The 206,557-nt window shown below is 57.2% G+C and carries 172 protein-coding genes, 1 tRNA gene and 1 pseudogene; 83 read left to right on the forward strand and 91 right to left on the reverse strand.

The window, feature by feature from the left end; translation table 11 throughout:
- Positions 1-276 precede the first annotated feature (276 nt).
- From ACR0J2_RS19240 to ACR0J2_RS19250, 3 genes are all read right to left on the reverse strand, one after another.
- Positions 277-681, reverse strand: a complete 405-nt coding sequence (locus ACR0J2_RS19240) for a lipocalin-like domain-containing protein (protein WP_480813501.1) — start codon at positions 679-681, stop codon at positions 277-279.
- A 165-nt stretch (positions 682-846) separates the two neighbouring features.
- A complete protein-coding gene (locus ACR0J2_RS19245; RefSeq protein ID WP_480813502.1) occupies positions 847-1,632 on the reverse strand; it encodes a DEAD/DEAH box helicase family protein in 786 nt (261 codons plus the stop codon).
- A 191-nt stretch (positions 1,633-1,823) separates the two neighbouring features.
- Complete coding sequence (locus tag ACR0J2_RS19250; RefSeq protein WP_480813503.1) at positions 1,824-3,665, reverse strand: adenylate/guanylate cyclase domain-containing protein; 1,842 nt, start codon at positions 3,663-3,665, stop codon at positions 1,824-1,826.
- A 211-nt stretch (positions 3,666-3,876) separates the two neighbouring features.
- Between ACR0J2_RS19250 and ACR0J2_RS19255 the strand changes: the two genes are divergently transcribed.
- Together ACR0J2_RS19255 and ACR0J2_RS19260 are read left to right on the forward strand one after the other, a co-directional pair.
- Positions 3,877-4,731: a CE1 family esterase gene (locus ACR0J2_RS19255; RefSeq protein ID WP_480813504.1), complete on the forward strand. Its 855-nt coding sequence runs from the start codon at positions 3,877-3,879 to the stop codon at positions 4,729-4,731.
- Between the two features lie 86 nt (positions 4,732-4,817).
- The gene (locus ACR0J2_RS19260) at positions 4,818-5,639 is read left to right on the forward strand and encodes a class I SAM-dependent methyltransferase (RefSeq protein ID WP_480813505.1); all 822 of its coding nucleotides are present in this window, start codon (positions 4,818-4,820) and stop codon (positions 5,637-5,639) included.
- A 210-nt stretch (positions 5,640-5,849) separates the two neighbouring features.
- Here the strand turns inward: ACR0J2_RS19260 and ACR0J2_RS19265 are convergent, their stop codons facing one another.
- From ACR0J2_RS19265 to ACR0J2_RS19280, 4 genes are all read right to left on the reverse strand, one after another.
- A complete protein-coding gene (locus ACR0J2_RS19265; protein WP_480813506.1) occupies positions 5,850-6,770 on the reverse strand; it encodes a hypothetical protein in 921 nt (306 codons plus the stop codon).
- A gap of 102 nt (positions 6,771-6,872) precedes the next feature.
- Complete coding sequence (locus ACR0J2_RS19270; RefSeq protein WP_170381941.1) at positions 6,873-7,853, reverse strand: CobW family GTP-binding protein; 981 nt, start codon at positions 7,851-7,853, stop codon at positions 6,873-6,875.
- Between the two features lie 4 nt (positions 7,854-7,857).
- On the reverse strand, positions 7,858-9,330 hold the full coding sequence (gene gntH, locus ACR0J2_RS19275; protein ID WP_480813507.1) for a guanitoxin biosynthesis MBL fold metallo-hydrolase GntH: 1,473 nt from the start codon (positions 9,328-9,330) through the stop codon (positions 7,858-7,860).
- A 10-nt stretch (positions 9,331-9,340) separates the two neighbouring features.
- Positions 9,341-9,574: a hypothetical protein gene (locus ACR0J2_RS19280; RefSeq protein ID WP_170613865.1), complete on the reverse strand. Its 234-nt coding sequence runs from the start codon at positions 9,572-9,574 to the stop codon at positions 9,341-9,343.
- 99 nt (positions 9,575-9,673) lie between these two features.
- Here ACR0J2_RS19280 and ACR0J2_RS19285 point away from each other — a divergent pair, with 99 nt between their 5' ends.
- Positions 9,674-11,008 carry a tetratricopeptide repeat protein gene (locus ACR0J2_RS19285; protein WP_480813508.1) on the forward strand — a complete coding sequence of 445 codons (1,335 nt, stop codon included), beginning with the start codon at positions 9,674-9,676 and terminating at the stop codon, positions 11,006-11,008.
- 446 nt (positions 11,009-11,454) lie between these two features.
- Here the strand turns inward: ACR0J2_RS19285 and ACR0J2_RS19290 are convergent, their stop codons facing one another.
- The 4 genes from ACR0J2_RS19290 to ACR0J2_RS19305 form a co-directional block, all read right to left on the reverse strand.
- Positions 11,455-12,243, reverse strand: coding sequence for a DUF3299 domain-containing protein (locus ACR0J2_RS19290; RefSeq protein WP_480813509.1), 789 nt, complete (start codon positions 12,241-12,243; stop codon positions 11,455-11,457).
- Between the two features lie 144 nt (positions 12,244-12,387).
- Complete coding sequence (locus tag ACR0J2_RS19295) at positions 12,388-13,215, reverse strand: hypothetical protein (protein WP_480714445.1); 828 nt, start codon at positions 13,213-13,215, stop codon at positions 12,388-12,390.
- A 68-nt stretch (positions 13,216-13,283) separates the two neighbouring features.
- A complete protein-coding gene (locus ACR0J2_RS19300; RefSeq protein WP_480813510.1) occupies positions 13,284-13,709 on the reverse strand; it encodes a putative quinol monooxygenase in 426 nt (141 codons plus the stop codon).
- Between the two features lie 64 nt (positions 13,710-13,773).
- On the reverse strand, positions 13,774-15,516 hold the full coding sequence (locus tag ACR0J2_RS19305; protein ID WP_480813511.1) for an amidohydrolase: 1,743 nt from the start codon (positions 15,514-15,516) through the stop codon (positions 13,774-13,776).
- 158 nt (positions 15,517-15,674) lie between these two features.
- Here ACR0J2_RS19305 and ACR0J2_RS19310 point away from each other — a divergent pair, with 158 nt between their 5' ends.
- The 4 genes from ACR0J2_RS19310 to ACR0J2_RS19325 all read left to right on the forward strand — a co-directional run bounded on the left by ACR0J2_RS19310 (position 15,675) and on the right by ACR0J2_RS19325 (position 19,882).
- The gene (locus ACR0J2_RS19310; RefSeq protein ID WP_480813512.1) at positions 15,675-16,673 is read left to right on the forward strand and encodes a helix-turn-helix domain-containing protein; all 999 of its coding nucleotides are present in this window, start codon (positions 15,675-15,677) and stop codon (positions 16,671-16,673) included.
- 110 nt (positions 16,674-16,783) lie between these two features.
- Positions 16,784-18,436, forward strand: a complete 1,653-nt coding sequence (locus tag ACR0J2_RS19315) for an adenylate/guanylate cyclase domain-containing protein (protein ID WP_480813513.1) — start codon at positions 16,784-16,786, stop codon at positions 18,434-18,436.
- Positions 18,437-19,104: 668 nt separating this feature from the next.
- Complete coding sequence (locus tag ACR0J2_RS19320; protein WP_480813514.1) at positions 19,105-19,488, forward strand: hypothetical protein; 384 nt, start codon at positions 19,105-19,107, stop codon at positions 19,486-19,488.
- 163 nt (positions 19,489-19,651) lie between these two features.
- Positions 19,652-19,882: a hypothetical protein gene (locus ACR0J2_RS19325; protein ID WP_170807620.1), complete on the forward strand. Its 231-nt coding sequence runs from the start codon at positions 19,652-19,654 to the stop codon at positions 19,880-19,882.
- 54 nt (positions 19,883-19,936) lie between these two features.
- Here ACR0J2_RS19325 and ACR0J2_RS19330 read toward each other — a convergent pair whose 3' ends face one another.
- Positions 19,937-20,140: a hypothetical protein gene (locus ACR0J2_RS19330; protein ID WP_480813515.1), complete on the reverse strand. Its 204-nt coding sequence runs from the start codon at positions 20,138-20,140 to the stop codon at positions 19,937-19,939.
- Between the two features lie 305 nt (positions 20,141-20,445).
- Here ACR0J2_RS19330 and ACR0J2_RS19335 point away from each other — a divergent pair.
- Positions 20,446-21,203, forward strand: a pseudogene (locus ACR0J2_RS19335) (IS5 family transposase).
- A gap of 399 nt (positions 21,204-21,602) precedes the next feature.
- On the opposite strand, the gene ACR0J2_RS19340 reads toward ACR0J2_RS19335, so the two are convergent.
- Positions 21,603-21,687 (reverse strand) — tRNA-Leu (locus ACR0J2_RS19340).
- A gap of 422 nt (positions 21,688-22,109) precedes the next feature.
- Positions 22,110-23,606 (reverse strand): trimethylamine methyltransferase family protein, encoded by a 1,497-nt coding sequence (locus ACR0J2_RS19345; protein WP_480813516.1) that lies wholly within the window; start codon positions 23,604-23,606, stop codon positions 22,110-22,112.
- A 303-nt stretch (positions 23,607-23,909) separates the two neighbouring features.
- Here ACR0J2_RS19345 and ACR0J2_RS19350 point away from each other — a divergent pair, with 303 nt between their 5' ends.
- From ACR0J2_RS19350 to ACR0J2_RS19405, 12 genes are all read left to right on the forward strand, one after another.
- Positions 23,910-24,401 (forward strand): hypothetical protein, encoded by a 492-nt coding sequence (locus tag ACR0J2_RS19350; protein ID WP_480441549.1) that lies wholly within the window; start codon positions 23,910-23,912, stop codon positions 24,399-24,401.
- A gap of 3 nt (positions 24,402-24,404) precedes the next feature.
- Complete coding sequence (locus ACR0J2_RS19355; RefSeq protein ID WP_170681390.1) at positions 24,405-26,417, forward strand: dynamin family protein; 2,013 nt, start codon at positions 24,405-24,407, stop codon at positions 26,415-26,417.
- 8 nt (positions 26,418-26,425) lie between these two features.
- Positions 26,426-28,153, forward strand: a complete 1,728-nt coding sequence (locus tag ACR0J2_RS19360; protein WP_480813517.1) for a dynamin family protein — start codon at positions 26,426-26,428, stop codon at positions 28,151-28,153.
- A 52-nt stretch (positions 28,154-28,205) separates the two neighbouring features.
- A complete protein-coding gene (locus ACR0J2_RS19365) occupies positions 28,206-28,607 on the forward strand; it encodes a hypothetical protein (protein WP_480813518.1) in 402 nt (133 codons plus the stop codon).
- 22 nt (positions 28,608-28,629) lie between these two features.
- Positions 28,630-29,484 carry a hypothetical protein gene (locus ACR0J2_RS19370; protein WP_480813519.1) on the forward strand — a complete coding sequence of 285 codons (855 nt, stop codon included), beginning with the start codon at positions 28,630-28,632 and terminating at the stop codon, positions 29,482-29,484.
- A gap of 67 nt (positions 29,485-29,551) precedes the next feature.
- Positions 29,552-31,594 (forward strand): dynamin family protein, encoded by a 2,043-nt coding sequence (locus tag ACR0J2_RS19375; RefSeq protein WP_480813520.1) that lies wholly within the window; start codon positions 29,552-29,554, stop codon positions 31,592-31,594.
- A complete protein-coding gene (locus ACR0J2_RS19380) occupies positions 31,591-32,883 on the forward strand; it encodes a dynamin family protein (RefSeq protein WP_480813521.1) in 1,293 nt (430 codons plus the stop codon). The genes ACR0J2_RS19375 and ACR0J2_RS19380 overlap by 4 nt, the downstream gene beginning before the upstream one ends.
- Positions 32,884-33,221: 338 nt before the next feature.
- The gene (locus ACR0J2_RS19385) at positions 33,222-35,441 is read left to right on the forward strand and encodes a protein kinase domain-containing protein (protein WP_480813522.1); all 2,220 of its coding nucleotides are present in this window, start codon (positions 33,222-33,224) and stop codon (positions 35,439-35,441) included.
- Positions 35,442-35,650: 209 nt separating this feature from the next.
- A complete protein-coding gene (locus tag ACR0J2_RS19390) occupies positions 35,651-36,700 on the forward strand; it encodes an FHA domain-containing protein (RefSeq protein ID WP_480813523.1) in 1,050 nt (349 codons plus the stop codon).
- A 3-nt stretch (positions 36,701-36,703) separates the two neighbouring features.
- Positions 36,704-37,489, forward strand: coding sequence for a PP2C family protein-serine/threonine phosphatase (locus ACR0J2_RS19395; protein WP_480813524.1), 786 nt, complete (start codon positions 36,704-36,706; stop codon positions 37,487-37,489).
- A 22-nt stretch (positions 37,490-37,511) separates the two neighbouring features.
- On the forward strand, positions 37,512-38,774 hold the full coding sequence (locus tag ACR0J2_RS19400; RefSeq protein ID WP_480813525.1) for a type 2 periplasmic-binding domain-containing protein: 1,263 nt from the start codon (positions 37,512-37,514) through the stop codon (positions 38,772-38,774).
- 45 nt (positions 38,775-38,819) lie between these two features.
- Positions 38,820-39,929 (forward strand): transporter substrate-binding domain-containing protein, encoded by a 1,110-nt coding sequence (locus ACR0J2_RS19405; protein WP_170611179.1) that lies wholly within the window; start codon positions 38,820-38,822, stop codon positions 39,927-39,929.
- Between the two features lie 470 nt (positions 39,930-40,399).
- On the opposite strand, the gene ACR0J2_RS19410 is transcribed toward ACR0J2_RS19405, so the two are convergent.
- From ACR0J2_RS19410 to ACR0J2_RS19440, 7 genes are all read right to left on the reverse strand, one after another.
- The gene (locus ACR0J2_RS19410; RefSeq protein ID WP_480813526.1) at positions 40,400-42,613 is read right to left on the reverse strand and encodes an NADP-dependent isocitrate dehydrogenase; all 2,214 of its coding nucleotides are present in this window, start codon (positions 42,611-42,613) and stop codon (positions 40,400-40,402) included.
- A gap of 231 nt (positions 42,614-42,844) precedes the next feature.
- The gene (locus tag ACR0J2_RS19415; protein WP_480813527.1) at positions 42,845-43,870 is read right to left on the reverse strand and encodes a trans-3-hydroxy-L-proline dehydratase; all 1,026 of its coding nucleotides are present in this window, start codon (positions 43,868-43,870) and stop codon (positions 42,845-42,847) included.
- Between the two features lie 9 nt (positions 43,871-43,879).
- Positions 43,880-45,121 carry an NAD(P)/FAD-dependent oxidoreductase gene (locus tag ACR0J2_RS19420; RefSeq protein ID WP_480813528.1) on the reverse strand — a complete coding sequence of 414 codons (1,242 nt, stop codon included), beginning with the start codon at positions 45,119-45,121 and terminating at the stop codon, positions 43,880-43,882.
- Positions 45,118-46,050 carry a 4-hydroxyproline epimerase gene (locus ACR0J2_RS19425; protein WP_170807606.1) on the reverse strand — a complete coding sequence of 311 codons (933 nt, stop codon included), beginning with the start codon at positions 46,048-46,050 and terminating at the stop codon, positions 45,118-45,120. The genes ACR0J2_RS19420 and ACR0J2_RS19425 overlap by 4 nt, the downstream gene beginning before the upstream one ends.
- Positions 46,041-47,000, reverse strand: a complete 960-nt coding sequence (locus ACR0J2_RS19430) for a dihydrodipicolinate synthase family protein (protein WP_170807605.1) — start codon at positions 46,998-47,000, stop codon at positions 46,041-46,043. Before ACR0J2_RS19430 ends, ACR0J2_RS19425 begins: the two co-directional genes overlap by 10 nt.
- A gap of 173 nt (positions 47,001-47,173) precedes the next feature.
- Positions 47,174-48,232 carry an ABC transporter ATP-binding protein gene (locus ACR0J2_RS19435; RefSeq protein ID WP_480813529.1) on the reverse strand — a complete coding sequence of 353 codons (1,059 nt, stop codon included), beginning with the start codon at positions 48,230-48,232 and terminating at the stop codon, positions 47,174-47,176.
- The gene (locus tag ACR0J2_RS19440) at positions 48,229-49,035 is read right to left on the reverse strand and encodes an IclR family transcriptional regulator (protein ID WP_170611200.1); all 807 of its coding nucleotides are present in this window, start codon (positions 49,033-49,035) and stop codon (positions 48,229-48,231) included. Before ACR0J2_RS19440 ends, ACR0J2_RS19435 begins: the two co-directional genes overlap by 4 nt.
- A 140-nt stretch (positions 49,036-49,175) precedes the next feature.
- On the opposite strand from ACR0J2_RS19440, the gene ACR0J2_RS19445 reads away from it, so the two are divergent.
- The 10 genes from ACR0J2_RS19445 to ACR0J2_RS19490 all read left to right on the forward strand — a co-directional run bounded on the left by ACR0J2_RS19445 (position 49,176) and on the right by ACR0J2_RS19490 (position 60,448).
- The gene (locus tag ACR0J2_RS19445) at positions 49,176-50,435 is read left to right on the forward strand and encodes an ABC transporter substrate-binding protein (RefSeq protein ID WP_170611203.1); all 1,260 of its coding nucleotides are present in this window, start codon (positions 49,176-49,178) and stop codon (positions 50,433-50,435) included.
- Between the two features lie 85 nt (positions 50,436-50,520).
- Positions 50,521-51,456 (forward strand): carbohydrate ABC transporter permease, encoded by a 936-nt coding sequence (locus tag ACR0J2_RS19450; protein ID WP_480813530.1) that lies wholly within the window; start codon positions 50,521-50,523, stop codon positions 51,454-51,456.
- Between the two features lies 1 nt (position 51,457).
- Positions 51,458-52,306 (forward strand): carbohydrate ABC transporter permease, encoded by an 849-nt coding sequence (locus tag ACR0J2_RS19455; protein WP_170619379.1) that lies wholly within the window; start codon positions 51,458-51,460, stop codon positions 52,304-52,306.
- A complete protein-coding gene (gene melA / locus ACR0J2_RS19460) occupies positions 52,303-53,643 on the forward strand; it encodes an alpha-galactosidase (protein WP_480813531.1) in 1,341 nt (446 codons plus the stop codon). Before ACR0J2_RS19455 ends, melA begins: the two co-directional genes overlap by 4 nt.
- Positions 53,597-55,408 (forward strand): IlvD/Edd family dehydratase, encoded by a 1,812-nt coding sequence (locus ACR0J2_RS19465; protein ID WP_480813622.1) that lies wholly within the window; start codon positions 53,597-53,599, stop codon positions 55,406-55,408. Before melA ends, ACR0J2_RS19465 begins: the two co-directional genes overlap by 47 nt.
- Positions 55,408-56,175 (forward strand): SDR family NAD(P)-dependent oxidoreductase, encoded by a 768-nt coding sequence (locus ACR0J2_RS19470; RefSeq protein ID WP_480813532.1) that lies wholly within the window; start codon positions 55,408-55,410, stop codon positions 56,173-56,175. The genes ACR0J2_RS19465 and ACR0J2_RS19470 overlap by 1 nt, the downstream gene beginning before the upstream one ends.
- A gap of 4 nt (positions 56,176-56,179) precedes the next feature.
- Entirely contained in the window at positions 56,180-57,073 is an 894-nt protein-coding gene (locus ACR0J2_RS19475) for a 2-dehydro-3-deoxygalactonokinase (RefSeq protein ID WP_480813533.1), read from the forward strand.
- A complete protein-coding gene (locus ACR0J2_RS19480) occupies positions 57,070-57,675 on the forward strand; it encodes a 2-dehydro-3-deoxy-6-phosphogalactonate aldolase (RefSeq protein WP_170807600.1) in 606 nt (201 codons plus the stop codon). Before ACR0J2_RS19475 ends, ACR0J2_RS19480 begins: the two co-directional genes overlap by 4 nt.
- Positions 57,672-58,532, forward strand: coding sequence for an SMP-30/gluconolactonase/LRE family protein (locus tag ACR0J2_RS19485; protein ID WP_480813534.1), 861 nt, complete (start codon positions 57,672-57,674; stop codon positions 58,530-58,532). The genes ACR0J2_RS19480 and ACR0J2_RS19485 overlap by 4 nt, the downstream gene beginning before the upstream one ends.
- The gene (locus ACR0J2_RS19490) at positions 58,529-60,448 is read left to right on the forward strand and encodes a beta-galactosidase (protein ID WP_480813535.1); all 1,920 of its coding nucleotides are present in this window, start codon (positions 58,529-58,531) and stop codon (positions 60,446-60,448) included. The genes ACR0J2_RS19485 and ACR0J2_RS19490 overlap by 4 nt, the downstream gene beginning before the upstream one ends.
- Before the next feature lie 38 nt (positions 60,449-60,486).
- Here ACR0J2_RS19490 and ACR0J2_RS19495 read toward each other — a convergent pair whose 3' ends face one another.
- From ACR0J2_RS19495 to ACR0J2_RS19535, 9 genes are all read right to left on the reverse strand, one after another.
- Positions 60,487-61,764 carry an ABC transporter permease subunit gene (locus ACR0J2_RS19495; RefSeq protein ID WP_170611232.1) on the reverse strand — a complete coding sequence of 426 codons (1,278 nt, stop codon included), beginning with the start codon at positions 61,762-61,764 and terminating at the stop codon, positions 60,487-60,489.
- Positions 61,761-62,681 carry an ABC transporter permease gene (locus ACR0J2_RS19500; RefSeq protein WP_170611235.1) on the reverse strand — a complete coding sequence of 307 codons (921 nt, stop codon included), beginning with the start codon at positions 62,679-62,681 and terminating at the stop codon, positions 61,761-61,763. Before ACR0J2_RS19500 ends, ACR0J2_RS19495 begins: the two co-directional genes overlap by 4 nt.
- A gap of 12 nt (positions 62,682-62,693) precedes the next feature.
- Positions 62,694-63,806 (reverse strand): ABC transporter ATP-binding protein, encoded by a 1,113-nt coding sequence (locus ACR0J2_RS19505; protein WP_170807596.1) that lies wholly within the window; start codon positions 63,804-63,806, stop codon positions 62,694-62,696.
- A 116-nt stretch (positions 63,807-63,922) separates the two neighbouring features.
- Entirely contained in the window at positions 63,923-65,047 is a 1,125-nt protein-coding gene (locus tag ACR0J2_RS19510; protein ID WP_170611241.1) for an extracellular solute-binding protein, read from the reverse strand.
- A gap of 142 nt (positions 65,048-65,189) precedes the next feature.
- Complete coding sequence (locus ACR0J2_RS19515; protein ID WP_480813536.1) at positions 65,190-67,163, reverse strand: beta-galactosidase; 1,974 nt, start codon at positions 67,161-67,163, stop codon at positions 65,190-65,192.
- Entirely contained in the window at positions 67,160-68,806 is a 1,647-nt protein-coding gene (locus tag ACR0J2_RS19520) for an amino acid ABC transporter permease (RefSeq protein ID WP_480813537.1), read from the reverse strand. The genes ACR0J2_RS19515 and ACR0J2_RS19520 overlap by 4 nt, the downstream gene beginning before the upstream one ends.
- Positions 68,807-68,880: 74 nt before the next feature.
- Entirely contained in the window at positions 68,881-69,630 is a 750-nt protein-coding gene (locus ACR0J2_RS19525) for a basic amino acid ABC transporter substrate-binding protein (RefSeq protein ID WP_170611251.1), read from the reverse strand.
- Between the two features lie 22 nt (positions 69,631-69,652).
- A complete protein-coding gene (locus tag ACR0J2_RS19530) occupies positions 69,653-70,699 on the reverse strand; it encodes a LacI family DNA-binding transcriptional regulator (protein WP_480813538.1) in 1,047 nt (348 codons plus the stop codon).
- Positions 70,699-71,451, reverse strand: coding sequence for a sugar phosphate isomerase/epimerase family protein (locus ACR0J2_RS19535; RefSeq protein WP_480813539.1), 753 nt, complete (start codon positions 71,449-71,451; stop codon positions 70,699-70,701). The genes ACR0J2_RS19530 and ACR0J2_RS19535 overlap by 1 nt, the downstream gene beginning before the upstream one ends.
- Positions 71,452-71,664: 213 nt before the next feature.
- On the opposite strand from ACR0J2_RS19535, the gene ACR0J2_RS19540 reads away from it, so the two are divergent.
- The 3 genes from ACR0J2_RS19540 to ACR0J2_RS19550 are packed head-to-tail and all read left to right on the forward strand — an operon-like array spanning position 71,665 to position 75,498.
- A complete protein-coding gene (locus ACR0J2_RS19540; protein WP_480813540.1) occupies positions 71,665-73,863 on the forward strand; it encodes a family 1 glycosylhydrolase in 2,199 nt (732 codons plus the stop codon).
- A 25-nt stretch (positions 73,864-73,888) separates the two neighbouring features.
- Entirely contained in the window at positions 73,889-74,815 is a 927-nt protein-coding gene (locus tag ACR0J2_RS19545) for a carbohydrate kinase family protein (protein WP_480813541.1), read from the forward strand.
- A gap of 17 nt (positions 74,816-74,832) precedes the next feature.
- Complete coding sequence (locus ACR0J2_RS19550) at positions 74,833-75,498, forward strand: D-lyxose/D-mannose family sugar isomerase (RefSeq protein WP_480813542.1); 666 nt, start codon at positions 74,833-74,835, stop codon at positions 75,496-75,498.
- Between the two features lies 1 nt (position 75,499).
- On the opposite strand, the gene ACR0J2_RS19555 is transcribed toward ACR0J2_RS19550, so the two are convergent.
- Complete coding sequence (locus tag ACR0J2_RS19555; protein WP_480813543.1) at positions 75,500-77,209, reverse strand: tetratricopeptide repeat protein; 1,710 nt, start codon at positions 77,207-77,209, stop codon at positions 75,500-75,502.
- A gap of 252 nt (positions 77,210-77,461) precedes the next feature.
- Between ACR0J2_RS19555 and ACR0J2_RS19560 the strand changes: the two genes are divergently transcribed.
- Positions 77,462-79,516 carry an alkyl/aryl-sulfatase gene (locus ACR0J2_RS19560; RefSeq protein WP_480813544.1) on the forward strand — a complete coding sequence of 685 codons (2,055 nt, stop codon included), beginning with the start codon at positions 77,462-77,464 and terminating at the stop codon, positions 79,514-79,516.
- Positions 79,517-79,772: 256 nt separating this feature from the next.
- Here ACR0J2_RS19560 and ACR0J2_RS19565 read toward each other — a convergent pair whose 3' ends face one another.
- Positions 79,773-80,825: a Hint domain-containing protein gene (locus ACR0J2_RS19565; protein ID WP_480813545.1), complete on the reverse strand. Its 1,053-nt coding sequence runs from the start codon at positions 80,823-80,825 to the stop codon at positions 79,773-79,775.
- A gap of 216 nt (positions 80,826-81,041) precedes the next feature.
- Between ACR0J2_RS19565 and ACR0J2_RS19570 the strand changes: the two genes are divergently transcribed.
- Positions 81,042-81,320 (forward strand): hypothetical protein, encoded by a 279-nt coding sequence (locus tag ACR0J2_RS19570; protein ID WP_480813546.1) that lies wholly within the window; start codon positions 81,042-81,044, stop codon positions 81,318-81,320.
- 9 nt (positions 81,321-81,329) lie between these two features.
- Positions 81,330-81,806, forward strand: a complete 477-nt coding sequence (locus tag ACR0J2_RS19575; protein ID WP_170611275.1) for a phage holin family protein — start codon at positions 81,330-81,332, stop codon at positions 81,804-81,806.
- 160 nt (positions 81,807-81,966) lie between these two features.
- Here the strand turns inward: ACR0J2_RS19575 and ACR0J2_RS19580 are convergent, their stop codons facing one another.
- From ACR0J2_RS19580 to ACR0J2_RS19620, 9 genes are all read right to left on the reverse strand, one after another.
- Complete coding sequence (locus ACR0J2_RS19580; protein ID WP_480813547.1) at positions 81,967-83,214, reverse strand: Tm-1-like ATP-binding domain-containing protein; 1,248 nt, start codon at positions 83,212-83,214, stop codon at positions 81,967-81,969.
- Positions 83,215-83,292: 78 nt separating this feature from the next.
- Positions 83,293-85,755, reverse strand: a complete 2,463-nt coding sequence (locus ACR0J2_RS19585) for an FAD-dependent oxidoreductase (protein ID WP_480813548.1) — start codon at positions 85,753-85,755, stop codon at positions 83,293-83,295.
- A 172-nt stretch (positions 85,756-85,927) separates the two neighbouring features.
- Entirely contained in the window at positions 85,928-86,680 is a 753-nt protein-coding gene (locus tag ACR0J2_RS19590; RefSeq protein ID WP_480813549.1) for an IclR family transcriptional regulator, read from the reverse strand.
- Between the two features lie 81 nt (positions 86,681-86,761).
- Positions 86,762-87,817, reverse strand: a complete 1,056-nt coding sequence (locus ACR0J2_RS19595; RefSeq protein ID WP_480813550.1) for an aldolase/citrate lyase family protein — start codon at positions 87,815-87,817, stop codon at positions 86,762-86,764.
- A gap of 12 nt (positions 87,818-87,829) precedes the next feature.
- The gene (gene hpaH / locus ACR0J2_RS19600; RefSeq protein WP_480813551.1) at positions 87,830-88,630 is read right to left on the reverse strand and encodes a 2-oxo-hept-4-ene-1,7-dioate hydratase; all 801 of its coding nucleotides are present in this window, start codon (positions 88,628-88,630) and stop codon (positions 87,830-87,832) included.
- Positions 88,627-89,481 carry a fumarylacetoacetate hydrolase family protein gene (locus ACR0J2_RS19605; RefSeq protein ID WP_480813552.1) on the reverse strand — a complete coding sequence of 285 codons (855 nt, stop codon included), beginning with the start codon at positions 89,479-89,481 and terminating at the stop codon, positions 88,627-88,629. The genes hpaH and ACR0J2_RS19605 overlap by 4 nt, the downstream gene beginning before the upstream one ends.
- Positions 89,482-89,550: 69 nt before the next feature.
- On the reverse strand, positions 89,551-90,393 hold the full coding sequence (gene hpaD, locus ACR0J2_RS19610; RefSeq protein ID WP_480813553.1) for a 3,4-dihydroxyphenylacetate 2,3-dioxygenase: 843 nt from the start codon (positions 90,391-90,393) through the stop codon (positions 89,551-89,553).
- 141 nt (positions 90,394-90,534) lie between these two features.
- Positions 90,535-92,043 carry a 5-carboxymethyl-2-hydroxymuconate semialdehyde dehydrogenase gene (gene hpaE / locus ACR0J2_RS19615; protein WP_480813554.1) on the reverse strand — a complete coding sequence of 503 codons (1,509 nt, stop codon included), beginning with the start codon at positions 92,041-92,043 and terminating at the stop codon, positions 90,535-90,537.
- Positions 92,044-92,046: 3 nt separating this feature from the next.
- Entirely contained in the window at positions 92,047-92,460 is a 414-nt protein-coding gene (locus tag ACR0J2_RS19620) for a 5-carboxymethyl-2-hydroxymuconate Delta-isomerase (RefSeq protein ID WP_170619387.1), read from the reverse strand.
- 109 nt (positions 92,461-92,569) lie between these two features.
- On the opposite strand from ACR0J2_RS19620, the gene hpaR reads away from it, so the two are divergent.
- The gene (gene hpaR / locus ACR0J2_RS19625) at positions 92,570-93,010 is read left to right on the forward strand and encodes a homoprotocatechuate degradation operon regulator HpaR (protein WP_170611294.1); all 441 of its coding nucleotides are present in this window, start codon (positions 92,570-92,572) and stop codon (positions 93,008-93,010) included.
- A 33-nt stretch (positions 93,011-93,043) separates the two neighbouring features.
- On the opposite strand, the gene ACR0J2_RS19630 is transcribed toward hpaR, so the two are convergent.
- Entirely contained in the window at positions 93,044-94,396 is a 1,353-nt protein-coding gene (locus ACR0J2_RS19630; RefSeq protein ID WP_170807575.1) for an aminotransferase class III-fold pyridoxal phosphate-dependent enzyme, read from the reverse strand.
- 35 nt (positions 94,397-94,431) lie between these two features.
- Positions 94,432-95,211, reverse strand: a complete 780-nt coding sequence (locus tag ACR0J2_RS19635; protein ID WP_170807574.1) for an IclR family transcriptional regulator — start codon at positions 95,209-95,211, stop codon at positions 94,432-94,434.
- 106 nt (positions 95,212-95,317) lie between these two features.
- Here ACR0J2_RS19635 and ACR0J2_RS19640 point away from each other — a divergent pair, with 106 nt between their 5' ends.
- The 8 genes from ACR0J2_RS19640 (at position 95,318) to ACR0J2_RS19675 (ending at position 104,091) form a co-directional block, all read left to right on the forward strand.
- The gene (locus ACR0J2_RS19640) at positions 95,318-96,247 is read left to right on the forward strand and encodes a tripartite tricarboxylate transporter substrate binding protein (RefSeq protein WP_480813555.1); all 930 of its coding nucleotides are present in this window, start codon (positions 95,318-95,320) and stop codon (positions 96,245-96,247) included.
- A gap of 56 nt (positions 96,248-96,303) precedes the next feature.
- Entirely contained in the window at positions 96,304-96,843 is a 540-nt protein-coding gene (locus ACR0J2_RS19645; protein ID WP_480813556.1) for a tripartite tricarboxylate transporter TctB family protein, read from the forward strand.
- A 7-nt stretch (positions 96,844-96,850) separates the two neighbouring features.
- Positions 96,851-98,371 carry a tripartite tricarboxylate transporter permease gene (locus tag ACR0J2_RS19650; protein ID WP_480813557.1) on the forward strand — a complete coding sequence of 507 codons (1,521 nt, stop codon included), beginning with the start codon at positions 96,851-96,853 and terminating at the stop codon, positions 98,369-98,371.
- A gap of 5 nt (positions 98,372-98,376) precedes the next feature.
- Positions 98,377-99,861, forward strand: a complete 1,485-nt coding sequence (locus ACR0J2_RS19655) for an aldehyde dehydrogenase (protein WP_480813558.1) — start codon at positions 98,377-98,379, stop codon at positions 99,859-99,861.
- Between the two features lies 1 nt (position 99,862).
- Positions 99,863-101,155, forward strand: a complete 1,293-nt coding sequence (locus ACR0J2_RS19660) for an aspartate aminotransferase family protein (protein WP_480813559.1) — start codon at positions 99,863-99,865, stop codon at positions 101,153-101,155.
- Positions 101,152-102,093 (forward strand): phosphotransferase enzyme family protein, encoded by a 942-nt coding sequence (locus ACR0J2_RS19665; RefSeq protein ID WP_480813560.1) that lies wholly within the window; start codon positions 101,152-101,154, stop codon positions 102,091-102,093. Before ACR0J2_RS19660 ends, ACR0J2_RS19665 begins: the two co-directional genes overlap by 4 nt.
- A 271-nt stretch (positions 102,094-102,364) precedes the next feature.
- Entirely contained in the window at positions 102,365-103,258 is an 894-nt protein-coding gene (locus ACR0J2_RS19670; RefSeq protein ID WP_480813561.1) for a tryptophan 2,3-dioxygenase, read from the forward strand.
- Complete coding sequence (locus ACR0J2_RS19675; protein WP_480813562.1) at positions 103,255-104,091, forward strand: alpha/beta hydrolase; 837 nt, start codon at positions 103,255-103,257, stop codon at positions 104,089-104,091. The genes ACR0J2_RS19670 and ACR0J2_RS19675 overlap by 4 nt, the downstream gene beginning before the upstream one ends.
- On the opposite strand, the gene ACR0J2_RS19680 is transcribed toward ACR0J2_RS19675, so the two are convergent.
- From ACR0J2_RS19680 to ACR0J2_RS19695, 4 genes are all read right to left on the reverse strand, one after another.
- The gene (locus ACR0J2_RS19680) at positions 104,005-104,376 is read right to left on the reverse strand and encodes a hypothetical protein (RefSeq protein ID WP_480813563.1); all 372 of its coding nucleotides are present in this window, start codon (positions 104,374-104,376) and stop codon (positions 104,005-104,007) included. The two genes, ACR0J2_RS19675 and ACR0J2_RS19680, sit on opposite strands and share 87 nt — an antisense overlap.
- Positions 104,377-104,879: 503 nt before the next feature.
- Positions 104,880-106,562: a D-lactate dehydrogenase gene (dld, locus tag ACR0J2_RS19685; RefSeq protein WP_480813564.1), complete on the reverse strand. Its 1,683-nt coding sequence runs from the start codon at positions 106,560-106,562 to the stop codon at positions 104,880-104,882.
- Positions 106,563-106,572: 10 nt separating this feature from the next.
- Complete coding sequence (locus ACR0J2_RS19690; protein WP_480813565.1) at positions 106,573-108,639, reverse strand: TRAP transporter large permease subunit; 2,067 nt, start codon at positions 108,637-108,639, stop codon at positions 106,573-106,575.
- A gap of 124 nt (positions 108,640-108,763) precedes the next feature.
- Positions 108,764-109,816: a TRAP transporter substrate-binding protein gene (locus tag ACR0J2_RS19695; RefSeq protein ID WP_170611325.1), complete on the reverse strand. Its 1,053-nt coding sequence runs from the start codon at positions 109,814-109,816 to the stop codon at positions 108,764-108,766.
- A 328-nt stretch (positions 109,817-110,144) separates the two neighbouring features.
- Between ACR0J2_RS19695 and ACR0J2_RS19700 the strand changes: the two genes are divergently transcribed.
- The 4 genes from ACR0J2_RS19700 (at position 110,145) to ACR0J2_RS19715 (ending at position 113,071) form a co-directional block, all read left to right on the forward strand.
- Positions 110,145-110,918 (forward strand): FadR/GntR family transcriptional regulator, encoded by a 774-nt coding sequence (locus ACR0J2_RS19700; RefSeq protein ID WP_480492070.1) that lies wholly within the window; start codon positions 110,145-110,147, stop codon positions 110,916-110,918.
- A gap of 21 nt (positions 110,919-110,939) precedes the next feature.
- Positions 110,940-111,599 carry a class II aldolase/adducin family protein gene (locus tag ACR0J2_RS19705; RefSeq protein WP_480813566.1) on the forward strand — a complete coding sequence of 220 codons (660 nt, stop codon included), beginning with the start codon at positions 110,940-110,942 and terminating at the stop codon, positions 111,597-111,599.
- Complete coding sequence (locus ACR0J2_RS19710; protein ID WP_480813567.1) at positions 111,596-112,222, forward strand: class II aldolase/adducin family protein; 627 nt, start codon at positions 111,596-111,598, stop codon at positions 112,220-112,222. Before ACR0J2_RS19705 ends, ACR0J2_RS19710 begins: the two co-directional genes overlap by 4 nt.
- A gap of 168 nt (positions 112,223-112,390) precedes the next feature.
- Positions 112,391-113,071 (forward strand): GntR family transcriptional regulator, encoded by a 681-nt coding sequence (locus tag ACR0J2_RS19715; protein ID WP_480813568.1) that lies wholly within the window; start codon positions 112,391-112,393, stop codon positions 113,069-113,071.
- A 4-nt stretch (positions 113,072-113,075) separates the two neighbouring features.
- Here ACR0J2_RS19715 and ACR0J2_RS19720 read toward each other — a convergent pair whose 3' ends face one another.
- From ACR0J2_RS19720 to ACR0J2_RS19750, 7 genes are all read right to left on the reverse strand, one after another.
- Positions 113,076-114,032, reverse strand: coding sequence for a dipeptide ABC transporter ATP-binding protein (locus tag ACR0J2_RS19720; protein ID WP_480813569.1), 957 nt, complete (start codon positions 114,030-114,032; stop codon positions 113,076-113,078).
- Positions 114,029-115,006 carry an ABC transporter ATP-binding protein gene (locus tag ACR0J2_RS19725; RefSeq protein ID WP_480813570.1) on the reverse strand — a complete coding sequence of 326 codons (978 nt, stop codon included), beginning with the start codon at positions 115,004-115,006 and terminating at the stop codon, positions 114,029-114,031. Before ACR0J2_RS19725 ends, ACR0J2_RS19720 begins: the two co-directional genes overlap by 4 nt.
- Positions 115,007-115,010: 4 nt before the next feature.
- Positions 115,011-115,913, reverse strand: coding sequence for an ABC transporter permease subunit (locus ACR0J2_RS19730; protein ID WP_170807558.1), 903 nt, complete (start codon positions 115,911-115,913; stop codon positions 115,011-115,013).
- Positions 115,913-116,920, reverse strand: coding sequence for an ABC transporter permease subunit (locus ACR0J2_RS19735; protein ID WP_480813571.1), 1,008 nt, complete (start codon positions 116,918-116,920; stop codon positions 115,913-115,915). Before ACR0J2_RS19735 ends, ACR0J2_RS19730 begins: the two co-directional genes overlap by 1 nt.
- Positions 116,920-118,014 (reverse strand): M24 family metallopeptidase, encoded by a 1,095-nt coding sequence (locus ACR0J2_RS19740; protein WP_480813572.1) that lies wholly within the window; start codon positions 118,012-118,014, stop codon positions 116,920-116,922. Before ACR0J2_RS19740 ends, ACR0J2_RS19735 begins: the two co-directional genes overlap by 1 nt.
- Before the next feature lie 70 nt (positions 118,015-118,084).
- Positions 118,085-119,668 carry an ABC transporter substrate-binding protein gene (locus tag ACR0J2_RS19745; protein WP_480813573.1) on the reverse strand — a complete coding sequence of 528 codons (1,584 nt, stop codon included), beginning with the start codon at positions 119,666-119,668 and terminating at the stop codon, positions 118,085-118,087.
- Between the two features lie 287 nt (positions 119,669-119,955).
- Positions 119,956-120,573 (reverse strand): TetR/AcrR family transcriptional regulator, encoded by a 618-nt coding sequence (locus ACR0J2_RS19750; RefSeq protein WP_170611340.1) that lies wholly within the window; start codon positions 120,571-120,573, stop codon positions 119,956-119,958.
- A 206-nt stretch (positions 120,574-120,779) separates the two neighbouring features.
- On the opposite strand from ACR0J2_RS19750, the gene ACR0J2_RS19755 reads away from it, so the two are divergent.
- From ACR0J2_RS19755 to ACR0J2_RS19790, 8 genes are all read left to right on the forward strand, one after another.
- Positions 120,780-121,709 (forward strand): AEC family transporter, encoded by a 930-nt coding sequence (locus ACR0J2_RS19755; protein ID WP_480813574.1) that lies wholly within the window; start codon positions 120,780-120,782, stop codon positions 121,707-121,709.
- A gap of 103 nt (positions 121,710-121,812) precedes the next feature.
- Positions 121,813-122,646 carry an S-formylglutathione hydrolase gene (gene fghA, locus ACR0J2_RS19760; RefSeq protein WP_480813575.1) on the forward strand — a complete coding sequence of 278 codons (834 nt, stop codon included), beginning with the start codon at positions 121,813-121,815 and terminating at the stop codon, positions 122,644-122,646.
- Positions 122,647-122,649: 3 nt separating this feature from the next.
- Positions 122,650-124,107 (forward strand): Si-specific NAD(P)(+) transhydrogenase, encoded by a 1,458-nt coding sequence (gene sthA / locus ACR0J2_RS19765; protein WP_170681244.1) that lies wholly within the window; start codon positions 122,650-122,652, stop codon positions 124,105-124,107.
- Entirely contained in the window at positions 124,104-124,559 is a 456-nt protein-coding gene (locus tag ACR0J2_RS19770; protein WP_480523353.1) for a YaiI/YqxD family protein, read from the forward strand. The genes sthA and ACR0J2_RS19770 overlap by 4 nt, the downstream gene beginning before the upstream one ends.
- 204 nt (positions 124,560-124,763) lie before the next feature.
- Complete coding sequence (locus ACR0J2_RS19775; RefSeq protein ID WP_480813576.1) at positions 124,764-125,888, forward strand: ABC transporter permease; 1,125 nt, start codon at positions 124,764-124,766, stop codon at positions 125,886-125,888.
- 1 nt (position 125,889) lies between these two features.
- A complete protein-coding gene (locus tag ACR0J2_RS19780) occupies positions 125,890-126,705 on the forward strand; it encodes an ATP-binding cassette domain-containing protein (protein WP_170611352.1) in 816 nt (271 codons plus the stop codon).
- Between the two features lie 5 nt (positions 126,706-126,710).
- Positions 126,711-128,027, forward strand: a complete 1,317-nt coding sequence (locus ACR0J2_RS19785; protein WP_480813577.1) for an MlaD family protein — start codon at positions 126,711-126,713, stop codon at positions 128,025-128,027.
- Complete coding sequence (locus tag ACR0J2_RS19790) at positions 128,024-128,674, forward strand: ABC-type transport auxiliary lipoprotein family protein (protein ID WP_170611356.1); 651 nt, start codon at positions 128,024-128,026, stop codon at positions 128,672-128,674. The genes ACR0J2_RS19785 and ACR0J2_RS19790 overlap by 4 nt, the downstream gene beginning before the upstream one ends.
- 14 nt (positions 128,675-128,688) lie before the next feature.
- On the opposite strand, the gene ACR0J2_RS19795 is transcribed toward ACR0J2_RS19790, so the two are convergent.
- The 3 genes from ACR0J2_RS19795 to ACR0J2_RS19805 are packed head-to-tail and all read right to left on the reverse strand — an operon-like array spanning position 128,689 to position 132,812.
- Positions 128,689-130,635 (reverse strand): vWA domain-containing protein, encoded by a 1,947-nt coding sequence (locus tag ACR0J2_RS19795; protein ID WP_480813578.1) that lies wholly within the window; start codon positions 130,633-130,635, stop codon positions 128,689-128,691.
- Entirely contained in the window at positions 130,632-131,171 is a 540-nt protein-coding gene (locus ACR0J2_RS19800) for an RNA polymerase sigma factor (RefSeq protein ID WP_170611360.1), read from the reverse strand. The genes ACR0J2_RS19795 and ACR0J2_RS19800 overlap by 4 nt, the downstream gene beginning before the upstream one ends.
- A gap of 60 nt (positions 131,172-131,231) precedes the next feature.
- Positions 131,232-132,812 (reverse strand): FMN-binding glutamate synthase family protein, encoded by a 1,581-nt coding sequence (locus ACR0J2_RS19805; protein ID WP_480813579.1) that lies wholly within the window; start codon positions 132,810-132,812, stop codon positions 131,232-131,234.
- Positions 132,813-133,008: 196 nt separating this feature from the next.
- Here ACR0J2_RS19805 and ACR0J2_RS19810 point away from each other — a divergent pair, with 196 nt between their 5' ends.
- Positions 133,009-133,422: a fluoride efflux transporter FluC gene (locus ACR0J2_RS19810; protein ID WP_480813580.1), complete on the forward strand. Its 414-nt coding sequence runs from the start codon at positions 133,009-133,011 to the stop codon at positions 133,420-133,422.
- Positions 133,419-133,781, forward strand: a complete 363-nt coding sequence (locus ACR0J2_RS19815) for a fluoride efflux transporter FluC (RefSeq protein WP_480813581.1) — start codon at positions 133,419-133,421, stop codon at positions 133,779-133,781. The genes ACR0J2_RS19810 and ACR0J2_RS19815 overlap by 4 nt, the downstream gene beginning before the upstream one ends.
- Here ACR0J2_RS19815 and ACR0J2_RS19820 read toward each other — a convergent pair.
- From ACR0J2_RS19820 to ACR0J2_RS19845, 6 genes are read right to left on the reverse strand one after another with little or no spacing between them, the layout of a single operon-like run.
- Positions 133,778-135,301, reverse strand: coding sequence for a DHA2 family efflux MFS transporter permease subunit (locus ACR0J2_RS19820; RefSeq protein WP_480813582.1), 1,524 nt, complete (start codon positions 135,299-135,301; stop codon positions 133,778-133,780). The genes ACR0J2_RS19815 and ACR0J2_RS19820 overlap by 4 nt on opposite strands.
- Positions 135,298-136,281, reverse strand: a complete 984-nt coding sequence (locus ACR0J2_RS19825) for an HlyD family secretion protein (protein ID WP_480813583.1) — start codon at positions 136,279-136,281, stop codon at positions 135,298-135,300. Before ACR0J2_RS19825 ends, ACR0J2_RS19820 begins: the two co-directional genes overlap by 4 nt.
- Before the next feature lie 38 nt (positions 136,282-136,319).
- Positions 136,320-136,646, reverse strand: a complete 327-nt coding sequence (locus ACR0J2_RS19830) for a cytochrome o ubiquinol oxidase subunit IV (protein ID WP_480813584.1) — start codon at positions 136,644-136,646, stop codon at positions 136,320-136,322.
- Positions 136,639-137,271, reverse strand: coding sequence for a cytochrome c oxidase subunit 3 (locus ACR0J2_RS19835; protein ID WP_480813585.1), 633 nt, complete (start codon positions 137,269-137,271; stop codon positions 136,639-136,641). Before ACR0J2_RS19835 ends, ACR0J2_RS19830 begins: the two co-directional genes overlap by 8 nt.
- Positions 137,268-139,358 (reverse strand): cbb3-type cytochrome c oxidase subunit I, encoded by a 2,091-nt coding sequence (locus ACR0J2_RS19840; RefSeq protein WP_480813586.1) that lies wholly within the window; start codon positions 139,356-139,358, stop codon positions 137,268-137,270. Before ACR0J2_RS19840 ends, ACR0J2_RS19835 begins: the two co-directional genes overlap by 4 nt.
- Positions 139,355-140,317, reverse strand: a complete 963-nt coding sequence (locus tag ACR0J2_RS19845) for a cytochrome ubiquinol oxidase subunit II (RefSeq protein ID WP_480813587.1) — start codon at positions 140,315-140,317, stop codon at positions 139,355-139,357. Before ACR0J2_RS19845 ends, ACR0J2_RS19840 begins: the two co-directional genes overlap by 4 nt.
- Before the next feature lie 177 nt (positions 140,318-140,494).
- Between ACR0J2_RS19845 and ACR0J2_RS19850 the strand changes: the two genes are divergently transcribed.
- From ACR0J2_RS19850 to ACR0J2_RS19885, 8 genes are all read left to right on the forward strand, one after another.
- Complete coding sequence (locus ACR0J2_RS19850; protein ID WP_480813588.1) at positions 140,495-141,730, forward strand: lytic murein transglycosylase; 1,236 nt, start codon at positions 140,495-140,497, stop codon at positions 141,728-141,730.
- 429 nt (positions 141,731-142,159) lie between these two features.
- A complete protein-coding gene (locus tag ACR0J2_RS19855) occupies positions 142,160-143,788 on the forward strand; it encodes a peptide ABC transporter substrate-binding protein (RefSeq protein WP_480813589.1) in 1,629 nt (542 codons plus the stop codon).
- Between the two features lie 66 nt (positions 143,789-143,854).
- Positions 143,855-144,778 carry an oligopeptide ABC transporter permease OppB gene (gene oppB / locus ACR0J2_RS19860; protein WP_039543927.1) on the forward strand — a complete coding sequence of 308 codons (924 nt, stop codon included), beginning with the start codon at positions 143,855-143,857 and terminating at the stop codon, positions 144,776-144,778.
- 10 nt (positions 144,779-144,788) lie between these two features.
- The gene (locus ACR0J2_RS19865) at positions 144,789-145,718 is read left to right on the forward strand and encodes an ABC transporter permease subunit (RefSeq protein WP_170611380.1); all 930 of its coding nucleotides are present in this window, start codon (positions 144,789-144,791) and stop codon (positions 145,716-145,718) included.
- Position 145,719: 1 nt separating this feature from the next.
- Positions 145,720-147,525, forward strand: a complete 1,806-nt coding sequence (locus tag ACR0J2_RS19870; RefSeq protein WP_170807537.1) for an ABC transporter ATP-binding protein — start codon at positions 145,720-145,722, stop codon at positions 147,523-147,525.
- 215 nt (positions 147,526-147,740) lie between these two features.
- Positions 147,741-148,634, forward strand: coding sequence for a UTP--glucose-1-phosphate uridylyltransferase GalU (gene galU, locus ACR0J2_RS19875; protein ID WP_170681231.1), 894 nt, complete (start codon positions 147,741-147,743; stop codon positions 148,632-148,634).
- Between the two features lie 57 nt (positions 148,635-148,691).
- Positions 148,692-150,125 carry a mannose-1-phosphate guanylyltransferase/mannose-6-phosphate isomerase gene (locus tag ACR0J2_RS19880; protein WP_480813590.1) on the forward strand — a complete coding sequence of 478 codons (1,434 nt, stop codon included), beginning with the start codon at positions 148,692-148,694 and terminating at the stop codon, positions 150,123-150,125.
- A gap of 163 nt (positions 150,126-150,288) precedes the next feature.
- Positions 150,289-151,365 carry a DUF2793 domain-containing protein gene (locus tag ACR0J2_RS19885; protein WP_480813591.1) on the forward strand — a complete coding sequence of 359 codons (1,077 nt, stop codon included), beginning with the start codon at positions 150,289-150,291 and terminating at the stop codon, positions 151,363-151,365.
- 32 nt (positions 151,366-151,397) lie between these two features.
- Here the strand turns inward: ACR0J2_RS19885 and fcl are convergent, their stop codons facing one another.
- Positions 151,398-152,375 (reverse strand): GDP-L-fucose synthase, encoded by a 978-nt coding sequence (gene fcl / locus ACR0J2_RS19890; RefSeq protein WP_480813592.1) that lies wholly within the window; start codon positions 152,373-152,375, stop codon positions 151,398-151,400.
- 10 nt (positions 152,376-152,385) lie between these two features.
- Positions 152,386-153,510: a GDP-mannose 4,6-dehydratase gene (gmd, locus tag ACR0J2_RS19895; RefSeq protein WP_480813593.1), complete on the reverse strand. Its 1,125-nt coding sequence runs from the start codon at positions 153,508-153,510 to the stop codon at positions 152,386-152,388.
- 160 nt (positions 153,511-153,670) lie between these two features.
- On the opposite strand from gmd, the gene ACR0J2_RS19900 reads away from it, so the two are divergent.
- Positions 153,671-154,975: a UDP-glucose dehydrogenase family protein gene (locus tag ACR0J2_RS19900; protein WP_170619394.1), complete on the forward strand. Its 1,305-nt coding sequence runs from the start codon at positions 153,671-153,673 to the stop codon at positions 154,973-154,975.
- Positions 154,976-154,993: 18 nt separating this feature from the next.
- Here the strand turns inward: ACR0J2_RS19900 and ACR0J2_RS19905 are convergent, their stop codons facing one another.
- On the reverse strand, positions 154,994-155,818 hold the full coding sequence (locus ACR0J2_RS19905) for a 3-methyl-2-oxobutanoate hydroxymethyltransferase (protein ID WP_480813594.1): 825 nt from the start codon (positions 155,816-155,818) through the stop codon (positions 154,994-154,996).
- A gap of 69 nt (positions 155,819-155,887) precedes the next feature.
- Positions 155,888-156,889 (reverse strand): sterol desaturase family protein, encoded by a 1,002-nt coding sequence (locus ACR0J2_RS19910; protein ID WP_480813595.1) that lies wholly within the window; start codon positions 156,887-156,889, stop codon positions 155,888-155,890.
- Positions 156,890-156,997: 108 nt separating this feature from the next.
- Between ACR0J2_RS19910 and ACR0J2_RS19915 the strand changes: the two genes are divergently transcribed.
- Positions 156,998-157,888 (forward strand): LysR family transcriptional regulator, encoded by an 891-nt coding sequence (locus tag ACR0J2_RS19915; RefSeq protein WP_170807531.1) that lies wholly within the window; start codon positions 156,998-157,000, stop codon positions 157,886-157,888.
- Here ACR0J2_RS19915 and ACR0J2_RS19920 read toward each other — a convergent pair.
- From ACR0J2_RS19920 to ACR0J2_RS19930, 3 genes are read right to left on the reverse strand one after another with little or no spacing between them, the layout of a single operon-like run.
- On the reverse strand, positions 157,861-158,940 hold the full coding sequence (locus ACR0J2_RS19920) for a helix-turn-helix domain-containing protein (protein ID WP_480813596.1): 1,080 nt from the start codon (positions 158,938-158,940) through the stop codon (positions 157,861-157,863). The genes ACR0J2_RS19915 and ACR0J2_RS19920 overlap by 28 nt on opposite strands.
- 50 nt (positions 158,941-158,990) lie before the next feature.
- Positions 158,991-159,737, reverse strand: coding sequence for a hypothetical protein (locus ACR0J2_RS19925; protein ID WP_480813597.1), 747 nt, complete (start codon positions 159,735-159,737; stop codon positions 158,991-158,993).
- Positions 159,734-160,270, reverse strand: coding sequence for an RNA polymerase sigma factor (locus ACR0J2_RS19930; RefSeq protein WP_480813598.1), 537 nt, complete (start codon positions 160,268-160,270; stop codon positions 159,734-159,736). Before ACR0J2_RS19930 ends, ACR0J2_RS19925 begins: the two co-directional genes overlap by 4 nt.
- A gap of 84 nt (positions 160,271-160,354) precedes the next feature.
- Between ACR0J2_RS19930 and ACR0J2_RS19935 the strand changes: the two genes are divergently transcribed.
- The 3 genes from ACR0J2_RS19935 to ACR0J2_RS19945 all read left to right on the forward strand — a co-directional run bounded on the left by ACR0J2_RS19935 (position 160,355) and on the right by ACR0J2_RS19945 (position 164,773).
- Positions 160,355-161,293 (forward strand): c-type cytochrome, encoded by a 939-nt coding sequence (locus tag ACR0J2_RS19935; RefSeq protein WP_480813599.1) that lies wholly within the window; start codon positions 160,355-160,357, stop codon positions 161,291-161,293.
- A 74-nt stretch (positions 161,294-161,367) separates the two neighbouring features.
- Positions 161,368-162,381, forward strand: coding sequence for an Ldh family oxidoreductase (locus ACR0J2_RS19940; protein WP_480813600.1), 1,014 nt, complete (start codon positions 161,368-161,370; stop codon positions 162,379-162,381).
- Positions 162,382-162,466: 85 nt separating this feature from the next.
- Positions 162,467-164,773: a Tex family protein gene (locus ACR0J2_RS19945; RefSeq protein WP_480813601.1), complete on the forward strand. Its 2,307-nt coding sequence runs from the start codon at positions 162,467-162,469 to the stop codon at positions 164,771-164,773.
- Positions 164,774-165,151: 378 nt separating this feature from the next.
- On the opposite strand, the gene ACR0J2_RS19950 is transcribed toward ACR0J2_RS19945, so the two are convergent.
- The 10 genes from ACR0J2_RS19950 to ACR0J2_RS19995 all read right to left on the reverse strand — a co-directional run bounded on the left by ACR0J2_RS19950 (position 165,152) and on the right by ACR0J2_RS19995 (position 178,102).
- Positions 165,152-166,078, reverse strand: coding sequence for a 3-hydroxyacyl-CoA dehydrogenase NAD-binding domain-containing protein (locus tag ACR0J2_RS19950; protein ID WP_170611410.1), 927 nt, complete (start codon positions 166,076-166,078; stop codon positions 165,152-165,154).
- Complete coding sequence (locus ACR0J2_RS19955) at positions 166,078-166,851, reverse strand: SDR family NAD(P)-dependent oxidoreductase (protein WP_480813602.1); 774 nt, start codon at positions 166,849-166,851, stop codon at positions 166,078-166,080. Before ACR0J2_RS19955 ends, ACR0J2_RS19950 begins: the two co-directional genes overlap by 1 nt.
- Positions 166,852-167,005: 154 nt before the next feature.
- Entirely contained in the window at positions 167,006-167,800 is a 795-nt protein-coding gene (locus ACR0J2_RS19960; protein ID WP_480813603.1) for an SDR family NAD(P)-dependent oxidoreductase, read from the reverse strand.
- On the reverse strand, positions 167,797-169,332 hold the full coding sequence (gene betC / locus ACR0J2_RS19965) for a choline-sulfatase (protein WP_480813604.1): 1,536 nt from the start codon (positions 169,330-169,332) through the stop codon (positions 167,797-167,799). The genes ACR0J2_RS19960 and betC overlap by 4 nt, the downstream gene beginning before the upstream one ends.
- Complete coding sequence (locus tag ACR0J2_RS19970) at positions 169,329-170,468, reverse strand: aromatic ring-hydroxylating oxygenase subunit alpha (RefSeq protein WP_480813605.1); 1,140 nt, start codon at positions 170,466-170,468, stop codon at positions 169,329-169,331. Before ACR0J2_RS19970 ends, betC begins: the two co-directional genes overlap by 4 nt.
- A 135-nt stretch (positions 170,469-170,603) precedes the next feature.
- The gene (locus tag ACR0J2_RS19975; RefSeq protein WP_480813623.1) at positions 170,604-171,611 is read right to left on the reverse strand and encodes a GlxA family transcriptional regulator; all 1,008 of its coding nucleotides are present in this window, start codon (positions 171,609-171,611) and stop codon (positions 170,604-170,606) included.
- A gap of 164 nt (positions 171,612-171,775) precedes the next feature.
- Entirely contained in the window at positions 171,776-174,823 is a 3,048-nt protein-coding gene (locus tag ACR0J2_RS19980; protein WP_480813606.1) for an efflux RND transporter permease subunit, read from the reverse strand.
- Positions 174,824-174,834: 11 nt separating this feature from the next.
- A complete protein-coding gene (locus tag ACR0J2_RS19985; protein ID WP_480813607.1) occupies positions 174,835-175,872 on the reverse strand; it encodes an efflux RND transporter periplasmic adaptor subunit in 1,038 nt (345 codons plus the stop codon).
- On the reverse strand, positions 175,869-176,336 hold the full coding sequence (locus tag ACR0J2_RS19990) for a MarR family winged helix-turn-helix transcriptional regulator (protein WP_480813608.1): 468 nt from the start codon (positions 176,334-176,336) through the stop codon (positions 175,869-175,871). Before ACR0J2_RS19990 ends, ACR0J2_RS19985 begins: the two co-directional genes overlap by 4 nt.
- A gap of 170 nt (positions 176,337-176,506) precedes the next feature.
- On the reverse strand, positions 176,507-178,102 hold the full coding sequence (locus ACR0J2_RS19995; protein WP_480813609.1) for a GMC family oxidoreductase: 1,596 nt from the start codon (positions 178,100-178,102) through the stop codon (positions 176,507-176,509).
- Between the two features lie 108 nt (positions 178,103-178,210).
- Here ACR0J2_RS19995 and ACR0J2_RS20000 point away from each other — a divergent pair, with 108 nt between their 5' ends.
- The 6 genes from ACR0J2_RS20000 (at position 178,211) to ACR0J2_RS20025 (ending at position 185,704) form a co-directional block, all read left to right on the forward strand.
- Entirely contained in the window at positions 178,211-179,449 is a 1,239-nt protein-coding gene (locus tag ACR0J2_RS20000) for a TRAP transporter substrate-binding protein (protein WP_170611426.1), read from the forward strand.
- A 65-nt stretch (positions 179,450-179,514) separates the two neighbouring features.
- Complete coding sequence (locus tag ACR0J2_RS20005; RefSeq protein ID WP_170681178.1) at positions 179,515-180,180, forward strand: TRAP transporter small permease subunit; 666 nt, start codon at positions 179,515-179,517, stop codon at positions 180,178-180,180.
- The gene (locus ACR0J2_RS20010) at positions 180,180-181,538 is read left to right on the forward strand and encodes a TRAP transporter large permease (protein WP_170611430.1); all 1,359 of its coding nucleotides are present in this window, start codon (positions 180,180-180,182) and stop codon (positions 181,536-181,538) included. Before ACR0J2_RS20005 ends, ACR0J2_RS20010 begins: the two co-directional genes overlap by 1 nt.
- Positions 181,539-181,549: 11 nt before the next feature.
- Complete coding sequence (locus tag ACR0J2_RS20015; protein ID WP_170807516.1) at positions 181,550-182,329, forward strand: IclR family transcriptional regulator; 780 nt, start codon at positions 181,550-181,552, stop codon at positions 182,327-182,329.
- A gap of 55 nt (positions 182,330-182,384) precedes the next feature.
- Positions 182,385-185,357 carry a CHAT domain-containing protein gene (locus ACR0J2_RS20020; protein ID WP_480813610.1) on the forward strand — a complete coding sequence of 991 codons (2,973 nt, stop codon included), beginning with the start codon at positions 182,385-182,387 and terminating at the stop codon, positions 185,355-185,357.
- Positions 185,303-185,704, forward strand: coding sequence for a CHAT domain-containing protein (locus tag ACR0J2_RS20025; protein ID WP_480813624.1), 402 nt, complete (start codon positions 185,303-185,305; stop codon positions 185,702-185,704). Before ACR0J2_RS20020 ends, ACR0J2_RS20025 begins: the two co-directional genes overlap by 55 nt.
- Positions 185,705-186,272: 568 nt before the next feature.
- Here the strand turns inward: ACR0J2_RS20025 and ACR0J2_RS20030 are convergent.
- The 7 genes from ACR0J2_RS20030 to ACR0J2_RS20060 all read right to left on the reverse strand — a co-directional run bounded on the left by ACR0J2_RS20030 (position 186,273) and on the right by ACR0J2_RS20060 (position 192,944).
- Positions 186,273-187,565 carry a TRAP transporter large permease gene (locus tag ACR0J2_RS20030; RefSeq protein ID WP_170681171.1) on the reverse strand — a complete coding sequence of 431 codons (1,293 nt, stop codon included), beginning with the start codon at positions 187,563-187,565 and terminating at the stop codon, positions 186,273-186,275.
- On the reverse strand, positions 187,562-188,176 hold the full coding sequence (locus ACR0J2_RS20035; protein WP_170611438.1) for a TRAP transporter small permease subunit: 615 nt from the start codon (positions 188,174-188,176) through the stop codon (positions 187,562-187,564). Before ACR0J2_RS20035 ends, ACR0J2_RS20030 begins: the two co-directional genes overlap by 4 nt.
- A gap of 81 nt (positions 188,177-188,257) precedes the next feature.
- On the reverse strand, positions 188,258-189,262 hold the full coding sequence (dctP, locus tag ACR0J2_RS20040; RefSeq protein WP_170611440.1) for a TRAP transporter substrate-binding protein DctP: 1,005 nt from the start codon (positions 189,260-189,262) through the stop codon (positions 188,258-188,260).
- A complete protein-coding gene (locus ACR0J2_RS20045) occupies positions 189,259-189,561 on the reverse strand; it encodes a hypothetical protein (RefSeq protein ID WP_480813611.1) in 303 nt (100 codons plus the stop codon). The genes dctP and ACR0J2_RS20045 overlap by 4 nt, the downstream gene beginning before the upstream one ends.
- A gap of 78 nt (positions 189,562-189,639) precedes the next feature.
- Entirely contained in the window at positions 189,640-190,662 is a 1,023-nt protein-coding gene (locus ACR0J2_RS20050) for a histone deacetylase family protein (RefSeq protein ID WP_480813612.1), read from the reverse strand.
- 9 nt (positions 190,663-190,671) lie between these two features.
- On the reverse strand, positions 190,672-191,601 hold the full coding sequence (kce, locus tag ACR0J2_RS20055) for a 3,5-dioxohexanoate:acetyl-CoA acetone transferase (protein WP_480813613.1): 930 nt from the start codon (positions 191,599-191,601) through the stop codon (positions 190,672-190,674).
- A gap of 2 nt (positions 191,602-191,603) precedes the next feature.
- Positions 191,604-192,944 carry an aminotransferase family protein gene (locus ACR0J2_RS20060; RefSeq protein WP_480813625.1) on the reverse strand — a complete coding sequence of 447 codons (1,341 nt, stop codon included), beginning with the start codon at positions 192,942-192,944 and terminating at the stop codon, positions 191,604-191,606.
- Positions 192,945-193,052: 108 nt separating this feature from the next.
- Here ACR0J2_RS20060 and ACR0J2_RS20065 point away from each other — a divergent pair, with 108 nt between their 5' ends.
- The 5 genes from ACR0J2_RS20065 to ACR0J2_RS20085 all read left to right on the forward strand — a co-directional run bounded on the left by ACR0J2_RS20065 (position 193,053) and on the right by ACR0J2_RS20085 (position 200,587).
- The gene (locus ACR0J2_RS20065; RefSeq protein WP_480813614.1) at positions 193,053-194,012 is read left to right on the forward strand and encodes a LysR family transcriptional regulator; all 960 of its coding nucleotides are present in this window, start codon (positions 193,053-193,055) and stop codon (positions 194,010-194,012) included.
- A gap of 184 nt (positions 194,013-194,196) precedes the next feature.
- Positions 194,197-195,081 (forward strand): MurR/RpiR family transcriptional regulator, encoded by an 885-nt coding sequence (locus ACR0J2_RS20070; protein ID WP_170611449.1) that lies wholly within the window; start codon positions 194,197-194,199, stop codon positions 195,079-195,081.
- A gap of 2 nt (positions 195,082-195,083) precedes the next feature.
- Complete coding sequence (locus tag ACR0J2_RS20075; RefSeq protein ID WP_480813615.1) at positions 195,084-195,926, forward strand: carbon-nitrogen hydrolase family protein; 843 nt, start codon at positions 195,084-195,086, stop codon at positions 195,924-195,926.
- Between the two features lie 175 nt (positions 195,927-196,101).
- On the forward strand, positions 196,102-198,486 hold the full coding sequence (locus ACR0J2_RS20080; RefSeq protein WP_480813616.1) for a GcvT family protein: 2,385 nt from the start codon (positions 196,102-196,104) through the stop codon (positions 198,484-198,486).
- 124 nt (positions 198,487-198,610) lie between these two features.
- Entirely contained in the window at positions 198,611-200,587 is a 1,977-nt protein-coding gene (locus tag ACR0J2_RS20085; protein ID WP_480813617.1) for a CocE/NonD family hydrolase, read from the forward strand.
- Between the two features lie 164 nt (positions 200,588-200,751).
- Here ACR0J2_RS20085 and ACR0J2_RS20090 read toward each other — a convergent pair whose 3' ends face one another.
- From ACR0J2_RS20090 to ACR0J2_RS20105, 4 genes are all read right to left on the reverse strand, one after another.
- A complete protein-coding gene (locus tag ACR0J2_RS20090; RefSeq protein ID WP_480813618.1) occupies positions 200,752-201,861 on the reverse strand; it encodes a TylF/MycF/NovP-related O-methyltransferase in 1,110 nt (369 codons plus the stop codon).
- A gap of 238 nt (positions 201,862-202,099) precedes the next feature.
- Positions 202,100-203,203 (reverse strand): alginate O-acetyltransferase AlgX-related protein, encoded by a 1,104-nt coding sequence (locus tag ACR0J2_RS20095; RefSeq protein ID WP_480813619.1) that lies wholly within the window; start codon positions 203,201-203,203, stop codon positions 202,100-202,102.
- Position 203,204: 1 nt separating this feature from the next.
- On the reverse strand, positions 203,205-204,596 hold the full coding sequence (locus ACR0J2_RS20100; protein ID WP_480813620.1) for an MBOAT family O-acyltransferase: 1,392 nt from the start codon (positions 204,594-204,596) through the stop codon (positions 203,205-203,207).
- Positions 204,597-204,608: 12 nt separating this feature from the next.
- Complete coding sequence (locus ACR0J2_RS20105) at positions 204,609-206,468, reverse strand: rhamnan synthesis F family protein (protein ID WP_480813621.1); 1,860 nt, start codon at positions 206,466-206,468, stop codon at positions 204,609-204,611.
- Positions 206,469-206,557 lie beyond the last annotated feature (89 nt).

Consider the following 206,557-nt stretch of genomic DNA (forward strand, 5'->3'; position numbering starts at 1 on the left):
GGTTGAGGATGATACGTTAGATAGCCTTGCTCGCGGGTTTCGGTCTATGTGGCGGCGACCGGATGATTTTAAACTTCTCACCAATGGGCTAAGGGCGGCAGGTATGACCGGCTGACGCCGACCTTTACTCTTTTGTCCAACCGCCGCGGCCTCAATTACGCGTTTCTCTGCGCCCTGTTTTTTCGGCCGATGGCAGCCCAAAGCCGACACTCGAAACTAGACTTTTCAACTCCCTAGTTGCGAACGAAGTGATCGTTGGCCGATTGCCGCTGTCGGCTAATTCTTAAGGCGTTCCCAAACCAAAATACCCCTTCCTTCCTTTCCCCCGAAGACGACCTCTTCCGCCGTCAATTCCGAGAGCTCGCCAATTGACGCCATGGTTCGCAATTTGTCCTGCCCAGCCCAAGATGCTTCGGTCGAAGCATGAACTCGGTACCGAACGACTTCGCCTTCAATTGACCAATCACCGCAGTACGAGAAGTAACTGGGGTAGTCACGTGAGTTGGTTCCCTCAACATGGGTGTCGGGGTTCCATAAGTGAGCCGACATGAACCCATCGCCCGCGTAGACGATGCGGCCTTGCGGGTTGTCGCCATAGGGTTGGAGAGTGGAGCCGTCGTCAAACTCCTCGACGAAACTCTTCAATACCCATGTCCCGATGATCGAAACGTTCGCGCTCATACTGACAAGGCTAACCCAGCAAATGGCTGCCCGGCAACGGCTGGTTGAACTTAGAACTGCCGCTACCTGCGGTCAGCATCATTGGCCGCTCGCAGCCCAATTTGGACCTTCGCAACCAACCTTAGCGGTTTCGGGTATACCAATGGAGCTGACTTTTGCCCGGGACTACACCTGATACCAGTTTTCGACGTCTCGGACGACTTCCTGGACTGTGAAAGCAGCCTCTACCTCTGCGACAGCACGTTGCACTTCGTTTGGGCTTGCACTGAGTTCCAAGATGTTCGCATTCAGGTCATGGGCTGACCCGGCATCTGGATAAATCGTATCGACCGCAATTCTGACGGCGTTTCGGTGTTGCAGCAGGTGCTCAAAAAATCGGACATAGATCGCCTCCTCATACGGAGAATGGGTGTCAACCTCAGAGACTAAGCCCAATTCAACAGCCTTGGCGCATGCTAGGCGCCAGGCCAGTTCCATTGTCGGTGGAGGCGCATCTCTGGCCTCATCAGGATGTTTTGGGTTCGCAAACGTAGACCTTCGGATGGCTTCGAGATCGGCACGCAAGCTTTTTGTGGGAACAGGATAGATGAATGTGGTTTCCTCGGATGCTAAGGTTGGTTCAACCTGATCCGGCTGCACCAGGATGAACTCGGAAAACCTGTTTCCGATGATAGGGGCTTCACCGACAATCATGCCTGTGGGGTCGGTATTCTCCGCCAGCCACCGCGCCAGTGCTCTCCGCCCCCACAGCCCGGCTGCCTTTCGGATCAACGGATGAGTTCCATCCGAAACATCCGGATACCTCGCGAGTATATCTTCGGTTTGAAACGCCGCGAGCCCCGTATCCCAACGCATGATATGCACACGACGTCCCAAGGAGATCGCAATGGATATCTGCTGACGCAACAGGAATGACTTTCCAGATGCCGGTAATCCAGTGAAGAAAACCATGCGGCAACGACGTGCAGCGTCCGCCAAGTGTCTTCCAATCTCTGTGTCCGCAAAACTGTCCTTAGAAATAACGAATCTCCTAATTCGGTGTCGGCAACAGCGTTAGGCAGCAAGCGCAACTTGGTTCCAAAACCGCTACAAACATTCTATGCCCGTCATTCTGAAGGCGATGTTTGCAAGCAATCTCGGCGTTAGTTCTCTGAAACTTCAATACCGGCAATGCGAAGCCCATCCATTATCTTTTCGATCAGCTCCGTTGGCATTCCACGTGCTCGATACGGTGCGCGTGGATCGTCAAGAAACTCCGGGTGTTCGTTTTGCAAGCGTCGCGCCATCTCTTGCGCCTTTTGTTGCTCGCCGTCCAAAGCATAGCTTGCAGTCAGGCTTGCCATCGACATGGTGGATTTCGGCGTACCCCAGCTCAAGATGACTTTTTGTGCTTCATCATAATTGCCTTGCAAGATCGCGTGCAGCACCCAAGCGTTGTTGTAGCCAGGATGAAGTTTGGGGTTGAGGTCTTTTGCGCGGGAAATCCACTCTTTACCTTTTTCAAACTCGCCGGAGTAAGCAAGAAAGATACCCAGATCCGCGAGGATCCAGGAATCATTGGGACTAAGCTCCGTGGCGTTCTTTGCGTGTTCAAAGAAGACCGCCTTGTCTTCTCCCGTCATTCTGCTGAGGATTGCCAGGGCGTAGTGCGCATCCGCATTGTCCGGGTCTTCCTCAAGTGCACGTGTGGCGGCGTCTCGGGCCTTATTTGCCCAATCCGGATCGGTGTCGAATGATCGTTTCTTAGACTCGAGATAGTTAAAGGCCAACCGCGACCAAGCAAGAGAGTAACCAGGTTCTTCCTTCACGGTTCGCAGTAGACAGTCCCGAGCCTTGCGATGCGCTTCAATGCTGAAACTTTGATAAAACCAGAATCCCAACAGATAGCATTCATAGGCTTCCAGGTTTTCCGGTGCCTTGTCGCGGATAGCCTGCTGTACAGAAGCGTTGAACAACGGGGCATCGCTTGAGCCGATTTGCGAGGCGACCTTTCTTGCAATCTCAACCTGGATATCCAGGACATTTGCGATGCTTAGGTCCATATCAAAGGGGCCAGGCGGCGTGAGTTGCCGGCAAGTCCTTGCATTGATGAACGTAGTTGTCACCCGCAGTTTCGAGTCAGACCGTTGGGCCGTGCCGCCAAGTATATAATCGGCCCCTAACGCATCCCTGATCGCTTCGCAATCTTTCTGACTGCTGAAGTCGGCGCCAGCTTCGGGAGCTATAACAAACAGGTTTGAGAACTTCGCCAACAAGGCGTTAAGATCACGCGTCAAACCTTCAGCGAAATACTCGTCTTCCTTGTTTTCCCCGATTGTTTCAAAAGGTGTAATGACAATCCGCGCACCTGACGGAAGGTCGCGCGGATCATCTCTTCCAAAGACAAAAAAAGCTGAAATCGCGGTAACTGTGGCGACAACAGCCGTCGCGGCAGTCCATCGGATCGCTGCGCTGCGCTTGGGTTTGACCGCAAGTTCCGGAGGCCAGGTCCAAACCTCGACCTTATTGGCGATATTCTTCAATTCATGGGCGCCAGCATGCGCAAATTCCGCGTCCACCTTTCCCGAAAGTTGATCGGCAACTGCTTTGGAAACACAGATGCCTCCGGGCGGTGCGATTGCTTCCAACCGAGAGGCAATGTTGACGCCGTCTCCCAGCAGATTATCGCCATCTGCCACGACGTCACCGAGATGTATTCCGATACGAAGGTTCATGCGCCCTTTTTCCGGCAGATCGAGGTTGCGATCTTTCAGTTCTCTTTGAATTTCCAATGCACAGCGGGACGCGTCCGTTGCACTTGTGAATTCAGCGATGACGCTGTCACCCGCGCTGCCGAACACGCGACCACCATAGTTTGAGATGAGGTCATCAATGAGTTTTCGGTAGCTCTTTAGGGTGGTAATCGTGCCCTCTTCATCACGCCCGATCAGGCGTGAGAATCCCACAAAATCCGCAGCCAGAATGGCGGTTAGACGGCGTTCCATAAGTCCCCCCGTACCACTTTAATGAAAGTTACCAGGGTTCTCGAACAAATTCTAAGTTCTTTCCCAAGCTCATAACCACTCATTTGAATAGAGATAGACCGGCCAACTTTGCCTAAACTTCATATGGTTCACAAACGCTTGGCCGCTACCTTCGGAGATGCGTAACGCTGTGCTATGATTTCTGTGATCTAGCGACAGAGGTACACTTTTGATGCGACCCGAAACGCGCAATCGCATTTTGACGCTCGGTATTGCCATTGCTGTTATTGCTGCAAGTCCGAAAGAGGCCTTTGCCTCGGACGGAGAGTGTGGCGCTCCAGATGCACCTTGCACACTGGAAGGCGGGGAGTACTACGCGGCCTTGCCAGAGGTTCCGGATGAACCGCCTGCCGTCATTTGGTTGCACGGTTATGGACGGTCTGGGAAAGGGATGATCCAGAACTCCGCCTATGTCGATCCTTTCATCCGGCGCGGCTACGCGGTGATTATGCCGAGCGGGCAGCCCAGTATTAATAGCAAAGACCTCGATTGGGGTGTGGCTGACGGGTATGATCTGGCGCGCGATGATGTCGCCTTTGTCGGCGCAGTTCGCGCCGACGCGGTGGAGCGCTTCGGTATAGACCCGTCGAGAATACTGATCGCAGGTTTCTCCCGCGGCGGTTCGATGGTCTGGGACATTGCGTGCCAAGCGCCAGAGATGGCAAGAGGCTTTGCCGCTGCGGCCGGGGCGTTTTGGGAGCCCATGACCACTGAGTGCGATGCGCCAGTTCACCTATTTCACGTACATGGCTTCAAAGACCGAATGGTGCCGTTCGAAGGCCGACAGCTGACATGGGAGGGTGTTGATTTTCACCAGGGTAACGTCATGAAGGGCTTGGATGTCTGGTGCCGCGAGAACGCCTGCTTGGGTAGCGCGGAAAACAGCTTTGGCGATGACGACTCGATGCAGAAGGATTGGATGGATTGTGAGGCAGGCTCGATCCGGCTGAAAGTCACCAAAGGTGGACACGGCGTGCCAGAGGGCTGGCGGGATGCGGTGCTCGATTGGTTCGAAGCTCTACCTTGAACACTTGAGTGCCCTTATACCCTTCGGTTGCTTTGGTCGTAGATGAATTCAGTAGCACCCAACTTGTTTGATGAAAGGGTGGGAAAATGAAAGAACAGGTTTCCGATCACTATGGTCGCAGCCGCAGACTGATCGACCAAATAGCTGATCGCCTGAAGGCCGCGGGCGTTGACCCGAAGAAACTGTGCGCCGCTGATTTTGAGCCTATCGATGAGTTCCATTTTCGAGGCAGACAAGCGACTTTGCAGTTGCTGGAAAAACTTAAGCTGACACCAGGCGCCGATGTGCTTGATATTGGTAGTGGCCTGGGTGGGGTCAGTAGAACAATTGCCGAAGAAGCAAGCGCTAAGGTTACCGGCATCGATCTGACGCAAGAGTTTTGCGACGCAGCTAAAACCATTTCAGATTGGGTCGCTCTCAATGAACAAACCACGTTTACTCAGGGAGATGCCACAAAGCTCCCATTTTCGGACAGCAGTTTTGACGGCGCGGTAACGGTTCATGTCGCGATGAACATCCCGGACAAACTCTCGGTGTACAAAGAGGCGCATCGTGTTCTGAAGCCGGGAGCACGATTTGGAGTTTACGACATACTACAGGGTGAAGGTGGTGACGTCGTTTATCCGATGCCGTGGGCTATGGACGCCTCGATCAGTTATCTCGCAACCCCGAAAGAAATGGTCGGCTTTCTGCAAGATGCGGGTTTTAAGGTATTGGATGAAGAAGACTCGACGACTGAAAGTTTTGAATGGCTTAAGGCGAGAATTTCGAAGCCCAAGTCTAAGAGCACCATGCCTGTTACGACACAGATTCTATTTGGGGACATCGCCAGCGATATGGTTCAGAACCAACTTCTTGCTCTGGATGAACGTCGGTTATTGACATACCGCTTCATTTGCATGGCCTGATGCGATTGTTGCATCGACGCTCGAAATAGTCATTCTCTGCGGTGTGCGGATTGGCTGATGTCAGCCCGAAGCAGACCTTCAAAACCGAACTTTCCAATGCCAACTGAGCGAACAAATCCATTCATTCGCAGTCACCACTGGAATGCCCGCAACCGGCCCGGCCAAGCATTTTCGGCTAAGAGTCCAATCAAACAAACTTAAAGCAGTTTCTTAATTGGGTTTTGAGACAAATACGCTGGTTTCTGGGTTTAGATCATCATTCGGATCCGTCAAAATGCCAGGTGGAAAGGAAACCGAGATAGGTTGATCCTTTGTATCAAGGCAGAGCATGTGGTTATTGTCTCCGTCACCCAGATCGGCAAGCGCCGCGGGTGTTACTATGCGTTGAGATCCATCCTCGGCCACTACAGTAATCCTGTACAGATCACGTTCCACATCGCCAGGCTCCTTGCCGTTGGCCAGCGTTACGCCACCCGCCCAGGTTACCCGAATGGCCTGTACGATGTTGTCACTTGGACAAAGGCTTCCTCTGGTTCGACGTGGCCCCAAATTTCCGACCAAAGTCCAATCCTCGACAACCTCGGCAAAGATCATTGAGGGTCCGTCTTCCAGCGGAATCACGGCTACCGTGGCACCGCGAAAATCAAGTGTTCCATCGATGGAATGAAGGTGTCCAATAACCTCGACTGCAACCGGTGGATCCACGGAAACGTTCCCAAAATCCCCGATCAGAAGCACAGTGCGCAATTCACCGGGATCGGTAGCAGGCAACACTGACGCGCAGTGCATTGTTCCGATCTGGCCTGATTTTGTTACGACTCTGAAGTCACCTGCCTGCAAAGTTTCCAGATCTACCTCGGTTGAAAAAATAACAGGCATCCCGTCTTTGCCCCTGGAACCTCTGCAAATGAGATTTGCTACGCGGGGCAACGCCTCGAGCCCGTGGAAAGCGGAAAGCAACTCGGCATCTTGTCCTTCAGCTGAACTCGGCAATCCGAGGTTTGGGGTTGTATCTTCAAGTTCTCGACTTGAAACGTCCTGCGCGCACAAAGCCGTCCCCGACAAGGCAAACGCAGTGGCAGGTGCGAGCAATCTGATCGCTTGGCTCCATTTCCTAAGCTGCTTCAGCAATTAGGTTTTTCTCCATATTTTGTCCGCGGTGCTGCGGGCTTTCGAGCTTTTACGTGCTGGAACTTAAGAAAAACAGGCAAGCAAGTTTTGTCTAACTTGCCGCTATGCGGTCGCCAACAACGCATCGGAAAGCTCGTATTCCGAAAGTGCCCCAGGTGCACCTATTGCAACAAGCCTTGTTTCAGGTTTTCGGTGGCCCCATGCGCCATCCCTTGCGATGTCCATGCGCTTTCCGACTACCTGTACAAGAATGCGATGATCCGGATCCTCTTCACTGAATACAAAGCCCTTAAGGCGATAAACATCACCCGGAAGCTTTCGAATTGCACTCCGAAGAGAAGATAAGCTTATCGGGCGTTCAGCTTTCATCATCGTTGTTGAGAAGCTGTCCGAGTGATCAGAGTGGTGGCAACCACAATCGGGCCCATGTTCATGATGATCGGGTATTTCTGTTTCGAGCTGTTCGGCGGCAAAGCGGCCAACAGAAAGAAGTATATCCAGTGGGACATCTGCGTTGACGGCTTCGACCAGACGATATCGACGGAAGCGAGACCCGAGCCAATCGTGCACCCTTTGAACAGCCGCTCTGTCGACGAGGTCGACCTTGTTCAAAATAACCATGTCCGAGAACGCGATTTGACGGAGCTTCAATTCCATTTGTTCCGGCGCAGAAAAAAGCTGTTCCGCATCGACCAGGCACATGAGGCTGTCCAAGCGGATCATGTCCCGAAACTTTTGATCGGTGAATGTCATTGCAATTGATGACGGGTCCGACACTCCGCTCGCTTCAAGGACGATGTATTCCGGTTTCTCAGGCCGGGCGAGAACGGCTTCTACCGTTTCGATCAGGTCATCGCGGATCGAGCAGCAAACGCAGCCATTTGCCAGGCTCATCACATCATCTTCGAGACCGACGACCAAGTCAGCGTCAACGTTTATTGATCCAAAGTCATTCACCAGAACCGCAACCCGCAACCCGTGATTGCCGGTCAGGATGCGGTTCAAAAGTGTTGTCTTACCGGCTCCGAGAAAGCCGGTAAGGATCGTTACGGGGATTGCGGAAGTCGAACCGAATTCGATCATGTCGTTACTCTGCCTTCTTCTTGCGGTTCGGGATGACGTCATCGACCTTGATTACGAAATCGCTGGGCCACTCGGGATCGGGAGCACGGAATACGTCAGCTGGATAGTATTCTTTCGGATCGATCTCCATATCGCGGTATTTCTGGTCCTGCTGTTCGGCACGTGATGACCGCGGTGCTGGCGGCTTGATTTCATCCGGCAATGTGATCTTGCCTTCTGCTTCCATCTTGCCCAATTCGCGGAATGGCGCGACTGAACCAGATTTTCCTGGAAGTGTCGCCTTGCGATACCAGATTGCATCTTTGGTGACGTTGACGACGGCTACATCCAAACCCCAAGCGAACAGCCCATCATAGTGGGCACGGATTCCCGCCAGCATTTCGGCATCGATGTCCTCGTCTTGCGTATAGTGGGTTACCATCGCAAGCCGGGGGCGCGCCTCAGCCATCATCTTACCGACCGCATAGTGCGATGTATGATGCGTATCGATTGTGTAGTTGAACAGTTCTTGCGGCAGACCGTATTTGTAGGTCATCAACTGACCGATATCCTGTCCGGACATTTCGGTCACAAACACATCGACGCCTTTTCCGTATTCAAGACTCAGTTCATCAGGGCGGCCATCGCCGGTCCAGACAAAGCTCAGTCCGTTCCAATCCAGCCGATATCCGACTGCGCCGTCCTTGGCATGACTGCGCGGCCACGAGCGCACCGTGACACCGTCCTCGTCATAAACGATTCCACCTTCCTGACGAAAATCGAATTCGTTAACTTCGATCTCGTACCCGTCCCCAATTGGGAACACGTCGAAAGCTTCGAGATGCCACTTGAGCATCTGCTGCATGCCTTTGACCATTCCGGCTGTGCCAAGCTCGGGTGTCCGACCAGATGGGCCGTGAATGCGCAGCGGTGTGTACCCTCCAGACCAAGCCCGGAACGGGTAGATATAAGGGATGTCGGCATAGTGATCGACATGAAGGTGCGTGATGAAGATGTCGTTGATCAACTGACCCGGAACCTGCATCCCGATAATGTTGCGGACGCAGCCCGAGCCGAAGTCGAAGAAGAACCTCTTTCCATTACCCAGCTCGACCATGATGCACGTTCCAGCCTGATCTTCGCGGGGCGGAAATGGCGTCGAACCACAGAACGATATCCGCATTTCGTCAGGCCCGAGATCCTCGGACAACGGGAAATAATTCGCGTTCGAGCCTGTCATGTACTTCGTAGGACGGAAGTACTCCGGCAAAGTGATGCCGCCGGCAGGTCTGCCGCCGTATGGGTTCTTTAGGCTTTCGCCTAGTGGTCCATCACCGGGGTGCGCATGTGCGGTTCCTGTACCGTAGCTAACGGCACCTGTTGCGACCGCACCTGCCGCCAGTCCCTGCATAACGTGTCGCCGGGAAGGGTTTTCGATATCGTCAGACTTCTGGATCTGTTCGTTCTCAAGTTCTTTGCCGTTGTCTTCTTTTGTCATGGCTATGCCCTTAGTTGGAAATGCTGCGAGGATTGCGCTTCACCATCCGGCGAAGCTCGTTCACGAGTTCAGATCTGATGTGGGCCCATTCCGCGCGCTCTGAGGCTGTGATCGATGTGTCATCCAACAGCGCCGTAACTTTCTTTAGGTCTTCGATTACCTCGCTGAGTAACGCGTCAGTTTCGATACGCCCGGAAAGCGCACCGGAAAGCTCTGCAAGCTCATCACTCAGTTCCCAAGTCACTGGATAATTCCCGGTTCCCACTATCTATTCTGACATCAAGATGAGTGCGGTTGACGACATGCGCCAAGTGAGTCACCGTGAGTTGGGGGTGAGTTTGCTTTGAACCAAGCTAATGAATTGCCGATAGATCAAGATGTTGCACCGCCATCGCCGGAGCATGTTCGACGGGCACTTCAGAGCGTTGTTTCCAGCGTCGCATTCCAGGCTTCGCCTCGACTCCAGCAATTTCTTACTTACGTGGTCGAAGAAACTCTCGCGGGTCGCGGCGCCCAGATTCGTGGCAAAGCAATCGCGGTCGAAGTCTACGGTCGGAGCATTGATGGTACTGGTGGTCGGAATCTTGTCCGCGTCGAAGCCAGACGGCTGCGTCGACTGCTACATGAGTTTTACGAAGATCAATGGGACGGTGAGGGAGTTCGAATTTTTGTTGATTCCGGCGGATACAAGCCACGGTTTTCGCAAGGAAGGACGACAGGGGACGACAACTCAAGGGTTCACGACAGCGATGTGCTTGGGGGGCATCGGCGTCTACGGCAAGTGCTGCCAATGGGGCTGGGTTGCCTGGTGTTGATTGCGGTGATTGGCTTTTGGTTCACTCGGGATAACAAGGTGGTTTTGCCGACAGCTCAATCCATCGAACAGGCTGAGCGAACTGCTCTTGGTGAGCAATCTTTGACACGGCTTCAGGCGGCTAACCTTGCGGATCAAGCCCGAGGGATGTTTTTTCCTGTTTTTGATATCAAGCGCCAGCAAATAGCACTGGGAATGTTTCAGCATGCCGCGGAGCTCGACCCCGCACTCTCTGATGGTTATGCCGGATCGGCACAGGTCCTGGCGACTTTGGCCATGCTGTCCCCTGACAAGGCACAAAGAGATGAACTTTTTAACCAAGCTTCCGAGATGTCGGGAAGAGCGCTTGATCTATCTCCCACCGATGCATGGGCAAACGGTGCAAATGGTTGGGTATTGGCCACCCAAAATAAACCAGTCGAGGCTATGAAATACGCAAGAATGTCCGTCGAGCTTGCACCGCAGGATGGTCATATTCTGGATCTTGTCGGCATCACCGCCATCATGGCCAACGCCCCGGATCTTGCGGCTGAAGTTAGCGATCCAGAAAGGCTCAGGTCAGGATCGGGCCGCTTTGGCGCACGAAATATTTGGGGCGTGTCGCAACTTATGCTGGGGAACTACGAAAATGTAGTTGAAGCCTTCCAGGGCGCACCCGCCGCGGGTGCACCTGTCAGTGCTCCTTCGCTCTTATTCCAAGCCGTAGCGCGCGATCATTTGGGGCATTCGGAAGAAGCAAAAAGACTAGTTATGGAAATGCGGAAGACGTGGCCGGAGTTTCCATCTGAGTTTCTTGCCGGCAGGATTTTCCACAATGATGACGCAACACGGCAAGCGATACTGGATACTCTGAGTAGATACTGATGAAACACGTCGCATAGCTGCCGATGTAAAGTTTTCTAGTTCCTGTCGTTGATGTCAAATTCAAAATGACAATGCTTCGTTGAACTCGAACTATTGGTTTTGGTCGCTACGCTTTCCAGCTTTGGAAGCCATCGCGGAATGCAAGAAGTGGCGGATCCAGGCGACTTTGCAAAGCCTGCTTTCTGCGCACAGCTGTCATTGGGGTATCGCGCAGCATCGGTCAAAGTGGACTCCGAAGCAGACAGTCGCCGCACTCGGTGAGAGCGACTGCTATGCGGACAAAGCCGCCGTTCTTAACTCTGAACACATTGGCTGCACTCTGCGCTGATGTGAGCCTTTGTTACGCCGTCTAGCGCGTCCTGAGTGTATTGCCATCCAAATAGGCGAAACGAATGAAGCGCGACATTAACTCTCGGCTTTTTGGCGGATGAGCTTTTTCGAAATCACTAGGTGAATGCTTCAACAATATGCGCGTTGAGTTCATAAATGGATTCCACGTTTGTAGCGCCGTCGTAGAATGTAACGTCGCTGACTCGGCGTTCAGCTAGCAGTTCGCCTTCGATCCAATATGCATCGAAAATCGATTTGAACTCGATGCCCTTAGGGTAAACTACATGAATGATCTGGTTCGGTGGCGGCGAAGGTGTATGAACGCAAGAACCTGCAACCGGAACAAACAGGAATTCGGTTACAACTGCCCCATCGATTGTCAGTGGCACTATGTACCCCGGCAGCCTGATTGTGGTCCCCAGAATTTCTAAATTTGGGCTGCGCCCGATTGAGTTGTTTTGCGCAATGATTTTTCGGCGCTCTTGCATGAGCCTTTCTACGTCGACATCATGGGCGGACAGAACACCATTGGCCGCCTTGTATTCTTTAATTAGATCAGGATTAGAGCGCTCGCTGGTACTGGATGTTCGCCAACGAACTTGCGTTCGCATAGCGTTCAACAACGGATATGGCAGCTTTTCAAATGGGGTTTCCAGAGACTTTAGGGCCGGCTTCAAATCGCGCCAGCTAATTGCAACATGTTCCTGAATAGACTCGTCTAGCGATGAGGAGCGTGAGGCAATGGCCAAATCAAGTAAGCGCTCAGACATGTCAAAACGCTTTGCCCCTGAAGGAGAAGATTGGGCAGCAGGTTTTTGTGGGCTTTGGGCAATCTCCGCCTGAGCAGCTTGAATGTGTGCGAACGCAAGAACTAAAATTACTAGAGCGATCAGGTTGGTTGTCATTTCAGTGGTCCACTTGTTCCTCATAGTTGCGACGGATTCCAGTTTTCGGCCGGGGTCCAATATGCAAAGGATCGTTCTCTCTCGTGTTTTTGTTGTCCCCATTCGCTGAAAGCAGTCTCCTGGATCATGCTTCTAAACCGCCAATCAAAAAAAGAACGACAAACCCAGTTTTAGTTGTCTGTCCGGTCCGCCGTCAGGTCTGCGCTCTAAAGTGTAATATCCGACACTGACATCCATAGCGGTGCCCTTAGTCTCATTGATGATCGACGTCTTACCGGCGGTCAAACCCAGTGGAATTGCCCAAGCTTCATCATTGCCAGCGGCATTCCAGTTGTACGAAAGGACGTTGTTGTACCCGATGTACCAGCCCTCTCCCAAACCGTAGTTCAGAATGGGTTGCAGGATGGTTACGTTGAAATCGTTCTCACCCCACATATGAGCGATGACGCCACCCCATGACAGATCACCGGTTTGCCCAAACATGACAAAGGCAGGGCCAGCGCCCCAACCGGCACCTTGCAAGGCGTCATTCGTGTGCGTTGGCAGAGAAACTTGCAGGCCATAGCCAAGCGCGATTCCGCTTTCTCCCGGCGTAGGTGAATAAAATGCCTGTACAGTTGAATCACCGATGCCCCAGGTCAGATCATTTTCTGTCGATGGATCGACAATTCCAGGTGGCAATACGGCTCCGGGCTGGACACCTTGGATCGGCACAATGCCCCGAAGCACCAATGTGGCGTCTGTCAGTGGAACTGAATATACGGGCTGTAGCTGAAAGTTGTAGCTTTCGTCATCGTTCGTCCCGGTCCTGAAGGCGATTGTATTGTCCGTGATTAGTGCTTTTGTGTCCGCAAGCGGGTTCGCAGCCTTCCGCGCTGCCTGACAAGCCGCGTCACAAGCATGGGCTTCATTGGCTTGAACACCGATCAGCCCGGCGAAGAGCACTGCACAAGTATAAAGAGGGTTCTTCATATTTTGCTATCGTACCCCGTTTTGATTTGTCGTTAGGCTGTCCTTATACATTCGTCGCAATCGCGGAATTATTCGGATATCCCTCGCGCTGCCGCTGCAATTGGTTGGCCAATCTCTGCCCCAATGCCTCGGAACAGTTCCTGATGGTCATCCGTAATCCGCGATAGAGTGACGATCTTCTCGAACTGCGCCAACTCAACCAACTGCGGAATGAAGGGCTCGATCAACGCTTCGTGACGGGCGTGGGCAGCCGCATCCACGTAACGTTCATAGCCATAAACCGTTTCGCCAACTCGGGCGAATTCGTAAACTAAAAGCCCGTCATCGGAGGCAGATGCCTCAACCATGTCTCTGGCCAATGCATCAAAAGCCTGTGCGTTTTCAGCCGGAACGCTTAGTATGGCGATAAATGCGACTTCTTCAGCGTGAGCATGAGCAACCATTGAAAGGTTTGCGGCCAGTAAGGCTGCTGTGGATCGGGCAAGTCGTCTCATTTCCGGCTTCCTCTCTAAAATGGCGAGGGGCATTGTTCGCCCCCAGCCTCAACTGCCTTGACAGTTAAATGCCGTCACGATGCGTGAACCGCCCATCCATAAGCGTGCCTAACACCTTGATGTTTGAAATATCACGCGGTTCGACTGCAGTTATGTCCTGATCAAGAACAACAAGGTCGGCATATTTTCCCACTTCGATGGAGCCTATTTTGTCCTCCATCGCTTGCTGCGCGGCAGGATAGATCGTGACTGCTTTCAAAGACTCTTCCAATGAGGCCGGTTTGCGGGACAACGGGAACGGCTTGCTGTCCGGATTCAGTGGGTCCTGCAATGTCATCGCAATCTCAACATTTAGCAGTGGACCGATCAGATCAATCGGCGAAGATGGTACGTCCGAAGAGATCGATACGTTGTGCCCAAGGGCCATCAGCGAGGAATAGCGGGCAAAAATCGCTTCGACCTTTGCGCGCCCCAACAGGTCCAAAGCGTTAACATCCTGGTTTTCCCAATCAACGTGGAAAATAGGCGTCGTATTTACCATGATTCCATTCTTAATGACTGTTTCATGGTCCTGATCGGACACCCAGAAATAATGGTGTAGCAGGTTGTTGGGAACGTCATAACCAGCGCCGCGCGCGGTCATGATCGCGTCCACCGTGTTGCGTACTGTTTGTGATCCATCGACGTGAGTGCCCACCGGAAGCCCGTTCTGATTGGCATGCAGATAGACCGAAGTTATCATTGGGCCTTCAATGGCAGCCGCACCGCGCGTCGCAGACCCGTCCGCGTAGTCGTCCAGCATCCAGGCGGTTTTTGAACTCCAGTTCCCTTCCGGATGGATCTTTATGCCCCAGATGCGCAGCATGTCGCTGTCGTACTGCTCGCGTAATTCGAGTGTGTGTTCCACGATTTCGTCAGCAGTGGCGGTCGGGTCCTTGAACCCCGTCGCAACAAAAGTGCGGATCGTCAACTCACCGTTCTTTTCTAGTTCGTGCAGATGGGCCAGTGCGAGTTTCTCATCATCTTTCACAAGCGACAGATCGGTAACTGTCGGCATAGCCATCAAAGGCACGTGCACTGCTGTGATTCCGGTTTTGACCGCCTGATCGTAGAGGTTTTTCTGGATATCAGGAATTTCACCTGCCGGGTCCCAAGCGCCTGCATTTCGAAATGCCGCAGCCCACTGGAACTCAATTCCGATTCCGGTCTGGTTGCCTTCCGCGTCACGCTGCCAGAACATAACGCCCGGCACCTGATCCTCTTCATCAGGGCTGACTTGACCCGCTTCAAACGCTTTGGAGTTCATCCAAACGTCATGAATTGTGAAGTCGAGGATAAAGGCCGGACGGTCAGAAACCACCGAATCCAGATCTTCTTTTGTGGGCCACCCGCCATAGGCGACCTGATTGAACCCATAACCAAGGATCAACTCCTCGTCAGGGTTTGCATCGGCATATTCCTTGACTGCGGCCAATGCCTCCTCAAGTGTTTCAATACCAAACAGACTGACACCGCGCGACGTCCAGCCCGAGGCAACGATGTGATCGTGGCCTGACACAAAGCCCGGCAGCAGGGTATCCCCGCCCAAGTCTAGAACTTCGGTGTTGTCACCGATCAGCGCCTCTGCCCCCGCGACATCGCCAACATAGGTTATCTGGTTACCCATGACTGCAACGGCCTGCGCGGTCGGCGCATCGTCATTCATGGTAAGGACGGAAGCGTTGGTAAAGACCAGATCGGCGGCCTGCGCGTACAGAGCAGTTGACGATACCAACAGCGCAGCAATTGAAAATGTTAGCTTCTTCATGAGGCACTCCGAGGACGTTAACAGGTTTTCTGTGTTCGAGATCGATAGTGTAACCTGAGTTTGTGACTGGCTATCCGAATCGTGCAAACTATTATGAATAATTGAGTTTCATTATGGTGCGGTTACAGCCGGACGCGAATTAAGTTGACTGAGGCGCAATGTTCTTTTCCAAAAAAATACGTTCAGTGGATCACCTGCCTGATTACACTGGCGTCCAACTCGAAGCGCTCGCTCTCTCTCCACAGGGTCCGAAGCTGAATTGGCGCGTGGCCCAACACAATGGTTTTAGCCTTTTTTGCGAGGAATATTTTTCGCGTATTCGTTTCCAAGAAGTTCAACACGGCGACACATTCTTCCTCGGTTTAGTCTTGCCCAACGGCGAACCGGTTCGATTTCAGGGAACTCTATATGAGGATCCGTTTCTTGTGTTCTGGCAAGGGCAAAAGCCAACAGAGTATGACTACGTGGCCGAAGCTGGCACTCAGATATACCTGCTGGAAGTTCCGTGGCTACAGGTCGAGAAGCGTGGATGGGCAACATTTGAAACACCCATCCGCATTACTAGATCTGGCCGTCTGAATGCTTTTGTTCAGCGCATTGAAATGTGTCTTTGCCACAAACAAACTACCGTGGATGCGGAAGATGCTTGGATGTTGAATGACGTTCTCGAGAACCTCGAAAACTTGGCAGGTGAATTTCTTTACTGTGCCGAACCACAAATGCCCGCAGAAAAAGCGAGCCATAGTCAGTGGAAGATCGTTTTGGCGGCAGAAGAGTTTTTTTCAGAAAACCCGGCTGGCACAAAACTAACGGTTCAAGAACTGTGTCGCGAACTCGGGGTATCCAGGCGTTCACTCTTTCTGGCCTTTGAAAAACAGCTTGGTGTTGGCCCAAGCAAGTTCCAATCGATCGTCCAACTGCATCGACTAAGGTCGCTTCTGCAGGAAAGCACCTATGAGAAAGGTGTCGTTTCGAAGCTCATCGGCGAGGCAGGTTTTAGTCACCTAGGCCGGACATCAGTTGCCTACCACCAATTCTTCGGTGAGACCCCGATTGAAACCGCGTCCCGACCAAAAAATGGTTCATGTGCAGGAGCTTCTTTAGACGAAAGTCCACTTTGGGCTCGAAGCGGATGTTCGATCAAATCCGTTCAATGACTACTGCACGGACGAAGCCGCCATTCGTTGCATTGCTTTGATGGTGCCCAGAGGCCGCTTCGCCCGCTTCAAAAGATGACAATACCTGAGCGTTGTCTTAACCTTGCTTTATGAAAGCTCGCCTGGCCGTAATCTTGATGGCTGACCTGGTCGGCTATACGTCCGCAATGGAGGCGGATCAGTCGCTCGCAATCGGGCTGGTCCACGAACTTCGGGATAAACTACTGGAACCAGAGGCTGTACAAAGAGGCGGCGAAATACTGAAGCGTATGGGCGATGGATGGATTATTGCCTTTACTTCAGTATCAGCGGCAATCGAAACCGCTCAAATTGTGCAATTGGCACTGGTCGACCATAAGAAAATCAGGCTGAGGATGGCAGCGCATCTCGGTGAGATCGTTCAAGACGAGGCCGACATTTATGGCGCCGGTATAAACATCACCGCCCGCCTGCAAACCGAAGCGCCACCCGGTGGTGTGATGATCTCCGAAGACCTTAAGCGGCAGTTGGACGAAAAGTTCTCGGCGGGTTTCAGCGATGCGGGTACGTTCGATTTGAAGAATCTTGCTAATCCGGTGAATGGGTTTCAATGGCGGCCCGCCACGCAGCGTGAAATTGTACTAACCGAATTGCCTTCCATTGCGGTCGAGCCTGTCACAAGTGCTCCCGAAACTAGAGAGACTCTTGAGGTTTGTGCTGACTTGCAGGAGCAGTTGGTTCACAGTCTGTCGCGCCGCACAGGTGTGCGTGTAATTGCAACAGATTCAACATCCGAGACCAAAGCAACTTACAGCCTGAGGTGCAGGTTGCGCTGCCGGGAGACTGAAGCAAGGATATCGTCCAGCCTTACCCGGTTGGGAGATGGACAGGTAACCTGGTCGCGCTTCCTAAACGGAGATTCAAACGATTTGTTTGAACTAAGCGACCGGGCTGCAGAACAGCTGTCAAACGATTTACGTCTGCAGATCAATGCGTTTGACGGTGACCGTCTTAATGAAATTCCAGACGATCAATTGAGCCCAAGTGAGTTGAGATCCCGAGCGGCAATGCTGTTTTACCGTGCCACCGTCGAGGAATATAGGCATGCGGGTAAATTGCTGGAGCGAGCGCTCCGACTTGATCCCGAGAACGGGTCCGGGCTTGCAATGTGGTGTGAAGCCAAATTGTACCCCTTAGAAGCATGCTATCGCGAGGCTGATCCTGATTTGCGAATGCGGATCATAGAGTCATCGAACAAGGCCGTTCAGGCTGCGCCTCGCTCTGACTACTGCTGGTATACGCGGGCGCAGGTGCGCGCGCGCCTCGCGGGTGATTTGCATGGCGCCCGGAAGGACATTGATAGGATTTTCCGACTGAATCCCAGCTACGTTTTGGGTATGGAGGCGAGCGGTTACACCGAAGTTATTGCCGGCAACTGGGAAGCTGCTCGCAAAAGTTTAGCGAAGGCCGTGAGTCGTTCCACCGAGGATCCGTTTCTTCCGTACCGGCTTTATCCCCTTTCGATTGCCCACATGATGGCAGGTGATAAGCAACTCGCGATCGAAGCAATTTCAGACGCTACTGAAATGCGCCCCTACTGCAGACACTTTTGGTTAGTGAAGGCGTGGATACTCAGGAAGTCGGGAATGCATCCCCAAGCAGAAACTGCTGCAGAACGTGCGGAAGCGCTGTCAGAAAAAGCGGATATCCTCGCACAAAATCTTCATCTGCCTGACCCCATCAGAGAGGCTATAGGGTTGCCAGGTGAACCGATCCAAGCATAGAGGCTTAGATGGGTTACTAGAGCGTAGGCTAATAATCGAATGGCAGATATGTAAGACGTTCTCGCCTTTCGATATTCTACCACGACCCAACCTAAAGCTCGCTATCTACATTCGCCGCGGGCGACGAGTTGCGTCATTTTTCAGGGTCGCTTTGGGCTCTCCTGGAACCTTCGCCGCTCAAAGCACGAACGCCCGTTGCCGGAGATCGGGGCCATTCGCTTTACACTCGGCGAACTGGAAACGAGCGCAACGAAGCTGCCATTCGCAGTACAGCGGGACGTTCGGTCCGGGTGAACGTCTGCAAAGCGGACGTTTTGTTGCACAAACCAGCCCCGGTGGAAGGGAGAGTGTCGGAGGAAGGGTGATCGTCAAAACAAAGATTGTCGGGAATTTTGCAATGAAATCAATGCGTGTTTTCTACGAACGTGGTGCAAACGTACTACCATCAAGACATAGACAAAGAATAAGAAAAAGAAATTGATGAAGAGCGCTCCCTCCGCTTGTTGTATGCCAATCGCGGCTGCCATTTTAGCTGGTCAACGCCGAGAAACGAAGGTCTTGGGTTTCCGGCACGGGTGGGTCAGGGTAATCCGCCTTACGGAAGAGCAGGAATTTGTTGAATTGGCAAACGGGCTTGAAAATTTGCCCCCCCGAAGCCTGACGGTTTATTGGCAACCATACCGTTGGGCCCTAAAGACGGCAGACTGGCCGTTTTTTACGATCCCGAAGGAAAGCCATACCACCCGGACACGAAACAGCCCCCAGAGTACATGCCGGAAAACGAGTTTCAAAAATGGACCCTGAGATTCGACTGCGCCGAACTGCCCATTGATACGTCACCCAAGGGGCTGGACGTGGTCCGCTCCGTCTGGGTGAGCGAATGGGTTGCTCAAAAAGGCTTTGCCATCAATGGTGCCCGCTTCACGGGGCCGTGTGACTATATGATCCCGACGGAACAACCCCAAGCCGGTCTCTTTGCGGCTGATAGCGATGGAAAGTACAAATCTATGAAAATTTGCTTCCGATTGGTCTACAGCCTGAAGTCGCACTGACGGCCAGATCGACGCCAACATCGCTCCCCTTTGCATCGAGGGGAGCGCCTTCCTTTTCTGGGCCGTCACGAGCACGCGTATTGTCTTGGGTGCAAACCAGTTTTGTTGAGTTATCTGCTTAGAACAGTACGGTGGGTTTCAGACCACAAAAGGACCTGAGCAGATGACACTGGGCGAGATAGAGGCAACCGTGTTGGATCACTGGCTCCGCTATCACCGGTCAACGGTGAGCAAGTGGTCAGCAGGCGATCTGGAGCGGCAGGCTGCAGCGGTGGCGCAATTGGCGGACGCCGAGCTGCAGGCATTGGAACGGATCGGCGTGGACCGTCTGATCGCGTGGCCGGATGTGCGAAACCAGATGGTTCTCAAAGCCCCACCCGAGATTTCGACCTAGAACCTCTGCTCCAATGGCGCAATTGTTCCGCACGCGCTGGCCCACAAAGGCCGCTTAATCGGAAAGCGGCAACCAGATCGTCTTGTCGGTTTTCTTGTCCCTTCCAACCTCCTTTTCTGACCGGCCATCCTCGCGGATGCGTGTGCGGGGGTTATCAATCGGATCCAGGTTCTGCAGATAAGGAGTCAGGCAAGTGAAACCATTCGGCCATTCCGCCGTAGGTTGTCCGGTGATCTTTGCCCATATCCGTTTCAGCATTTAAACACCTGATATGTTAATATTAGCCGGGTTTATACCTGTACAGAATTGCATAGATTGAGTCGTTTCTCCCAGCACTTTCCTTGAGATATGGGTGTTCGCTGAAGAACCTTATCTCCTTGTGTTGACCATTGGCTGTAAGATGCCGACAAACCACTTCTTTTCCTGCCGCTAACGCGCCTTTGACCACAACAGGGCCTTTTTGTTGCGCTACTAGGTAACCAGAACGATATAAGTGACTAGGGTCAGGACCCATTGATTTCATCGGTTCAGCGTGATTCACCGTCTGAAAACAGAGCGGTGACATGTCTGACCTTTTCTGGTTGAGCGACGCGCAGATGGCGCGACTTTAGCCCTATTTCCCGAAGTCCCACGGCAAGCCTCGCGTCGATGATCGGCGTGTCCTGAGCGGGATTATCTTCATCAACCGCAATGGCTTACGCTGGCAGGATGCCGCTGGGGAATACGGCCCACACAAGACACTGTACAACCGCTGGAAGCGTTGGAGCATTAGGGGTGTCTTTGCCCAGATCATGGCGGGGCTGGCTGCCGAACACAGCGAAGAGAAAACTGTGATGATCGACGCAACCTATCTGAAGGCACATCGCACGGTGTCCAGCCTGGGCGTGAAAAAGGGGGGCGTGGCCGCCTGATTGGCCGGACCAAGGGCGGCATAAATACCAAGCTGCACGCCATATGTGACAGCCTGGGACGCCCGCTCAACCTGTTCGTGACCGCCGGGCAGGTCAGCGACTATATCAGAGCGCGGGCTCCGCTGGGCAGCTCGCCAAAAGCGGAATGGCTCCTCGGGGATCGCGGCTATGACGCCGATTGATTCCGGGAAGCATTGAAAGACAAAGGGATACGTGCCTGCATCCCCGGTCGCAAGCAACGCAAGACCGCCGTGCGCTACGACAAACGGCGATACAAGCGTCGCAATCGGATCGAGATCATGTTCGGCAGGCTCAAGGACTGGCGCCGTATCGCGACCCGATATGATCGTTGCCCAAAGGTCTTCCTCTCAGCCATCGCATTGGCCGCAACCGTTATGTTCTGGCTTTAAATCAATAACGACTCCTAAACCTAGCCAGTGTTGGAGAAAATACTGCAGTTTAAATTAAGCCCTGATTTTGGATGCTCACCGAAGCGCCACCTATGTTTATCTCGGAATGCTTAGATTTCGGACGAACTTGAAAACTAAAGGTTCTTCCATTGGCTTTAGGTGCAGAGTTTCAAGATTCAGATTGTTTTTCGACAGTTAAGAGCCGTCAGTTCACTGGTGGAAGTGTCACAAGACTTCGAGAAAAGCAAATTCGTAAGCCTCAGTCGGCACTCGCGCTGATTTTTTGAACAGCACACGACTTAGGCGAAGAAGTTATTCTCAGAAGGTGGGCTAAAAGGTGGTCTGACAGTAGATTGCAAAACTTAAATTACTGATAATTATGTAAATTTTTAAGTAATATGGTGCGGGTGGAGGGACTTGAACCCCCACGCCTTGCGGCGCCAGAACCTAAATCTGGTGCGTCTACCAATTTCGCCACACCCGCATTCCGGCATTTGCGCGCCGGATTGACGCGGTCAATATCAAAGCTTGAAACCAAGTGCGAGAGGGAATTGCAGGCGCCGCCAAAGTTTATTCCCGTTCGCAATATTACGCCTGATCAAGGTACTGATCCAAATTCTTTCATGGCAACCGTCAGTTGAACGAACTCCTGTTCAATGCCGTGTAGAAACAAGGACATGGCGATGCAATTGAACATGCCCTGCTGAGTTTGTTCGCCTCGACTGAGATGATCGGCACTATAGGTGCGCAATCGGATGAGGCGTTCATGAAGTCATCTGCGCGAGCATTTCTGCTTCGCAAAGTCCGCTGTGTCCAATCAATCAGAGCTCTGCGCACCAAAGCAGAAAAACCAATGCAAGTCCGCCCACTACCGGCAATCCCGATTTCCGCTGACGCGTGGGGTGCTCAAACCTTCAGGCGAACTGGCAGCCGCGCAAGCAAAGCCTCCTCGGCCTTGGCGGGCAGATGGTTGGGCGCGGGCTGTGCCTCGATCTGGGCAACGCGGGCGATCGCGCGGTCCCATACTGTCTGCGCACCGCTTTCCAGCCAGTCATTGACGCTTTGGCGGTCGCCCAGAGAGGGGTAGACATATTCGCGGGTCATCAGGTTCAGTGTTTGAGCGGTGCCAAGATAGTGCCCGTCGCCAGTGACGACCTCTTCAATCAGGTCAAGATCAATCGAGTTGTCACACATCTCGACCCCGCGAACCGACCGCAGGATCGCACCGCACATGTCGTTGTCGATCACCAGCGCCTCTTTGCTGGCGGCCATGATCGAACCCAGCATGCCGACCGAAAGGTTGATCATGTCCGCCCCGGACTGCGCGGCCAGGGCGATGGTATAGCCCTTCTCGTATCCTGACTGCGCGTCAGCCGTCTTGGCGTCAGTCATCCCCGCGGAAACAGTCGATGGCAACCCGAGGTTCAGCAACAGCTGCGCGGCGGCGGCATTGGCGATTGCGGCTTCACCCGATCCGCCGGTCATGGCCCCGGTGCGCAAATCCGAGATGAATGGCAGAAAGGCAAGGATGCAGGGAAAGCCGGACCTCATCATGTTGACTAGCACCAGACCCGCCATCGATTCTGCCAGACCTTGCGCCAGCGCTCCGGCAAGAGAGGCCGGGCTGGTTGCCCCCGCCTGAGCCGCCGAACAGATCTGGAGCGGCATCCCAAGACGCACACATTCTCGCATGACACCACATGCTTCTTCGGCCAGCGTCAACGGCGGCACCACATGACAAACCGAGGCAAAGCAAAACGGTTGCCTCCTGAAACTCCCTTCGGCCCCCAACGCTTGATCAAACATCTCGATCACTGGGGCGACGTGCGCCGGCTCGAAAAAGCTGGTGCCGATGGGCTTTGACGTCGCCTTCATTGCCGCAAAGGCGGTGTTGATATCCAACGTCAACGGGTCTTCCAGATCCCGCGCGACCACCGGGCGCAAAGAATAGTGAATCGCATCGCAGGAATCGACGATCCGCATCAGGCCATAAAGGTCCTTCAGCGTGCTGTCGCGATATGTATTGGTTTCGGAATCAAGGATGTGTACGGCCGCGCCGCCGGTACCTATATGAACCTTTCCACCGCCTATCTCGATCCCGCGATCCTTGATGAACCCGGGCAGTTCGACCCGCTTGCAGGCCTTAGAAATCACCTCTTCGACCAAAGCGCGGGGAAAGGTGATACGCCCGTCCGCCCGCTGCAACGCACCGCTGTCAAGTGCAAGTTCACGAATATCACGGGACGCACCCGACACTCCAGTCCGTTCCAGAATATCAAACGCGGCGTTGGTAATTTGGGCAAGCTTGCCCTCGTCCAGTGGTCTGAACCGCCCACCGAAAGGTGGCGGCGTCATTTGGTGCGCAGAGAGTGCCAAGCCCCGACCGGATCGTGATCGCCGCATGTCTACATCCTATGTGGATCCCAGTGCGGAGGCATCTTAGGAAGCGCCACTTTCAAGCTCAATTCTATTAGTTGCATAATTTCGTGAAATTATTTCGCTCAAGGCAGGCCGGGCCCACCACCCGCCCTGAACGACGGGACGACCTTTTTCTTGTTGCCGGGAAGGAAATCAAGCGAACTCTCCCATGGGTTGAGGCATTCTTATGCGCGCCTCACCACATTCGCGCCACAATTCAAACGTTAAAATATCTTATTCGCGTCAAAATAACACCGCCTTGAGGGTTCTTCTTGGGCACAGGAGTTAATGAGTCTTTTTGCGCATCTGCTGCGCTGTACCAGTGTTTCACTCAACTCCAGCACAAGGGTCTTTACCGTGACCGACATGATGAACTCCGCCGCTGCCGAGCAAGACGCTGTCGTTTTTGCACGTCAAAGTTTTCTTGGTGAACTCAAAACACTGAACCGCGATTACCCTGACACGGGATTTGGCATTGCGTTGCGAACCCATTCCGGCGACCACTATCTGCTTGCCAATGCACGGATGCCTTTGCCTTCCGTCAAATCCGAAGGGTTTCCCACTGGACGCCAGGTTGCACGCCTGGAAAATGGTGATCATTTCAGTTTGATCGAAGTTCTGGCCGATGCCGGAGCATATGAAAACATTTCTCCGCGCGCCGAAGCCGAAATTCTGGGCAACGCTCTGGATTTGATTGCCCGGATCGACACCCTGACCCGCGCGCCTTCTGGCCGTATGCCGGAAACTCTGCAAATCGCCGCAACTGGAACCGGAGGCTGATCCATGGCGCGCAACGAACATCTTCTGTCCGTAGGTAATGAGGCCCTGTCACCTATGACGTCGGCCATGACGTCCCTGACGGCTCAGATCGACCAATTGACGGAAGTGGCCGATGCGCGCTCTTCGGCGCGGCTGGCGACACTCAAGACGCGGATGGAGAACTTTACCGCGTCCGTGACGCTGGTCGGGCAGGTGAAGGCCGGTAAATCCTCGATCGTGAACATCCTTGCGGGCCGTCCAGCCCTGCTGCCGTCGGATGTGAACCCATGGACCTCGGTTGTCACCACCCTGAACATAAACACCCGTACGCAGGGCGGCACCAAGTCCAGGTTTACCTTCTTCGAGCAGGAGGAGTGGGACAATCTGATGGTTGGCGGCGGCCGGCTAGGCGAACTGGCCAACCGGGCTGGTGCGGACGACGAAATGGACGATATCCGGCGTCAGATCAATGAGATGAAGTCCAAGTCCGAAGCGCGGTTGGGAAAGCACTTCGACCTGATTCTCGGCCAGAGCCACCAGTACGACTATTTCGATGAGGAATTGATCCAGCGCTATGTGTGTCTGGGGGACGAAGACGACCCGGATATTAACCCAAAAACGGGGCGGTTCGCCGATGTCACCAAATCAGCGGAACTGTTCATGGATATTCCCCAATACCCGATCTCGCTGAAGCTCTGCGACACGCCCGGTGTGAACGATACTTTCATGGTGCGCGAACAGATCACCTTGCGCAGCTTGCGCGGATCCGAGGTCTGTATTGTGGTTCTCGCGGCCAGTCAGGCGCTGACCACCATGGATATGGCGCTGATGCGGATCATCGCCCAGTTCGAACACCGTCAGATCATCCTGTTCGTGAACCGGATCGACGAGCTGGCCGATCCCGTCAATCAGGTTCCGGAAATCCGCGACCGGATTCAAGACACGCTGAAACAGAACAACATCGACACAAACACCAGCGTTGTATTTGGAAGCGCTTTGTGGGCCGAGGCCGCACTGACTGGCAACCCCGACATCCTGACAGAAGAATCTCGACAGGCGCTGAACACGTTCTACCTGGCGGCCGGATTTGGCGATCAGGCACCTTCGCTTGACAAAATCTGGGCGTTGTCCGGTCTGCCTGACCTTCTGCTGGCCATGAATGAACGCATTGCCGAAGGAGCGGGCACCCGTCTGCTGGATCGTGTGCGCCACCGGGCCCGAAACATTGCCAGCCAGATTCGGGCCACGGCCGTCGCCAAGACACTGTCTGGTGGCGAAGGAGTGGTTCGGGATCTGGACGGAGTATCGCCAGAAGACGCCATTTCCACCGTAGCCGCCGAATACGAAAAGAAGGTCGCTGACCTGACCACGTCGCTGCGCGACAAGGTGCTCGAACGGTTGGCATCGGCCGAGGCGAACTTTGTCAAACGGGCGACGGATTCACTGATTTCCCATCTGGAACAGAACGGAGAACAAGGCACCTGGCAGTATGATCCGGCCGGGCTGCGCACCCTGCAGAAGGCCGCCTATTTCAGCTTCGCCCGATCCATGCGCAAGGAAGCCGGAGCGCTTTATGCAACCGCCGCAACGGACGTGGAGGCGCTGTATCACAGGTTGCTGGGCAACCATTTGGGTGAATTCAAGATCGAAGCCCCGATTGTACCGCGCGTCCCGCCGCCATTGGGCATCGGGCGAACCATTGCGCTTGATTTGCAAAGCACCTGGTGGCGCCGCTGGTGGAAACGCCGCAAGGGATTCGAGGCTTATGCGGCGGATTACACCCGCCTGATCGCCTCCGAAGCGAACTCGATCACCAAGGATATCGAAGAAAACCAGATCGCAGCCGTTCTGGAAAACGTCAGGGCCACTCTGTCCGATTTCATGCGTGAACAGAAAGAGACCCTGCTGAACATCTCGGCTACGGCGGAGCAGGATCCCGGACGCAACACCGCATTGATGGCAGGTATCCAACTGCAGAAATCGCGGGACGAAATCCTGGGTAGCATCCTTAAAGATCTAAGTAACGAGGCAGCATAAGTAGAGATATGACAAAAGACTCACAAAACCGCTTCGTGTCACCAAAGGCCTGGGAACGCATCGAGCAGTGGTCCCGCCGCAAGCCGGTCTTTGCGCTAATGGGGGAATTCAGCGCCGGGAAATCGACGCTGATGAATTTTCTCCTGCGCACGCAGGCACTGCCGACACAGGTCACGGCGACGCAATTGCCGCCCATCTGGTTCAGTTGGGGCAACAAACCTGCCTTCGTAAAACGGCATGATGGCAGCACGGAAAGTATCACGCTGGATCAGCTTGAAAGTGTTGGCGTGAATGATGCGCAGTTCATTCGCATCTATCTCGAGGCCGACATTCTGGAAGCTGTCGACCTGATCGATACCCCGGGCATTTCGGATCCCAAGATTTCGACCGATGTGTGGCGGCGCGCGATCGGTCAGGCCAATGGCGTTCTGTGGTGTACCCATGCAACGCAGGCCTGGCGCGAGACTGAACGCGCAACCTGGGTATCCCTGCCCGAGCGTTTGCAGAACAACTCCCTGTTGCTGGTCACCCGCGTCGATGCACTTGATGTCAAAGACCGCCAGAAAGTGCTGCGACGGGTCAATCGGGAAGCCGGACATCTGTTCAACAGGTCGATCCTGTTTTCTGCGCGCGATGCCATTACGGCACGGGACAAAACCGGTGATGCCGAGCTTTGGTCGCGCAGTGGTGGCGGCAAGATGGTAGACAGCTTTCTGGAGATCACCGAGCACATCATGGACAACCGGGCCGAACAGCTGTCCCGTTATCAGATCGACAAGACGCTGTCCAACGAACCCAGGGTTCAGCCGCTGCGTCCGTCACGTAAGGCTGATGGCGAGGGGGACAAACGGCCCGAAAGTGAAGCGGCGCCCCTCCAGCTGGTAAACCCCCTTGCCGACGAATGCGACGAACCCAAGGTCGTCACCAGCTTTCCAGTGCGTCCTGCACGTGTGGAGCGGCAAGGCGAGGATTCGGATCGACCGCGAATTGACGCGGCTGAGGCCGATCGACTGCGGGCTGAGATGGTGCCCGATACCGTAGACTCGAGCAAAGACGGCGAAGACGACGACGATCTGCGGACCTTTTTCCGCAAAACGTCGGAGGGCCCGCTGGACCTGACGGCGCTGGCCAGATCCACTTCGGATGAAGACGAGTTCGATCTGCTTGACGAAGACGAACTGGATGAAGAGGCCCGCGACCCGGCGATTGCAACCAGTAAACCCGAAGATTGGGAAGAGTCTGAAAACCTGATCGCGACGGCTGAAGACAATCAAGCGGATGCGCCTGAAGACTCGGTCGAGGAGGAAGCTGAAAAAGAAGAGGGAATTGAGGTATCGGTCTCGTCGATCACCGCTTTGCTGGCCCAGCAATCGGACAAGTCAGACCAGGAATACGAACCCGAGCCGGAAGACCTCAGCCCGGCCGAAGCCGAGATTCTGTCCATGCCGGGCGGAAATACCGAAGCGCCAAGCCGCGAATCTGAGAACATCGATGCGATAGCTGGCCAGATGTCGGCGCCTAAGGAAAGCTCGCTCAGCGCATCCGCCATGTGGCGCGAGATTGCGAAGGACGAAGACCTGCCGGAAGATGCCGAAGGCTTAAAGAACGTATTCACGGCGTTTCTGGCTGAGTTTGACAAGATCGCCGTTGAGCACAACGAGCAGCAGACCAAAGAGGCGTTGCGCCCAATGGCAAAAACCAGTGAAAACAGCAGGGCGGAATGGCATGTGCTTTAGTCCCGGAAACATTGTCCTGACGGACAGTTTCGACAGAATTGCCAGGTGTTAGATGTCGATCGAAGCTGCGTTGACCACTGCAATGGAATCAATACCCGACTGCATCGCAGCCGGGTATATCGATATGGAAACCGGGATGTTGCTCGGGACAAAAGTCGCTGACCCGGAAGGTGGCGACTCATTGGACACACTTGCAGTTGCTGTCGCCAACCTGTTTCAGGGCCGGGGAGTACGGGCCTTTGAGCAGCTTCTGCGGCAGGCAGAACCAGAAAGCCCAGACGGTTCCGGCTTTGGCGAGATTGCAGTGTTTTCCAATGATCGGCTCAATATTTTTCTGCGGACCCGGGAATATCCCGATCATGTTGTCTGCTACGTCTGTCACAACAGCGCGAATGTCGGGTTGGCGCTGGCGAAATCACATCTGAGTCTGGGGTCGGTGGCGGCTGCAGTCTAGTTGGACCTGAGGGGGTCAAGACATGATGGATACTGACATACTTGACATGCTCGAAGACATCGGGCGGTCATCTGTTGCCCGGCTTTCTCCGGCTGTGACGCTGGCGGGCGACACGCCCGTAACACGTCGCGCTGAAGTATTGCGCGCCATTCGCCGGACCGTATTGCCGCGCCGCCTGGAATTTACGGCCGCCAATGGGGATTGCCTTGCAATTGAGGTCAACAGTTCAAGGGTCACGGATGTCTTTCGCGTCCGGTCCGGTTTGGTGCCGGATTTTGAAACCGAAGCCCGGGACGTGTTGACCGACAGGCTGGCCCATCTGGTGTCGGACATTGCCGCTGCCCCTGCCCCGCTGGTACTGACGTCATTACAACCGGATACTGCGCTGGAAGCAGATGATGTTGGGATAACCCTCAGCGAAATTCAGGTTGCCTGCCAGAGTATTGAGTTTCCCACCGAACCAATTGTTTCGATTGTGCCTGATGTCCAACCGGACCCGCAACCGCCTGCACCTCAACCGGATACACTGGCGGCAAGGTTCTTTGACGCGGCCGACAAATTTGCGCTGGGACGCATTCTGGCGGAAAGCTCAGATGGGCGCGAATTGCAATCCGATGGTATTTGCGCACCCGGCCAAAGCGCTGGGCCAGATCAGGAACTTCTTGCACAATTTGCGAAGGATTTGAGCGGTTGGAACGCCGATCTGGCTATCGATCCCGAAAAGCCGCAACTGATTGTCATGCGTCCATCCGGCGGTAAAGGAGCCAGTCTGGCGGTACTGCAGCATGGTGATCAATTCGCGGTCGCCTTGCATGAGGCGCGCAAGCTGGGTTCAGCGGTCAATCTGTGGACCTCTCTGAAGGGATCAGAGGAATGACCGCGCCCAAAACAATCAATTTTTCGAATAATTCAATCCGTGAGTACGAGTAAACAGGTATAACGTTATGAGTGAAAATAATCGTCGCGAGTTAATTCGCATCGCAGAAGACATGAATGAAGTGAGCAATGACGAGACCCGTCAGTTCATTTCGCGTATTGTCAGAGACCTTACAAATCTGAGGCCCTCCATCGCTTTTGTCGGTCAGATCAAGGCCGGTAAGTCTCGTCTGATCAATGGCTTCACCGGGCAGGCCGAGTTCCTTCCGTCGGATGTAAACCCCTGGACCACCGTAATCACCGATATGCATTTCGGGCATCCTTCGGGCCGGACGGACGGGGCCGAGTTTCATTTCTTCGACAATCGCCAATGGCAGGCGCTGATCGCCGAAGGTGAAGAACTGCGCAACATGTTCCCCGATGACGAGGACAGCTATAAGCGCGAGATGATCGAGGAACAGGTCGAGGCGATGAAAACCCGCGCCCGGCTGCGTCTGGGCGAAAGCTATGAACAACTGCTGGGTCAGCACCACGATCTGGAACATCTCAATACGGACGATCTGGCGCGCTATGTCTGCGCCGGGGATGATCCAACCGATAATGAAACGCACGACCCCGGTTCTGACCGGGGCCTCTACAGTGACATTACCCGCAAGGCCGAAGTCTATTTTGACATCGGCCACTTTCCGTTCCCGCTGACCGTCACGGACACACCCGGTGTCAACGACCCGCTGCTGATCCGCGAGGAAATCTCGCGCCAGTATCTGAAGGAATCCGACTTTTTTGTTGTGGTTCTGTCGGCGCATCAGGCCCTGTCCCGGGCTGACCTGAAACTCTTCCGTTTGATGCAGGCGTTGGAGTTGGGCCAGATCGTCGTGTTCATCAACCGCGTGGACGAACTGGGCGGTGGTGCCGAAGATGCCACGAAAGTGCGTGCGGATGTTCGCGACGGACTTGAGAAAGCCCTTGGAAACTCGGATATCGACGTTTTGATGGGCAGTGCTCAATGGGCACATTATGCCCTCACCGGAGATGACACCGGGATCAATCACGATCACGTTCTTGCCTGGTTGCGAGCCCATCCCGAACAGATGAAGCAATATCTGAAAGGTGTTGAGGAGATCAAACAGGGGCCCGGTCCCATCAGTCGCGAAGGTGTCCTGCGCTTTGCGGCCATGATCGCCTCGGGTCTTCCGGATCTGCGCCGACATGTGACCCGCGCCCTCACCGAGGGTCCCCGGAATGAACAGATGCGCATGGCGTGGCAGCACCTGAACAGTTTCGCCAAGGGCGAAGTTGAACGCTCTGGCGCGCATCTTCGCGCTTTGGAAGTCGATTCCGGCAAAGACACTTCAAGTGCGGATGAAAACGACAAGACGCTGGGCGATCTTCGCGCCTTGGTGGTCGAAAAAACCAGCGAAATCACAAATGATATGGACGACGTTCTGGCCAATCTGCGAGGTGTCATGGATGACACGGTGGCTGAATCCGTATCGGGCGTGGTGCGCGGACCGAACGGGCAATCGCCGCTGCTGATCAGGGGCGGCGATACCGAATTGAACTTTACCCCGCTGCGCGACCGGATGCGGGAACTGGTTCAGGGGGCGACGCAGGTCGTCCGTCAACGGATGCTGAGCGAACTTTACGCCATCGACATGCAATGCAACGCGGCACTGCGGACACTGGCAGGCTGGCATGATCCGGCTGACAACCGCATGAACACCAGTGCCGTGCGGTGGTACCGGCCGGACACAACCGCCCTGACACGCGGAATCACGGTAGAGTTGCGTGTGAACTGGCTCTCTCGCCTGATATCGCGTAATAGTGTGGTATCCAGGGCCGAACGAATGATCGTTCAGGAATTCGAGATGATCGGAGATGATCTGGTCGACACCGCGCGCGGGGATTTACTGGAACGCCTGAATACTGTTCTGGATCACTACATGGCTCTGTTGGCCGGACATCTTGAACATCGCGCCGGTAGCGGTGAGGCAAATGCGAGAACACAGGCGCAGACCGCATATGATCGCGCCCGGCGGATTGCCGATGAACTGGGTTCCGTTTTCGGACCGAATTTGGCGGAAAACACACAAGCAGAGGCTGCTGAATGATTGAATTTCCCGGAACCGAAAAGGAAGTGCGCCAGCTTGAGCGCTTTCTGATCGCGACGGAGGCATTGCCTTCCGATACGGCGCTGGACAAAATGCGCGAGCGTGCGCTGGCCCACGCCGAACGGTTGTCCAATGCTGTCAATATCGGTTTCGCGGGCGAGTTCGGGGCTGGCAAATCCAGTCTGGCCAACATGCTGGCCGGGGCCGACATACTGCCGACCGGGCCGCAACATCTGAAACTGCCTTTGGTGATTGTTGCCTATGCCGATACACCGGAAACCACCGTCGGATGGTGGGATAAAGAGCCAAGGGTGTACTCTGGCATAGCGCTTGAGAAGGCGGCTGCGGACAATCCCGATTTCATCTCAGTCGGGCTGAATACACCTGCACTCAAGGAAATCTCGCTGTTCGATCTGCCGGGGTCAGGTGCGCTTGACGATACGTACAAGCAAACGCTGGACCTTCTGAAGTTTGTCGACTGCGCGATCTGGTGCACAAACGGAACCAATGCTTGGCGCGAAACCGAACGCCATCTGTGGGCCCGGGTTCCGGAAGAACTGCGGGCAAACAGCCTGCTGGCCGTTACTCATACCGATCTGCCGCCGGTCCGCGATGCGCTGGATCGTGTTCTGGCTCGGTTGAACAAGGAAAAGGGCAACCTGTTCCGTGCGGTTGTCCCAATCGGCACACCGATAGCGGTCAAGGCAATGGCGCAAGAGCCCGAGCCCGATTTCGACCTATGGGAAACATGCGGCGGGCAAAATTTGGCGGAACAGGTATTGCAGGTCGCATCCGACCGACGCCTGAAGGATCTGGAGGCCGCTCGCACCGACCTGCGGCAACAATTTCTGCCCTATCTGGAAAGCCTGCCCGGTGAGGAACCGGCGCCGGAGTCAGAAAGCGCCGATGCGTCGGCCATGCACACGGCGCTCGGGACTGCACTGCCCCCATTGGACAACCCGATCCTGGAAGACTGGCTGGCCGCAATCACCAGCATCTACGAGGACCTGCGGGAATCGTCCAGTATCGAACCCGCAGCCTTCCTTCAAAGCTGTCAGGATATTGTCGAAGACTTCGCCGAACGTCTGGAACAGGGGGATGAAATCGACCCCGAGGCAGACTGGATACCGGGTGAGTTCGAAAAGGCCACCGACCTGCTGCTGTTGCTTCAGTTCGAAAGTGGCGATGCGCCGCTCAAGGACGCGATCAGCATCTTGGCGCAGCTGGGCGACAACCTGGCCTGGGCCGGAAGCAAGGTTTCCTCACCACAACCGAAAACCGGCACCTGACAATTTTCTCTTTAAAATTGATCTTGGATATCGCGAATCGAGCTCGGCAGAATCGGGCTTTTATTGTTTCTAATTCGTGGACCAAGAGCGTTTAGCGGACGATCAGTTCACACGCTTGACGAGCTGGAACACAACATATAGCTACAACACCCGCCTCTGCTACTGTATGTAGTTTTTGATCAAAAACGATCCTTAGTGAAGCCATCAGGTGGCCCCAATAAAGTCAAATTTGAAACGTCTAACCGTTCTCAAGTGTTCTGCGGTTGTTTCTGGTTGTGAGTTCGAGGGCCATTTGCCCGGTTGTCATTACGCCGCAAAGTTTAGAACGGGTGGAAAGAATGAGCCGCAACCAGGCAGTCGGTGCATCGCACGACGAACCGAAAATTGAAGGATTGGAACCGGGCGCAAAGCTGTTGCGCGGTCAGTATGAAATCCTTCGCTATCTCAGCAACGGCGGATTTGGGATCACCTATCTGGCGCGCGACAGCCTGGAGCGCGATGTGGTGATCAAGGAATGCTATCCCGGTGCCCTTTGCCGCCGGAATGGCGATCTGGTGGAACCCAACGACCCTTCATATCAGGAAGATCTGCGCGCGATCATCGACCTGTTCATTCAGGAAGCCCGCAACCACGCGCGGCTTGTCCACCCCAATATCGTCGATGTGCATCAGGTGTTCGAAGACAATGACACCGCGTATATCGCCATGGACCTGATCCGGGGTTGCGACCTGCTGGACTACGTCGAGAACCCGGAAAACGATGGCGGGCCCGACTTTATCGTTCAGGTCACCGAAAAAATGCTGTCGGCCGTGTCCTTCATTCACCAAAGCGGCATGTTGCACCGTGACATCTCGCCCGACAACATTCTGATCGACGAAAATGGCGATCCGGTTCTGATCGATTTTGGTGCAGCCCGGGAACAGGCAGCACATCAGAGCGCGGCTCTTCTGACGCTTCGGGTGATCAAGGACGGCTATTCCCCCCACGAATTCTATGTGCGCGGGGCCGAGCAAGGCCCAAGCAGCGACCTGTATGTTCTTGCGGCGACCCTGTACCACGCGATCAGTGGCGAACGCCCCATAGATGGCCAGACCCGCCTGAACGCCTTCAACAGCAGCCAGGATGACCCTTACACTCCGTTGTCAGGGCAATTTGAAGGTTATCCCGAGGGATTTCTGGAAGCGATTGACAAGGCGATGGAAGTTCACGCCACGGACCGGTTGCAAAACGCGCTGGAGTGGTTGCGGATGTTCCGTGGCCCGAGCGTGATGTTCGACAGCTTTGCCTATCGCCCTGTGTCGGTCATCGTCGGCATGGACCGCAAAGATGACGAGGAAGAAAAAGCCCGCATCAAGGCCGAAAGCGAAAATGCCGAGGCGGTGGTTACCGCCCTGCTCGCGGGCAACCAGGACATCGTCATCGGCAATGACGATGACAAAGATCTGGCCAAATTCGCGCCCAAGGCCGACGAACCGGTTGCGGTAGACACCGTTGTACAAAACCGGTCAGGCGGCAGCGGCAAAATGATTGCCGGCCTTGCCGTAGTCGCAGCACTTGCGGCAGGTGGCTACATCTTTATGGAGAGCAATAAGGGCACCGATATCTCCAGCACCGCGGAAACAGCCACACCTGCGGCCGAAACGGCGGAACCTGCGGTAGTTGCCGCGGAACCCGTCGAAGAAAAGACCGAAGTTGCAGCCGCCCCAGTCGAAGAACCCCCAGAGGTTGCGGCGCCGGTCAGTGCAGACACCACCGCAGTCGAGACCGCTCAGACCGAAACGGAAACAGCAGTTGTCACACCTGCCGAACCCGTCACCATACAGGAAGAAGACCCCCAGGAGCAGCCTGTCGAGCAGACACAGGCCAAACCGGCGGCCCTGAACGAGGCCGAAGCAAAGACCGCCGAGGGAACAGCGGAAACAGAAACACCCGCGGCCCCGGCGGCACCGGTTAACCTCGCTGAAACGCAAGTTGCATTCGCTCATTGGGACGTAGAAATTCCTTTTGCGACCGCCAAACGCCGCGCCTCAACCGGTAACGTGATCGCCGTTACCGAGGTTGATCCGTCGCTTGACATGGGCGTCATCGGTGAATGGGTCCAACGCGGTGCCGCGATTTTCACACTGAATGGCAACCCAGTACGCTCGGATGTGACGTTTGCCGCCCAAGTTCTGGATGACCTAAAGGTCGATCCGGACGGCTATATCCGCGTATCTGCACGCTATCGCCCATTGGGCAAGACCCGCGCTCAGAACGGATTGCTGGCGTTGCCTGCTCATCGCAAGCTCGGGCTGGAGAATGGGTTTGCCTTTGATATCCGTCACAACGGTGACGGCTGGCAGACGGTTGTCACCAGTGCCCCTGCAGGTGAAGCAGGCGGCCTTCGGCAAGGGGATATTCTGCGGAATGAAACGCATACCGGTCTGGCCATTGACGGCCCGGAAAGCCTGGATGCTGTACTGGCCGATCTGATCTCGGAAAATCAGCCCCAGGCACGGCTGACTGTGTTGCGCAACGGTGCGGACACGTCTGCCACCATGCCTTTGGCGAGGGAGTGATCGGACAGTTTGAAATGTGATCTGCCAGTGTGTGTTTGCTGAGGGTCGCGGGCCAAACCCGCAACCCTGACGGGAACCGGCCCGTCGCGGAAAGTTAAGTTAGTTCTCTGGTTTCTCAAATCGTAGGTGCCGCTGCGCATGTTGCGCGGAGGTGAGTAGCAGCCGCGCGGGACAGTCGTCCTGTGCCCAAAGTCAAAGGTGTCGACACCATGTTCAAATATAAAAGCCCTCTCAGCCGGCTTCTCGAAGGTGCCGGCAAAGCAAGAGAAGCCGAAACCGAAGACGTTGCCGCCCCGGCGGAAGAAAGGCTGGAAAACAAGCAGCCGATCGCGGACTTCAACGCACTGCGCGCAGCGTTGGGCGGTGGAAACCTCTCGGCCGAAAGCTACGAAGAAGCCGACGAACTGATCCCTGAAGAAAAGATGCCAGATTTCGCTGAAGGCGAAACTGAAGTGGACTCCTCGGATGACGAGGCGCAGGTCGAAGTAGAAGACGCGGTCGCAGAACCGGAAGCCCCACAACCCGAAGTGGCACAGGATGATCAAGTTGTAACTCTGCACTTGACGACTGAAGTTACCGAAGTTGAGGCGGTTGAAGAAACCCCTGAGGCCGACGAAGCCGCAGTTGAAGTAATCGAAGACCCTGAAGAGCCGGAAATTCAGCCGGAACCGGAAGCCGTGCAGTCACACGAACCTCAAGTGATGCAGGTCGCCGAACCGGAAATCGTCCAGGTGCCTGAAACGGAAGTTGCACAGGCCCCGGAGGTCGAGGAAACCCCGGCAGCGCCCGTTGCCGCCGATGATCGCCGCAGCCGCGTGAAGACGACCTTCCTGGGGTTTGAGCGCGCCGACACACATGTGCAGGACCTGATGGAAACGGCCGAACCGGTCGCCAATTCCGAAGCTGCTCAGGAGACCTTTCCTGTTGGCTGGCTGGTTGTCACATCCGGCCCAGGTCGTGGTGCGTGCATCACGCTGACTGAAGGCTTGATGCAGATCGGCCGCAATGACGATCAGGCCATTCAGCTGGACTTCGGCGACACAGGTATTTCGCGCAGCAACCACGCCGTGATCGCCTATGACCCCGAAGATCGCAAATGCTACCTGGGGCACGGCGGCAAGGCCAATCTGGTGCGCCTGAACGGCAAGCCGGTGCTCAGCACTGTGGCTCTGTCCAGCGGCGACCTGATCCGGATCAGCGAAACTTCGATCCGTTTCGCTGCTTTCTGTGATGACGGCTTTGACTGGCGGGATTCCTGATAGATGCTGGCGACCCCGGCATATGATATTGCACTGATCCTGGATCAGGGTCAGCGCGACACGCAGGAAGATGCGATTGCATCGCGCATGTTTGACGCGTGCAACGCAGGTTATGTTGTCGTAGCCGACGGAATGGGCGGTCACGCTGCAGGTGAAATAGCTTCGGAGTTGGTGATCGCCGCCTGGCGCGGGGCACTGGACGCCGAGCTTGAGACGGACACTCCAAGCGAAGCTGACCTGATCGACGCCCTGCCTCTGGCCGCCATGCAGGCCAATGCCGCAATCGCCAACCACAGCGAAGAACAGGGCGACGGATTCAACATGGGCTCGACCCTGCTTGGTCTTCTGCTGCTGGGCCAACGCGCGTTCTGGATTTCGATCGGTGACAGTCCGCTTTATTTGTTCCGGAATGGCCAGCTGACCCAGATAAATGAGGATCACTCGATGGCACCTGTGATTGACGCACAAGCCGCCGAAGGTGCTCTGACCCTGGCCGAAGCGCAGGCTCACCCTGACCGCAATCAACTGACTTCAGTAGTCATGGGGGCCGCTATTCCCAAAGTCGATTGTCCTGAACAGCCTTTGAAACTCGAAGCTGCCGATATCCTGATATTGGGCAGCGATGGGCTGCAATACCTCAACGACGCGGAAATTCAGTCCATCGTGACCGACAATGCGCAGGCCTTGGCACAGGATCTGGCCGATGCATTGCTTCGCGCCCTGCAATCCAAGAACGACCCCGATCAGGACAACGTATCAATCGCCGTGGTGAAACCGGCAACACCCTAACATAGGCAAAGCAACAGGACCCATGAGAAACCATCTGATCATATCAAGTCTGGCTCTCGCAGCCGCGACGGGCGCGGCCTCGGCGCAAGAGGCGTGCAGTACCTACGAGATTCAGCGAGGCGACAGCCTGCGGGAACTGGCGATACAGGTTTATTCGACTGAAGACTATCGGTTTATCTACGACGCGAACCGGGATGTCATCGGCTCGAACCCGAACATCATTCGGGTCGGCGATATTCTGACTTTCCCCTGCCTTGAAGAGGTCGGACGCGAGGCAGCAGTGCCGGATACCGAAGCCGGACGCATCGCCGCGGAAATGGCTGCCGAGTTGGTGAAAGCCGCAGAAGAGCGGGCCGAAAAAGCCGTTGCCGACGCCGAAGCCCGCGTTGCAGCAGCCGAAGCCGAAGCCAAGAAGGCCAGCGAAGACGCTGTGATCGAGGCCAAAGCAGCGGCCAAGGAAGAAATTGAAGCCGCTCGCGCCGAAGCTGCAGCGCTGATCCGCAACGCTGGCGACAATAAGCAGCCCGAGGTTCGGGATCGCCAGATTTTGCTGATCACCGGCGGAAATTATGCACCCTTCACGGATGAGGCGCTGCCGAACCGCGGGCTATATACCTATCTGGTCGAAACCGCGATGCTGCGGGCCGCGCCCGAGCAATCCTACAAGATCCAGTTCGTCAACGACTGGTCGTCGCATCTGGATCTGCTGATGCCGACGCTGGCGTTTGACGCGACATTCCCCTGGTCGCGCCCCAATTGCGAAGAGGCCGAAGCCCTTTCGGACAAGGACCGTTCGCGGTGTGAGACCTACAATTTTTCCAACCCGTTCTACGAAGTTGTTGACACCTTCTTCGCCCGCGAAGGTTCGGGCTATGAACAGACACTGACCTACGCGGATTTCGCGGGCACCACGATCTGCCGCCCCGAAGGCTGGTCTCTGTCGCACATGGATACGGTCGGCCTTTACGAGCCGGCGATCAAGTTGATGCGTCCGGTTTCGCCGGATGACTGCTTTCACGCCGTCATGGAAGGCACCGCCGACATCGTCGCCATCGAGGCACACCTGGCGGTCGAGGCAATCGGTCGGCTGGGTTACGAACACCGCATCATCGAAAACCCCAATCTGGCGGCGATCAAGTCGCTTAACATCATGACCCACAAGGACAATCCTGACGGGGAGGCAATCCTTGAGACGCTGAACCAGGGTCTGGCAATCATGCAGCAATCGGGCGAATGGCGCGACATCGTGTCGACCGCCCTGCGTCACCAAATGGAAAATGGCTAAGGCCGCAATCGGCCTGACACACAAGAAAGTCTGGAGGAAGTGGACATGTTTAATATTGATCTGAAGAAAGTGGTAATGTCGGCCACCGCTGTCACAGCACTGAGCGCAACCGCGGCGGCGGCACAGGAAGCCTGTACCAACTACACCGTCGAGGATGGCGATACGATGGCAACCATCGCCATCGCGGCTTATGGAACGTCGAACTATCAGCCGATCTTCAACGCGAACCGCAACGTCATTACGAACCCGAACGCACTGGAACCGGGCCTGGTTCTGGCCCTGCCCTGTGAGGACGGCAGCCTGCCCAACGGTCAGACCGCACAGGAAATCATCGCGGCGGAAGAACAGCGCGCGGCCAGCGTAAAGCGGTCGAGCGTCTACCAACCGCCGATCAAACTGGTCACCGGCAATGGCTGGGCACCGTTTGCCGATGAATCGCTGAACGGCGGCGGTGCAATCACCCGCCTGGGCACCACTGCCCTGCAGCGTGGCGGCAACGCCCGCGACTATTCGGTCAGCTTCGTGGACGACTGGAACTCGCACCTGGAAACGCTGCTGCCTTTGGGGGCGTTTGACGTATCCATGGCGTGGAACATGCCCGACTGCACCAACCGCACCTACGAATGGTCGTGGGAAACTGAAGTGCGCTGCACCCAGTTCGACTCGTCCGTTCCGGTTTATGACATCGTGGTCGGGTTCTACACCCTGCCGGAAAGCAGCTATGCAAGCGCGACAACTTTCGAAGAGCTGAAAGGGTCCACCATCTGCCGCATGGACGGCTGGTTCATCCACGATCTGGAACAGGAAGGCCTGCACAACGGCGAATCCATGACCCTGATGCAACCCATCACCGCGCGCGAATGCCTCGACGCTGTTCTGACAGGTACCGCCGACGTCGCGACGTTCGAAGTTCAGTTGTTCTCGGACACCATGGTCGAAATGGGCCTGAACCAGAACGACATGGTGGAAAACCCCTTCGTGACCTCGCTGTCTTCGCTGCGCTTCATCAGCCACCGGAGCAACCCGTTCGGCAAGCAGTATCTGGCGATGCTGAACAAGGGCCTGAACGAAATGCGTGAATCCGGCGAATGGTACGCCATCGTTTCTGACACGCTGCGCGAGCACAACGAGAAACTTATGGCAGCTTCGAACTGATCCCTCGGTTCAGCTGATACACTGGGGCCGGTTCCGCAACCGGCCCCTTTTTTGTTCGTGATAACCCAGTGCCCTGGCCTGGACATGGTGGTTGGGCGCCGCATCACGGAACTGAAAGAAGCCTAAGCTGATCGCCTTTTTGTCCTTTGTATCCGGGATTATTCTGGACACGGTGACCGTCGGACGGCGGGAAATGAAGCGGCAGCATTATCTCAGCCTGCCAGCGCCAATATCCAAATAACGGCACTCGGTCTGCTTTCGGACGGGCAAAAAACACCCCAACTACGGGAAACCCCCAATATCGGAAGCTGCCGGGTTTGATATTCTGACCCCAACAGCACCGGTGAGGCCTGAGCCTCTCCACTCACTTGAAAAGGGACTGACTTTGGGGGTCAGTCCCTTTTTACTTGGCTCATTGGATATTTACTATCCGTAAAGGGCCGCACAGGTACGCGCGGCCCTGGATAGTTTTACCCGATAATGGCGTTCAACGTCGCGCTGGGGCGCATGACCGCGGCTGCCTTCGTCGGATCTGCGTGATAGTATCCACCCAGATCGGCGGGCGCGCCTTGCGCCGCAGCCAGTTCGGACAGGATTTGCTCTTCCTTGTCGGCAAGTTCTTTGGCAACCGGGGCAAATTCGGCGGCCAGATCGGCGTCATCGGATTGCGCAGCCAGCGCCTCGGCCCAATATCGTGCAAACCAGTAGTGGCTGTCGCGGTTGTCGGGCTGGCCAACCTTGCGGCTGGGCGATTTGTTGTTGTCCAGAATGCCTTGCGTCGCGGCTTCGGCTGCAGCACCCAGAACCCCGGCCTTAGTATTGCCCTTGCTGTCGGCCAGGAAGTTCAGCGATTCACCCAGCGCACAGAACTCACCCATCGAGTCCCAGCGCAGGTGGTTTTCCTCCACCAACTGCTGCACGTGTTTGGGCGCCGAGCCACCCGCACCGGTCTCAAACAGACCGCCGCCATTCATCAGTTTGACGATCGACAGCATCTTGGCCGACGTGCCCAGTTCAAGGATCGGGAACAGGTCGGTCAGGTAGTCACGCAGGACGTTGCCGGTGATCGCGATGCTATCCTTGCCTGCTGTAATGGTCTCCAGCGACTGACGGGTCGCCTCACGCGGGGCCATGATCAGGAACTTGTCCGCGACGCCAGCCGCCTCAAGCGCCGGTTTGACGTATTTGATCAGCTCTGCGTCATGGGCGCGGTTTGCGTCCAGCCAGAAGATCGCCTCGGAACCGGTCAGGCGCTGACGGTCCATCGCCAGCTCAATCCAGTTCTCGATCGGAGCCATTTTGACGGTGCAGGACCGCCATATGTCGCCCTTTTCGACCTCATGCGAATGCAGCGTCTCACCATTGGCCAATACGATACGGATCGTGCCATCGGCGGGTGCTTGGAAGGTGGTCGGGTGCGAGCCGTATTCTTCCGCCTTCTGCGCCATCAGACCCACGTTGGCCACGGCACCAGCTGTTGCCGGATTCAGTGCGCCGTTGGCTTTGAAGAAGTTGATGGCCTCATCATAGACGGGAGCATAGCAGCGGTCGGGAATCACGCAGTTGGTGTCACCCTTCGCGCCGGTTTCGTCCCAGCCCTTGCCGCCTGCACGGATCACGGCGGGCATCGACGCGTCGATAATCACGTCCGACGGGACGTGCAAGTTGGTGATGCCCTTGTCGCTATCGACCATGTACATCGACGGACGGTCCGCCTTGATCGCGTCGATTGCGGCCATGATGTCGGCGTTGCCCTTCACGCGATCCAGAAGATCACCCAGACCAGAGTTCGGGTTCACGCCCAAAGCGTCCAGTTCCGCGCCAAACTTCTCGAACACCGGTGCCAGCCATGCCTTGACCGCATAGCCGAAGATGATCGGGTCCGAGACCTTCATCATCGTCGCCTTCATGTGCAGCGAGAACATGGTGCCATCTTTTTTAGTGTCCTCGATGGCGTCCGCCAGGAACGAAGACAGCGCCTTAACCGACATGAAGGTCGCGTCGGCAACAGTGCCTTCGGCCAGAGGCCAGGCATCTTTCAGAACGATCACGCTGCCGTCCTTGCCAACAAATTCGATCTTGGCATCACCCGCCTGAGCAGCCGTGATAGTCGCCGATTTCTCATTCGCATAGAAATCGTTGCCAGACATGGAAGACACTTTGGTTTTGCTGTCCGACACCCACTCACCCATCGAATGCGGGTTCTTCTGAGCGTAGTTCTTGACCGCACGGGCCGCGCGACGATCCGAGTTGCCCTCACGCAGTACCGGGTTAACAGCCGAACCTTTGATGGCATCATAACGTGCGCGGATCGCCTTTTCCTCGTCAGTCGAAGGCTCTTCCGGGTAGTCCGGAATATTGTAGCCCTGCGATTGCAGCTCTTCGATGGCTGCAACCAGCTGCGGGACCGACGCCGAGATATTCGGCAGCTTGATCACATTGGCATCCGGCGTCTTCACCAGCTCACCCAGTGCGGCCAGATCATCGGTGATACGCTGATCTTCGGTCAGGTTCTCGGGGAAGGTTGCCAGAATGCGGCCCGCCAGCGAAATATCCTTGGTGCCGACACTCACGCCAGCGGCCGAAGCGAACTTGCGAATGATGGGCAGGAACGATGCGCTCGCCAGCTCCGGCGCTTCGTCTACAATGGTATACAATATATCGAAGTTCGATTTTTCTGCCATATTCCCTTACCTTTTTTAAGCCTTTCAGGGGCGTGCGATCCAAGAGTTGATGCCACATCAACGTGGCGCGGCAGGGGCACGATCAGGATGCTGCCCCTTGGTTACTCTGATTTGACAGGGCCTCCCATAAAACAGGATGGCCCCGGGATCAATCACCGGAACGCGCGCAAATTGACACGGGGTTGGGTGAACCAGATGAAACGGCGCAGAAAAAGGGTCGGCCTTGCTGCCTCAGACGCCCCAGGTGTCGCTCAGACGATAGCCGCCCGGCCAAGGGTCATCGGGATCCAGCATGTGTTGGTGAATGCCGGTAATCCAGCCCTGGCCGCTGATCTCCGGGACAATAGCCGCGCGATCGCCAAGCCGTGTTGCCTCGACGATTCGACCGGTAAAACGCGAACCGATGATGGAAATGGCTTCGAACGTTTGGCCGACCTGCATCTGTCCTTTGGCGGCCATCAACGCCATGCGTGCCGAGACCGCCGTGCCGGTGGGTGAGCGATCGACTTTACCCGGTTGAATGGCCACGGCGGACTTGCCGCGCACCCCTTCGGGAGCTTCCTCCAAAGGACCGCAGAAGGCACAGAAGGAGATGTGATCCCAATCCGGGTTTTCGGGATGGGAAAAACCAATCTGTTCATTCGCCGCATTTGTGATTGCAACACCCATACGCGCGATATCACGCGCCTCGTCTTCGGTGATCTCAAAGCCCAGAGCGGCGGCATCGACGACGACGAAACTGTCGCCTCCAAAGGCCGTATCGACCTGCAACGTTCCCACGCCCGGAACTTCGAGTGGAACGCCAAGCTTGTCGGCAAAGCTGGGCAGGTTCTGCGCAAAGATACGTCTGGCCTTGCCGCCCTCGCACTCGGCCCGGACACGGACCAGGCCGCCAGGCGCCTCCAGCGTCAGATGGGTTTCGGGCTCCTGCATCGGGACGATGCCGCCATCCAGCAACACGGTCGATACGCAGATCGAATTCGATCCGGACATCGGCGGCGTATCTTCAGGTTCCATGATGATGAATCCCGCATCAGCGTCAGGATGTTTGGGCGGCACCAGCAGGTTTACATGCCGAAATACTCCGCCCCGCGGTTCGTTCAGGACAAAATTTCGCAGGGTCTGATCTTTTGCGATGAACGAACGCTGGTCCCACAGCGTGTCGCCCGGCGGCGGCGCGACACCGCCAACGATCACATCCCCGACCTCGCCTTCGGCATGGGCTGAAATCACATGAATTGTCTTCACGCTGCGCATGAGGGCTCCTTAAAACCGGGTAGCAGAAAAAGGATCAGGGGAAATCTCAGGAGTATCATCGACAAGGAGGTCGGCGACCATTTCAGCGGTCCCTGCTGACTGTGTCAAACCCAGATGACCATGGCCAAACGCATAAATCACATTGCGGGAACGGCGTGCAGGGCCGATCACCGGAATACTGTCCGGTAGCGACGGGCGGAATCCCATCCATTGCGTACCACCTTCGGTCCTGAGCCCCGGCAGGAACTGCGTCGCCTTTTGCAAAAGGGTTTCCGCCCTCCGGTAATTCGGTGGCAGTTTCAGCCCACCAAGCTCGACAGCACCCCCGATGCGCACGCCGCCGTTGATGCGACTGGCCACGAATCCGTGGCGGGAAAAGGTCAGATGCATCCGCAGATCGAAGGCGCCCTCGGGCAGGGTCGTGTTATACCCGCGCTCGGTCTCCAGAGGGATGTGATCGCCCAGAGTGCGCGCCAGTTCATGCGACCACGCACCGGAAGCGACGACAACCTTGTCGGCCTCAACCGTTCCACCGGCATGGCTCAGTTGCACCGATGTGTCCCGGGGAGTAACGGCGCGAATCTCCATTTGCTCGATCCGGCCGCCGCGATCCAGAAACGCTTGCGCCAGATGGCCTACCCAAGTTTTTGGATCGACCGTGTTCATCCAACCCGGTGTGAAACCGGCATGAGTAAAGCGGGGGCTGAGACCAGGCTGCAACTCGGCAATGGCTTCACGGTTTTCCAGCAGTTCAAACGCGATCCCGTGACGGCGGCGTGTTTCCCATCCGGGCAGGCTGGCACGAAACTCTGCCTCGCCTTCGTAAAGCTGCATCTGACCATCCCGCTGAATCAGCGCCTCGCCATCGACGTCCGAAATCAGACGCTCCAGCGCAGCGCCCGACAGGCGCATGAGGCCCGCCTGTGCGGCCAGAAGCTCGTGATACCGGCGCGGACGGCTGGCCTGCCAGAACCGCATCATCCAAGGAATGATCTGCAGGGCATAGGCAGGGGGAATTGACAAAGGCCCCAGCGGATCCAGCAACCATTTAGGTGCCTTGCGCATGATGCCCGGCGTCGCCAGCGGCTCGACCTCGGTCAGGGCAAACGCTCCGGCATTGCCGGCAGAAGCCTGCGCCGCGACGCCTTCGCGGTCCAGCACGCGGACATTATGACCCCGACGCTGCAGCTCAAGCGCAGTTGTTATGCCGATGACACCGGCACCGATTATCACCACGTCCGAATGCGTCACGTCGCAATCCCGTCTTTGAACGGATCATTTTCGGCAAAGATCAGCTTCGCCTCGGCCATGACATGGGCCTGCCCGGTAATCGAGGGTATGACACCTCCATTCGGGCCCGGCTGATAAGACAGGCGATAGGTGCTTCCGATCACAGATTCCTGCACGATCTCCTCGCCCGGGGCCAGTTTTCCATCCGCCGCCAAACAGGCCAGCCGTGCCGAACTACCGGTGCCGCAGGGCGAGCGGTCGTAATTGTCATCCGGACACAGGACAAAGTTGCGGCTGTACACACCATCCGTCGAGGACGTTCCCTGAAAGATTACATGATCAACCGGTTCACCCCGTTCGCCGCCAATACCCTGCGCGATCGAAGCCTCGCGGATGGCGACGGCCATGTTCGTCAGCTTTGCGATATTCCCGACACAAACCGGAATTGGACTGGGATCGACAATGAAGAACCAGTTGCCACCATAAGCCAGATCGCCCGTCACTGGCCCGTTGTCCGGCACGTCCAGGGTGGCTGAGCGCTGTACCCGGCGGCTTTCGATGTTTGTGACGGTCACCGTGTTTGCGTCATGCAATTCGACCGTCACCACCCCCGCAGGAGTTTCGATGCGATGGGTGCCCTGCCCGATCCGACCCAAGTGGGCCAATGTCACGGTCAGACCAATGGTGCCATGACCACACATGCCAAGCACCGCGTCTACGTCAAAATAAATCACGCCGGTCACACAAGTCGGATCAACCGGTTCGACCAGCAATGCGCCAACCATGGCCGGTTGCCCGCGCGGCTCGAGCATGATGGAGCGGTAAAACTCCTCATGCTCGGTCGCCAGTCGCCGGGCTCGTTCGGCCATGGGGCCATTGCCCAGATCAGGTGCGCCATCCAGGATCACCCGCGTGGGCTCGCCCCCGGTATGGCTGTCGATCACATGCATTCAGCGATCACCCCGCCCTGCGCTGACCAGTCGGCGAACCAGCTTTTGAACAGTTCATACTGCTGTTCACAATAGTTGCGCTGTGCATCATTCAACTCATCGCTTTCGTTAAAGTGCAGGCGGTATTCCGGTTCACCGTTCAGCACTAACAGATGCTTGTAATAGAGCACCAGATCGGGGCCTTCGTCAAAGCTGGAAAGAACATGGAACGCCTCGGTCAATTCCTGAGCGCGCAAACGGGCCTCGGCGCTTCCGGTGGCGGCTTTTTGCGACAACGCCGCCAGCAACAGCGCCTCGCGCGGCAGCGCATTGCCGATTCCGGTAATCGAACCGGTCGCGCCACAGTTTACAAAGCCATGAAAGACTTCGGTATCGACGCCTACCATCAGAGTCACATTGTCATCCTGACTGGTGATGTTCTCTGCTGCGTAGCGCAGATCGTCCTTGCCACCGAATTCCTTGAACCCGATCAGATTGGAGTGTTCGGCCCGCAGCGCAAAGAACAACTCGGCGCGGGTGGCGAATCCGTAATAGGGGCTGTTGTAGATCACGGCAGGAATGTCGGGCGCCGCAGTAAGAATATCCCTGAAATGGTTCTTCTGCGCCGCCGGCGAACTGCCACGTGACAGAACGCGCGGGATCACCATCAGGCCGGCGGCGCCCACTTTTTGCGCGTGGGCGGCATGGGCCACGGCGGATTTTGTGTTAATGGCCCCGGTGCCCACGACAACCGGAAGTCCGGCGGCAACCAGACGCTCGACCCCCTCCATCCGCTGTTCGTCGGTCAGCAGGGGCCAATCCCCCATCGAACCGCAATAGACAACCGCCGACATCCCTGCATCGATCATCTCCTGACCTTTGCGGACCAGTGCGTCATAATCCGGTTTGCGGTCCGGTGTGCAGGGCGTCATGAGGGCGGGCATGGTGCCGGTGAAGACATTTTTTGGCATGGGGCAAATCCTTTGGAAGCAGCGTTTCGTACGGCAGGAGGAAATCAGGTCAGAGCCGTTTCGAATCGAAATAACGGATATTGGATACAAAATCCATAAAAATTCTACGCCAAAGCAAAACGCGCCGAACCGGTGGCTCGACGCGCTGTTTGATCAGGGTTTGGGTGTCAGATTCAGCGCAGGCGCTGCCCGGTTTCCTGGTCGAACAGTAATGCGCGGTCAGGTCGGACCGATATGCCAATTCGCTCGCCCTGCGTGCTGCGTTGATCGTCGCGTTCTTCGACAATCAACCGGTCGCCATTGGGCGTTACCAGGTAAGAATACGACACCCCGCCAAGCGCTTCGGTCAGGTCAACGGTGCAGGTCTCGCTGCCGCGATCAATCTGGATATGCTCTGGCCGAATGCCCAGTGTGACCTTGTTGGCCCCCGAAGGCACGGACGCCGTAACCGGAATCGACTGATTGAGTGCAGGATGACTGACCTGACCATCAACGACATCGCATTCCAGAAAATTCATCGCGGGCGAGCCAATGAAACCGGCCACAAACCGATTGTCCGGATCACGGTACAAATCCATCGGAGCGCCGACCTGTTCGATCCGCCCGTCCCGCAGCACAACGATCTTGTCGGCCATGGTCATCGCTTCGACCTGATCGTGCGTGACATAAATCATCGTCGCGCCGATTTCGTTGTGCAGTCGCGCAATCTCGACCCGCATCTCGACCCGCAACTCGGCATCGAGGTTCGAAAGCGGCTCATCAAACAGGAACACTTCGGGCCCGCGAACAATGGCGCGCCCGATGGCCACCCTTTGCCGCTGGCCACCCGACAAAGCCTTCGGCTTGCGTTTCAGGTACTGGTCCAGCTTCAGAATTTCCGATGCTTCGTGCACCTTCTTGTCGATTTCGGTTTTCGAGACGCCATTCATGCGCAAACCGAAGCCCATGTTTTCCGCCACCGACATGTGCGGGTAGAGAGCATAGGTCTGAAACACCATTGCCACGCCACGTTTGGCCGGGTCCATATGGGTTACATCCCGCGAACCGATGTTGATTTGCCCTTCGGTCGTTTCCTCAAGCCCGGCGATCATGCGAAGAAGGGTGGACTTGCCGCAACCTGACGGACCCACAAATACGCAGAATTCACCATCTTCGATCTCAAGATCTATGCCGTGAATAACCTGTGTCTGGCCGTACCGCTTGATCGCGCCGTTTAGTGTAACTCCGGTCATGTCGCATGCATCCTGTCTTTGCGGGTGGTCCTACGGGATTCTGGGAATTGCCATGCCTGAGCTTCCGCGCCGATCTGATCGGCCACATGGCGGACACGGGGAATCCAGGCTTCGAGCTGGGTGAAATCCATCCGTTCGGTGAAACCGGTTACGGAAATTGCGCCCAACATGCGCCCGCCCGAAGTCAGGATCGGGCATGCTATGCAGATGATGCCGGGCTCGTGCTCTTCATCGTCGATCGCATATCCGCGCTGCCGGATCAGTTCCAGATCCGCGCGTAGCGCCTGTTCCGAGGTCAGTGTCTTGTCGGTAAACCGGTGATAGCTTTGTTGCGACACCGCCTTGGTCAACGCCTCATCATCCAGATGCGCCAACATCGCCTTGCCGACGCCTGTGCAGTATGCGGGGCCGACTTTGCCAGCTTGCGAGAACATCTCGACCGGCTGCGCCGCGTTACGTTTGTCGACATACAAAACCTGACTGGAATCAAGCTGTGCAAGGTGAACTGTTTCCCCTGTTTCCTGACTTAGCGCGTCGAGAAACGGGCGGGCAATCGGGGCCAGTGAGCTTTGGGTCCAGGCATCATGCGCCAACCGCACCAACCTCAGGCCAGGTGCATAGGTCTGACGGTCGGGATCGTAGGACAGCATCCTTTGGTGGGTCAGCGATTGCAGAAACCGGTACAACGTCGCCTTGGGGAAACTGCTGTTGTCCAGCAGCTCCGCGAAACGGACCGGGCGTCCGAATGCAGCCACCTGATCCAGCACATCGCATGCTTTCCCAATTGTTCCTTCACCTGCCACGGGCGCTTTTCTCCTCCGTTTGCCCACGGCCGACAGCACGTGGGTCTTGACAAGACTAACCGAGTCGATGTGTAGTTTTCAATATATAAAACTAAGTTTCACTATGTGGAACCTAAATGTGGAAGCTAAGGGAGGAAACCATGCATTCCATCTACAAGCGCACAACGGCCGCACTGGCCATGAGCGTTGCACTTGCCGTTCCGGCCTATGCCGAACTCACTGGTGAGCTGCGGATTTTCCTGGACACATCCAACCCGGCGCCGCGCGCGACGATGGAAGCGATGATCGGCCGCTTCGCTGAAAAGCACCCGGGGCTGGAAATCGAAACCACAGTGATCGACCGCGAGGCGTATAAGACGCAAATCCGCAACTTCCTGACCGCCGACACGCCGGACGTCGCCACGTGGTATGCCGCCAACCGTATGAAGCCATATGTCGAAGCAGGCCTGTTCGAGGATGTTTCGGACCTATGGGCCGAGCCTGAGATTGCTGAAAACCTCGCCTCGACCAAGGGCGCGATGACCATCGATGACAAGCAATGGGGTGTACCCTACACCTACTACCAGTGGGGCGTTTATTACCGCAAAGACATCTTTGATGAGTTGGGCCTTAGCGAACCCACCACCTGGGAAGAGGAACTGGCCAACTGCCAGAAAATCGTCGACTCAGGCCGCGCCTGCTATACCATCGGCACCAAATTCCTGTGGACCGCAGGCGGCTGGTTCGACTACCTGAATATGCGCACCAACGGCTTCGACTTCCACAACCAGCTTGCCAATGGCGAAATCAGCTGGGAAGACGACCGGGTCAAGCAAACCTTCGCCAACTGGAAACAGTTGATCGACATGGGCGCATTCATCGACAATCACCAGACCTACAGCTGGCAAGAGGCCCTGCCCTTCATGGTCAACGGCGAAGCGGCTGCATATCTGATGGGGAATTTCGCCGTCGCGCCGCTAAGGGATGGCGGCCTGACCGACGATCAGCTGGACTTCTACCAGTTCGTGTCCATCAACCCTGATGTCGAAATGGCTGAAGATGCCCCGACAGATACATTCCACATTCCTGCGAATGCATCGAACAAGGAAGCAGCGCGTGAGTTCCTGCGCTTTGTGGTCTCTGCGGAAGAGCAGACCGAAATCAACAATGGCTCGAACCTTGGGCAATTGCCGGTAAACGCACAATCCTCGGTGGATGATGACAAGTTCCTCCAGCAGGGCTTCCAGATGTTGTCGTCGAACAGCCCGGGCGGGGTGGCGCAATTCTGGGACCGGGATGCACCGGCGGAAATGGCAAAAGTGTCCATGGAAGGCTTCCAGGAATTCATGGTCAAACCGGACAATCTGGACCGTATCCTGGCCAAGCTGGAACGTGCGCGCGAGCGAATTTACGAAAACTAATCCGGTCGGGCCGGGCACACGCCCGGCCTGCACCTGAACCTGTGTAAGGCGGGTGCCAACCCGCCTTGCTCCTTCCACCTAAACCATGAGTATCCGCATGTCTGCCGTCGACGTCCCCGAACAGGAAAGCTGGTTTCACAGAAATCAGCAGCGCATCGCGCCCTGGCTGTTTCTGGCCCCCGGCCTGCTGTTCTTTATGGTCTATGTGATCATTCCGGTGTTTCAGTCCTTTAACCTGTCGCTTTATGAATGGGACGGTCTTGGTGCGGCTGAATATGTCGGGTTCCGCAACTACGAGGATTTGTACTGGGAATGGGTTGACCGGGATGCATTTTACATCTCTCTCAAAAACAACCTGATCTGGCTGATCCTGTATCTGGCTGCGATTCCCGCCGGCTTGTTCATTGCGCTGTTCCTGAACCAGACGGTCTGGGGCATTCGCCTCTACAAGTCGCTTTTCTTCTTCCCGTTTGTCATCTCTCAGGTCGTTGTGGGCCTCGTCTTTACATGGTTCTACGATCCGACTTTCGGACTTCTCAACGAGTTCCTGGGGTTTTTCGGCGCCGGACCCCTGAATGTCCTGGGAGACGAACGTTTTGTCACCTATGGCATCATCTTGGCGGGCCTCTGGCCTCAAACCGCGTATTGCATGATCTTGTATCTCACCGGTTTGAATGCCGTGGACCCCGAACAGATCGAAGCCGGGCGTCTTGATGGGGCCAAAGGCATGCGGATGCTCTGGCACATCATCCTGCCGCAACTGCGGCCCGCTACTTTCATCGCCTTCGTTGTCACAATTATCGGTGCTCTGCGCAGCTTTGACCTGATCTCAATCATGACGCAGGGCGGCCCCTTCGGTTCCTCCCGTGTCTTGGCTTACTACATGTTCGAGGTCGCCCTGTCCGAATACGGCTTCCGCATGGGGTACGGCGCGGCCATCGCGGTCATCCTGTTCCTGATCATGCTGTGCTTCATCGCTTATTTCCTCTGGTCAATGTACCGCGAAGAGAAGGGGCACTGAGATGTTTCCCAAACCCATCGAAAAACAACCCCGCTCGGCGCAGATTACCTATCAGGCCATGCTGCCCCTGGCGCTGCTTCTGTGGCTGGGGCCTTTGCTGGCCGTCGCGCTGTTCTCCGTCAAACCGGCAGCGGATTTCACCAACGCAAACTACTGGGGCATGCCCTCCAGCTTTGAAGGCGCGTTCAACTACGGTCAGGTATTCTTCAACTCGGACATGCCGCGCTATCTGCTGAACTCGTTCATGATCACCATCCCAACGGTTATCGGAGCGGTCGCGCTCAGCTGCATGACGGGGTTTGCGCTGGGGATCTACAAATTCAAGTCAAACATCTGGATCTTCTTCATGTTCGTGGCTGGCAACTTCGTGCCGTTCCAGATCCTGATGGTTCCCGTGCGCGACCTGACGCTGCAACTGGGTCTCTACAACACCAAAACCGGGCTTGTGCTGTTCCACATCGCCTTCCAGACCGGGTTCTGCACACTCTTCATGCGCAACTTCATCCGCGCCCTGCCCTTTGAACTGATCGAGGCCGCCCGTGTCGAAGGTATCAGCGAATGGCGCATCTTCTGGTACGTCGTCCTACCGCTGATGAAACCCGCTATCGCTGCCCTCAGCGTCCTTATCTTCACGTTCATCTGGAACGACTACTTCTGGGCCGTGGTACTGACCCAAGGCGCAGAAAGCCAGCCCGTGACAGCCGGTATCACAAGTTTCAACGCTCAGTTCCGGGCCGCCTACCAGTTGATGAGCGCAGGCTCGATCGTCGCCGCTTTGCCGCCTGTGGCCATGTTCTTCCTCATGCAGAAACACTTCATCGCGGGTCTGACCCTCGGAGCTGTCAAATGACCAAAATTACCTTTATCGGCGCGGGTTCCACGATCTTCATGCAAAACATCGTGGGCGACGCGCTGCTGACCCCCGCGCTTGCCGACAGTCATTTTGCACTGATGGATATAAACCCGGTGCGCCTGGCGGAAAGCGAGGCCGTGGCAAGGGCGATGATCCGTTCGGTTGGAACCGGCGCGACCGTGTCCACCCACACCGACCGCCGGTCGGCCCTGGATGGGGCGGATTTCGTAATTACCGCGTTCCAGGTCGGGGGATACCAGCCCTGCACTGTCACCGATTTCGAGATTCCCAAGCAATACGGCTTGCGTCAGACCATCGCCGACACGCTGGGGGTTGGCGGCATCATGCGCGGGTTACGGACCGTTCCGGTTCTCTGGGACGTGGCGCAGGACATGATGCAGCTTTGTCCCGACGCGACGCTGCTGCAATACGTCAACCCGATGGCGATCAATACATGGGCCCTGGCGGAAAGATTCCCGACGCTGAAACACGTGGGCCTCTGCCATTCGGTCCAGAACACGGTCGAGGAACTGGCCCACGATCTGGACTTGCCCAAAAGCGATATCCGCTACCGGGTGGCCGGCGTCAATCACGTCGCCTTCTTCCTGCGGCTCGAGTACGAGGGGCGCGATCTCTACCCAGCCCTGCGGCAAGGCTACGCCACCGGGAAGCTTCCCAAAGCCCCTCTTTTGATGCCGCGTTGCCCCAACAAGGTACGCTACGAGGTGATGGACCATTTGGGCTATTTCTGCACGGAAAGCTCCGAGCATCTGGCCGAATACGTTCCGTGGTTCATCAAGGACGGGCGCGATGATCTGATCGAGCAGTTCTCGATTCCGCTGGACGAGTACCCGACCCGGTGCGAGGAACAGATCGCCGATTGGCAGCAGAAGGCAAAAACTCTGACTGATGGGGGCAACATAGACGTGATCCGCAGTCACGAATTCGCCGCCGACCTCATGAACGCCATCATCACAGACGAACCTTATACGGCCTACGGCAACCTGCCAAACACCGGCCAGATTCCGCAACTTCCATTGGGCGCGGCGGTGGAAACGCCATGTCTGGTGGACAGCAACGGTGTTCAGCCTTCGATTGTGGCTGATGTTCCGCCACAACTGATCGCCATGATGCGCACTCAGATCAACGTGCAGGAATTGACCGTCCGCGCCCTGACCGAGCAGAACCCGGAGCATATCTATCACGCGGCCATGATGGACCCACACACCGCAGCGGAACTGGACCTGCGGCAGATCCGAGGCCTGGTTACCGATCTGCTGACTGCCCATTCCGACTGGCTTCCCGATTGGTGCCGCCCGGCCCGCGCGGCCTGACCTTCATCTTTTCACAAATACTCAAACCCAACCCGAACCACGAAAAGCAAAACAAGAAATGAAAAAGCGCCGCTCACAACACTGGTACGGAAAACTCGACAAAGATGGGTTCATCCATCGCTCCTGGATGAAAAACCAGGGATTTCCTGATCATGCCTTTGACGGGCGCCCAATCATCGGCATTTGCAACACCTGGTCTGAATTGACACCCTGCAATTCAGGCCTGCGCGATCTGGCCGAGGGCGTGAAACGCGGCGTTTGGGAGGCCGGTGGCTTTCCCGTCGAATTCCCGGTGATGTCGCTGGGCGAAACCCAGATGAAGCCCACCGCCATGCTGTTCCGCAATCTGCTGGCGATGGATGTCGAGGAATCTATCCGCGCCTATGGCATCGACGGCGTCGTGTTGTTGGGCGGTTGCGACAAGACCACGCCGGGCCAGTTGATGGGTGCGGCCTCGGTTGATCTGCCCTCGATCGTTGTCAGCTCGGGCCCGATGCTGAACGGCAAGTATCGTGGGCAGGATATCGGTTCCGGCACCGACGTGTGGAAATTCTCCGAGGCTGTACGCGCGGGGGAAATGACCCTGCAGGATTTCATGAACGCAGAATCCGGCATGTCCCGCAGTGCCGGCGTCTGCATGACCATGGGCACGGCGTCGACCATGGCGTCTCTGGTCGAGGCGATGGGCATGTCGCTGCCCACCAACGCCGCCCTGCCCGCCGTGGATGCCCGCCGCATGGCGCTGGCGCATCTGACCGGCAAGCGGATTGTCGAAATGGTCGACGAAGACCTCAAACCCTCGGACATCCTGACCAAAGAGGCGTTCGAGAACGCCATTCTTGCCAATGCCGCCGTGGGCGGTTCGACCAATGCGGTTGTCCACCTGCTGGCTCTGGCCGGTCGTGTTGGCGTGGATCTGACACTCAAGGATTTCGAGATCGGGTCCGAAATTCCCCTGCTGGTGAACTGCATGCCTTCGGGAAAGTACTTGATGGAGGATTTCTGTTACGCAGGCGGCGTTCCGGTTGTTCTGAACGAGCTCAAACCCTTTCTGCGCCCGGCCAGAACAGTTTTGAACAAGGATATTTCCGCCCATTACGAGGGTGCCGAATGCTTCAACACAGACGTTATCCGTCCCTTTGCCGATCCGGTGAAACCCGCCGCGGGCCTGCGGGTTCTTCGCGGCAATCTTGCACCCAACGGTGCCATCGTGAAGCCTTCGGCGGCCACGGACGCTCTGCTTGAAACCGAAGGCGAGGCATATGTTTTCGAGAATATCGAAGACCTGAAGGCCAATATCGACCGCGACGATCTGCCGGTGACGCCCGAAACTATTCTGGTCCTCAAAGGATGCGGCCCCAAAGGTTATCCGGGGATGCCCGAGGTCGGAAACATGCCGATCCCCGCCAGGCTAGTGAAAGAGGGCGTGCGCGACATGATCCGCATTTCCGACGCCCGCATGTCCGGCACCGCATATGGCACTGTCATCCTGCATGTCAGCCCCGAGGCGCAGGCCGGAGGCACACTGGCCTTGGTCAAAAGCGGTGATCGCATCCGGGTTTCCGCCAGCAAGGGCGAACTGGAACTGTTGGTCGATGAAAAGGAACTGGACGCCCGCCGCGCCGCGTGGCAACCGGACGACCCCCATTACACCCGCGGCTACGCGAAACTTTATATCGACCACGTGCTACAGGCCGATCAGGGAGCAGACCTTGATTTCCTTGTCGGCAAAGACACCCGCCTTGTGACCCGAGAGAGCCACTGATGACCCAAACCGCCACATTTCACGACCTCAACGGCGCGTCCGTTTTCATCACCGGCGGCGGATCGGGCGTCGGAGCGTCCCTGACCGACGGGTTCCTCGCACAGGGCGCAAATGTTGCCTTCATTGGCCGCTCGGACGCCAGCGCTTTTGTCGACGAGATGCACGAGAAGCACGGGCGCGCACCGCTGTTCTTGCAGGGCGACATCACCGATACCGAATTGCTGCACGCGACCATGGCAAAAGCCGCCGAGGCTAATGGGCCGATCAAAGTGTTGGTCAACAACGCCGCGAACGACAAACGGCACGGACTGTCCGAAACCACCACGGAGTTCTGGGACTGGATGATCGAGGTAAACCTCAAGGCTTATTACTTCGCCTGTCAGGAGGCCGCGCGGCAAATGCAGGAGGCCGGCGGGTCGATCATCAACTTCTCTTCAATCAGCTACATGATGGGCAACGCGGGATATCCGATCTACACCACATCGAACGCCGGGATCACCGGGATGACAAGGTCGCTTGCGCGCGAGTTGGGTCCGCAGAAAATCCGGGTCAATGCCCTGGCACCTGGCTGGGTTCTGACGCAGAAACAGCTGGACATGTGGGCCACGCCCGAGGATTTGGCGGCACATATGGAGCGCCAATGTCTGAAAGAGCATCTGACACCGGAAGACATGATTGCGCCTACGCTGTTTCTGGCTTCGGACGCCAGCCGCGCGATGACGGGGCAGTGCATGGTGGTCGATGGCGGCGTCGTTGTTACGGGGTGAGAACATGAACACAGAATGGATCGCGGTTGATTGGGGAACCTCCCATCTGCGCGCCTGGGCAATGCAAGGCGATTCCGTACTGGATCACGCCCAATCCGACCGGGGCATGTCACGTGTTGCGGGGCGCGATTTTCAGCAGGTCCTGCTGGACCTGATTGGAGGCTGGCTTGGCGCCGGCCCGACCGATGTGGTTGCCTGCGGCATGGTTGGCGCCCGGCAGGGTTGGGTCGAGGCCCCCTACTCTGCGGTTCCGTCCGCGCCGCTTCCGGAAATGCCAATCCGTGTGCCGGGCACTGATCCGAGTATTCGCGCGTTTGTGGTGCCGGGACTAAAACAGAACGATCCCGCCGATGTCATGCGCGGCGAAGAAACCCAGATCGCAGGATTTCTGGCAACACGTCCAAACTGGGACGGTGTGATCTGCCTGCCCGGGACACACACGAAATGGGTTCAGGTCAGCGCTGGCGAGGTCGTCAGTTTCCGCACCTTCATGACCGGCGAAATGTTTGATCTGCTTCAGGGGCAATCGGTCCTGCAACACTCGGTTGGCACCGGCTGGGATGAGGCCGCTTTTGCGGAATCCGTGGCAGACACCCTTTCAAAGCCGGAACAGTTGGCGGCCCGACTGTTCGGCTTGCGCGCAGCCGACCTGCTGCATGGCCAGGGCAAGGACGTGGCGCGCGCGCGCTTGTCCGGTCTACTGATCGGTGCGGAACTTGCAGCCACGCGCCCCTACTGGCTGGGTCAGCAACTGGCCATCATCGGCGCGGAAGGACCATCAGAGGTGTACGCCAAGGCGCTACAGCTACAAGGTGCGTTTGTGGAAACGGCGGATGCCACTTTGGTAACACTGGCAGGTCTGGCTCAAGCGCGACAACTCACGAGGCAAACCGCATGAGCCGTCCGATCATAGCCATTTTGCGCGGATTGCGCCCGGATGAGGCAGCCCCAGTTGGTCAAGCGCTGCTTGAAGCTGGTATCGACCGGATCGAAGTCCCCCTGAACTCTCCCGACCCGCTGGAGAGCATCCGCATTTTGTCCGCCACCTTCGGCGATCGCGCCCTTATCGGTGCAGGAACCGTGCTGACACCTGAACAGGCCGAGGCAGTTGCAGCCGCTGGTGGAAAACTGATCGTGTCCCCGAATTGCGATGTGGATGTCATCAGCAAGTCGGTCGCGCTGAACATGCAAAGCTGGCCGGGCGTCTACACACCAACCGAGGCATTCGCTGCACTTCGCGCCGGCGCCACCGGGTTGAAACTTTTTCCCGGCATTCTTGCCGGTCCCACCGGACTGGCAGCGTTGCGCCCTGTCCTTCCCGACGGAACACTGGTGTTTGCCGTCGGCGGAGCGGGCCCGGACAATTTCCGGGACTGGATCAAGGCAGGCGCGGACGGCTTCGGAATCGGATCTGCCCTGTTCAAACCGGGAATGAGTGTCACGGAGATTGCCGACCGCGCCGGACAGATCGTGGCGGCGTATGATGAGGCCGTGGAATGACCGAAATCTATGACGAGCGTCCCTGCGCGTTGGGCGAAGGGCCGCTCTGGCATCCGGAACGGCAGAAGTTGTTCTGGTTTGACATCCTTAACCGGTGCCTGATGACAAGGGATCAATCCGGGCAAAAGAGCTGGGGTTTTGACGAACATGTTTCTGCAGCTGGCTGGGTGGATCACGATACGTTGCTGATTGCGTCGGAAACGGGATTGTGGCGCTTTGGCCTGGGCAATGGCAGAAAGGAACTGGTCACACCGCTTGAAGCTGATAATCGGGTAACACGTTCGAATGACGGGCGGGCTGACCCATGGGGCGGGTTCTGGATCGGGACCATGGGCAAAAAAGCTGAACACGGCGCCGGGGCGATCTACCGATATTGGCGGGGAGAGTTGCGAAAACTGGTCCCAGACGTGACAATCTCGAACGCGATTTGCTTCGCACCTGACGGATCCTGCGCGTATTTCGCGGACACCGCTGCCGGGCAGGTCCGGCGTTGGAAACTGGAGGACAAAACCGGTTGGCCCATTGGCGACAGCTCGGTGTTTCTGGACTTTCGCGAAGCCGGGCTGAACCCTGACGGAGCCGTAACGGATGTCGCAGGCAACATCTGGATCGCGCAATGGGGGGCTGGCCGTGTCGCTGTTTACAGTCCCGAGGGCAGTTTTCTCCGCGCGGTTTCGGTTCCGGCCGCCCACACCTCGTGCCCCGCATTCGGTGGTGAAGACCTGACCACTTTGTTCTGCACAACGGCCCGCCAGGGTCTGGATGCGGACGTAATCGAAGCACAACCCACCAATGGCATGACCTTCGCCGCCAGCGGCGCTGGTCAGGGTAGGGCAGAATATCGGGTCCTCCTATGAAGCCGGAATTGGGCGTTTGCTATTATCCCGAACATTGGCCCGAAGAGATGTGGCGAGAAGACGCCAGAAGCATGATCGAGGCCGGCCTGCATTGGGTTCGGATCGGGGAATTCGCCTGGAGTAGGATGGAACCCCGCCCGAGAGAATTGCAGTTCGACTGGCTGGACCGGGCGATTGAAACGCTTGGCTCGGCCGGTCTGAAGATTGTTCTGGGTACGCCAACGGCAACACCACCACGCTGGATGCTGGACCGTCATCCGGACATGCTGGCAGTGGACGTTGTGGGGAACCCTCGAAAGTTTGGATCAAGGCGTCACTATTGCTTCAGTCACAAGGGTTACGCGAACGAATGCGGCCGCATCGCCCGGATCATGGGTGAGCGGTACGGGCGCAATCCTCATGTCGTGGCCTGGCAAATCGACAACGAATACGGCTGTCATGACACCACAATCAGCTACAGTCCGGCGGCCTTGCAGGCTTTCCGCCTTTGGCTCGCCGCCGAATACACCAGCATAGACGCGCTGAATGAAGCCTGGGGTAACGTGTTCTGGTCAATGGAATACAGTGAATTCGACCAGATCGACCTTCCAAACCTGACGGTGACCGAGCCGAACCCGGCGCATGTGCTGGCCTTTCGTCGCTTCAGTTCTGATCAGGTCGCGGCTTTCAATAAGGTGCAGGTAGATGAACTGCGTCCGCTGACGGATGCACCATTGCTGCACAACTACATGGGCCGCGTGTTGGAATTCGACCATTTCGCGGTGGGCAAAGACCTCGATATCGCCACGTGGGACAGCTATCCCATCGGTTTTCTGTCTGACAGGCTTGAAGCGGATGAGGATCATAAATCTGCGTTTCTGCAGCAGGGTGATCCGGACATGCAGGCCTTTCACCATGATCTTTATCGTGCAGTTGGTCACGGGCGCTGGTGGGTGATGGAGCAACAGCCCGGACCGGTGAACTGGGCCCCCTATAACCCAGCCCCCCTGCCCGGAATGGTTCGGCTTTGGTCCCTTGAGGCCGTTGCCCATGGTGCCGAGGTGATCAGCTACTTTCGTTGGCGGCAGGCCCCGTTCGGGCAGGAACAGATGCATGCCGGTCTGTTGACACCGGACAATCGCCCCGCTCCTGCATTGGATGAAGTCAGGCAGACCGCAGACGTTCTGACCGGATTGGGGGAAGTGAGGCCATCGCGTGCCCCAGTTGCACTCGTGTTCGACTACGCCTCGGACTGGGCTTGGAAAACACAGCCGCAAGGTGCCGGTTTCGATTACTTTCGGCTGGTTTTTTCGGCCTATTGCGCCCTTCGCCGTGCTGGGTTGTCTGTTGATTTCGTAACTTCAGCGGACAAGTCCGCGGAAAAGTACAGGCTGATCCTTGCCCCCGGTCTGGCAACGCTGGATGACGGGTTTGAAAGCAGGCTGTCGGAAAGCTGTGATCTTGCCATCCTCGGGCCCCGAACAGGGGCAATCACATCTGAATTTCAAATACCCCAGACAGGCCGTCCCGGCCTGAAGGCACTTAGTTGCAATGTTGACCTTGTGGAAACGCTACCCCCCAACGTTGACCGCGCGGTCGTCGGCGGCGGAGCTGCGAAACACTGGGTCGACCGCGTGTCAGGGGACGCCCCCAATCTGCTTCTGTTTCAGGACAAGTCCCCGGCGCTGAAAGGCGCTGATGGGCTTTGGTATCTGGCGGGGTTTCCGGACGAGGCCCTTTGGGACCGCGTGATTGCTTTGGCCGCTCAAGAGATTGGCCTGTCCTTGCAACCAATGCCACGTGGCCTGCGCCGCCGCGAAACTGCGGATCACGAGATCCTGATTAACTACAACGCTGATCCCGTGGAATGGAACGGCCATGTAATTGATGGATGCGATGTGATCATCCTAAATCGCAAACCGCCCGAACAAGACTGACTTGTCCGGGCGGTGGTCTGGTGTTGGGCGAGTTACGTCTAGTCGCCGCTGTTCAGGCTGTTGGGGTCAAATGCCCCGCCGAAACCCCCGCTTCCACCGTTCGAATCCGAGGGCTGTTCTTCGGGTTCCGAAGCACCGTCGCTCTCCTCTCCGCCCAGTGTATTTGGCGCGAACACGTTTCCAAAGCCGCTGTTGTTCGACGGTTTCGGAGCCGATTGCTGGGCGTCGCCCTGTTCGGCCTGTTCCGCCTCGCGCTTTTTGCGCTGTTCTTCGCGCTGCTTGCGCAGCTCCTGAATCCGCTGTTCTGCCTCTAGGCGCTTCTCTTCTTTCACATTGGCAATGCACTGCGCGGGGTTATAGGCCGTAGCAGTACCCACAACGGTGATCGTTGCGACCGAGAAGATAACCAGCAATACGGCGGCGGTGTTGCCTGAAAAGAAGCTGGGCAGTTTGATCTTGCCAGCCAATTCCTCAACTGTGGCCTGTTTGCGGGCCGCCGCGACCAGTTCCTGACGTTTCAGCTTTGCCTCGTTCAGCAAGGCAAAAAACACGGTCAGCGCCACGATGATGAAGGCCAGGGCCGAGATCGCAGGCGTGATACCATAGCGGACCTTCTGCGCCAGTTCGATTGTCAGGGTCGGGTATTCACCGAAGGTGAAGGTGGTCGTGTTGTAGTTCTCGAACGAAGCGAGGAACGCCAACACTGCCGCCGACGCAATCGCAGGGCGCATGAAGGGCAACAGAATCTTGCGGAACGCCTGGGCATGGCTTGCCCCGAGATCCAGCGCCGCTTCGGTCAATGCCACATCATAGCGCTGCAGACGCGCTACCAGCACCAGCATGCAATAGCTGGCAATAAAGGTGGACTGGCCGATCACCGTCAGGAAGATACCGTTGGACAGGAAGCTGTCAGCCCCCAGGCCCAGAAACCGGTTGATCCTGTCCCAAAAGACCAGGGTCGAGATACCCAGAACAACACCTGGGATCAGGATCGGCGCGATGATGACGGTGTAGTAGGTCGCCCGAAGCTTGGGCCAGATCTGGGTCAGCATCAGCGCCCCGGCCAGACCCATCGCCACCGACAGAACAACCGTTCCGGCACCGATGATTAGCGAGTTCTTGATGCCATTCAGAATACGCTGATCCTGAAACAGCTCGCCGAACCACTGGAAGGTCAGGCATTCCCACGGACTCATCCTCGGGAACCCGGACGAGTTGAAAGCTGTGATCGACATGATCACCAGCGGGCCCAGCAGGTACAGGAAAAAGATGACCAGATAGACCCAGATGCTTATGCGGAGGAAGGAATTATTCATTTCCCGATGTCCCCCATGTTCACTTTGAACACACGCATCATCGCCAGAACGAACAGGATACAGGTCACCAGCAGCACGATGGCGTAGGCGGCCCCCTGCGGCCAGTCATTGTTGTCGTTGAACTGCTGATAGATCAGCTGCGTGAACCACAGCGACGATGGACCGCCCAGAATCTGTGGCGCGGCCAGCGCACCGGCGGACAGCATGAACACCATGGTACAGCCAGAACTGATACCCGGTTTGGCATATGGAATGACCACGCGCCAGTGAATCCGCCACCAGGGCGCACCCAGATCCCGCGCCGCTTCGATCTGGTTTTTGTCCAGACTTTCAATAACGTTATACATCGGGAAAATCATCAGCAGGATATAGGCATAGCCTAGGCCGGCATACAGCGCGATATCGTTGCGGATGAAGTCGAACGGCGTATCCCATATCCCCAGTCCCACGAACAGCGTATTCAGAACACCGGTCTCGCCAAAGATAATCCGCAGGGCAAAGGCGCGCAGGATTTCATTGATCCAGTATGGAATGATCAACATGATCGCGAAAATACGGATTTGATTGCCCTCGGTCTGGCCCAGATAATAGGCAATCGGATAACAGATGATCAGGTTGAAGATCGTCACGCAGACCGCCGCGACAAGCGTTCGAAAGAACACCCGCAGATCGACCACGTTATAATCCTGACTACCACCTTCGGGGCCATAGATCAGGTATTTGTAGTTCTCCAGCGTATAAACGTCCTTGGGCCCGCCGATTTCAGGCGGCGGAAGGTTTGGACGGAAAGAGAAGTCCAACATCGACAGCTGAGGCAAAATGATCAGGCCAATGGTCCAGAAGACCACCAAACCCAAAATTGCCAGTCCCATGCCGGTGCCGTTGCGATTGAAAAATTCTTTCAGAAACCGGGGCATAAGTTCTTCCCCTTATTCCGCTGCCAGCTCACCAGCAGGAACCAGAACCGCGTTGCGGGTCTCGTATTCCAGCGTGATGTTCCGACCGGTGTGATCCTCGAAAGACTGTCCGTGGTTCGGGATCGACACTTTGATCTCTTTGCCGCCTTCACCTTCGGTGAAAATGTTAAAGACGTTGCCCTCGAATTCTTCGTGGTTGACGCGGGCGGTGACGAAATGATTGCCCCTTGCACTGTCCGGCGCTATGGCGAAGGCTTCGGGACGGATGAACATCATCGCGTCGTCGCCTTCCTTCATCTTGCCCTGATTGGCGGTCGAAATCCGTGCAACCAGCTCACCCGAGCGGTTGGTCGAAATCAGGGCCTCATTGCCCATCACTTGCTTGATCTTGCCGCGGAAGACGTTGTTTTCGCCCACGAAAGAGGCTGCAAAAGCCGTATTGGGATCGTTGTAAATGGTTTTACCGTCGGCGATCTGGTCGATGACGCCTGCTCGCATTACGGCGATGTTGTCCGACATGGTCAGTGCCTCACCCTGATCGTGGGTGATGTAAATGAACGTGATGCCCACACGCTGTTGAATTTCTCGCAGTTCGGTCCGCATGTGCTGGCGCAGCTTGAGGTCCAGGGCCGACAGCGGTTCGTCCAGCAACAGAACATCGGGTTCGGCACACAGGGCACGTGCGATTGCCACACGCTGACGCTGACCGCCCGACAATTCGCTGGGCAGTTTGTCGCCCTGCCCCGGCAGCGCGATCATGTCCAGCAGTTCGTCCGCACGTTTGCGACGTTCGGCAGCGCTGGCGCCCTTGATTTCCATCGAGAAGGTGATGTTTTCCCAGACCTTCATCAGCGGGAACAACGCGAGGTTCTGAAAGATCAGTGCGGTCGGGCGTTTGTTCGGCCCGATCCCCCGCATATTGTTGCCGCCGATCAGGACGTTCCCTTCACTCGGCTCCAGAAAACCCGACACAGCGCGCAGGATGGTTGTCTTGCCGCAGCCCGAGGGGCCGAGGAACGAAAAGAAGTCGCCCCCGTTGATGTTTACGTTCGCATCTCGCACGGCGACAAAATCACCGAAACGGATCCACAGGTTTTCCAGATCGACTCCGACCCCTGCACTCATTTTTGGTATCTCCCTGGAGCACGGCCCGCGACCGTGTCACATTTCAGTCCGTCGCACCGGGGCGGCGTACGGAAACAGCCCCCCGCGCCAGCGCGAGGGGCCAGATTTCAAGGCGATCAGGCGCTCTTGAACTTGTTGACGAACTCGGTCCGGGTTTCCGCATACCAAGGTGCTTCGGCCGGCCACGGATTGAGGTTGGCCAGCGAGTCGCCTGGATAGGCCTCGGCGAAGTTCTTCTTGTAGGTGTCGCCCGAATATTGGTCGGCACCCAGCACCGGCGAGTTGTAGCCGTGGCTGTCAATTGCAACACCAGCAGGCTTGGCCTGATAGGCAAAGTCGATGAATGCATAGACCTGGTCGATATTCGCCGCACCTGACGGCATCGAAATACCGTCAACCCAGGCCATCGCGCCTTCAACAGGCGCCTGATAGTGCACAGGCTCACCGGCAGATTTCAGGGCCAGCGGCGGGCCGTCCCATGTTTGGCCGACAACGACGCCTTCATTCAAAAGACCGTTCTTCTGTGTGTCCGCGTCGTTCCAGATCAGCTTGATCCGGTCCTTGCGCGCGATACACCAGTCGGCGATCTGACCCCAGACTTTGCGCATGGTCTCTTCGTCGCCATATGCGGCCCAGACCGAACCCGGCTCCATCTCACCGGAACGTTCCATATAAAGACCCGCACCCAGCATCATCGAGTGCGCACGGCCCATGGTCTTGCCGGCGTTTTCCTCGGACCAGACGTCGCCATAAGACGGTGCGTCGCCTTCAGGCAGCCACAGATCAGTGCGATATGCGATGCCTTCGGTGCCCCAGATATGCGGCAGCCAGTGCGCGCCACTATCGCCGAAGTTCCAGGCATCCGTACCGATCTTCGCCATCGCCGGGTTCACCAGATCGATCGGAACCTTGTTCATGTCAAACGGCTGCAGCAGTTCCAGCGGCTCCCACTGGAGCGAGCGGTTGTTGGTGGGCGAGATGATGTCAAAGCCCTGGCCTTTGGTGGCCTTCATCTTGTTGATGATTTCTTCGTTCGACCCGATACCGGTGTAGTTGACCTTGATACCGGTCAGGGTCTCGAACTCTTCGATGAAGGACGGCGGCAGGTAATCCGACCACATCAAGATGTTGATCTCACCCGAAGATGCCAAAGCGGACTTGCTGTATAGTGGCGCTGCCAGCGCCGCTGCACCGGCCCCTTTAAGGACTGTACGACGCGTTACAGTTTTACGGTTTTCCATTGAGTGTACTCCCATTGTTGGAACGACTTGTTTTTGTTTTGTAGTCGCAGGCTAGAACTTTGCGGCAAGCCTGTCAGGCCAAAAGTGACAGTTGACAAAAATAATAGGTCCAGATTGCCGGCCAACCGATTGGAAAACCTGGTTAAGCCACTGAGTCATCACGCCAGATGGCCAGGTCACGCGGGCCAATACTGGCTTGTCCGACCAAAAATCGGCGGCTTTTGTCTTCAGGCAATGTTACTGCGACGTCACCAAAATTGAAGGCGAATGTCAGGTCACCACGGCGGGTGACGCGCACATCCGGCCCGACATCACTGCCAATTATTCCTGCCCAGTCCAGAGTTTCAGCGACAATCGCGTGCAGCAGCCCTTTTCGCGGAATCATCGCCAGGTAGGTGGCACGCGCCGAACGCACGGCCGCCGGGCTTCCATCGCGGTAGGGGCTTTCGAATCGCGCGATAACGTCCTGATTCGTCTCCACGATCTCGCGCCAGCCTGTGAACCCATGCGTCTCTCCACTAGTCAGGCGAACGCGTTCTGCCGCCAAATCCGGCAGCGACTCCACCCGCAGGACACGCAGTCCGGTCAAATCTGACAAAAGTCCGGGTGCCAGCCCCTCGGGGGTATGCATGTCGGGCGTTTTGCTGCCAGACCGTGCGCCGATCAGCAATTTTGCCGTGCAGTTCTTCAACTTCTCGGCAAGATCGGGTGTAATGATCATGCTTTGCGGCAATACAACCAGCGCATAGCCGGACAAATCGCTCTCCGGCCCCACGAAATCCAGATCAACCCCATACCGCCGGAATGCGGCATACCATTCACGCACGATCTGCGCGTTTGGAAACGCATCGTCATGCGGAAGGATGTCCGCAGCCCAAATCGACTCGTAATCCAGCAGCATGGCGATCTGCGCCCGGTCACGGACTTGTTCCGGCAGGTTATCGCGTTCCTCTGCAACCTGCGCCAGCTCGACCGATGCCTGATCAGGGCTGCCATCCGATCTCTGCAAAGCAGTGTGGAATTGTTCCTGCGCGAACCTGGCCTGGCGCCATCGGAAAAACATCACTGCCTGAGCGCCATGCGCATAGGCCGCCCACGTCCATAGCCGCACCATTCCATCCGCTGGCGAGGGGTTTTTCTCTGCCCAATCTACCGGACCTGGCTGCTGTTCCAGCACCCACATCCGGCCATTTCCCTGACTTCGGTACAGATCGCAGTGAAACCCCTGATAATCCGGTGCCCCGGTGCGTAGGTACCGGTGCTTTTCCTCGTCCGTCAGCGTCGAACCCAGCAAGTTTCCCAGCGGGTAGCTGTCAAAACCCACGATATCCAGATCAGCACCAACGGCGTGATGATCAAACTCGAAACTGCCCGCCATGAAGTTATGCGTGATGTCCCGGCCCGGTGAAAACTGCCGCAGGATATCCACCTGGGTCCGATTGAACAGCCGCACCCGGTCCGAAGAATACCGCGCGAAATCAAGCGAATGGGTTGGGTTGGGCATGGCAACCAAACCATTCGGCAGCCCGATCTGATCAAAGTCCGAATAGACCGTGCTCCAGAAAACCGTTCCCCAAATCCGGTTCAGGTTTTCAATCGTCGCGTACCGCTCGGCCAGCCAGCGCTGAAAACCGCGGCGCGCCGCGTCCGAATAGCTGAGAACGGTATCGTGGTCATTGTATTCATTGTCGATCTGCCAGGCGTGAACATGGGGGTTCTGTCCGTAACGGCGGGCATATTCGGTGGCGATCTGGCTGGCTTCAGCCAGGTAAATGTCGCTGGAGAAACAGTAATGCCTGCGCGATCCGAACCCGCGCACCCGGCCATCCGGACCCACAGGAAGGATCTCAGGATGCTGATCAATCAACCATTTCGGCGGCGCGGCAGTGGGCGTGGACATCATCACGCGCAAGCCAGCCTCGCCCAGAATGCCAATCACCTCGTCCAGCCAGCCCCATTTGAACCGCCCACGCTCAGGCTCGATCAGACCCCACGTGAACTCGGCAATGCGCACCCAGTCCAACCCCATATCGGCCATCCGCGCAGCATCGTCACGCCACTGCGACGCGTCCCATTGTTCCGGGTAGTAGCAGACCCCAAGTTCCAGTTTACTCATCTGTTTTCTCTTGCGGTCCGCCGCTCGATCCATTTCAGGAAACTAGCGCAGCCAAGGGTAATGACCACGTACAAAATGGCCGCAGTGTTGAACGGAGCGAAAGGCAGAAAGCTGGCGGCCTGAAACTCGCGCATGCGCTGAGTCATGTCGCGCACCGACAGAATTGACAGCAATGACGTATCTTTGATCATGGCGATGAATTCATTGCCCAATGGGGGGGTCACGATCCGCAGCGCTTGTGGCAGAATGATCAGCCGCGCAGTCTGCCAGCGCGACAGGCCCAATGACCCGCCCGCCTCGATCTGTCCTCGTGGGATGGCCTCGATGCCGGACCGGAAGATTTCGGCCATATAAGCCGAATAGCCCACCGAAATGGCGATGATACCACGGGTCATATTGGTCATGTCGATGCCGCCGCCAGTGGCATCCTTGACCGCGCCCGCCAGCGGCAGACCGATGTAAAGGATGATCACCAGCATCGGTATGCCCCGGATCGTGTCCACAAAGAACTCGGCCCCGACCGCAAGAGGATGCAGTTTGTGCTGCGCCCCACCTATCGTCAGGATCAGAAGCAGAAAGCCGAAAACCGCAAAGGCCAGTGCCGGGTTTCGGTATTTGTCGGGCAGAAAGCTGGTCTGCCAGATCACCGGATACCCTTTGGTATTTGTCCCGGCGGGAACAAAGGCACCCGACACGCTGTCCACGGACTCGATCTGATCCAGCGCGCTGACGGCATCCGGTGCACTGCGAATGCGATATTGCTGACCTTCGCCGCCCTCGAATTCGCCAAACCGAATGATGTCTGCCTGCGCCTGCGGCGTACCGCGCACAATGGCAATGCGGGCCTCGGTTGTACCGATCAGTTCATAGCTGACCTGCGGCTGCATGAAGAAAAAGGCCGAGACTGCCAGCAGGGCCAGACTGATCGAGCCATAGACCACCGTTGTTCTGGCCTTGGGCTTGAAAGATTGCAATCCGACCCAGATCAGCCCCAGGATCGCGGCAAAGATATAGGCAAATATTGCCGCCCGGAAGGTGATTGCGACACCGGTCGCAAACTGCCAGTGCGCCATGAACATCAGATAAAACAGTGCGGCACCGGTAATAATCTCTAGCCCCAACCGGACATACCCACGCATCGCAGTTGGCAGGTTTGGCGAAATCAGGATCACGGCTACCAAAGCCGCATAGACGCAAAGCAGTATCTGCAAACCGCTCTGAACCTGTTGAACCACTTCCGGAAAAAGAACCCATGTCTGTTCTGATCGGTCTATAAGCGCTGACGTATTTTCGCTGAGTGCGTGAAAGAACACGGATTCGGCAAATGGCATCAAAATTTGTGGGGCCACGAAGCCCAGAACCGCCAGCGCTGCGGCCGCTGGTAATGCCGCCAAGGCTGCACCGCGCAACCACAAGGGCGCGACCGTCTGAAACCGGGCGCTGCGGGCGCACAGATAACCCAGCGCGGCTACTGTCAGGATCAGCAGGAACCCGACAAAGATCGCGCCTGCATTGTTGCCAATACCCAGAATGGCAATCAGGGATCGCAGATATTTTGAAGACGTTGCAAAGAGATAGATGATAAACGGAGCCGCGGCGAGCAATACAAGATTGCTCGGCCGGATCGAGCTGAGGCGGGACATGGGATTTCTTCGACCTCTCTGCTGGGGTTGGATCCGGCGGTCAGAACCGCCGGACCATCTGTTCGTTCAGAGGATCACTCGGTACTCCAGTACTTGCCGACCAGGGCATCCAGCGTGCCATCTTCCTTGATCGCGGCCAGCCCTTCGTTGATCGCGTCAACGGTGGCGTCACCTTCCTGAAACACGATGCCCAGCGGATCGGACTGCAGACCTGTGATACCCACGGTCAGTTCACCTGCAAACTCCTGCTCGTAAGCCGCAGCCGAAGTTCCGTCGATGATGACGCCCTGCACATCGGCGTTCTGCAGTGCCAAAATGGCGGCCGAGAAATTATCATACAGGCTGACATTCTCACGCCCAACCAGTTCTTCGGCCAACTGTGCATTGGTGGTACCGGTTTGCGCCGCCAGTTTCTGGCCGCCAGCCTTGAAGTCATCCAGTGTCATGTCAGAGTTATCGACCTGCAGCAGGATGGCCTGGCTGACCACGATATAGGGGTCTGAGAAATCCATGGTTTCTTCGCGTTCCGGCGTGATCGACACGCCCGAGATCACCAGATCGAATTCGCCCTGTTGAAGCGCCGCAAAGATGCCGTCCCAGGCGGTGTTCACGAAGTTCGGAACGCAATTCACCTTTTCACAGATCGCGTTCATCACATCCACGTCAAAACCCACGATCTGGCCCGTGGATTCATCAACGGTTTCCATCGGTGGATAGGTGGCATCGGTTCCGATTTTGAGCACGCGCCCTTCCAGATCGGCGGCCATGGCCACGGGTGCGGTCAGCGCGGTCAGCGCCGCTGCGGCAAACAAGTTCTTGAACATTTTCATCTACTCCTCTGTTGGTTCAATTTGTGTGCGCCGTTTGCGGCGCGGCAGTGTCAGGTTGCCGCTCGATCAATCTGGCCCTGATCTTTTTTTGTGTCCTTGTGGGGTCGGCCCCCTCCAGCGTTTTCAGCATGTACTCGCCCAGCAATTGGCTGGTCTCTTCGATCGGCACATAATAGGTGCTGGGTGGCGGCACGAAGTACCGACTGAGTTGCAGGTCATCGGTCGAGATGACGACAAGATCCCGTCCAACCTTTACACCGGCGCGATGCGCGCCGGACAATACACCAAGCGTCATCGCTTCGTTTGCGCATATGCAGGCGCTGGGTCGGTTCGGCAGGCGCATCAGATCATCGAAAACCCGCTGCCCCGTTTTTGCAGTGACCGGACCGTTGAAGATCAGTTCCGGCTCGACCGGCAAGCCCCCGGCCAACAGCGCTGTGGCATAGCCTTGCTGTCGTTGCGTCGCATAAATCAGATTCTTTGGCGGGTTGGCCAAGGCGATACGTCGGTGCCCAAGCCGGATCAGGCGCGCCGTTGCATCATGCGCTGCGGCCTGACTGTCCAGATCGACGTAGGCATGTGGGGCTTCACTTTCGCTCATGCCCATGGTGACGAAGGGAAAGTCTTTTTTCTGCAGGAACGCGATGCGCGGATCGTCGTGTAATGTACCGGAAAAGATCACACCATCGGCCAGACCGTCCTGAACAATCCGGCCCAGTTTTGCCATTGCATCTGTGACGTCCGAGACGCTGAACACACTCAACTCATATCGCGACCCCTGAAGGGCACTGGAGATTCCAGCCACGATACGGGTGAATTCCACCCCTTCCCACTCATCGGCCGTGTCCGGGGATACGCTGACCAAAACCGCAATGCGATAGGATTTGTTGGTGCGCAGTTTCAGCCCGTCCAGATTGACCCGATAGCCCATTTTAGCCGCGACGGCCTGGATCACTTCGCGCGTTTCCGCCTTGACCGACGCCGCCCCGCGCAGCGCATTGGAAACGGTTCCCACCGAATAGCCGGTTTGTCTGGCTATCGACTTGATCGTCGCCCGCGCCATTACCCGACCCCGGCCAAAACCCGGTCGCACAGGAAACGACGACCGGAGTTGAGTATTTCGGCGTGGTTATACGTGTCGTCATGTTCGACAAAAATGTCAGTGCAGGCACTGTCGGCCAAGGCCTGCAAAACAGGAGCCCAATCAACCAACCCCTCCCCCGGCGCACACCAGAGATCATCCTCCGGCCCGGCTCGGGGCTTCACATCCTTTGCGTGCGCCGACGTTATCCGGTTGGAATATCGGCGCAGTAAATGGTGGGGTTCCGAAACGGCAGATGCCAGCCATCCGATATCCGGCTGCCAATACAACGCCTTTCTGGACAATATGATATCCAGCGGCGTTTCGCCCCTGGGACCGACCAGTTCAAAGTCATGGTTGTGATACGCCAGACATATGCCGTGCTCAGCCAGACGCGCGGCCCAGTTTGCCAACTGGCCCGACACTACCCACCATCCCTGGGCAGTGTCGGGCCTGGCCTCGGGCGCCAGCCAAGGCATGACGGCCACTCGGCATTCCAAACCCTTCAGCAAGGTGATGATTTTTTCGAACCGGCTTTCGAAGTCTTCCCATTCAAAATGTGCCGACCGGACCTTCAATCCCGATTGCCGCACCTGCTTTGTCATTTCCGATACAGAGAGACCGTGAAACCCGACCGCCTCAACATCGGCAAATCCGCAGTGCGCGACCAGATCAAGCTGAGATCGCAGATCGCCAAGCTGGCGCACGGTATATAGCTGGGCTGATATCCGCATTTACACCGGTTTTCGCTCATTGAAACGTTTCAAACATCGTGAAACAACGCGCCCTTCTTTGTCAAGCACCGAAAAAAGCTGATGTCCCGACCGGATTCCAAGTCGGGTATTTGAGCAGAAGAAGTCATTTTTGACTGCGCATACATCTGGATTGCCGCAAAAGGACCTGATAAATGATAGCGCAATCATTCCCGACCCCGGCAGGTTCCGAGCATGAATTTCAAACGCAGCGACTTTCCCAAAGATTTCCTCTTTGGCGTGGCGTCACCTGCCTGCCAGGGCGAGGAAGCCAACAGGGATGATCCGCGTCAGGTCGGGCGGGAAACACTTCCGGCTTCGACCGAAAACTTGGCTGGTTCGGCGAATGACCCCCTCAGCAAGCTGGAACAGTGGCTCGATCCGGTAAGCGAAGCCGGGTTTGACGGCTTGGCTTTCACGGTCAGCTGGACGCGGGTGATGCCCGAAGGCCGCGGCTCGGCCAGCCCGGATGGTCTTGATTATTATGACCGGCTGGCAGACGCTTTGCTGGACCGTGGCATACGCCCCTGCGCCACCCTTTTTCACCAGGGTTTGCCCATGGCGCTTGCGGACCTGGGGGGTTGGCGAAATCGCGACATTGCCGGTTGGTTCGCTGACTTTACGGAAATCATAATGGGCCGTGTCGGCGACAGGATGTACAGCGTCGCGCCAATTTGTTCGCCACTGGACGTTATTGAATCAAATCGCCAAATCCCTGGACAGTGCTTTACACGAACTACGGCGCGTACCATGCACCATCTGCTTTTGGCGCATGGGCAGTCGATCCAGTCCATGCGCGGGCTGGGCATGACAAATCTTGGCGTCATGCTGGATATCGATCAGGCTGAAATTGCGACTGCTGATGACCAAGGAGAGCGCACAGTCGGGAATGGCTCCCGATCATACGTGCGCTACATCAACAACGCCCTGTTCCGCAAAACCTATTCCGTAGACGAACCGGACAAGTTGGAGCAACTTCTGCCACATGGTTGGCAGGATGATTTCGAAACGATTGGCGCGCCAATGGACTGGTGTGTCCTCAATTGTATTTCGAGCGAAATCGCTGATCCGGCAGACGGGCTCGAGCAGAAAATCAGCCCCGAACTGTCGGAGATTTTGTTACACATACAACATGAATACACCGGCGACCTGCCCATCTATGTCACTGATGGCATTCAGCGGAACCTCGGTCAGCGCACAGTTGAACAAGGGACCGAACGCCTGAACCAAGCTCTTGGAGCGGTTCAAACTGCAATGGATCAAGGCGTGCCGGTCAAAGGTTTTTTTACCCGATCCTTGCCTGGCGATGATAAGTTTGCAGAAAACGGATCGTTCGAGGCAATAAAGAGCGCGTTGTCAAAAGTAGAGGTTCTGGCGCGTCCCATGACGCAGCCTGCTGGTCGCATGCATGAGCATTGGAACCTAGTTGCCGATATCGGTGGGACCAACACCCGGCTCGGGGTGATTTCGAACGGGCAACTGACCGAATTGCGAAAACATCCGACGGGCAACCTTTCCCAATTGCTCACGGCCTTCCACGAGATGAGGGACGACATCGGAACCGACCCGCGCGCGGTGGTCGCGGCCGGGGCCGGGCCGGTAAAAAATGGAACGATCCGGTTGACCAACGCCCATCTGGACCTGTCCGAAACAGACATCGGGCGGGCAACGGGCGCGCAGAATACATACGTCATTAATGACTTCACCGCGGCCGCCTGGTCGGTAGCGGAAATCTCATCAAGTGATGTCGATGTCCTGCAAGGGTCCGAAACACCTCCGCCCGGAACCCGGCTGGTGGTTGGACCGGGCACTGGTCTTGGCGTTGGCGCCTTGCTCTACTCTGAAGGGCGCTACCATACCGTGTCGGGCGAAGGCGGCCATATCGGCCTCTCTCCGCGCCATGATGACGAGGTCGAGGTCTTCCGCGCTGCCCGAAGCATCGCGCCCGATTGTTTCTTTGACGACAGTCTGGTGCTGGAAGCCGAGATGTTTCTGAGCGGCACCGGCCTGCCGGTTCTGTATCAGGCTATTGGCCTGGCCGCGGGTCATGCCGACACGCCAAAACGCAACGCCCGGGACATCCTACAGGATGCACGTGCGCAAACTGATCCGTTCGCGGTGAAGGCGGCGCAAATGTTCACCACGCATCTTGGCGCCATGATGGGCGATCTGGCGGTGACCCTCATGCCATTAGGTGGCGTTTATCTGGTTGGCGGTGTGGCAGAAAAGAACCGCTGGCTGTTTCGTGACGCATTCTGTGCGGCCTTCAATGCAGGTGGCCGCTTCAATGAGTTGCGCCGGTCGATGAACCTCTATGTTTCAGAGCAGGCTGAATTCGGCATAATCGGAGCAAACAACTTCTGCAAAAACGCCCTGCGCGACAAGGGCATCTGATCTCCAATCCGAAAGGACCCCTATCTTGATCCTGTGTTGTGGCGAAGCTTTGATTGATATGATTGCCTCTCCGACGCTGTCCGGGGAACAAGGGTTTGTGCCCCATTCCGGCGGTGCCGTTTTCAATACGGCCATTGCACTGGGTCGTCTTGGGGCGCCGGCCGCGATGCTGACAGGTTTGTCTACGGACATGTTTGGCCGACAACTGGAAAAGGCGCTCAACGACAGTCATGTCGATACCACGCATCTGATAACATCAGACCGCCCAACAACTCTGGCCTTTGTGCAATTGCAGAACGGGCAAGCCACATACAGTTTCGTTGACGAGAACACCGCAGGACGCATGCTGCGCCCCGAAGACATGCCAGAACAGCTGACAACGGTATCAGCAATGTATTTCGGCGGGATAAGTCTGGCGTGTGAGCCTTGTGCTGATGCGTATGCCGCGTTGCTTGACCGCCACGGATCGGATCGCGCTGTCATGCTGGATCCGAATATCCGCCCAGGCTTCATCAAGGAACCGACCAGATACCGCACCCGCCTGAACCGCATGATTTCGCAAACCGATATCCTCAAGGTTTCGGACGAGGATTTGAACTGGATCATACCGGGCCCGGAACCTTTGGAAGAAAAGGTTCCTTTGCTGCTGCAGGCCGGTCCTGCCGTGGTTGTGGTCACTCGGGGCAGCGATGGCGCTTCCGGATATCTTGCTGATGGATCGAACGTCTCGGTGCCAGTGAAACCGGCAGAGGTGGTCGACACGGTAGGCGCCGGCGACACATTCAATGCAGGCGTGTTGGCCCAATTGAACGGGTCGGGTCACCTGACCAAACCGCGCTTGCGTAATCTGTCCGGCACCCAGTTGCGCGCGGCCCTCGAAATGGGGGCCGAAGTAGCTGCCGTTACCGTATCCCGCGCCGGCGCAAACCCGCCATGGCAGCACGAGCTATAAGAAAAGGAAGGTCTTTCGTGAAACGATCCGAAATCAATCGCATCAAGGCAGAAGCGCAGTCCTTCATCCAGTCTTTCGGGGCGGTTCTGCCACCCTTTGCGGACTGGTCGCCCGATAAAATCCGCAGCCCGCAAGCTGCAGGTATCCGCGAACGAGGGCTGGGCTGGGATATCACCGATTACGGACAAGGTCGGTTTGATGAACTGGGCCTGTTTCTGTTCACCCTGCGCAATGGCGACGTGACCCAACTAAATCAGGGGCGTGGCATGCTGTATGCCGAGAAACTGCTGATTTCGCGGGACAAACAGCTTTCGCCCATGCACCGGCATATCATCAAGGCTGAAGACATCATCAACCGTGGTGGTGGTGACCTGGTTATGGAAATCTATGGATCTGACGCCGGGGGCGGCATAGACCGCGACAATGCCGTGACCGTACCCAGCGACAGTTGCCCCGTGACAATCCAACCAGGCGAGCATCTGCGGCTGAAACCGGGCCAGAGTGTCACACTCATGCCCGGCATCTGGCATGCTTTCTGGGCGGAACAGGGCGATTGTCTGATTGTTGAGGTGTCCACGGTTAACGATGACCGTACCGACAACGTGTTCGAAGATCCCATTCCCCGCTTCGCCTCAATCGAGGAAGACGTGGCCCCCGACTTTTTGCTGGTTGCAGACTATTAAATCAGGTGTCGCCGGGCAGTCCTGCGTCGCTGAGACTGCGCAGCAGTTTCTGCTTGAATGCTTCATCCAGTTGCCAGATAGAGAGTGTTTTCAGCGCGTTGGCGGAAAACTCCGGCTGAAGTCTCAGCAGGTCACGGATTGCAGCCTTGGCGCGATCCGGCTGACCGGCTTCGTGACTGAGGGCGGCGCGCCACAGATGCGTCCAGAAAAAACCCGGCATCTCGATCTGGTTCAGCTCGGTCAGGGCCTGTTCGAATTCACCCTGATCAAACAGGTAGAAGACACGCGGGAACCGATACCAATGGGGGTAAACCGGATTCAGCGCAATCGCGCGATCCACCAGTGCCAACCCCTCATCCCAGTCTCCGCCGAAGGCCAGGCGCATACCATAATGTGCCAAGATGGCCGCATCATTTGGATTAAGGTCAATTGCTGCCGCACCCGACTTCCGGAAACCATCCATGTCACCCATGACAAACCTCAGGTTCGCCAGCATCAGATGAGCCGTCGGCAGGTTGGGATCGATCTGCAACGCCCGGCGCGCAGCCACGTTTGCAGATTGCAGTACCTGAGTGCGATCGCCACCCAGATTGAACCGGACCTGCTGCAGATAAAGGTTCGACAGAACCGCCCATGCCTCGGCGTAGTCAGGATTTTGGTCAACCGCTTTCAGAATGCAGGATTTGACCTCGGCGTGGCGACTGAGGTTTATGCGGATCTGATAGGCGTAGTACTCAAGTACGCAGTCATAGGCGTCCCGGTTTCTGGGCGGTGTGCGGGCTGCGGACCGCATCGCGTCATGGTTCAGCAATCCATATTTGCCGGCCAACTGCCCGGTAACGTCCCGGATGATCTGATCCTGAGCACGATAGATCTCGGACGGGGACCGCCCGACAGAATAACTGCGCACCCAGACATACCGCGCCTCGGCCAGATTGATCAGCCGCGCTGACAAGCGCAGGGAATCTCTGGTTTCCAGAACGCTGCCTTCAAGCGCGTAGTCCGCTTTGAATTCAGTCCGGAGCGTCTGCGGATCGGTGTCGCCGCCCCGAAAACGGCCAACCGTCCCCAGTGGCAGAACCCACAAATCGTTGAACCTGATCAGTTCTGTCGTCAGTTGTTGCGTAATGCCATCAGCCAGAACCAAGGACGCCTCGCCCATTGAATCAAACGGCAAGACCGCAATGATTGGCCCCTTGGGCAACCCCGGGTCTCGTTCCGAGGGCGGGTCATACAAGACAGACCATCCCGCCCAGATCACTGCACATACCACTCCAAGGCACGACGCCAGAATTATTCTGGTGGATCGCGACCGGCTTTCCTTTTTCATAGGCTCTGATGCGGGTTGAACAGAACTGGGTTCGGCGGACGTCATCCGTTCGAACCGCGGCGCATAACCGCCCTTGGGAATGCTGAGACGTATCGGATCGTCGCGACCAGGACCGGCATAGTACCCATCGATGTCCTGACGCAGACGGCGCGCTTCAAGCCGGACAACCGGATCGGATTGCTGATCGAAACTGGCATCGCGATCAAAGACCGACATGGCAATCGACACGCCCTTGATATGGCCAGCCCGCCCGGCCAGATACTCGTCGACCACATAAGCCAAAAAGGTTCTGCGCTGGGGCGTCGCTGAAAACTCTGGGTGGTCAAGAAGGCGCTGCAACTGCGCGCGGATATCCTGCTCTGATATGGCCAAATCTGGCATCCAGTTCTGAAAAATGGTTTTGTTATCGGCTCTTATGGCAAGTGTTTCACCGCTTTTACATCCACTACCGCCCAGGTAGCAACATGTTCGCACTTCACGAGCGCGCGCGAATGCATAACAGCCTTTGCTTCAACAGGAGTTGCTGCAGGTGATCGGTTTGTCTTTCCAAACTTCCAAGAATGCGGAACGGAACATCTGAACACGCTCCTGAAAACCACGATCGAGCATTTATCAATTGGAGCTGCCCAACCTATGGCACGTCGACACATTCTGGCCCTTTCCACCGCATTGCTGACTGCCTCCGCAAGTCTTGTAGCCGCACAGGAGCATTTTGATCCCAAGGGTAAACTGCCCTCGGAATTCACGGTCAATTTTCAGGAAAAATTGCGCAACACCCTGCCGTTCGAGGATCAGCGGGATTTTGAAGAAAGCCGTAAAGGCCTGATCGCCGTTCCCGATTATCGCCAGATCACGACCGAGGACGGCACAGTGGCCTGGGATATCGGCAGCTATGACTTCCTGCTGGAAGACGGGCAGGAGTTCGATTCGATCCACCCGTCGCTGCAACGCCAGGCAGTTTTGAACATGAACTACGGCCTGTTTGAAATTCTGGAAGGCCAGATTTATCAGGTGCGTGGCTTTGACCTTTCGAATATTTCCTTTGTTCGCGGCGAAAGCGGCTGGATCATCTTTGACCCGCTGGCGTCGAAGGAAACCGCCGCTGCCGCATTGAAGCTGCTGAACGACACGGTGGGTGAGTTGCCGGTCAAAGCGGTGGTTTATTCACACTCTCACGCCGACCACTATGGCGGTGTGCGCGGTGTCATTACCGACGAAGATGTCGCCAATGGCGTTGAAGTCATCGCGCCTGCCGGTTTCATGGAACATGCCGTTTCCGAGAACGTTTATGCGGGCAATGTGATGAACCGCCGGCTGTTCTTCCAATACGGCGTTCTGCTGCCGCGAAATCCTTACGGCCATGTGGACCAGTCGATCGGCAAGAACATCTCGGCCGGAACCACCGGCCTGATTGAACCGACCCGCTATGTCTCGGATGACTATGAAGAGATCACCATCGACGGCGTGCGCATGATCTTCCAGAACACACCGGGTACCGAGGCCCCGGCGGAGATGAACACCTACTTCCCCGACCTCAAAGCGTTCTGGGCGGCTGAGAACATCACCGGCACCATCCATAACATCTACACCTTGCGCGGCGCGCTGGTCCGTGATGCGCTGAGCTGGTCAAAGCATATCAACGATGCGCTTTACGAATTCGGGCAGGATGCCGAACTGATGTTCGCCTCGCACTCATGGCCGCGTTTCGGCAATGATCGTATTCAGGAGGTGATGCGGGCACAGCGCGACACCTATGCCAACCTCAACAACGGGGTACTGAACCTGGCCAACAAGGGCGTGACCATCAATCAGGTCCACAACGTCTATGAGGTGCCGCAGAGCCTTCAGGATCAATGGGCCGCACGCAGCTATCATGGCTCGGTCGAGCATAACAGCCGCGCGGTGATCAACCGCTATCTGGGTTATTGGGATGCCAACCCGACGACGCTGACGCCCCTTTCACCCGAAGACAGCGCACCATTGTTTGTCGAGATGATGGGCGGCGCCGAACCGATCATGGCAAAAGGTCAGGAACTGGTGGCTGCCGGGAGATATCTCGAAGCGACCGAGATCCTCAACAAACTTGTCTACGCCGAGCCGCAGAACCAGACCGCCAAGGACTTGCTGGCCGATGCCTTCGAACAGATTGGATATCAGAAGGAAAGCCCCTCGGTCCGCAATTCGTTCCTGGGCGCGGCCTATGAACTGCGCAATGGCATCCCTCAGGGCGCCACCATCGAAACCACCGGCCCGGATACGATCAAGGCCATGCCGACAAGCATGTGGCTGGACTTTCTTGGCATCCGCGTCAACAGCGCCAAAGCGGCAGGGATGGAGTTCACGATCAATCTGACGATCCCCGATCGGGACGAAAACATCGTGGTCGAGATGAGCAACGCCACGCTGACCCACATCGTGGGCCAAAAAGCTGATGACGCCGACCTTTCGATTGCTCTGAACCGTACCGATCTGGAACAGGTCATGACCGGAGAGCGGAAGCTGACAGATATGCTGGCGGACGGAACGGCGAAGTTCGAAGGCAATGCGGATCTGGTGGCGCAACTGGCCTCAACTCTGGACCAGTTCGATCTGGGGTTTGAGCTGATGCCCGGGACCGGCGCGCAGGACCTGACGGCCCCTGCCAACGATTTTGCTCAGCCACCCCTTGCGAACTCCAACGGCGGCTGATTCCCCGATCAGCCAACCGGTTCCTTATCAACACGAACCGGAAACGTTGTGGATGGCAGGTTTGTCCTGCCGAAAGACGGGCTGCCCCAGCGGCCCGTCTTTTTCGCCTTTCTTGTGAGGCTAGAATGTCTTTTTTGCCGCCGAACGCCACCACAGGGACGTGCGTGAAATCAGACCTCATCCGCAAAACAATGGCGCTTCGTGAGCCTTCAGGCCCTCGCAATCAACGATCTTCAGGTTGGTTCCAGTCCGGAAGTCAGCCCACCATGATGCTGGCTTCGTGTTTTTTCAGAACCCGCGCCGCCGTCGGGCCGTAGTTCCTACAAACGCCATCGGCAATCTCGGGAAAAATCTCGACGATCTCGTTCCAGGACTCCTCTGAGAAGCCTCGCGCGGCGATGTCACCGGGATAAAGGCTTTCAGAAAACGCGCCATTTGAATGCACGATTTCATGCCTGTCGAAGATGAAATGGAAATAGGTTACCTGCGACACGTCCGCCGCGACTGACACGCCGGGTAAGCCTAGCAAATGCTTGGCCGCGACCAGCACCGCCTTGTCACCAAAGTGGATTTCATTGACAGGCTTCGTCACCAGCATCCGGTGGTTTGGCGATACCATCAGATCCGACGACGGAGAGTTCGGCGCGAGTGCCCCTTGCGCTATCCGGATCGGTGTCAGATGCCGCTGCGCGGACAAATCCAGGGTGCGTGATCCGATCCATCGAATTTTCCTGGCCTGCCCGTCCGCTGTATCAACCAGATCTCCGGCCATCAGGCTTTCGACAGGCCTTGAACCGTCTGGTGTGCCGATCAGGGTACCTTTCACGAAACAGGGTACATCGACAATTGCGTCGGGGTCAGTGGTATCCGGCGCGTTTCCTGGCGTTACATTCGAGATTGAAAACGGGTAGTTGGTGCCCGGAACAAGCGGTTCGGAAGTGATATAACCGGCCAAGGTGCCGTCGACCTCGACCCGGAACACGTCGATCGTTCCGCCGCCCGGTTTGAAAAGCTGATAGGATTCTTCGAGGTAGATATTGCCACTCAGGAACGTGACAGACCCGTCCAGACTGGTCACGTCGCCTGTCTGCGTCAGGTCATCGCCAACTTCGTTGTTGAATCTGTCACCGTTGAAATCCGTGCCATTGTCCGGCGCGCCATTGACCAGCGTCCCTCCGGCGCCGTCAACCACCGAAAACAACACCCGGTCCGCATTCGGGTCATACGTATTGGACAGCGTGACACCGCCGCCAAAAAACGAGACGGTTATTACGCTGGGATCATACCCGATATACGAATAATTCGCCATAAAGTGACCTCACACTCGCGAAACACGCTTCATTTGTTATACTGAGTTAAGTTGGGCTTAAATAAGGAACTTTTGTGCAGCGGAACCGATCACACATGTCCACGAAGTTGCTACCTTGCACGCCAATCGATTAATTCTTGATGAACAGAGACCCCGGACACCAACCGCGAGGCTCAGGTAGCCAAACAGAACACCGGGGCAGAAGGGTCCAAAGGGATGGTCACAAAAGCAGAGCTTGAACAGCAGGTTGCTGAGTTAAAGCGCCAATTGGCGGAGTATTCCCGCAACGAGAAGCCGATTGAACATCGCGAAACCAATGACCCACAGACACCTGATCACGAGATAATATCAGAAGCTTGGGCCGAAAATCTGCGGCATCTTCCCGGGCAGATCGAAGATGTGCTGACCGAATTGGAAGATTTGCCCCACAAAAAGCCGATCCTGATTGCCCTTGGTGTCTTTGCCCTTGGGTATTTGATTGGCCGGTCCCGGTAGGAGCGTATCATGAGCCGTATTTCCAGAAACTTGTCGATCGTCCTACGTTCAGAACGGCTGATTGCCCAGCGGCAATTTACCATCGCGGCGCGCCGCACCGGGCTATATGCTGCGGCCGGTCTGGCCGTGGGGCTGGCTGTGATCATGCTGAATGTCGCAGGCTATTTCGCATTGTCAGAAACACTATCGAAACCGCTGTCGGCGCTTCTGGTTGCCGCAGCGAACCTTGTGTTGGCGGTTTTGCTGGCCCTCTTTGCCAAATCAATGTCCTCGCAGTCCGACAGTGAAACAGTGACTGAATTGCGCGACATGGCGCTGGCAGACATCGAAGAAGAAATCCGCGACGGGCTGACACAGGCGCAGGACGCGATTACGCATGTCAAAAAGATGTCACGGGACCCTTTTGGGACAATCGCGCCCGAACTGGCCGCCGTAATTGTGAAGATACTGGCGCGACGCGCTTCCGATCGCTCAAAAACGGACTAGAAAGCCTAAGAGCCAAAGACTGACGCCCAATCTAACTAAACTAACGGCCACTACAGAGGTCGAAATGTCCTTCGCCGATGCCCTCGCGCCTACAGGCATGCGAGGGTAACAGTCGACAGGCCAAAGGTTCCCAAGCGAACTCCGGACGGAAGCAGCGCGCTTAGGCAGTAGGTTCGCCGGCGGGAACAATACCCTGCGCGACCCATTGGTCGAATATCTCCAGGGCAGTGATGCAGAATTCCGGGTCATTGATATGGGCGTCCAGTGCGGTTGCCTGAACCGAAGGTGCGACGGTAGTTGTCAGAGCCTCAATAAACGCGCTCAGGCCATCTGGGTCGTGACAATCTCCGCCCGGGCGGTCCCATTCCTCGATGCCGCCGCGCGGTATGATCAGATGGGTGGGCGCGGGGCTTTCGCCAAGGCGCTTGTTCAGTTCGTGGGCAATTTCGCGCCGCTCGTCAGCAGTGTAGTAGGTGTTCTTGACCAATTTGTTGTGGGTGTGGATCGGACGGTCCAGAAACCGTTCCGGGATGTCTTGCCAGCCCGCAAAATCGATCAGGTCCATACATCCCGGGGCCACGATCTGCGGAATGCCGGCCCGCCCAGCCCCGCGATGCCGGTCCTTGCCTGCGTTCACGACGGAACCGGCCAGCAGATTGCCCAATTCGCACCCGGCAAAGTCCATAACGCAGACAAAGCCGTTTTGGCCTGCGATCTGTTCGAAGGCCATGCCGCCCATGCCCATGGCATGAAATACGGCAACTTCATAACCGCGCTCTTCCAACGCAGGTTTGAGTGTCTTGATGTATTTGAGGCATGAGGTCCCCAACGAGGTGACACCCACCATCGGACGCCCGCTTTTGGCCGGTTCTGCCGCGCGTGCGGCCCCCAAAACGGCGCCTGCCGCTTGTGACAGCGACGATTTGCAGATCGCGTTCAACCCATACAGCCCCCCGGCCCAGAGGATCATCTGGATGTCCGGCGAAAGACGCTCGGCCGGGATCAGGGCCGAGAAGGACACGGTCGAGACGACGTATTTGGGCACCCCGATGGGCAACGATTGACAGACATCCAGCGCAAGATCGGTACCCATGGTGCCGCCCAGTATGATCACACCGTCAATCAGGCCCTGATCGTGCAAGCGGCGGGTCAGGACACAGGCACCGGCGGACATGATCTGCATAGCCACATGTTCGCTGCCACTGTCTATGGCAGCCTGAATCGAGCTACCACCCGCCTTGGCCACATCATGTTTCGAATAGTCGGTGGGATTGGCGGGGTCGCCCAGAACACTGACGTCCAGGGTCAGCACACCACCGCCCAAGGAACGGATCTTTGCCGCCATGAACTCCAACTCGTCGTTTTTGGTGTCATATGTCCCAACGACAAGGATCGTCTTGTCCGCCATGAGGTCCTCCGCTGAATTTTAATTAACATATTAAGAACTGGGCTGCGCAATTGTCAATTGAGCTTCCCTGGTCTGGTGTCAGCCCCGCATCAACTCTCCTTTGGGGTCGTAGTACGGCGCAAACTGAACCCTTAGCGGGTACATTTCCCCGGCGATTTGAACGTCAAAGCCGCCCTCGTCGATCCAGGCCTTCGAAACACCTTCCTCATGGTGCAGGCTGGCCAAACCGACCATCGCCTGCAACCGGAAGCCCCAGTCGCCCGAGGTGACATGCCCCACAATCCTGCCGTTCTTCCACACAGGCTCGTTGTGAATCAGATACGGACCGGTTTCAGCATCCAGGTCGTCTACTTTGCAGGATACGGTGCGGTGCGCAGTCGCGGCACCGCCAGCCTTCTGTTCAGTCAGAACGTCCTTGCCGAGGAAGTCGCCAGCCTTATCCAGCTCTACTGCAAAACCCAGCCCGGTTTCATAAGGCGTGTCATCCTCGGCGATGTCATGCCCGAAATGTCGGAAGCCCTTCTCGAGCCTACACGCGTTCATGGCGAACATTCCCATATGGAGCATTCCGTGCGGTTTGCCCGCCGCAATCAGCGCTTCATAGACACCTGCGACGAACTCCGTGGGTATCATCAGCTCGTACCCGAGTTCACCAATGAACGAGCGCCGAATGGCCCACCCTCGGGCATAAGCCATGTCGATTTCTCGCGCCGCGCCAAAGGGCAAGGCCTCGTTCGACATGTCGTCGCCCGAGATGGCAGACAGTATGTCGCGCGATCTTGGACCGTGGATCGTGATCAGGCCATAGCCCGAGGTCGCGTCGAACACCTCGAACCGCCAGCCCGGTTCGGCGTGATCCTTGATCCATGCCTGATCGCGCATCTGGCTGGGATGGCCTGTAATTACAATGAAACAGTCCTGCGCTGTTCGGGTCACGGTCACATCGGCCTCGATCCCGCCGCGCGCGTTCAGGAACTGGGTGTAGACCGAGGTGCCGACCGTGACATCCATCTGCGCGCCGCAGACCTTGTTCAGCGCTTTTACCGCGTCCGGACCCTGCACCTGAATTTTCGAATACATCGATTGATCGATCAGCACAGCAGCATCCCGGGCGGCCAGACATTCGGCCCTGACGTGCGGTGCCCAGTCTTTGCGCCGCAGGCTCGGTTCTTCATTCCAACCCTTTTTTTCGGGGTCGAAGTACATCGGCACCTCCCAGCCGATCCGCTCGGCAAATGTCGCGCCTGCCTCTTTCAGCCGATCATGCAACGGCACCCGACGCACTCTGCGTGCCGAATGGACCTGCCGTCCGACCCAGTTGACGCCATAGTGGAAGCCCACTGACTCGGCGCTGCGGTCATGATTGTATTTGGTATTGCGCTGGAATGGGTGCGCCCGGCGGGCCAGCATCGGGCCCATGCCCCGCGACGGCGCGCCGTCGGTTATCCATTCCGCCATTGTCAGGCCAACACCACCCGAGTTCAGGATTCCGTTCGAGTTCATGCCGGCTGCCACAAACAGGCCCTCGATCTCGCTGGTCGGACCCAGATAGGGACGTCCATCGGGTGTAAAACTCTCGGGCCCGTTGAAAAAAGTCTGAATGCCCATCTCGCCTAGTGCAGGCATGCGTTCGAACATCTTTTCAAGGTTCGGTTCGACGTGTTCCATGTCAAACGGCAGCTCGTCGAATTCGAAGTCTTCGGGGATGCCGTTCCTGCCATAGGGCTTGCCATGCTTTTCGAATGACCCGATCAGCAGCTTGCCAGTGTCTTCTTTCCAATAGGTCCGCTCTTCGGCGATGTTCAAAATCGGCTGGGTCCTGAGCAGGCCGTCCACAAGTTCGGTGACAATATAGAAATGTTCAGTCGCGTGCAGCGGCACGGTTACTCCGTGTGCCTTGGCAAACAGGTGGCTCCACATGCCGCCCGCCAGCAACACCTTGTTGGTCGCAATCACGCCCCTTTCTGTGTCGACACTAACCACCTTGCCATCCCGGATGACCAGACGATCAACCCTGGTGTTTTCGAACACCTGTGCCCCCATGGCCCGCGCGCCCTTGCTAAGCGCGACCGTAACGTCAAGCGGGTTCACCTGGCCATTCGACGGAACAAAGAATGCGGATTTCACGTCATCTGTTTCGATCCATGGCCATTTCTCTTTCAACTCGTCGCGGGACAGCATGAAGGTCTCGATCCCCATGCGGGCTGCGTGGTCGTGGCTGCGCAGCAGTTGTTCGTGGCGCACATCGCCGATTGCCAGATTGATCGTGCCGTTTGGCTTGTAGCCGGTCGCCTGTCCGGTTTCGATTTCCAGATCGCTGAAAAGGCGCGCTGTATATTTGCCCAGCTCGGTCTGTGCCGTGCTGTCGCGTAACTGCCCGACGATCCCGGCTGCATGCCAGGTTGTTCCGCTGGCGATCTTCCGTCGCTCGACCAGAACTGCGGGAACGCCGCGCTTTGCCAGATGATACAGGGTCGAGATGCCGATGATACCACCACCGATGATCACCACAGGTGCTTGTTCAGGAAAAGAGACGGGCATCAAAACAATCCTTCAGTCTGCAAGGCAGCCGATCTTCGGGGTTTCGGATCACAAACGCCGTGGGGTCAAGCTGTGCCGGATCCACCCTGCGCTGTCGGGTCTTGTGTGCCAAAGAATGGTGAGAAATCACAATTTTTCGCACCATTGGTGCGAATAACGCACCATTTCTTCATCAAGGCCTTGGTGCGCCAGTCAGTGCGATTTCAAGCTTTTCCACTGCGGTTTGAAGAAGCACTGCAAGTTCCTCTGTTCGGGCTTCATCCAAACTCGCATCGGGAACGGCAATGGCAACGGTACCCGCTGGATCCTTGCCATCGATGAAGAACGGTCTCGCCACGCTGGCAACGCCGATGTCAACCGCATTGCGACTGCAGGCAAACCCTCGGGCTCGGGTCTCCGAGATCAGCTTCCTGAGCGTCTCCAAATCCGTCACGGTGTACGGCGTCAGCTTTTCCCGTTTGAGTGCCAACAATTGCTCGCGCGTCTGATCCGAACAGAACGACAAATACGCAAGACCCGAAGACGACGAATGAAATGGGTAGGAATCCGCGGGCCGCAGGTTGATCACATTCCCACGCGGCGGCAATGTGAAGGCCGCGGTCGCCATCCCCTTGTCGCCGGGAATACCGACATGCACCGTTTCATTTGCCTGGGCGGACAACCATTGCGATACGATTTGCGTTGCTTTCACCATCGGAACGGTGGCCTCTCTCAACCTGGCCAGCGAGAGAAATCCGTGGCCCAAACGGTATTTTCGGTTCTTAGGGTTCTGTTCGATGAACCCATGACTGATAAGTGAGACCAGCAGCCTGCGCGTGACCGCCTTGTCCTGCCCTGTTGCCCGCGCCAGGTCGTTCAAACCGATCTCGAGGCTTTCCAACGAAAACTGGCGCAGCAGCATCATGGCTTTGTCGACAGTTTTCATTTCGATCTCCCCTCAAAGGCATAATCCAGAAATGACACGACGATCATGCCACCGCACCCTCGTCTGCATGTCAGAACGTGACTAAGACGCCCAGTCGATGCTGAACTCCTCACGAAAAGCAAACCGCGTCAGGTGGGCTTCGATCACCTCTTGCCACCGGGCAAGGTCGCCCCGGGGTCCGGTTGCGGCCGAGATGGTCAGGCTGGTTTCGTCCGCCGTCAGCGTGACAGCATTGCCGTTCTCGAAGGCCACACTCGCTTGGGTGTCGTCAAAGAAAACTTCGGCCTTGTGGGACCAATGCTTGCACAGCTGCTGTAGATATTTGCTGCCAGCACTTGTCTGTGCAACGCCCGTGACACTTTGGTCCGGCAACAACGCCAGCGCCGCGTCGGCAGCGCCGCGCATAGCCGAGGCAAACAGGGTTACATCAATACTTGTCGCCAGAAAGGTCACGCCCAGATCCAGGCATTTGCGTTGCATTCCGGGGTCGAGTGTCAGGATACCCGCGGCCTTGCCAGCGGCGGTGATTCGCGTCAGGGCATCAAAAATCGCCTCGACCACATCGGGATGACTGGCGTTACCCAGGTGGCCCATATCCGCGGCAAGATCGGCAGGGCCAATAAAAACACCGTCCACATCCGTTGTCAGTATGTCATCCAGAGCGGCCATGCCCAGTCGGTTCTCAACCTGAACCAGCAGGCACACCTGTTCGTCCGCTGTTGTCAGGTAGTCCGGAATTGCGCCAAATCGCGAAGCCCGCGCCATTGAAGAACCAACCCCCCGGACACCTTGCGGTGGGTATTGCACAGCCCGAACCAGTTCCCTCGCCTGATCACCGCTTTCGACCATCGGCACAAGAATGGTCTGCACCCCGGCATCCAGATATTGCTTGATCATCCAGGTCTCGCCAATCGGCAATCGGGCCACCGGATGGCTGCCCGAACCGTCGATAACGCGCACTTGCTCCAAAACCGTGCGCAGGTCGTTGGGCGCGTGCTCACCATCCACCAACAGCCAGTCGAACCGTGATGTGGCCGCTATTTCAGCGGCATAGGCATCGGCCATACCCAACCAGCAACCGATCTGAGGTTGCCCGGCCTTCAGTGCGGCTTTGAACGGGTTCTGTGGCGCGGACATTCTGAGCCTCCTTTAAGCGAATTGTATGTCGATCGAGCCGAACGAGCCGAAATCGGCGTGGATTTCGGTGCCCGAAGGACATTCGACAGGGCGAATGAAGCTACCCGACAGGATCACCTGGCCCGGCTCGATGCTCTGACCATATTGTGCCATGCGCCGGGCAAGCCAGACAACGCTTTCGACAGGATCATTCAGAACACCTGCACCCAGGCCGGTTTCTTCGATTTCGCCATTGCGGAATGCTAGTGCGCCAACCCAGCGCAGATCGAAAGTGTCGATGGCGTGGCGTTCTGCACCCAGTACGATGCCGGCATTGGCGGCGTTGTCGCTGATCGTATCAAACACGGTGCGTGCCTTGCTGGTCTTTGGATCGACCCGCTGAATACGAGTGTCGAGGATTTCGATAGACGGCGCGACATAATCAGTCGCAGCAATGACATCCGCGCGGGTGACATGTTCCCCAGCCAAGGCGGTTTTCATGACAAAGGCGATCTCGGCCTCGATCCGAGGCTGGATGAAACGGCCCGCAGGCACTGTGCCGCCATTTTCAAAGGCCATGTCATCGAACAGGATGCCACTGTCGGGAATGTCGATATTCAGCGCGTATTGCATCGCCTTAGAGGTCAGCCCGATCTTCCAGCCAATCACCTTGCGCCCTTCGGCCAGTTTGGCGCGATGGATGGCGTTCTGCACCGCATAGGCATCGTCCATTCCCATGTCGGGATGCCGCAGTGTCAGCAGACCGATCTGTTCGCGCGTCTGCTCGGCCCGCAACAGATCGGCGGCGGCGCGAGCGTGATCTTCAGGGGTCATACCTGTTCATCCTCGACGGTGTTGCGCAGTGTGCCGATGCCGTCGACCGAAACCTCGATCACATCGCCGGGGACCAGGTATTTCGGCGGGTCAAACCGTGCACCTGCGCCGGTTGGCGTCCCGGTGACAATGATATCGCCGGGCTGTAGCGTCATGAAGGTCGAGATGTACTCGATCTCGCGCCGGATCGGGAACATCATCCGACTCAACGTATCGTCCTGACGCAACTCGCCGTTGACATGCGTCTGAATGCGGGCGTCGTCCAACTGGGCCGCCTCGGTGAAAGGCACCAGCCAAGGGCCGATCGCGCCGGTTCTGTCCCAGTTCTTGCCCTGTGTGACGTTGAACTTGGCGTGGCGCACCCAGTCGCGGATCGTACCCTCATTGCAAAGCGTCAGTGCCGCGATGTGATCATAGGCGTCGTCTTGCGAAATCCTGCGGCCCGCCTTGCCAATCACGATGGCCACCTCGCCTTCGTAATCCAGCGTGTGGTTCTCCGGCGGGCGGATCAGAGGGCGGTCATGTCCCGTAAAGCCACTGGCAAAACGCGGGAACAAAGACATGTATTTCGGTTGCGCGCTGCCATCCTTGTATTCCGCGTTGCGGTCAGGGAAGTTCACGCCGACGCAGAGGATACGGCGGGCGTCGGGCATCACCATTTCATAGGTGAAATCTTCGTGAGTTACGGGTTTGCCGCCCGCTTTTTCGACCAGTTGGTCGAACGCACCCGCGGCGATAACTTCGAACAAACTGCTGTGGCTAGGAAAATCGCCGTTGAGCGCAATTGCGCCGTCCTTGGTAATGGCACCGAAAAAGGTTTCGCCATTTGCGGTGTAAGTTGCAAAGCGCATCAGGCCTCCTCGGCGGCCTTGCTGCCACCCATGCAGAGAAAACATACCATACGAATCCGCGTCCCGACCTCAGACCGAGAAGCTGATGTTGGCCTGCCCCGTGCCGGAGCTTCCGAAATACGGTGTGTAAATATCGATCTGGCCCTTGTAGCTGCCCCAACCCAGCGCGCCGAACAGCAAGGCGGTGTCGTTCATCGCACACTCACCCGTGCATTTCCTGGCGTAGTCGGGAAGCATTTCAAGGAACTCTTCAAACCGACCCTGGTCCCACAGCTCCAGCACACGCATATCCATCTGACGATTGAACTCGCCATTCACGGCGTTCAGCCCTTCGACCGAGCGCTCGTTGGGCGTAAAGTCATGGCTCAGAGAACCCGATGCGAGAATTGACACATTGCGGTCGGAACGGCGGATACCTTCGGCGATGGCCTCGCCCCAGACACGGTTTTCGGCAATCGACGAGAACTGGTTGACCGCGACGGGTAGCACCCGCGCATTTACACCGTCATTGATGAAATGCATGGGCAAAAGGGTGCCGTATTCCATGCCCATATCGGGATGTGAATGGCCAAGGGCCCTCTCCCCCCGCTCACGCAAGACGTCAAGGATGGTTTCCCCCAATTCGTGATCCCCGCGATAGTCAAACTCCATGTCCGCCAGCATGTGCGGCAACTCGTGGCTGATGAAACGGCCTTTGTGGTGTTCTTTTGTGTTCAGATGGAAACCCTGATTGGTGATCCAGTGGGTGTCGAACACAACAAACGTATCCACCTTGCGGTCAATTGCATCCTGTCGCAGGCGCGCATATCCGTCTATGGCAGGTTGCCGGATGCCTTTGTATTTCGGCATCGTGTGGGACATCCAGATGCTGGGCACATGCGTGATTTTCGCGGCCTGTACTATCTTTCCCATGACGGTTCCTCCTTATGATCGTGACGTAAGACCTGACAGCCAGAATGTCCTATGGTCCGAGCGTTTGATGGACCAATGATGCGCACTTCCTGATTCAACTATAGTCAGCCAACCCCTGCCAAGGGATCAGGCTGCACGATATTATTTCCCAAGTTGCATGATCTTGTGCTGACCGGTGGCAAAGCCAACATGCTTCTGTTCCATGTAGAACTCAAAGCTCCAGTCGCCGCCGTCCCGGCCGATACCCGAAGCCTTGACGCCGCCGAAGGGCGTGGGCAGGTGGCGCACATTTTCCGAGTTCACCCAGATCATACCTGCTTCCAGTTTGTCCGTGAACCGCAGGGCACGCGTCAGGTCGTTGGTCCAGACGTAACCGGTAAGGCCGTAAGGCGTGTCATTTGCGATCTGTAGCGCCTCTTCTTCGGTCGAGAATGGGATGGACGTCAGAACCGGACCAAATACTTCCTCGCGCGCGATGCGCATCTGGTTGTTGGCATTTGTAAACAAGGTTGGCCGCACGAAATACCCTTCGTCCCCCACTTTGACGCCGCCGGCTGCGATAGTCGCGCCATCGTCTTTGGCGATGTCGAAATACGAGGTGACTTTATTGTAGTGCTCTTCCGTTACCAGCGGGCCGATCTCGGTCGCCGGGTCCAGTGGGTGACCGACCTTGATGCTGTTCACGCGTTCTACCAGCTTGGCTTCGAACTCGGTTTTGATGGTGTCTTGTACCAGCAAACGCGAAGACGATGTGCAACGTTCCCCATTGATCGAGTAGATCATGAAAATCACGGCATCCAGCGCGCGGTCCAGGTCGGCGTCATCGAAGACAATCACCGGGTTCTTGCCGCCCAGTTCCAGATGCATCCGCTTGAGCGTATCCGCGCCCTGCTTTGTGATTATGCTGCCGGTGCGGCTTTCTCCGACAAAAGCAATGGCCTTGATCAGCGGATGTTCGGTCAACGCCTTACCGGCATCCGGACCAAACCCGTTCACGGTGTTCAGTACACCCTTGGGCAGACCGGCCTCTTCCGCGATTTCGACCAGTAAACGCGCCGACAGCGGTGAATCTTCGGCCGGTTTGTGAACGACGGTACAACCCGCTGCCAGTGCCGGTGCGATCTTCCAGGTCGACAGCATGAACGGCGTGTTCCACGGAGTAATGACACCCACCGGGCCAATTGGAACGCGGGTGGTGATGTTCATCAAGGTCGGTGACTTAAGATGCTGTCCGTCCCTTGCCTGCACCACCTGATCAGCGAAAAAACGGAAGTTCTCGGCACCGCGCAGCGCCGCCTTGGACATGAAACGCAGGGTTTGACCGGTGTCCCAGCACTCACACAGGGCAATTTCCTCGGCACGCGCCTCGATCGCTTCGGCCACGTTCAGCAGGATACGGCGGCGTTCGGTGGCGGGCATATCGCGCCACGCGGCGAATGTTGAATGGGCTGCGTTGGCCGCCGCATCGATGTCATCCGCCGTCCCATGGGCCACATCGCAGATCACGGACTTGTCCACTGGCGAAGTGGATTGAAACACCCCCGCCGCCCCGTCGCGATCTTCGCCCGCAATGCGGTTCTTGATGCCTGCCTCTTTGAACCGGGCCAGAAACCCCGCCAATTTTTCGATATTGGTGTCCAAGGCGCTCATGGTTCAGGTCTCCTGCTGGGTTGCAGCCAATTGGTCCCGGCCCAGATGCTCTCTGATAGTGCCGGTCTTGGGCGAAAGGTCCGGATCGATGTCACGCATCTCAACCGACAGAGCGATGGAGTGCTTCGAAAGGGCCGGTTCAAGATACGCCCTTACCGCTTCGAATATGCGCTGCGTTGCGTCCTGCTTGACGTCTTCGGGGCGACCGGCGCGCAGTCGGATCGAAATATCGACAAAACCATGCGCCGGGTTCCCGTCGGCAATGGAATAGTGATCGACCCGCGTGGCGCGTACGCGAATACCTGCCACCGGAAACGTGTCAATTGCGGCGGCCGTTGCGCGCACACACTCGCACAAACCATCCATATCGACCCAGTCTTCAAGGTTGCCAGAGTAATCGATGTGGAAATGCGGCATGGTTCCCGTCCCCTTAATTAGTAAACATGTTTAGTATTTTCGTCACCACGTGTCAAGAACTTGACTTGTTAATCTTTGCAATTCCGGAAGCAGCGCTCTAGAAAACGGCATGACCACACAAAGCCACACCAAAAGCACTTCCCGCGCGCTTCCGATTGCGCTGCTGCGTGCCCGCGAAACAGTCATGGCGCCCATTCGGGACATGTTGAACAACATTCAGCTTACAGAACAGAAGTGGCGCATTCTTCGCGTTCTGGATGAGTTTGGTGAAATGGAACAAAGCGCCATCTCGAAAGAGGCCTGTCTTCTGTTGCCCAGCCTCACCCGCATTCTGCGCGCCATGGAAGCAGACGGCCAGATTACACGCCGCCAAGACAGTCAGGACAAGCGCCGGTCGATGGTGAAGATCACGGATACAGGTCGTGGAATCCTGACCGAGAATCTTCCGACATCCCTTGCAATTTATGATCGCATTGAAGAACAGATGGGTCAGGACAAGCTGGACGACCTTCTGGACCTGCTTGAGGAGTTGCAGGCCGTCAAGGTCTGACCCCGCCCAAACAGGACGGGGCCAGCCACGCATCTAAAGTGTCGACAAACCGGTATCCAGTGCCGACAGGATCTTAGCCACATCATCGGACGTAATGACCAGCGGCGGCGACAGAATGATGTTGTTGCCCGACACACGGACCATCACGCCATCTTCGTATGCCGCCTTCTGCACTTGCAAGGGCAGATGCTTGGCAATCGGCGCCTTGGTTGCACGATCAGATACCAGTTCCAGCGCACACATCAGGCCCTCGCCCCCGCGCACATCTCCGATTGCGTCGTGTTTTTCGGCCAGTTTCTTCAATCCGGTAAAAAGTTCTTCACCGCGGGCTGCGGCGTTTTCCCAAACACGCAGACGATTGATTTCAGACAGAGCCGCCAGCGCAGCCGCTGCGCCGACCGGATGGCCGGAATAGGTATAGCCCTGATCGACTGACGCCATACCCGTGGTGTCGCTTTCAAAAACCTCGGCGACCGCGCCCGAAATCATTGCCGCACCGAATGGGAAATAACCGTTGGTGATCGCCTTGGCCGTCGTCATGATGTCGGGCTGTACACCCCAATGCCGCGCGCCGCTTTCGCTGCCAGTACGACCAAAAGCGGTGATGATCTCATCCGAGATAAGAAGAATACCGTTTTTCGAACAGACCTCGCGCACCATTGGCATGAAGCTTTTGTGTGGTGGGATCACGCCGCCTGCGCCCAGAACCGGCTCCATGATGAATGCGGCGACGGTATTTGCCCCCTGGAATGCGATCTCGGCCTCCAGCGCCTTGACGCAAAGTTGCGCCAGACGCTCGGGGTCTGTTTCGTCGAACGGATTGCGGTAGGTCCACGGCGCAGGCACGTGGAAACAGCCTGGCATCATCGGCTCGTAAGCCGCGCGGAACTTCTGGTTGCCATTGACCGAAGCGGCCGCGAAATGGGTGCCGTGGTATCCTTGCTTGAGGCTGATGAACTTTGTCCGGCCGGCCTCGCCCCGCACTTTGTGATACTGTCGCGCAAGCTTCAGCGCGATTTCAACTGAATCCGATCCGCCCGAAGTGAAAAAAGCTCGGGTCAGACCATCAGGCTTGAAAAACTGCGCCAACTCATAGGACAGCTCAATCGCCTTGTCGTTGCTGGTGCCCCGGAAGGTCGAGTAATACGGCAGCGCATTCAACTGATCGGTAATGGCCTGCTTAACCGGATCACAGGAATAACCCAGATTGACGTTCCACAACCCGCCAACCGCGTCGATGGCCTTGTGGCCGTCTATATCGATGATGCTGACCCCTTCCCCTCCGGTCAGGATGGTGGGCGGATTGTTTTGACTGTCGGCAGGATGTGCCATCGGGTGCCAGAAATGGCGCGCGTTGTTTTCCTTCAGGAAATTGGAGTCTTTCATATCACGGGTCTCCGAGGATCTTGTCCGCCCATCGGTCAGGGCTGGAACGCGGTTGGGAAGTTTCGCGGAAACTGACCACCGAAATTCGCAGTCAGTTCGAGCGAAAGGGAATGCAATGTCGTCAGGATCAAAGGCAGGTGATCGCCGTTTGCACGAATTTCAGGCACCGCTATTGCGATTGTGCCTATCGCCACCTGATCAATTCCAAAGACAGGCGCGGCGTATCCATAAACGCCTGCTTCAAACCCGCCTGCGCTGTTTGACCAGCCCTTGCGCCTGATCTCAGAAACCCGTTCACGTATCAGGTCAGGGGACACCAGGGTTTCCGCTGTGTAGGACGTCAAGGCTTGAGCATCCAGATCTTCAAGCAGGTGAGTGGGGCCAAAACTCAGCAGGCACAGTCCGGAAGCCGTTGCATTGATCGGCAGAATTTCCGCCGGATCAAGGCTGACCCGCACGGTGTACCGTGTGGTTTCCAGCGCCAGAGCGGTTTGCAATTTGCCTTGTTGCAGCAGCGAAAGGTGCATGCTTTCGCCGATTACCTGCATGGCGGACTGCATCCTTGCGCGCGCGCCTTCAAGCCCCGGATTTGCGATTTCCCGCAGCGCGGCAAGACGCACCACAGCCGGTCCGATCGCATAGGACTTGGAGTGCGGGTTTTGTTCGATCAGGCCAAACTCTTCCAATGCGCGAAGGTGGCGCAGAGTCGTTGCCTTGTTCATACCGGACAGCCGGGCAAGGTTGCTCAGACCGATCTCCGGCTGAGCACTTGAAAACAACTCGAGCAATTTCAAAGCATTAAGAGCGGTGCCCATGCGTTTTTCTCTCCTTGGCACGTAATACTTGACAGAAAGCATTTAACAAAGCAACATTATTGTTGTTACTTCGGTTCAAATAATGAACCAAACCAGGGAGGCGTCAATGAAAAAAATTCTAACCGCTGCCGTTTTTGCAGCCTCTGCAACAGCAGCACTTGCTGAATACCCGGAAAAGCCGGTGACCTTTGTGGTTCCGTGGCCTCCGGGCGATCTGGAAGACGTGTTAACCCGGATGATCGCAGATGAATTCCAGGCCATGTACGGCGTTCCGGCCGCGGTTGTGAACAAGCCTGGCGGCGGAGGCGGCCCCTTCCCCGGCGCGGTTGAGGTCGCAACGGCTCCGGCAGATGGCTACACCATCGGATCCTTCGTTATTGGCGTTCCTGTCATCGGGCCCGAGATCGGAATCCCGGAGCTGAACCCAAATCCATTCGACCCTATCGGAATTTTCCTGACCTATCCGTTCGTGATCGCATCCAGCAAAGATGCGCCATTCTCGAATTGGGACGAACTTGTTGCATATGGCAAGGAAAACGATGTGGCGCTTGGCCATTTCGGCTCGGTCCTGCCGCCCACGCAGGTTACGTTTGCGGCTGCGGTCAGCAGCGGCTTCGACTTTGCAAGCGAAGCGGCGTTCGACGCGCTGGACTGCAACACATTGGCGTCAGGTGACGTGGACGTCATCAATACCACGCTGCAGCTTGTGCTGCCCTGCCTCGACAACGTGAACATTCTGGCCAGCATCGGTGGCGAACGTATTTCGCTTGTTCCGGACACACCAACGGTTGTCGAAATGAACCCGGACCTGCCGCTTGCGTTGTGGAACGGATTGTTCGTGCACAAGGATACTCCGGCAGATGCCCGTGAAAAGATCACTGCCGCCGCGCAAAAGGCGTTGGAATCCGACAAGGCAAAAAAGCTGGCTGAAGAGACCGGTGCGTTGATCTATTGGCAGGACCCTGACGCGTCAAATGCGCAGATCGAACAGGACAAAGCGTCGTTCGCGAAAATCGAAGAGATTCTGGGCGAATAAGCACCTAACAGGGCGCGGGTGGAAAGCCCGCGCCTTGTTGCATGTCGGGGAGGGACATGATGATTGCAAAAACGCTTCAGGACATGTTCAGAAGGTATCGCCGACCTGGCGACATCATCTTTGCCGTCTTTTTCCTTGCCTTCTCGTTGTTCCTGCTCAGCCAGTTGGGCACCGAGACAAAGTTGGTAAAGCGCACCAAGTGGTTTGCGCAGCCGTCGCTGTGGCCGACCATCGCCATATGGGGCATGGTGATTTTCAGCGCCCTGCATCTGATCGGCTCAGCCGTTTCCCCCCGTATTCCCGGGCGCTGGAGAGAGCTTACTTTCTGGCTCATGTCTCTTGAATATGTTGTCTATTTCCTGATCTACGTGGTGGCTGTGCCGTGGCTGGGGTACTTGCCCTCGACCATGTTGTTCGCCGCTTTTCTAGCCGCGCGCACCGGTTTTCGAACGCCCGGCACAATCGGGATTTCACTGCTGTTCGGCGCCATCGTCGCCATTCTTTTCAGAGCATTTCTTCAGGTGAATATCCCGGCAGGTCGGGTTTACGAGTTCCTTCCGGACTCCGTCCGCGTCTTTGCCCTGACCTATCTGTGAGGCCGCTATGGACAATCTGATTTCCGGCTTTGCAATTCTGGCCCAATGGCAGGTTTTGATCGCACTGCTCATCGGGTCTGTTGGCGGAGTCATCATCGGCGCACTGCCCGGCGTCGGGGCGGCGGTCGCCATCGCCATTCTGCTGCCTGCTACGTTCGCCTTCGAGCCTATTGTTGGTCTGACCCTGCTGTTGGGTATCTACGGCTCATCCATGTACGGCGGCGCAATCCCTGCAATTCTGATCAACACGCCGGGCACGGCAGTGAATGCGCTGACAACCTATGACGGTTATCCAATGACAAAGCGGGGCGAGGGCCATCGCGCGCTGTCGCTGGCTTATTCCGCGTCGTTCTTTGGCGGCATCTTCTCGATCCTCTGCCTGATCATCCTGTCCCCGGTTCTGGCATGGGTCGCCCCGCATTTCGGCAGCCGCGAGATCTTTCTGGCCGCGTTTCTGGGCATCCTTCTGGTGATCCTGGCCCATCGTGGCCAGACATTTTCGGCGGCAATGCTGGCCTTCTTCGGCATCTTCCTGAACACGGTCGGGCTGGAGCCCGTCAAATACACAAAGCGTTTTACGTTTGACCAAAGCTGGTTGTCTTCGGGGATCGACCTGATTGTCGTTGTGCTGGGTTTGTTTGCCATCAGCCAAGCCCTATTGCTTCTGGTCGACAAGGAACACGCGCCCGGTGAGGCGCATGTTCGAGGCAACATCTTCGCCGGACTCAAAGAACTGTTGGGCATCAAGCGCATCGCGACGGTGTCGTCTTCGTTAGGTGTCCTGATGGGCATGATTCCGGGAACCGGCGAATTCACTTCGCAATTCCTGTCCTACACCTATGCGCAGAAAAGCTCGAAGACTCCGGAGGCTTTCGGCAATGGCTCTCCCGAAGGTCTGGTTGCCTCTGAGGCTGCGAACAACGCGGTACCGGGTGCCGCAATGATTCCCTTGCTGGCGTTGGGTATCCCGGGTGAGGCGCTGACGGCGATGATGCTGTCGGTCTTTTATGTCCACAACGTGGTCCCCGGGCCGCAACTGTTTGCCGAGCAGATGGATTTCGTTCTGGCACTGTACATGTCGCTGATCCTGCTGAACGTGATCGTTCTGGTCTTTCTGTTGTTTTCGACAAATCTGCTGCTGAAGATCATTCAGATCCCGACCCGGTTCCTGGGCATCATGATCCTGACCTTGTCTTTTGTCGGGGTGTTCAGCCTGCGCAATTCGGTCACCGACTGCGCCATTGCGGCAGGGTTCGGAGTGTTTGGTCTGATCTTAAAACGTCTGAACCTGCCGATCGTGCCGATCATTCTGGGCATGGTTCTGGGCGGCATCATGGAGGTCAAGCTGCGCAGCGCCATGGCGCGGGTCAAAACGCCGCTCGATTTCATTGACAGGCCAATCGCAGCGATCCTGTTCATCATGATCCTGGGCATCATTCTGCTGCATATCCGCACGCTGATGAAGGAACACAAGGAACGGATCAAACCGCAGCCGATTGGCGACGAAGACTCGACACAGCAAGGATAACCCTCATGGACCAGTCCTCGATTGATGCGCTGCGCGCGCAGGAAATCTCCCCTCGTGGTCATTTCATCAATGGTGCCTATCAGGCCGCAGAGAACGGCGCGCAGCAGGAAGTGTTGTCGCCCATCGACGGTCAGCCCCTGGCACGCATTGCCGAGGGAACGCTATCGGACGTTGACACCGCGGTGCACGCCGCGCGCCTGGCGTTCGAAGATGGCCGCTGGTCCCGTATGTCGCCTGCAGGCCGCAAGAAAGTGCTGCTGAAGCTGGCCGATCTCATCGAAAGCCACGCACTCGAGATCGCCGTTCTGGGCGTACGTGACAACGGAACCGAGATCAACATGGCCTATAAGGCCGAGGCGCTCTCGGCCGCCGGCACCTTTCGCTATTATGCCGAAGCGATAGACAAGGTTTACGGTCAGGTCGCCCCGACCGGACATGACGTACTGGGACTGATCCACCACGCTCCGGTGGGTGTCGTGGGTGCAATCGTGCCTTGGAACTTTCCGCTGATGATCGGAAGCTGGAAGATCGCACCTGCTCTGGCTGCGGGCAATTCCATTGTTCTGAAACCGGCAGAGAGCGCCTCTCTCAGCCTGCTGAAAATCGTCGAACTCGCGGCTGCGGCAGGCGTTCCGGACGGTGTGTTCAACGTTGTTACGGGGCGCGGATCAGTCGTGGGCGAGGCGCTGGCGCTGTCGATGGACGTGGACATCATGGTGTTCACAGGATCGGGCGCAACAGGCCGCCGCCTGCTGGAATATTCCGCACGCTCGAACCTGAAACGCTGCTATCTGGAACTTGGCGGAAAATCCGCCAACATCGTCTTCAACGATGCCCCCGATCTGGCCGAGGCCGCGAAGGTTTCGGCAGCGGGTATCTTCCGCAACTCGGGACAGGTCTGCGTTGCGGGGTCTCGCCTGCTGGTGCAGGAAGACATCTATGAAGACTTCGTGGCCGAAATCTCGCGCCACGCCGAGAGTTTCCGCGTGGGTGATCCGCTGGATCTGAACAGCCAGATCGGCGCCGTTCACAGCCTGCCCGAGCTGGAAGCCAATCTGGACTTCGTCACCAGGGCCGAAGCTGAAGGTGCCGTACGCCGCACCGGCGGTTACCGTATCCTGACCGAATCCGGCGGCTACTATATGGCGCCGACGGTGATGGCGGGTGTGAAAGAGACCGATAACCTGTTTCAGAACGAGGTATTCGGCCCGGTTCTTGCGGTGACACCCTTCAAGGACGAGGAAGAAGCGATCCGCCTGGCCAATGCCACTGTATACGGGCTTGCTGGAGGCGTATGGACGTCAAACCTCAGCCGGGCGCACCGCATGGTGGCAGGCGTGCGGGCGGGTGTCGTGCATGTGAACACTTATGGCGGTTCCGATCTGACGGTGCCGCTGGGCGGGGTACGTCAATCGGGCAACGGGCACGACAAATCACTGCACGCTCTTGAAAAATATGTGGACTTGAAAACAGCCTGGATAAAGGTCTGAAATGTTGTCTGAACAATCCGCAGAACTGATCGAACGCAGAACCAGGCTGCTGGGTCCCAACGTCTCGACCTTTTATGACGAGCCTATTCATTTCGTGAAAGGCGAAGGCGTCTGGCTGTGGGACGCCGAAGGGCGCAGATACCTGGATTGCTACAACAACGTTCCACATGTGGGCCACTGCAACCCGCGCGTGGTCGAGGCGATCTGCCGACAGGCAAGCACGCTCAATACGCACACGCGATACCTGCATGACGGTATTCTGGACTATGTAGAAAGGCTGACCGGAACGATGGATGCCTCGCTGGACACAGCGATCCTGACCTGTACCGGCTCCGAAGCCAATGACATCGCCCTGCGCATGGCCGAGGGCATGACTGGCAGGCGCGGCATCATCGCTACCGATGCGACCTATCACGGCAACACCTCGCTGGTCAGTCAGTTGAGCAAATCGAACATCCCCGCCGTGGGTTTTGGGCTGGGCCAGTATTTCCGCTTTGTCGAAGCGCCCGACAGCTTTCGCAACACGGACCCGGACGGCACCAGGTTCGCGGATGCGGTAGCCGAACAAATCGCTGAACATGAGAAGTCCGGTCTTGGGTTTGCGGCCCTGATTGTCTGCCCGTACTTCCTGAACGAAGGGTTCCCGGATCATCCCGATGGCTGGATGAAACCCGCCGCCGATATTGTCCGCAAGGCCGGCGGGCTGCTGATTTGCGACGAGGTACAATCCGGTTTTGGCCGCACCGGCACCCATATGTGGGCGCATCAGAAAATGGGCGCGGTGCCGGATATCATGACACTTGGCAAGCCGATGGCCAATGGTCACCCGGTGGGTGGTGTCGTCACACGCACTGAAATACTGACCAAATTCCGCAAGGGCTATCGCTATTTCAATACGTTTGGCGGCAACCCGGTCTCGTGCGCAGCGGCTATGGCCGTGCTGGAAGAGATCGAAGACAAGCAATTGCTGGAAAATGCCAGAACGGTCGGGAAACACGCCCAATCGCGCATGGGGGCTTTGGCCCGGAAGTACGAGTTCATCGGCGACGTGCGCGGCTCGGGCCTGATCTTCGGAGCGGAGATGGTGCTGGATCGGGACAGCAAGGAACCGGCCAGCGCCTTCACCGACCGGGTGATCAACGAAATGCGGCAGCGTGGGATCATTCATTCCAAGCTGGGACGTCACAAGAACACTCTGAAAATCCGCCCTCCGATGCCTTTCTCGGTCGAGAATGCCGACTTGCTGTTTGACACGCTGGACGACGTTCTGGCCGAAACACCGATTTGCTCATGATAGACGCCGCAGAAAAGGCACTGGCGCTTTGGGGGTTTCAAGACGCAGTTTGCACGTTGGCAGCGGCCCGCGAAAACCACGTTTATCAGGTACAGCTGGATGGGCGCAGCTTTGCGCTGCGATTGCATCGTCCCGGCTATCGCACAGATGCCGAACTGTGGTCGGAACTGGAATGGATGGGTGTGTTGGCCGCAGAACATGTCGGGGTACCTGAACCCATTGCCAGCACCCGGGGCAACTTTCTCGAGGTCATTGAGCACATGCAAGTCGATGTTCTGACCTGGTTGCCGGGGCGGCCACTGGGGTCCACAACAACCGGGATCGACCACGAAGACCGCATCGGCCTTTTCCATTCCTTGGGCCGGGAAATGGCCCGCCTGCACTCCATCAGCGACGCGTGGGAGCGCCCTGCAGGGTTTTCGCGCTGGTCCTGGGACCGACCGGGATTGGTCGGTCAGGAACCAGTTTGGGGCCGGTTCTGGGAAAACCCGACGCTTGGCGATGAAGATCGAGCGCTGTTCATGCGCTTCCGTGAAACGGCAGAGCGGGATTTGAAACGCATTGAATCGGAACTGGACTATGGCTTGATCCATGCGGATCTGGTGCGCGAGAACGTAATGATTGCGAATGGTCAGGTCTCATTGATCGATTTTGACGATTCCGGTTTCGGTTTTCGCCTTTTTGACATCGCCACCAGTATGATCAAAAACCTCGCGGAACCCGATTGTGATCGACTGCAAGCTGCGCTTTTGGCCGGATACCGATCACAGCGTCCGGTTGACACGGACCATCTTGATCTGTTTCTGGCAGTGAGATCGGCAACTTATGTAGGCTGGGTTTCGACCCGGTTGCACGAAGATGGCTCAGAAGATCGGAACAGCCGATTTGTGGAAAACACCAGAAAACTGGCGCGCCGATACCTCAGGTTAAACGTTTGACATGGAGCCTCAATTTCGAGGTCGTCCACGCTCGCCAGCCGACTCCCAACTTTGAAGTGGCACCGCAAAATTCAGGCCTTACCCACGTTCGGGTTCCTGTTTCATTTAGGCTTCGGATTGGACCGTCCCGTATAGGTCGTAATGACGCGGCCCAATCACGTCAATTAGGCAACGGAGCCTGCATGTCGCGGTAGCCTCACAGCCCAAGTCGGCATAGAGAGGTTAAGAATAGAAAACGCATAGCGTTAACGCCGCTTTCAGGAGATCAAAAATGGCGAGTGACGAAAAGGACCAGCGGCTTTTGAAGCGCGGCATCGAGGACACTCTGGTTACCGATTTCGCGACCAAACATCGCAGCAGCTATGGAGATTTTCTGGAACTCAAGACCCTGCTGAGCATTCAGAAGACCTTTCAGGACCCTGCGGAACCGGATGAGCTGTTGTTTGTGATCATTCACCAAGTCAGCGAGCTTTGGCTGAAACTGATGCATCACCAACTTGTTGAAGTCCGGCGTTTTCTACGCCAAGACGCCTTTGGCCCCGCTCTCAAGAACATTGATCGGATCAAGGCAATCCAGCGTCAGCTGATTGCGGCCTGGGAAACGCTGCTGACCATGACCCCGGCAGACTACATGACGTTCCGCGATGCGCTGGGAAGTTCATCGGGATTCCAAAGCTATGGCTATCGCCAGATCGAGTTCATTCTGGGAAACAAGGACACCTCGACGCTCAAGGTTCATGAACACGACCCCGAGGTCATGGAGGAGCTGAACGCCGCGTTGACCAAGCCGTCTTTGTACGACGAGGTCATCATGATGCTGGCGCGTCAGGGCTTCGATGTTCCGCAGGACCTTGTCGAACGCGATTTTTCCCAGCCCTATGCGGGTGATCCGCGCATCGTGAAAATCTGGGTCGAAGTTTACAGGAACAAAGACAAGTATTGGGACTTATATGCCCTGGCTGAAAAGCTGATGGATGTGGAAACACTGTTCCAAAGATGGCGCTTTGACCACGCAACAGCCGTTGAGCGGGTCATCGGAATGCAACCGGGCACAGGCGGGTCCAGCGGTGTCGCCTTCCTGAAAAAGGCGCTGGAGCTCAAGTTCTTCCACGACTTGTACGACATGCGTTCCGAGCTTTTCTATGCGGGCGGAGAAAAGAAGTGACCTATCGCGGGTTTTCCCCGGACGAGCTGGAAAGACAATACTCGCCAAGTGTCATGGTTGGCGGAGATATCTCTCATTATCTGGCGGCCTACGCGGATATGAGTGCAGCCGCACGTGTCGAGTTGGAAGTGCTGGAATACCAGAAATATGGGGACCTCGAGTCCAATGTTTTGGATTTCTTTCCCGCAAGCGAAGCCAACGCGCCGCTGCACGTTTTCATCCACGGCGGGTATTGGCAGGCGCTCAGCCAGCGTGAGTCAGCTTTGGTCGCGAAGCCGCTGGTTCGCGCGGGTCAGGCCTTTGCAACACTGAATTATACACTGGCCCCCAAAGCGCGTCTGGACGAGATGATCACGGAATGCGGCCGGGCGCTGTTGTGGCTTGCAGAACGGGCCGAGAAACTGGGGTTTGACCCCGGCCGGATCACTTTGTCCGGCCACAGTGCCGGGGCGCATCTGGCAGCAATGGCACTGAACCGCTTTGGCGAAGAAATGAAGCAGGCGGGTTTGGTGATCCGAGACCTGGTTCTGATCAGCGGCATCTATGATCTGGAGCCGATCGCGCAGACATCGGTCAACAACCCCCTGCAGTTGACCGACGACGATATCCTCAGCCTGTCACCGATCCATCACCTGCCACCAGCGGATGTTCGCACCCGCGTCACAGTCGCCGAACGTGATACACGCGAATTTATCCGGCAAAGCCGGGATTTTGCTGCGCTACTACGCAAGGCCGGTCGGGATGTATCATTTGACGTGCAAAAGGGGATGCACCATTTCGATATTATTATGCATCCAAACAGCTTCTTCCCGGCACCCGGAACTCAGGTATAGCAGCAGGATAAAGGCATCTTTAGTCTCATAGACACCCACTGCCGGGACCCGTGAATTGCGTGGCAGCACTTCCGGCATGCCCTCGCCAAACATCCGTTCCAGCACGTTTTCGTGGCGGTTTTCCGGCAATATGACGGTGCCGAAAGGCGAAGCAAAACGTTGTGACACGGTTGACTCTCCCGGAGTTGGCTTGGTTTGCGAGATGGGAATACGCACGTCGTTGCGGCCTTCCGGTTCGTCGGTCGGATAGTCTTCTTTCCGCCGCTTTGTCAGCGACATGGTCATCAGGACCAGCACCACCATCAGGGGCAGCGACAGCTTCCGCGCACCTTCTGTACCGCCCCGAAATTGACAAGTGTAAGACCATATTGTGCGTCTTACAGATCGGGCATCAGTCCGAGGCCAACCACCGCGACGAGGAGGACTGAAATCACGAACAATTATCGTGCCACTTCAGTTTCCTCTCTAAAGTTCAATGTCTCAACAAGTGAATAGTGATGGGTTTGTCCAACTTGCCTAAACGTCAGAACGACGTCTATTGCCTCTGTTGCGCCAGCATTTCCCGGGATGCTGACTGTTTCCGTGCCTTGTGAACCGGCAATTCACGTCAGTTCCTCCAGCGGACCAAAGACCACATTAGGACCTAAATCTCTTTGAAAACCGAAACCAGAGATTGAAGTCGAGTTGTCCAGAAACGCTCAGGGTCTGGTTTGACAGGCTTTACAGCACAGAAAGGCTGATACCCGAAACATTTAAGGGCATCTGTGTGCAGAACATTGGAAACTGGATCAGGAATAGTGCTTGTTCCTGGACATCCTGCCAATCCCCGGATTCATGCTGTTCGTGGGATCCACAGATTTGTAAAAATCAGCCAGATCGGGTTTGGCGGGGTACAGATGGCCAACATTGTGCTCGGCCGGGTATTCGGCGCCGCGGCGGTCGAGGATCTTAAGCATCTCGGCTTTGATCGCTTTGGGATCAGCACCTTTCTTCACAATATAGTCCTGGTGCAGAACGTGGCACATGAAGTGACCATAATAAAGCTTGCCCACAAGTTGCTTTGCCAGTTCCGGCGGCAATTCTTCGAACCAGTCAGTGTCATTGCGGCGTAACGCTATGTCGAGCGCAATGATGTCTTCAACTTCATGCGCATGTACCTTCATGTAACGAATGGCGGCGCCAGCCGCTGCAAAACGGTGCAAACCCGCGATTTTCGCTTCACGCGGATCACACTCAAAATAGTTCAGCTTGTTCTTACCCACCATATCACTGAGCAGAACACGGGCCTCGTCGATACCGCCGTCGCGCATTTTCAGGATCAGGTGGTGCGGGTATCGCTTGCGAAACCCGCGCATCCGCTGCGGAAGGATATCCTGCCAGAATCGCATCGCGAACTGCATGAATCGGTCGGTGAAATTTGCCAGTCCGGGAATACCTTCAAGTCGCGCATCAACGGCACCCTTGATGGCAAAGAAAGTCGGCAGCCGGTCCGTTCCCAGCTTGTCGATCATAACCATGGTATCCTTGCCGTATCGGTCCGAGATATCGAAAACCTCCTCGTGCATGTATTCAGCGCTGACCGGCAAGGTCTTGAATGTCGACAGGATGCAGCGGCGCAGTTCGGTCAGAACATCGGTGTCCTCTGCACCAACATAGAACGTGCGCTCAATTTCGTTCTTCGGGTAGGTGTCCAGCCGGACTGCAAAGACGGCCAATTTCCCAGCGCAACCGGAAGCTTCGTAGAGCCGCGATTTATCGGCATTGAAGCGCGCCGGTGTATCCGCGTCGACATTCCGCACGCGCCGGGCATAGTCTGTGTCCGAGGCTTTTCGGTTGTCGGTTTCAGTGTCGCCTGACCCAAAGTCGCCCTGATGCAAACGGGTCAGGATCTCTTCGACCGTGTCGCCCAGGTGGATGCCAAGATGATTGACCAACTCCAGCGTTCCGTCCTGCGAAATACGCGCGTATAGCGACAGTTCGGTATAGGATGGGCCACGTTCGACCAGCGACCCACCCGAGTTGTTGCACACGCCCCCGACAACCGACGCACCGATACAGGACGACCCGATCACCGAATGCGGTTGCCGTCCGATCGGGTCCAGCAGCTTCTCCAGTGCGAAAAGGGTCGAGCCAGGCAAACTGATAACCTGTTTGCCTTCGTTTATCAGATGCAGACCGTTCATCCGGCGGGTGTTGATCAGCACCACACCTCGATCATAGCGCCCCTTTGGTGTGGAGCCTTCGGTCAGTCCGGTGTTGGCCGCCTGCATGATGACGATTTTGTCCGCCTCAACACAGGCCTCAAGCACCTTCCATTGTTCCAGCAACGTGGCGGGCAGCACCACCGCCAGCGCTTCCCCTTCCCCCGATCTGAATCCCCGGCGAAAACGGCGGGTGCCGCGGGCGGTTGTCAGCACATGACGCCGCCCGCAAATGGCCTGAAAGCGCTTGATCAGATCGGTATCGGTCATCTGCCGGTCCTCAGTACGCCACCGAAGGCAGCCACGTGGCCAGTTGCGGCCAGAGGAACACGAAGAACAAGCCGGCCAACTGCAGGATCACAAAAGGAACGATGCCTTTGTAAATGTCGGTCAACTTGATTTCAGGCGGGCACACGCCTTTCAGGTAGAACAGTGCAAACCCCACGGGCGGCGTCAGGAACGAGGTTTGCAGCGTGACTGCGACAAGGATCACAAACCATACCAGCGCCGGTTCGTCGATGACGCCAAAGCCTTCGATATCCAGACCCAGCCCGTTCACAATGGGGCGCATCAGGGGCAGAACGATCAGGGTGATCTCGATCCAATCCAGAACAAAGCCCAGAAGAAAAACGATGAACAGGATCATGAAGACAGTGCCGTTGGGGCCAAGACCCGTGCCGTGGATCATGTCTTCGATCAGTGCATCGCCACCCAGTTCCCGCAGGACATAGGAAAACACCGTCGCCCCCAGGAAGATCGCAAAGATATAAGCGGTGGTGTTGAACGTAGCTTTCAGAACATTGATCAGTTTTGCCAGCGTCAGTTTGCGATATCCCAGCGCCAGCAGCGTCGCACCCAATGCGCCCACGCCCGAGGCTTCGGTCGGTGTGGTCAGGCCCGCAAAGATTGAACCCAGAACGGCAAGGATCAGGGCAAGGGTCGGCAGTACTGCAATCAGCACATCCTTGACCGCCGCCCAATCGGGACGAGTGGCCCCTTCGGGCACTGGAGCGACTTCGCGTTTGATCAAGGCGATCACAAAGATATAAGTCAAATACAATACTCCGATGATCACCCCGGGGAACACCGCGGCCATGAACAGGTCGCCAACTGACAGGGCCATCTGGTCCGCCATGATCACCAGCATGATCGAGGGCGGGATCAGGATACCCAGCGTGCCTGATGCGCTAACCACACCGGCGGCCAGCGAGGGGCTGTATTTCTGCTCCATCATCGACGGCAGAGACAACACACCCAGCAAAACAACCGAGACGCCGATGATGCCTGTTGAAGCAGCAAGAATGATACCAATCATTGTCACCGTGATCGCCAGCCCGCCGCGCACCGTGCCGAACAGGCGCTGCATCGAAGACATCAGCCGCTCGGCCACGCCGGATTCGTCCAGCATCAGGCCCATGAAAATGAACATCGGCAAGGCCACCAGAACCGCGTTCGACATCGTGGCGTAGACACGGTTTACCACGGCGCCCAGCGTCAGATAATCCAGTCCGGTCAGAGTTTCCTCCAGACCTGTCCAATTCATCATTCCGTTGTCGAACAGATAGGCCAGTCCGCAATACGCGACCCCGACGCCAGCCAGCGTCCACGCCACCGGGAAACCGGTGAACAACAGCGCGATGAAGGTCAGGAACATGGCGATGACCAGCTTTTCCTCGGTCGTCTCAACCAGGAAGGTCAACGCGGTCGCCACGACGGCGAAGCCCAAGAGCGCCCAGATGATCAGGCGCAGGCCCTTGCCCTGACGCTCTTCATCCAAATTCATGAACAGAGCGTGGATGTCGTGGATAAGCCGCGCGCCTGCTGCCAGAGCCAGCAGAATGAAACTGGCCGGGATCACGCCCTTCAAGGCCCAACGCGCAGGCAGACCAGTCGGGCTGTCCGACGACTCGTTTACACGCCAGCTTTCATAGAAATAGTCATAGCCCTGATCGATCATCAGCCAGATGAACGGCACCAGCAGCGTGAAGATCCCGATGATCTCGATAATCCGGCGGGCACGCTGGCTGAGTTGCATGTGCAGCAGGTCCACGCGCACATGGCTGTCCGTGACCAGCGCATAAGAGATGCCGATCATCGTGACCAGACCGTAAAAATGCCACTGGATTTCATCCAGCTTCGGGTAGTTCTGGTTCAGCAGATAGCGCAGGGCTACCTGCGAAACGATGGCGGCAACAAGCAACAGGTTGGCCCACATGACCACGTGACCCACGGTCTTGACCACATCGTCAACGGCGACTGCCAGTTTCTGACGGTCAGGCTCATCGTGTTCAAGAATGTCCTCGTAGATTTCGATCGGGTCGTGATGTGTCCGCTTGGTCTCAGCCATGGTCTCCTCCTAAAGATGCAGGCTTCGGGGCGGGAATACGCCCGTGTCAGTTTGGAAATGACGAAAGTCGGGAAAGGTGGGGGCGGCGAAATAAGCCGCCCCCAGGGAGGCGCAAGTGCTCAGGTCACTTGCGAGGGAGGAACGCGTTTTCTTTCCATACGGCATAGCCATCCCGGAATTCGTTCATATCGGTCAGAACCTTGTTGAAGAATTCGTCATTGGCGGCCTGTTCGGCGGCAACCTCTTCCCAGGTGGTGCGGAAGGTGGCCAGCATCTCGTCATTCCACTGTTTGATCTGCACGTCGTTGTTTTCGACGTTGTCGATCAGTGCTGCGTGCTGGATCGCCTCGCCTTCGGCAAAACTGTCCGCCATCGAAGCCTTACATGCGTTTTCGATGATCGCTTTGTGCTGATCGCTTGCCTCGCTCCACACATCCTTGTTGATCATCAGTTCGAACACGGTCGCCTGCTGGTGCCAGCCGGGGAAGTAGTTGTACTTGACCAGTTTGTGGAACCCCAGACGCGCATCGATGGCAGGCATCGAGAATTCAGTCGCGTCAATCGCGCCTTTTTCAAGAGCCGGGAAGATCTCACCACCAGGCAGCAGCGACGTGGCAACGCCCAGCTTCTGCATGACTTCACCGCCCAGGCCGAAGAAGCGCATCTTCAGGCCATTCAGGTCTTCGGGGCTGTTGATTTCATTTGCGAACCAGCCCGAGGTTTCCGGTGCAATGATCGCGCAGGGGATGACATGGACGTTGAAGCCGGCCTGATCATACATCTCCTGATACAGGCTCAGCCCGTTGCCATAGTAAAGCCATGCCATGTATTCGCCGGCTTCCGGGCCGAAAGGCACGGCCGAGAACAGCGGAGCGGCGGGGATTTTGCCAGCCCAGTACCCGGCCGTGGTGTAGCCCGAATTGATCTTACCCGAGGATACGGCGTCCAGAATTTCAAACGGCGGAACCAGCTTTCCCGGCTCATAAACTTTCATTTTCAAAGTGCCGCCGGACATCAGGTCCAGTTGCTCGGCCACGCGCGGGATCGGCGAGCCAAGGCCCGGAAGCGCCGTGGAAAACGCAATCGGGGTTTTCAGCAACATCTTGTCAGCGGCCTGAACGGCGGGTGCGGCCAGAAGCGAGGCCGCAACGGCGAGCGAGGTCAGGGTGGTTTTCATGTGTACTCCTCCAAAGTGCAGGTCAGCCATCAGATCTGACCGGTCTCACCGCAGTGGCGGTATATGAGGTAAATATTGTTGACCACTTTATTCAGTCAACAATTTTATTTACCTCTTGGCGCCACATTCTCCGTTTTCGAGCTCAGGCGATTATTCGCTTTCGAAAAGCCGAAATTGATCAAGAAAATCTATTTTATAATTTTTACAAAGATATACGCTGCTCACACCCATCCGTATTTTTGGGTATTTTTCCTTGCATTACAGACCTTCAGTGGTAAATTTTAAAGACAACTGGAATTTTGTGATTTCCGGCAAGCGAGGAAAAGAATTGAGCACCAGCGGGCCTTTTGAACCTGTCGGCCACGAATCAATCGCCGACGCGGTGGTCGAACAAATCGAGACGATGATCGTCGACGGCATCCTCAAGGAAGGGCGCAGATTACCATCGGAACGGGACCTTGCAGAAGCGATGGGCGTATCGCGCCCAAAACTGCGGGAGGCGTTGCAAACTCTGGAGCAACAGGGGCTGGTAACTGTCCGTCACGGCGAAGGGACATTTATCGCGCCTCTGACCGGACGGGCTATGTCGCCCGCACTGCTGTCGCTTTACGCCCGTCATGGCGGCGCATTCTATGACTATCTTGAATACCGACGCGAACAGGAAGCCTTTGCCAGCCGGCTTGCGGCGCAGCGCGCGACACAATCCGACAAGGAACGCATCTCGGACATTATCGCGGAAATGCAGAAAGCCTGGGAAGAAGATGATACCGACGCCAGCCAGGAAGCCGATTTTCGCCTGCACACTGCCGTGGTCGACGCCAGCCAGAACACGACCCTTATTCATATGATGGCCTCGATCTACGATCTGACGCGCCAGGGCGTATTCTACAATCGAAGGTTTTTGCGCACGATGGACGGGACCGGAGAAGTGCTGTTACAACAGCACAAGGACATTGCGCAGGCTATTCTGGATGGCGACCCGGACAGGGCCGAGGCCGCCGCGCGAAACCATATGGACTTTGTGGAAACGTCGTTTCGGACAGGGCAGGAACAACAGGCCCGGGAAATCAGGGCCGCGAAGCGCCGTCAGTTTTCTTCCTGAGCCTGCCAGTGGAGAGTGGATATGGTTGAGTTCGAGCAGCAACGCCAATCGGTAATCAAAACCTGTTTGCGACTATCCGGTGAAGGGTATCTTGCGGGCACCGGCGGCAATGCCTCCTTGCGTCTGAGTGATGAGCTATTTGCCATCACACCGTCCGCTACGGAATATCCGTCGCTGACACCGGAAGACATCGCGGTGCTGAGGCTGGATACTTTGGAACAAGTGGATGGAACCAAACCGGCCTCCATTGAAAAAGCGATGCACGCGCAATTGCACCATGCATTCCCCGGCCGCCGGGCCTGCATTCACACGCATCAACCGGTGGCAAGTGCCGTTGCACTGCTGCATCAGCGACTTGAGTGGCCAGAAGGCACGAACACGGAACTGTACGGGGATCACGTCGGGCTTGCGGAATATCAGTTCTCTGGCACCAAAGAACTGGTCGACGCCCTGAAACAGGCTTTGCGCCCGAATGTGTTCTGTTACCTACTTGCCAGCCATGGTGTCATCGCTTCGGCCGCATCTCTGGAAAAAGGCGCGGAATTGGTGGCTGCGATCGAATTTGCCGCCGCGCAATACCTTGCTGCCTTGATCCGCAACTCCAATGAATTGCCTGAGATGACTCGTCAGTTGGTATCTGAAACGCTGAGCATGGTCCACGAACAAGGGCTCACGTCATGACCCGCAATGAGGGCGTCGAACATCAATTGCAGTTGGCTGCGTCTCGGTTGGCGGGCAAAGGCTTGCTGCAATCCGGCGATATGATGTCGATGCGGGTACCTGACGAGAATGCAGCGGTTAGCATACATACCGATGGCTCGTTCAGCCGCAGCAAAATCGAAGCATCCGGAACCGCCCATGCGCGTATCTACGCGGCGCGTCCCGATGTCGGCGCGGTGTTGCAGTTCGATCTGATCTGGACCCGCGCCATGCATGAAATGCGCGCCACAATGCCCTCAGTTTTCGATGAACAGATGATCCGATTGGGACGCTCTGTTCCCTGTCTCGGCATCTCAAGCGATGATGACCTTCTGATCCCTGCTATCGCAGGACAAAACAACGCCTTTGTCTGCAACGATACTACGTTTTGCTTCGGAACAGGCCTTGAAAGGTTGTTGCTGAACGCCGAGTTGCTGGAAAAATGCGCTAAAGCCTTTGTACTGGCGCGCGCCTCGGGCCAGCCAGTGCACGAAATTCCCATCGCCGAGCAAGACATGGCCGCAGACCGCCTGAAGAACGAAGAAGACGCTGCAGCCGCGCGGCACAGGCAAGGGCTCTACTCCGTTCTCACCAAGGGTTACTGATCCACCGGCAAAGGTGAAGGGATCGATTGCATCGTTTGCGGCCATCTTATCGCCGACCTCCTGAGGCCAACATTTTGTTACCTGAAACACCTGGCCGTAAAACCTCTTTGAAATTCAGCGTCCATTTTGTATTTTGGATACAAAATCACCCAAGTTCGAGATCAAGCAATGCCCCAAACGCGCGCAATTCCAAGACAAAGCCTACCAGATGTCATCACCAACGATCTGCGCGAAAGAATTCTGAGCGGTGAAATGACCGAGGGTGAAACAATCAGGCAGGAAGCGCTGGCGGAAGAGTACGACGTATCCCGCATGCCCATTCGCGAAGCGCTAAAACGGCTCGACGCCGAAGGGCTGGTACAGTTGACCAACAACCGGGGCGCGTCCGTCACCAGGCATTCGCTGTCCGAGATTGGTGAAATTTTCGACCTGCGCGTTTTGATGGAGGTCGATTTGTTCAAGCGCGCAATTCCACATATGACCGACGCTGATTTTTCAAAATGCGAAAAACTGCTGGATGAGATGGAAAAGTCATATGACGCCTATGATGTCGGGCGGTGGGGCAATCTGAATTATCAATATCACATGGCCCTTTACGCCGCCGCGGGGCGTGCGCTGACGAACGAAATCCTGCAACGGGTCAATCGTCAGTCAGACCGATATGTCCGGCTGCATCTGAGCGTCATGGAGCAGCGCGAGCCCGCCAAAAAGGACCATCAGAAACTGTTAACTCTGGCACGCGAAGGTCGCGCAGACGAAGCATGCGATCTGCTGACCAGACATATTCAGCGCACCAAGGATCAGCTATTGGAAATGGTCGTGGCCAGACGTGCAGCCGAAGACCGCTGACAGATCAGGACAAAGGATAAAGACAGGCGACCTGATGGTCAGTACCGCGCAGACCCGGTGGTGCCGCTCGGCACTGGTCAGTTGCCAGCCAGCATCGCTGGGCAAATGCGCAACCTTTTGGAACGTTCATCGGTGACGGCAGTTCCCCCTCCAGCTTGATCCTTTCCTTGCGGGCATCCGGGTCGGCCCGGGGTGTCGTGGACAACAGCGCCTTGGAATAGGGATGACGCGGGGCGGCGAACAGCTGCTCTTTGGGGGCTTTTTCGACCGCACGGCCCAGATACATGACAATCACGTCATCAGCAAAATGCCTGACAACCGAAAGGTCGTGAGAAATGAACAGGTAAGCCAGGTTCAGCCTCTGCTGCAAATCCACCAGAAGGTTCAGGATTTGCGACTGAATGGAAACGTCCAGTGCCGAAACCGGCTCATCCAGCACCAGAACCTTGGGGTTCAGCATCAATGCGCGGGCAATGGCGATCCGCTGACGCTGACCACCCGAGAACATGTGAGGATAACGGTCATAGTGCTCTGGTCGCAGGCCAACCATCTCGATCATTTTCCGCGCGCTGGCTTCGCGATCCGCAGCGGACATATCGGGCCGGTTGATGATCAATGGCTCCTGAAGGATCTGACCGATCCTCTGACGCGGATTCAAGGAGCCGTATGGATCCTGAAACACGATCTGCACCGTTTCGCGCATTTGCGCCCATTTCGACGGTGTTATGTCGATCCCATCAATTGTCAGACTTCCCGAAGTCGGCTCTTCGATCATCGTTACCAGCCGGGCCAGAGTTGACTTGCCGCATCCCGATTCGCCGACAACGGCCAGTGTTTTTCCGGGTTTCAGATCAAAATCGACCCCAGACAAGGCTTTGACCGTTGCCGGTCTGGACATCAGCCCGCCCTTGACGGTGTAGAAACGCGCAAGCGCGGTCGCCCGTACGATAGGTGCAGTCATGCGATTTCTCCGGCTGCAATCTTTTCGACATGATGGCATCTCGCCTTGCCGAATGCGTCATTATGCGGTGTCGGGGGTGTCTGAACACAGGTTTCGTCGGCGAAACGGCAACGCGGGCCGAAAAGGCAACCCTTGGGCCGGTCGAACTGCCCCGGCACCACGCCGGGAATTGTTGGCAGCGTTTTGGACGTCGCCCGTTCAGGCAGAGCGCTCAGCAAAGCCGAAGTATAGGGGTGGCGCGGCGTGCGGAACAGATCGCCCACCGGCTGTTCCTCGACCTTCTGCCCGGCATATTGAACCTGAACCCGCTCGGCGGTTTCTGCCACCACACCCATGTCGTGGGTGATCAGGACCAGCCCCATGTCCTGCTCGTCCCGCAACCGGACCAGCAGATCGAGGATCTGCGCCTGAATGGTCACGTCCAGCGCCGTGGTCGGCTCATCCGCAATCAGAAGCTTGGGCTTACAAGCGATGGCCATCGCGATCATGACACGCTGATTCATACCACCGGACATCTGGTGCGGAAACGTGTTCAGACGGCTGGCCGGAGCGGGAATACCCACCTGATCGAACAGTTCGATCGCGCGTTCGTGCCGTTCCTTGCGATTCAGTCCAAGATGGATGCGCAGCGCTTCTTTGATCTGGAAGCCGACCGTGAAACAAGGATTCAGCGATGACATTGGCTCCTGAAAGATCATCGCCATATCCTTGCCGATGATCTTGCGCCGTTCGCGGGCCGAAATACCGACAAGATCGCGCCCTTCAAAGCTCATCTCATCAGCCGTGATTGTCGCTGTCCACGGCAACAGGCCCATCAGCGCCAGCATCGACACCGATTTGCCAGAACCGCTTTCACCCACGATGGCCAGCAACTCGCCCTTGTTGACCGACAGGTCGACACCGTCGACGGCGCGGAACTTGCCCGAGGCGGTAGCGAATTCCACTGTCAGATTGCGGATCTGCAAAAGGCTCATGCGATCAGCTCCGTTTCAGTTTCGGGTCCAGCGCGTCGCGCAGACCATCGCCCATCAGGTTGATGGCAAGTACCGTGATCAGGATGGCCAGACCCGGAAAAGTGACCACCCACCAGGCGCGCAGAATGAATTCGCGCGCTTCGGCAAGCATGGTGCCCCATTCCGGTGTTGGCGGCTGTGCGCCCATGCCCAGAAAGCCAAGAGCGGCCGCATCCAGAATGGCCGTTGAAAACGATAGCGCCGCCTGCACGATGATCGGCGCAAGGCAATTGGGCAGCACCGTGATGAACATCAGCCGCGCTTTACCCGCTCCGGCCACCCGGGCGGAAGTGACATAGTCTTTCTGGCGTTCCGCCAAAACCGAAGCCCGGGTCAGACGCACGTAATGCGGCTGGAATACGATGGCGATAGCGATCATCGCATTGGTCAGTGACGGCCCGAGGATGGCAACCAGAACCAGAGCCAACAGCAATGACGGGAAGGCCAGAATGATGTCCATCACCCGCATGATCAGAGTGTCCACCCATTTCGGTGCGAACCCTGACAGCAATCCGATCATCACCCCGCCCGACACTGCGACACAGACCACGACAATCCCCACAAAGAAGGAATAACGTGACCCCATGATCAACCGTGACAGCATATCCCGGCCGAGTGGATCTGTACCCAGCGGGAAAGCCCAGCTGCCGCCCTCTTGCCAGAAGGGAGGTTGCAGGATGTGTTCGCGGAATTGCTCGGTCGGGTCATAGGGGGCCAACAGGGGCGCGAACGCTGCACAAAAGACAAAGACGGCAAAGACCCACAAACCGATGACCGCGCCTCGGTTTTCGCTAAAATAATACCAGAACTCACGCAGTGCGCTGGGGCGGCTTTCGGATTTGGGTTGGGTTGCGGAAAGCTCGGCCATCACCGCCTCCGGATCTTGGGGTTGATGACGCCGTAAAGGACATCGACCAGCAGGTTCACTAGCATCACGATCACCGCAATCATCAGCAGACCGCCCTGCACCACCGGATAGTCACGGCGGAAAATGCTGTCGACCATCCACTTGCCGATGCCCGGCCAGCTAAAGATCGTCTCGGTCAGGATCGCACCGGCCAACAAAGTGCCGACGGACAGACCGATCACCGTAACCACCGGAATCAGCGCGTTGCGCAATGCGTGCAACCCGTTGATCCGAGCCGGAGACAGACCCTTGGCACGAGCCGTTCGGATATAGTCTTCGCCCAGAACTTCCAGCATCGCGGAACGTGTCTGCCGGGCAATCACCGCCAGGGGGATCGTACCCAGAACGATGGTCGGCAGGATCAGGTGTCGCACGGCCGATCCGAACGCACCCGACTGACCGGACAACAGACTGTCGATCAGCATGAAGCCCGTGACACTTGGGAAGTAATACAGCAGATCAATCCGCCCCGAGACCGGTGTCCAGCCCAGATTGCCTGAAAAAACGATGATCAGCAGCAGCGCCCACCAGAAGATGGGCATTGAATAACCCACCAGAGCCGAGGACATCAGTGCCCGGTCAAAGAACTTGCCCCGGTTTACCGCCGCAATAACGCCCGCCGGCAGCCCAAGGACAACTGCAAATACCATCGCGCAGAGCGACAATTCCAGAGTTGCGGGGAACAGGGCAAAGAACTCATCCCAGACTGGTTTTTTGGTGACAAAGCTTTCGCCCAGATCGCCTTGAAGAACGCCGGTTAGATAGTCCCAGTACTGCTGCAGCACCGGCTTGTCGAAGCCCAGCTTCTCGACCATTTCCTGATAGCGTTCCTCGGTCATGCCGCGTTCACCTGCCATGACAATGATGGGATCGCCCGGAAGAACCCGGATGAACATGAAGGAAATCAGCGTCACACCCAGAAAGGTTGGGATGAACATACCCAGACGGGTGAGAAAATAGCCAAACATCAGCGACCTATGATTCTGAGATCCTTGGGAAAGCTGGTCAATGACCGGCAACCGTCATCCGTCACCAGTACGTCATCTTCAATGCGCACACCGAAATTGTCCAGTTCATAAAGCCCCGGCTCATTGGTCCACACCATGCCAGCACGGATCACCTGATCGTTGCCGCGCATGATATAGGGGGCCTCGTGCACATCGCGACCCAGCCCGTGGCCTGTCTTTGTGCGGATACGGTCGGCAAATGGCGAAGCCTCAAGCACGCCTATTACCGCGTCATCTATGTCATGAGCGGTCACGCCTGGACGGCACATTTCGAAACCCTTCAGATTTGCACGCAGCACAGTGTCATAAACCGTCCTGCCCTCGTCCGAGACCTCACCCACAAAAAAAGTACGTGTGATATCCGCTGCGAAGCCGCGCTTGCGGGCCCCGAAGTCGAACAGCAGCGCATCTCCTGACTGTATCTTGTAATCCGCACGCGCCTTGCCATGCGGACGGGCCGAATTATCCCCGGCTGCCACGATTGGGTTGAATGCCAGCGACTCTGCCCCTTCGGCGAACAATGCCTGTATCAGCGCCTGCTCAACCTGCTTTTCGGTCTGGCCTATGCGCACATTCGCGATGACCAGCTCCAACGCGCGTTCGGAAACATCAATGGCCGCCTGCAAAGCCGCGATATCATCGTCGGTCTTGACGATCCGCAACCCTGAAATCTCACGCTCGCCATCCACGATCTTCAGGTTCGGCATTGCGCGGGTCAGCGCTTTGGACACAAACACCCGCATGACCTGACCCTCCACCGCCACGGACGACAGCGGCATGTGATCGGCCAGCGCCGCGAAAGCACCATCATAACCGGTCTGATCGAACCAGTCGTACACAGCGCCATCAAATCCGACCAGTTCCCACGAACCAAGTTCAAGGTTGGGTACGATAGCCGCCGGTTCACCGTTTGCGGGGATCACAACCAGAAAGGGGCGTTCGTGACTCATGAAGGCCTTGCCCAGCGCGCGGGTGAAATTCGGGCCGGGCACCAGCGCCACGGCATCAACTGACATATCGCGTGCCAGTTGGCTGTATTCGGACAAATCCGGCATTCCGGCCAGTCTCCAATAGCAAGAAAGCCAGAGCCGCCAAATCGGGCGGCTCTGACAAGTGAGTGGTGGTTTATTCGACGCTCACACCATAGAAGATGTGGCCGCCCAGCGGGTGCACCTTGTAACCCTGCACCTTGTTGCTCATCGGCATGTAGACAACCGAATGTGCGATGGTTGCCCACGGCGCCTGATCCTTGAAGACCACCTGCGCGTCTTCGTACAGTTTGGTACGCTCGGCCTGATCAGTGCTTTGCTTGGCTTTCTGGATCAGTTCTTCGAAAGGCTCGTGGCACCATTGTGCGCGGTTGGACGCTTCGCGACCGTCACAGCCCAGCAGCACGGCCAGGAAATTGTCCGGATCGCCATTGTCACCTGTCCAACCCAGCAGAACCGCGCCATCCCGGTTCAGCTCTTTCGAGCGCGACAGGTACTCGCCCCATTCGTAGGACACGATTTCGACGTCCACACCGACCTTGGAAAAGTCTTCTTGGATCAGCTCGGCCATACGACGTGCATTCGGGTTGTAGGGACGCTGCACAGGCATCGCCCAGACCTTCATCGACAGATCAGACACGCCTTCAGCTTCCAGCATCGCCTTGGCCGCTTCCGGGTCATAGGCGTCGTCTTCGATGGCATCGTTATAGCCCCACATGGTTGGCGGGATCGGGTTCTTGGCCGCCTGGCCCGAGCCCTGGAAGACCACGTCGATGATCGCCTGCTTGTCGATCGCCATGTTCAGCGCCTTGCGCACCTTCGGATTGTCGAACGGCGCCATGGTGGTGTTGTAGGCCAGATAACCAACGTTCAGACCTTCCTGCTCCATCATGTTGATGTCGGCGTCATCCTTCATCGCCTGAATATCGGCAGGGTTCGGATACGGCATCACGTGGCATTCGCCCGCTTTCAGTTTCTGATAGCGTACCGACGCGTCCGGAGTGATTGCGAAAATCAGGTTTTCAACCTGCGCCGGATCTTTCCAGTAATCGGCATTCTGAGCATAACGGATCACCGCGTCCTTCTGATAGGCCACGAACGAGAACGGTCCGGTGCCGATGGGCGCTGTGTTCAGCTTTTCAGGTGTCCCGGCCGCCATCATCGCGTCCGCATATTCCGCCGACAGGATCGAGGCGAAATCCATCGCCATGTTGGCCACAAACGGCGCTTCAGGCTTGGAGAGTGTAAATTTCACCGTGTAGTCGTCGATCTTTTCCACCGACTCAACCAGATCCGGCATACCCATACCCTGGAAATACTCCCAGGTGCCGCCCGAGACCTGATTATAGGGGTGGCTTTCGTCTTTCTGGCGCATGAACGAGAAAATCACGTCATCCGCGTTGAAATCACGGGTCGGGGTGAACTCGTCATTGGAATGGAATTTCACGCCCTGACGCAGTTTGAATGTATAGACCAGACCATCATCGCTGGCCTCGACACTTTCGGCCAGACCGGGGATCACATTCGTCGTGCCGGTTTCAAACTCGAGCAGTCGGTTATAGATCGGGTGCGAAGAGGCATCAAAGGTCGTCCCGGCCGTGAACAGCGCCGGGTCGAACCCCTCAGGTGATCCCTCAGAGCAATAGACCAGAGTGTTTGCCTGCGCCACGGCACCCGTCAGGGCAATCGCCGTGGTTGCGGCCAGCAATTTGAGTTTCATGATTTTCTCCCAGAAATGGACTTCTCAAGACAATCGCAGGGCTCATTGTCGTCAGAGCATTCAGTGACAGCACAGGTCGATGCGATCTATCTCAGCAATGTATCCAAAATACAATATCCATTGTCAACTGGCGGGCTGCTGCAATCTTGGTTTTCGGGAAACGCCTTTCAGTTATCCCTATCGAGGAGTCCAATGTCTTTGCGCGACATCAAATGCAGTCTCTGTGAAACAGATAGCGGAATAAACCTCCGCGTCGGCATCAGAATCTTTGTGAAACTGTGTGTAAGTCAGGCCCCGTAGCGCGCCATGAACATGTCAACGGCCTGCTGCGCGACTTCATCGATCTCGGCCCGGGTGAAGCTTTTCTGAAAACCAAAAATCGCCCGGGTCCAGATCCGCACCTTACACAGCTCCGAAAATTGTTCGGCGGCGATAAGGACATCGTCGATGGCCAATTCTCCCTTGGACACCGCCTTCTCAAGATACTCCGCCAACTGGCATTGACCATTTCGGGGACCCGCATCATAAAACGCCCGAACCAACTCAGGGAACCTGTCACGTTCAGCAACACAGATCCGAAACATTTGCTGGGCAATATCCGAAACCAGAAATTCGGTTAGCTGCGTCGCTGCGATAGTCAGCACTTCCCTTGCCGGTTTGCTGTCGTCCACCATCGCAACCACACGATCAGCCATGCGGGTACATTCGGTTTGGGCGACCTCCATGAACAGCAGCCTTTTGTCCGGAAAGTAGCTGTACAAAGTCGCCTTCGACACCCCGGCCACCCGAGCTATGTCGTCGACACTTGCACCCTCGAACCCATCCGCCAAAAAAACCTCTCGGGCGCCGCGCAGAACCTGATCGAATTTCCGGCCTGTGCGCAGAATTGTGGCGGCTTGGGTCATGTCTTCTCCTGAGGTGGTGCCTGACCTGAATTTATAAACCGTTCAGTTCAGATACAACGATTCTCGTATTTCCAAGCGGTTCAAACCGGCAATTGCAACGAACCGAGTGCCATTTCCCCGCCAAAAGAACAACAAGCCCTTCCGAAAATCCGATCTTTATATGCCGAAGGCTTGCGACGCGGAAAATCCGTGCTACCAGTCTGCCCATGGTCGATATTTTCCTGCGCACGCTGCCCTTCTTCGCGATCATCGGCCTGGGATACTGGGCCGGGCGCAGTCGGTTTTTTTCCGAGGAAGCGACCGCATATCTAACCAAGTTCGTTTTCTACTTCGCGCTGTCGGCCATGTTGTTCCGATTTGCGGCCACATTGCCCTTTGCCGAGATTTTCAACGGACGGCTGGTACTGGGATATCTGATCGGCACTGTCACCGTTTACCTGCTGGCCACATTTGTGGCGTGGCTGCGTGGTCTGGATATTCCGACCGCCGCGGTCGAGGCGCAATGTGCAGCCATTGGAAATGTGGGCTTTCTGGGTTTGCCTATGCTGGCGATGCTGTTCGGGCAGGCCGCGATCGGCCCTGTCATGCTGGTCCTGACGGTCGACCTTGTGGTGTTTTCGTCGCTGATCGTAATCCTGATCAATGGCGGACGGGACGGTGCGCTGAAACCCGCAACCCTTCGATTGATCAGCATGGGTCTTCTGAAAAACCCGATGATCGTGTCAATCTCTGCCGGTTTGATATGGTCAGCCCTGCAGGTCCCCGTGCCTGCGCCGTTGAATGACTTCCTGACAATCCTCGGAGGTGCGGCGACACCGGGTGCATTGTTTGCCATCGGCGCATCTTTGGCGGGCAAATCGGCTGAACGCGTGCAAATCGCCGCCTGGCTGAGCTTTTGCAAACTGATTGCGCATCCGATCTGCGTGGCCATTGCCCTGATCTGGCTGATCCCTGTCGCCGCCTTCCCCGCTTCGGTTGCAATCGCCGCTGCCGCCCTTCCTGTTGCAGGCAACGTGTATATGCTGGCAGCCCATTATGGGGTCGCACCGCATCGGGCTTCGGCCGCGATTTTGTTGTCGACGATTACCAGCATCCTGACGATACCGCTTGTCATTGCCTGGGTGGGCACTCTCTGATCTTCACCTTTTCGAAAAATACTCTCGCCGAAGGCACCTGCACTTTACGGCAGGGCCTGTGACCGTTAGCCATGGGTCGAACCCAATACGAGGACAATACCAGATGGAAACCCTTTCCGAGAATGGCTGTTTCGGCGGCGTACAGGGCGTTTATCGCCATGCCTCAGCCGCGTGCAAATGTGACATGACCTTTGGGCTGTTTTTGCCGGCCGAGGCCAAGGACGGCCCGGTTCCTGTCCTGTGGTATCTGTCTGGCCTGACCTGCACCCACGAAAACGCCATGACCAAGGCCGGCGCGCAGGCCTGGGCCGCGGAACAGGGCATTGCCTTGGTATTTCCTGACACATCACCCCGGGGCGAAGGCATCGCAGATCATGAAGACTATGATCTGGGCCAAGGCGCGGGTTTCTACGTAAACGCAACCCAGACCCCATGGGCACCGCATTTCAACATGTGGGACTACGTTGCCGAGGAACTACCCACCCTGCTGGCTGAAACCTTCGCCGTCGACAGCGATCGGCAAGCCATCACCGGACACTCTATGGGCGGGCATGGCGCGTTGACGCTGGCGATGAATCTGCCCGGCCGGTTCCGGTCGGTTTCGGCTTTTGCACCGATCTCCAACCCGACTGGCGCAGATTGGGGCCGCAAGCAGCTTGGCGCTTATCTGGGCGATGATGAAGCGGTTTGGGCCAAACATGATGCGTCCTTGCTGATGAAGGAAAAGGGCTTTGACGGCCCAATCCTGATCGATACCGGAACCGATGATCAGTTCATCGATCTTCTACGCCCGGAAACGCTGGCGCAGGCCATCGCCGAGCGCCGTCAACAGGCGATTTGCCGCCTGCAGCCTGGTTATGATCATTCGTATTTCTTCGTGTCCACATTCATGGAAGACCACATCACCTTCCATGCCGAGGCCCTGTACGGAGACTGAGGAATGAGCAAGTTTGACTATGACCTGATCATCATCGGGTCCGGCCCTTCGGGTCGTGCTGCGGCAATTCAGGCGGGCAAATTGCAACGCCGTGTTCTGGTGATCGACCGCAAGGACCGGTTGGGAGGTGTTTCCGTTCACACTGGAACAATCCCGTCAAAGACCTTGCGCGAAACTGTTCTGAACCTGTCCGGCTGGCGCGAGCGCAGCTTTTACGGGCGCTCCTACCGGGTCAAGGACCAGATCCGCGCCGAGGATCTGAAGGCGCGGCTGCACATGACGCTGGACCACGAGGTCGATGTGCTGGAGCACCAGTTCAATCGCAACCACGTGGAGACCCTCAACGGTCTGGCGAAATTCATCGGCCCGCACGAGCTTGAAGTTGCGACCGACGCGGGTGAAACAACGCGACTGACCGCCGCAAAATTTCTGATTGCCACAGGCACCAAAACATATCGCCCCGATTACGTTCCCTTCAACGGCAGAACGGTTGTCGATGGCGACGAGTTTCTGGAGATGGCCGAAATTCCACGTTCACTCTGCGTGATCGGCGCCGGGGTGATCGGTGTGGAATACGCCACCATGTTTTCGGCTCTGGACGTGCGTGTCACGCTGATCGAACCGCGCGAGACGTTCCTCGACTTTATCGACAAGCGCCTGATTCACGACTTCACCCATCAGATTCGCGAAAACGGTGTCGATCTTCGCCTTGGTTCGGCGGTCGAAAAGATCGAGGATGCCGGCGGGCATGTCGAGATCACGCTGGACAATGGACGCCACGTCCGGGCCGAGATGCTGCTGTTTGCCGCCGGTCGCATGGGCGCGACCTCGGCCCTTAATCTGGACGCAGTCGGGCTGGCAACCGACCATCGCAACCGGATTGAAGTGGATCGGAAAACCTATCAGACCGCTGTGCCTCATATCTATGCCACCGGCGATGTGATCGGGCATCCGTCGCTGGCCTCGACCTCGTTGCAACAGGGCCGCGTCGCCGCCTGTCACGCACTCGAGACGCCCACACTGCCGGAAAGCCCCTGGTATCCTTACGGCATCTATTCTGTTCCCGAGATTTCCACCTGCGGCATGTCCGAGGAAGAGTTGCAGGAACGCGGTATTCCCTACGAAGTCGGCGTGGCCCGATTCCGAGAGACTTCGCGCGGGCATATCATGGGGCTCGAGCATGGCATGTTGAAAATGCTGTTCTCGTTGAAAACCCGCCGGGTTCTGGGGGTTCAGATCGTCGGCGAAGGTGCGACCGAACTGATCCACATCGCACAGGCGGTGCTGAACCTGAAAGGCACGGTGGACTACTTTGTTCAGAACACGTTCAACTATCCGACGCTGGCCGAGGCCTACAAGATCGCCGGTCTGGACGCGTTCAACCGGATGCCCATCCCCGAAGAGTTCAAGGTCCGTAAGAAATCTACTGAACCCTCCAAGAAAGAGGCAACGAAGGCGTGACGACCCTTTACGTCGATGGCGATGCCTGCCCCGTAAAGGCTGAGGCTGAACGAGTGGCCACGCGGCACAAGGTGCCCATGGCGCTGGTGTCGAACGGCGGACTTCGTCCATCGGCGAACCCCTTGGTGCAGATCGTCATCGTCGCCGAAGGGGCCGACGAGGCAGACAAGTGGATCGCCGAACGGTGCGGGCCGGGGGATGTGGTGATCACTTCAGACATTCCTTTGGCTGCGAAATGCGTTGAAGCAGGCGCACGGGTTCTGCGACCGAATGGCGAAGCGTTCACTGCCGCCAATATCGGACAGCAACTTGCCATGCGGGACCTGATGGCGGATCTGCGGGCCGCCAATCCCCTGGGTTCGGGAGGCGGCGGAAAACCGTTTGGAAAAGCGGACCGGTCGCGGTTTCTGGACGCGCTGGAACGTGAGTTGCGTGCAGCACTCAGGAGTTAGCGCCCTTGCTGGGTGGTGCGGCCACGTTGCAGACGCGCTTTTCTCTATGATGTCGGGCGGCACGACGTGCTGGATTTGGGCGGACCGGCTGCGTGACACAATGGATTCCCAAACTGTCACTCTGACGCAATTGCGCCGCGCGAAAACCGGAAGACCCTGCACATTGCCGTTGCAGCGACCGCGCAATTACAATCACATACGCCCATGACTCTGCCAACGATCACATCAGAGCAAAACGGCGACGGCCTGCGCATATCAGTGGCCGGTGATCTGGTGACTCAGTCGTTGGAACACATCGAGCGCGCCTTTGCCGCGATGCCAACGTCAGGCAAAGACGTGACCTTGGACCTGTCAGCCGTTGACTCTCTGGATACCGGCGGCGCATGGCTGGTGGCCGATCTCGCGCGCCGATACAAGGCTGCGGGGGCTGAAACGCAGTTTTTGGGCGCTTCTCCCGCTCATTCCGCGCTGATCGATACCGTATCCCGAAACATGCCGGAAAAGTCCAGCACGGTGGAGGGGCGCCGCAGCTTTGTCGACTGGGTCGGTCATCTGGGCGAGAAAACCGTTGGCGCAGGAAAAGATGCCCTGTCGATTCTGGAATTCACGGGGCTGACTTTGCACCGCCTGACCCGGACACTGGTGAAACCATGGCGGCTGCGCCGCGCGGCGTTGGTCACCCATATGGAGGAGACCGGCTTCAAAGCCCTGCCAATTGTTGGATTGATGGGTTTCCTGATCGGCGTGGTTCTGGCGTTTCAGGGGGCGACGCAGCTCAAACAGTTCGGCGCCGAAATTTTTGTGGTCGAACTGATCTCGATCTCGGTTCTGCGGGAACTGGGCATCCTGCTGACGGCCATCATCGTTGCGGGTCGGTCCGGCTCGGCCTTTACCGCGTCTATCGGGTCAATGAAGGTACAGGAAGAAATCGACGCCATGCGCACGTTGGGCCTGGATCCGATTGAGGTACTGGTGGTACCGCGTGTGCTGGCGCTGTTGATCATGTTGCCGATCCTCGGCTTCGTCGCCGACATGGCCGGCCTGATCGGCGGCGCATTGATGAGCTGGATCGACCTTGGTGTTAGCCCGGGAATGTTTCTGACGCGCCTGAAGGAAAATACAGGTGTCTGGCAACTGGCGGTCGGACTGATCAAGGCCCCGTTTTTCGCCTTTGTGATCGGCATCATTTCCTGCTGGCAGGCAATGCAGGTGAAAGGATCAGCCCAAAGCGTGGGCCAGCGAACGACCGCGTCCGTCGTGCAGTCCATTTTCTTGGTGATCGCCATCGACGCCCTGTTTTCGATCTTCTTCTCCGAGATCGGGGTCTGACATGGACGGTACGGCCCCTCAGAAATCCCAACAGACGAATACCCAGCGCGAAGCGGTAATCCGAGTGCGCGGATTGAGAAACCAGTTCGGACCGCAGGTTGTGCATGACGGCCTGGATCTTGATGTCTGGCGCGGTGAGGTACTGGGCATTGTCGGGGGTTCGGGCACCGGGAAATCGGTGCTGTTGCGAACCATTGTGGGGCTGAACAGACCCGCCGCTGGTAGTATCGAGGTTCTGGGTGTCGATGTACTGAACGCGCCCGATGAAGAACGTCAGCGGATCGAAAAACGCTGGGGGGTGGCCTTTCAGGATGGGGCTTTGTTTTCGTCGCTCAGCGTGCTGCAGAATGTCATGGCCCCGCTGCGTGAACACACCGGGATCAGCGAAAAGCTGATGGAGGCATTGGGAAGCCTGAAGATAAGTCTTGTCGGATTGCCACAACTGAGCTGCGGCAAGTTTCCGTCCGAGTTATCAGGTGGTATGCGCAAACGCGCGGCCTTGGCACGGGCTCTGGCACTGGACCCCGAGATCGTGTTTCTGGATGAGCCGACCGCCGGGCTGGACCCGATCGGGGCTGCTGCCTATGACGATCTGATCGGTGAATTGCAGCAGGCGCTTGGGCTGACGGTCTTCATGGTAACGCATGATCTGGACAGCCTTTATGCGATTTGCGACCGCATTGCCGTGCTTGCAGAAAAACGCGTGCTGGTTGAAGGTCCGATTGAGGATATGGTCAAAGTAGATCATCCTTGGGTGCAGGAGTATTTCACAGGCCCCCGCGCGCGCGCAGCGCAACAGAAGGGGCAGGACAGGTAGAGGCGATGGAAACTCGGGCGAACTATATCCTGATCGGCGCGTTTACCCTGGCGGGCATCTTGGGCGTGTTTGGGTTTTTCCTGTGGCTGGCCAAGTTCGAGGTCAATCGCCAATACGCCTATTACGACGTTCTGTTCGAAAACGTGTCAGGTCTGTCAGCAGCTGGCGGCGTCAGTTTCAATGGTCTGCCCGTTGGTCAGGTGGTTTCGCTCAGGCTGGATGAGGGTGACCCCTCAAAAGTCCGCGTTAAGCTCGAGGTGGACGCCGACATTCCCGTAACATCGGAAACCGTCGCCCAGCTTCAGTCGCTTGGCGTCACGGGAGTTGGCTATGTCGAACTGACCGGGGGATCGGTCAATGCGCAGCGGCTGCCGGAAAACAGCGTCATCAAAAGCAAGCGCAGCACGATACAGTCACTGTTCGAAGGAGCCCCGAAGGTTCTGGATCAGGCGATCGTGCTTTTGGAAGACCTGAGCGCCGTGGTGGACGAAAAAAACCGCAAGGCAGTCTCGGATATTCTGAACAATCTGGCGTCAGCGTCCGGGCGGCTGGATAACACTTTGTCGGATTTCGAAAGCCTTTCAAAAGACATCAGCGGAGCCGCAAAGAACATCGGCGCGTTTACCGATCGGCTGGACCAGTTGGCAGACACCGCGGACACCACCCTGAAGGCGGGCACGGACACGCTGCAAAGCATAAAAACCGCCTCAGATTCAGCTGTCGGCGCATTGGATGAGGCCAAGACAACTCTGGCCACGGCCGATCAGGTGTTGAAGCAGGACATCAAGCCGTTCCTGGATCGTGGCTCACAACTGGCCGAACGTCTGATCGGCCTGTCTGACGAGGGCAGCGTGGCACTGGGCGTAATTTCGGAAACGGTGCTGAACGCAAATTCGACCTTGGCCACGATCTCATCGACAATGGACACGGCCAATGGGGCGCTCGCTTCGGCCCAGCGTGCTTTTGATTCAGCCAACCGTGTCATGGACGAAGATGTTTCGGTCGTCGTGGAAGACATTCGGAACGCAGCCAATCAGGTGGCGGAGACGGTTTCAAATGTCACGGAGCGGATCGACAAGATATCTGACGACATTCTCAATGCCTCGAAATCCGCATCCGAATTGCTGGAAACGATCGATGGCATCGTGCAGGACAACCGCCGGCAGGTCTCGGATTTCCTGCGGGTCGGATTGCCGCAATTCGTCCGCTTCATCGAGGAATCCCAGCGTCTGGTCATCAGTCTGGATCGCCTGGTCGACAAGGTCGAGCGTGACCCGGCGCGCTTCCTGCTGGGCACACAAGCTTCGGAGTTTCGCCAATGATTAAACGCCTCTCTCTGGCTCTGATGATCGGGGCGCTTGGCGGTTGCACGGGGTTGGGCACGCTGAAACAGGCGTCGAAGCCGAACGATCTATATCTGCTGACGCCCAAAAGCACGTTTTCGTCATCGCTGCCGCGCATCAGCAAGCAGATCGTCGTCGAGGAGCCAACGGCAACGGCGGCCGTCAACACCGACCAGATTGCGGTGCAGCCTAACCCGTTGCAGGTCCAATACCTTCCACGTGCCAGATGGGTCGACCGTGCGCCGTTGATCGTTCAGGCCCTTTTGGTGGAGAGCTTTGAAAACAGCAACAAGGTAGCCGCAGTGGGTCGGTCCACAGTCGGTCTGCGCGCTGATTATGTGATTGTGCCTGATCTGCGCGAGTTTCAGGGGATCGTGGTCGCCGATACCGAAAACACCAAAACCGTGCGTGTCGAAGTGCGGATGAACATCAAGATCATCGATGATTTCGACGACAAGATCATCGCTTCGAACTCGTTCCAGGAATTTGTCGTCTCAGCCAGCGACCAGACGCCAGATCTGGTCGAGGCTTTTGACGTCGCACTGGGAAAAACCATGCGCGACGCCGTGGAATGGAGTGTCCGCAGGATCAACAATCACGCGGCCAGCAACCCCCGCGCATTCTGATCCTGCACCAAAGACTACTCGGACAGCGACTCGGACAGCCGCATCAGCGTCACGGCTTCCGCACGGTAGCCGAACGGGTCATCGCCTTTGGCTGCATTTGCCAGTGAAATGGCGTCGTCGTAGGACCAGGTGCCCAAATATTCACCGCCGCGCAACAACTGGCCAAACCCGGCAATCGCAGTTGAAAAGCGTGCATCATCGGTCGGCACCCCCTGCCCCGGCAGGATAGGTTGCTCGATCATCTGGCTTTGGCTGGCACCGGGGACCTTGTAACGCAACTTGAAGAACCCGATCTCATCCAAGCCGTCCGGCGCGGTTTCATTTGCATAGCGCAGCGGTCCGTTTCGAATGGCGTCCGAGCCTGTGGGCGTCACCTCGTAGATGGCGGTCACGCTATGGCCCGCACCGATATCTCCGGCGTCCACCTTATCGTTTGAAAAGTCCTCGCGCCGCAGGGCACGGGTTTCATAGCCGATCAGACGGTATTCAGCGATTTGTGCAGGATTGAACTCGACCTGTATCTTGACGTCATTGGCAATGGGGAACAGCGCCCCGGTCAGTTGATCGACCAGAACTTTACGCGCCTCGCCCAGCGTATCGATATAGGCCGCCTGGCCGTTTCCATATTGCGCCAGCGCCTGCATGGTCGCGTCATCCAGATTACCCCGGCCAAAACCAAGCACGCTCAGATAGGCTCCGCTGTCCCGTTTGCGGGCAATGAAATCCTTCAGCGCGTCCGGGTCGGACAGACCCACATTAAAATCACCGTCCGTCGCCAGGATCACGCGCGTGACGTCCCCGTCATCTGCCATGGCCTCGGCAACCTGATAAGCCTGCTGCAACCCCGCCTGACCGGCCGTCGATCCACCCGCCTGCAACTGATCAAGGGCGTTCATGATCTTGGTCCGATCCGCCGCTGCGGTCGGCTCCAGAACCTGACCCGCACTGCCGGCATATGTTACGATCGAGACCTGATCTTCGGGACGAAGCTCGGACAACAACAGGCGGAAGGATTGCTTGAGCAGTGGCAACTTGTTCGGCTGCTGCATGGACCCCGACGTATCGATCAGAAAAACAAGGTTCAGCGGCGGCCGATCTTCAATCTGCGGCAACGCGCCCTGAATACCGATATGCACAAGCTGAGTACCCTCGTTCCAGGGCGTCGGTGTCACCGTGATCGTCGGCCGGAAAGGCGCATCCCCTTCGGGAGCGGGATAGGTGTAGGGGAAATAGTTCACCATCTCTTCGACCCGCACCGCATCTTTGGACGGCAGCCGACCGTTCATCAGAGAGGATCGGACGATGCCATAGGACGCCGTATCCACATCAATTGAGAACGTAGAGACCGGATCGTCAGTGGTGATCTTCAACGGGTTGGTTTCGCTGTTGGAAAAGGTTTCTGTGTTTTGGTCTGGTTCGGCAACCGGTGCAAGCATGCGTTTCGCAGAATGTTCGGACGCGCCGGTCGCATATCCCAGGACGACACCGCCAACGAGCGCCTCAGCCATGCCCCTCTCGGGTTTTGCAGACGGCACGATGGCCTCTGCTGCAGGAACATCGGCAATCGGCTCCTCCAGCAGGGGCTGGGGCACAGCATGGGCAATATCCGCTTCCGGCTCTTTACTCAATTGCGGAGATGACACGTCACTTTCGCCGCGGGACAACGGATTGACCACGATGTCCTGCACCTGCGGCACGATCAGGATTAGGGCAACGGCAGCTATCGCAGTGGTCGCGGTCAACACGCCACGGTGGGAGAGGGCATTCAACATCGATTTCGCTCCTTCAGTCATGCGGGCCAAGAGGCCTCGCTTGACAGTGGGACGCGCCCCGTTGCCCGATCCTTGGGCGCGGGAGAAATTTTTTTGCGCCGTGGCCAGGTTTTCAGCCCGGCGCCGGGCATCCGGTGCGGGGGTTGCCGCATCCATCAGCGCCTTGAGATCATCCAGATCGTCGGTCATTGCGCCAACTCCTCTTGCCGCATTGCCTTCAGGCGTTTGCGGACATCCGACATCCGCCAGGATATCGTCCCTTCCGAGACACCCAGGACCTGAGCCGCCTCGGCGTGGGTCATTTCATCCTCAAGCGTCAGTGCCAGTGTGTCCTGCAGCTCCTGCGGCAGCGACCGCATAGCCCGTTGCAGCCAATCCATGGCTTCTGTGGTTTCTGCCGCCTCCGCGCGGCGCATCTGTTCGACATCGCCCCACCCTGCCGCAGCTTTTTCATGGCTTGCCCGGCGTCGTCGCGCATCTTCTGCCGCATTGACCACAACGCGGTACAGCCACGTGGTGAACTTTGCCTGTGCCCGAAACCCCTTGATCTTGGCCGGCAAAGCGGCACAGATATCCTGCGTCAGATCCTCGGCCCTGTCCGCGTGACCGGTCAGCCGAAATGCCAATCGGAAGACAAGATCATAGTGGCGCGCCAACAAGGTGGCGAATGCGTTCGCGTCGCCTTTGGCTGCCGCCTTTGCCAGGTTTTCGTCAGACGTCGTCATCCGCATCACGTTGATAAGACGGATACCAAGCGTCAATCCTTGGCGCGTTCCGAAAAAGAATCAAAAATGAGCGGCCGAGGCTGTTTTCCAGTCTTCTGCAAACATCTGGGGTATCGCTTCAGTCAGCAGAGCACCGTCGTCGATGAACGAATAAAGCTCTGCATATGTCCGCTCGCACTCATCCGCCGTGCGGCGGTGAATATCCGAAGGACGCAGGTCGGCAACCTTTTCTTTACCCATCGCGCCAAGCAATTCGCGAAAGCTTTCCAACGTGGCGTCGTGATACCGGTGAACGCGCTGACGCTTCTGCGGGACGTTCACGGCCCGACCCCGGACCGGATCCTGTGTCGCCACGCCCGAAGGACAGCGGTTGGTGTTGCAGTGCAAGGCCTGGATACAGCCCACCGCGAACATCATGGCCCGCGCCGCGTTACACATGTCCGCCCCCAACGCAAATTTCTCGATCATGTCATAACCAGTCGCTACCTTGCCCGAGCAGATGACGCGTATCTGGTCGCGCAAACCTACGCCGCGCAGGCAGTTGTTCACAAAGATCAGAGCCTCATTCAGAGGCATGCCCAACCGGTTGGTAAACTCGACCGGGGCCGCCCCGGTGCCACCCTCCGCACCGTCAACGGTAATGAAATCGGGCAGAATACCGGTCTCCAGCATGGCCTTGCAGATCGCCATGAATTCGGATGGTTTGCCGATGCACAGCTTGAATCCCACCGGTTTGCCGCCCGACATTTCCCGCAGTTGCTGAACGAAATGCATCAGACCCGTCGGGCCTTCAAACGCAGAATGCGTGGGGGGTGAGATGACATCCTGGTGCACCGGCACACCACGAATTTCGGCAATCTCTTCGTCAACCTTGGCCGCGGGCAGAACGCCACCATGCGAAGGCTTTGCCCCCTGTGACAGCTTGATTTCTATGGCCTTGACCACCTCTTTTTTTGCTTTTTCGGCAAAGAGATCCTTGTCAAAACCACCCTCCGGGGTGCGGCATCCGAAATAACCGGTCCCGATCTGCCAGATGATATCCCCACCTTCGGCCAGATGGTGCGGCGACAGCCCGCCTTCGCCGGTGTTATGCGCAAACCCACCATCCCTGGCTCCGCCGTTCAGCGCCCGGATCGCGTTGGCGCTGAGGGCCCCAAAGCTCATGGCAGAAACATTCAGTCGGGACGCGCTGTAGGGTTGGTCGCATTGCGGCCCGCCCAGCGTCACCCTCTCCTCGCTTTCGGGCACGTGTTTGGGTGCCAGTGAATGCGCCGCGCGAGTGTAGCCAACAGTGAGGATATCGTATTGTGTCCCGAAGGCCTGCGTATCCACCTGACCCTTGGCGCGGGAATAGACCAACGACCGGACGATCCGGTTGTAAGGTCGACCGCTTTCATTGGTTTCCACGAAATACTGGCGGATTTCCGGGCTTACGAATTCCAGCATATAGCGGAAGTGCCCAAGGACCGGATAGTTGTTCAGCACATTGTGCCGGGTTGTCATCAAGTCATATGCCCCAACCACGGCATAGGGCACCAGCAGGACCAGCAGCCAATGGATTGGAGACCAGAAAAATCCCAGCAGCAGGGTCAACGGCAAAACGACGAAACTGAGTGCGAAAAAAAGCCTGCGAACGATCATTTTCGGTCTCCTTGCGCTTGGCTGGCCGGGGTTTTCTTGGCTTAACGAGAGGCTTTTTGGTTATGGATTGCAAGCCCTTGTATGTCCTGCATCCTGATCAGACGAAAATGTGATGATCTGCGATGGGTCCCGACTTTGGTTGATCCCACACCAGCCAGTCTGTATGCCGAAACAGACACCAGAACAGGCCCGATCCTTGGCAGAGCGAGCAAAACAGGCAACATACCGGCACCACGCGCTTATGTTCACTGCCGTATTCGTAGGCGGAGCGGCAGGGTCGCTGCTGCGCGAGGTGTTTGCCGTCAACTTACCCGGGTTGCCCTACCTAACCTCAACTTTCGGGATCAACGTGGTCGCGTGCTTTGTTCTGGGCTGGCTGTATTCTGTCCGCCACCGTGTCCACGCGCATGTGCTGCATCTGGGTGCAGTCGGGTTTTGCGGGGGGCTTTCGACCTTTTCCTCCTTCGTCGCCGATCTTGAAGTCATGGCAATGTCCAGCGGCTGGATGGCCGCTGTCGCCGCCGTGGCGGAAATTGCTATCGGTTTGGGTGCCGCCATTCTGGGTGAGATGACGGGGCGGCGGTTCCAATCAGGTGGTTCCCGGACATGACCGACCTGTATCTGCACGCAATGTTTGGCCTGGGCGGGGGTCTTGGCGCCGTGATGCGACATTGGCTTGCGCTCAAAGTCACGCACCAACTGCCATTGTCCACGCTGATCGTGAATATTCTGGGCAGTCTCTTTTTGGGCCTGTGGATAGGGTATCTGGGCGGTGCCGCAGACATGGGCGAAGAAGAAAAACGGCTGGTTTTTGGGTTTTGCGGCGGGTTCACGACCTTTTCCAGCTTCGCCTATCAGTCGCTGGAACTGCACCGCGAACGGACAATCGCTTTGGCAGCCGGGAATATCCTGCTCAGCCTTGTTTTGTGCTGGGCGAGCTTGTGGTTGGGTCTGACGGTCATGCGCTAATGTGCATGAACGCTGACTTCCGTTCCCGGTTTCGGCGCCCGACAAAAGAATACCAGTGGGATCGTGGTTAATGCCAGTAGCCCAAGGTTGTTGAATACAGTCAGAAAAGAGATCATCTCAGCCTGCCGCGCGATCTCCTGCCCCAGAATTGCCGCCCCTTGCGGGCTGTCCGGTGTCAGGCCAAGCGGCTTCAGATATGCCTGTGCGGCGGGATTGTACGGCGTCACGTTCTGGCTGAGGGTCGCGGTATTCGTCTGCAGACCACGCACGACCCAAGTACCAACCAGCGATATGCCAACTGACGAGCCCAACTGCCGGGTCACGTTGAACAGCCCCGAGGCTTCGTCCTGGCGGGCCTTGCTAATGCTTTCGAAGGCAAGAATGGACATGGGTACAAAAACCAGTCCCATGCCCAATCCGCTGACCGCACCTGGCCAGGCCAATTGCCAGAAACCGGCATTCAGATTGAGCGCGCCCAACATGAAGTTCCCGATGGCTGTCAGCAATAAACCCAGACCGGTCAGAAGCCTGGGATCGAACCGTGTAACCAGCACGGACCCCGTCAACACCATCGACAATCCCGCCGCAATCCCGCGCGGGATGAACAAATGCCCGGACTCGATGACCGGAAAGTCCAGAAGGTTCTGGACAAAGGTCGGCAGGATCGCGATCCCTCCGAACAGGGAAATCGCAAAACCTGCGATGATCAGATTGCACAGCGCGAAATTGCGATCCGCAAACAGCCGCAGGTCGACAACCGCGTTTTTGGCGGACAGGGCATGAACAATAAAACCCAGCGCGCCCAGAACCGAGGCGATCAACGCGACCTGAATGACCCGAGAGGACAGCCAATCCTTGGTCTCGCCCTGATCGAGTATGAATTGAAGGCATCCGATCCCGACCGCCAGCAGCGCAAGACCTTTCCAGTCAATCCGGACGTCTTCGGTCTTGTCATCAGGCAGTTCCCCGGCCAGCAGCAACAGTGCCATGGCCGCCACGGGAAGGTTGACGAAGAACACCATGCGCCACGAGAAATACTCGGTCAGGATTGCACCGACTGTAGGCCCAAGAACCGGCGCGACGACCACACCCAACCCGAATACAGCCATAGCATTGCCGCGTTTTTCCTTTGGAAACGCATCAAACAGGATGGATTGCGACAGGGGGATCAGGAACGCCCCGAACATGCCTTGCGCCAGACGGAACGCGACAATGGTCTCAAGGCTCCAGGACAGGCCACACATCACCGACATGGTGGCGAATCCGGTAACAGCGGTCAGGATCAGGCGGCGGCGGCCCACTCGCCGCGCAACAAACCCGGTCAAAGGCATAACCACAACAGCCGAGACGATATAGCTGGTCAATATCCATGTCGCCTGATCGGTGGTCGCTCCGAATGCCGCCTGAATATGAGGCAGAGCGACGTTGACGATCGTACTGTCCAGCACCTCAAGGATGGCGCTCAGCAATACGGCGATAACGATCACCGGATTCACATGGCTGGCGACCGTAGATGTCACTTTTCAGCCTGATCAGTCGTTGTGTCCACGATCACTTTACTGCTGCCACCGACGCGCAAGGGTGCGTCGGTCGGATCCAGCGCGATGCGCACGGGAAACCGGCGTGTAACCTTGACCCAGTTCCCGCTGGAATTCTCGGACGGCAATAGAGAGAATGTATCGCCCGACCCCCGACCGATCGAGGCGACCTTGCCGGTCAGGGACATGCCCGGCAACATATCGACCCTGACGGTCACGGGTTGGCCGGAACGAATACGCGGCAATGCAGTTTCCTTGAAATTGGCATCCACCCACCAATCGGAAGACTCGATAATTGAAAATTGCGGGGCGTTGGCAGATACAGCTGAGCCGGGCCGTAGGGTCAGATTGGCGATCCAGCCGTCTGCCGCGGCGTAAACTTTGGTCCAGTTCAGGTTCGCCTTCGCAATTTCAAGCTGCGCCTGTGCCGCCAGCACATCGTCCTTTTTCGCCGCCAATCCGCTGCGCAATGCCAGAAGGCTGGACTGGCTTGTCGTCAGCCGTGCCGAGGCCTGCGCAGCATCGGTCGTGGCCTGATCCAGCGAGACCTGCGCGACATCCCCGCTGGCGAACAACGCGTTTGAGCGCTCGAAATTCTTCTGTGCAGTATCAAATGCAGATTGCGCCGACTTCACTGATGCTTCGGCCGCCGCGATCTGGGTTGAATAGGACTGAGCCTGCTGCCTGGCACTGTCCAGATCGGCCTGGGCCTGATCGACCGACGCGCTGAATTGTGTGGCATCGATTTCAAACAAAAGATCGCCCGCTTTGACCTTTTGGTTTTCTACGACAGAAAGGCCGGACACCTGCCCTGTGACCTGCGCAGCAACATAAATGATGTTGGCCCCGACATAGGCGTCCTTGGTCGACGGGTAACGCTCCTCATGGCGCCAGTACAGAAGCAGTCCGGCGGCAATCGCGCCCAGCATGGCAATGACAGCGACGGTTTTCAGGGATTTCATGTGATCAGTTCCAAATGAGTGCTGAAATTGAGGGTCCGTCACATCGGGATCGTGTGCATCCGCACAGACAGATTGCCCAGAATCCAGACAGTTCCAAGGATGATGATGAGCAGAACCAATGTCGAAAACAGGACCAGATCCAGATCCTCGCGACTGCTACGGCGACGATCAATATGCAGGAAATAGACCAGTTGAACGATCAGCTGCGCCAGACCCAGAAGGCCAATGGTCAGATAGACCCCGGGTGTTTCGATACCGTACCGATAGGCGATCATGAATACGGCCATAGTCAGCACCAGCGACCCGCCATACCCTATCAGATATCGGCGCCGTTCGCGGTGGAACATCTCGGTCTGCTTATCCATAAGTCAGCCCTCCGAAGTAGACGATGGTGATGATGCCGATCCAGATCAGGTCAAGGAAATGCCAGAACAGCGCCAGCCTTATGACGCGCGAGATCACCTTGTCGGTCATCCCCATCACCCGCAGCTGAATGCCCAGAACGACGAGCCAGATACATCCAGCGGCCACATGCAACCCGTGCAGCGGGACCAGCCCGAAGAAGGCAGACAGAAACCCGCTGCGCTGTGGCACCCCGCCCTTTTCCGCCATTGCCATGAAGTCGCGAACCTCGAGCACCAGAAAGCTGATGCCCAGCAACAATGTCAGGCAGAACCAGAATATGACACGCACGCGCGGCCGGTTGTATTTCAACGCCAGCATGGCCAGACCAACCGTCAGACTGCTGGTCAGCAGGATCATGGTCTGGGCGAAGATGCTGTAAAGGTCGAACAATTCATGCGGTCCGGGGCCACCCGCCTGCGCGTCGATCATCGTGATGTAGATCGCGAACATCAGGCCGAAATAGACCAGATCGCTCATCAGGAAGACCCAGAAGCCGAAGGTGACAACCTCGCTCGATTTATCGGCGCTGGCGTGGTTTTCGCCCAGATTCAGACCCGGATAGCTGTGTGAGGGTGCGCGTCTCATGTCGCGGCCTCCAGATCGGGGCCGGCAAGACCGCGGTTTTCCGAGGCGGTTTCCAGATCGCGGTTCACGGGTCGGGATTTGCGCACCAGATCCAGCCAGGCTTCGTGCTGTTCGCGAACAACTTCGGCCGGGATCACCTCCTCGGTGTCGGTGTTGAAGGTCCAGATGATGACCGCCAGGATCATCAGAACGGTCATCAGGATGGCCAGCCACCAGATCCACCAGACCAAAGCGAACATCCAAACACCGCTGAGCACGCAAAGCACAAAGCCGATGGCTGTATTGCGGGGCATCTCGATGTCTTCATAGGCATCCGCGGATGGGTAGGCCGTTCCGTTTTCCTTGGCTGCGGCAAAGTCATCCCGGTCGGACACCTGCGGAATGATCGCAAAATTGTAAGACGGCGGCGGTGCCGGTGTCGCCCATTCCAGCGTTCGCGCGTCCCACGGGTCGCCAACCGGTACACGTGTCTTTTCGCAATCCCTGATACTGACCCAAAGTTGCACCAGCACCGACAAAAGCGCCATCAGAATGACGAGCGAGCCGACAACCGCGACGATCATGTAGGGGTGGAAGCTCGGATCCTCCCAACTGAAGGACCGGCGCGGCATACCCATCAGGCCAACAAAATAAAGCGGCAGGAAGGTCAGCATAAAGCCGACGGTCCACAGGGCCACAGACACCCTGCCCCAAAACTCGCTCAGCCGAAAGCCAAACGCCTTGGGGAACCAGTAATTGTATCCGGCCAACAGGCCAAACAGCACACCCGGCAACAGCACGTTGTGGAAGTGAGCCACCAGAAACAGGGTGTTGTGTACCTGATAATCCACGGTGGGATTGGCCAGTATCACGCCGCTAAGCCCGCCGATGACAAACAGCATCAGAAACGACAGGCCATACAGCATAGGCACCGAGAACCGGATACGGCCACGGTACAGAGTCGCCATCCAGTCATAGACCTTTACGCCGGTCGGGATGGCAATCAGCATGGTCGCGATGCCGAAAACCGCGTTGATCAGGGCGCTTTGGCCCATGGTGAAGAAGTGGTGCAACCAGACGGTAAAGGACAGCACCGCAATCGACATCGTGGCGATGACCAGTGAGTTATATCCATACAACCGTTTGGCCGAAAAGGTCGCGAAGATCTCGGAATAGATACCATAGGCGGGCAGAACCAAAAGGTAGACCTCGGGGTGGCCGAACAGCCAGAACAGGTTGGCATAGTTCATCATGTTGCCGCCAAGGTCGTTGGTGAAGAAGTGGAAGTCGAGATAGCGATCGGCCGCCAGCAACAGCGCGGCGACCCCAAGCGGCGGCATGGCGAAGATGATCAGGATCGAACTACAGATGATCGTCCAGCAGTACATCGGAAGCCGCATGAACGTCATTCCGGGCGCGCGTAGTTTGTAAATCGTGACGGCAAAGTTGATGCCCGTCAGCGTTGTGCCGACGCCCGAGACGACAATGGCCCAGATCCAGTAATCCGGTCCAACGCCCGGATTGAAGGCCGCACCCGTATAGGGCGGATAGGCCGTCCAGCCGCCCGTCGAGAACTCACCCACAACCAACGACACCATTAGCATCATGCCAGCCGAAACGGTCAGTCCCAGCCCGATCTGGTTCATCACCGGAAACGCCACATCCCGCGCGCCAATCATCAACGGGACCAGATAATTTGCGACCCCAAAGACAAACGGAACGGCGACAAAAAACACCATGATCGTACCATGGGTGCTGAACAGTTCTGCGAAATGTTCAGCCTCAAGAAATCCGTCGCCTGGTCCCGCCGCTTGCTGGGCGCGCATGACAACGCCCTCCAACACGCCGCGCGCCAACATGACGATGGCGAAGACGATATACATGATGCCGATCTTCTTGTGATCCGCGCTGGTCAGCCAGTCCCGCCACAACGGCCCCCAAAGGCGGAACCACGTCAGCAGGCCCAAAACCGCAATGGCACCGACGATCACGATGCCCGCCGCCACATTGGCCACGATTTCGTTGGCGTTGGGATCCCGGATCAGACCGCTGATCGGAAAGGCATCCCAGTCGAGGCGGCCAAAGAACCCTGATCCGACCGTCGTCATTGGCTGACCTCCTGCCCGAACTGCGCGGTTCCCGGCTGTTGATCCCGAGGCAACGGTTCGCCGCTGTGGTATCGGTGAAGAATGGACATGAACAGATCTTTGTCCTTCAATGTAAAATAGAGTGCGTTTTCCGGCATTTGCGCCGTGCCAAGCGCCGCCTGAACCTCAACCCGATCGGTTCTCTTGGCCAAAGTCCGATAGGTTTCAGGGTCAAGCGGGATACCATTGGAGCGCACACCTTCTACCCACGCATTGAAGTCGTCGGGCTGCATCGCCAGAGTCTGAAACTTCTGTTTTGTAAAACCCCGACCATTGTACTGAGTGTTTTCCCCCTGCATCCGTTCAGGATGGTCAGCAACAAGGTGCAGTTTGGTTGTCATCCCCGGCATCGCATAGATCTGACCCGCCAAGGCCGGGATCATGAAGGACTGCATTACAGTGTCGGTTGTCAGCGTCATCGCCACCTGCTGCTTGACCGGGATGCCCAGCTCTCCGACACTTGCGATGCCCAGGTCGGGGTAGATGAACAGCCATTTCCAGTCGAGCCCGACAACCTGCACCTCCAACGCGGGCGCATCACCGAAAGGCGCGGCATAAGGGTCAAGACGATGGGTCGCCTTCCACAGGTAGAAGGACAGTATCGCCACTATGACAACAGGCACCACCCACATCAGGAATTCCAGCCTGAACGAAAAATCCCAGTTTGGTCGATACTCGGCAGTGCTGCCCTTGTGGCGGCGGTAACGCAGGGCGATCAAGGGAACCAGCACGAGGACAGGAATAACAGCGACCATGATCAATACCGTTGCGCGCAGCAGATGGGTTTTCTGAACAGCCGCAATTGGCCCTTGCGGGTTCATGAAACTGTCGCTTGCGCCAGCCAATTGGGGCGAGGCAAACAAAACCACCAATGCCGCCAGTATAGAAACTGGCGCAGGAGAGATCCTGAAACTGGTCACGCCTGCCCGTCCTCTCATGCCGTTGTTTTCCGCCCAACTATCGACACTGTCACAGATTTTCTCAAGGTTTTTTACCGTACCGGAGATTGATCGGCGCGCTGGCGGCTCAACCAAAGCCGACAAACGGAGGCCATGGCTGTTGACTTGCACTGCGCCAGAGTTGAAACCGGAGTGGTGATGAAACTGTTTGTTTTTGTTCTTTCCCTTCTGTGCCTGCCAGCCGTAACGTTAGCGCAGGATCGCGCCGCGGTTGAAAAACAGTTTCGAACCTGGCTGAACACCACGGTATGGCCTCAGGCCCGCGCCAAGGGGGTTTCGCGTCGCACGATGGAAGCGGCTTTCGAGGGCGTGACCCTGAATTGGGACCTGCCCGACCTCGTCCCTCCCGGTACGAAGGCAAAAACCCCCAGACAGCAAAAACAGGCCGAGTTCGGGTCCCCGGGGCGTTACTTCAAAGCGGGTTCGGTAAACGGCGCCACATCGGAAGGGCGAAGAATGGCGGCCCGCCATTCCACCACACTGGACCAGGTCGAAAGACAGACGGGTGTGCCTGGCCGGATCATTCTGGCGATATGGGGTCGTGAAAGCGGGTATGGTCAGGTGCCGATCCGGTACGACGCGTTCGAGGTTCTTGGCACCAAGGGGTTCATGAGCACACGCGCCGAGTACTTCACAGCCGAACTGGTCGCCGCCCTGCAGATCGCGCAGGCCGGCCACATGCCTGCGCGCACCATGAAAAGCAGTTGGGCCGGGGCGCTTGGGCAGCCACAATTCATGCCATCGAACTTCCTGACCTATGCAGCAGATGGAAACGGCGACGGACGCACCGACATCTGGGGTTCGGCGGAAGACACAATTGCGTCAATCGGGAACTATCTGCACCGTCATGGCTGGATCTCCGGGCGGGACTGGGGGTTCGAGGTTGATGTTCCCGGGTCGGTTTCCTGTGCGCTTGAAGGCCCCGATCAGGGTCGCCCCATCCATGAATGGGAGGCGATGGGGATCACGCGCGTCTCCGGCAAACCGTTTCCGGCCCACGAAAGGGACGGCGTTGGGTATCTGATGATGCCGGCGGGACGGTTCGGGCCAGCCTTTGTCGTGACACCCAATTTCTATGTGCTCAAAGAGTACAACAAAAGCGACCTCTACGCCCTGTTCGTGGGGCACGTCGGCGACCGTATTCAGTATGGCGTCGGCGATTTTACCGGACGCTGGGGCAAGGTCGGCGGGCTTTATCGATCAGACGTTGCCACGATGCAAAGGGCGCTGGAGAAACAGGGCCACGATGTCGGGGGAGCGGACGGGCTGCCGGGATTCAAAACGCGCCGGTCAATCGGGCGCTGGCAGTCTTCGACAGGTCAGTCTCCTACCTGCTTTCCGCAAGCGCACATGAAAGCGGACCTGAGGGGCTGAGCGTCATTTGATCGGCACCAAGGGTATAGCGATTCGCTGTGTTCCGGCCTTGGAAGCGCAGGTCTTGGCGGTTTTCCAAAGATGCATTTTGGATGCAGGTTCACGAAAATGTCACGGACCCCCCGGGGTTCCTTCCTAAAATTTCCGACGCACCCACGGTTTAGGAAGTAATCCACCTTTGGTTGTTCAAACGAACGACCAAGGCTTTAACCTTTTCGAAAACAATGTCACCTTCTGCCGCAGTGAAAGGCGACTTTCGCAAACAGTTCCCGACTGCATACCGAAAGACTGCGACGCGGTGTTCATTGCGATCAGTAACAAGACATATGGACCCCTCCCGGTTTTGTTCGGAGTCGGACAACCAAGGCAGGCGCGCGCCACCCCTATTTGGGTTTTGCGCCTTTGCTTCAAAAAACGGGAGTACATAACATGAAAAAGACTATTCGGATGTCGCTGGCGGGGCTGTTGTCCTCGACCATTATCGCAGGTGCGGCCTTTGCCGCCGGAACCCATCCTGTAACCGGTGAGGCACTGGCCGACGACCAGACCTTTACCTATCGCATTCTGGACGAACACAGCTCGGTCGATCCGCAGGTTGTCGAAGATGTCTCGGGCGCGGAAATCGTTCGCGACCTGTTCGAGGGTCTGATGAACCAGGACGAAGACGGCAACCTGGTGCCCGGTGTGGCTACGGAATATTCCGTCAATGACACCAAGGACGTCTACACCTTCACATTGCGTGACAATGCAAAGTGGTCGAACGGCGATCCGGTCACGGCGGGTGATTTCGTTTATGCCTGGAAGCGCGCGGTCGATCCCGAACTGTCCTCGCCCTACGCCTGGTTCATGGAACTGATGTCGATCGAGAACGCCGCTGCAATTATTGCCGGTGAAAAGCCCGTGGATGAACTGGGCGTCAAGGCAATCGACGACAAGACTCTGGAAGTCCGCCTGAGCGCCCCACTGCCATATTTCCCGCAGATGACCACACATTCGACTACCTTCCCTGCCCCGCAGAAAGTGATCGAAGAGTTCGGCGATGCATGGACCAAGCCCGAAAACATCGTATCGAACGGTGCCTATATCCTGACCGAGCATTTGCCGCAGGAACGTTCGGTTCGCGAACGCAATGAAATGTACTGGGACAACGACAACACCATCATCGACAAGGTTGTGTCGCTGGTGATCAACGACGAAAACGTCGCCCTGACCCGGTATCTGGCTGGTGAACTTGACCGCACCGAAATTCCCGCCGGTCAGTACCCGCGCCTGAAAGAGGAACACCCTGAAGAAGCCATCAGCTTCCCGCGTCTGTGCAACTACTATTACACGTTCAACCTGTCCGAGGGTGGCCCTGAGGCATTCAAGGACCCCAACGTCCGTCAAGCCTTGTCTCTTGCCGTCGACCGCGCAATCATCACTGAAAAGGTCATGGCGGGCGGACAGCCGCAGGCATACACCTTTGCGCCCGAGGCAACTGCCGGCTTCACAGTTCCGGCTGTAGAAATGGCTTCGATGACCCAGCCAGAACGGGACGAGCTGGCCAAGGAACTGCTGGCCGAAGCAGGTTTTGGCCCCGACAATCCGCTGAGCTTCGAGATGGTCTACAACACCTCGGAAGACCACAAGAAGGTTGCCGTGGCACTGAGCCAGATGTGGAAACAGAAACTGGGTGTTCAGGTCGAACTCGCCAACATGGAGTGGAAAGTCTTCCTGGAAGAGCGCGGCAACCAGAACTTTGATCTGGCTCGTGGCGCATGGTGTGGCGACTATAACGAAGCGTCCACTTTCCTTGACCTGCTGCAATCCGATTCCGGTTACAACGACGGCAAGTACAATAACGCGCGCGTCGACGAGTTGCTGGCCGAGGCCAAGACTTCGAACGATCCGGCACCGCTTTACACGGAAGTCGAGCGCATTATCGCGCAGGAAACCCCTGTGATCCCGATCTACCACTACGCCGGTGTCTACATGATGGACAGCGACGTCGGGAACTGGCCGGTGAACAATGTCGAGCAGAACTGGTACTCGAGAAACCTCTACAAGCTCGCTGAATAATCGTTTTTGAACCGCGCCCTGTCCCGGTCACATCCGGGGCAGGGCCAATAAAAATGGGGGCATGAAATGCTTGCCTATAGCTTGCGGCGATTGCTCGTCGCCATTCCGACGATCCTGTTGCTGATCGTCGCCTGTTTCTTTCTGATGCACTTCGCGCCCGGCGGACCCTTCACCTCGGAACGGCCTTTGCCGCCGCAGGTTCTGGCCAATATCGAGGCGCGGTACGGGTTGGACCAGCCACTGTGGAAGCAGTTGTGGGACTACCTTTACAACATCGTCGTGCATTTTGACTTCGGCCCGTCCTTCAAGTTCAAGGACCGGGACGTCAACGACATCATCGCGCAGGGTTTCCCGATCTCACTTACCTATGGTTCGCTGTCGTTTCTTGTGGCGACCGCAGTCGGTGTGAGCCTTGGGATTGCCGCCGCGATCAAGCACAATAGCTGGATCGATTATTTCGCAGTTGGTCTGGGTATCGCGGCGCAAGCGCTGCCCAACTTCATCATGGGCCCGATCCTTATCCTGACCTTTACCCTGTGGCTGGGCTGGCTGCCGGGCGGCGGCTGGAATGGCGGTCAGTGGCAGTACCTGATCATGCCGGTCATCGCGCTGGCGACGTCCTATATGGGCTCGATCGCGCGGATTACCCGGTCATCGATGCTGGAGGTTCTGAACTCGAACTTCATCCGAACCGCCCGCGCCAAGGGCCTGCCGACCAGAACCGTGATCTGGCGCCATGCGCTGAAACCCACGCTGCTGCCGGTTGTGTCCTATCTGGGACCCGTCTTCGTTTACGTGCTGACCGGCTCGGTCTTTGTGGACATCTATTTTTCGACCGGCGGTCTGGGTCAGGCCTATGTCGGCTCGGCCCTGTCGCGAGACTATGCCGTGCTGCTGGGGGTCACGATTCTATACGGCGCGCTGACCGTTGTCGTGAACCTGCTGACCGACCTGGCCTATGCCTGGTTCGATCCGAAAATCCGTTACTGAGGGGCGGGCAATGCTTGGAAAATCTCAAAAAGCCGCCCATCTGGCCGAGGAAATCACTGATTACACAGTTATTCAGGGGCGCTCACTCTGGCAGGACGCGCGGATGCGTTTTGTCCGCAACAAGGCCGCGATGGCCAGTGTCTTCATTCTGGGGATGATCGTCCTGTTCACGATTATCGGACCCTATTTCGCAGCCTGGAACAACGAAGAGATCGACTGGAACGTCATGGGTGACGTGCGCGGCATGGGTATGCCGTCCATCGAGACCGGACACTATTTCGGCGTCGATGATCTGGGGCGCGATCTGTACAGCCGTGTCATTCAGGCAACCACGACGTCGCTGCTGGTGGGTCTGATCGGGGCGGCAACGGCGCTGATCGTGGGCACCTGCTACGGCATCGCTGCAGGTTATATCGGCGGCCGCACCGACAGTGTCATGATGCGCTTTGTCGACATCCTGCTGGCGATCCCGGCCACGCTGGTCATCATCCTGCTGCTTGTCGTGGCAGGGCGGTCATTCTTCATGCTGTTCATCGCCCTTGGGGCGGTCGGCTGGCTGACCATGGCGCGGATCGTGCGGGGACAAACTCTGACTCTAAAAAACCGCGAGTTTATCGAGGCCGCCCGCGCCGCCGGGGTCAGCGAGTTTACCATCATGTACCGCCACATCCTGCCCAACCTGCTGGGCGTGGTGATCGTCTATGCCTCGCTACTGGTGCCCGAGATGATCCTGACCGAAAGCTTCATCTCGTTCCTGGGTCTCGGGATTTCGGAACCTTACACCTCATTGGGCCGTCTGATTGCCGAAGGGGCTGGGACCATGAGCTATGGCACGCTGTGGCAGTTGATGTACCCCCTGACATTCTATGTCGCCATCATCATCACCATGTTCTTCATCGGTGACGGTCTGCGTGACGCTCTGGACCCGAAGGATCGCTGATATGAGCCTGTTTTCCGTAAAAGACCTGAGCGTCCGGTTCGACACTCCCGATGGCGTGGTCGAAGCCGTCAACGGCATCAGCTTCGACATAAATCCAGGTGAGTGCCTGGGCATTGTTGGCGAAAGTGGGTCGGGCAAAAGCCAGACCTTCATGGCCGCGATGGGGCTGTTGCCATCTGCAGGCCACGCAAGCGGGTCGGCAATGCTGAACGGCAAGGAAATCCTGAACCTGCCGGTACAAAAGCTCAATCAGATCCGTGGAGCCGATGTGGGAATGATCTTTCAGGATCCCCTTACGGCCCTGACGCCGCATTTGCGGGTCGGCCAGCAAATGCGCGAAGTGCTGCAGGTTCACGAAGGCCTGCAAGGCTCGGCCGCTCGTGCCCGGTGTCTGGACTGGCTGGACCGTGTACGCATTCCCGAAGCCGCGCGCCGGTTGGATCAATACCCGCACGAGTTGTCCGGCGGGATGCGCCAGCGTGTCATGATCGCCATGTCGATGCTTTGCAATCCCAAGCTGCTGATCGCGGACGAACCAACGACCGCCCTTGATGTAACGGTACAGGCCGACATTCTGGACCTGATGGTTCGACTGCAAAAGGACGAGGGTACGGCGATCGCGCTCATCACCCATGACATGGGCGTCGTGGCGCGGATGTGCGACCGCATTCAGGTCATGCGGCTTGGTCAATTCGTCGAGGCCGGTGACACCCGGGAAATTTTCCGCGCGCCTCAGCACGAATATACCCGCACATTGCTTGAGGCGATGCCGCGCATCGACGCCGGTGATGCCCCCAAAGCTTTGGCCAAGGTCGAAGAGCCGCTGCTCAAGGTCGATAACGTCAAGGTTCACTTCCCGATCCACGTCAAGGGCGGTTTGTTCGGGCGCAAGGTTCCACTAAAGGCGGTCGATGGTGTCAGTTTCGATATCCGAAAGGGTGAAACGCTGGGCGTTGTTGGCGAGTCGGGTTGCGGAAAATCCACGCTGGCACGGGCCGTACTTCAACTGATCGAGCCCAGCGCGGGTAATGTCAGCTGGCTGGGGCATCCGATCGTCGGACTGAGAAGAGCTGAACTGAACAAGTATCGCAAGGACCTGCAGATCGTGTTCCAGGATCCGCTGGCCAGTCTGGATCCGCGCATGACGATCTCGGCCTCGATTGCCGAGCCGCTGAAAACCTACCGCCCCGACCTGACCGAGCGGGAACGCAAGGAACTGGTCGCCGAGATGATGGAGCGGGTCGGTCTCAAGGCGAACATGATCAACCGTTATCCGCACGAATTGTCTGGCGGACAAAATCAGCGCGTGGGAATCGCCCGGGCGATGATCAACAAGCCAAAGCTGATCATCTGTGATGAAGCGGTTTCGGCTCTGGATGTGTCCATTCAAGCTCAGATCGTGGAATTGTTGCGAGAATTGCAACAAGAATTTGGCCTGTCGATGATCTTCATCAGCCATGATCTGTCCGTGGTGCGCGCGGTGTCGAACCGGATCATGGTCCTGTATCTTGGCCGTATCGTCGAACTGGGCGATGGCGAAGTGATTTGTTCCGATCCGGTTCACCCATACACAAAGTCGCTGATTTCGGCGGTACCGATACCAGACCCCGATGTGGAGCGGACACGCCAACGTCTGAAATTACCGGGAGAATTGCCGTCGCCCATGGATCCGAAGGCGGCCCTGCGGTTTCTGCCCAGTCGCCTGTCGGCCGGTCATTCGGACTATGTTCCGCAACTTAGCGAGATCGCACCCGATCACTACGTGGCCGAACATGATCCGCTGGAGATTATCATGAAGGCGTCCTGATACTGCTTCCGGCGCCTGATTGCAGGCGCCGGGGGTACGTTTTTCTGAACTGGGTTTGGACCGGATGTTTTGACTCCTCCGCATCGAGATGGCACCTTTCCGATCACTTCTAGCCTGGGAATCCGGGCGACGTTGATTGTTCAGGCATTGCAGCCTAAGAGGAGAGACCGGCCTCACCACACTCTGTCGGGCTCGTATTGAATTTGAGAGGTAACATGGCACGTAAGGTCACAAAGGCGATTTTCCCGGTTGCAGGGCTGGGTACGCGATTTTTGCCCGCAACAAAATCAGTTCCGAAAGAGATCATGACTTTGGTTGACCGGCCGCTGGTTCAATACGCCATCGACGAAGCCCGTGCCGCAGGAATTACCGAATTCATCTTTGTCACCTCGCGCGGGAAATCCGCGCTTGAGGATTATTTCGATCACAATCTCGTGCTCGAACAGGAACTCAAAGCCAAGGGCAAGGACGACCTGCTGGAAACCCTGAGCGCAACCAACATGGAAAGCGGCGCCATCGCCTATATCCGCCAGCACAAGGCACTGGGCCTTGGCCACGCGGTTTGGTGCGCTCGGCGTCTGATCGGGGACGAGCCCTTTGCCGTCATGCTGCCCGACGATGTGATCGCGGCGGACAAACCCTGCCTGCAGCAAATGGTCGAGGCCTATGAAGAAACCGGTGGCAACATGGTTGCCGCGATGGAAATTCCCAAGGACAAAACCAGTTCCTACGGTGTTCTCGATGTTGGCGAGAATATCGGTACGGTTGTCCGGACCAAGGGCATGGTCGAAAAGCCGGACCCCGATGATGCCCCGTCCAACCTGGCGGTGATCGGGCGTTATATTCTGGGGCCGTCGGTCCTGTATAACCTCAATCAGAAAAAGAAGGGCAGCGGCGGTGAAATCCAACTGACTGACGCGATTGCCGAAGACATTGTGAACGGTGTCCCTGTTTTTGGATACAAGTTCAACGGTCAGAGGTTCGATTGCGGTTCCAAATCCGGGTTCCTGCAAGCCACCGTGGCCTTTGCGTTGGCACGCAACGATTTGCGCGACGATCTGAGCCAGTATCTCCATGATGTCGTTGTTGCGGGAAAGGCGGCGCAATAGGCTATTGCGCGACCCGAACACCTCTTTCAGGGCAACTGAAATCCAAAGGCAAACGTCATGACAACTGTCCATCCCGTCATTCTTTGCGGTGGCTCCGGGACCCGGCTGTGGCCCTTATCCCGCAAGAGCTATCCCAAGCAATTTGTGCCGCTGCTTGGCGAAACCAGCCTGTTGCAGGATTGTGCCGCGCGGATGTGCGGACCGTCTGACGCGCCTTATGCCAAACCGCTGATCCTGACCAATGAAGCGTTTCGGTTCGTTGTACCCGAGCAGCTAAACGGCATTGGCATCGATCCCGGCCCGGTCCTGATCGAACCCGAGGGCCGCAATACTGCCCCAGCCGTATTGGCGGCTGCGCTATACCTGGCTGCTGAAAACCCGGACGCCATCATGCTTGTCGCCCCTTCCGATCACGTGATCCCGGACAAAGCCGCGTTCCACGCGGCTGTTGCCAAAGGTGTCGAAGCCATCCACGAACGCGGTGATCTGGTGACCTTCGGCATCACTCCGGACCGGCCGGAATCGGGGTATGGGTATCTGAAACTCAGCCATGCCCCGAACGCAGACACCGCAGTTCCGCTGGACCGGTTTGTTGAAAAGCCCGATCTCGAAAACGCCCAGGCAATGGTCGCCGATGGCAGCTATCTCTGGAACTCAGGTATTTTCCTGTTTGCGGTGAAAGACATCATTGCAAGTTTCGAACAACACGCCCCGGACCTGATCCCGCCGGTGCAAAAAGCGGTTACCGATGCGCAGACCGACCTTGGATTTCTGCGTCTCGATGCGACCGCTTGGAGCGAGGTCAACGATATTTCGATCGACTATGCGGTCATGGAAAAAGCAACTAACCTGAGCGTCGTGCCCTATGCCGCTGGCTGGTCTGACGTCGGAAGCTGGTCCGCCGTGCAGGAGTTGAGCAATCCTGACGCCGATGGCGTCGCCACAACCGGAGAAGTGACTGCAATCGATTGCCGCAATGTCCTGATCCGGTCGGAATCCCCGACGCAGGAAGTTGTGGCCATGGGGCTGGAAAACGTGATCACGGTTGCCATGCCCGATGCGGTACTTGTGGCCAGCATGGACAAGGCGCAGGACGTAAAACTGGCCGTCGCTGCACTTAAAGCGAAAGGCGCGAAGCAGGCGGAATCTCTGCCGGTGGATCATCGCCCGTGGGGCTGGTTCGAAAGCCTTGTGATCGGGGACCGGTTTCAGGTGAAGCGTATCCATGTCCATCCCGGTGCCGCGCTGAGCCTTCAGTCACACCACCATCGCTCGGAGCACTGGATCGTTGTGGAAGGCACGGCAAAAGTCACGATTGACGACGACGTGCGCCTCGTGTCCGAGAACCAGTCGGTCTACATCCCGCTGGGTGCCACGCACCGGATGGAAAACCCCGGAAAGGTGCCGATGGTTCTGATCGAGGTGCAGACCGGAACATATCTGGGTGAGGATGACATCATCCGTTACGAGGATATCTACGCGCGCGACTAGGCGACCGATTCTCGCACGCGGTTCCTGGCCCTGTGTCAGGCAACCAGCAGTTAATTAGCAAATCGTTTCGCGGGCGTTCGGCCCGGTCGGACAGGATTCATGTGTGCCACGGCAGGGTGGCGCGCAATGCAATTGTCGGACCGACAGCCACAGGAGGACGCCCGTGTCACAGACCTCACCCCGATTGGACCTGCCATTTCTTCAACCTTCGCAGGCCCAGAAACACGTCACCCATAACGAGGCCCTGCGCCGGCTGGATCTCGTGGTGCAGCTCAGCGTGGTGGCCACCAACGCGACCACGCCTCCCCCGGTTCCGGAGCAGGGCGAGGTTCATGCGCTGGGATCTGCGCCAACCGATGAATGGGCGGGTCAGGCAGGTAACCTTGCAGCCTGGCTGGACAACGCCTGGCACTTCCTTTCCCCCGGCATCGGATGGCGCGCCTGGGATCAGACCGCTGGCCAGATCAGGATTTGGGACGGATCTGCCTGGATTGATCCGCCGGTGGCGACACAGAATCTGAACGGTGTCGGCATCGCCACAAGTTATGACGACATAAACCGCCTTTCAGTGCGCGGCCCTGCTACGCTATTCAGCCATGATGGCGGCGGGCATCAGGTCAAAATCAACAAGGCCGGTTCCGGTGATACCGCATCGCTTTTGTTCCAGTCCAACTGGACCGGCCATGCGGAAATGGGGTTGGCTGGAAACACAGGGTTTTCCATCAAGGTCTCTCCTGACGGGGGCAGCTGGACCGAAGCGCTGCGCCTTGATCCGACCACCGGTATCGCGGACGGCGCCGCCATACAGGCCAGTGCCGACGACACAACGACAGGCCGCCTGATGCGGGCGGACTACGGATATGGTCCGGGCAATTTGCTGGGGTCTGTATCCGAGTCCGGCGGCATTCCAACTGGTGCGGTCATCGAACGGGGCAGTACAGCAAACGGTGACTATGTTCGTTTTGCCGATGGAACGCAGATCTGCACCGCCGCATTGAATGCCGTTGCGTGTACCACCGCCGAAGGGACGATGTTTGCAAGCAATACAGACACCTGGACCTTCCCTGTAAGCTTCGCCCCGGGGTCGGCTCCAGTCATCAGTGGCTCAGGGGGTGCGGCATCCCGGTTTGTGGGCTTCGCTTCGCCTTCAGAAACGCAGGTGACCTACAAGGTACTGTCTGCATCCTCGGATGCAGCCACGCACGCGCCGACGGCCATTGCAATCGGTCGCTGGTTCTGAACATCAGGCTGCCCGGGCCTTAGTCCGGGCAATCACTTTGAACGCAGATCTACGTCGTTCTGTTCAAGAAACCACGCATAAGTTTCGCGCAAACCATCCTCAAGCGACACGCGCGAGCGCCAGCCCATATCGGCCAATCGCATGACGTCCATCAGCTTGCGCATTGTGCCATCAGGTTTGGACACATCCTGTGTGATCCGCCCCTCAAACCCGGCAACTTCGGCCACCAGCACCGCCAGTTCAGCAATCGAGATGTCCGAGCCGGTGCCAACATTGATGTGGCTCAGCATCGGTTGCGTGTTTGCCTCATATTTGTCGCGCGGCAGGTCGAGGACGAACAGCGACGCCTCGGCCATGTCATCCACATGCAGGAACTCGCGTCTCGGTTTTCCGGTTCCCCAGATCACAACCTCTTCCAGCCCGTCGCGCTTTGCCTCGTGAAATCGCCGGATCAGGGCAGGCAGAACGTGGCTGTTTTCAGGGTGGAAATTGTCCCCCGGACCATAAAGGTTTGTGGGCATGACCGAGCGGTAGTCGACACCGTGCTGACGGTTGTAGCTTTCGCACAGCTTGATCCCCGCGATCTTGGCAATCGCATACGGTTCGTTTGTCGGCTCTAACACGCCCGTCAGCAATGCATCTTCCCGCATCGGCTGCGGAACTGCGCGTGGATAGATGCAGGAACTGCCCAGTTGCAGCAGGCTTGTGACCCCGGCCGAAAAGGCCTGATGAATCACATTGCATTCAATCATCAGGTTTTCATAAATGAAATCAGCGGGGTACGTATTGTTGGCGTGAATGCCGCCAACCTTGGCCGCCGCCAAAATGACCACATCGGGTCGTTCAACCTGCATGAATTCCCGCACAGCTGTCTGGTCCGTCAGATTGAGCTCGGCTGACGTTCGGGTCACAAGCTCAATCGCTTCACCCCCAGCCTGACGATCCTGCAACCGGCGCAGGATGGCACCGCCGACCATGCCGCGATGCCCTGCTACGTAGATCTTGCGCATGTTGTCCCCCTCAGCCGTTTTCCAGGCTGACCGGCAGCTCGAATCCGTGCTCTTTCAACAGCGCATGGCGTTTGGCTGTTTTCAGGTCTTCCAGAACCATCTCGGCGCACATTTCCTGCACAGTCAACTCCGGCTCCCACCCGAGCTTCTGTTTCGCCTTTGACGGATCACCCAACAGCGTCTCCACCTCGGCCGGGCGGAAATAACGGGGGTTGATCCGCAGGATGACATCACCGGGCTTCAATGCTGGCGCGTCGTCGCCTTCAATGGCGGTGACCGTCGCAACCTCATCCACCCCTTCGCCCGAAAACTTCAGCGAAATGCCGAGTTCAGCCGCTGACCACTCGATGAACTGACGCACAGAATACTGCTTGCCGGTTGCAATCACGAAATCCTCGGGATTGTCCTGTTGCAACATCATCCACTGCATACGGACATAATCCTTGGCATGTCCCCAGTCGCGCAAACTGTCGATGTTGCCCATATAAAGGCAATCTTCAAGCCCCTGCGCGATGTTGGCCAGACCGCGGGTGATCTTGCGCGTCACGAAGGTTTCGCCTCGGCGTGGGCTTTCATGATTGAACAGAATTCCGTTGCAGGCGTATAGACCATAAGCCTCGCGGTAGTTCACAGTGATCCAGTAGGAATACAGCTTGGCCACCGCATAGGGCGATCTGGGGTGAAACGGTGTCGTTTCCCGCTGCGGTGTTTCCTGAACCAGGCCATACAATTCCGACGTCGAGGCCTGATAGAACCGCGTCTTGTCCTCGAGCCCAAGAAACCGGATCGCTTCAAGCAGGCGCAGGGTGCCGATCGCATCCACATCTGCGGTGTATTCCGGAGCTTCAAAACTGACGGCAACATGAGACTGTGCACCGAGGTTGTAGACCTCGTCAGGCTGCACCTCCTGCATGATCCGGGTCAGATTCGAGGTGTCGCTCAGGTCCCCGTAATGCAAATGCAGCTTCGGGTTTGGTTCATGCGGATCCTGATAAATGTGATCGATGCGCTGCGTGTTGAAGGACGAAGCCCGCCGTTTGATTCCGTGAACCTCATAGCCCTTTTCCAACAGAAACTCGGCCAGATACGACCCATCCTGGCCCGTGATACCGGTAATCAATGCCTTTTTGGTCATATCTGCGCCTCACAAATATCAATGTGTCAGTTTAGCGTCTCAAAAACAGCAAGAAACCATGGAATGCAAGCCAAGGTCACAGTCAGGCATTGAATCCGGCGGAAGATTCTTCGAATGTGCGGTCGCCAGACTTGGTAATTGGTAAGAAGGATTTTAACGAATGCGTATTGCAATGATCGGAACTGGCTATGTCGGTTTGGTATCCGGTGTCTGTTTCTCGGATTTTGGCCATGACGTGATCTGCGTCGACAAGGCCCGGGAAAAAATCGAGATGCTGCAGGCCGGAAAGGTTCCGATTTATGAACCGGGCCTTGATGTGCTTATGGCCAAGAACGTGGCGGCCGGCCGGCTGAGCTTTACCACTGATTTGACTGCAGCTGTCGATGGCGCGGATGCCGTTTTCATAGCTGTGGGGACACCCACCCGCCGGGGCGACGGCCACGCGGACCTGACTTATGTGATGGCCGCCGCAGAAGAGATCGCACAGGCCATAACCGGCTACACCGTTGTTGTCACCAAATCGACCGTTCCGGTCGGGACCAATCGCCGGGTGCATCAGGTCGTTTCTGCCGCAAATCCCCAAGCCGATTTCGACGTCGCCTCGAACCCCGAGTTTTTGCGCGAGGGTGCCGCAATTGACGACTTCATGCGCCCCGACCGTGTGGTTGTCGGCGTCGAAAGCGACCGCGCCGCAGACGTGATGGCCGAAATCTACCGCCCGCTCTATTTGCGCGATTTCCCGATCCTGACCACCGATCTGGAAAGCGCCGAGATGATCAAATACGCGGCGAACGCCTTTCTTGCGACCAAAATCACCTTCATGAACGAAATCGCGGGCCTGTGTGAAAAGGCGGGGGGCGACGTCAAGGAAGTTGCGCGCGGCATTGGCCTGGATGGCCGGATCGGCAACAAGTTCCTGCACGCAGGCCCCGGCTATGGCGGGTCGTGTTTCCCCAAGGACACCGCTGCGCTGGCCCGGATCGGGCAGGAGCATGCGCACCCGATGCAGATCACCGAAACCGTCATTCGCGTGAACGACGAGGTCAAGAAACGCATGATCGGCAAGATCCGGGACGCCTGTGACGACAGTTTCAACGGCAAGACCATCGCCGTTCTGGGCGTGACGTTCAAACCCAATACCGACGACATGCGGGATGCTCCGTCACTGACCATCGTCCCTGCCCTGATCGGCGGTGGCGCAAAGGTCCGCGTTGTTGATCCTCAGGGCCGGTCCGAGGGTGAAGCCCTGTTGCCCGGCGTCGAATGGTCCGACGATCCGTATACCGCGGCAAAGGATGCGGATGCGGTGGTCATCCTGACGGAATGGAACGAGTTTCGCGCACTGAACCTGACGGAACTGGCCGGGACCATGAAAACCGCAAGGATGGTCGATTTGCGCAACGTCTATTCCGGCAGCACCGCGTTGAAATCCGGTTTTGATACCTATGTAGGTGTCGGGCGCTGAACGCGCCCGCCTAATCCATCAGACCTTATCCAACTGTTCCTGCAATTTTGCCAGCTCACCTTCGTGCATCCCAATGGACTGTGCCGGATATGGAAAGGCTTTGGCCTGCACCTCGGATTGAAATTCCTTCAGCGCCACGACCCGCTCGTGATACATCTGCTTGTGCAGACGGCCCAGATTGCCAAAGGCGTGGGCGTGACGCGGAGGATTTTCCGCTTCGCCGCAAATGTCTGCCATGAACAGGAAGATCACGTCACCCGCATTGCCCGACCCCAATGAAATCGTGACGATCGACGTCTTGTCGTTCAGCAAGTTCAACGTGTCTTCGGCGACACATTCGATTTCGCAGGCCATCGCGCCTGCGTCCTCATAGCGCTTGAAGGTCTTGTAGATCTGCATCGCCTCATCGGCGGTACGGCCAAAGGCCCGCAATCCCCCGGCCCAATGGCTGAGCGACGGAACCAGCCCCATATGAACCTGAACCGGAATGCTTTCACGCGCCAGCATTTCCACCACGTCGTACGAGCGGTTGGTGAAATACATGTCCGCGCCCATTTCCATACACTCGATGGCATGGCGCATGATCTCGTCATTGGTGGCGAACTGGCCCCAGTTCATGGCAGTACCTGCAAAATGGTTCGGTGCAATCTCACGCGCCATGTCCAGGTGCACATCCCACAGCGTCAGTAGGTCGATCCCCGCATCGACACAGGCCTGTATTTCGGCCTCGTTCGCCGGGTTGCACATAGTCAAGCGCCGGCCGGTTTTCTTCAGGTCCAGCAGATCCTTGACGGTATAGTTTCGCCGGGCCGGGCGGCGGCCGAAAGTATAGATGTTTTTCATGATCTTCCCTGTTTTCAGATCGCAGTTGCCGGGCCCAATAAGACCCGGCAATACCCGTTTTCGGTTGGCTTACTCGACTGCCCAGATCCTACGGCGGCGTTCCTTGACCATCTCGTTGCCCTCGTCGGTTCCATCATGGAAAGTATTGAACCACTCATCCCACGGCGTTTCCCAGGTGCCGTAATTGCAGTCAAAAAACCTGTGGTGCAGCTGATGAAAAAAGTCTCCGACCAGGAATTTACCCTTGTTGCCGAACTTCACGTGCTCGAACCCGGCATGAGAGGTCGGCGCGCCAATCCCGTGGTGAAACAGCAGAAAGATGGCGTGGATCGGGTGAGACGGCAGCAGGAAGAAAATCATCGTGTCGAACATGAGAAAGAAGCTTTCGACCGGATGCATCGCCAAACCTGACCATGGTCCGGTATTGATGTTGCGGTGATGCCAGGCGTGCACCTTGGTATAAAGCGGGCCGACATGCAGCAGCCGGTGCAGCCAGTAGAAATGGAAACCTGCCCAGATCGGAATGAACACAACCATGGCAATGAACCAGATCGGGTTTCCATCAAAGGTAATCATCGTCACCCAGCCACTGGCGTAGGCATACAGAATGAAGCATTCCCAGAACGTCCAGAATGTCAGCGCCGGACCCAGGGTCCAGAACATGTTGTCCCAGACCTGGTTTTTGAAGGTAAAGACCTTGGCGCCTTTCATCATCGGGCGCATATCATAGCGGTATTCATCCTGCTGGGTGCGGAATTTCCACAAGGCCAAATGCAAGCCGCCTGCAACCACCATAAGGATGCAGAAATTGCGAAACCAGATCTCGGCCACCCAATCCCAGCTCAGCGTTTCGACCCGGGCCAGAGACGGAGTCAGATAGGTCCAAGTGATGATCGCGAAGACCAAAAGCAACGCGCGCAACGCCAGGGGATTCCAGCTTTGCAGCAGGTATCGCAAGGTGGCCAGTGGCTTCATCGGCCAGTCCCAATAGGGCGAGGTCTGAATTGGCAATTGCGGGGTATAGTTCCAGATCTTGCGCTTTGGACGCGGCTGGGGGGGTGAATCCGACATGATGTGGCTCGTCTGTTCAATTTGCTGATCGCCACCTTAGGATCTGTGAGGGAAAGCTCAGAACTTATTGTCTTGCCGGTCAGCCTAAGTTTTGCTTAGCCTGATTTCATGGCAACCCGAATTCCTTCGCTGAACTGGCTGCGCGTTTTCGAAGCAGCAGCACGTACCGAAAGCTTTTCCCGCGCGGCCGCACAGCTGAACATGTCCGCCGCCGCCGTCAGCCAGCAGGTCAAGGCGCTGGAAACCCGCCTTGGTACACCACTGTTTCACCGCCACGCCCACGCAGTGACACTGACCGAGGCAGGCCGCGCCTATCTGCCATCGGTTCAGCAATCGCTGCTGATGTTGGAAACGGCAACGACGGGGCTGTTCGGGGAAACACGGGAACAACGCCTTTATGTTCAATCCGTTCTGCTGTTTGCACATGGGGTTCTTGCCGGTGGTCTGCCCGCCTTTCAGGCGGAGCAACCTCGCATCAACTTGTCACTGTCCACAGGCAACATGATCTCGGATTTCGCAAACCAGTTTTCTGATCTGCAAATCGTGTTCGGCAATCCGGCCCTCTTGAACACCGAATGGGACGAGTTGCTGAAAGAGCGCCTTTTCCCGATCGCTCCGCCAGAGACAGCCGCGCAGATCAGAACGCCCCAGGACCTGTTCAAGTTCACCTTGATCGAGGTCTCAACACACCGCGCAAGCTGGCCGCACCTGTTCGAGGCCCTGCGCCTGCCCGCCGGTCAAGCCCGCTATTTCTTCGCCGACAATTCCCTGATGGCGGCCGAGTTGTCGGCCAGTGGCGGCGGCATTGCGCTGGCCCGCGCGCCCGCATCGGACAGGATAATGCAACTGTCGGGACTTGTCCCCTGCCTGCCCGGTATCAGTGTTCCGGGACAGGAAGCCTATCATTTGATCTATCCATCGCGCACCGCGCTGCGTCCTCCGGCTCGTGTGTTTCGCGATTGGCTGCTGGACTATAGTGCAGCCGTCCAGACGCGGTAACGTCCCTGCCCCGTGACCTCCCGGATCAAGCCGCGACGTGTGAAACGGTCGAGGTTTCTCTGAACCGCCGCACGCGAGGCTTGGGTCAGTTCCTCCGCCAAAGGTGCCGATATCATGGGCCAGGCCGTCAACGCGTCAAGCAATAGCGGAGGCGTCCGGCCGCTCAGATCCTGCGTGGCGTCACGGGCGCGCTGTTCCCACGCGCTCACACGATCCAGATGCAGCAGTGCGGCCAGAACCGCCTGCCCTGCTCCGCTCAGCCATGCCTCCAGTTTTTCTCTCGGCTCGCCAGTCCCGCGCAACGCGCCCGGGCCGGACAACGCAAGTGGAAGAAACAGTGCCCCGCCCCGCCCCATCTTCGCGGCAAGGCGCGCGGCTATGATTGCCGCCTCGGTGTCCTGTCCGATGCCCTGCGCCAGACTGCGCCATGCGTGAAACCCAACTGCTGCCTGCGTTATCGGGTGCAAACTGTCCGTGTTGCGCATGACGTCAGCCAGATCGGCCACTGCTTCGGGTACTTCTTCGACCCCCTGACCCATTCGGTCCAGAAACGCGGTCAATCCAGACTCCCACCCGCCTTCTGACGGGTCGGCACCTGTCGTCAGGCGGCGCACGGCCCAGCCCGCGCGAAACAGGGCCTGAATGTCATCGCCGGTCGAGCCCAGCCGCAAACCGGTCCACAGCGCCAGACGATCGGCGCTGATCCGGTCCCCTGTCCACCAACCCAGGTCAGACACTTCCATCAAGGCCAGACGATGGCCCCATCCTTTGGGCCCTGCCCGCAGACGCTCGTCCAACGCGCCGAAAGTGACCGCGACATCGGCCAGTTCATTGGACAACTCCGACTGCCCTGCATACCAGTCGCGTGGATCGAAAAGCAGGCGCTCCTGTACCCGCGTTCCGGGCGGCAGATAATCCGGAAGCACTTCATCTTCGTCCGGAGGCAGGAACCAAAGGTCTTCGTCCTCGGACGGGTCCGCGTCATAGATACTTGGCGGGCCGAGCGTGTCGGCCTCATCATCCGGGTCAGGCAGGACGGTTCGGGGCTTCATGCCCGCTATTCTTCGGGCAAATTCGCGGGTTCACAAGGCTATTTCGCGGCTCAGCCAGCAAACAGCGCAGTCAACGTGTCCAACTGCCCACCAAGGTCGGTTTGCGCGTCGCTGCCCAGCAGCATGTAACCATAGCCGCCCTGCGCCCATGTGGCCGTGGCCAACCCGCTGAGAACCGCCTGTTCTACGTCCTTATTCGGGGCCGCCGGTCCCTGCCGTATGACACAAAAGGCCAAAGGCTGCCCCTGCGCATCCGCGAATACAATCTGGATCAGAGGTTTGCCCTTGAACGACAGGACCTGCGCCCGCTTCAGATCCAGCCCCGGCAGCGCCTCGAGCGCATCGCGGTTCAGGGACCGTCCAAGCTGTTCCTCGGCCTGTGCGAATTGCACATCCAGCGCGGCAGGAGAGTTGTCCAGCGTTGCAATCGTATCCGGCACGTATAGCGACTGATAGATCGCGGCCTGTTCCGCCCAGCCCATCTCGGCCGGGCGCGTTACCCAGAACGTCGCCGACACCGCAATGACAGCAACCGAAGCCGCAACCGCAAGCAGACGCCATGAGCCAACGACCGACCTTGCAGATGTTGATGCGTAGGTATCCGGCAAATCGACGTGCGGCGCTTGGGAAGGCATCGCCTCGAACACCTGCTTCACCACCGGTGCAAACGGGTCCAGCGCCATCAGACGTTGTTCCAATGTCGGATCATCCGCAACCGCATCTTCGATCGCGCGGGCCTCACCCGCGTCCAGGGTGCCTTCCAGATACGCCATTAGCGTCTCGTCGGAAAACTTCATTTGCCACTCCGTCGAACGACATCCGCCGCGTCTTGCTGCATCACGTTTTTCAGTTTCTGCCGGGCGTTGGAAAGCCGGCTCATGATTGTCCCTATCGGCACCTCCAACAACGCGGCAGCCTCGCGGTAGCTATAGCCTTCGACAAACACAAGCATTACCGTCTCGCGCTGCGCTTCTGGCAGTTGCATCACCTGTGTAAACACTTCAGTGGCGAAAATATTCGTCTCAGAATCGTTTCCCGGTGCAATTAAATCCGCCTCGGGCGTGACCGACAGCGCCTGGGCCTTGCGAACCGATCGCGCGCGCACCTCGTTCAGCCAGATCGAGCGACAGATCGTCATCAGCCAGCTGTCCAGCCGATCATGCGATGTCACCTGATGGTGACGCTCCAGCGCCCGCAGGCATGTTGACTGCAAAAGATCGTCTGCAACGTCCGACGCGCCCGACAATGCCAGACCAAACCGCCAGACACGTTTCGAATATGTCTGGATCGCGCCACGCACGGCCTGTTCGGAACTGATCTCACCACTCATCGAATAATTTGCGACCTGTGTGTGTTTGTTTTTCACGGACCGGGCCCGCGGGGTCAGGATTGACACAGACTCAGGAGGAAAGAAATGAAACTTCTGCTTACAGCAGTCACGATTGCGTCGGCAATTGTTGCAGGCCCGGCGCTGGCGGACAGCTGGACACTGGCCCCGGAAGGCTCGCACCTGGCATATGGCTCGATCAAGAAAGACACCGTGGGCGAGGTCAACAGCTTTACCCGTCTCAGCGGTCACGTCAGCCCGGACGGCAAGGCGGACATAAAGATCGACTTGTCTTCAGTCGAAACGAATATCGACATTCGAAATGAACGGATGATCGAATACGTGTTTCGCAAAGCCGGAATCGCAACGCTGACGGCCCAGTTCGATATGGATGAGGTCTCGGGGCTTGGCGGGGGCGAAACCACCACCATCGATGCCGAGGCCATCTTGTCGCTGGCAGGCACAGACGTCGCGTTCGATGCCGAATTGTTCGTGGCGCGCCTGTCCGAAAATTCGGTCATGGTCTCAACCAACGATATGGTATTCCTCAGCACGGAAGATGCAGGCGTCAACGCCGGAATCGATACGCTGATGGAACTGGCGGACCTGCCGGGCATTACCCGAACCGTGCCGATCACCGCGCGACTGATCTTCAACAAGGACGACAAAAAGGCCGAGGCAGGGCCCTCGGTCCCGGTCACCCTCGCCGCCGTCGAGGGCGATATCAAGGCGGGCAAAAAGGTCTATCGCAAATGCAAGGCCTGTCACCAGTTGCAAGAGGGCCGCCACGGTGTCGGCCCCTCTCTGCACGGGATCATCGGCGCGACAGCGGGTCGGAGCGACGGTTTCAAATACTCCGGCCCTTTGCAGACCTCTGAAATTGTCTGGACGGCAGACGCGCTCAGCGCGTTTTTGTCCGATCCGAAAAACACCGTTCCCGGCAACCGGATGCAGTTTCCCGGCCTGAAGAACCGGACCGACATCACCAATCTCATTGCCTATCTGCAATCTGAATCGCAGGGCTGAACAGAAATCCCGCTTTTCAATCGCCGGGTTGCCACGCTATCCCTTGTGCTGAATTACCGGCACAGGGGACAGGCATGAGCGATACGGTCAAACTAAATCTGGACGACATCCGGCAGCTAAGCTTGAACGTACTCACAAAATCCGGGTTTGGATCGGCCCACGCAGCGGCCATCGCAGACATGCTGACCACTTGCCAGATCGATGATTGCCAGTCGCACGGGCTGTTTCGCCTGTTCATGTGCACCGAGACGATGCAGGCGGGCAAGATCGATGGCCATGCCGCGCCGGTTTTGGCCCCATCGGAAAACGCGATCGTTCGCGTGGATGCCCAGGGCGGCATGTCGCTGCTGGCGTTTCAGCAGGCCTTGCCGGTTCTGATTGAAAAGACCCGCACCCACGGTATCGCCGCGATGGCGATCAATCGATGCTTTCATTTCTCTGCGCTCTGGCCCGAAGTAGAACGCCTGTCATCGGCCGGGCTTGCCGCGATGGCAATGGTTCCCAGCCATTCGTGGGTGGCCCCCGCAGGCGGAACACGCGGCAGTCTGGGCACCAACCCGCTCGCCTTCAGCTGGCCCCGGTCAGGAAAAGATCCGTTCACCTTCGATTTCGCCACCAGCGCCTTTGCCCGCGGTGAGATCGAACTTTATAGAAGGGCAGGAAAACCGCTGCCCGAGGGCGTTGCCATCGACAAAAACGGCAATCCGACTACTGATCCTCAGGCGGCCATGGACGGTGCCATGCTGACCTTCGGCAGCTACAAGGGGTCGGCCTTGTCGATCATGATCGAATTGTTGGCGGGCCCTCTGATCGACGACCTGACCAGTCTGGAAAGCATGGCGTTTGCCGTGGGCGCGGGCGGTGCGCCCTATCACGGCGAGATCATTCTGGCATTTGACCCCGATCAGTTCAGCGGTGGCAAAACGCAGGAAAACGACGCAAGGGCCGAACGTCTTTTTGCCGACATTCTGGATCAGGGCGCGCGGCTGCCGTCGCAGCGGCGATTTGCGGCCCGCGCCCGCAACACTGCACGCGGGTATGTCGAAATCTCCAAAAACCTGTACGACGATTTGCAGGCTTTGTTGTAACTGTAGAGGCGGGTCGTTTTCACCTCTTCCCCTCTTGGGCGGCGCTGGATAAGAAGTCCTTCCAACCGTAGTTCAGGAGGCCTCATTGGACCGCATCGCCCGCACTATCGCTACCGAGATCAACGCGCGTCCCGAACAGGTGGGCGCAGCGGTCAAGCTGCTGGACGAAGGGGCCACCGTGCCTTTTGTCGCCCGTTACCGGAAAGAGGCGACAGGCGGACTGGATGATACGCAACTGCGGGTTCTGTCGGACCGCCTGACCTATCTGCGCGAACTGGATACCCGCCGCGACAGCATCCTGAACTCGATCAAGGATCAGGGAAAGCTGACCGAAGACCTGGCCAAATCCATCGCGCAAGCCGACACCAAAGCGCAGCTGGAAGACATCTATCTGCCCTATAAACCCAAACGTCGGACCAAGGCGATGATCGCCCGCGAAAACGGGCTGGAGCCGCTGGCCGATGCCATTCTGGCCGACCGTTCTACCGACCCCGAAGCCCTGGCCCAAGGTTTTGTGAGCGATGCGGTAGCTACAACTAGGGACGCGCTGAACGGTGCCCGCGACATCATCACTGAACGCCTGACCGAAAATGCCTCGCTGCTGGGTGAGCTGCGCAGCTTCATGCAACGCGAGGCAGTGCTGAGCGCAAAGGTGATTGACGGCAAGCAGCAGGAAGGCGCGAAATTCAGCGATTACTTCGACCATTCCGAGCTGTGGTCCAAAGTGCCCTCGCATCGCGCGCTGGCAATGCTGCGCGCCTCGAAAGAGGGGATCGTGACGCTGGACATCGCGCCCGAACCCGAAACCGGCGCAACACGGGCCGAAGCGATTGTGGCCGCACATCTGCAGACACACAGCGATGGGCCGGCAGATAAATGGCTTCGCAAGGTGGCGGGCTGGACCTGGCGGGTGAAACTGTCACTGTCGATGATGGTCGAACTGATGGCGGACCTGCGCGGCCGGGCGCAGGAAGAGGCCATTCAGGTGTTCTCCCGCAACCTCAAGGACCTTCTGTTCGCGGCGCCTGCCGGCGCACGCGCAACGCTGGGTCTGGACCCCGGAATTCGTACCGGCGTTAAGGCGGCTGTGGTGGATGCAACCGGGAAAGTGGTGGCCACGGATACCTTGTATCCGTTCCAGCCCAAAAACGATCTGCGCGGGGCGCAGGCGGCAATCCTGAACCTGATCTCGGCCCATAAGATCGAACTGATTGCCATAGGTAACGGCACCGCCAGCCGCGAGACCGAGCGATTGGTAGCTGACACGCTGAACCTTTTGCCTAAGACGGTGAAGGCCCCGACAAAGGTTGTGGTCTCGGAAGCCGGTGCCTCGGTCTATTCGGCATCGGAACTGGCCGCGCGGGAGTTTCCCGACCTCAATGTGTCACTACGCGGCGCGGTGTCGATCGCCCGGCGACTGCAGGACCCCTTGGCCGAATTGGTCAAGATCGAGCCGAAATCGATCGGTGTCGGGCAGTACCAGCACGACGTCGACCAGCACCGCCTTTCCCAATCGCTTGATTCCGTGATCGAGGATGTGGTGAACGCCGTGGGCGTCGACCTGAACACGGCCTCGGCCCCGTTGCTGTCGCATGTTTCCGGTCTGGGGCCTGGGCTGGCCGAAGCGATAGTGATGCACCGCGACCTGCATGGCGCGTTTCAATCCCGCAAAGAGCTGCTGGATGTCGCCCGCCTTGGTCCGCGGGCCTTCGAACAATGTGCGGGCTTCCTGCGTATCCGCGACGGGGCCGACCCGCTGGACGCGTCCTCGGTCCACCCCGAGGCCTATGACGTCGCGCGCCGCGTCGTGGCGGCATGTGGACGTGACATTCGGCAAATCATGGGACATGACGGCGCCCTGAATGGTCTGCGGGCCGAGCAATTCGTCGACGACCGCTTTGGCCTGCCGACGGTACGGGACATTTTTTCCGAGCTGGAAAAGCCCGGACGCGACCCGCGCCCAAGCTTTGTGACCGCCTCATTCACCGACGGGGTGGAAGACATCACTGATCTCAAACCCGGCATGATGCTGGAAGGGACCGTCACCAACGTTGCGGCCTTTGGGGCATTCGTGGATATCGGTGTTCATCAGGATGGGCTAGTGCATGTCAGCCAGCTGGCCGACCGGTTTGTCAAAGACCCGCACGAGATCGTCAAAACCGGTCAGGTCGTCAGGGTTCGTGTGGTGGAGGTCGACGTGCCCCGCAAAAGGATCGGTCTGACCATGCGCAAGGACGGAGGAGCCTCTGCGCGTCAGGACCAAACCTCGCGCGGCGCGGGAAAGGCCAGCGGTCAACCAAAACACCGCAACACGCAGCGACCGGGCTCAGGCGGAAACGCGCAGAACGGCGCACTGGGTGATGCTCTGCGCTCTGCGCTCAAAAACCGTTAAACGTCGCTGGCCAGCGTTTCGTGACAAGCTGGTCGCACTGTTATTTCGTGGGCAGGACTTGCCGTTTGTTCTGGGTCGAGTCCTGGCACTCAAATTTGATTTTTTTCGAAAATTAATGGCACACAGAATGACGTTCGGTTTCGGAAACGGTTTCGAATGCCAACAGGTAGATCGTCCAGATATACGCGCGGGTATGATGGCGGAAGCCACCAACAGGCCCGCGCAATTAATTGTTTAACAAAGGTTTGTTATGAGGTTTCCTGTGACTTCTGCGCTTTCTGCTGGCCAGTTGTAAAACCGTTGGATTTGACTCGACACGGCCCCGCACCTTCACCGGTTCGACGGTCACATGACATCGGCGCGAAACGACCCGTTTCCTCAACGCATCCCCGCAATTGACTTTTGCATGGCCACAATCAACGCATCGCGTTTTTGCGACAACTCGCCCGGTGTCATGCCCCTTGCTTCGGCCTGAACGCCCTCGGTCAGTTGTTGGGCGACCTGATCGGACAGATGGATCTGACCCAGATCGTCCCACCAGCCGTTGAACGTATCGGCGAAGTGATCGCAAAATGCCTTCAGCCCACCTTCTCCCGCCCCAAGGTTGAACAGCATGGTCGGCCCCATAGCCGCCCACCTGAGCCCGGGACCGGCCCAGACGGCCTTGTCGACATCCTCGACAGAAGCCACACCCGAGACAACCAGACTGACGGCCTCGCGCCAAATGGCCGCCTGCAGACGGTTGGCCACGTGACCGGGCACTTCCTTGCGCAAACGGATCGTTGTTTTTCCAACGCTTTCGTAGAATCCCTGCGCCGTCTCGACCACCCCGGGGGCCGTTTTGTCGTTTCCCAACACCTCGACCAAGGGGATCAGGTGCGGCGGATTGAACGGATGGCCCAGCACAAAACGCGAGGGATCCTTCCAGCCGGGCTGCATCTGGCCCAGAGTCAGGCCGGACGCCGAACTGGCGACAATTGCACCGGGGGCCAGGGCGGGCTCGATCACGGAAAAGGTTTCATGCTTGACCGGCAGCCGCTCAGGCACGTTTTCCTGCACGAATCCGGCGCCTTCGACCGCGCTGGCCGCGTTTGTATGGAAGGTGATCGCGTCGGGCGTGCCATCTTTGGTCAACCCAAGCTCGGTCATCGTGGGCCACGCCGTTTCGATGTAGTCGCGCACCTTACGCTCAACATCGGAGGCCGGGTCGAACATCGCGACCGAACGGCCGGATGCCAGAAACAAGGCCGCCCAACTGGCGCCGATCACCCCGCCGCCAAGGCAGGCCGTGTGTTTGAACTCCATCAGAACAATCCCGGATTGAGAGGGGATGCGGCGGTCATGCCGCCATCCACAGTAAACAACTGGCCTGTGGCGAAACTCGCTTCGTCCGAGGCAAGCCAGACCGCCATGCTGGCGATGTCTTCGGGCTTGCCGAAACGGCGCATCGCATGTCGGGCAAGCGCATCCTGCCGCGCGGCCTCGGGGTTTGATGCAAGGTCGAAACCTGCATCCAACATGCCCGTTTCGATCCAGCCCGGGCAGATTGCGTTACAGCGTATTCGGGGACCATGATCCACGGCAATCGACCGGGTCAGCCCATGCACAAAGGCCTTGGACGCATTGTAAAGCGCCATCGAAGGATCCGCGACCTGCCCCGAGATCGAGCCGATGTTGATGATCGACCCGCCTTGGGGCATTCGGGGGATATATGCGCGACACATATTGAACACGCCCCGGCAATTGGTCCCGATCACGGTTTCCCAGTCAGCGTCGGTGCTGTCAGCCACCGTTCTTTCGACCTGAACGCCGGCATTGTTGACCAGAATATCCATCCCGTCCGTCGCGCTGGCCAGTTCCTCTACGGCAGCGGCGTCCGTGACGTCCAGCGGGTACCAAGTGACACTGTCTGGCAGCCCTTCGGGCCTCGGGCCACGCCCGCAGGTCGAAACCGTCGCATCCTCGCGCAGAAAGGCCTCGACAATCCCGCGCCCGATGCCTTGGCGGCCACCGGTCACAAGTGCTCTTTTTCCAGCCAGCCGCATCAGTTCGCCACCATTGCCTTGCCACGCGGACATTTTCCGACAGGCCCTAACATTGCGCTGCGCACGATCTCGGCGCCGTCCCGGTTGATATCCAGTTTAGCCGATGGAACGGTCCGGATGATTGCACAACATCGCGATTTCCAAGCACCAAAGAAGAGGCTTCTCGTTTCGTATCCCAACGCTTCACTCATAGTTTCATCTGCTGGACCTGCGCGCTCAGCCCTCCGTCAAGAACCCAAAGCTGGCCGCTGGCATAGCGCGCCTCATCCGATGCCAGCCAGTTGACCAGGTTGGCGATGTCGTCCGGCGTGCCATAGGTGCGCATCGGATGCACATCCCGGACCGACTTCTGCAATTGGTCGATAGTTTTGCCGCCGCCACCCGAACCCTCGCCGGCAAAAAAGCTTTGCAGCATGGGTGTGTCGACATAGCCCGGACAGATTGCGTTGACCCGAATACCTTCGGGCCCGTGGTCGCAGGCCATTGCCCTGGTCAGGGCGTGAACCGCGCCTTTGGTTGCGCAATAGGCAGCCAGTCCCGGGTCGGCGATGAAGCCATCGTAGCTGCCAAAATTGATAATCGATGCCGTCGTCCCAGCGGCAGTGGCTTTTCGCATCAAGGGCAGGGCATGTTTTGACGTCAGGAAGGTGCCGGTCACGTTGACGGCAAAGGACAGGTTCCATTCTTCCAGAGTGGTCTGTTCGATCGTCTTTTCGATCTCGATCCCAGCCGCGTTGACCAGAATGTCCAACTGGCCCGCGTTTTCGGCGACCTGCTCCATAGCCGCAACGGCATCCGCTTCCTGCGTGACGTCGAGTTTGACAAACACGCTGCCGTCGCCGTCATGGGTGGCCAACGATCCCTCGGGCGTCAGGTCAGCCGCATAGACCCGTGCACCTTCTCGCAGAAAACGGGCGACGATGGCGCGCCCGATGCCGCCTCGACCGCCTGTGACCAGCGCGGTTTTGCCCTTCAGCATCATTCTTGGTTCTCCTTCAAAGGTGAAAAGCGGTATCTGGCCGCGGCAACAGTCCAGTCCATGTGATTGCGCACATATTCCTGAGAAGCGTCGCGCGGCGGATTGTAATCCCAGGCCTCACCCGCCCCGGCTTCCATCGCGGCATGAAGCGCATGACGGGATTTTTGTGTTGCGATGATATCCGCACGCAGCTTTTCACTATCCCAGCGCTGGTCGGTTTCGGCGGCGAAGGCAGCAGAATGGGCGGCATAAGCCGGATCGTCCGCGACATTCACCGTTTCCAGTGGATCGACGGACAGGTCGTATAGTTGCGGTGGGTCGGGGTCACAATGGATGTATTTCAGCGGCCCGCGCCGGATCATGAAGACCGGATAAGGGGTCATCTCTGCACAATACTCACCGATCGCTTCGTCGACGATGTCAGCTTCGCCGCGGGCCAGCGGCACGAGTGAGCGACCATCCACCGGTTCGCCAAACATCTCCTCTTGCCCCCCAGCGATTTCAACGAAAGTCGGCAGCAGGTCCAGCAGCGAACAGGCGTTGAGTGCTGTCCCTTGCGCAACACCCGGCCCGGCCATAATCAGTGGGACGCGGGCAGAATGCTCGAAGAAGTTCATCTTGTACCACAACCCCCGCTCGCCCAGCATATCCCCGTGATCGGCGGTCACGACGACGATGGTGTTGTCCAGTTCGCGTATATCTTCCAGCGCCTTCGCAATCGCCCCGACCTTGCTGTCGAAATAGCTGACATTGGCCAGATAGGCGCGGCGGGCGCGGCGCACCTCCTCATCCGTCAGAGAGACATAGCTCGCCTCGATTCCGTCCATTACCCTGCGCGAGAACGGGTCCTGTTCCTCGGGCGTCAGTGAGGTGTCCGGCATCGGAACATCCGCATCCGTATACAGGTTCCACCATTCAGGCTTGGCCACGTAGGGGTCATGAGGGTGGATGAAGCTGGCGACCAGGCAGAACGGCGCTTTGTCCCCGGCCGCCCGATCGCGGCCCCGGTCAATCAGCCAGCGGCGGGCTGCGAACTCGACCTCATCATCGTAATCGGTCTGGAACGTCGCGATGGCTTCGCCGCTTTCCTTGACCGTTTGCATATTGTGATACCACTTGTCGATCCGCTCGTCAGGGGCTTCCCAATCTGGTGTCCAGGCGAAATCGGCAGGGTAGATGTCGGTTGTAATGCGGTCCTGAAATCCGTGTTTCTGATCCGGTCCGACAAAATGCATCTTGCCTGACAGGCAGGTTCGGTATCCCAGCGCCTTAAGGTAATGTGCAAACGTCGGGACCGAAGCGCGAAACTCACTGGCATTGTCATAGGCCGCAATCCTGCTGATCAACTGCCCTGACATGAAGGCAAAGCGGGACGGCGCACACAGAGGAGAGTTGCAGTAAGCCGCATCGAACCGCATACCGCGTGCCGCCAGCGCATCGATGTTCGGTGTCCTGACCGTAGGGTGGCCGTAAGCCCCGCAGAAATGCGGGGCAAGTTGATCGGCCATGACCACAACGATGTTGGGCCGTGTCACGGCGCGGCCCTTGCGTAAGCGTCCAGAACCAGCCCATGGAAGTGATGCACCGCATGTTCGGACTTGCCCGAGCCGCTCGGGTCATGAACAATACGCCCTTGCGTGAAGGCAGGCGTACCCATCCCGCGCTGAACGCTTTCGACGATATCGATGTCTTCGCGCTGCAGAACCTCGTCGAGATAGCGGATCGCCTCCTGCTCTGCCTCGTCCGGTTCCGGAGTTTCGAGGAAGAAGTCATAGGTCTCAAGCGTGCGGTCAGGTCCCACGGGGATGATGTTCAGCACGATCATCGATGACCGGCCCGGGTAACGCATCAGGCAGGTGGTGGGCCACAACCACCAGACGGCATGAGTACGCACAGACGCATTCGACACGTCATAGGCAGAGTTTGCGCTTTTGCCTGCGTCGGCCATATGGCTGGAATAGATGCCGTAGGTTGTAACCTTATAGGTGTCCATATCCACCAGATCGCAAAAATCCTTATGCGCGGTCGGGCAGTGATAACATTCAAGAAAATTGTCGACGACGTTCTTCCAGTTCGACTTGATGTCATAGGTCAGGCGATGGCCAAAAGTCAGCTGTTCAATATCCGGGGCCCAATGGCGAATTTCCGTTTCAAGGTTGCCCGACACTTCGCGCAGGGGGCGCGCTTGGGGGTCCAGGTTGACATAAACGAAACCTGCAAATTCTTCGACTTGCACTTGATCAAGGCAAATGTCCCGGGTGCTGAACCCGGTCAGGCTTTCCGTTTCGGGCGCGCGCACCAATTGGCCGTCCAGCTTGTAAACCCAGGCGTGGTAGGGGCACATAATGCGGGTCGTTTCCCCCTCACCCGACAGCAGGTGATGCGCGCGGTGCTTGCAGACATTGTAGAATGCCCGCAATTCCCCCTCGCGGTCGCGCACGACGGCAATGGGCCGACCGGCGATTTCAACCGTCACATAAGATCCTGGCGCGCGCAGCTTTTCGACGTGACATACCCATTGCCATGTCTTGGCAAGGATTTCATTCAAATCCACCTGATGCCAAACCGGATCAACATAGGCCTCGGCCTTCAACGAGCTTGTGTTGAATGGATCTGGACTGAAGCCATCGGAAATCCGCTGGAATTGTTCTTGGGTTGGCAGCTCGTTCATTGGTAACTCCAAGATTTCGGACCCGCGCGGTCCGGTGGACTGGCTTGCGAAGCGTATGATCCTTTGAAATCAACTCACGCTGTTGATTTTTTTCGCCTCTCAAATGACTATTTTCGCCATCCGCAGAGTTGTGCATCAAGACTGCCTGGGCTTGCGATGCATCGGCCAAGCCCGGTATTCAAACGGGACCCGCCCCTCGATCCGATCCTGACTGGGCGGCAAGCCAAACCTGTCTCTGTACGAGCGGCTGAAATGCACCGGGCTGGAAAACCCCGATGCCATTGCAATCTCGGAAATCGGCATTTCTGTTTGCGTCACAAGCCCCCGCGCCCGGTCCAGCCGGATATCGCGATAATAAAGCGCCGGAGTTTTCTTGATAAAGGTGGCAAACATCCGATCAAGTTGACGGTGCGAGACACCCGCGCGCCTGCATATCTCGGGGATAGACACCGTTTCTTCCAGATGTGCCTCCATGATCTGGATCGCAGATTTCAACGTCGCCGGAACAACCGCCCCTAAAGGCTCGCTGCCTTCAGGTTGCTGCATCGAAGCGGGGCCCCGCAAGCGGTCGTGAAAAATGTATCTGGCGGCCGCGTTGGCCAGCGCGCTGCCGTGAATACCCTGCAGTATCTGCAGCGCAAAATCCACCGAAGCACTGCCGCCGCAGCACGTGATTCGGTTGCCGTCTAAAACGTAAAGGTTCTCAACCACTTCCACGCCTGGAAACAGTTCCTGAAATGCGTCGATATGTTCATAGTGAACAGTCGCCCGACGACCGGAAAGCAATCCGGCCTGCGCCAGAATGAACGCACCCGTATCCAGTGCGCCCAGCGTTACGCCACCTCGCGCCCAACCGCGCAACGTATTGCCGATCTTGGGCGTCAGATGTTTTTCCGGGGTCCAGCTGGTCGAAACGATCACGATATCCCGCTGACCTGCAGCGCTTTGATCGATCGCCTTGGTTTCAATCCCTGCACCATTGCTTGAGGTGCAATATCCACCGGATTCTGAGACAAATTCCCAACTGAAATAAGACCGTCCGTCCAGGTAATTTGCCGCACGAAACGGGTCAATAAAGCTCATGGTTGCGGACAAATTGAAATTTGGCGCAACAATCACCAACAATCGGGTTTTGCCATCCATAGTCTTCACGGTCGCGTTTTCCGGCCACAAATCTCAATCGACGTACGATCGCTCTACCTTCGACCTGCGGGTGTGGATTTGCAACGCTGCCCACCCCAAAACCTATGGATTTGGGGTGGGCGACGTGTACAAAACGGCGCGGTCAACCTGGCTGATATCTCAACCTAGGCAGCGACCGCGGCAACCTCTTGCCGTTCATCCCTTGCGAAGAACACTGCGTAGAGGACCGGCGCGGCGACCATTGTCAGGATTGTGGCAAAGGCTAAACCTCCCATGATCGTGACAGCCATCGATACAAAGAACGCATCCGTCAACAAGGGCGCCATTCCCAGAATGGTGGTGATCGCGGCCAGAATGACAGGACGCAAGCGCGAAATCGACGCTTCGATGATCGAGTCTTTCAACGGCTTTCCGGTCGCGCGGACCAGATCGATTTCTTCGACCAGCACAATCCCGTTCTTGATAAGCATCCCGGACAGGCTGAGCAGCCCCAGCAACGCGGTAAACGTAAAGGGCAACCCGGTACCCAGAAGGCCGATCACCACTCCGTTAACGGACATGGGCACCAGCAGCCATATGATCAGAGGCTGGCGGATGGCGTTGAACAGCAACACCGATATCAGCACCATAATCAGCAGGCTCAGCGGTAATTGTTTTCCAAGGCTTTCCTGAGCATCGCGCGAGTTCTCGTATTCACCGCCCCACTCCATTTTATATCCGGGTGGAATTTCCATTGCCTCGATCGCTTCGCGCACCTCGGCGTGCACTTGCGCGGCTGTCATGTCCGGCGGAATGTCGGCACCGACGGTTATCGTAAGGACACGATTTCGGCGATGTACACGTGTATTTTGGGTTTTGTACTCAAATCCATCGACCATTTGTTCGATTGGCACCCACTTTTCGGCCTGCGTTGAATAGACAACCTGATCGACCACGGAATAGTCGCCATCAACCGGTCTGCGCAGGATGATCGGGATCAGGCGGTCGCGTTCACGGAACACTCCGCCGGTGATGCCATCGGTGGAAAACAAAAGTGTCGCCGCAACGTCTTCGCGCGTAACGCCCGCGGTTTGCGCCCGTTCGGTTGCGTAGATTGGCTGAAGCGCCAGTTCCTTCTCGCGCCAGTCGTGACGAACGCCGATGACATTGTCCGAAGCATCAGCCATGCGCCGCTTGGCCTCTTCGGCGAGTTGGCGGAGCACCATCGGATCGCTGCCGGAAAACCGGGCCTGGATCGGATCACCACCGCCGGGGCCGAAGACCAGCCGCTTGGTGCGGAACTCTCCTTCGGGGAACAACGCCATGCCATACTCTTCCAGGTCCGCCTGAAGCTGCGGGATATCGTCCAGAGTTTCCGTGCGTATGATCATATGCCCGTAACTGGGATTGGGCTTTTCAGCGGAATAGGTCAGCATGAAACGGGTCGCCCCCTGCCCCACAAAGGTTGCCACCGAGACCACATCGTCGCGCTTGCTTAGCCAGTCCTCGATCTGCGCCAGATCCTCGGACGTCCGCGCAATCGGGGTGCCTTGCGGCAGCTTGTAATGGACAAAGAAAAGCGGGGTGTTCGAGTTCGGGAAAAACTGCTGCTTCATCAGACCGAAGCCCGCAAAACAGGCCGCCGTCACCGCGACCAGTGCGATGATTACCAGCCAGCGGAACCTGAGCGCCGCTTTGAGGATCGTGCCATAGATCCGAAACAGCAAACCGCCATAGGCGTCGATTTCGCCTTCCTTACCCTGCTTGAAAAAGTAGTGGCCCAACAGCGGAGTGACGGTCAGCGCCAGAACCCAGCTCAGCAGCAGCGAAATTCCGATTACTGCGAACAGCGAGAACAGAAATTCACCTGTAGCATCGGGGCTCAGGCCGATGCCGGCAAAGGCCATGATTCCGATCACAGTCGCGCCAAGCAATGGTATCTGGGTTTTGGAGGCCGCGTCGTCTGCGGCATCGCGCGAGTTTTTTCCGCGCAGCATGGCAATCTGCATGCCTTCGGCGACAACGATGGCGTTGTCGACAAGCATCCCCATCGCAATGATCAGCGCGCCAAGCGAAATCCGCTCCATCTCGATCGAGAACATCGACATGAACAGAACCGTGCCCACAACGGTCAGCAACAGCGTGCTGCCGACAACGATTGCGGCGCGCCACCCCATGAACAGGCCAAGCACCGCAACCACGATCGCAACCGACATCGCCAAATTCACCAGAAAGTCGTTGGACGCCTGTTCAACCACGACGTGCTGCTGGTAGATTGGCAGAATATCGACACCAAAGGGGATATTCGGATCCAGCTCTGCCATCTTGGTGTCAACGCGTTTGCCGACTTCGACAATGTTCTCGGTCGCCAGACCCGCAATACCAAGCGTGAACGCCTCGACGCCGTCAAAACGGACGATCAAGTCAGGATCGTTCTGGCGGCCGCGATAGACATCTGACATGTCGAACAGGTTGATCACGTGGCCCTGAGAGCCGACCGACAAACCGGCGATTGCGGATACACTGTCCGACCCTTCGGCCGTCAGCAGCGTCGTCAGGTTGTTCTCGGATCGCAGTGAACCAGATGCGTTGACCGAGTTGGCGTTGGCAATCGCTTCGTTGATCGCCTGCAACGGTACGTTCTGGTTTACGGAAATGGCGAGGTCAGGTTCAATAAAGATTGCTTCCTCGGGAAGGCCCTGAACCTCGACATCGGCAACCCCGTCAACGGTCAGCAACTCCCGTCGAAGGTAAGTGGCCAGTTCGTGCTTTTCGGCGTCCGAGAAACCTTCGGCGGTCACCGCATAGAACAGGCCGAACACATCGCCGAAGCCATCGTTCACATATGGCTGGTCCACGCCCTGCGGCAATCCGCGGGCGGCGTCCCTGACCTTGGCCCGAAGCTGGGTCCAGATATCCGGCAGCTCGCTGCCGTCATAGGTCGACTTGATCTCGACCTCGATCAGAGACTGTCCGGGGCGGTTGACCGAGGTGATGGTGTCCACCTCGCCCATTTGCTGGATGGCCGATTCCAGCGGTTCGGACACTTCCAATGCAACCTGCTCGGCGGTGGCGCCGGGATAGGCTGTCACAATGACGGCCTGTTTGATGGTAAAGGCCGGATCCTCCAGCCTTCCGAGCGAGAAAAAGCCCCAGATACCGCCAAACAGTGCGACGAGAATGATGAGCCACGTATAAAGCGGCCTGTCGATGGATGCGCGCGCGATGTTCATCGATCCGCCCTTCAGTTCGCAAACCCGGCAAAGCGGCGCACCGCCTGTCCGTCACTCAGCGCGTTGCCGCCAGCTACAACGATTTCGTCCCCGTCGGAAAGACCGGACACGACACGCACATCCCCCGATTGGGTGGGTTCGATCTCGACCGGCACGCGCTGCACGGTTCCTTCGTCCGCGCCCGCCGGGGAAAACAGCATGACACCCAGACGACCTTCGGCATCCGCAACAATGGCGGTCGGCGGGACGACGATGCCGGTTTGATTATCCTGAACCTGCACGTTTACCGTTACCGACGAACCGGGAAGAACCTGAATGCCTTCCGGCGGTGTCAATCCGAAGTTGATCCGGAACGTCTGACCGACGCTGGACGTTTCAGCATCGAATTCGCGAATTTGCAGCGGAAAAACTTCATCGCTGGCGGGAAATTTGGCAGTAATCGTCACGTCATCCTGACTGCCCCGGCGCTGAAACAAGATTTCGGGCACATCGACTTCGATCCGCAATTCAGACATGTCGTGGATACGTACGATGGGCGTTCCGGCGGAAACGGTGGTGAATGCCTCGACCGTGCGGCTGGAAACTAGCGCGTCGAAGGGGGCCGTGAGGGTCGCATGTTCAAGCGCGTATTCCGCGTCACGTGTGGCAATTGCCGCCAGCTGGGCGTTTGTATCCGCATCATCCAGGGCCACCTGACTGACCGTGGTCCCCCTGAGCCGGGACAGGCGTGCAACCGTGCGGTCGGCCTGATCCTTTTGCAGTCGGGCGCGGTTGAGCTGCAGCTCGAACGGTTCCTGATCGAGTCTGGCGATCAGCCCGCCTTTCGGAATAACCAGACCTTCGGTGACGGGCATCTCGATAATCTGTCCGGCCACCTGAAAGGCCAGATCGACCGTTTGGCGGGCCGCGACCCGCCCAAAGAACTGTCGCGAAAAGCCGGGTGACGTTTCACTGACCATCAGCAGTTTCACCGGTTTCGGGGCTTGCTGTGCGGTCAGCGATGTCGCCAGCACGATCAGGCCAAAAGCCAATGTTGACAGGATCTTCATTTCTTCAAACCTTCGGGTATGCCTGTTTTCAGGACGGTTTCGCGGATCTTCTGCGCCAATCGCGCGAATTCAGCGGTTTCTTCATCATTGAGCCCCGAGGCGCGGCGAAACAGTTCCCCGGCTTCGGTCACAAGTTGTTTTCGGGCGTCTTCGCCCTGCCCGGTCAGAACCAGCAGCCACGCGCGGCGGTCCTCGGGATCGCGCTGTCGAACCAGATACCCGGCCTTGGCCAGCGAATCCGCGGTCGCGGTTATCGTAGAGGGCAAAGATAACATGTCATGTGCCAGAACGCCCATCCGCTTGGGCTGTTCCAGCTTGATCAGCATGTGGCATTCCTGATGGCTCAGATCGGTCCGCAACAGATCGATGCTTTCTTCCAACTTCCAATAAAGCGCGTAGACGCCCATCATCGATTGAATTTCAGGACTGTACTTCTGCGTTGATGGTTCGACCGAATCGGTCATTTCGGTGCCCTCGGATAGGTTGGGCGCGATATACTTCAAAAAATGAAATATTCAAGATGCGAAGTGAAGATTACTCAGGATCGCGCCGGATCACCCTTGGAACGTGAACGTCCTTATTTGGCGCGTTTGGGAATGCCCAAACACGACTGGGTCTCGTCGAGGGCCGGGGTTCACCTTGCCGCGAAAAGCAGATCGCTGGCCTTTTCGCCGATCATGATCGCAGGTGCGTTTGTGTTTCCGCTGACAATTTCGGGCATGATGGAACAGTCAGCCACCCGCAGGCCTTCAATGCCTCTGACCTTGAGCTGCGGATCAACGACGGCGTCATCCGATACTCCCATCGCGCAAGTGCCTGTCGGGTGGTAAATCGATGCCGAGTTGGACCTGACCCAATCCAGAGTCCCATCATAATCGTCCATGGCCAGATCGGCAGATGGCCGGAACTCTTCGGAAATCTTGGACGCCAGCGGGTTTGCCTTTGCGATGGTGCGCGCAATGTTGACGCCATCGACAATGGTTCGACAATCCGTCTCGGTCGACAGGTAGTTCGGGAAAATCTTGACATAGCTCGACGGGTCGGGGCCATTCAGACGCAGCTCTCCCCGGCTTTCGGGGCGCAGTTGGCAGACCGACATGGTAAATGCCGAGAACGGGTGAACGCCCTCGCCAGGGCTGTCGGCCGACCAGGGTTGGACGTGGAATTGAATATCGGGCGTCTGAACTTCTGGTCGCGTTTTCAGAAAGCCTGTCGCCAAACTGGCGGCCATTGTCATCGGGCCGGCACGGAACAACGCGTATTTCAACGCAATGCGCGCCTGATTGAACAGGTTCCTCACTTCGTCGTTCAAAGTGGGTTCGTTACATTTGAACACAAGCCGCGCCTGCAGGTGATCCTGCAGACCTTTCCCCACTTTGGGCAGCGCGTGTCGCGGTTCGATACCGTTTTCCCTCAGGTGATCCGGATCGCCGATACCTGACAACATCAGAATCTGAGGGGAATTGATCGCGCCGCCAGACAGAATAATCTCACGCCGTACGGTCAAAGTCTTTTCGGCACCGGAACGGTCCCGATACACCACACCGACCGCGCGTTTTCCTTCCAGCTTTATGCGCGTCACAAGGGCACGCGTTATGATCTTCAGATTCTGTCGGTTACGGATCGGCTTCAGATACGCAACCGCCGAACTGCACCTGCGTCCGTTGCGCGTTGTCAGCTGAAAATAGCCGACACCTTCCTGCTGCGCGCCATTGTAGTCCGGATTGAACGGGTAGCCCGCTTCTTGCGCGGCAGCGACCCAGGCATCACAAATCGGGCGCTGGATACGCATGTTGGATACGGCAAGCGGGCCTCCGACCCCATGAAAATCGTCTTCTCCGCGCTCCTGGTCCTCGCTGCGCCTGAACAATGGCAGGACATCATCCCAGCCCCAGCCGATATTCCCCATCTGCCGCCAGCGGTCGTAGTCCTCTTTCTGACCGCGCACATAGAGAAGACCGTTCAACGAGGACGACCCCCCAAGAACCTTGCCGCGCGGCCAGTCGATTGACCGACCGTTCAGACCCGCGTCTGGCTCGGTCCGGTAGCACCAGTCCACCGACGGGTTATGCATGGTTTTGAAATAGCCGACCGGAATATGAATCCACGGATTTGTGTCTGGCCCACCGGCTTCGAGCAGTGCAACGGATGTACCGGAATCGGCGCTCAGACGGTTGGCGATGACACAGCCGGAAGAGCCAGCCCCGACAACTGCATAATCCACCTCCATAACCGTCTCCTCTTAGCGAAATTAAAAAAAGTCTATGCAAGTTGCATCAAATATACTAGCATTTTTTGATACAAAACGTCTCAATAATTTTTCATCGGGAGGAAAAAGATGGAGATTGGTCGGAAACTAAGCGGAATATCACGGAGGGATTTCTTCCGCGTGGCGGGCCGATACGGCATGAGTTCAACACTGTTGGCTGCAGGAGGGTTTGGCGGCGCGATGAGCCTGGCGAATCTGGCGCAGGCCGCTGAATCGAATTATGAAAAACGGTTCTCGAAAGAACCCAAGCACACCCTGAAATTCGGCGCTGCCGGGTTCAACACCCGCAACCTTTTGATCGAGCGCGCCGGCGCCATCGAGTTTGCACGCGACCTTGAAGAACGGACCGATGGCGAGATTCGTGTTGAGTTCATCGGCGACAACCAGATCTGCGGTCAGCTGAGCTGTGTCGAAAAAACCCAACAGGGCATTGTCGACATCTACGCGGCTTCAACGCAGAACTCGGCAGGCGGCGCACCTTATCTGAACGTGCTGGACTATGCCTATATGTTCCCCAGCCGCGCGGCGCAGTATCATTTCTTCTACAGCCCGGCCAGTCAGCGCATTCTGCGGGACCCGCTGGAAAAACGGCACGGTCTGAAGTTCCTGTTCACCCACTGTGAACTGCGCGGACTGCAAATGGGTTCGACATTCTCGGACAAGCCGACAGTCACCAAGCTTGAGGAACTGTTCGGAACCAAGAACCGTGTTACCGGAACTCAGCTGGGCCGCATTGCGATGCAGTTGCTGAACCTGAACCCGGTGCCGGTGGCATGGGAAGAGACGCTGGACGCGCTCAAGACCGGGCTGATCGACGGCGCCGAAACCTGGGCTTCGGCGGTGGCTTACGCCAACATGTCGCCAGTGGTGTCACAGTCCGTGAACCTCAAGTTCTTCTGCGGCACCGAACATACTTCGATGTCCGCAAAGGTCTTTGACAGCCTGGGCGGCGAACTGCAGGACGCGGTCATGGAATCGTCCTACTTCACCCAGGCACTGATTCAGGGCGCAAACGAAGCCGCGCTGCTGAACACCGTCGGGTTCTCGGACCCGCAATTGCCGGGGACGATCTTTGCCGAAAACGGGGTCCGCCCCGCATTCCTGCCGGACGATCAGATCAAACTGGCCGAAGAGATGTGCGCTCCGAACTTCAACCCCGATCCATGGGCACAATGGCGCGAGCGGTTGGACAAATGGGCCGGCGGCATCGACACATATCAGGAAATCTACGACATCGCGCGTGAGATCCCGGCGGACATGTTGCCGGAAAATGTCGAGCCACGCCGTTGGTGGAAAGGCGAAGCCTGATAAGGCTACCGAACCGGCCCCACGCGGGCCGGTTCCACTAAACACCGACTGGGAGGACGGGGTTCATGTCATTTTGGACCGATGTTGGCGCAATATTCAGCGCCATTCTAAGCCAGGATTCGTTCGAGATTCAGTCTGCGCTGCAGTCTGACGCGACATGGGTGGTAGGGACTGTGGTCGCTGCCCTGGGCGGTCTTATCGTTATGGCGATCTATCGAAAGGTTCCCTTCATTGAACGCCAACTGGAGCGGTCGGTCATGGTCTATTCCTATCTGGCCATTGCGCTGATCATTTTCTGGGGCGTGATCGACCGCTTTGTGTTCAACGACCAGGAGCCGTGGTCCACAACCATTCCGCCACTGCTGTTCATGGTGATGGCGTGGTTCGGCGCGTCCTACAACGTTCGCCTGCGCACGCATCTGAGTTTCAGCGAATTCCGCACCTCGATGCCGCGCGGTGGGCAACTGGCCTGTCTGATCCTGGATGCGATCCTGTGGTTCATCTTTGCGGTGATCGTCATCGTAACAACATCTCGGCTGGTGGCGCTGTCGGCTTCGAACTTCCAGATCGTGCTTGGCACCGACAACGTGATGCAGTGGTGGTTCCTGCTTGCAGCGCCACTGTCGTTTTTTCTGATGGTCGGCCGCGTGTTTCAGAATCTGGCGGACGATTTACACAACTGGAAAACCGGCGAGCCCTTGATCAAGCAAGCCGTGATTGGGGCGGACTGATGGCAGACGGAACCTGGGTTACATTGATTTCACTGGGCGTGACGTTCTTGTTCATGCTGGGCGTGCCGGTCCTGCTGGTAATCGGCTATTGGGTCATAGGCTGTTCATTTGTTCTGGGTCTGACACTCGACAACATGGGGGCCGAGCTTCTGAATGTGTTCAACAAGGGCTTTGCCTTGCTGGCGATGCCGCTGTTCATTCTGACCGGCGATCTGATCAACAAATCGGGCATCGCACGACGGCTGAGCGATTTCGCATATGCCTGTCTGGGCTGGATACGCGGGGGGCTGGCGATGGCCTCGCTTGGCGCATGCGGGCTGTTCGCCGCGATTTCGGGCTCGAACTCGGCGACGACGGCAACAATCGGATCGATGCTGCACCCCGAGATGGTCAAGGGCGGGTATGACGAACGGTTCAGCGCCGCCACGGCAGCGGCAGGCGGCACGGTCGGGATCATCATTCCGCCGTCGATCATTTTCATTGTCTATGGCTTCCTTATGAACCTGCCCATTTCCGAACTGTTTGTGGCCGGCATCCTGCCCGGTGCGCTGATGGTTATCGGCATGCAGGTCGCATGCTGGATCATCTGCCGTATCAACGGCTGGGGCCATCTGATCCCGCTGCAACTGAACCGCGTTCTGAAAACCGCCTTTGGTGCCTGGCTGGGTTTCTTTGCAATCGGGCTGGTGCTGTGGGGCATCTACACCGGCAAATTCTCTCCGACCGAAGCGGCGGGTGTGACCGTCGGCTTCTGCGTCATCGCCGGTCTGGTGAGCTATCCGATCAACCGCATCATGGGTGCGCGCGACGACATTTCCCCGACTGACAAGAGCTATGCGGAAATGATGGTCGTCGAAGGGTTCACGATCCCGGAAATCCCATCGATCGTGATCCGTTCCGCGCAAATTACAGGGATCCTGGCACCGCTGATCGCTATTTCGGTCGTCATGCAACAAATCCTGTCGCTGCTCGGCGCGCAGCAAACCATCGGTGACTTCGTGACTTCGATGGGCGGGTACCATGCGGTGCTGTTCACCTCGATGGTCATCGTCTTTTTCTCGGGCATGGTGCTGGAGAGCCTTCCGGTGACCATCATCCTCGCGCCGATTCTGGCCCCCATTGCGGCATCGGTCGGCGTTGATCCCATCCACTTCTCGGTGATCTTCCTTGTGGGCGCATCAATCGGGTTCATTACGCCGCCATATGGCCTGAATCTTTATGTCGCGTCAGGCGTGACAGGCGTGCCCTATTTCCGGCTGCTGCGTTACACCGTGCCCTATCTGGTCGCGCTGCTGTCCGTCTGGATATTGGTGTCTCTGGTGCCTGATCTGGCCTTGATCCTGCTGCCAAACAAATAGAATGTAGGGGGATGGTCGACACGGACACTTCGGAACGAGAAACTCAGATACCGACAAATCTGCGATTGCTTCTCATCCTGGAAGAAGTCGCAAAGCGCGGCGTTGCTGTTAAACCGGCCGACCTGATCGACACCTTGGGGCTGGCGAAACCAACGGTTCACAGGCTGCTGCAAACAGCCGAAGCGGAGGGGTTCCTGCAACGCGATCTGGACGGACGCTCGTTCGGGCCCGGTCCACGTCTGCGCAGGCTGTCCGTCAACACAATGTCTGCTGAACACCTGCGCACTGCACGTCTAGCAATCCTGCGCGGGGTTGCGGACGAAATTGGAGAGACCTGCAACCTCGCGATCCCGGATCGCGAGGGGATGATCTATCTGGATCGGGTCGAAACCAAATGGCCGCTGCGCATTCAGTTGCCGATCGGCACCCAGGTTCCGTTCCATTGTACCGCCAGCGGAAAGATGTATCTGTCCACCCTGCGCAAGGCCACGCTGGACGGCTTTCTTTCAGCGCGGAAGCTTCTTCCGCAAACCGAGCGGACATTGACGGACCCCGAGACCCTGCGCACCGAGATCGGGCACATTGCGGAAAACGGGTATTCCACCGACAACGAGGAATTCATGCCGGGAATGGCCGCCGTCGCCGTGCCTGTTACAGACGATCAGGACAGGCTGGCCGCGACACTGTCCGTTCACGCACCGACCCAACGCCACGATCTTGAAAGCTTGAAGAAATTCCTGAACACCTTGCAGGATGGGGCGGACAAGCTCAGAAGGCTGCTCTTGTCCTGACCAGTCCGCCGCGGGGCAATGGACTAATCATTTCAAACCGCTACACTCTCTGTCCATGTTGCGTTTTAGGTTCGTTGTTTCATTTGTCATTGCATTTTCCGTTGTGTGGTCCGGGCCACTGATTTCACAGTCATATGCAACCGACCGACCGCAAGATGCACTGACCGTACAACTGGCAAATCAGGGACGTTATGCCGAGGCCGAAGCGCTTTTGCGCAGAACTCTGGCGCAGGACCGTGCGAACCTTGGGCCAACCCATCCGAATACGGTCGACACAACCGAAAACCTGGCCGTTGTGCTGGATATTCTAGGGCAACCCGATGAAGCGGAACCGTTGCATCGCTTGGTTCTTCAGACGCGCCGCAAGCATCTTGGCCCAAACTCACCCGCCACACTTCGGGCCATGAGCAATCTGGGAACCACCCTTCGGGATCTCAACAGGTTTCAAGAAGCGGTCGAAATACTCGACGCGTCAATCGCAGGGTCAAACATTACCCACGGCGAGACGGCGCCCGAGACATTGGCCCGCATGAACATGCTGGGCCATACCCTGTTGCGCGCCAATCAGCCAGAATGGGCCGAGCAGGTTCTGAGACGCGCGGTGGAACTAGGCGGCCAAACGCTTGGTGAAGACAATGCCGAGGTCCTGTCCTGGTCCGTCAATCTGGCTCTGGCACTGGACACAATGGCGCATTTTGAAGATGCAAACGCCTTGAACGCGAGAATTATCGCTGGCCTCAGTCGCCGGCAGGGTCCGACTTCACCCAGAGTTCTGACGGCCAAGAACAATTTTGGTTTCAGCCTCATGAGTCAGGGCCGGATGCTTGAGGCTGTTCCGTTGTTTACCGAGGTTCTGAATGCGTATGAGCAAACCCTGGGGCCTCAACATCCTCAGACAATGACGGCGCGGATCATGTTGGGAAACGCTTTGTCCAAACTGGGCCGAGGGGACGAAGCACTTGCGTTGCGCAGGCGGGATCTGGACCTCATGATCAGCTCGGCAGGCCCGGAGCACGTCTATACGGTTCGGGCGATGCGAAACTATGCCAGCGCGCTGGAGGCGGTTGGGCGTTTAGCGGATGCCCAAACCATCCGCCAACGCGTTTTAGCGATTTCCCGGAAAACCAATGGCGAGCGTAGCGAAGACACGTTGATTGCCATGAACGATGTTGCCCTCGACCTGATGGAAAGCGGTCAGGTTGCGCAGGCAAGGGAGTTGATGGAGCGCGCCCTTGATGGATTTGTGGGATTGTACGGGGCTGCTCATCCCCGAACGGTAGAATCCGCCATAAACCTTGCGGCCATTCAAGCACAGGCCGGAGATAGCGAAGCCGCCATCGCTTTGCTGCGTGACATCCGCAAACATCTTGGTACGCACCCGCATTTCGGACCGGTTGAGGAATTGCGGTTGGCATTCAATCTGTCTTCAACCCTTCACGATGCCGGACTGCCACTTGAAGCAGCACAGGAGCTTGAGGGGATGCTTCCCAAAGCGGACGCCGTATACGGCCCGACGTCCGTCAGGCCACAATTGTTCCGGTTGCGGTTGGCCGAATCCTCTCTGGCTTCGGGTTCGTTCCGCAAGGCACTGCACTTGTCCCGTCACGCCCATTCCGTCTTGGCAGATCGATTGCGCCGCACCGGCAACCTCACCGCCGACGAACAGCGGGTTGCGCTGGAACAGGCCTCTCGCGCGGCGTGGGCTTTTATTCAGGCGTCCTGGGCGGTTTCCCAACAGACGGATAGAGCCGAGGCTGACCAGTTGGCGCGGGATGCTTTCGAGGCAGCACAAACGATCGGGCTTGGGCCTTCGGCCTTTGCCATATCGCGGGCTGCCGGGCGCATTGCGGCAGACAATGCCCGCGTCGAGCCCTTTTTGAACGACTGGATTGGCGCCAAACGCGATTTGGCGGCATTTGAGATCAAGTCCGTTGCCGCCGCATCCGGCGCAGGGACATCGATAGTGGCCGCGCCCGATACGCTTGATCGGCTGACGGACAGATTGGATAGAACAACGCAGGCCTTGCAGAATGCCTTTCCCGCGTTTTTTGACCTGATAAATCCGCACGTGGTCCGGGTGACTGATTTCCTGCCGGGTGGCGTTGCCGAACTTGATGACGACGAGGCGCTGATCCTGATCGTTCCGGAAGGTGGGAATGATCGTTCAACGCATTTCGGACCCGGTTTTGTCTGGGCCGTAACCCGTGAAGGCGTCACATGGTCCCGATTGGAATTCGATGCAACTGAGCTGGAAGCCCGAGTCTCGGCCCTTCGCCGTTCCATCAACCCAAACGAGGAGTTCCTTGTCGCGGCACGCGCACCCATTAACCCCACCGGTTCCGCGCGACAGGACAGCACACGCAGGTTTGACATTGAACTGGCCCACGGTCTGTTTCTTGACCTGTTCGGCGCACCAGAGATTTCAGAGACAATCGCGCCGAAGAAGCGGTGGCTGATTGCCCCGCAAAGTTCGCTGCTGAGCCTGCCATTCGGCGCGCTGGCGACCGCCCCTCAAAAGGAATTCGGGTCCGTGGCGAAAACCCTTCGAAATACACGCTGGCTTGGCGTCGAACGCGCCCTGAGTGTCATTCCGTCCCTGCAACTGGTGTTGCGAGACAACACAAGCACCACGGCTCGGGCAGACACGCGCGTCAGTTATGTCGGGTTCGGCGATCCCGATTTCCACGGGACACCCGAACCCCTGCGGCTGGAGACCCGCAATCTTCTCAGATCGGCCCAAGACCTGCGCGACGGGTTGAAAAACCTGCCAAGACTGCCCGGAACGCGGACCGAGATCCTGTCGCTGGCATCGCAGTTTGGGGCAGGCGAGCATTCCGTTTTTCTTGGATCTCGGGCCAACGAAAGTGAACTCAGAAAACTGGACGCTTCCGGGCAATTGCGCCAGACGCGCGTTCTGCATTTCGCAACGCACGGGCTGATATCCGGTGAGTCGACAATCTGGACGAGCCTGCCCTGGCGCTTTCGCCCCCGCCTTCGCCGGGCAGCCCCAAGTTTGACGGACTTTTGACCGCATCCGAGGCGGCCACGCTGTCCTTGGATACAGAATGGGTTCTTTTGTCCGCCTGCAACACCGCGGCGGGGGCAAAACCGGGGGCGGAAGGGCTGTCCGGGCTGGCCCGTGCATTCTTTTTTGCCGGTGCCATGAACCTCCTGGTGACTCACTGGCCGGTTCGGGATGATCTGACATCCCGCCTGATCACCGAGGTTGTAACGCCCTCGACCGACCGGGTCCGCAGCGAAGCACTGCGTCAGGAAATTGAGGCGCTGATACAGGACACCAGCGAAGATCACCGCGAACGCCCGTTGGCGCATCCCGGGAACTGGGCTGGCTTTCAACTGGTTGGTGCCGGTTGAACAAATCCGCTTTCACAGCCATTCGAAAAACACTGAACACAGGTCTTGGCCGTTTTCCTGCCGTTGCATATCTGTGGCAGTGACCTACTCGTTAGGCAAAGCGTGGAGCAACCCCTGTTGGCCGTCAGATCCTGCAACCAAGTCATGCCCGCGACGCATGCCGGACATGCATTGCACCTACTTATTTTTCATAGGTTTTAGGGATAGATGCAGAAACAAGAACTTCTGTCCCTGAAACACTTGGAATGACACGATGACCAAAGAACTACGTGAAACCGTACACTACGTCAGCTTTGTTGTTGCCGGGCTGGCATTCATCGCCGCACTCTCGATCCTATTTTACAGCTGATCTGGAAAAGCAGCCTAAAGACATGCATCACTTGGGAACTGTCTGAAAGCCGGAGGAACACTCCGGCTTTTTTATTGGGCTTGCGCCATTGAAACGGGTGTTCTCAGCGGTGCCCATGTGAGGTCAGGCAGGCACACCCTCAACGGAAACGGCCGCTCTGAAAAAAAGGCACCCGAACCCGCACGGGTCGGATGCCTTTTTTGGATTTTGAGTGTCGGATTACCGGCCCAGCAACAGGTCCGGCAACCACAATGCCAGTTCAGGAACAAACGTGGTCAGCATCAGTGTCGGCAGCCATGCAAACACGATGAAGATCAAGGTCGGCCACAGCATCTTGGCAACCGGTGTGTCGCAAACCTGCGCCCCCAAGTACAGCAGCGGCGCCGTGGGCGGCGTGATGTTGGCCATCCCAAGGTTGACGCCGATGATCGCGGCAAAGTGGATCGGATCCACACCCACGCTCTGCGCAATCGGCAGCAGGATCGGCGTGGACAGCAGCAGCCCCGAGATATCGTCCATCAGCATGCCGATCAGGATCATGACGACATTGATCATCAGCAAGATCACGACCGGGTTGTCCGAAACCGAATAGACCATATCCTTGGCCATCTGCGGCGCACCCTGCGAGATCAGGTTGTCTGATACGATCAGCACCATGAAAATCATCACCATGACCACCCCGATCGTAACACCCGAAGTCTGGATGGTCTGGGCCAGGGTTTTCCAGGTCAGGCCGCGATAGAAGTAGATTGCCACGGGAATCGCGTAAACAACGGCGATACCAGCGGCTTCGGTCGGTGTCATGATACCGCCGTAGATACCGCCCAGGATGATGATTGGCATCATCAGCGCCGGACCCGCCAAACGACCCTGGCCCAGCAAGGCGGGCATGAAGGGATTCGGGCGCTCTTTCAGTTGGATATCGTCATACTTCCGCAGCATGAACTGATTGGTGATGATCAGCAGCGTGATCAGGATGATTGCGGGAATGACCGTCGACAGGAAGCACTTCAGCACGTGTTGCTGTGCGACCCAGCCGTAGAGGATGTGCGATGAACTGGGCGGGATCAAAAGGCCCAGGGGGCTTGCCGACACAATCAGGGCCGCGGATTGCCCTTTCGGATAATTCGCCTTTTTCAGGTGCGGCATCATAATACCGCCGATGCAGGTCAGGGTCGCATTCGCACTGCCCGAGATCGAGCCGAACACGCCGCAGGCCAACACGGAGGCCGCGTTCAGTCCACCTTTGATGTGGCCAATGAACATCTCGGCCAGCGCCACCAGAGGCGCCGCAATTCTGCCTTTCTCCATAATGCCACCGGCAATCATGAAAAGCGGAATGGCGAGCAGCACCAGAGAGCGGATCCCCGTCGCTCCGGTCGGCAGATATCCTGTGATGGATTGGTCTCCCACCATCGCGATAAAGATCAGGACGGCTCCGAACGCCACATAAACGCTGACACCCAGCAAGAGCATCAGGCAGACAATAACAAGACTTCCGGCGATAATCATTTCGCGGCTCCCTTAAGAATTTCAGAGCGCAACGGAAGCCCGAGCCCCTTGCGGATATGAACGTAGAGATACGCAGCCGTGAACATCGCCATGAAGCCGAAAGAGCACATGATCGCAATGCGCCAGGAGACGAACGGAATTCGCAGGACCGGAGTGGATCGCAGCCGGGGGAAAGAGAAGTCGTCAAGCAGTGACACGTAGCAGGCGTAGACCATAAAGAGGATCACAAGAAGCTCGACCAATAGCACCACGAAGCCGCGCCACCAGATCATCCGGGGATTGTGTATCACGATACCCAGAATATCGGCGTTGATATGCAGATTGCGCGCAGAGGCCAGAACCGCACCGGCAAAGAAGCCGATGATCGAGAAGGCCAGGAGCCATTCTTCATAAGCGAACAGGTCGCCGCCGAAACCGTATCGGATTACAACAACAGCGCCAAAGGTGAAGGCCATCAGGAAGCCGCAGGCCATGACGATTTGTCTGCAAACAAACGCGATCACTTTCATGGGATACCCGATGACGGGCGGCAATTCGTCGGTAACTTTCTGCGGTTTATCGGCGTCTTCGTCGCCAACCCATCTCGTCATGTCATCGTCTTCTATCGACATGTCTGTCCCCGCTTTTTGTTTTTTTGTCAGGTATTAGAAAAAGGGCCGGCAAGTTTGCCGGCCCACCTGGGTTTCAGACTATCAGTTTTTGCTTGCAAGCAAACGGTCAATCACATCCTGACCGACGCTTTGCGCCATCATGGGCCAGATATTTTCCTGAATGTGGGCAGCCATTGCGGCCTGCTCTTCTTCGTTCAGGGACAGGATAGTATAGCCTTTTTCGATCAACTTCTCCCCAAAGGCCGCATCGTTGTCGCGGTTATACTGGAAGAAGTCGTCGGACGCCTTGGTCATTGCGGCCTGCAATGCCGCCCGCTGCTCGTCGTTCAGCTTGTCCAGTGTACGCTGCGAGGCATAGAACGTGGTCAGTTCCGAGATCGAGTTGTACTCTACGAAATGCGTGCCGACATCCGACTGCGCGAAGATCGAGTAGGTTGCCGTCTTGGTGCAGCAGATCGCGCCGTCCACGATACCGGACTGGATCGCGGGGAAGATGTCGCCCCATGCCATGGTCGTCGCCTTGTAACCAAGTGCTTCCACCATGGCTTTTACAGCCGGAGACGACCAGACGCGAATGTTCATGCCTTTGTCGTCAAAAGTGTTCCAGTTGGTCGGCTCCTGCGTGGCCACGATGCCGACAAACCCTTCGGGGTTCTGGGCCATCACGCTCACACCATACTCGTCGGTGATTTCCTGCAGGATTTTGTTATATTCGGAATCCATGTTGCGCATGATGTTGTTCATGTCGTCCCAGCCACCCACGAGGAACGGCATCGACAGGAACTCCAGGCGCGGGTCGGTGTCGGCATAGATAAAGGCCGCCGCCAGATCGATGTTGCCGCGGGCCACGTCTTCAAACAGCGCCTCGCCCGAGCCCAGCTGGTTTGCGGGGAACACTTCGATCTTCAGACCGACGTTTGCCGCCGCGACGTCCGCCGCAACCTGTTCCATCATCTTTGTACCCTGATGGTCGATTGGGAAAACACCGGCAAACCGCAAAGTCATATCTTCGGCGAATGCAGCGGTGGCCATCAGCGCGCTGGTGGCGCCAATGACCAGCCCTTTGGCCAGTTTGTCGAATTTCATGAGAATTTTCCTCCCTTTGGGGTTTTTGCCCTTGAACACCGGGCTTTTAGAATCGTTTTGGCCAGCAGCATCGCCACGTGGCCAGTTCTTAATATTTTGTTATCACTAAAGCTGGAATTTATCATCTGCAATTTGTTTTTGCGAATCTTTTTCGATTGAAACATCTGAAAGGCGAATTTGACCGACGAAAAACAGTTTGATTTCAACCCTGTGAATGTGAGCCCGCCAACAATTGTTGCAGGCCCACGCGTCAGCGGTGGATTTGAACTGAATCCCGAACAGCTAAGGATCGCACTCATTCGGACCACTCCATTGGCACCGGACGTCGCAACAATTGCAGATCGTCATCTTGCTGAATCCCCCCGGGCGTTTCAACATCAACCTGAGTAACCGGACAGAAATGCGTTCAGATTTTCACCCAGTTCATCGCAAAGATAGCCCCCCTCCTGCACGATGACGGTCGGAACGGCGAACTCATTCAGCTTCTCCGCAATTCTGGTGAAGCCCGGCGTTGATACCGCCAGCCCGCCAAACGGATCACCTTCGAAAGCGTCGAGGCCCAGCGCGATCACGACCGCGCCCGGCGCAAAGGCCTGGACATGTTCAAGCCCGCTTTCCAGCCCCTTCATGAACCCGTCATCCCCGGTTCCGCGCGGTAGGGGAATATTGAGGTTATAACCAAATCCGGCGCCCTCGCCGCGTTCATGCGCGTGGCCCCAGAAGAACGGATAGAACCGCGCGGGATCCGCGTGGATGGAAAGCGTGAAGACGTCACTGCGTTCATAGAAGATGCCCTGCGTACCGTTTCCATGGTGCAGATCCACATCGATGATCGCCACGCGGTCATGTTGCTTTCGCAGGTATTGCGCCGCGATTGCGCTGTTGTTGAGATAGCAAAACCCACCCGCCAAATCGCTGAAACAGTGATGCCCGGGCGGGCGGCACATCGCATAGGCGACATCGTCGCCTTCGCTCACGGCCTGCGCTGCAGAAACAGCGCAGTTCGCAGACCAGCGCGACGCTTCCCAGGTGTGCTCTCCGATAGGACAGGACATATCCGCGATGTGGTATCCCGCTTGCGCCACGGCGGACAACGGATAGCTCGCCGTGCGGCGGTCGGGATGTATGTTCGGGAAAATCTCTGGCGCCGCATCCGGAATACGTTGCCAGCGCGGGTAAACCGTCGACAGAAACTTCAGATAGGCCGGAGCGTGGACCGCCGCAATCGGACCCAGGCCATGATCCTCGGGGGCCAGAATGTCATGCCCGCCTGTCGCGACCCCATCCAGAAACCGTTCCAGCCGTTCAGGTTTTTCCGGATTGGGCTGCATGAGGCCATTCACCAGAAATCCCGAAGGAAAATGTTGGCGCTGTTTTTCCTGATCAACAAAGACTTTCATGCCATCCCCCTAAAACGCGACCTGATCCGCGCCTTTTAGCCCCAGTGTTTCGCGTACATCCGTGGGTGATGCGACATCGAAACCCAATTCTTCGACAATGCGTCGAATTTTCTGCACCTGCAGCGCATTGCTTGTGGCCAGTTCCCCTTTCGCGATCATCAGGTTGTCTTCCAGCCCGACGCGCACGTTCCCTCCCAGCACCACGCTCATTGTCCCCAAAGGCATCTGCTGGCGCCCGGCAGCGAGAACGGAAAACTGGTACTGATCGCCCAGCAAACGGTCCGCGGTTGATTTCATGTGCATCAAGCTCTCGGGGCTGGCATCCATGCCGCCAAAGACACCCATGACAAACTGAAGGAAGACGGGTGCCTTGATCCGTTTTTTCCGAAGATAGTAGGCGACGGTCTGGATGTGACCAACGTCGTAGCACTCCAGCTCGAACCGAGTTCCGCACCCATCCCCCATCAGCGTGAAAAGACGCTCGATATCATGAAACGTGTTCTTGAAAACATTGTCGCGAGAGTTTTCCAGAAATGGCTCTTCCCAGTCGTGTTGCCAGTCCGAGAAACGTTCGCGCATCGGGAAAAGACCGAAATTCATCGACCCCATGTTGAGCGAACACATCTCGGGCGACAGTTGCGACGGAGCGGACAGGCGCTCTTCGATCGTCATCTGCGAACTACCACCTGTCGTGATGTTGATTACCGCATCTGTAGCCTGTTTGATGCGCGGCAAAAACTGCCGGAATACGCCGATATCCGCGCTCGGCTTTCCGGTTTCCGGGTCGCGCGCGTGAAGGTGCAACACCGAGGCCCCTGCTTCGGCTGCCCCGATAGCCGCAGTCGCGATCTCATCCGGTGTCACCGGCAGATACGGGCTCATGCTGGGGGTATGGATCGATCCCGTGACCGCACAGGTTATGATGATTTTTCTTGTCATATTCAGCTCTCCAGCCCGGCTTCCCGCGCAAATACGGAAAGGCTGTCATCCAGAATGTTCAGAATGCCGCCAACCTGATCTTCGGTTACGATCATCGGCGGGCAGATCAGGAAATGATCCCCTTCCAGCCCGCCCCTGGTCCGGCGGGAATAGGTGATCAGACCCCGGTCGTAGCAGATGTCCACAAACCGGGAATACGCATCCAGTTGCTTGGGAAGCGGCGCCATGCTGTTGCGATCCGAAACCATTTCAAACGCCATCAGCAAACCTTTGCCCCGCACATCGCCGATGAAGGAGTAGCGCCCCATCAACTCATGCAGCCCGGCCATCAGAACACCACCCATCCGGGTCGCGTTCTCAAGCAGATTCAGGCGTTCGATTTCACCCAGCACGGCCAGACCCGCGGCGCAGGCCAGCGGGTTGCCTGCATAGGTGTGACCATGCGCAAAACCGCCAGCGGCCAGGACGGCGTCCACCATCCGTTCGTCGGCAATCATCGCGCCTAGCGGCGCATAACCGGCGGCAAAGCCCTTGGACACAGCGGCCAGGTCCGGACGAACATCCCAATGTTCGGACGCCATGAATTTGCCCGTCCGGCCAACGCCGGACATGACTTCGTCCATGATCAGAAGGATACCGAATTCGTCGCAGATTTCCCGGATGCGGCGATAATAGCTGTCCGGCGCAACCAACGCTCCGGTCGACGCGCCACCCACCGGTTCCATGATAAAGGCCAGCACGGTCTCAGGACCCTGAGCGATGATCTCATCCCTCAGCATCTCGGCGTATTTCAAACCGCGCGCGTCATCGGACAGGTTGTCATTGTCCAGATAGCAACGCGGTGCCGGGATCTTTGGCATGTCCTGAAACATTGGCCGAAACACATCTACCAAGGGCCCGTACCCGGTCAGTGCAAGCGCACCCAAGGTGCTTCCGTGGTAGGAAGGGAACCGCGAAATAACTTTCCAGCGGTCCTGCTGCCCGGTGGCGACCGCCCATTGGCGCGCAAACTTCACGCAGGATTCAACCGCTTCTGAGCCACCCGACACAAAGAAGACCCGGTTCAGACCGTCCGGCATGCGCGCGGCGATGGCCGACGCTAGGTCTTCGGCTGGGGCGTTTTCGAAATGGAGCCTGTAAGCGAACGTGGCGCTGTCCATTTGCGCCTTCATCGCAGCCAGAACGTTCGGGTTCGAATGTCCGATATTGCTGACCATCGCACCGGATGAGCCATCAATATACCGCCGGCCTTCTGTATCCCAAAAATAGATCCCTTCGGCACGGTCGACCTGAGGCCGCCGGAGACGGGATTGATAGAACAAATTCGATTTCTGCACTGACAGGCCTCCGAGAATCCCTGAACGCATCAGGGCGACAAGAAGATGTTGCGCGCAGATCTGTCATAGACCAAATAGATAATATGAATAGCCATCATAGATCTGGTTAATGCTATGAAAGAAACCAAGGCGGAAAGACTGGCGCGGGAACTGGACTGGAACCTGCTGCGCACCTTCATGTTCATCGTCCAGGAAGGCAGCCTGACCAGCGCAGCCAACCGTCTGAGATTGCGCCAGCCGACGATAAGCCAGGCCTTGCAGCGGCTTGAAGCACGTACCGGCACCAAGCTGATCGAGCGCAGTCCGTCAAGCTTTCGGGTCACGCCGGCCGGTGAAACCCTGTATCAGGAATGTGTTGAAGTGTTCGGAACCATCACGCGCGCCGTGCAGACGGCCCAAACCACACGGGATCATCTGACCGGTCAGGTCTCCATCGCCACAACCAGCCGAATTGAAAGCCCTTTCTACGACAGGGTTCTGTCTGATTTTCACGAACAGAATCCCAACGTGACATTTGAAATCAACGTCATGTCCAGCGCAAACGTCCAGCGCAGTGTTCTGGAGAAGAACGCGGCCGTGGGCTTTTGCCTGGCCCACGAAATTCACCCCAGACTGAATCACGAGATCATGTATAGATCTTTCTTCAGCTTCTTTTGCGGCCCGACGCATCCTCTTTTTGGGCAAGCGGATTTGAAGCTGAGCGACCTGAGAGAGTATTCGTCCGTTTCCTTCAAAACCGACCAGTTGTGGGACGCCCTAAGGCCGGTGGCCCTTTTGCGGGCGCAGCAGGCGCTGGACAAGAAGGTTATCGGATACACGTCCAACCTGGACGAGGCCTTGCGGATGATCATTGCCGGGCTGGGGTTTGGCCCCCTGCCCGTCCACTTCGCCAGCCAATACGTGGCGCAAGGCAAACTCTGGCGACTGCCGCCTTACACCAACGAACCGGTGATCGATTTTTTCATGGTCCACCACAGTAACGCGCGTTTGAACCCCGCAGAATTCGCCTTTCTTGAGATGTTGAAGGCCAGAATATCCAGTACTCCGCTAAGCAAACGCACATACTCTGACTGACATGCCGACACCGCGACACAGGGTATCGTTCGGCTCGGATGTTTTCAAATGATACAGTTGTCGCGAAATATTGCACGAACGTGAAAATCATCCTAGCATCGCGCTCAGGCTGTTGGGTTCGGGCCACTATCAATACACCCGGAAACATCAACGTGAGCAACCTCCTGTTCTGAGCACTTGTAGTATGAGCGATTATCAGCAAATCGGCGAACGCCTGAGGGACCTTTACCCCGACCTTCCCCGCGTTCTGAAAATCGTCGCGACCTATATGCTTGAGCATCCGGGCGACATCGCGACACTGTCCATGCGCCGTGTGGCAACAAATGCGGGCGTTTCCCTGCCGAATTTTTCCCGCATGGCAAAAATTCTGGGGTACGAGACCTATAGCGAGCTGCGTGACGTCTATCGCAAACAGGTGCAGCAGCACGACATCAAGGATTATCACCTGCGCGCCGTAACCATGAGCGACTCGGAAGACAGCCGCAGCAACATCAGGTTCTGGGAGCAGTTGCGCGACGCAGCGCTGACCAACGTATCTTCTCTGTTCGAAGCCAACGACCCGGAACACATCGCCGAGATCGCCCGCATGTTAAGCAAAAGCAGACATGTCTATCTGGTGGGAATGCAGGCTTCGCAAACCCACGCGTCTTACCTGCACTATCTGGCGGGAATGACCAGCGGCAAGTTCCGCCTGCTTCAGGCCGCTGGCGGTGTTCTGGCCGACTCAATCACCGATATCTCGGAAAAGGACACCGTGATAACAATCAGCCTGCAACCTTGCGCCAACGCGGCCATTCAGGTGTCCGAATTTGCACAGGAACGAAAGGCGAAGGTAATCGCGATCACCGACAGTCCCGCGTCGCCTATTGCGATCATGGCAGATCACACACTGCTGGCTCAGGATCAGGCCCCGTTTTTCTTTGGCTCCTTTGCCGGCGTAACGGTGCTGATCGAGGCACTGATCGGGTTCTTCACGATCGAGGAACGGGCCAGCGCAACAGACAGAATCAAACAGATTGAAGCGGATCGCATCAGGCTGGGCGAGTATTGGAAGGACAAGGAAGTCTGACAATGTCGAAGGAAGAAACACTGGCAATTCTGGCGTGTCAGATCCGCATTCCACAAACGAACTCGGCGCAGGAACGCGACGATCATCTGGCGCAGTCCACGCAAAGAGTATCCGAGGAACTGGCCGCCCGGCCTGCGGACCTGGTGGTCTTGCCCGAATTGTCGAGCATAGATTATTCCCGCGCGGCGTTTTCGCGTCTGGACGATATTGCCGAACCCCTGGACGGTGCTTCATTCCGCGCTTGGCGTGATGTGGCGCTAAAGTTCGGCGTTTTCGTTTCCTACAGCTTCGCGCGCAGAGGGACAGACGGCAACTATATCTCGATTGCGGTTGTGGGACCGGACGGCAATCTTGTCGGGCATTATGACAAACTACATCTGGCCCAATACGGCGCCTCGATGGAGAAAGAGTATTTTGAGCGCGGCGCGCATCTGCTGACTTACGAAGCCCGTGGGTTCAGGATCGCCCCTATCATTTGCTACGACATCCGCATTCCCGAGCTATGCCGCACCCTGGCCGTCGACAAGGGTGTTGATCTGATCACCCATTGCGGCGCCTATTTCCGGGACGAATCCTTCCCCACCTGGCACGCCTTCGCGACCACCCGAGCGATGGAGAACCAAATTTTCCTGATGTCACTCAACCGCGCCGGTGAGCAGTATGGAAATTCGCTGTTGTGCTGGCCCTGGATGGACGAAAACAAGGGCCCCGTCGCGTTTCCACAGCATGAAGAAGCCTTGAAACACATCGTTTTGGAACGATCCGTTCTGAATCAGGCCCGCACCGATTATTCTTTCCTGAGGGACCGGCTGGAAGACTATGATCGTCTTCCGACCCTGACCTAACAAACCTCGCAATACGCAAACGATTGGCTCAGGACCGCTCGGGAAATTTCCGGAATGGTGGTGAACTGTACGCTTGTTCACAAAATTTAACGAATGATAAAATTCGTTAGACTAATTTTTCAAATTTAATATTCTGAGTAAAATTGGCTTTGAATCAGAATCACAGGAAAGCGAAATGACTGTCCCAGGCCACGCTTCAGTAATTGTTATCGGCGGCGGAATTATGGGGTGCTCGACCCTGTACCACCTGGCAAAAATGGGGGTCGGCGATGCGATCCTGCTGGAACGCAACAAGCTGACCAGCGGTACGACGTGGCACTCTGCTGCACAGGTACGCGCACTTCGCCATTCGCAGAACCTGACCCGTATGATCCAGTATTCGGTCGATCTTTATTCCCGGCTTGAACAGGAAACGGGCCAGAATGTTGGCTGGATCCAGAAAGGCAGCCTGTCCATCGCCACCTCGGACGGGCGCCTGACGCATATCCGACGGCAAGAGGCGCTGGCCAGAGCGTATGGGGTCACTGCGCAATCCATCAGCGCAGGCGAGGCCAAGGAACGCTGGCCGCTGATGAATGCCGAAGATGTCATCGGCGCTGTCTGGTCGCCGGACGACGGCCGAGTCAGCCCTTCGGACGTGTGCGCCGCACTGATCAAGGCTGCGAAAGGTTTGGGCGCAAGGATTTTCGAGGATACCGGGGTCACTGGCATCCTGACTGAAAATGGCCGCATCAAGGGCGTTGAAACAACGGCGGGTACGATCACATGCGATGCCATTGCGTTGTGCACCGGGCTTTGGTCTCGCGAAGTGGGCGCCCTGGCCGGCTCCGCCGTGCCTGCGCTTGCCTGTGAACATTTCTACCTGCTGACCAAGCCAATCGACGGAATTGTCGGAAATACTCCAACGCTCAGCGACCACGACAGCCATCTGTACATCCGCGACGATTCAGGCGGCTTGCTGGTGGGTTGCTTTGAACCCATGGGCAAACCGGTGAAACCCGGCATTCTGGATCAAAACTTTGAATTCAGCCTACTGCCCGAGGACTGGGACCATTTCGAGCCGATGATGATGAACGCGCTGCACCGGTTACCGGCGCTTGAGACGGCCGAGGTCAAAATGCTGCTCAACGGGCCCGAGAGCTTTACCCCGGACGGCATGTTCATGCTGGGCGAGACGGCGGAGACACGCGGGCTGTATCTGGGCTGTGGTCTGAACTCGGTCGGGATTGCTTCGGGTGGCGGCGCCGGGATGAACCTGGCCCATTGTATCGTTCATGGGCACACGGCGTATGATCTGGGCGAAGCGGATGCCAAACGTTTTGCGCCTGTGTTCAACTCGCTGGATCATCTGATGGCCCGGGCGCCGGAAATTCTGGGAACCCACTACGAAATCGCATATCCCGGCCGTCAGCTCACAACCGCGCGGAACCTGCGTGCCCTGCCACTGGAGGCGGAATACAAAGCAGCGGGCGCGCATTTTGGCCAGTTTTATGGCTGGGAGCGCCCGCTCTACTTCGGAAAAACCGCTGAGCCCGCAATGAGTTTCGGCAAACCCGACTGGTTCGAAAACGTGGCGAATGAAGTCAAAGCCGCGCACGAGCAAGCGGCTGTCTTCGATGCGTCATCCTTCGGCAAGATCGAGGTTGAAGGCCCGGATGCCGAGGCGTTCCTGCAACATACATGCGCGTCCAACATGGCCAAGCCGCCGGGCAGTGCCGTCTATACCGCAGTACTGAATCAACGCGGCACCTATGAAAGCGACATTACCGCCCATCGGATTGCCGATAACCACTATCGCCTGTTCGTCGGCACCAATGCGATCAAACGGGACCTCGCCTGGTTCCGCCGCCACTCGGAAGGGTTTGATGTGACCCTGACCGACAGCACCGAGGACTACGCCGTTCTGGGCCTGATGGGTCCTGACGCCGCACGGATCATCACCGAGGCCGGTGCGCCCGAACTGACCAGACTGGGCTATTTCAAGGTCGGTCCCGCGCACATTGCCGGATGCCATGTTCGAGCCGTGCGCATGTCATACGTCGGGGAACCGGGCTGGGAAATCACCATGCGCGCCGAAAACGCCCCCGCGGTTTATGCAGTGCTGACGGCAGCGGGCGCAAAACCGGCGGGCCTGTACGCCCAGACCGCCATGCGGATCGAAAAAGGATTTGCCGCCATGGGTCATGAACTGGACAGCGACACGTCCCCTGTCGAGGCCGGGCTGGACAGTTTGGTGTCGAAGAAGAAGCCCTTTATCGGTTCCGAAGCGCTGGCACAGCGCCGCGAAACGAGTTCACGCCATTTGGTCACGGTGATCATCGACGACGAGACGGCGGTGCCACTGGGACATGAGCCCATCTATGCCGGAGACGAGATTGTGGGTCATACGACATCCGCCGCTTTTGGCTATCGTATCGGCAAGCCGGTTGCACTCGCCCATGTCAAACTGAAAGACGCTGATGGCGTCAGGGTCCATCTGAATATAGCCGGCAGCCGGTTTGCGGCGAAACTTCAATATGCGTGTGCGTTTGATCCGGAAGGCGCACGGATGCGCAGCTAAGACGCCACCGCGCCGCGGTAAAAAACCCGGCGCGGTGGAACCGAAACATGTAAAACGTCGCCAAGTTCCGAATTCACTGGTATCCGGGTAGGCAAGCCGGTCGCAGAAAGGGTGACGTCCGAAAATGCCAGTTGAAATCATCGAAAACACATGGATACCACTAGCGGACGGGCGAAAGCTTGCCGCAAGGATCTGGTTGCCGGAAACAGGGCCTTCCCCTGCGATTCTGGAGTACCTTCCATACCGAAAGCGTGATGGGACTGCGCCGCGGGATGAAACAACCCATCCTGTGTTTGCCAAGGCCGGGTATGCCTGCATCCGGGTCGACATCGCCGGAACCGGCGACAGCGACGGCCAGTTCGACGATGAATACTCCGAGCAGGAACTCAGCGACGGCGAAGCCGTTCTGAACTGGATCGCAGCACAGGACTGGTGCGACGGAAACGTCGGCATGATCGGAATTTCCTGGGGCGGGTTCAACGGATTGCAACTGGCTTTCCGCCGTCCTGCCGCGTTGAAAGCGGTCGTCAGTGTCGCCTCGACAGTCGATCGTTACGCCGACGACATTCACTTCATGGGCGGGTGCCTGCTCAGCGACAACGTCAACTGGGGGTGCCAGATGTTTGCCTACCTGACGCGCCCGGCTGATCCCGCTTTGCGACCTGATTGGCGCGAGGACTGGCTGAAACGGCTTGAAAACGTGCCATTTTCAGCCGCCGACTGGCTGCGCCATCCCACCCGAGATGGGTTTTGGAAACATGGCTCGGTCTGTGAAGACTGGTCAGCCATTCAGGCCCCCGTTTTGGCAATCACCGGCTGGGCGGACGCCTATGTCAACGCACCACCCACGCTGGCCGCCAATCTTGAAGTACCCGCAAAGGCTATAATCGGGCCCTGGGAACACCGCTATCCGCATATTGCCAAACTGGATGCCGGGGACTTCCACTCGGAAGTCATCAGGTGGTTCGACCGATGGCTGAAAGGGCAACAGAACGGGGCCGAGGATTTGCCCGCCTATCGGACGTATATGCAGCAACATTTCAATCCGACCAAGGAAAACAAGCCAAGACAGGGGCACTGGATCGCCGAAAGCCAATGGCCCTCACCCAATGTAGGTACCCAGCGCTGGCACCTGCGACCGGGTGGATTCGCGGGCGCTCCTTTCGCCGAAAAGGTAACGGTGGCCTGCCCCTCGCATATCGGACAGGCAAGCGGGTATTTCTGTCCGGGCATGCGGATAGATAACGAGTTGTCCGAGGATCAATCTCAGGATGATGCACTGTCACTTTGCTTCGACAGCACAGCAATGCAAAAACCGCTGGACCTGTTGGGGCGCGCCCGGCTGAAACTGTCCTTCACCGCGGACAAGCCGGTGGCGCAACTGGTCGCGCGTCTGTGTGACGTTGCCCCCGACGGAACGTCGCAGCGGATTACCTACCGCGCTCTGAACCTGACGCATTGCAACAGCCATGAGACACCAGAAGTATTGGTGCCCGGAAAGGTCTATGAAGCGGAAATCGTATTGAACGAATGCGCCCACCGCCTACTTCCGGGACACATCCTGCGTCTGGCGCTGTCCACCTCATATTGGCCAATAGTCTGGCCTGCACCCAACGCTGCACAAGTGACGCTGCTGCTGGAACACTCAGCCCTGCTGTTGCCCGTGCGGGACGTACACGAGGAAATCGCACCATCAAATCCCGGGCCGGTTCAGGATTATCCGACACTTCAGGCCAGTCAACTGCGGCCACCTTCTGGACGTTCGGAGCGCTCGGTGGAAGACGACGGAACCGTGGTCCTTACGACATTTGACGATTACGGCAAGGCCACCGATCCTTATCATGGCATGACAGTTGGCAGCCATGTGGCCATGCGTTACGCGATCCACCCGGACGATCCGACAACGGCACAGTACAAAGCCAACTGGTCATTTACGTTCGCACGAGGCGATTGGCAGGTTGAGATACATACGGAAGGCCAAATGACCGGTGATGAGCAGAATTTTTACTTGGAAAGAAAACTGCGCGCGACCGAAGGCTCCGAAAAATCCGAAGTCCTGACAAAGGAATGGCGCGAGACAATCCCGCGTGGACTTCTTTGACAATACTGGTCACGGCAAGGCGACGGCCGCGGAACCTCGCCGGTCCTTCTGCAGGGTCTGCTTCAAAAGACTGCACCCTATGGCAACAACAAGACCGGTTCTGACACCGTTTGCATGCAGAAAGTACCGGACACGTGACGCGCCACGTGTCCGGCATACAAATCTCAGGTTTTCAGGATCAAGCCCTGACCTGTCGGCAGAGACAAAATGTGAAAGTTCATCTCCCGGCTCAGCTCATCCATCGCCTGTTTCTGCAGTTCGAACCCTTTCTGAGCATAGTCATCCAGAAGCACAATTCCACCGGGCACGATTCTGTCCCAAACGAACCGCAAGGCGTCTATTTCCGGTGCAGGGTTATTCAGGTCGATATGAACAAACGCCAGTTGTTCGCTCGTCAACTGATCCAGCGTGTCAGGAATAAAGCCAACCACAATCTTGGTGTTTTTGAATTCCGCAAAATTCGCGCGAACTTCATCGGCACTGATCGCATAGAAGCCATTAGACAACGCGGCGGTGTTGTATTCGGACAGGTGTTCTTTGCCTTCTTCCGCGCCTTCAATATGTTCGGGCTTCATCCCGGCAAATGAGTCGAAGAGGAAGATGGTTTTGTTCTGGTTGTTCCAATCCAGATCAAGCATGGCGCCAGATGCCAACATGCCGTAATTCACTCCGAACTCGGCAAAATCGCCCGGAAGCGCCATGGCGGTTCGCATGCACCACAGACCGACATGGAACCGCCAATACCAGTGATGGTCGATGCCGCGGGCGGCTTTCGAACCCCGTTCATACGCTTTTTTGAAGGCGGGATCCTGCATGAAATCAGAGCTGTGAATGGTGCTGAGCCCGTCAAAATCAAACACACCCTTTAGTTCGGATGGACGACGTTTTTCCTGATAGCCATAGTTGACGAAATGGGTCCAGGGATCCTGACCGCTTGCGCCAATTTCCGGGTAGGCTTTCACGTAATACTCGGGGTCGAACCAATCAGGATGGGCTGGTGCGGCGGATGGCTTAAGGCCTTCCCGATATCCGTGCTTCAGGTAGTGAGACCACGGGTCCATTCCCTTCTCACGGACGGCCGGATTGGCACTCAGGTAGAACTCGGGATCAAACCAGTCAGGATGGGTTGGCGCGCCCGACGGTTTAAGTCCTTCCTGATAGCCGTGCTTCAAGTAATGAGACCACGGATCTATGCCTTTCTCGCGAATCTGAGGGTTGCTGTTCAGGTAGTATTCGGGGTCGAACCAGTCGGGATGCGTCAAGTTGCCGTTCACTTATCGTTTCTCGTGTGAGTGGGTGGATATCTCAGATAGGATGTTATTCCTACAAACTTCTCCGGTTTTTTCCATAGGCGGAGTTCGGGACCATCTCCAAAACGGCATAACAACTGCTACTTTGTGATCCGGCCGCTTCGCTAAGCGATCTGTTCCGCCTTGTCGGCGAGAATGCTGGCCTTTCCGCCGTAAACTTCAAAGATTGTTGCCATGACAATCTGGTGATCAAAGACCCGCATCAGTTAGACGCCTTGAGTGTTTCATGCAGGTGCCAGCCCGGTATTTCCCAGTCGACAAACTCAAAGATGAGATAGTCAGGCTGAAACGCCTCGACTGCGTTTCTATCGTAGGCGCCGTGCGCATGATGCGACCACCGTACTTCACTGAAAACTGCGCCCAGGAAAGGTCGAAAGAACCCAAACGTGAAGCTGTCCCCGATAATCTGCAGTTTGGGTTTGCCCGAACTACCGTCATCGAATTTGACAATGTAGGAATTCATCGACACGTGGTCTTCGAAGTCCTCAACGCTTTGTTCTTCGACGGCCCGCAACATGGTCATGTCCAATTCGGGAATTGCCTCACTATCAGCGGCTTCGCTGAGCCCCATAAACTGGTCGAGAACACCGAAATACGTGCCTTCATTGTAGCCGATCAACAGAGCCTGCGGGGGTGGAAGATTTTCGGCCAGGCCCAGTCGGCTCATCGCGTCATAGAAGACGACATAGGCACCGAAACTGTTCCAGTGGGTATCCCGTTTGTAATAAAGAGGCGTTTCGTCAAGATCATAGTCCTGATAAACGACATAGGGATCCGTCAGGGGTATGTTCTGGTCTGCCAAATTCTTGATGATGGCCCGTTGTTCAGATTTCTCGAACTCGTCTGTTTGCGCCCAGGACGGCATATACTTGTTGTAGACAGCGTGCTTGGTCGGAACCGGAATAGCCAGAAATTCGGCCCCAACCTTGTCTGCCAGGTCCTGCGCCTCGAGCACATAGTTTGTGATACTGGTGACGCGCCAAGGCAAGAATTCCAACCCGCTTGTTCGTTCAATGACCGACGGCGCGTTGTAGTACATCCAGCCTTCCCGCCCCACGATGACCTTCGCGTTGCCCTGGCGGTTCACTTTTTTATCCAAGGACTTCTTGGCCAAAATCATCTGATTGCGAAGGCCGATATTGTCCGAGACAAAATCATCGACCCCTGCAAAAAAGTCGTCCAGTCCGGACAGAGAATCCGGGAACGCAGGAAACTCAGTTTGTGCGCGGTTTTCAAGATTGAGATCACTGCTGAAAAACCCGGCCAGGACGGGTATGAGCAGGCATATGAGCAGTATTTTGTCCATGTCAGAACCGGAAATACAGGAATGGGCTATACGTGCTGTTGGCCACGAACATCAAACATACCAACAGCAGGAAAGTGAACCACATATTAGAGAGCCAGCCAATTCTGTTGGGGCGTTTCCAGATGCGGTCGCGAACCGGCCGTGGAACCAAGCCGAAGAAAAGACCAATCGCGAAGATCGCCATGACTTCATTGCTGACCGTCAGAAAGAACTCGGGGGATATCACGCCATCCCCCGAGGCGCCGAACATGTGGCCAAGGTAGTCAACCGCGTCACCCAACGTCTCGGCCCGGAAGAACACCCAACCGATCAGCACCACGAGCAACGTGTAGACTCGTGCAAAAACAATCTGACGGGGTTTGCCAAAGAACCGCTCAAGCGTCAGAAAACTACCGTGCCACAGGCCCCAGATGACAAAGTTCCACGCGGCACCATGCCAGATACCGGTCGCAAGAAAGACAATCAGCAGATTGATGACCGTGCGGACCTGACCGTGACGGTTTCCGCCCAGTGGAATGTACAGATAGTCGCGAAACCAGCTGGACAATGACATATGCCAACGCCGCCAGAACTCGGTCATGGACTTGGACACATATGGGTCGCGGAAGTTGGTTGGAAATTTGAACCCGAAAAACAGACCCAGTCCGATCGCCATGTTCGAATATCCGGCAAAATCGAAGAAGATCTGAAGGGCATAGGCCACAGCGCCCAGCCACGCTTCCCCCATGTCCAACGCTGGCCCGAGTGAAAAAGCGTGGTCTGCAATTGGTGCGACCTTATCTGCGATGATGACCTTTGACGCCAGGCCCAGGACGAAGAGCTTGGCCCCAACCGAGCGCCTGCTGCCGGTATCAAGCCGCTTTCCCATCTGCGTCACAACGGACCCAAAGCGCACAATTGGGCCGGCAATCAGCTGCGGGAAAAGAATGATATACAGCGCAGTGCGCAACAACGTCGGGGACTGGTATTTTTCTTCGTCGCTATGACGATACACGTCGACCAGTTGCGAGATTGCCTGGAACGTAAAGAACGATATGCCCAGCGGAAGGGCAATTGTCAGCTCGGGCAGGAAACCGACCCCGGCCGAGCGCAAGTTTTCGGCTACAAAGCCGTAGTATTTGAAGAACCCGAGCAGCGATAGCAGGGCCGCGATACACAGCGAAACTACCAGCCGCTTATGCTTTGTTCCCTTGATCTGATAGACCGTGCCAGCATGCGTGATCGCAATGGCCGTAAAGATGAGCGGAAGGTACTTCAGCTCTCCCCAGCTGTAAAAGATCACGGAACCGCACAGCAGAAGGATATTCCGCGTGTGGGCAGTTCTGGTCAGATAGCATCCTGCCAATATCAGCGGTAGGAACGCATACAAAAAGGTCGGGCTGCTGAATAACATCCGTCAGGCTGCTCACTTCTGGAATTGCGACAAGTCGCGATGCTTGTTCTTTTTCTGGCGTTTGATACCAAGCGCTGCACCGACCGATTTGAGCGCCGGCCTGCAAAACCTTTCGAACTGCCGCAATGTGCTGGGTGTTCGGCTGCGGTGAGTTTCACCATTGACGTAGGAAATCAGGTGCCCGTGCGGTGCGACGTGCTCCATCGGGAAATAGGAATACAGGCTGTCCATCTTGTATTCCATCAACGTCGTGCTCTGGGCGGCCACATAGTCCGGCCAGACGGTCGCCGACATGTAACCCCGGGCCTGTGCGACGTAGGTCATGGCCCGTTCCTGGCCGTGCGCCAACCCGCCATCCACATGATTGGGTTCCTGATTGTATTGCGAATACTGGTACTGATCGTCAAACATCGGCCGCAGGGCGTCCGGACGGAACCAATACACAGTGCCGTATGCGGCCAAAGGCGAATAGGGTTCTTCCGGGACCGAGCAGTTCAGGTCCTCCAGGATTTCAGCAAAAATCGGCCGGTTGTCGTACCAGGCGTGCCCCATCGACCGGTAACCGGTATGAATCATGGGCGCAAATGCCATGCCCACATGAGGGTGCGTGGCAAAGAAATCCAACAGATGAGACACGTATTCCCTGTTCGCCAGGACCGAGTCAAAAATGAAGTTTTTGAAGTATTTCCCGGTAGTTGGGTGCACTTGAGGTGACTTCTTGGAATGCAGGCGGCAAACCAGGTCATAGTCCTTTTCCATCACCACATCTTTGAGGTCGATATACAGCGAGGACATATCCCGTCCACGGTTTTCGCCCACGACACGCACATCTGCCTCAATTCCGGCCGCTGCGCATTTTTCTTCCAGGATCGCTTTCTTCTCGTCCGACGCGGTGGTGATATAGAAATCAAACGGGTGTGGAATATTGCTGACCCGGTCAAAAATCTCTTCAAATGCTTCGGTGTAGTAGAGATGCGCACAGGCCGCGATTTTGAGCGAAGGATCCCATTTTGGCGTTCCTTCGTATGATTTGCTGTCAAACGTAAATTGATAGGCCAGATTGGTGTGTAGCGACCGCAATGAAGTCGTCTTCAACAGAACCTGCCACATCAGGTTCGTCGGATAATCGCTGTTTTCTTCCAGATAGGGAATGATCCGGTCCAGGTTGATCTGATATGCATCCTGAAGCGCCGGCGAGCTGTAGAACGGGTGCAGCAGGATAAAGGGGCACCGCGCGTCTTCCAGCGTTTCTTTTATTTCCAGCAGAAGCGGATGGTCCGTCTCATAGTCTTCAGGTTTGATAAACGCACCGCCTTGGAAGCCGTGCTTGATCAGATAGGCCGCCAGATCCGGCGTGGTACCTGGTTTGTTGCCAGGCGAACCTTTCCTTGGCGTGTGTTTTTGCAGGAACTTATGAAACGGCTCCGATTGCAGCACGTTCTGCCCCAAAGTCAGAAAGATGCTAACGAGTTGCCGATCGTTTTCTGACAACGCTTCGTCTTTTCTGCTGGCGATTGACCAGAAGTCCAGATCGCTTTGCGCCGCCATGCTGGCCCGCATGGCTTCATAGGGGTAGACGGGACCGATCAGGTCACAATCCATAAGGGTCAATTCATCCAGCGCCTGAATCTGATCCAAACCCAATTGGCTGATGCAGCCCAGATACCCCCGGATGTGGTCCCGTGGTTGTTTGTCCAGAACAACGACCTCGTCGCTGCATGCATTCAGCTCGGCCAGGCCATCGGAATCGGGCGCTCCGTTGGTTACAACCCAGATACGATCGAAATCCGGTCGCAGAGACGCAAGGCAATGCGTGGCGTACCCAAGGACTTCACCCTTTTGAAGTTCCAGATTGTAGATTAACCCGCGCATCACCCCTGCTCCTTTTTTGCCCATATGCTGAAATGGTTGAGGCCGTCCCTGACGGAGACCTGTGGGGACCAGTTCAGCAGGCGGCGTGC

The organism is Ruegeria sp. CG4, assembly GCF_056537185.1.

Bases quoted from the DNA above. Each gene is read 5' to 3' on its own strand.
- ACR0J2_RS19435 (WP_480813529.1), bottom strand. From the start codon at position 48,232: ATGACCGGAGTTACACTAAACGGCGCGATCAAGCGGTACGGCCAGACA.
- ACR0J2_RS19345 (WP_480813516.1), bottom strand. From the start codon at position 23,606: ATGCGGCGATCACGATCCGGTCGGGGCTTGGCACTCTCTGCGCACCAA.
- ACR0J2_RS19815 (WP_480813581.1), top strand. From the start codon at position 133,419: ATGACCGACCTGTATCTGCACGCAATGTTTGGCCTGGGCGGGGGTCTT.
- ACR0J2_RS20050 (WP_480813612.1), bottom strand. From the start codon at position 190,662: ATGAAAGTCTTTGTTGATCAGGAAAAACAGCGCCAACATTTTCCTTCG.
- ACR0J2_RS19510 (WP_170611241.1), bottom strand. From the start codon at position 65,047: ATGGAAAACCGTAAAACTGTAACGCGTCGTACAGTCCTTAAAGGGGCC.
- ACR0J2_RS19390 (WP_480813523.1), top strand. From the start codon at position 35,651: ATGTTCAAATATAAAAGCCCTCTCAGCCGGCTTCTCGAAGGTGCCGGC.
- ACR0J2_RS20100 (WP_480813620.1), bottom strand. From the start codon at position 204,596: ATGTTATTCAGCAGCCCGACCTTTTTGTATGCGTTCCTACCGCTGATA.
- ACR0J2_RS19585 (WP_480813548.1), bottom strand. From the start codon at position 85,755: ATGCCCGTCTCTTTTCCTGAACAAGCACCTGTGGTGATCATCGGTGGT.
- ACR0J2_RS19535 (WP_480813539.1), bottom strand. From the start codon at position 71,451: ATGCGGATATCAGCCCAGCTATATACCGTGCGCCAGCTTGGCGATCTG.
- ACR0J2_RS19905 (WP_480813594.1), bottom strand. From the start codon at position 155,818: ATGAAAAACATCTATACTTTCGGCCGCCGCCCGGCCCGGCGAAACTAT.
- melA (WP_480813531.1), top strand. From the start codon at position 52,303: ATGACCAAAATTACCTTTATCGGCGCGGGTTCCACGATCTTCATGCAA.
- ACR0J2_RS19650 (WP_480813557.1), top strand. From the start codon at position 96,851: ATGGACAATCTGATTTCCGGCTTTGCAATTCTGGCCCAATGGCAGGTT.
- ACR0J2_RS19370 (WP_480813519.1), top strand. From the start codon at position 28,630: ATGATGGATACTGACATACTTGACATGCTCGAAGACATCGGGCGGTCA.
- ACR0J2_RS19910 (WP_480813595.1), bottom strand. From the start codon at position 156,889: ATGTCGGATTCACCCCCCCAGCCGCGTCCAAAGCGCAAGATCTGGAAC.
- hpaH (WP_480813551.1), bottom strand. From the start codon at position 88,630: ATGACCCCTGAAGATCACGCTCGCGCCGCCGCCGATCTGTTGCGGGCC.
- ACR0J2_RS19800 (WP_170611360.1), bottom strand. From the start codon at position 131,171: ATGACGACGTCTGACGAAAACCTGGCAAAGGCGGCAGCCAAAGGCGAC.
- ACR0J2_RS19900 (WP_170619394.1), top strand. From the start codon at position 153,671: ATGCGTATTGCAATGATCGGAACTGGCTATGTCGGTTTGGTATCCGGT.
- ACR0J2_RS19565 (WP_480813545.1), bottom strand. From the start codon at position 80,825: ATGGCGAATTATTCGTATATCGGGTATGATCCCAGCGTAATAACCGTC.
- ACR0J2_RS19715 (WP_480813568.1), top strand. From the start codon at position 112,391: ATGCCCCAAACGCGCGCAATTCCAAGACAAAGCCTACCAGATGTCATC.
- ACR0J2_RS19260 (WP_480813505.1), top strand. From the start codon at position 4,818: ATGAAAGAACAGGTTTCCGATCACTATGGTCGCAGCCGCAGACTGATC.
- ACR0J2_RS19775 (WP_480813576.1), top strand. From the start codon at position 124,764: ATGACTCTGCCAACGATCACATCAGAGCAAAACGGCGACGGCCTGCGC.
- ACR0J2_RS19290 (WP_480813509.1), bottom strand. From the start codon at position 12,243: ATGACAACCAACCTGATCGCTCTAGTAATTTTAGTTCTTGCGTTCGCA.
- ACR0J2_RS19925 (WP_480813597.1), bottom strand. From the start codon at position 159,737: ATGAAGTTTTCCGACGAGACGCTAATGGCGTATCTGGAAGGCACCCTG.
- ACR0J2_RS19330 (WP_480813515.1), bottom strand. From the start codon at position 20,140: ATGCTGAAACGGATATGGGCAAAGATCACCGGACAACCTACGGCGGAA.
- ACR0J2_RS20020 (WP_480813610.1), top strand. From the start codon at position 182,385: ATGTTGCGTTTTAGGTTCGTTGTTTCATTTGTCATTGCATTTTCCGTT.
- ACR0J2_RS19690 (WP_480813565.1), bottom strand. From the start codon at position 108,639: ATGGCTGAGACCAAGCGGACACATCACGACCCGATCGAAATCTACGAG.
- ACR0J2_RS19555 (WP_480813543.1), bottom strand. From the start codon at position 77,209: ATGCCAGATTTGGCCATATCAGAGCAGGATATCCGCGCGCAGTTGCAG.
- ACR0J2_RS19705 (WP_480813566.1), top strand. From the start codon at position 110,940: ATGGTTGAGTTCGAGCAGCAACGCCAATCGGTAATCAAAACCTGTTTG.
- ACR0J2_RS19670 (WP_480813561.1), top strand. From the start codon at position 102,365: ATGGCGAGTGACGAAAAGGACCAGCGGCTTTTGAAGCGCGGCATCGAG.
- ACR0J2_RS20035 (WP_170611438.1), bottom strand. From the start codon at position 188,176: ATGTCGATAGAAGACGATGACATGACGAGATGGGTTGGCGACGAAGAC.
- ACR0J2_RS20010 (WP_170611430.1), top strand. From the start codon at position 180,180: ATGGCAGACGGAACCTGGGTTACATTGATTTCACTGGGCGTGACGTTC.
- ACR0J2_RS19915 (WP_170807531.1), top strand. From the start codon at position 156,998: ATGGCAACCCGAATTCCTTCGCTGAACTGGCTGCGCGTTTTCGAAGCA.
- ACR0J2_RS20000 (WP_170611426.1), top strand. From the start codon at position 178,211: ATGGAGATTGGTCGGAAACTAAGCGGAATATCACGGAGGGATTTCTTC.
- ACR0J2_RS19745 (WP_480813573.1), bottom strand. From the start codon at position 119,668: ATGAAACTCAAATTGCTGGCCGCAACCACGGCGATTGCCCTGACGGGT.
- ACR0J2_RS19990 (WP_480813608.1), bottom strand. From the start codon at position 176,336: ATGACCGATTCGGTCGAACCATCAACGCAGAAGTACAGTCCTGAAATT.
- ACR0J2_RS19245 (WP_480813502.1), bottom strand. From the start codon at position 1,632: ATGGTTTTCTTCACTGGATTACCGGCATCTGGAAAGTCATTCCTGTTG.
- ACR0J2_RS19985 (WP_480813607.1), bottom strand. From the start codon at position 175,872: ATGAAGATCCTGTCAACATTGGCTTTTGGCCTGATCGTGCTGGCGACA.
- galU (WP_170681231.1), top strand. From the start codon at position 147,741: ATGGCACGTAAGGTCACAAAGGCGATTTTCCCGGTTGCAGGGCTGGGT.
- ACR0J2_RS19310 (WP_480813512.1), top strand. From the start codon at position 15,675: ATGTTCTTTTCCAAAAAAATACGTTCAGTGGATCACCTGCCTGATTAC.
- ACR0J2_RS19640 (WP_480813555.1), top strand. From the start codon at position 95,318: ATGAAAAAAATTCTAACCGCTGCCGTTTTTGCAGCCTCTGCAACAGCA.
- ACR0J2_RS19870 (WP_170807537.1), top strand. From the start codon at position 145,720: ATGAGCCTGTTTTCCGTAAAAGACCTGAGCGTCCGGTTCGACACTCCC.
- ACR0J2_RS19960 (WP_480813603.1), bottom strand. From the start codon at position 167,800: ATGATGCTGAAGGGCAAAACCGCGCTGGTCACAGGCGGTCGAGGCGGC.
- ACR0J2_RS19950 (WP_170611410.1), bottom strand. From the start codon at position 166,078: ATGGAGTTCAAACACACGGCCTGCCTTGGCGGCGGGGTGATCGGCGCC.
- oppB (WP_039543927.1), top strand. From the start codon at position 143,855: ATGCTTGCCTATAGCTTGCGGCGATTGCTCGTCGCCATTCCGACGATC.
- ACR0J2_RS19835 (WP_480813585.1), bottom strand. From the start codon at position 137,271: ATGAGACGCGCACCCTCACACAGCTATCCGGGTCTGAATCTGGGCGAA.
- ACR0J2_RS19375 (WP_480813520.1), top strand. From the start codon at position 29,552: ATGAGTGAAAATAATCGTCGCGAGTTAATTCGCATCGCAGAAGACATG.
- ACR0J2_RS19475 (WP_480813533.1), top strand. From the start codon at position 56,180: ATGAACACAGAATGGATCGCGGTTGATTGGGGAACCTCCCATCTGCGC.
- ACR0J2_RS19365 (WP_480813518.1), top strand. From the start codon at position 28,206: ATGTCGATCGAAGCTGCGTTGACCACTGCAATGGAATCAATACCCGAC.
- ACR0J2_RS20085 (WP_480813617.1), top strand. From the start codon at position 198,611: ATGCCAGTTGAAATCATCGAAAACACATGGATACCACTAGCGGACGGG.
- ACR0J2_RS19515 (WP_480813536.1), bottom strand. From the start codon at position 67,163: ATGAGTAAACTGGAACTTGGGGTCTGCTACTACCCGGAACAATGGGAC.
- ACR0J2_RS19400 (WP_480813525.1), top strand. From the start codon at position 37,512: ATGAGAAACCATCTGATCATATCAAGTCTGGCTCTCGCAGCCGCGACG.
- ACR0J2_RS19540 (WP_480813540.1), top strand. From the start codon at position 71,665: ATGAATTTCAAACGCAGCGACTTTCCCAAAGATTTCCTCTTTGGCGTG.
- ACR0J2_RS19430 (WP_170807605.1), bottom strand. From the start codon at position 47,000: ATGCCAAAAAATGTCTTCACCGGCACCATGCCCGCCCTCATGACGCCC.
- ACR0J2_RS19360 (WP_480813517.1), top strand. From the start codon at position 26,426: ATGACAAAAGACTCACAAAACCGCTTCGTGTCACCAAAGGCCTGGGAA.
- ACR0J2_RS19920 (WP_480813596.1), bottom strand. From the start codon at position 158,940: ATGAAGCCCCGAACCGTCCTGCCTGACCCGGATGATGAGGCCGACACG.
- ACR0J2_RS19350 (WP_480441549.1), top strand. From the start codon at position 23,910: ATGAGTCTTTTTGCGCATCTGCTGCGCTGTACCAGTGTTTCACTCAAC.
- ACR0J2_RS19415 (WP_480813527.1), bottom strand. From the start codon at position 43,870: ATGCGCAGCGTGAAGACAATTCATGTGATTTCAGCCCATGCCGAAGGC.
- ACR0J2_RS19560 (WP_480813544.1), top strand. From the start codon at position 77,462: ATGGCACGTCGACACATTCTGGCCCTTTCCACCGCATTGCTGACTGCC.
- ACR0J2_RS19455 (WP_170619379.1), top strand. From the start codon at position 51,458: ATGTTTCCCAAACCCATCGAAAAACAACCCCGCTCGGCGCAGATTACC.
- ACR0J2_RS20005 (WP_170681178.1), top strand. From the start codon at position 179,515: ATGTCATTTTGGACCGATGTTGGCGCAATATTCAGCGCCATTCTAAGC.
- ACR0J2_RS19865 (WP_170611380.1), top strand. From the start codon at position 144,789: ATGCTTGGAAAATCTCAAAAAGCCGCCCATCTGGCCGAGGAAATCACT.
- kce (WP_480813613.1), bottom strand. From the start codon at position 191,601: ATGACAAGAAAAATCATCATAACCTGTGCGGTCACGGGATCGATCCAT.
- ACR0J2_RS19410 (WP_480813526.1), bottom strand. From the start codon at position 42,613: ATGGCAGAAAAATCGAACTTCGATATATTGTATACCATTGTAGACGAA.
- ACR0J2_RS19305 (WP_480813511.1), bottom strand. From the start codon at position 15,516: ATGAAGAAGCTAACATTTTCAATTGCTGCGCTGTTGGTATCGTCAACT.
- ACR0J2_RS19935 (WP_480813599.1), top strand. From the start codon at position 160,355: ATGAAACTTCTGCTTACAGCAGTCACGATTGCGTCGGCAATTGTTGCA.
- ACR0J2_RS19380 (WP_480813521.1), top strand. From the start codon at position 31,591: ATGATTGAATTTCCCGGAACCGAAAAGGAAGTGCGCCAGCTTGAGCGC.
- ACR0J2_RS19710 (WP_480813567.1), top strand. From the start codon at position 111,596: ATGACCCGCAATGAGGGCGTCGAACATCAATTGCAGTTGGCTGCGTCT.
- ACR0J2_RS19295 (WP_480714445.1), bottom strand. From the start codon at position 13,215: ATGAAGAACCCTCTTTATACTTGTGCAGTGCTCTTCGCCGGGCTGATC.
- ACR0J2_RS19450 (WP_480813530.1), top strand. From the start codon at position 50,521: ATGAGTATCCGCATGTCTGCCGTCGACGTCCCCGAACAGGAAAGCTGG.
- ACR0J2_RS19470 (WP_480813532.1), top strand. From the start codon at position 55,408: ATGACCCAAACCGCCACATTTCACGACCTCAACGGCGCGTCCGTTTTC.
- ACR0J2_RS19315 (WP_480813513.1), top strand. From the start codon at position 16,784: ATGAAAGCTCGCCTGGCCGTAATCTTGATGGCTGACCTGGTCGGCTAT.
- ACR0J2_RS19795 (WP_480813578.1), bottom strand. From the start codon at position 130,635: ATGACCGACGATCTGGATGATCTCAAGGCGCTGATGGATGCGGCAACC.
- ACR0J2_RS19500 (WP_170611235.1), bottom strand. From the start codon at position 62,681: ATGCCCCGGTTTCTGAAAGAATTTTTCAATCGCAACGGCACCGGCATG.
- ACR0J2_RS19730 (WP_170807558.1), bottom strand. From the start codon at position 115,913: ATGGCCGAGCTTTCCGCAACCCAACCCAAATCCGAAAGCCGCCCCAGC.
- ACR0J2_RS19575 (WP_170611275.1), top strand. From the start codon at position 81,330: ATGAGCCGTATTTCCAGAAACTTGTCGATCGTCCTACGTTCAGAACGG.
- sthA (WP_170681244.1), top strand. From the start codon at position 122,650: ATGAGCAAGTTTGACTATGACCTGATCATCATCGGGTCCGGCCCTTCG.
- ACR0J2_RS19570 (WP_480813546.1), top strand. From the start codon at position 81,042: ATGGTCACAAAAGCAGAGCTTGAACAGCAGGTTGCTGAGTTAAAGCGC.
- ACR0J2_RS19830 (WP_480813584.1), bottom strand. From the start codon at position 136,646: ATGGATAAGCAGACCGAGATGTTCCACCGCGAACGGCGCCGATATCTG.
- ACR0J2_RS19480 (WP_170807600.1), top strand. From the start codon at position 57,070: ATGAGCCGTCCGATCATAGCCATTTTGCGCGGATTGCGCCCGGATGAG.
- ACR0J2_RS19665 (WP_480813560.1), top strand. From the start codon at position 101,152: ATGATAGACGCCGCAGAAAAGGCACTGGCGCTTTGGGGGTTTCAAGAC.
- ACR0J2_RS19620 (WP_170619387.1), bottom strand. From the start codon at position 92,460: ATGCCGCATTTCCACATCGATTACTCTGGCAACCTTGAAGACTGGGTC.
- ACR0J2_RS19780 (WP_170611352.1), top strand. From the start codon at position 125,890: ATGGACGGTACGGCCCCTCAGAAATCCCAACAGACGAATACCCAGCGC.
- ACR0J2_RS20075 (WP_480813615.1), top strand. From the start codon at position 195,084: ATGTCGAAGGAAGAAACACTGGCAATTCTGGCGTGTCAGATCCGCATT.
- ACR0J2_RS19725 (WP_480813570.1), bottom strand. From the start codon at position 115,006: ATGAGCCTTTTGCAGATCCGCAATCTGACAGTGGAATTCGCTACCGCC.
- ACR0J2_RS19850 (WP_480813588.1), top strand. From the start codon at position 140,495: ATGAAACTGTTTGTTTTTGTTCTTTCCCTTCTGTGCCTGCCAGCCGTA.
- ACR0J2_RS19580 (WP_480813547.1), bottom strand. From the start codon at position 83,214: ATGGCGGACAAGACGATCCTTGTCGTTGGGACATATGACACCAAAAAC.
- ACR0J2_RS19790 (WP_170611356.1), top strand. From the start codon at position 128,024: ATGATTAAACGCCTCTCTCTGGCTCTGATGATCGGGGCGCTTGGCGGT.
- gntH (WP_480813507.1), bottom strand. From the start codon at position 9,330: ATGACAAAAGAAGACAACGGCAAAGAACTTGAGAACGAACAGATCCAG.
- ACR0J2_RS19385 (WP_480813522.1), top strand. From the start codon at position 33,222: ATGAGCCGCAACCAGGCAGTCGGTGCATCGCACGACGAACCGAAAATT.
- hpaR (WP_170611294.1), top strand. From the start codon at position 92,570: ATGACCACACAAAGCCACACCAAAAGCACTTCCCGCGCGCTTCCGATT.
- ACR0J2_RS19525 (WP_170611251.1), bottom strand. From the start codon at position 69,630: ATGTTCAAGAACTTGTTTGCCGCAGCGGCGCTGACCGCGCTGACCGCA.
- ACR0J2_RS19495 (WP_170611232.1), bottom strand. From the start codon at position 61,764: ATGAATAATTCCTTCCTCCGCATAAGCATCTGGGTCTATCTGGTCATC.
- gmd (WP_480813593.1), bottom strand. From the start codon at position 153,510: ATGACCAAAAAGGCATTGATTACCGGTATCACGGGCCAGGATGGGTCG.
- ACR0J2_RS19825 (WP_480813583.1), bottom strand. From the start codon at position 136,281: ATGAAATCCCTGAAAACCGTCGCTGTCATTGCCATGCTGGGCGCGATT.
- fghA (WP_480813575.1), top strand. From the start codon at position 121,813: ATGGAAACCCTTTCCGAGAATGGCTGTTTCGGCGGCGTACAGGGCGTT.
- ACR0J2_RS19255 (WP_480813504.1), top strand. From the start codon at position 3,877: ATGCGACCCGAAACGCGCAATCGCATTTTGACGCTCGGTATTGCCATT.
- ACR0J2_RS19855 (WP_480813589.1), top strand. From the start codon at position 142,160: ATGAAAAAGACTATTCGGATGTCGCTGGCGGGGCTGTTGTCCTCGACC.
- ACR0J2_RS19405 (WP_170611179.1), top strand. From the start codon at position 38,820: ATGTTTAATATTGATCTGAAGAAAGTGGTAATGTCGGCCACCGCTGTC.
- ACR0J2_RS19240 (WP_480813501.1), bottom strand. From the start codon at position 681: ATGAGCGCGAACGTTTCGATCATCGGGACATGGGTATTGAAGAGTTTC.
- ACR0J2_RS20015 (WP_170807516.1), top strand. From the start codon at position 181,550: ATGGTCGACACGGACACTTCGGAACGAGAAACTCAGATACCGACAAAT.
- ACR0J2_RS19485 (WP_480813534.1), top strand. From the start codon at position 57,672: ATGACCGAAATCTATGACGAGCGTCCCTGCGCGTTGGGCGAAGGGCCG.
- hpaD (WP_480813553.1), bottom strand. From the start codon at position 90,393: ATGGGAAAGATAGTACAGGCCGCGAAAATCACGCATGTGCCCAGCATC.
- ACR0J2_RS19740 (WP_480813572.1), bottom strand. From the start codon at position 118,014: ATGCCGGATTTGTCCGAATACAGCCAACTGGCACGCGATATGTCAGTT.
- ACR0J2_RS19325 (WP_170807620.1), top strand. From the start codon at position 19,652: ATGACACTGGGCGAGATAGAGGCAACCGTGTTGGATCACTGGCTCCGC.
- ACR0J2_RS19720 (WP_480813569.1), bottom strand. From the start codon at position 114,032: ATGACTGCACCTATCGTACGGGCGACCGCGCTTGCGCGTTTCTACACC.
- ACR0J2_RS19680 (WP_480813563.1), bottom strand. From the start codon at position 104,376: ATGACCATGTCGCTGACAAAGCGGCGGAAAGAAGACTATCCGACCGAC.
- ACR0J2_RS19880 (WP_480813590.1), top strand. From the start codon at position 148,692: ATGACAACTGTCCATCCCGTCATTCTTTGCGGTGGCTCCGGGACCCGG.
- ACR0J2_RS19660 (WP_480813559.1), top strand. From the start codon at position 99,863: ATGTTGTCTGAACAATCCGCAGAACTGATCGAACGCAGAACCAGGCTG.
- ACR0J2_RS20095 (WP_480813619.1), bottom strand. From the start codon at position 203,203: ATGGACAAAATACTGCTCATATGCCTGCTCATACCCGTCCTGGCCGGG.
- ACR0J2_RS19425 (WP_170807606.1), bottom strand. From the start codon at position 46,050: ATGCATGTGATCGACAGCCATACCGGGGGCGAGCCCACGCGGGTGATC.
- ACR0J2_RS19645 (WP_480813556.1), top strand. From the start codon at position 96,304: ATGATGATTGCAAAAACGCTTCAGGACATGTTCAGAAGGTATCGCCGA.
- ACR0J2_RS19975 (WP_480813623.1), bottom strand. From the start codon at position 171,611: ATGGATGGCAAAACCCGATTGTTGGTGATTGTTGCGCCAAATTTCAAT.
- ACR0J2_RS19395 (WP_480813524.1), top strand. From the start codon at position 36,704: ATGCTGGCGACCCCGGCATATGATATTGCACTGATCCTGGATCAGGGT.
- ACR0J2_RS19590 (WP_480813549.1), bottom strand. From the start codon at position 86,680: ATGAAAACTGTCGACAAAGCCATGATGCTGCTGCGCCAGTTTTCGTTG.
- ACR0J2_RS19970 (WP_480813605.1), bottom strand. From the start codon at position 170,468: ATGAACGAGCTGCCAACCCAAGAACAATTCCAGCGGATTTCCGATGGC.
- ACR0J2_RS19995 (WP_480813609.1), bottom strand. From the start codon at position 178,102: ATGGAGGTGGATTATGCAGTTGTCGGGGCTGGCTCTTCCGGCTGTGTC.
- ACR0J2_RS19955 (WP_480813602.1), bottom strand. From the start codon at position 166,851: ATGTCCGCGTGGCAAGGCAATGGTGGCGAACTGATGCGGCTGGCTGGA.
- ACR0J2_RS20070 (WP_170611449.1), top strand. From the start codon at position 194,197: ATGAGCGATTATCAGCAAATCGGCGAACGCCTGAGGGACCTTTACCCC.
- ACR0J2_RS19655 (WP_480813558.1), top strand. From the start codon at position 98,377: ATGGACCAGTCCTCGATTGATGCGCTGCGCGCGCAGGAAATCTCCCCT.
- ACR0J2_RS19250 (WP_480813503.1), bottom strand. From the start codon at position 3,665: ATGGAACGCCGTCTAACCGCCATTCTGGCTGCGGATTTTGTGGGATTC.
- hpaE (WP_480813554.1), bottom strand. From the start codon at position 92,043: ATGAGCGCCTTGGACACCAATATCGAAAAATTGGCGGGGTTTCTGGCC.
- ACR0J2_RS19930 (WP_480813598.1), bottom strand. From the start codon at position 160,270: ATGAGTGGTGAGATCAGTTCCGAACAGGCCGTGCGTGGCGCGATCCAG.
- ACR0J2_RS19980 (WP_480813606.1), bottom strand. From the start codon at position 174,823: ATGAACATCGCGCGCGCATCCATCGACAGGCCGCTTTATACGTGGCTC.
- ACR0J2_RS19695 (WP_170611325.1), bottom strand. From the start codon at position 109,816: ATGAAAACCACCCTGACCTCGCTCGCCGTTGCGGCCTCGCTTCTGGCC.
- ACR0J2_RS20030 (WP_170681171.1), bottom strand. From the start codon at position 187,565: ATGATTATCGCCGGAAGTCTTGTTATTGTCTGCCTGATGCTCTTGCTG.
- fcl (WP_480813592.1), bottom strand. From the start codon at position 152,375: ATGCGCAAGATCTACGTAGCAGGGCATCGCGGCATGGTCGGCGGTGCC.
- ACR0J2_RS19520 (WP_480813537.1), bottom strand. From the start codon at position 68,806: ATGTCCCGCCTCAGCTCGATCCGGCCGAGCAATCTTGTATTGCTCGCC.
- ACR0J2_RS19635 (WP_170807574.1), bottom strand. From the start codon at position 95,211: ATGGGCACCGCTCTTAATGCTTTGAAATTGCTCGAGTTGTTTTCAAGT.
- ACR0J2_RS20080 (WP_480813616.1), top strand. From the start codon at position 196,102: ATGACTGTCCCAGGCCACGCTTCAGTAATTGTTATCGGCGGCGGAATT.
- ACR0J2_RS19530 (WP_480813538.1), bottom strand. From the start codon at position 70,699: ATGGCGCGGGCGACGATCAAGTCGATAGCCAGACAAACCGGCTATTCG.
- ACR0J2_RS19750 (WP_170611340.1), bottom strand. From the start codon at position 120,573: ATGACCCAAGCCGCCACAATTCTGCGCACAGGCCGGAAATTCGATCAG.
- ACR0J2_RS19840 (WP_480813586.1), bottom strand. From the start codon at position 139,358: ATGACGACGGTCGGATCAGGGTTCTTTGGCCGCCTCGACTGGGATGCC.
- ACR0J2_RS19490 (WP_480813535.1), top strand. From the start codon at position 58,529: ATGAAGCCGGAATTGGGCGTTTGCTATTATCCCGAACATTGGCCCGAA.
- ACR0J2_RS20065 (WP_480813614.1), top strand. From the start codon at position 193,053: ATGAAAGAAACCAAGGCGGAAAGACTGGCGCGGGAACTGGACTGGAAC.
- dld (WP_480813564.1), bottom strand. From the start codon at position 106,562: ATGACCGATACCGATCTGATCAAGCGCTTTCAGGCCATTTGCGGGCGG.
- ACR0J2_RS19785 (WP_480813577.1), top strand. From the start codon at position 126,711: ATGGAAACTCGGGCGAACTATATCCTGATCGGCGCGTTTACCCTGGCG.
- ACR0J2_RS19940 (WP_480813600.1), top strand. From the start codon at position 161,368: ATGAGCGATACGGTCAAACTAAATCTGGACGACATCCGGCAGCTAAGC.
- ACR0J2_RS20045 (WP_480813611.1), bottom strand. From the start codon at position 189,561: ATGAGTGCGATCCTTAGCTGTTCGGGATTCAGTTCAAATCCACCGCTG.
- ACR0J2_RS19505 (WP_170807596.1), bottom strand. From the start codon at position 63,806: ATGAGTGCAGGGGTCGGAGTCGATCTGGAAAACCTGTGGATCCGTTTC.
- ACR0J2_RS19605 (WP_480813552.1), bottom strand. From the start codon at position 89,481: ATGCGCTTTGCAACTTACACCGCAAATGGCGAAACCTTTTTCGGTGCC.
- dctP (WP_170611440.1), bottom strand. From the start codon at position 189,262: ATGAAATTCGACAAACTGGCCAAAGGGCTGGTCATTGGCGCCACCAGC.
- ACR0J2_RS19300 (WP_480813510.1), bottom strand. From the start codon at position 13,709: ATGAGACGACTTGCCCGATCCACAGCAGCCTTACTGGCCGCAAACCTT.
- ACR0J2_RS19445 (WP_170611203.1), top strand. From the start codon at position 49,176: ATGCATTCCATCTACAAGCGCACAACGGCCGCACTGGCCATGAGCGTT.
- ACR0J2_RS19735 (WP_480813571.1), bottom strand. From the start codon at position 116,920: ATGTTTGGCTATTTTCTCACCCGTCTGGGTATGTTCATCCCAACCTTT.
- ACR0J2_RS19270 (WP_170381941.1), bottom strand. From the start codon at position 7,853: ATGATCGAATTCGGTTCGACTTCCGCAATCCCCGTAACGATCCTTACC.
- ACR0J2_RS20105 (WP_480813621.1), bottom strand. From the start codon at position 206,468: ATGCGCGGGTTAATCTACAATCTGGAACTTCAAAAGGGTGAAGTCCTT.
- ACR0J2_RS19805 (WP_480813579.1), bottom strand. From the start codon at position 132,812: ATGATCGTTCGCAGGCTTTTTTTCGCACTCAGTTTCGTCGTTTTGCCG.
- ACR0J2_RS19755 (WP_480813574.1), top strand. From the start codon at position 120,780: ATGGTCGATATTTTCCTGCGCACGCTGCCCTTCTTCGCGATCATCGGC.
- ACR0J2_RS19630 (WP_170807575.1), bottom strand. From the start codon at position 94,396: ATGAAAGACTCCAATTTCCTGAAGGAAAACAACGCGCGCCATTTCTGG.
- ACR0J2_RS19595 (WP_480813550.1), bottom strand. From the start codon at position 87,817: ATGTCCGCGCCACAGAACCCGTTCAAAGCCGCACTGAAGGCCGGGCAA.
- ACR0J2_RS19355 (WP_170681390.1), top strand. From the start codon at position 24,405: ATGGCGCGCAACGAACATCTTCTGTCCGTAGGTAATGAGGCCCTGTCA.